We start from the raw sequence: 223,670 nt of genomic DNA on the forward strand, positions 1-223,670 counted from the left end.
GCCCAGCGCAGCGACCAGCCCCCACCGGCCGGTAGCCGCCCGACAACCGGACCCGGCACCCCTATAGGCGCCCCGGCCAAGCCCAGCGCAGCGGCCCGCACACGCCCACCGCACCCCGCGCGGATGGTCGCCCTCGTCAGGCCGCCCCCGCCCCCGCCACCGACCGGCAAGCCTGCGCGTACCCACGTACCAGCGGCCGCCCCCCGTCCTCCTTGCGCCAGGCAAGGGCGTATCTGCTCGGGCCGATACCGCGTACCGGGCGGGTGACCACTCCGCCCAGGGTGATCAGGGGGGCGTTGCCGGCGGCCACGAGGCAGATGCCCAGGCCGGCGACGAGGGCCTCGTACGTCTCCTCGGTGCCCGCGATCTCCGCGCCGACGCGGGGCGGGCGTCCGGCCCGTTCGTCGAGGGCGAGCCAGAAGTCGCGCAGGGGGCCGGCGCTCGGGGGCAGGGCGAGGAACGGTTCGTCGGCCAGGTCGGCGAAGTCCACCTCGGCGCGGGCGGCGAGCGGATGGGTGTCCGGGAGGGCGACCAGGCGGGGCTCCTCGGCGACCACGGTCCATCCGTAGCGCTCCTCGTCGGGCAGCGGCAGCCAGACGAACGCGACCTCCGTCTCGCCGTCCGCCAGCCCCGCGGTCGGGTCCTGCCAGCCCATCTGCCGCAGCCGTACGACCGCCTCCGGATGCGCGGCCGTGAAGCGGGAGCGGATCGCCGGGAGCAGGCCACCACGCCCGGGGCTGGTGCTCATGCCCACCACCAGCGTGCCCCGCCCCGCGGCCCGGGCCGTCGCCATCGCGGCGTCCGCCGCCGCCCAGGCCGCCAGCACCTGCCGGGCGTGCGGCAGCAGTGCCCCGCCCGCCTCGGTGAGCAGCACGCCCCGCGGCTCCCGCCGGAACAGCCGCACGCCCAACTGCCGCTCCAGCGCCCGGATCTGCTTGCTCAGCGCGGGCTGTGACACATACAGCCGCTCGGCCGCACGCGTGAAGTGCAGCTCCTCGGCCACCGCCAGGAAGTAGCGCAGATCCCGTACATGCACGTCGGTCGTCATAGCCATCGGTTATCACCGTGGGTCTTGGACCGGCAACCGACTTCGGCAGCAGGCTGGTTCGTGGAACAAGCCAAGAAGAGGAGTTGTGATGAACAAGGTCTGGCTGATCACGGGCGCGAGCAGCGGGTTCGGGCGGGCGATCGCCGAGGCGGCCCTGGCCGACGGCGATGTCGTGGTGGGCGCGGTCCGCAGGCCCGAGGCGCTGGACGACCTCGTGGCCGCCCACCCCGACCAGGTGGAGGCGGTGCGTCTGGACGTGACCGACACGTCCGCCGCGGAGACCGCCGTACGGGACGTCGTGGCCCGGCACGGGCGGATCGACGTGCTGGTCAACAACGCGGGCCGCACACATGTCGGCGCCTTCGAGGAGACCACCGACGACGAATTGCGCGAGCTGTTCGACCTGCATGTCCTCGGGCCGGCGGCGCTCACCAGGGCGGTGCTGCCGGCCATGCGCGAGCGGCGTTCGGGCGCGATCGTGCAGATGAGCAGCATGGGCGGGCAGCTGTCCTTCGCGGGCTTCTCGGCGTACAGCGGGACGAAGTTCGCGCTGGAGGGCATGTCCGAGGCTCTCGCGGACGAGGTGCGGGAGTTCGGCATCAAGGTGCTGATCGTGGAGCCGGGGGCCTTCCGTACCTCGCTGTTCGACGCGAGCCGTGCGGGAGCCAGTGCCGACAGCGGGGTCTACGCCAAGGTGAGCGAGACCCGCGGGTTCGTCTCCGGCGGCGACGGCACCCAGGCCGGCGACCCCGCGAAGGCGGCGGCCCTGATCCGCGCCGCCCTCGACGCCGAGGAGACCCCGCTGCGGCTGCCCCTCGGCGAGGACGCGGTGACCGCCGTACTCGACCACCTCGACGGCGTACGGGCCGATGTCGCCGCCTGGGAGAAGAGCACCCGGGCCACCGCCTTCGAGGACTGAGACCGCAGGGCGGCTACCGGAGTGGCGCCGGTTCCGTGACCCATCCCGCCGTCAGTACCAGCCGCGTCTCCCGGTGTACGGCGAGGAAGCCGAAGGGGCGGTCGAAGGCGGCCGTGACCACGGTCGCCGTGTACCGGGGCGTGGGCGGCGGCCCACCGGGCGCCGCCGCGACCGCCGTCACCGCTGCCGCCTCGAAGCCGAGTGCGTCGAAGCGGGCCAGGACGGACTGCCGGGCGGAGCCGACGGCCAGGGGTGAGGCACTGATGCCGGGGAAGTGGCCCTGCCGCGTGTCCCGGGCCGCGGTGAGGCCGAACAGCCCGTGCAGGTCCAGCAGATCGTGGTGCGCCCGCACCTCGAACGCCGCCGTCGTCATCTCCAGCGTCGGCTGCTGAGGGCCGGCACACGGCCGCTCCTCCACCCGCAGCCCCGGCCCCGCGGGCCCGTACGGAAGCGATGATCCCCGTACGACCGGACACGTGCCGTCGAGCACGGCCGTCCCCGCCGCCACCACCTGAGCCGGCGTCATGCGCTCGTCCCCGAGCAGGAGATGGACGTCGACGCCGTTGTCGCCGAGCACCCTCACCTCGGTGACCCGGCCCTCGGGCACGGTCGCCACCCCGACCCGGTCCAGCCGCACGCTCCGGCGGTTCAGCCCGCGCAGGGTCCGGCCCTGCCAGGGGCCCGCGGACGGCCGTACCGGACGCACCTCGAAGGGCCGCAGCCACGTGGTCCGCAGGGCCAGCGCGCTTGCCAGCACCAGCGCGGTGTCGTCCCGCACCTCCGCCGGCATCCGCTCGATCAGCCCGCCCGTCCGCTTCTCCGCCCAGGCGTCCAGTTCCCGCTGGTCGAGGGCGGGATCGCCGGTGAGGACGCCGTGCGCGTCGGTGGGCAGCCCGGCCTCCCACTCCTCACGTAGCTCCAGTGTCTGCTTCGTCCACAGCCCGAGCGCCGAGTCCAGCGCCCGGGTGTCGGCCAGTTCCGCGAGCAACTCCCGTGCTGCTGCGGCCGCTTGCTCGGCGGGCACTCCGAGCGCCCGCGCCAGCTCGGCCCGTGCCGTGCCCTGTGCCCCGTCGGCCAGGAACGCCAGCAGCGGCCACACCCCGGCGGCCGAGAACACGGTCCCCCCGGAAGCCGTCCCCGCCCACCGTGCCGTGAGCCCGTTCACCGCCTGGGTCGTCGCACCCGTGATCGGCATTCCACCCCGCCCGCCCCGCGCATACCATGCGCCCTGTCGTACGTCAGTTCCCCACCACTGCCTGAACCAGGAGCACGGTACCCGTGTCCATACCCCCGCCCCCTGGGCCCCACCAGCCCGACCCCGCCCAGGGACCGTCCCCGGCCCCGGACCCGTACGGGCCGCCGCCACAGGGGCAACAGCCTCAGGGACAACAGCCGTATGGGCAGGGGCCGTACGGACCACAGCCGTACGGCCAGCAGCCGTACGGGCAACCCTATGGCCCGCCGTACCGGACCTGGGGGCAGGGCTACAGCCCCTACGCCCGCCCCTCCTCCGTCAACGGTCTCGCCGTCGCCTCCCTGGTGCTCGGCGTCCTGTGCTGCTTCCCGGCCGTGGGACTGGTGCTCGGCGTGATCGCGCTGGTGCAGATCAAGAAGAAGGACCAGTCCGGCAAGGCGCTCGCGATCGCCGGGTCGGTCCTGTCGTCGCTGGGTCTGGCCCTGTGGGTCCTGGTGCTCGCCACCGGCGGGCTCTCCGACGCCTGGGAGGGGTTCAAGAAGAGCGCGACCGAGAGCACGGCGTTCTCGGTGGTGAAGGGCCAGTGCTTCGACGCGCCGGGGGAGTCCCTCGAAGGCCTGACCTACGACGTCGACGAGGTGCCCTGTGCGGGCGAGCACGACGGCGAGGTGTTCGGCGAGTTCACGATGGCCGGCGGCTCCGCCTTCCCGGGGGACGGCGCGGTCTCCGACGCCGCCGACGACAAGTGCTACCCGCTCCAGGACACCTACGCGATGGACACCTGGGCGCTGCCCAAGAACGTCGACGTGTACTACTTCGGCCCGACCCGGCAGAGCTGGCGACTCGGCGACCGCGAGGTCACCTGCATCTTCGGCAACACCGACGACAACGGGACCCTGAAGGGCTCACTGCGCGCCGACGAGACCACGCTCGACACGTACCAGATCTCCCTCCTCGAGTCCCTCAACGCCCTCGACGCCGTGCTGTGGGAGGAGCCCGAGGACTACCCGGAGGACGACCTGTCCGGCTACCGGGACTGGTCGCGGGACGTCCACGACAGCCTCGGCGAGCAGATCAGGGCCCTCGGTTCCCACTCCTGGCCGGACAAGGCCGACAAGCAGGTCGCGGCCCTGGTGAAGGACATGGAGCAGGCGCGCGGCGAGTGGGCGAAGGCGGTCACCGCGGCCGACGACGAGGACGTGGACGCCTTCTACATCCACTACGACAAGGGGTACGAGTACGTCGACGGTCCCAGCACGGTCACCGCACGCAAGGCTCTGGGGCTGGCCACCAAGCGGCCGACGTACGACGAGGACTCCGGCGACGAGGGCGGCGATTCGGGCGACGGCGAGCTCAATGTGTGAGCGCTGGCCATAGCGGGGAGAAAGTGCCTGCGTAAAGCCCCCCACCGGAACATGTCATCACATCGAGTGATTCTCTGGCCTTTGCTTGCATGGGCCAACCCACGGTTGCCAGGCTGTTGCTGTCTGTACAACCTGATGGGAGCGGCCAGTGACATTCGGTGAGCAGCCGGCGTACCTGCGCGTCGCGGGTGATCTCCGCAAGAAGATCGTCGACGGTTCGCTGCCACCGCACACCCGCCTGCCCTCCCAGGCCAGGATCCGCGAGGAGTACGGCGTCTCGGACACCGTGGCGCTGGAGGCCCGCAAGGTGCTGATGGCCGAGGGTCTGGTCGAGGGCCGCTCCGGCTCCGGGACGTACGTCCGCGAGCGGCCCGTGCCCCGGCGGATCGCCCGCTCCGGCTACCGCCCGGCCTCCGGGGCCACCCCCTTCCGGCAGGAGCAGGCCGACGGGGAGGGGCGCGGCACCTGGGAGTCCAGCAGCCGGCAGACCGAGGCCTCGGTGGTCGTCGCCGAGCGGCTCGGCATCCGGCCCGGCGACCGGGTGATGTGCACGAAGTACGTCTTCCGGGAGGCCGGTGAGCCGATGATGCTCTCCACCTCCTGGGAGCCCCTCGCGGTCACCGGGCGCACTCCCGTGATGCTCCCCGAGGAGGGCCCCCTCGGCGGCATGGGCGTGGTCGAGCGCATGGCCGCCATCGACGTCGTCGTGGACAACGTCACCGAGGAGGTCGGCGCCCGCCCCGGCCTCGCCGAGGAACTGCTCGCGCTGGGCGGTGTCCCGGGGCATGTCGTCCTCGTGGTCCACCGCACCTACTACGCCTCGGGTCGCCCGGTGGAGACGGCCGACGTGGTCATTCCGGCCGACCGCTACCAGGTCGCGTACCACCTCCCGGTGAAGTAGCGCGCGCCCCGGGGAGGTTGCCCGGGGCGAACACCGAACCGGCCGGTAGGCGAACGCCGTTCGAATTCGGCCGTTCTCGCAGGTCGACACCGCTGTGTCCAAGGCGCCTCCGGCCGCAGGCAGTGCCGTCCACCGGGGGCGTGTTCACCGGCGCGCCCCCTGTCGGAGGAGTCCGTCCTGGCTGGTTGCGTACCTCTTTGTGAAAACGCGTGTTCGCTGCGTAAAGGTTGGGCGTAGGCTCGGGCATATGCGGAGTGCGGTTTCCTTATCGGGTGGGGCTCGACGCAGGTCGGGAAGGAGCGGTGGGGCGCAATGAACGACGGCACGATCACTCTCCCCTGGCTCGTCATACGACAGGACGACAACGGCAATCGCTACCGCGTGGGCAGGTACGCGACCCGGGCCGAGGCCCAGAAGATCGCGGACAGTCTCGATGCCCGCGGCCACAAACAGCTCTACTGGGTCGAGCGCATCGGCCCGAACGGCTCGAGTTCGGCCGACTGACGGAGCCTCCCGTAGGCTCCGGCGCATGACGGAACGGATCGTGGTGGTGGCGGCCGCCCTCTGTGACGGCGACCGCCTCCTCGCCGCCCGCCGCAGCGCACCGCCCGAACTGGTCGGCCGCTGGGAGCTGCCGGGCGGCAAGGTGGAGCCGGGGGAGTCACCGCAGCAGGCGCTGGTACGCGAACTGCGCGAGGAACTCGGGGTCGAGGCGGAGGCGCTGGAGCGCGTGCCGGGTGAGTGGCCGCTGAGACCTCCGTATGTCCTGCAGGCATGGAGAGCCCGCCTGCTGCCGGGTTCCGCCGATCCCCAGCCCCTGCAGGACCACGACGCGCTGCGCTGGCTGACCCCGCAGGAGTTCGGGGACGTGAACTGGCTCGACCAGGACGTGGAAGCGATCGGCGCACTAAAGGCGCTCCAGCGGCCCTAGGGCCCCTTGAACGCCCCCCGCTTACCCCATTCGCTGCGGTACTTCACCGTTGATATCGGGTATGTGCCCCTTAACCCCACGAAAGCGGACATGGGCTGGCCCGGGATGTGATCGGCGTGATCGACACCGAAGGCGACTGCGCCAAGTGGATCTTCCCGGCGGACCCGGGCGCCGTACGCGCTGCCCGCACGGCTGTCAGAAGCCGGCTGACCGCCTGGAACCTCGACGGTCTCGCCGATGTCGCCGCCCTCCTGGTCAGTGAGCTGGTGACCAACTCGCTACGGCATGCCACCGGCCCCATCGGCGTCCGTCTGGTCCGCCCGGAGAGGGTCGACGGCGTGCTCCTGGTGGAGGTCTCCGACCCCCTGCCCGATCTGCCCCGGGAACGCGTCGCCGAACTGGACGACGAGAGCGGCCGCGGACTGCAACTCGTCGCCCACGCCGCCCACCGCTGGGGCACCCGCCCCGGCGTCACCGGCAAGACGGTCTGGTTCGAACTCTCGGTACCAGGATGAACAGGACGTGATCGCGGCGGTTCGACGCCGTGCCTGCTGGTTAGAAGACTGGAAGTGTTGTCGCAGCCCGGACCGAAAACCGTCGGGATCGTGCTGTGATCGTGAACACCGTGTTGTGCGGCGCCGTAGTGCTGGATACTGCGGGCAGCCGCCCCCGGTGACCGGTACCGGACGCGGTGAGCTGGAGGGGACGGTTCGCGTGAGCGAGATACCAGCGAAGGCCACGGAGTCGAAGGACCCGTCGGAGGGCGCGAGGGCTGAGGCCATGGATGCTGTCGCGGTCCATGCCCGTCACGGCGACGCGCCGTCCGGTGACGCCATGTGGCAGAGCAGCCCGCCCGGCTCGATCTACGACTACATCAAGGTCGCGTCCTTCTCCATAGGCCCCGACGGTCTGGTCGACCAGTGGAGTCTGCGCGCCGAGCAGCTCTTCGGCATCCCCGCCGAGCACGCCGTCGGCATGGACCCCATCGAGGCGTTCATCGACGACGACCTGCGCGCACAGGGCCAGCGCAAGATGGCGGAGATCCTGGACGGCCGCGAGTGGACGGGTGTGGTCCCCTTCCGGGTGCCCGCGTCGGCGGACGACGGCGAGTGCGGACGGGAGGGGCTCGCCGAGGTCTACGTCATGCCGACGCGGACCGAGGAGGGCGAGAAGGCCGCCGTCTGCATCGTGGTGGACGTGCGCACCTTGCGCAGCATCGAGACCGACCTTGCCGCCTCGCAGGCGATTTTCGGTCAATCCCCCTTCGGTTTCGTGCTGATCGACCCCGAGCTGCGGGTGCGCCGCGTCAACTACCGTTTCGCCTCTCTCTTCGGCGGCAGCCCCGACGACCACCGCGGCAGGGGCGTCCACGACTATCTGCCGCGCCCCGAGGCCGAGCGGGTCACCGCCACTCTGCGCCGGGTCCTGGAGACCGGCGACTCGATCACGGACATGCACGTCACCGGTTTCCTGCCGGGCTCCGACGAGCGCCGCCACTGGTCCATCAACCTGTACCGGGTGCGCAGCGGGTCCGGCCGGACCATCGGCATCGCCTGGCTGGGAACCGACATCACCGCCCGCCGTGCCGCCGCCCGCGAGGCCGCGGCAGCCCGGCGCAATCTCGCCCTCCTCAACGAGGCCGGCGCCCGCATAGGGAACTCGCTCGACCTGGAGACCACGGCCCGCGAACTCCTCGACGTCGTCGTCCCCGGCTTCTGCGACCTGGCCACCGTCGACCTCTACCAGGGCCTGCTGGCCGGCGACGAGACCCCGCCCGGCCTGGCCGACGGCAGCGCCGAACTGCGCCGGGTCGCCTTCGCCAGCGCGGTCTCCGACGCCCCCTTCGCCGGCTCCGGCGACCCCGTCGCGGTCGGCGCGGTCCACCACTACCCCTTCAACTCGCCCTGCGCGGACGCCCTGCGCACCGCCCGCCCGCAGTACATCCCGGCCGAGGAGGGCGGCCTCGTGCAGTCCACGCTCGCGGTGCCGATGGTCGCCCACGACACCGTCGTAGGACTCGCGCAGTTCTCCCGCACGAAGGGCAGCGAGCCGTTCGGGGACCGGGACCGGGATCTCGCGGTGGAGCTGGCGGCGCGGGCCGCGGTCTGTATCGACAACGCGCGCCTGTACCGGCGGGAGCACGAGCGGGCCCTGATGCTGCAGCGGTCCCTGCTGCCGCCCGGCGACCCGGTGGCCGCCGGCCTGGACATCGCCTGCCGCTATCTGCCCGGCAACTCCTCCGCGGACCGGCCAAGCGAGGTCGGCGGCGACTGGTTCGACGTCATCGAACTGCCCGGTCACCGCACGGCGTTGGTCGTCGGGGACGTGATGGGCCGCGGTCTGCGCGCGGCCGTGGCCATGGGCGAACTGCGCTCGGCCGTCCGCACCCTGGCCCTCCTGGACCTCGAACCGGCCGAGGTGCTCAGCGCGTTGGACGAGATCGCCCGCGGTCTCGGCGCCCCCGGCGGGGTCCAGCAGGCCACCCGCGCGGCCCGCCGCCCCCGCGAGGCGGACCTCCTGGAGGTGTACCTCGCGACCTGCGTCTACGCCGTCTACGACTCGGTCACCCGCCGCTGCACCTTCGCCAACGCGGGCCACCTGCCGCCCGTCCTGGTCGAACCCGGCGAGGACGCGCTGATGCTGGACGTGCCGCCCGGCATGCCGCTCGGTGTCGGCGGCGAGCCCTTCGAGGAGGTGGAGGTCGAACTACCCGAAGGCGCCCTGCTCGCGCTCTACACGGATGGACTGGTCGAAAGCCGCGATCACCCCCTCGACGAAGGGCTCCAGGCGTTCGTCGGAGCGCTCACCGACCCCTCCGCCCCGCTGGAGGACGTCTGCGACCACGTCCTGAACACCCTCGACACCCACCACGGCGAGGACGACATCGCGCTGCTGATGGCACGTGTCCAGGGCCTGCCCGCGAACTCGGTCGGCGACTGGACCCTGCCGCGCGAGCCGCGCAGCGTGGGCCGGGCCCGCGAGTACGCCCGCGGCCAGCTGCTCAGCTGGGACCTGGAACCCCTGGTCGACACCACGGAACTCCTGGTCAGCGAGCTGGTCACCAACGCCCTGCGGTACGGCGAGGGTGACATCCGGCTGCGTCTGCTCCTGGACCGCACCCTGGTCTGCGAGGTCTGGGACTCCGGTCTCGTCCAGCCCCGCCGCCGCCGTGCCCGCGACACCGACGAGGGCGGCCGGGGCCTGCAACTGGTCGGCCTGCTCAGTGCGGCCTGGGGTTCCCGGCGCACCCCGCGGGGCAAGACGGTGTGGTTCGAACTCCCGCTGCCGGACGGGCAGAGCGGCATGGTGGACCCGGCGGAGGCACTGCTGAGCCTCTTCTAGGCCCTGTCCTGGGTCCACCTCGGTGGTCCCCCTTGAGCGGCGACGAACACCTGACGAGCCGTTCGGGCGCTGTCACGAGGCGGGGAACGAGCCGAACGTAGGCAACCATCCCGACGGTCCTCACCAAGGTCTGGGCCGCCACGACCGCCGCGGCCGCAGCCATGCCGTCCGGCATGGGCCGACGCCTCGCCGAACCGCCGGAGTATCGCTCAGCGGGGCCTGAGTCCGTCGACGACGACGTCCAGCATTCGGTTCAGCTGGAGGCGCTGCTCGGGTGCGCCGGCCACGGAGAGCAAACCGGCGAGGATGCCGCCTACCTCGACCGGGTCGATGTCGCTGCGCAGTTCTCCTGCTGTGGCGCCGGCCTCGAGCACCATCGCCAAGACCTGCTGGACCTCGTCGCAGACCGGTCCGGTGCCGAAGCGGCCGGTAGCGCTCATGGCGACCAGGGCCTCGCAGATGCCGCGTCGTTCACCGGCCCAGTCGGCGAATCGGAGCATCCACGCGTGGAGGGCCTGCGCGGGCGGCTTGGTAGCCAGCAGGGTGCGCGCGTCTTCGCGCAAGGGCCGGATCTGGTCCCGGTAGACCTCTTCGACCAGATCCTCTCGGGTGGGGAAGTGCCGGTACAGGGTGGCGTTCCCCACGCCCGCGCGTTTGGCGATCGCGTCCAGAGAGATCGCGCGTCCGGACGCGAAGGCTTCGGCGGCCGTGGCGATCAGCTGCTCGCGGTTGCGCTGCGCGTCGGCGCGCAGGGTGCTGCGTGGAGGTGTCATGACCTTCGCGATCGTGAGTGTCGGATGAGGCTCGGGAACGATACGGGGATGTCCCCGGTTCAGTGTACGGCGAGACAACCGGGGAGTTCCCCGATTACGGGTGGTCTCACCCATCCCTTCAGCGACGAAAGGTTTGCCATGCCTACAGCTCTCATCACCGGGGGGACGACCGGGATCGGCAGAGCGACGGCCGAGCTGCTGCACGCCCGCGGCTACCAGGTCGCGGTCACCGGACAGAATCCCGAGTCCCTCGCGCGGACGCAGTCCGAACTCCCCGGCGACGTGCTCGTCGTCCGATCCGACGGGCGCGTGCTCTCCGACACCGACGCCCTGATGTCAGCGGTGTCGGCGCGGTTCGGATCGCTGGACCTGCTCTTCCTCAACGCCGGGATCTTCCGTCCGGCACCGGTTGCCGAGGTGACGGAGAAATCGTTCGACGAGCACGCCGACCTCAACTTCAAGGGCCAGTACTTCACCCCCCAGAAGGCCCTTCCCCTCCTGAACGACGGCGGCTCGATCGTGCTGACCGTCGGCATCGGATCCCGTCGCGGCACCCCTGGCGCCACGGTGGGGGCGGCGACACGCGGCGCGCTGCTGGCCATGCTGCCCTCGCTCGCGCTCGAACTGGCCCCGCGCAGGATTCGCGTCAACGCCGTGAGCCCCGGGGCCACCGACACCCCGCTGCTCAACAAGCTGGGGGTGCCCGAGAGCGGCCGGGACGCCATGCGCTCGAAGATCCCCTTCGAGCGCTTCGGATCCAGCCAGGAGGTCGCGGAAGCAGTCGGCTTCCTCGCCTCGGACGCCGCCGGCTACATCACCGGCCAGGACATCACCGTGGCCGGCGGCTACGGGCTCGGCGCCTGAAACCCGGGCGAGCAGACCACCAATCCGCACCTCTCGAACGCCACGAACCGCACCTCACAGGAGGACACGATGGCACTCACTCTGGACACTTATCGGCTGCTGGGCCGTTCCGGACTCCGGGTCTCACCCCTGGCGCTGGGCACGGCGACCTTCGGCACCGAGTGGGGCTGGGGCGCCGAGCGCGACGAGGCGCGCAAGCTCTTCGACCGCTACACCGAGCTCGGCGGCAACTTCTTCGACACCGCCAGCACCTACACCGACGGCAGCTCCGAGCGGCTGCTCGGCGAATTCGCCCGCACCAACCGCGACAAGATGGTGCTGGCGACGAAGTACTCGACGCTGCGTCAGCCCGGTGACCCGAATTCCGGGGGTACCCACCGCAAGAGCATGCTGGCGTCGGTGGAAGCCAGTCTGCGGCAGCTGAACACCGACTACATCGATCTGCTCTACGTGAACGTATGGGACTTCAGGACGCCGGTGGAGGAGATCCTGCGGGGCCTGGACGACCTGGTGAGGCAGGGCAAGGTGCTGTACGTGGCGATCTCCAGCGCCCCGGCCTGGCAGGTGTCGCGCATGCAGGCGATCGCCGACCTGCGCGGCTGGTCGCCACTGGCCGCCCTGGAGACCGAGTACAGCCTGATCGGGCGCACCGCGGAGCGTGACCTGATCCCGATGGCACGCGAGATGGGACTCGGTGTGGTCCCCTTCTCCCCGTTGGGCGGCGGGGTGCTCACCGGCAAGTACAGCCGGGAGGACCAGAACCCGGCGGGTTCCGTTGTCGGCGAAACCGCCGGCAACCGCAAGAGCCTCAACGTCGCCCTGGGATGGGTCACCGACCGCAACCTTGCCATTGCGGATGCGGTGAAGGAGGTGGCCTCGGAGCTGGGCCGCACGCCCGCCCAGGTCGCACTGGCCTGGACCCTGAACGCCCCGGGCGTGACGGCACCCATCATCGGCGCCCGCACCATCGCGCAGCTGGAGGACAACCTGGGTGCTCTGCAGGTCGACCTCACTCCTTCCCAGCTGGCCCGCCTCGACGAGGTCAGCGCCATCGACCTCGGCAATCCGCACGACCTGCTCGCCAGCGATCACATCCGCACGGTCACCACAGGCGCCATGAAGATCGAAACCCTCGGCTGATTCGCTTCATGAACAGCGACATCCAGATATATCGACATGTTTTTGATGAGGGAACGGAGCAACGTCGGTATGGGTAAGTACAGCGACAAGAATGTGGTGATCACGGGTGGCAGCAGCGGCATGGGGCTCGCGCTGGCGGAGCTGCTGGTGCAAGGCGGAGCCCGCGTGATGATCACCGGCCGTTCTCCGGCCAAGCTCGACGCGGCACGCGAGCGGCTCGGCGAGAATGCCGTGGCCGTCCGGGCGGATGTGGCCTCACTGTCCGACTTGGATATGCTCGCCGGCCGTGTAAAGAGCGAGCTCGGCTCGATCGAGGCTTTGTTCGTCAACGCCGGCATCTCACCCCTCACGCCCCTCGAGTCGACGACCGAGGACGTGTACGACGAGCTGTTCGCGATCAACGTCAAGGGCGCCTTCTTCACTGTGCAGAAGCTCGCTCCGCTGCTGAGCGCGAATGCCGGCATCGTCCTCACCACCTCGATCGCGAACGTCATCGGCATGGTGGACACCAGCGTCTATGCGGCCGGCAAGGCGGCGCTGCGCTCGATGGCCCGCTCCTTCTCCCGCGAGCTGCTTCCGCGGGGAATCCGTGTCAATGCGATCAGCCCGGGTCCCATCGACTCGGGGATTCTGGAAACGATGAACTTGTCCAAAGAGGCCGCTGACCAGTTCAGGGCGGAGCGGACCGCGAGCAACCCCATGAAGCGCTACGGCACCGTCCAAGAGTTCGCCAAGGCGGCCGCATTCCTCGCCTTCGATGCCACGTACACCACCGGCATCGAGCTGGCCGTGGATGGCGGCGAAACCCAGCTCTGAGCTCGTCTGCCGTCCCGCCACGGGCGTAAAGCCCGCTACCACGGCGGTTTCAGGGGGCGCTGCAATACGTGGTCGTGTCGATCAGGCCGCGCGCAGTTCATGCAGGCTCTCGGCTGGGGTTTCCCAGCCGAGCGTTTTGCGTGGGCGGCCATCGAGTTCGGCGGTGACGGCTCAAGATGCTCGCACCAGGAGGTTGTGGCGGCTCACGAAGACACGCCGATACGAGAACAGGGCCTTCTAGGCGGGGTGCCCGCGCAGCCGTACGTCCCGCTCGGCGAGGTCACGCGCCTCGCGGGCCAGGACGTCCGCCCGCGGAAGATCACCGGTCAGCCGCGCCTCCTGCAGCAGCACGCGGGGCGCGGCACCGACCGCCTCGCGGTGGACGGTGACGTAGTCGTCCGCCGCGGCCACGGACTCCCGCGCGACCAGCAGCGCGGCCACCGCGAGCACCCCGGACCGGCCGGTCACCAGCGGCGCGGTCACCTGCACGATCCGGCGCAGCACACCGAGCGGATCGTACGACTGCCCGGACGTCGTCTCCTCTCGTACGGCGGCCAGGACCGCGTCGGCGTGCGGGAGCCGGGCACGGGTCTCGCCCTCGTCCGCGGTGCCGTCACGGAAGGGGGCCAGTTCCGCCTCCGCGCCCGTGAGGACGGGCGGGATCAGCCGGGCGGCCTCGGTGAGCGTCTCGCGCAGCCGGGTCACGGCCCTCACCAGCGCATCGGCCCGGGCGATCGCGGTCTCCGCCGCACGGAGGTGGTGGGCCGCCTCGTCGGGCCGGCCGGAGGCGGTGGCCTGGTGGGTCTCGTTGAGCTGGACGGTCGCGGTGACCAGGCTGTCCTTGGCCAGTTCGACATACCCGGCGACGGAGTCGTCCGTGAGCGTGGTCTCCGCCCCGGCGGTGCGGGCGGTCAGCTCACGGAAGCGGGCCTCGGCCGACGCCAGGGCCGCGGCGGGGTCGCGGTCCAACCCCCGCAGGGCGCCCAGGCTCTCCGCCGCCCCGGTCAGTCGCCGCCCGGCCTCCTCGCAGCGGCCCACGACTCCGGCGAGGGCGGCCGCCTCCTCCGGCACGCCCGCCTCGTACCGCCGCCGTATCGCGCACGCGGCCGCCAGTTCGGCCTCCGCCGCCTCGGTCGCCGCGACGAGAGGGGCAAGCATCTCGGGGCTCAACTCGCGTTCCGCGAAGGTCAGTTCCTCGCGGAAGGCGCGGAGCCGGTTGTCGGCGTCGACCAGGGCGGCCCGGGAGCGCTCGTCGAGGTCGGCGAGCGGGGGCGTGGCCGCCGGGGCGGGGTACGCGCCGACGTGGGTCGTGCCGGCGGCTGCCGGTGTCGTACGGCTGCGGGTGCGGCGCATCCGGCGGACGGAGCCGTATCCGGCGAGGACCAGCACCACGGCGAGGGCGGCCAGCGGCAGGACGAGGTCGGTGCCGGAGGACGTGTCCTCGGCCGGGGCGGCGGCGCTCGTGCGCGCGCCTGCAACCGGAGCGTCGTCGTTGATCGTCATCCACGGCAACACCAGCCACACGACCCCGGCGACCACACCCAGCAGGGCGTGTGCCACCCGCGCGGATATGTGCGAGCGGCCCCGCCGCGGTCGGCCCCGTATCAAGGATGGCGTCACGTTTCGGAGCGTATGGGCTGGAATGCGGGGGCGCGAGCGGGGTGGGACGGGTGGGGGTACGCGAGGAGAGTGGGGGAGCGGATGTCAGAGGTGCGGGACATACAGGTCGACGGGGACGGGGGCGGGGACGGGAACGGCGAGGCGGAGAAGGAGGCGCCGGCGCCGAGGCGCACACGTCGCCGCTGGATCCGCCGGGGCCTGACCGGGCTCGCGCTCGTCCTCCTCCCCCTGCTCACCGTCGCCGTCGCCCTCCGCCTCAACTACGCCGGTGACCCCGCGGACGGCACCCGCACCCGGGGCAAGGACGCGATCTGGCTCGGGCACGCCTGGGTGGACGGGCGCAAGACCGACGCCGACGTCACCGCCCTCGCCCGGCGCCTGCGGGACACCGGGATCCGGGACCTGTACGTCCACGCGGGACCCCTGGAACACGACGGGACGCTGCCCGGGTCGGCGTACCCGAAGGCGCCGTGGCTGATCGGTGCCGTGCACAAGGCGGCCCCCGGCATCCGGGTGCAGGCCTGGCTCGGCGACAAGCTCGCCACCGAGAGCCCGGACGGACTGCGCCTCACCGAGAAGGACACCCGCGCCAACGTCGTACGGTCCACCCGGCAGATCCTCGACACCGGGTTCGACGGCGCCCACTTCGACCTGGAACCCCTGCACTCCGGCGACGAGGACTACCTCGACCTGCTCGACACCCTCCACGAGGTCACCCGCGCCCACGGCGTGCCCCTGTCCGTCGCCGCCCACCAGATCGACCCGCTCCCCGCACTGCACTCCGTCGCGGGCACGATCACCGGGCACCCCAAGTGGTGGTCGCAGGCCTACCTCGGTCAGGTCGCGCGCCGGGTCGACCAGATCGCGGTGATGTCGTACGACACGGCCACGCCCCTGGAGAGCCTGTACGGCGGCTATGTCGCCCAGCAGACCTCACTGGCCCTGGAGGTCACCCCCGACTCCACCGACCTGCTGATGGGCCTGCCCTTCTACCGGGAGGACAACTTCGACCACTGGTCCTTCGCCGAGACCGTCCCCGCGGCCGTCCGAGGCGTCCGCCTCGGGCTCTCCCGCACGGACGCGGACCGCGCGAACTTCGGCGTGGCGCTGTACGTCGACTTCGCGGCCACGGAGGCGGACTGGACGGCGTACGAGAAGGACTGGGTCCACTAGAAAAGCACCTGCGGTCCGGTGCGCCGCTGCGACGATCTGCCGGATGACCACCACCCGCAGGCACCTCACCCGCGACGACCTCGCCCCCCTCGCCCGCGCCGCGACCGGCCGCGCCCTCACCGGCGTCACCCGGCTCCGCGGTGGCAGCAAGAAGGGTGTCTACCGGCTGGCCCTCGACGACGGTACGACGGTCGTCGCCTACGTCTGGTCGCCGGACGAGGACTACTGGGACGCCGGCCCCTCCGACCCCCGTGACCCCTTCTCCGCCGGCACCGGTCCCGACGTGTTCACGGCCGCCCACGACCGGCTGGTCGCGGCCGGCGTGCGCACCCCCCGCCTCCTGTACGCCGACACCGCCATGGACGCCGTGGTCGTCGAGGACCTGCGGGGCGGCAGTCTGGAGGAGGCCCTGGAGCGGGACCCGGTCGCCGGTCGCGCCGCGCTGGAGCTGCTGGCCGCCGAACTCGGGTCTTTGCACGCGCAGGAGGGCCCCGCCTTCGGCAAGGTCGGCCTGGTCGACAACGGCGGTACCTCGTCGTCGGGTTCGGCCGTCCGGCGCATCACCGAGGGAGCCCTGCGCCACATCGAGCAGGCCGCCGTACGGGACGAACGGATCGCCGTCGTACGGGAAGAGCTCGAGGAGACCGTCCGACAGCTCGCCGCAGCCGTCCGGCCCCGCGCCCGGCACACCCTCGTCCACGGCGAACTCGGCGCCGACCACGTCCTGTTGGACGACCGGGGCAGGCCCGCCCTCATCGACGTCGAAGGGCTCATGTACTTCGACGTCGAGTGGGAGCACGTGTTCCTGCGCATCCGCTTCGGACCGCGGTACTACGACGTCCTGCGCGCCCCCGGCCTGGACGAGGACCGGATGAACCTGTACCGCCTCGCCATGCACGTGTCCCTGGTCGCCGGCCCCCTCCGCCTGATCGAGGGCGACTTCCCGAACCCGGACCGCATGCGGGAGATCGCGGAGCACAACCTGGTCAGGGTGTTGGGGCTCGTGCGACGATGATCGGCATGCACGAGACGCTGGTGCTCCTCGCGGTACTGGTCCTGACGGCCGGGGCGGTGCTCGCCCTGGCCGCGATCATCAACGGGTGGATCGCGCCGGGCCGCGGGCGGGCCAAGGTGCTGCGGCCCCGCGTGTGGGGCTACGGCACCCTGGTCGCCATGGCCGGGATCGGCACGTATCTGTTCGTCGGCCCGCTCCAGGGACCGGACATGGGCAACTTCCCGGTCGCGATGAGCGGAATGGCCGTGTTCGCCGCGGGCCTGTACATCCAACGGCAGGCCATGAAACCGGCTAGGAAGACCTCCTCCTGATCTTCGATCCCAGCCACACCAGCGGGTCGTACTTGCGGTCGACCGCCCTTTCCTTCAGCGGAATCAGCGCGTTGTCCGTGATCTTGATGCCCTCGGGGCACACTTCCGTGCAGCACTTGGTGATGTTGCAGTAGCCGAGACCGTGCTCGTCCTGGGCCGCCTTCTTGCGGTCCAGGCCGGACTCCTCCGCCGCGTCCAGGGGATGCATGTCGAGCTCCGCGACCCGCATCAGGAAGCGCGGACCCGCGAACGCCGTCTTGTTCTCCTCGTGGTCGCGCACCACATGGCAGGTGTCCTGGCACAGGAAGCACTCGATGCACTTGCGGAACTCCTGCGGGCGGTCCACGTCCTCCTGCATCATCCGGTACTCGCCCGGCCCGAGATCCGGCGGCGGCACGAACGCCGGGACCTCGCGCGCCTTCTGGTAGTTGAAGCCGACGTTCGTGACCAGGTCCCGGACCACGGGGAAGGCCCGCAGCGGGGTGACGGTGATCGTCTCCTCCGGTGTGAACACCGACGTGCGGGTCATGCACATCAGCCGGGGCCGCCCGTTGATCTCCGCCGAGCACGAACCGCACTTGCCCGCCTTGCAGTTCCATCGGACGGCGAGATCGGGCGCCTGGGTGGCCTGGAGGCGGTGGATGATGTCCAGCACCACCTCGCCGTCGTTGACCTCGACCTTGAAGTCCTCCAGGTCGCCGCCCTTCACGTCGCCCCGCCACACCTTGAAGTGGGCCGTGTAGCCGCTCATTCGTACAGCTCCTCTTCGGCGAGGTACTTGACCAGCTCCTCCTTGTCGAAGAGAGCGAGCAGGTCGGCGCGGATGGGGTCGGTGGTCTCACGGGTGAGGTCGATCTGGCCCCGGACGGGGTCGGTCGCCGCCAACCCGCCCGTCGGGTCGGTCAGTCGGCACAGCAGGTTGACGTTGCGCCACTCGCGGTCCATCCCCGGGTGGTCCTCGCGGGTGTGGCCGCCGCGCGACTCGGTCCGCTCCAGCGCGGCCCGCGCCACACACTCGCTGACCAGCAGCATGTTCCTGAGGTCCAGCGCGAGGTGCCAGCCCGGGTTGAACTGCCGGTGCCCCTCGACCCCGGCCCGCCGGGCCCGTACCCGAAGATCCCCGAGCTTCTCCAGGGCATGCTCCATCTCGCCCTCGCGGCGGATGATGCCGACCAGGTCGTTCATCGCCTGCTGGAGCTCCTGGTGCAGGGTGTAGGGGTTCTCCGGAGGTCCTACGGCGGGCTCGGCGCCCTCCGCCGAGAACGGCCTGAGCGCCTCGGCCGCCGCCGCGTCGACCTGGACCTCGTCCACCGGCGGACGGTCCGCCGCGAGCCCGGTCGCGTACTCGGCCGCGTGCCAGCCCGCCCGGCGCCCGAACACCAGCAGGTCGGAGAGGGAGTTGCCGCCGAGCCGGTTCGAGCCGTGCATGCCGCCCGCGACCTCACCGGCCGCGAACAGCCCCGGCACCCCGCGCGCCGCCGCCGTGTCCGACTCGACCGCGATGCCGCCCATCACGTAGTGACAGGTCGGCCCGACCTCCATCGGCTCGGCCGTGATGTCGACGTCCGCCAGCTCCTTGAACTGGTGGTACATCGAGGGGAGCCGCCGGCGGATGACCTCCGCCGGCATCCGCGTCGACACGTCCAGGAAGACCCCGCCGTGCGGGGAGCCACGGCCCGCCTTCACCTCGGAGTTGATGGCCCTGGCCACCTCGTCGCGGGGGAGCAGCTCCGGGGGACGCCGGTTGTTGTCCGGGTCCTCGTACCAGCGGTCGCCCTCCTCCTCCGACTCGGCGTACTTCTCCTTGAAGACGTCCGGGACGTAGTCGAACATGAACCGCTTGCCGTCGGCGTTCCTGAGCACTCCGCCGTCGCCGCGCACCGACTCGGTGACGAGGAGGCCCTTGACCGACGGCGGCCAGATCATGCCGGTCGGGTGGAACTGCACGAACTCCATGTTCAGCAGGGGTGCGCCCGCGAGCAGGGCCAGCGCGTGGCCGTCGCCGGTGTACTCCCACGAGTTCGACGTCACCTTGAAGGACTTGCCGATGCCACCGGTCGCGATCACGACGGCCGGGGCCTCCAGGACGAAGAAACGGCCGGTCTCACGGTCGTAGGCGAAGACACCGGAGACGCGGCTCCCGTCCTTCAGGACCCTGGTGACCGTGCACTCCTGGTAGACCTTCAGCCGGGACTCGTAGTCGCCGGTCTCCTTGTGGTCCTCCTGCTGGAGCGACACGATCTTCTGCTGGAGCGTGCGGATCAGTTCGAGGCCCGTGCGGTCGCCGACGTGGGCCAGGCGCGGGTACTCGTGACCGCCGAAGTTGCGCTGGGAGATCCGGCCGTCCTTCGTGCGGTCGAACAGGGCGCCCCAGGTCTCCAGCTCCCAGACCCGGTCCGGGGCCTCCTGGGCGTGCAGCTCGGCCATCCGCCACTGGTTGAGGAACTTCCCGCCGCGCATGGTGTCGCGGAAGTGGACCTGCCAGTTGTCGTTCGCGTTGGCGTTGCCCATGCTGGCCGCGATGCCGCCCTCGGCCATCACCGTGTGCGCCTTGCCGAACAGCGACTTGCAGATCACGGCCGTACGGGCACCGCGCTCGCGGGCCTCGATGGCGGCCCGCAGCCCGGCCCCTCCGGCGCCGACCACGACGACGTCCCATTCCTGCCGGTCGACCACGGACATCAGAAGGCACCTTCAATCTAGAAGAGGCGCGGATCGTCGAAAGCGCCGGACGCGACCAGATACACGTAGAAGTCGGCGAGCGCCACGCTCACCAACGACGCCCAGGCGAGCTGCATGTGCCTGGCGTTGAGCTTCCCGACCCACTGCCACATCCGGTACCGCACGGGATGCTTCGAGAAGTGCTTCAGCTTGCCGCCGACGATGTGCCGGCAGGAGTGGCACGAGATCGTGTACGCCCAGATCAGCGCGATGTTGATCAGGAACACCAGGGTGCCCAGGCCCATGTGGCCCCACGCGTAGTGCTCGTCGCGGAACGCGAGCACGGTGTCGTAGGTCAGGATCCCGGCGACCACGATCGCGGCGTAGAAGAAGTACCGGTGGATGTTCTGCAGGATCAGCGGGAAGCGGGTCTCACCGGTGTACTTCTTGTGCGGCTCGGCCACCGCGCAGGCCGGCGGGGACGCCCAGAAGCCCCGGTAGTAGGCCTTGCGGTAGTAGTAGCAGGTCAGCCGGAAGCCGAGCGGGAAGATCAGGATGATGATCGCGGGCGAGATGCCCCACCAGCCGCCGAAGATCTCCCAGTTGGGGCCGTGGCGCATGGGCGCGCAGCGCTCGGCGAGGCAGGGGGAGTAGAACGGCGAGACGTACGGGGCCGCGTAGTAGTCCGTGTCGGCGAACGCCCGCCAGGTCGAGTACACGATGAAGGCGAGCAGCCCGGCGGCCGTGGCCGCCGGTGCCAGCCACCAGCGGTCGGTGCGCAGGTGCGGGGCGTCGATCGCGGCGCGCGTACCGGCGCGTACGCCGCCGCTCACGGGATGGGATTCGGTGTCGGGGGGTTCCGTACCAGTGGCCAACGCTTGACTCCGGTCGGGATCAGGGGGCTCGGCGGTCGCGGGCGCCGAGTCCCTCGTCGTCCGAGTCCGTCCACAGGGTGTTGTCGTACGGGGTGTCGGAGATGGAGACGAGATCCGGGCGGCGGGCCTTGGCCAGCGCCGGGTCGGTCTCCCTCAGCAGGGCGAGGCTCTCGCGCAGGCGGTCGGCGTCGATCCGCACCCGGCGCATCTCCAGACCGCCGCTGCCCAGCTGCTGCTCCAGGCGCTTGACGTACCTGAGCACCTCGTCGAGCGAGCGCTGGGCCGCTGCCAGTTCGTCGTTCACGGACATGACGTGACCTCACTTCCGTGGGCGGGGTTGCCCTGGACGGGAACGGTCATGCGCCTGCGAGTGTTGCGCGTCACACCTGCCGGTGTGAAGGGACGTGCACCGATTGGCGGATCGTGAGCCCTCCGTGCGCGCCCCTCGTGCGCCGTCGATTGCGCCGCACGGGTGGGCTTCCCGGTCGTTGTCGCCGTGTCGCCGTCCGTTGCCGAACCCTTTCCTCTTCAGTGGCCGCAATAGATGTGATCAGCTCCATATACCGCCAAAAGTGATCATAACGCCCGCGGCTCCCGGAGGTAAGCAGAGATGTCCCACAACGGCGTCGCCCTGCGCGCGGTCACGCGCTCGGTCGGCTTCCTCACCGCGGGCGCGCTCGCGGTCACCGCGCTGTCCGGGTGCAGTTCCGACGACAAGGCGAGCAAGCCGCTCGCGGAGCAGGACATCGCGCCCGCCGCCCGCGACCAGGTCGCCGACGGCGGCACCCTGCACTGGGCGGTGGACGCCGTCCCCGAGACCCTGAACACCTTCCAGGCGGACGCCGACGCGACCACCACCACCGTCGCCCAGGCGGTCCTGCCCTCGATGTACCGGCTGGACGCGAACGGGCGGCCGCAGGCCGACGCCGACTACCTGGAGTCGGCCAAGGTCGTCGAGACCGAGCCCAAGCAGGTCGTGCTGTACAAGCTGAACCAGCAGGCCGTGTGGAGCGACGGCCGGGAGATCGGCGCCGCCGACTTCGCCGCCCAGTGGCGCGCCCTGTCCGGCAAGGACTCCGCGTACTGGACCGCCCGCAACGCCGGCTACGAGCGCATCGACAGGATCGAGCGCGGGGCCAACGACCTGGAGGTCAAGGTCACCTTCGCGCGGCCGTACGCCGACTGGCGCTCGCTGTTCTCGCCGCTGTACCCCAAGGACGTCATGGGCACCCCGGACTCCTTCAACGACTCCGCCCGCAAGAAACTCAAGACCACCGCCGGTCCCTTCCAGGTGAAGAAGGTCGACCGCAAGGGCGACGAGATCACCCTCACCCGCAATCCGCGCTGGTGGGGCCACCCCGCCAAGCTGGACGAGATCGTGCTGCGCGCCGTACCGCGCGACAAGCGGGCCACCGCGCTGGCCGCCGGCACGATCGAGCTCGCCGAGGTCGACCCCGAGGCCCTCGGCCGCATCAGTCTCGCCGCCCGCGCGGGAGCCACCTCCGGCAGCAGCCCGCTCGCGGGCCCCGACGGGCTCCACGGCCACCGCTCCGGCAGCAACCTGAAAGCCGCCGACGCGCTGCGCTCCTGGGCCCTCGCCCACGGGGACGACGAGGAGGCCGCCGACGAGGAGCTCAGCGCCCGGCAGAAGGAGCGCAGGGCGCTCGCCGCGTACGCGCGTGAGCAGGCGGCGCTGAAGGGCTTCGAGGTCCGCAGATCCCTGGAGCCCGCCTACACCCAGCTCGCCCTCAACGGCGCCTCGGGTCCGCTCGCCGACGAGCGGGTGCGCCGGGCCGTGGCCCGCGCGATCGACCGCAAGGCGCTGGCCGGCGTCGTCCTCTCCCCGCTCGGGCTGCCCGCTGTGCCGGTCGGCAGTCACCTCGCGCTCTCCGGCCAGGACGCCTACGCCGACAACAGCGGCGCACTCGGCGGCCAGGACACCAAGGAGGCCCGGGCACTGCTCGCGGACGCCGGGTGGGAGGCCGGGGGCCCGGTCGAGAAGGAGAAGAAGAAGGGCGAGAAGGCGGCGGGGACCAAGGGCAAAAAGGCCGGCCGGGACTCCGCGCACGGGGACGACGGGACGTACATCGTCGGCGAGGACGAAGACAGTGACGACAAGAGTGACGACAAGGACCCCAAGGACCACCGCAGCGGCGACGGCCCGCGCCACCTCGCCCAGGACGGCAGGCAGTACGCGAACCGGCTGAAGCAGGGCGGCGCGCCGGGAGCCTACGCCCCCAAGGGCACCGCGGCTCCGGCGGACGCGGCGACGAAGGTGCTGGCCAAGAAGGGCAAGGCGCTCGCCCTGCGGTTCGTGCTCCCGTCGGGAGCGGGCTCCGAGACGCTGCGCACGGTGGCCGGGCGGATCTCCGCGATGCTGGCGAAGGTCGGCATCCGGACCGAGATCTCCAAGGTCTCCGACGAGAGCTACTTCAAGGACCACATCGCGTCCGGGCAGTACGACCTCGCGCTGTACTCCTGGCCCGCGTCCGCCTTCCCCGCCACCGACGCCCGCCCGATCTTCGCGAAGCCGGTGCCGGCCGCCGACGGGTCGCTGAACGTCGAGCAGAACTACACCCGGGTCGGCACGGACCAGGTGGACCAGCTCTTCGACCAGGCCGTGGCCACGCTCGACGAGGGCAGGAGCCGGAGCCTGATCCGCAAGGCCGACTCCCGGATCTGGGCCGCCGCGGGATCCATCCCGCTGTATCAGCGGCCCCAGCTGACGGCCGCGAAGAAGAACCTGGTGAACGCCGGTTCCTTCGGATTCCAGACACCGGTCTACGAGGACATGGGCTTCCTCAAGAAGGGCGCGAAGCCGGCGGCCGGGCCCACCGGACACTGAGCCCGGCGAGCCCCTACCCGGGAGGCAACGTACGATGGGGTGAGGCCGTGGCATGTTGAGCCCGGCAGGCCCGCGTCACACGGACGTTCGTAGCAGGGCCTTCTCACCACTTGGGAGTACGCCGCAATATGGCCACGCGCCACGACATCCGCAATGTCGCCATCGTCGCCCACGTCGACCACGGCAAGACGACTCTTGTCGACGCCATGCTGAAGCAGGCAGGCGCCTTCGCCGCGCACGCCGCCGAATCGCTCGACGACCGCATGATGGACTCGAACGACCTGGAGCGTGAGAAGGGCATCACGATCCTGGCCAAGAACACGGCCGTGAAGTACCACCCCAAGGATGGCGGCGACGTCATCACCATCAACATCATCGACACCCCGGGCCACGCCGACTTCGGTGGCGAGGTCGAGCGCGGTCTGTCGATGGTGGACGCGGTCGTGCTGCTGGTCGACGCCTCCGAGGGCCCGCTGCCGCAGACCCGCTTCGTGCTGCGCAAGGCACTGCAGGCCCGCCTGCCCGTCATCCTGTGCATCAACAAGACGGACCGCCCCGACTCGCGCATCGACGAGGTCGTGAACGAGGCGTACGACCTCTTCCTCGACCTCGACGCCGACGAGGAGCAGATCGAGTTCCCGATCGTCTACGCGTGTGCGCGGGACGGCGTGGCCTCGCTGACCAAGCCGGAGGACGGCACGGTCCCGCAGGACAGCGACAGCCTGGAGCCGTTCTTCTCCACGATCCTCTCGCACGTCCCGGCCCCGGAGTTCGACACCGAGGCCCCGCTCCAGGCGCACGTCACCAACCTGGACGCCGACAACTTCCTCGGCCGTATCGCGCTGCTGCGCGTCGAGCAGGGTGAGCTGCGCAAGGGCCAGACCGTCACGTGGATCAAGCGCGACGGCACCATGTCCAACGTGCGTATCACCGAGCTGCTGATGACCGAGGCGCTCACCCGCAAGCCCGCCGAGAAGGCGGGCCCCGGTGACATCTGTGCCGTCGCCGGTATCCCGGACATCATGATCGGCGAGACCCTCGCCGACCCCGAGAACCCGATCCCGCTGCCGCTCATCACGGTCGACGAGCCGGCGATCTCGATGACCATCGGTACCAACACCTCGCCGCTGGTCGGCCGCGGTGGCACCGGCAAGGGCGCGGAGAACAAGGCCGCGGTCAAGGACCGCAAGGTCACGGCCCGTCAGGTCAAGGACCGTCTGGACCGCGAGCTGGTCGGCAACGTCTCGCTCCGCGTGCTCGACACCGAGCGCCCGGACGCCTGGGAGGTGCAGGGCCGTGGTGAGCTGGCCCTGGCGATCCTGGTCGAGCAGATGCGCCGTGAGGGCTTCGAGCTGACCATCGGCAAGCCGCAGGTGGTCACCAAGGAGGTCGAGGGCAAGGTCTACGAGCCCGTCGAGCGCATGACCATCGACGTGCCCGAGGAGCACATGGGCGCGGTCACGCAGCTCATGGGTGTCCGCAAGGGCCGGATGGACAACATGTCCAACCACGGCTCCGGCTGGGTGCGCATGGAGTTCGTCGTTCCCTCCCGCGGCCTCATCGGCTTCCGGACCGAGTTCCTGACCGGCACGCGCGGCACGGGTATCGCCCACTCCATCCACGAGGGCCACGAGCCGTGGTTCGGCACGCTGACCACCCGTAACAACGGCTCGCTGGTCGCCGACCGCGCCGGTGCCGTCACCGCCTTCGCGATGACGAACCTCCAGGAGCGCGGTGTGCTGTTCGTCGACCCCGGCACCGAGGTGTACGAGGGCATGATCGTCGGCGAGAACTCGCGCTCCGACGACATGGACGTGAACATCACCAAGGAGAAGAAGCTCACGAACATGCGGTCGTCCTCGGCCGACTCGTTCGAGGCGATCGTCCCGCCGCGCAAGCTCTCCCTGGAGCAGTCCCTGGAGTTCTGCCGCGACGACGAGTGCGTCGAGGTGACCCCGGAGGCGGTCCGCATCCGCAAGGTGAACCTGGACGCCCGCGAGCGCGCCCGCGCCGCGAGCCGCGCCAAGAACGCCTGACGCCACCGCCGGCGACTGTCGGCAGCCCGGTTCTCCGGCACTCGGGGAACCGGGCCTTCGGTGTGCCCGCGAAAGCCTGTCCGCGATCTATGAGACAACGTTCGGATATCGGTAAGCGGCCGATCGTGTTTCGGACATGTGAACCGAAATCCATTGCGGTATGTCCGTTTTGACGGTCTGTCGGCTCACGTGTCAAGCGCGACCAGGTGTCAATCTTTGCAATTTTTCCTCAAAATATTGCCGGTAGGGAGATCCCTATGTCTTCCGCCCTTGACGCGCGTTGAACACTTTGGCGAAAGTTCCCCCAAACCACAGAACCTGCCGGTATCTGTGCTGCGCTCAACTCTCCAACCCCCCGGGGGAAGTACACACATGACCAGTCCAGTCGCCTTGGACCCCGAGCTCGAGTCGAACGCCGAGCCTGTCAAGGCCGAGCAGAAGCTCGAGGGTCGTTCTCCCGGCCAGTTGATGTGGCAGCGCTTCAAGCGCGACCGTACCGGGGTCATCAGTGCCTGGGTAGTGATTTTCTACTTCGTCGTGGCCCTCGCGGCGCCGCTGCTGACCAAGATCAGCGGGACCAACCCGTACTCGCTGTACGGCCAGGATCCGGCCTATCAGGACAAGCCGATCCTGGACGAGTTCGGGCTCCCGCTCGGCTACTTCGGCGGCATTTCCGGGGACCACTGGTTCGGTGTGGAGCCGCAGTTCGGCCGTGACCTGTTCGCCATGCTGATGTACGGCATGCGGACCTCGCTGTTCATGGCGCTCGGCGTGACGGTCCTGCTGATGGTCACGGGCGTGATCATCGGTCTGCTCGGCGGCTACTTCGGCGGCAGGGTGGACTACTGGCTGGGCCGGGTCACGGACTTCTTCCTCGCGTTCCCGCAGCAGCTGTTCTTCATCGCCTTCATGCCCGTGGTCACCTCGTTCTTCGTGGACCCGCGTGAGGAGACGCCCACCTACTTCCGGGCGCTGGCGATCCTGATCGTGCTCTGGGTGCTCGGCTGGATGGGCATGGCCCGCATCGTGCGGTCCGTCGTACTGTCGCTGCGCGACCGGGAGTTCGTCGAGGCCGCCATGGTCTCCGGTGCCTCGCCCTGGCGGATCGTCCGCAAGGAGATCCTGCCGAACGTGGTGACGCCGATCCTGGTCCAGTTCACGTACCAGCTGCCCAGCACCATCCTCACCATCGCGTTCCTGTCCTTTGCGGGTGTCGGTTTCGTCGAGCCGACCCCCGACTGGGGCCGGTTGTTCGCCGCGGGTGCCAACTACACCCAGCAGGACCCGGCGTTCATCTTCTTCCCGGGCATCGCGCTGGTGATCTTCGTCCTGGCCTTCAACCTCCTCGGAGACTCGGTCCGGGACGCCTTCGACCCCAAGTCCGGGCGGTAACCGTCCATTGGTGGGGGGTGACTGCCGCCCCCGCGTCGGCCTACCAGCCGCGTCAGGCAGTACTCATGGATAACAACCGACAGGTAGGTGCATTCGCCACATGAAGTCGTTCACCTCGCGCAGAGCGCGTGGCATCGTGGTCGCCATAGCGGCCGGCTCACTCGCGCTCACCGGCTGCTCCGAGAACAAGGGCTCGAACTCCGGCGCCGACTCCAAGAAGGACCAGAAGGAAGCGGCCACCCAGTCGAAGGCGGTCACCTACGCCGACGCCGCCGCCTCCACCGGTCCCGCCCCGGACGTCGCCGGCGCCAAGAGCGGCGGCACCATCCAGGTCTACCAGGAGTCGGGCCTCACGCACCTTGACCCGGGCCAGATCTACGTCTCCGACGCCGGCCAGGTCGCCAACCTGCTCTTCCGTCGTCTGACGCAGTTCAAAGAGGACGACAAGGGCAACGTCACGATCGTGGGTGACCTCGCCACCGACTCGGGCAAGTCCTCCGACGGCGGCAAGACCTGGACGTTCACGCTGAAGAGCGGTGTCAAGGACGCCAACGGCAGCGCGATCACGTCCAAGGACATCCGCCACACCGTCGAGCGCCAGTACGCGAAGTTCATCTTCGACGGCCCGCCCTACCTGCAGCAGTGGCTGGCCGGCAAGAAGTACGCCGCCGACTACCGCAAGCTGCTGCCGGGCGGCGGTTTCGACGGCAAGCACCTGCCTGCCTCGGTCCTCGACACGCCGGACGACAAGACCGTCGTCTTCCACTTCGACCAGGCGCGTCCCGACCTGCCGCAGACGCTGGCCATGGCCGGCTACGCGGTCGTGCCGGAGAAGACCGACACGAAGGAGAAGTACGACACGGCCCCGGTCGCCACGGGTCCGTACAAGATCGCGTCGTACAAGGCCGGCAAGTCCCTGGTGCTCGCGAAGAACGCGAACTGGGACCCGAAGACCGACTCCGTGCGTCACCAGTACGTCAACAGCTTCGACTTCCAGTTCGGCATCACCGAGTCGACCCAGACCAAGCGTCTGATCTCCGACCAGGGTGGCGACAAGAACGCCATCCAGTTCACCGGCGGCGTCGAGTCCACCCAGATCCAGGACGTCATCGGCAACCCGGCGGTCAACAAGCGCACCATCAAGGGCTACCAGCCCTACGTGATGTCCCTGACCTTCAACCTCGACCGGGTCAAGGACCTCAAGGTCCGCCAGGCCGTCACCTACGCGGTCAACTCCAAGTCCCTCATCGCCGGTGAGGGTGGCGTGTACGGCGGCGACGTGGCCCCGAACTACTTCGCCCCGACCCTGCCCGGCTACGAGGCGAAGTACGACCCGTACGGCCGTCTGAAGACGCCGCAGGGCAACATCGCCAAGGCCAAGGAGATCCTCAAGGGCGTCCCGGACTCCGAGAAGACCCTGGTCTACGCCTACAACAACAACGAGCCCGGCCAGAAGCGCAAGGTCGCCATCGAGGACGCGCTGACCTCGGCGGGCTTCAAGGTCGTCTCCAAGGAAGTCGACTCCGCGAGCTACTACGAGCAGATCGGCAAGCTCGACAACCCGTACGACATCTACATCACGGGCTGGGGCCAGGACTGGCCGTCCGCCGCCACGGTCATCACGCCGGTCTACGACGGTTCGCTCGTCTCCGACGGTTCGCCGAACTACTCGCACGTCAAGGACCCCAAGGTCGACGCCCTCATCCAGAAGGCGCTGACCCAGCAGCCCACCGAGGCCGCCGCGACCTGGAAGGAAGCGCAGCACTACCTGCTGGAGAAGATCCTCCCCGGTGCTCCGCTGTGGTACACGAAGAGCTTCCAGCTCAGCGGTTCCAACGTCGGTGGCGCCCGCTACAGCAGCGTGTCCAGCCTCATCGACATGACCCGTCTGTACCTGAAGTCGTAACTCTCTACGGCTGATCGCGGGGGCGCGCACCAGGCGGAGCGCGCCCCCGCACCTCCGTGAAACCTTCCACCGTCTCCGCAGAGAGCAGCCCTCCCGCCATGTTTCAGTTCATCCTCCGGCGCACGGTCGGTGCCCTTGTCACCCTCTTCCTCATCGGCGCCGCCACGTTCTTCCTGTTCGTCGCCGCGCCCTCCGACTACGCCTCCCTGGCCTGTGGCAAGGACTGCTCTCCCCAGAGACTGTCGGACATCCGCGAGGCGCTCGGCCTCAACCTGCCCATCGCCCAGCAGTTCTGGGACTTCATGTCCGGCATCGTGACCGGCCGTGACTTCCCCCAGGGCCACTGCAGCGCCCCTTGCCTCGGTGTCTCCTTCAACCAGGGGGACATGGTCTGGTCCACGATCATGGACCGCTTCCCGACGACCCTGACCCTCACCGCGGGCGGTGCCGTCGTCTTCCTGGTCGTGGGTGTGGGCGCCGGCATGGTCGCCGCCTACCGGCGGGGATCGATGATCGACAAGGTCGCCACCGGCGCGTCCATGGTGCTCAGCTCGTTCCAGATCTACTTCCTCGGCCCCATCGTCCTGTGGGTCCTCGTCTACAGCACCGGTCTGATGGAGAGCCCCAGGTACATCCCGATCACCGAGGACCCGTGGGGCTGGTTCGTCGGCATGCTGCTGCCGGTCCTGGTGATGGCCACCATCTTCACCGCCCAGTACACCCGTATGGCGCGCTCCTCGATGATCGAGCAGCTCGCCGAGGAGCACGTGCGCACCGCCCGGGCCAAGGGCATGTCGAAGCCGTACGTCTTCTTCCGCTACGCCTGGCGCGGCTCGCTCATCCCGATCGTCACCGTCCTCGGCATCGACATCAGCTCCATGCTCGGCGGTGCCGTCGTCACCGAGATCACCTTCTCCCTCCAGGGCGTGGGCCGTCTCGCCGTCCAGGGCGCGCAGACCAAGGACCTCCCGCTGACCATGGGCGTCATGCTGTTCGGTGCCTTCTTCATCCTGATCATCAACATCCTCACGGACATCGCGTACGCCCTCATCGACCCGCGCGTCCGCCTCTCCTAGGAAGAACGAACCCCCGTGACCACACTGACCAAGACCGAGGACGCTCCGGCCCCTTCCGGCTCGGACAAGTTCCTCTCAGTGCGCGATCTGAAGGTGCAGTTCTCCACCGAGGACGGCATCGTCAAGGCCGTCGACGGCCTGTCCTTCGACGTCGAGCGCGGCAAGACCCTGGGCATCGTCGGCGAGTCCGGCTCCGGCAAGTCCGTCACCAACCTCACGATCCTGGGCCTGCACAACCCGCGCACCTCCACCGTCGACGGCGAGATCGTCCTGGACGGCAAGGAACTCGTCACCGCCACCGAGCGCGAGCTGGAGCAGCTCCGCGGCAACAAGATGGCGATGATCTTCCAGGACCCGCTGACCGCGCTGTCGCCGTTCTACACGGTGGGCCGCCAGCTGTCCGAGCCGTTCATGAAGCACCGCGGCGCCTCCAAGAAGGAGGCGAAGGACCGGGCGATCCAGATGCTGGAGAAGGTCGGTATCCCGCAGCCCAAGACGCGCTTCGACGACTACCCGCACCAGTTCTCCGGCGGTATGCGCCAGCGCGCGATGATCGCCATGGCGCTGATGTGCGACCCCGAGCTGCTGATCGCCGACGAGCCGACCACCGCGCTGGACGTCACCGTGCAGGCCCAGATCCTGGACCTGCTCAAGGATCTCCAGCAGGAGTTCGGCTCCGCGATCATCTTCATCACCCACGATCTGGGCGTCATCTCCAACATGGCCGACGACCTCCTGGTGATGTACGCCGGCCGGGCCGTGGAGCGCGGCAGCGTGCGCGAGGTCATGCGCGCGCCCCGCCACCCCTACACCTGGGGTCTGCTCAGCTCGATGCCGCGTCTCGACAGCGACGTCAACGAGGAACTGGTGCCGATCCCCGGCTCCCCGCCCTCCCTGCTCAACCCGCCCTCGGGCTGCCCCTTCCACCCGCGGTGCACCTTCAAGGACCAGGTGCCCGGCACGCTGTGCACCGACTCCCGGCCGCCGCTGGGTGAGGGCCGTGCCTCCGCGTGCCACCTGACGGCGGAGCAGAAGCAGACCATCTTCATCGACAAGATCCAGCCCCGGCTGCGCTAGGGAGAACCGAGACATGAGCGACAACCTCACCCTCCCCGCACAGCAGGGCTCAGCCGACACCACCGTGCCCGAGACCCTGCTGAAGGTCGAAGGGCTGACCAAGCACTTCCCGATCTACGGCGGCTTCCCGATCAGACGGAAAGTCGGCGCTGTGCAGGCCGTGGACGGCATCGACCTCTCGGTCGGTGTCGCCGAAAGCGTCGGCCTGGTCGGCGAGTCCGGCTGCGGCAAGTCGACGACGGGCCGGCTCATCACGCGGCTCCTGGAGCCCACGGCCGGCAAGATCACCTACTCGGGCAATGACATCACCCACGCCTCGCGCAGGCAGCTGGCGCCGGTGCGGTCCGAGATCCAGATGATCTTCCAGGACCCGTACTCCTCGCTCAACCCGCGCCAGACCGTCGGCACGATCATCAAGTCGCCGATGGAGGTCAACGGGATCGATCCCGAGGGCGGCCGGGAGAAGAAGGTCCGGGAGCTCCTCGAGCTCGTCGGCCTGAACCCGGAGCACTACAACCGCTTCCCGCACGAGTTCTCCGGCGGTCAGCGCCAGCGCATCGGCGTGGCCCGCGCGCTCGCCCTGAACCCCAAGCTGATCGTGGCCGACGAGCCGGTCTCGGCGCTGGACGTGTCCATCCAGGCGCAGGTGGTCAACCTGCTCAAGAAGGTCCAGGACGAGCTCGGCATCGCCTTCCTGTTCATCGCCCACGACCTGGCCGTCGTACGGCACTTCTCGCAGCGCGTCGCGGTGATGTACCTCGGCAAGATCGTCGAGGTCGGCGACCGGGACTCGATCTACAACCGGCCGCGGCACCCGTACACCCATGCCCTGCTCTCCGCCGTCCCCGAGGTCGACATCGACGGCGACGGCGAGGGCCGGGAGCGGATCCGGCTGTACGGTGACGTGCCCTCGCCGATCCACCCGCCGTCCGGCTGCCGTTTCCGCACTCGGTGCTGGAAGGCGCAGGACAAGTGCGCGAGCGAGGAGCCGCCGCTGGTCCAGATCTCCGGGAACCGGGGCGGTCACCTGACGGCCTGCCACTTCCCGGAGGACCCGACCACGGAGGCCCGCGACGAGGACGTCGTCCTGGACCCGGCGCTGAAGGCCCTGGAGGATGCGGCGTCCCAGGAGGCACCGGTCAAGGACTGACGACTCCCGCACACCCGTACACCCCACGCCCGGGGGCAGAGGCAAACTACCTCCGCCCCCGGTCGTCGTACGCCCGGGGCCCCCGGGCTCCGGGGTTCCGAACTCCCGGCCTCCGAACTCCCGGCCTCCGAACTCCCGGCCTCCGAACTCCCGGCCTCCGAACTCCCGGCCTCCGAACTCCCGGCCTCCGAACTCCCGGCCTCCGGGCTCTGGCCCCCGGCCCCCGGCCCCGGCCTCCCGGCCCCGGCCTCCCGGCCCCCGGCCCTCGACTCCCGGCCCTCGCCTCCCGGCCCCGGCCTCCCCGCACCCGTACCCCACCCACGCCCCCAAAGGCCTACCCAGGCGTGCGAAGTGTCTCCGTTGATCCGATATTGGCCGGTAACGGATCAGTCTTGAGGAGGCACTCCATGCGTGGAGCCACGCACGCCACATGGGCCGCTTGCGCGGTCGCGGTAGCTCTCGCGGTGACGGCCTGCGGTGGTGGGGACAGCGGTAGTGACAGCGGTGGCAGCGCCGACGGCGGCGCCGTGCTGAGCTCCTCCTGGGGCGACCCGCAGAACCCGCTGGAGCCGGCCAACACCAACGAGGTGCAGGGCGGCAAGGTCCTCGACATGATCTTCCGCAGCCTGAAGAAGTACAACCCGGAGACCGGCAAGGCCGAGGACATGCTCGCCGAGAAGATCGACACGAGCGACTCGCAGAACTTCACGATCACCGTCAAGGACGGCTGGACCTTCAGCAACGGCGAGAAGGTCACCGCCCAGTCCTTCGTGGACGCCTGGAACTACGGGGCCTCGCTCAAGAACAACCAGAAGAACGCGTACTTCTTCGGCTACATCGACGGCTACGACAAGACGCACCCCGACGACGGCAGCAAGCAGTCCGCCGACACCCTCTCCGGGCTGAAGGTGACCGGCACGAGGACCTTCACCGTCAAGCTCAACCAGAAGTTCTCGACCTTCCCCGACACCCTCGGCTACCCGGCCTACGCCCCGCTCCCGCAGGCCTTCTTCAGCGACCACGCGGCCTGGCTGAAGAAGCCGGTCGGCAACGGGCCGTACACCATCGAGTCGTACACCAAGGGCTCGCAGATGGCCCTGAAGAAGTGGGACGGCTACCCCGGCCCCGACAAGGCCCAGAACGGCGGGGTGACCCTCAAGGTCTACACCGACAACAACACCGCCTACACCGACCTCATGGCAGGCAACCTCGACCTCGTCGACGACGTCCCGGCCGCCCAGCTCAAGAACGTCAAGAACGACCTCGGCGGCCGCTACATCAACACCCCGGCCGGCATCATCCAGACCCTCGCCTTCCCGTTCTACGACAAGAAGTGGAACAAGGCCGGGATGGAGAAGGTCCGCACGGGCCTGTCCCGGGCGATCGACCGCGAGCAGATCACCGAGACGATCTTCCAGAAGACCCGTACCCCCGCCACCGACTGGACCTCCCCGGTCCTCGGCAAGGAGGGCGGCTTCCAGGACGGACTGTGCGGAGACGCCTGCGACTACGACCCCGCCGCGGCCAAGAAGCTCGTCAAGGAGGGCGGCGGACTCCCCGGCGGCCAGATCAAGATCACGTACAACGCGGACACCGGCTCCCACAAGCAGTGGATCGACGCCGTCTGCAACTCCATCAACAACGCGCTCGACAACGACAAGGCCTGCGTCGGCAACCCCGTCGGCACCTTCGCCGACTTCCGCAGCCAGATCACCGCGAAGAAGATGAGCGGCCCCTTCCGGGCGGGCTGGCAGATGGACTACCCGCTCATCCAGAACTTCCTCCAGCCGCTCTACTACACCAACGCCTCCTCCAACGACGGCAAGTGGTCCAACAAGGACTTCGACAAGCTCGTCAACGAGGCCAACGCCGAGACCGACACCGGCACGGCCATCGAGAAGTTCCAGCAGGCCGAGAAGGTCGTACGGGACAACATGGCCGCCATCCCGCTCTGGTACCAGAACGGCAGCGCCGGCTACTCGGAGCGGCTCTCGAACGTGAAGCTCAACCCGTTCAGCGTCCCCGTCTACAACGAGATCAAGGCCGGCTGACCCCGCCATGGGACGGTACGTCCTCCGGCGGCTGCTCCAGATGGTCCCGGTGTTCATCGGGTCTACCCTGCTGATCTTCCTCATGGTGAACGTGATGGGCGACCCCATCGCGGGCCTGTGCGGCGACAAGCAGTGCGACGCGGCGACGACCGCCCAGCTCAAGAAGGAGTTCGGCCTCGACAAGCCGGTCTGGCAGCAGTACCTGACCTACATGGGGCACGTCTTCACCGGCGACTTCGGCACCGCCTTCAACGGCCAGAAGGTCACCGAGCTGATGGCGACGGCGTTCCCCGTGACCATCCGGCTGACGATCGTCGCAATCCTCATCGAGATCGTCATCGGCATCACCCTGGGCGTGATCACCGGACTCAAGCGCGGCCGTCCCGTCGACACCTCGGTCCTTCTGCTCACCCTCGTCGTGATCTCCGTCCCCACCTTCGTCACCGGTCTGCTGCTCCAGCTGCTCCTCGGCGTCGAGTGGGGCTGGATCAAACCCTCGGTGTCCACGGACGCCACATTCGGCGAGCTGCTCGTGCCGGGCCTGGTCCTCGCGTCCGTGTCACTGGCGTACGTGACCCGGCTGACCCGCACGTCCATCGCGGAGAACAGGCGCTCCGACTACGTCCGTACGGCGGTGGCGAAGGGCCTGCCCAGACGGCGGGTCATCGTCAGGCATCTGCTGCGCAACTCGCTCATCCCCGTCGTCACCTTCATCGGCACCGACATCGGCGCCCTGATGGGCGGTGCGATCGTCACCGAGCGCATCTTCAACATCCACGGCGTCGGCTACCAGCTCTACCAGGGCATCCTGCGCCAGAACACCCAGACCGTGGTCGGCTTCGTCACCGTCCTCGTCCTGGTGTTCCTGGTGGCCAACCTGCTCGTCGACCTCCTGTACGCCGTCCTCGACCCCAGGATCCGCTATGCCTGAACCCCAGGAACAAGAGGGAGCCATCGCCGGGACCGGAGCGGGCGGTGCGATGGACCTCGCGGTGAGCGAGGCGACCACCCTGGAGAAGGGCCCCGACGGCACCGGCCCTCAGGACAGACCCCGCTCCCTGTGGTCCGACGCCTGGCGCGACCTGCGCCGCAACCCCGTCTTCATCATCTCCGCCCTGGTGATCCTCTTCCTGGTCGTCATCTCCCTGTGGCCGTCGCTGATCGCCTCCCAGAACCCGCTGAAGTGCGACCTGTCGAAGGCCCAGGAAGGCTCGCAGCCGGGGCATCCCTTCGGCTACGACGGCCAGGGCTGCGACGTCTACACGCGCACGGTGTACGGCGCCCGTACGTCGGTGACGGTCGGCGTCTGCGCCACGCTGGGGGTCGCGATCCTCGGGTCGGTTCTCGGCGGCCTCGCCGGGTTCTTCGGAGGCTTCTCGGACTCGATTCTGTCCCGCACCACCGACATCTTCTTCGCGATCCCGGTGATCCTCGGCGGCCTGGTGCTCCTGTCGGTCGTCACGAGCAGCACGGTGTGGCCGGTCATCGGGTTCATGGTGCTGCTGGGCTGGCCGCAGATCTCCCGTATCGCGCGCGGCTCGGTCATCACCGCCAAACAGAACGACTACGTGCAGGCGGCCAGGGCGCTGGGCGCCTCCAACTCCCGCCTGCTGCTGCGCCACATCACCCCGAACGCGGTCGCTCCGGTGATCGTGGTGGCGACCATCGCGCTGGGCACGTACATCTCGCTGGAGGCGACCCTGTCGTACCTCGGCGTGGGCCTGAAGCCCCCCACCGTCAGCTGGGGCATCGACATCTCCGCGGCCTCCGCCTACATCCGCAACGCCCCCCACATGCTCCTGTGGCCCGCCGGAGCCCTCGCGATCACGGTCCTCGCCTTCATCATGCTCGGCGACGCGGTCCGCGACGCCCTCGACCCGAAACTGAGGTGAGGGGAGGTGACGGCGACCGCAGGGACGAGCACGGCAGAGCCGGCCTTCACGGAGGGGCGTCATACCGGCGAGGGGCTGTCCGGCTCAGCGGTGCTGTCCGCGAGGCGGGCGGGTGGCGGGGGCGGGGGCCTTGCGGTCGCGGCGCGTCCGGCGGGCGTGCTCCGGGGGCGCGGGGTCCACTGCGGTCGCGTTCTGTCGGCAGGGGGCGCCTTGTCCGCCTTGCGCACGCGTGGGCTCGTCCGGCCCGGCGGTGCTGTCCGCGAGGCGAGCGGTTGTGGTGCTCCGGCGCGGCGCGCGAGGAGGCCGGGCTCACGCCGGTGCTGCGTTGGCGGCGCGGGGTCTCGTGCGGGCGGACGGCGAGCGGGCGGGCGTCTCGTGGTCGATGTGCGGTGTGTCCGGGGTGGTCATCGGAGGTCTTGTCGCCCGCCATGCCACGCGCATCACGCCCCCGCCCCTGCTGCCCCCATCACGCCGCCCGTCCTGCCCCGCCCTCGCACCACCTCGCTGTTCCTCCCCGTTCCCCCACCCCCCCCGGCGCCCCTCGCGACGCCCCGACCCGAAGCCGAGGTGAGTCGTCGTGCTGCTCGAAGTGCGTGATCTGCACGTGGAGTTCAGGACCAGGGACGGGGTGGCCAAGGCGGTCAACGGGGTCGACTACGGGGTGGACGCGGGGGAGACGCTCGCGGTGCTAGGGGAGTCCGGGTCGGGGAAGTCGGTGACCGCGCAGGCGATCATGGGGATCCTCGACATGCCTCCCGGCAAGATCACCGGGGGCGAGATCGTCTTCCGGGGACAGGACCTGCTGAAGCTGAAGGAGGACGAGCGGCGCAAGGTCCGTGGCGCCGAGATGGCGATGATCTTCCAGGACGCGCTGTCCTCCCTCAACCCCGTGCTCTCCGTGGGCGACCAGCTCGGCGAGATGTTCGTCGTGCACCGGGGGATGTCGAAGAAGGACGCGCGGGCCAAGGCCGTCGAGCTGATGGACCGGGTGCGCATCCCGGCCGCCAGGGAACGCGTGAAGGACTACCCGCACCAGTTCTCCGGCGGCATGCGCCAACGCATCATGATCGCGATGGCACTGGCCCTGGAACCCGCGCTGATCATCGCCGACGAACCCACCACCGCGCTCGACGTCACCGTCCAGGCCCAGGTGATGGACCTGCTCGCCGAACTCCAGCGCGAGTACCACATGGGGCTCATCCTCATCACCCACGACCTCGGTGTCGTCGCGGACGTGGCCGACCGGATCGCCGTCATGTACGCCGGACGGATCGTCGAACAGGCTCCCGTCCACGACATCTACAAGGCACCGGCCCACCCCTACACGCGCGGACTGCTCGATTCCATCCCTCGTCTCGACCAGAAGGGCCAGGAGCTGTACGCGATCAAGGGACTGCCGCCCAACTTGATGAACATCCCGTCGGGTTGCGCGTTCAATCCCCGCTGCCCGATGGCACGGGACGTGTGCCGCACCGACGTACCGCCTCTGTACGACGTTGACGACAGACGCACGAGCGCCTGTCACTTCTGGACGGAGTGCCTCAATGGTTGAGCCGATCCTGGAAGTGGGTGGACTGGTCAAGCACTACCCGTTGACCCGGGGCATTCTGTTCAAGAAACAGGTCGGTGCCGTCAAGGCCGTGGACGGTGTGGACTTCACGCTGCACAAGGGAGAGACCCTCGGCATCGTCGGGGAGTCCGGCTGCGGCAAGTCGACCGTCGCCAAGATGCTCGTCAATCTCGAGCGCCCGACGCAAGGGTTGATCAAGTACAAGGGCGAGGACATCACCAAGCTCTCCGGCAAGGCGCTCAAGGCGGTCCGCCGCAACATCCAGATGGTCTTCCAGGACCCGTACACCTCGCTCAACCCCCGTATGACGGTCGGCGACATCATCGGGGAGCCGTACGACATCCACCCCGAGGTGGCCCCCAAGGGCGACCGGCGCAGAAAGGTCCAGGACCTGCTGGACGTCGTCGGCCTCAACCCCGAGTACATCAACCGCTATCCGCACCAGTTCTCCGGCGGCCAGCGCCAGCGCATCGGCATCGCGAGGGGGCTGGCCCTGCGCCCGGAGGTCATCGTCGCCGACGAACCGGTCTCCGCCCTCGACGTCTCCGTCCAGGCCCAGGTGATCAACCTCCTCGACCGGCTCCAGAGCGAGTTCGAGCTGTCGTACCTCTTCATCGCGCACGACCTGTCGATCGTCCGGCACATCTCGGACCGGGTCGGGGTGATGTACCTCGGGCGGATCGTGGAGATCGGCCGGGACGAGGAGATCTACGACCATCCGACGCACCCCTACACCCAGGCGCTGCTGTCCGCCGTGCCGGTGCCCGACCCGGAGGCCCGCGAACACCGCGAGCGGATCATCCTCACCGGCGACGTCCCGTCCCCGACGAACATCCCGTCCGGGTGCCGTTTCCGCACCCGCTGCTGGAAGGCCCGGGAGCGCTGCGCGCTGGAGGTCCCGCTGCTGGCGGTGCCCGCGGAGTTCCGGTTCGCGGGCGGGCCGGCGGCACACGACTCGGCGTGCCACTTCGCGGAGGAGAAGCAGGTCGTCCCGGCCGAGGCACCGGAGTAACACGGCGGCAACTTGGCCGACCCGGTTCCGATATACGGACGCGTCAGGCTCTACGACGTACGGCCGTGCGGGTGCCGTAAGCGGGTCGGGACGCGCCATGTCGTCCCGGCCCGCTGCTGTTCCTGCGCTCCTACGCCATCCCCAACGACCGCTTCAGGAAGTCCAGCTGAAGCCGCAGCAGGTTCTCCGCGACCGTCTCCTGCGGGGTCATGTGGGTCACGCCGGACAGCGGCAGCACCTCGTGCGGGCGGCCCGCGGCCAGCAGGGCCGAGGACAGGCGCAGGGAGTGGGCGACCACCACGTTGTCGTCCGCGAGGCCGTGGATGATCATCATCGGGCGGTGCGGCTCGGCCGCGTCGACCAGGCCCTCGTCGTCGACCAGCGAGTTGCGGCGGTAGACCTCCGGCTGCTCGTCCGGGTGGCCGAGGTAGCGCTCCTGGTAGTGGGTGTCGTACAGGCGGAGGTCGGTGACCGGGGCGCCGACCACGGCCGCGTGGAAGACGTCCGGGCGGCGCAGCACCGCGAGGGCCGCGAGATAGCCGCCGAAGGACCAGCCGCGGATCCCGACCCGGGAGAGGTCCAGCGGGAAGTCCGCGGCGAGCGCCTGGAGCGCGTCGGCCTGGTCCTGGAGGACCACCTCCGCGAGGTCGTCGCGGATTGCCTTCTCCCAGGCGGGGGAGCGGCCCGGGGTGCCCCTGCCGTCCGCCACGACCACCGCGAAGCCCTGGTCGGCGAACCACTGCGAGGTCAGGTGGGCGTTGTGCGCGGCGACCACCCGCTGCCCGTGCGGACCCCCGTACGGGTCCAGCAAAACCGGAAGGGGGCTGTCACCGGCGTAGTCCTGCGGCATAAGCACGGCGCACGGAATCCTCCGTGCGCCCCCTTCGATCAGCGTCACGCGCGGGGTCAAACCGGGGTCTTCCGCGTACGACGTGACGGTCGCCGTCTCCTTGCCGTCCCGCAGGACCCGCGCGCGGGTGCCCGGCCGGTCGAGGGTCGCCGACACCAACACGGTCACGCCCCCGGCGCGCACCGCCGAGTGCACGCCGGGTTCCTGTGACAGGCGCTCCATTCCGAGCTCGTTCACCCGGTAGACGTGCACCTGGCCGGTCTGAGGAGACTCGGCCTCCGGGCCGGCCGACGCGGAGACCAGCACGTCGTGCGCGGTGACGTCCAGCACCGCGCGGACATGCAACTGCGGTCCGGTCAAAGGGCGTTCACCGACCGCCAGTACCCGCGCGCCGCCCTCGTCCGCGATCCGCACGAGCTGTCCCGAAGGGCTCCAGCAGGGAACCCCGGGGAAAAGATCCAGCCAAGTTGGATCTTCGTCCGCGTGCACCATCCGGGTCGCGCCGGACTCCGGGTGCACCGCCAGATACAGCTGGCTGCGCTGGTCGCGCGCCTGTACGAGCAGCAGTGGAGCACCCGCCGCTGACCAGTGCACATGGGCCAGATACGGATAGCGCTTCCGGTCCCAGGAGACCTCCGTGCGCGTCCCGTCCAGATCGATCACGAACAGTCGTACGTCCGCGTTGGCGGTGCCCGCGGCCGGGTACGGGACGTGCTGTGGGTCACGCTCCGGGTGGGCCGGGTCGGAGATCCACCAGCGCCGCACCGGCGTGTCGTCCACGCGCGCGACCAGCAGCCGGTCCGACTGCGGCGACCACCAGAAGCCCCGCGTGCGGCCCATCTCCTCGGCCGCGATGAACTCCGCGAGACCGTAGGTGACGTGGTCCGACTCCGGAGCGGCAAGCGCCCGGTCGTCCTCGCCCTCGGCGCCCACGACCCGCAGGGAGCCCTGGGCGACGTACGCGATGTGCCGTCCGTCGGGGGCCGGACGGGGGTCGATCACCGGCCCGGCGACGGCCAGTTCACGTGCCGTGCCGACCCGCAGTTCCGCCGTGAAAAGCCGCCCTGACAACGCGAAAGAGGCCAACTCGACGGCCGCGTCGGTGGCGTAGCCGACGATGCCGGTACCGCCCTCGCGGCTGCGTTCGCGGCGCGCCCGCTCCTGGGGCGGGAGGCGCTCCTCGGCGCCGCCGAGGAGGGCGCGCGGGTCGGCCGCCACGCGCTCCCCGCCGTCCGCCGTGTCGAGCACCCACAGCGAATTGGCCCGGTTCGTGCCGGAGCCCGAGCGCAGGAACACGACACGCGACCCGTCGGGCGCCACGGAGAACGCGCGCGGCGCGCCGAGCGTGAAGCGCTGGGTACGGGCGTGCCGGCGGGGAAAGGAGTCAGCCTCGGTCGTCATGCCCCGACCATATTGGCCATGCGCCCCCTTGTGCGGCCGTGCGCCGACGGATGCGCAGGCCCGGATAGTTATGATCACTACCGCATAGTGGGTATGAACCTGCTGGCTGACGTATGGATTTATCTGCCCCCCTGGTCCGACCCCCCGCGCTCTTGGGATCTTTGGAGGTGAACCGCCGTGGCACTCTCGATTTCGGCGGTGGTGCTGCTGGCGATCATCGTCTTCTTGTTGGTCAAGAAGTCGGGACTGAAGGGCGGGCACGCCGTGGTGTGCATCCTGCTCGGCTTCTATCTCGCCGCCTCTTCGATCGCACCGACGATCAGTGAGGTGACGACCAACATCGCGGGCATGATCGGCAGCATCAAGTTCTGACCCGACCGCCACGACCCGACGGCGACGACCCGGCCGCGCGGGACTGTCGGTGGCTCCTCGTAGGCTGGGGCCATGACGGAACAGCCCGCTCGGCGTCTGCTCCTGGTGCACGCGCACCCGGACGACGAGTCGATCAACAACGGCGCGACCATGGCCAGGTACGCGGCCGAGGGCGCCCGGGTGACCCTGGTCACCTGCACCCTCGGCGAACTCGGCGAGGTCATCCCGCCCGGGCTGCGGCACCTGACCGGCGCCGCCCTGGCCGAGCACCGGCGGGGCGAGCTCGCCGAGGCCCTGCGCGCACTCGGCGTCGAGGACTCCCGCCTGCTCGGCGGCGCCGGGCGCTACCGGGACTCCGGAATGATGGGCCTCCCGGACAACGACGACCCGGCCTGCTTCTGGCGGGCCGACGTCGACGAGGCGGCCCGTCATCTCGTCGAGGTGATCCTGGAGGTGCGCCCCCAGGTCCTCGTCACCTACGACGACCACGGCGGGTACGGCCACCCCGACCACATCCAGGCCCACCGCGTCGCCATGCGCGCCGTCGAGCTCGCCGCCGGCGCCGGGTGGCGGATCCCGAAGGTCTACTGGAACCGGGTACCCCGCACGGTCGGCGAGCATGCCTTCGCGCAGCTCCACGCCGACCTGCCGGGCCTCCCCTTCGCCAAGGCCGCCGTCCTCGACGACGTACCGGGCGTGGTGGACGACGAGCGCGTCACCACGGAGATCGACGGCACGGCGTACGCCACCGCCAAGAGCGCCGCGATGGCCGCGCACGCGACCCAGATCGACGTGTCGGGAGCCTACTTCGCGCTCTCCAACGAACTCGTGCAACCCCTCTTCACCACCGAGTACTACGAATTGGTGAGAGGGGAACGCGGGACCACGAAGGAGACCGATCTGTTCTCCGGGATCGAGTTGTCCGGGATCGAGTTGTCCGGGATCGAGTTGTCCGGGATCGAGTTCTCCGGGATCGAGGACGCGTCATGAGCGACCGCGCGCCGATGCTGGCCCAGCCCCTGCAGCGCCCTTCCGCCGGACGGGCCGCCGCCTACCTCGGCCTCTTCGTGCTCGGGGCGGTGGTGGGGCTCGCCGGGGCGCTGGTGCAGGGGGGCTGGTTCCCGGGCGGACTGCTGCTCGCGCTGCTCGGCGAGGCCGGACTGCTGCTCGGCGGGGCCCGCGCCACCGGCAGCCGTGCCGGAGCCGTCGCACCGGCGGGCGGCTGGATGGTCGCCGTCGTCTTTCTCACCACCAGCCGTCCGGAAGGCGACTTCGTCTTCGCGGCGGGAAGCGGCTCCTATCTCTTCCTGCTCGGCGGCATGGCTGTTGCTGTGATCTGCGCCACCCTTGGACAGGGGCGGCAACCGGGCGGCGATGCCGTCCGACTTGGCAAGTGACGTACCACTTCTCCACATCGCGCGCGTGCGAGTCCCGTGTGGGTTTCACCAGCGGTCGTGGGATACAGGCCAGAAGTGGCCAGTATGGTGGTGCGCGCCGCCGGCGCCCGAAGCAGTGAGGTCGAAACGGGCGGCGGAGCCAACCGGGAGAACCTGCCTTGAGTCGTGAAACTGACAGTCCGTCCTCCGGGCCCAACGGGCGCGGCGGAGCCGCCTACCCCTCGGGCACGCCGCCGTACGGGACGCCCATGGCTTCCGACGGCGGTCCGGACGCGGGCCGTTCGGCCACGCAGCCGGAGGAGCGCAAGACCGAGACCACGCTGACGACCCGGATCCGGATCAACATCCCCGGTTCGCGGCCCATCCCGCCGGTCGTGGTGCGCCAGCCCGTCGGGGACACCGGGAGTTCCGGCGACAGAGGTCCCGAGACCGAGGCGCCGACGCCGAGTTCCGCGCCGTCCACGGGCACCGTCGAAGTGCCCGCCGAAGCCGGCCAGCCCGCCGCCGACGAGAAGCCGAGCGACTGGTTCGCGCCCCGCAAGTCCGGCCCCGCCAAGGGGCCTCAGGGCGGCGGAGCCAGCAACGGCGCCGGTCTGCCGGGCGGTTCGGCCGCGGGTGCGTCCGGCGCGGGTCCGACCGGCGCGGGTCCGACCGGCTCGGGTGCCGGTGGTCCCGGCGCGTCCGGTCCCCGTCACGGTGGTGCGCGCTCCGGGGCCGGGCGCCCCGGTGGGGTGGTCGGTTCCATGAGCGTGCCGGGCGGTTCCCGTCCGGGCGCCACGAACGGCGCCGGACTTCCGGGCGCCACGGGCGGTCCGGTGGCTCCGGGCCACGGTGGCGGCACGGGCTCCTTCGACGTCACCGAGGCGCTGAACGCCGGCCCGCGCGGCGCCGAACCCCGCCGCGACGAACTGCCGTACTTCGCCGAGAACGGCAACGGCTCCGGCGGCCCGGGCGGCGAGCACGGTCAGGGCGGCTTCGACGCACAGAGCGGCCCCGCTGGCCCCGGCGCCCAGAACGGCCAGATCGACTACGGCGGTGGCCAGGGCGGTCAGATCGACTACGGCGGCGGCTTCGGCGGACCGCAGGGTCCCGGCGGCCCGGGCGGCTCCCAGGGGCCCGCGGGCCCGACGGGCGGCCCGGTCACCGGCGACGGCCCGGTCGTGCCGCCCGCCGGACCGGACCCCTTCGCCAGGGCCGAGCCCTTCGGCGGCGAATCCTTCAACGGTCCCGACGGCTTCGGCGGTCAGGGCGGCCAAGGCGGTCCCCCCGGCGGCCCGGGCAGCGGCGCACGCGGTCCCGGTGGCCCGGGCGGAACCCGCGGTCCGGCCGGCCAGTCCGCTCAGGGCGCTCCCGGCACCCTCGGCGGTCCGGGCGGTCCGGGCGGTCCCGACGGCTACGGCGGTCCGGCCGGTCAGGCCGGTCAGGGCGGCCCCGGCACCCTCGGTCGGCCGGGCGGCCCCGGCGCTCCCGCCCCCGGCGGTGCTCCCGGTGCCGGTCTAGGCCCCGGTGGCGGCCTGAGCGACGACACCGCGATCCTCACCCCGCAGAAGCCGGCCCCCTCATCGGGTGCTCCCGGCTACGGCGCCCAGGACAACGTCTCCGGGCACACCGTTACCAGCGGCATGCCGGTCGTACCGTCAGGTACCCGGAGCGCCCCCCGCGGGCCGGCCACCGACGGCCGTACGCCCCCGAAGCTGCCCGACACCGCGACGCAGGAGGCCCCGGCAGCCGCGTCGAAGAAGAAGAAAAAGAAGGGCCGCAGCAAGCTGGCGCTGCTCGGCGGCACCGTGGTCCTGCTCGGCGTCGGTGCGTACGGCGCCGGTCTCCTGATGAACCGGTCCGACGTGCCCAAGGGCACCACCGTGCTCGGCGTGGACATCGGCGGGGGCACCCGCGACGACGCCGTCAAGAAGCTCGACGACTCCCTCGGCGACCGCGTGAACCAGGCGCTGAAGCTGTCGGTCGGCGGCGACACCGTCTCGCTCAAGCCGGACCAGGCGGGACTCCAGCTCGACGACCAGGCCACGGTCGCCGCGGCCGCGAAGAGCGACTACAACCCGGTCTCCGTGATCGGCTCACTCTTCGGCAACCACCGGGTCGTCGACCCGGTCATGCCGGTCGACGAGGAGAAGCTCCAGGCGGCCCTGGAGGACGCGTCGGGCGGCGCCGGCTCGGCGACCAACGGCACGATCAAGTTCGTCAACGGCAAGGCCGTCGCCGTGTACGGCAAGGCGGGCAAGGGCATCGACGTCGCCAGGTCGACCAGCGCGGTCGAGGAGGCGTACCGCACCCAGGTGGAGACCGGCACGGCCGGCTCGGTCACGCTGCCGACGACCACCAAGCAGCCGTCGGTCTCGAACGCCGAGGTCGACCGGATGATGAAGGAGTTCGCGGAGCCCGCGATGTCCGAGCGCGTCACCATCCGGACCGACGCGACGCACAGCATCGACTTCGGCTCGCTGTCCCTGCCGAAGATCCTCGGCTTCAAGGCGGTCGGCGGCAAGCTCGTGGAGACGTACGACCTCGAAGCGCTCAAGGAGGCGTACGGCACCACCTTCGCCGGGGTGCAGATCGACGGCGCGAGCGGCAAGCGGGACGTCCTGCCGCAGGATGTCGCCTCCGCGCTGGGCAAGGCGCTGCGCGGCAAGACGGCGGCCGATCGCATCGTGGTCATCGACACGAACCCGAGCTGACCGACCAGCGAGAACCGCACCGGAGTGCCGCCCGACATGACATCTGTCATGCGGCACTCCGGACGGCCGACACTGCCCGCCACCGCACCCGCGGAGCCACCATGGCCGTATGACAACGACAAGCCCGGTGGTCGAGTTCGACCAGGTGAGCAAGGCCTACGGCGAAGTACGGGCCGTGGACGGACTGACTCTGACCCTGCGCCCGGGGGAGACCGTGGCGCTGCTCGGCCCCAACGGCGCCGGCAAGTCGACCACCCTCGATCTGCTGCTCGGCCTCAAGCAGCCCGACAGCGGCAGCGTCCGCCTCTTCGGCACCACCCCGCGTGAGGCGATCGTCGCCGGACGCGTGGGCGCGATGCTGCAGAGCGGTGGCCTGATGGACGAGGTCACGGTCGCCGAACTGGTCCGCCTCGCCTGCGCCCTGCACCCGAAGCCGTACCGGCCCTCCGAGGTGCTGTCCCGCGCGGGCGTCGCCCAGATCGCCGACCGGAAGGTCAACAAGCTCTCCGGCGGCCAGGCCCAGCGGGTCCGCTTCGCCCTCGCGACCGCCGGCGACAGCGACCTGGTCGTCCTGGACGAACCGACGACCGGCATGGACGTCACCACCCGCCAGGCCTTCTGGGCCACCATGCGCGAACAGGCCGACCAGGGCCGTACGGTCCTCTTCGCCACCCACTACCTCGAAGAGGCCGACGCCACCGCCGACCGGGTGCTCGTCCTGCACCGGGGCCGCCTCCTCGCCGACGGCACCGCCGCCGAGATCAAGGCCAAGGCGGGTGCCCGCAGGATCGCCTTCGACCTGGAGGGCACGATCGACGAGGTCGCCCTGCGGAACCTGCCCTTCATCAGCACCGTCGCCGTCTCCGGCCAGACCGTCCGCATCCAGTCGACCGACGCCGACGCGACCGTCCACGCCCTCTACGGCCTCGGCGTCTACCCCCGCAATCTCGAAGTCGCCGGGCTCGGTCTGGAGCAGGCCTTCGTCGCCATCACCGCCGCCGAGGAGGCGAAGTCGAAGTGAACAGCCTCATCAAGCTGGAACTCACCCGCGCCCTGCGCAACCGCAAGTTCCTGTTCTTCTCGGTGCTGTACCCCTCGCTGCTGTTCCTGATCATCGCGGGCAACGCCGACAGCACGACGAAGGTCGACGGCACGGGCCTGACCCTGCCGACCTACATGATGGTCTCGATGGCCTCCTTCGGCGCCCTGACCGCCGTCCTGATGGGCAACAGCGAGCGCATCGCGAAGGAACGGGAGGGCGGCTGGGTACGGCAGTTGAGGCTGACGACCCTCCCGGGGCGCGGCTATGTCCTCGCCAAGACGGCGAGTGCGGCCGTGGTGAGCCTGCCCTCGATCGTGGTCGTGTTCGTCGTCGCCGCGGCCGTGAAGGACGTACGCCTCGACGCCTGGCAGTGGCTCGCCCTCACCGGCGCGATCTGGGCCGGAAGCCTCGTCTTCGCCGCGCTCGGCGTCGCCATCGGCTACCTCGCGACCGGTGACGCGGTCCGCCCGATCACGATGATCACCTACTTCGGGCTCTCGATGCTGGGCGGCCTGTGGATGCCCACGACGACCTTCCCGCAGTGGCTCCAGGACATCGCCGAGTGGCTGCCCACGCACGCGTACGCTGCCCTCGGGCAGGCCATCGAGCAGAGCCGCGCCCCGCACGCACAGGACATCGCCATCCTGGCCGTCTCCTTCGTCCTGTTCGCGGGCGGCGCGGCCTGGCTGTACCGGAAGGACACGTTGAAGGCGTGAGCGCGATGACGGACGAGCTGGGCGGGGACGAGGAAGCGCGTGCGGAGCGGCTGGTGCGCATCGGCCGGCCGCCCCGCAACCGGGCCGAGGTCATCCGCAAACTGGTGTGGATCGTGCCGTGGCTGGTCTTCCTCGGCTCACCGGTGCGCGACCTGGCCTCCGGCCACCACACCGGCTCGGCCACCGCGGCGGGCTGGGCGGGCCTCACGGTCTTCACCGGCACCTATCTGGCGCTGGTCTTCCGGAACATGGGCCGGACGTTCCCCGGCCGGACGGTCTGCGCCCTGGTCGGCGTGCTCTGGCTGCTCGCGATCGTCTTGACCCTGAGCCTCGGCGGCTCCTGGCTCGGACTGTTCGTGTACGTCTCCGTGGCCTGCGGTGTCACCTTCCCCCTCCGGGCCGCGTACTGGGCGATTCCGGTGAACACCCTCTCGCTGATGCTGGTGGGTCTGCGCGCCGACCCGGATTCGGCCTGGGGACTGTTCCTCGTCGTGCTGCTCGTCGGCTACTCCATGACCGGCGTCCGCCAACTCGTGCGCACGACCGTGGAGTTGCGCAAGGCCCGCGCGACCGTCGCCCAACTGGCCGCGAACGAGGAGCGGCTGCGCCTCGCCCGTGACCTGCACGACCTCCTCGGCCACTCCCTGTCCCTGATCACGCTGAAGAGCGAGCTCGCGGGCCGGATGCTGCCCGGCCATCCCGACAAGGCCGCCCAGCAGGTCGCCGACATCGAACAGGTCAGCCGCCAGGCCCTGGTGGACGTGCGCGAGGCCGTCACCGGTTACCGCCGCCCCCGCCTCGCCGGAGAACTGGCGGGCGCCCAGGTCGCCCTGACCGCGGCCGGGGTCACCGCCCAGCTCCCCGCCGAACCCGACCTGGCCGATGTCCCCGAGGAGAGCGAGTCGACCCTCGCGTGGGCGCTGCGCGAGGCCGTCACCAACGTCGTACGGCACAGCGGGGCCCGGCGCTGCACGGTGGAGCTGCTGCGCCGCCAGACCCTCGACGGTCCGGTGCTCGAACTCTCCGTCGAGGACGACGGCTCGGGAGGCTCGGGGGGCGGCCCGGGCAACGGTCTCACCGGTCTCACCGAGCGCCTGGAGAAGGCGGGCGGCACCCTGGAGGCCACCGGCACCCGGCACGGCTTCCGCCTGGTCGCCCGCGTGCCCGTCGGCCCCGCGGCCGACGTAGGATCCGCCTCATGACGAGCCGCACGATCAAGGTCCTGCTCGCCGAGGACCAGTCGATGGTCCGCGAGGCCCTGGCCGCCCTGCTCGGCCTGGAGGACGACATCGAGGTCGTCGCCCAAGTGGCCCGCGGCGACGAGGTCCTGGCGGCGGCCCGCGCCCACGACATCGACGTGGCCCTCATGGACATCGAGATGCCGGGCGCGACGGGCATCGAGGCGGCGGCCCAGCTCCACCGGGAACTCCCGGCGGTCAAGCTGGTCATCCTCACGACCTTCGGCCGCCCCGGCTATCTGCGCAGTGCGATGGAGTCGGGCGCCGACGCCTTCCTCGTCAAGGACGCCCCGGCGGCCCAACTGGCGCAGGCGGTGCGCAAGGTGCTGGCGGGGGAGCGGGTCATCGACCCCACGCTCGCGGCGGCGGCCCTGGCGGACGGCGCGAACCCGCTGACGGACCGGGAGCGAGAGGTCCTGCGCGCGGCGGCCGACGGCTCCACCAACGCGGAGCTGGCACGGACCCTCCACCTGTCCCAGGGCACGGTCCGCAACTACCTCTCGACGGCGATTCAGAAGCTGGCGGTGAGAAACAGGGCCGAGGCAGTCCGCATAGCAAGGGAGAAGGGCTGGCTGTGACCCACTCAGGGGCGCGGGGAACTGCGCGACCAGCCACAACGGACCGATAGGCGCCAGGACGGCCTCAGTTCAGCCTCGCTCGCGCGGCCTGGGCCTGCTGCCGCAGACGGTCCGCCGCGGCCTCGTCCACCGCGGCCACCACCCCCGCGTACGCCTCCAACTCCCCGGCGCCCTCGACGAAGTCGCCACGCTGCACCAGCAACTGCGCCCGCTCGTACCGCAGTCGCGCCGGATGGGAGGGAAGCAGCAGGGCCAGCTCCACGGCCCACAGGCCCACATCGGACCGTTCGGGCCGAGTCGCGGCCCAGGCCCGGACGTTGTTCAGAATCCGCTGCACGATCTCCAGCGGCTCGGCGGGACCCAGCATCGCGGGATCCAGCGGACCCCCCGTTGCCCCGGCGACCAGCACCTCCGCGTCACCGCCGCTCAACACCCGCCCCCCGTCGAAGGGATCGGCCAGCACCTGCTCCTGCGGCGGCCCGAACCCGACCACGAAGTGTCCCGGCAGAGCCACCCCGTACACCGGCGCCCCCGCCCGCCGGGCCACCTCCATCCACACCACGGACAGCAGGATCGGCAGCCCCCTCCGCCGCCGCAGCACCTCGTGCAGCAGCGAGGACTCCAGCCGCTGGTAGTCGACGGGCGCCCCGCGGAACCCGCTCCGGTCGCCCAGCAGCTCCCGCAACGACACCGCCCAGGACCGCGGCCCGCCCGGCCGGAACGGCAACTGACCGGCCAGCGCGTCGAGTTCGATCTGGGCCGCGTCGATACCGGCCTCGTCGAGCGCCCCGTCGGCCTGCGCCCCCACGAGCAGGCACAGCGCGGACAGATCGGGCCGCTCGGACCGCGCCTCTTCGGCGAACCGCCTCCGGAGCTCGGCGGAACGTTCGGGCGGTGGTGGAAACGGGGGACGCATAGCTGGCTCGTGCCCTTTCGCGGCGATCGCTACCGCGTGCCGCCGGAGACGTCCGGTTCGCGGTAGTGGTGGTAGGCGTGGTGCGCGGCGAACCCCATCCGGTCGTACAGGGCGCGCGCACCGGCGTTGTCCGACTCGACCTGGAGCCAGGCGGCCGACGCCCCCTCGTCGAGAGCGCGCTGGGCCAGCGCCGCCATCACGGTCGAGGCCAGCCCCCGTCGCCGTAGCGCGGGATCCACCTCGACCGCGGCGAACCCGGCCCAGCGGCCGTCCACGACACACCGCCCGATCGCGGCCGGCGCTTCCTCGCCGGGGACGGTGGCGAACCACACCGACGGCCCGCTTCCCAAGACGCGCAGGGCCACCTCGCTCACCCCCTTGCGCTGATAGCGCGCCAGCCAGTCGGCGTCGGCCTCCCGGGACAGCACGACATCCCCGGCCTCCGAAAGGTCCGCGACCGGCGCCAGTGCCCCGGTCCACAGCTCCGCCGTCACCTCCCGCGTCCACCCGCGCGCCTCCAGCTCCGCGCACAGGACCTCCTGGGTGCCCGCGGCGCCGGTCGCGGTCTGGACGTACGCCGGCAGACCGCGCTCGCCGTACCACCGGCGTACGGCGGCCAGGGCCTCGTCGAGCGGCAGTCCGGGGTCGCCGAGCGGCAGGACGGAGTTGGCGCGGCGGGTGAATCCGGAGGCGGCGCGCAGCTCCCACTCGCCGAGCCACTCGCTCTCGACGGGCCGCCAGCCGCGCGCGGTGATCCGGGCCAGCTCCTCGTAGGAGGCGGCCGGGCCCCGGCGGCGGGCCGGCTCGGCGGGCACGATCTTGCCCGCGACCAGCGCGGATTCCGCGATACGGACGCTCCGGCCGTCCCGGCGCGTGATCAGCAGCACACCGTCGTCCCATGATGTGAGAACACCGACCGTGTCGGTGAACTTCTCCCCGGTGTCGGCGGTGTCGTCCAGGCACCGTACGGATACCCGTTTGCCCACGTCAGCGGCGGAGATACGGACGACGAGGCGTCCCGCGGCGGAGATTTCCACAGGTCAGTTCACCCCTCCTGTTCGGATCATGCCCAAGAACGGAGATACTAGATGCGGGCATCGACGACGCCGCGCTCCCGCGCGCCAGGCGGCGGAGCCTGAGGAGGCCCGCCAGCGCCCAATGGAGGAGGAACGACAGCGTGACCTACGTCATCGCGCAGCCTTGTGTCGACGTGAAGGACAAGGCCTGCATCGAGGAGTGCCCGGTCGACTGCATCTACGAGGGCTCCCGGTCCTTGTACATCCACCCGGACGAATGCGTCGACTGTGGTGCCTGTGAGCCGGTCTGCCCGGTCGAGGCGATCTTCTACGAGGACGACACTCCGGACGAGTGGAAGGACTACTACAAGGCGAACGTCGAGTTCTTCGACGAGCTCGGCTCCCCCGGCGGCGCCAGCAAGCTGGGTCTGATCGAGCGGGACCACCCGTTCATCGCCGCGCTGCCGCCGCAGGCATAGTCATCCGCTTCAGCGGCCCGCACCTCGTGCCGCCTCGGTCCCGTACGGCCTGATCGTGGCCGTACGGGACCGAGGCGTTTGCCGTACGACCCGAAAGTGAGCCCGAAAGCCGTGTCCGCAGTCTCCGACCGCCTGCCCACCTTCCCCTGGGACAAGCTGGAGCCGTACAAGAAGACGGCTGCCGCGCACCCCGGAGGCATCGTCGACCTGTCGGTCGGCACGCCGGTCGACCCGGTCCCCGATCTCGTCCAGAAGGCCCTGATCGACGCGGCGGACTCCCCGGGCTACCCGACGGTCTGGGGCACCCCGGCCCTGCGCGACGCGATCACCGGCTGGGTCGAGCGGCGCCTGGGCGCCCGCGAGGTCACCCACCGCCACGTCCTGCCGATCGTCGGTTCCAAGGAACTCGTCGCCTGGCTCCCCACCCAGCTGGGCCTCGGTCCCGGCGACCGGGTCGCCTACCCGCGGCTGGCCTACCCGACGTACGAGGTCGGCGCGCGCCTGGCCCGCGCCGACTACGAGGTCTACGACGACCCCACCGAGCTGGACCCGGCGGGCCTGAAGCTGCTGTGGCTCAACTCCCCGTCGAACCCGACCGGCAAGGTGCTGTCCAAGGACGAGCTGACGAGGATCGTCGCCTGGGCCCGGTCCCACGGCATCCTGGTCTTCTCCGACGAGTGCTACCTGGAGCTGGGCTGGGAGGCCGACCCGGTCTCCGTCCTGCACCCGGACGTCAACGGCGGCTCCTACGACGGCCTCGTGGCCGTCCACTCGCTGTCGAAGCGGTCGAACCTCGCGGGCTACCGAGCGGCCTTCCTCGCGGGCGACCCGGCGGTCCTCGCGCCCCTCCTGGAGATCCGCAAGCACGGCGGCATGATGACCCCGGCGCCCACCCAGGCCGCGGTGGTGGCGGCCCTGGGCGACGACACCCACGTCCGCGAACAGCGCGAGCGCTACACGGCTCGCAGGGCGCTGCTCCGCGAGGCCCTCGTGAACCACGGCTTCCGCATCGAGCACAGCGAGGCCAGCCTCTACCTGTGGGCGACCAGGGACGAGTCCTGCTGGTCCACGGTGGCCCACCTGGCCGACCTGGGCATCCTGGTGGCCCCGGGCGACTTCTACGGCACGGCGGGCGAGAGGTTCGTACGGGTCGCACTGACGGCCACGGACGAGCGGGTGCGGGCGGCGGTCGAGCGACTGGCGTGACCCGCTCCGGACGCGACGACTGGACACAACGATCGGACACGGCGAAGGGGCCCGGGGAATTCCCCGGGCCCCTTCGCCGTGCGCTGGGTACTAGCCGATCGGGAGGCTCTTGACCGGCAGGGTGTCCGCCGACGGCAGGCCGCCGCCCTTTCCGAGGGAGTCGGTCGGCAGGCCGCCCTTCGTCGCCGTGGACGCGGTGTCGCCGAGGACGCCGCCGGCGGAGCCCGCGGCCTCGCCCGCCGTCTTCTGCGCGACCGGCGTCGCCTTCTTCACGGCCTTGCCGCCGGCCTTGCCCGCGGACGGCACCGCCTTCTCGACGGCCTTGCCACCGGTCTTGCCCGCGGTCCCGGTCAGGTTCTGCGCCGTGCCGTCCACCGTGTTGCCGACGTGCGCCCCGTCCAGAGCGGTCAGCCCGCCGAGGTTCGGAGTGGCGGGCAGCGCGGCGGGGGCCGCACTGGCGGAGCCGGCCGCACCGACCCCGGCGGCCGCTCCGGCAGCGACGAGCAGCGCGGCACGGGCGATCCTGCGGGTCAGGGGGAGGGACATGTTGCTCCTTCGACGGAGGAAACGTTGCTAGGACGCCGTGACTACCGCTCGAAGCCGACGAAGGTTGCGGACGCGCAACGTAAAGAGTTGGCAATGCGTCGCATTATCACCTGCGGATAAAAACGGGCAAAAAGCTTCCGGTCTGAAAGTCCGCCGAATCCTCGCAGCCCTGTGATCGCAAGGGATTTCGCGGATTCGGGGGTGAGATGACGAAAACCTGCGCACACGCGCTCCGGCGGCGGCCGGACATGACCCTTCCGGGCGATCGTCCGAACTACCGTGCCGTCAGTATCCGCACCGAGCCGGTACCGCCTTCTCCGCCCGCGGTACGCCACTGGCTGTCGGTGCTCCCGGCCGTCCACTGCCGTCCGGCGTAGGAGACCCGCTCGATGTGCAGCGCGGAGGAGTTGGCGACCGCCCAGTGGGCGAGCTGCCAGCCGCGCTCCCTGAGGCTGCGGCCGGACTTCGGGTCGGTGTCGGCGCGCACGGGCAGGGTCACGGTGCGCGCGTCGGCGGTGGTCGGCGTCGGGCTCGGCGCCGCCTTGCCGCCCACCTCCGCTGCGGTCGTCTCCAGCGCGTCGCGCCCGAAGTCCCGTACGAGGGCCGACCGGACCGCGTCGGGGCCCGTGGCGGGGGCCTGGGTGCCCGTGTCGGCGGCCCGGGCGGCCTGGGTGGTGTCCTGGCGGCCGTCACAGGTGAGGGTGGCCGCCGAGGTGCCGGTGAGGGCGGCGGCCAGCAGCTCGGCGTCCGGCTCGTGCTTGGCGTACGCCTCCGGATACCCACTGCGCTGCACGCGCTGGGCGGCGACGGTCAGCGGAAGGTCCTGGTAGCCGTCCACCTTGACCAGGTGCTTGTAGAACTCGCCCGCCGCGTACGTCGGGTCCAGGATCTCCTTCGGGCTGCCCCAGCCCTGCGAGGGCCGCTGCTGGAACAGGCCGAGGGAGTCACGGTCGCCGTGCGTGATGTTGCGCAGCCCCGACTCCTGGATCGCGGTGGCGAGCGCGATGGCCACGGCCCGCTCCGGCAACCCGCGCCCGGTACCGACCGCGGTGATCGTCGCCGCGTTCACCGCCTGCTCGGGCGTGAACTCGTACGACGGCCCGTCCGCCCTGCCGGAGACGACTTTGCAGCTCGGACCGTCGGTGCCTCCGGTGACGTACTGCACCACGAGGTAACCGGCGACCGCGCACAGGACCACGAGGGCCGCCCCGAAGCGGAGGAGACGGCCACGGCGTTTGCGAGTAGGGGGCAACGGCTCTGGCATCCGGACAAGATACTGGAGAGTACTGAGACGTCCGCGCCGAACGGGGACGGTGAGCGCCCGGAGCGGGGGCGTTAGGGTCGGGAGCATGGCCGACACCCCTCTTGACCTTTCGCTGGACGCAGCGCAGCTCACCGCTCAGCTCGTCGACTTCCCCTCCGAGAGCGGCACCGAGAAGCCCCTCGCGGACGCGATCGAGAGCGCCCTGCGCGCCCTGCCGCACCTGACGGTCGAGCGCCACGGCAACAACGTCGTCGCGCGCACGAACCTCGGCCGTCCGGAACGCGTCATCCTCGCCGGCCACATCGACACCGTGCCCATCGCGGGCAACGTCCCCTCCCGTCTCGACGACGAGGGCTACCTGTGGGGCTGCGGCACCTGCGACATGAAGTCCGGGGTGGCGGTCCAGCTGCGGATCGCGGCGACGGTCCCCGAGCCCAACCGCGACCTCACCTTCATCTTCTACGACAACGAAGAGGTCGCGGCCCACCTCAACGGCCTGGGACATGTGGCCGAGGCCCACCCCGAGTGGCTGGAGGGCGACTTCGCGGTCCTCCTGGAGCCCACGGACAACCAGGTCGAGGGCGGCTGCCAGGGAACCCTGCGGGTGCTGCTGACGTTCAAGGGAGAGCGAGCGCACTCCGCGCGCGCGTGGATGGGGTCCAACGCGATCCACAAGGCCGCTCCCGCCCTCGCGAAGCTGGCCACCTACGAGCCGCGCAAGCCGGTGGTGGACGGCCTCGAGTTCCACGAGGGGCTCAACGCCGTACGGGTCGAGGGCGGCGTGGCCACGAACGTCATCCCCGACTCCTGCACCCTGACCGTCAACTTCCGCTACGCGCCGGACCGCAGCGAGGCCGAGGCGGAGGCCTTCGTGCGGGACTTCTTCGCGGACTGCGGGGTCGACGAGTTCACCGTCGACGACCACACCGGTGGCGCCCGCCCCGGCCTCAACCACCCCGTCGCCCAGGCATTCATGGCCGCGGTCGGCGGTGTCGCCCGCCCCAAGTTCGGCTGGACGGACGTGTCCCGCTTCAGCGCGCTGGGCGTCCCCGCGGTCAACTACAGCCCCGGTCAGCCGCTGCTCGCACACAAGGTGGACGAGCGGGTGAAGGCGTCGCTGATCCCGCAGGCGGAGGAGAAGCTGAGGGCCTGGCTGACGTCCTGAGGACGTCTCGCCCGAGATTCCGCCCCGTGGCGCTTCATGGCGGACACGCGGACGTCCCCCCTCCGTAACCCGCGTAGATCTACGCTGAGATGGAAAGACCAGGCAAGCGGAGGGAGCGCACATGGCTACCGGGAACCCCGAGGGCAAGAAGCAGCCGCCGGAGGAGCAGCGCCTGGGACCAGTCCTCCGCAGGCGGGGACAGGTCACGGCGAGCACCACCGACCAGCGCCTGCTGGACGCGGGCGGCCCCTCGGACTGGGTCCACACCGACCCCTGGCGCGTCCTGCGCATCCAGTCGGAGTTCATCGAGGGCTTCGGCACGCTCGCCGAACTCCCGCCCGCCATCAGCGTGTTCGGCTCCGCGCGGACGCCTGCGGACTCTCCGGAGTACGAGGCGGGCGTGCGGCTCGGCCGGGGCCTGGTGGAGGCGGGCTTCGCCGTGATCACCGGCGGCGGCCCCGGCGCCATGGAGGCGGCCAACAAGGGCGCCTGCGAGGCCGACGGCACCTCCGTCGGCCTCGGCATCGAGCTCCCCTTCGAGCAGGGCCTCAACCCCTACGTCGACATCGGTCTCAACTTCCGCTACTTCTTCGTCCGCAAGATGATGTTCGTGAAGTACGCGCAGGGTTTCGTGGTCCTGCCGGGCGGCCTCGGCACCCTCGACGAACTCTTCGAGGCCCTGACCCTCGTCCAGACCCAGAAGGTCACCCGCTTCCCGATCGTGCTCTTCGGCAGCGAGTACTGGGGCGGTCTCGTCGACTGGCTCAAGAACACCCTGATCGCCCAGGGCAAGGCGTCGGAGAAGGACCTGCTGCTGTTCCACGTGACGGACGACGTGGACGAGGCGGTGGCGCTCGTGTCCAAGGAGGCGGGCCGCTAGCCGTCCGCACCGGCCAGGACCGGGGGTTGCACTCCCGGTCCTAGACCAGCCCCCTGCGGGCCACCGCCGGAGGCCGGTGTCCCGCGATCGACGCCACCATGTCGAGCACCTGCCGTGTCTCCGCCACCTCGTGCACCCGGTACACCTGGGCCCCGAGCCACGCCGACACGGCCGTCGTCGCCAGGGTGCCCACCAGGCGCTCCTTCACCGGCCGGTCCAGCGTTTCCCCGACGAAGTCCTTGTTGGAGAGGGACACGAGCACCGGCCAGCCGGTCTGCGTCATCTCCCCGAGCCGTCGCGTCGCCTCCAGGCTGTGGCGGGTGCTCTTGCCGAAGTCGTGCCCGGGATCGATCATGATCGACTCCCTCGGCACACCCAGTCCCGCCGCCCGCTCGGCCAGTCCCACGGTCACCCGCAGGATGTCGGCCATGACGTCGTCGTACGTCATCCGGTGCGGACGGGTGCGAGGTTCCGAGCCGCCCGCGTGCGTGCACACCAGGCCCACCCGGTGGCGCGCCGCGACCTCCGCGAGCCGCGGATCCACGCCGCCCCACGCGTCGTTCAGCAGGTCGGCCCCCGCCTCGCAGACCGCCTCGCCGACCTCCGCCCGCCAGGTGTCCACGCTGATGATCACGTCGGGGAAGCGCCGGCGGACCTCCGCCACGAAGCCGACCGTCCGCCGCGCCTCCTCCTGCGCGGTCACCTCTTCACCCGGGCCGGCCTTCACCCCGCCGATGTCGACGATGGCAGCCCCCTCCGACACCGCCTGCTCCACGCGCGCGAGCGCCGGCTCGTCGCGGAAGGTCGCGCCCTGGTCGTAGAAGGAGTCCGGGGTCCGGTTCACGATCGCCATGATCACCGGCTCGTGCGCGTCGAATTCACGCCTGCCCAGCCTGAGCATCGCCTGTGACCTCTCCTAGTACGTCCTGCACATCCGCCGCCTGCGACCCTAACTGTCCGACCCGCATGGCACGATCGGACCCTGACACATTCGACGCCGGTGGCCGGCCGCCGGCAGGGACCCTGGGGACCTCAGCGATGGTTATGTTCTTGTTCCTGGTCATCGCGCTCGCGGTCGTGGTCGCCGCGGTGACGCTCGCCGTGGTGGGCGGCGGCGACAGCGACGGCCCGCTGCCCGACGTCACCCCCGAGCGGCTCCAGGACCCGCTGCCGCTGGACCGACCGGTCAACCGCGCCGACATCGACGGCCTGCGCTTCCCGCTGACCGCCCGCGGCTACCGCATGGCGGACGTCGACGACGCGCTCAGCCGCCTCGGCGCCGAGCTCGCCGAGCGGGACGCCCGGATCGCCGACCTGGAGTCCGCGCTGGCCGGCGCCCGGGCCGCGGCCCACGTCGCCCTGCACAAGCCGGAGCACGGCCACGGGGAGCAGCAATGAGCGTCGGCACCGCCCTGGCTGGCCCGGACGGGGCACCGCGCTGCCCCTGGGCCCTGTCCACGCCGGACTACGTGACGTACCACGACGAGGAGTGGGGCCGCCCGGTCCACGGCGACGACGCCCTCTACGAACGCCTCAGCCTGGAGGCCTTCCAGTCCGGTCTGTCCTGGATCACCATCCTGCGCCGCCGTGAGGGCTTCCGGGCCGCCTTCGCGGGCTTCGAGATCGCCAAGGTGGCGGCCTTCGGCGAGGCCGACCGCGACCGTCTGCTCCTCGACCCGGGCATCATCCGCAACCGCGCCAAGATCGACGCGACGATGGCCAACGCGCGCGTGCTGGCCGAGTGGGCCCCCGGCGAGCTGGACGAGCTGATCTGGTCCCACGCGCCCACCTCGCACGTGGTCCCCAAGATCCTGGCGGACGTTCCCGCGGTCACCCCGGAGTCGACGGCCCTGTCGAAGGCCCTGAAGAAGCGCGGCCTGCGCTTCGTGGGCCCTACGACGGCGTACGCACTGATGCAGGCGTGCGGACTGGTGGACGACCACCTGGAGACGTGCGTCGCGAGAGGCCGCTGAGCCCTACCGGCCCAGGTACTTGGGCGTCTCCTTGTTCACGAAGGCCCGCACGGCGATGGCGTGGTCCTCGGAGGCCCCCGCCCGCGTCTGCAACTCGTCCTCCTTCTCCAGCGTCTCCGCCAGGGAGTGCGACAGCGCGTACGCGAGGGACTCCTTGATCGCGCCGTACGCCACCGTCGGCCCCTCGGCCAGGGCACGTGCCACCTTCTCGGCCTCCGCGGGCAGGTCGGTGGACGGCACGAGGCGGTTCACGATCCCCAGGTCGTGCGCGTCCCGGGCCGACATGGTCCGCGGGAAGAGGAGCAGGTCGGCGGCGCGCCCCGGCCCCACCACGCGCGGCAGCGTCCACGAGATCCCGGAGTCCGCGGTCAGCGCCACCCCCGCGAACGACGTGTTGAACGCGGCGGTGTCCGCCGCCACCCGGTAGTCCGCCGCGAGCGCGAGCCCGAAACCGGCGCCCGCCGCGACCCCGTTCACCCCGGCCACCACCGGCTTCGGCATCTCTGTCAGCGCCCGCACGACCGGGTTGTAGTGCTCCTTGACCGTGCTCATGACCTTCGCCGAGCCCTCGGCGAGCAGCCCGATGTGCTCCTTGAGGTCCTGCCCCACGCAGAAGGCCCGCTCCCCGGCGGCGGTGAGCAGCACGGCCCGCACGGAGTCGTCCGAGGCCGCCGACTCCACGGCCTCCCGCAGCGCGACCTTGGTGGCGATGTTCAGTGCGTTCATCGCCTCCGGCCGGTTCAGCGTGATCGTCGCGAGCCCGTCGTGCACCTCGTAGAGCACGGTGTCGGCCATGGCGTATCCCCTCCGGTGTGTCCACTGCGTCGATGTCCGAAGGACAGCATGGCGGAGATCGCTGTCCGAGGACCGGACCGGACGTGTGACCTGCGTCAAAGAATTCAGGAGCGCTCACGGCCGGCCGGGATCGGCGCGGCGGCGGAGTATCGCAGCCACTTCGCCGAATTGAGTGGTTTTGCTCGCGCGCGTTGCCCAAGCGATGCCGACTGATGTTGGTCATCGGGTCCTGAGATGCGGGATAATGGCTGGGAAGCAATGTGTTCGATGCCGGTGGCGCGTGTCCCACTTGGACCCGCGTGCCCTCCCAGGGCTGTCGGCTTTGACGATGAGCTGGTTTCAGGAAGGGGAACGAGCATGGCGGCCATGAAGCCGCGGACGGGCGATGGCCCGCTCGAGGTGACCAAGGAGGGGCGGGGCATCGTCATGCGCGTTCCGCTCGAAGGCGGCGGTCGGCTCGTCGTCGAGCTGACCCCTGACGAGGCCGACGCCCTGGGCGACGCCCTCAAGAAGGTCGTCGGCTGAGCGGACGCGACCATACCCTTTCGGCTGCCCCGGCATCTCCTGAGGTGCCGGGGCAGAGCTCTGCCCGGGCGATGCCACGAATGGCGGTACGGCCCTCACTCGCTCGAAGTTCTACCGCTTGACCGCGCAGAGCAGTCCGTCACCCACCGGCAGCAGCGACGGCAGCAGCTCCTGGCTCTCGCGTACGGCCCGCAGCAGCTCCCTCAGGCGCAGCACCTCCGTCGGCTGCGGTCCCGAGTCCACCGTGCGGCCGTTGGCGAAGACGCCCTCGAAGACCACCAGGCCACCCGGGCGCAGCAGGCGCAACGATTCAGCGAGATAGTCCATGACCTCCTGCCGGTCACCGTCGCAGAAGACGAGGTCGTAGCCGGCGTCGGCGAGACGGGGCAGGACGTCCAGGGCGCGGCCCGGGATGAAACGGGCCCGGTTGCTGGCGAAGCCACAGGCGCGCAACGCCTGGCGGGCGAACTGCTGGTGCTCCGGCTCGGGGTCGACGGTGGTCAGCACCCCGTCCGGGCGCATCCCGTGCAGCAGATGAATGCCCGACACGCCGGTCCCGGTGCCGATCTCGGCGACGGCCTTGGCGTCCACGGAGGCGGCCAGCAACCGCAGCGCCGCGCCCGTGCCGGGCGACACCGAGCGCAGCCCCGCCTCACGGGCCCGGTCGCGGGCCCAGCGCAGTGCTTCGTCCTCGGCGACATAGGCGTCGGCGAACGCCCAGCTCGTCTGCCGGTTGCCGGTAATGACCCTCTCCTTGCCCCGTGGTTGCCTGGGCGTGACTGTATCCGTTGGCGTCGGGAACCCGCAGATGGGACCGGGCGTTTAGAGGGGTGGAGACGCACCCGGGGGGACACAGTTGGATCACGAAGCCGAGCGGGCCCTCGAGCAACTGCTGACGCAGGGGACCGAGTGGTATCAGCCCAGATCAAATTCTCGTAAAACCGCTTATCCGGAGCTAACGGGCGAGGTGGCTATGGTAGGGGCTCCACTGGAGACAACCAGAGCCGACAGGGGAGGTGCGGCCGCGCCTGAGGATCGTGGGGGAGTGCTGCGGCGCTTCCTCGGATCGGCGGGCAGGCCGAGATCCGTGAACGACACCGCTGACCACAGCCACGCCGGCGACTACGCCCAGACCGCGACCTTTGCCACCGACGCGGACGGGCAGGCGTGGACTCCGCCCACCTGGGAGGAGATCGTCAGCACGCACAGCGGACGCGTCTACCGCCTCGCGTACCGCCTCACCGGTAACCAGCACGACGCCGAGGACCTCACGCAGGAGGTCTTCGTCCGCGTCTTCCGCTCACTGTCCACGTACACGCCGGGTACCTTCGAGGGCTGGCTGCACCGCATCACCACCAACCTCTTCCTGGACATGGTCCGCCGCAAGCAGCGCATCCGCTTCGACGCCCTCGGCGAGGACGCGGCGGAGAGACTGCCCAGCCGCGAGCCGTCGCCCCAGCAGGTCTTCAACGACGCCCACTTCGACGCGGACGTCCAGCAGGCCCTCGACACCCTCGCGCCGGAGTTCCGCGCCGCGGTCGTCCTGTGCGACATCGAAGGGCTGTCGTACGAGGAGATCGCCGCGACCCTGGGCGTCAAGCTCGGCACCGTCCGCTCGCGGATCCACCGCGGCCGTTCCCAGCTGCGCAAGGCCCTCGCGCACCGCTCGCCCGAGGCCCGCGCCGAGCGCCGCTCCTTCATGGCCCGGGTCCCCGCGCTGGGGGGAGGGGGTGCATCCGCGTGAGTGGATCACTGCCCAAACCCGGCGAGGGAAGCCTCGCGGAACAGCATCTGGGGGACCGACTCGCCGCCCTGGTGGACGGCGAGCTCGGTCATGCCACGCGCGAGCGTGTCCTCGCGCATCTCGCCACCTGCCCGAAGTGCAAGGCGGAGGCGGACGCCCAGCGCCGCCTGAAGAACGTCTTCGCGGAGGCCGCCCCGCCCCCGCCCTCCGAGAGCTTCCTGGCCCGCCTCCAGGGCCTGCCGGGAGGTGACCCGGATGACGGCGACGGCTCGCCGTTCGGCGGGGGAGGATTCGCCGGGCTGTCGGGGCGACCCGGCACCACCGGGGCCTTCGGCGTAAGACGTGGAGAGCGCTTCGCGTTCGACTACGTCCCCGCCCGCCCGCACGGCGCGGTGCTCCCGCCCTCCACCGGCCGGGGCTTCCGCATCCATGACGTCAGCCGTCACGAGGCCGACCGCTCGGCCTCGCGCGGCATGCGGTTCGCGGTCGTCGCCGCCGGGGCGGTCTCGCTGGCCGCGATCGCGCTGGGCGGCGTCACCACGGGCGTACCGGGCGACACCGACGCCCGCGGGACCGGCAGCAATGTGACCCCGGCGCGCGCACCGGGCACGGGAGCCGCGGCGCCGGAGAACCAGCGCCGCCGCGGCGGGGGCCCGCTGCTCGCGCAGGAACAGGACCAGGGACTGGGCCAGGGACAGCGGATGCCGGGTGACACCCCCGTCGCCCCGACCACGGCGTCCGCACCACTGCTGCCCGGTATCCCCGCCCAGGTGCGGGAGGCGGCGCTGCACACCCTCACGGCGCCCGTGGTCGCCGGTGCCGCCGCGATGTCCCCTCTCATACGTCCGCTCAGCGCCACCCCGCCGCTCACCCTGACGTCCTTGTCCACGACCCCGGACCTCACAGCCGCCGGCCTCCTCGCCGCACCAGTCCCCCCCTCCACGTCAGCGCCCACGCCCCCCAGCGCCACCCGCTGACCGGCGCCCTGCCCGGCGGCGCCCGAACCCGGACCGCCCCGGCAGGGGGCCGGGGCCGGGCTCTGCGGGTTGACAGAAACCTCACAGAGACGCTCCTGAGCCCGGTCCCACAAGGCAAACAACCCGGAAAACCGCGTGCCCGCCCGCATTCGGAGCGCCCGGGACAGTACCGGTCGTACGGGATCCCCAGGTACCGTGGACCCGGCCCGGACCACGGAAGACCGCACAGACCACCGAGGGCCGAGGACCGAGGACATCGCAAGGAGCTTCAGGTGTTCAATGACATAGGACCGCTCGAGCTGATCACGCTCGTTGTCCTCGCCGTGCTCGTCTTCGGTCCGGACAAGCTCCCGAAGGTCATCCAGGACGTCATGCGGACCGTGCGCAAGATCCGCGAGTTCTCGGAGAGCGCCAAGCAGGACATCCGCTCGGAGCTGGGCCCGGAGTTCAAGGACTTCGAGTTCGAGGACCTCAACCCCAAGACGTTCATCCGCAAGCAGCTGGACAACGACGAGCTGGGTCTCAAGGAGATCCGCAACGGCTTCGACCTGAAGAAGGAGATGGCCGAGGTCACCGACTCCGTGCACAGCACGGACACATCGCCGTCCTCCTCCTCGGGTGGCCGGATCGACATGACCAAGAAGCCCGACGAGCCCGGCCAGGACGACCGCCCGCCCTTCGACGCGGACGCAACCTGAGCCGTAGTTCCACCGGAAGGCGCCTGCCGAGCAGTTCAGCTCGCGGGCGCCTTTTCCCGTCGTACGTGACGCGTCTCATACTCCGCCCGCACCTCGTACGGCCTGCGCACGGCCTGAAGCCACCCCCCCCCCGTGCGCCCCGCGCGCCGGGCGGTTTCCCCGCAGCTCGGAGCGGTGTGGCTATGCTGCCGAGTTGTTGTGCGGGCCGACGCGAACCAGCGACGCCGCCCGAAGGGCGGCGGGCCGGTCCGGTCCGACGAGAGCTAGTAGGAGGCGTCCGGCACATGGAGACGACGAGTGGGGCGGTCGCGCAGGCGCCGGCCGCGGAGGGTGGCCAGCAGGTTCCCTCCGCCCGGCGCACGGTCGACGGCTACCTTCAGGCGCCCTTCCCGTGGTACGGCCTCGACGAGGCGTTCACGGGTCCGCGCTGGCTGATGCAGGTCGGCACGTCGGCCGACGGGGCCGTCGAGCACGGGTCGATCGGACACGGCGACGAGCCCTCCGTGAAGAACGAGGCGGGCTCCACGGGGGAGTCGAAGGAGAAGTTCGCGGTCGTGGTGACCGTCGCCGCGAACCCGTCCCGCAGGAGTGCGGACGGCACGGGTCTGCTGGAGGCCACGTCGGTCTCCTCGGCCGCCTGGCTGGCCGGGGTGGGCCTGCTGTCGTTCACCTGGCCCGGGCAGATGGACCACTCCCTGCGCGACGACTGGCTGGACCAGCAGACCGAGACGGCCTGGGTCCTGGCGGACGACCTCGAAGGATCCGACTGGTCCACGCTGTCCCTCCCGGTGGACGGCGTGCCCACGCCGTTCCACTACCGGGAGTCGGAGTTCGGCTGGGTGCTCGCGGGCTCCACGCAGGAGGGGGTACACGTGGGGGCGTACGGGAGAGGCATGAGCGCGTACGGGCTCGGGTTCGCGATGATCAAGGACATCTCGGCGTACGCCTAGCGCGTGGTGGGGCACCGAGGTTCCGTGCGGTGCCCCACGATCGCCCTATCGGCCCTATCGGCCCAGTCGTCGCCGTACCCGCCGGATCTGGCGGTTGTCGGCGACCGCGTCGAGGAGCCGGCGTCCGGTGCCGGCCTCGTGGGCCGGGCCCTCGAGACGCAGCAGGGCGCCGTCGCGGACGACGGCGTACGCGACGGGGGCGTCGGTCTTCGGCAGGCTGACCGGGTGGCGTCCGGCCGGGAGCTTGAGCCGGGCGGGCAGCCGCAGTACGGCCGTCGTCCCGTCGTCACCGGGCACCAGCTCGGCGTCCACCGTCAGGGCGGACACGGTGACCTTGAGGCGAGCGGGGCCGCTGGAGGCCGCGGACGCCACGTACGGCAGCGGGAGCGACCGCTCCCCGCGCCCGGTGTTCGCCGCGGCGGCACCGGCCGTGTCGGAACCGAGTCTGCGCTGGCGCTGGTCCACGTCGAGGGCGAGCTGGCCGCTGCCCGTCCAGTACGGCAGCGAGAGCCGACCGCCGGTCAGCGCCGAGCCCGCGGCCGGGGTTCCCGGGGTGCTGTCGCCGGTGAGGCGGACCATTCGGTCGACACCCAGCAGCTGGACGTACGCCCACACGTCGTGCACCCCGCGCTCCAACGGCCGCCCGCCCGCGAGCCGTTCAGGGTCGAGCAGCAGCCGCCCGGACGCGACGAGCCGGGAGCGCCCCTCGCCGCAGGGCTCGAGCCGCACCTCCAGGTCGCCCTCCGGGTACCACCAGTCCTCGCGGTCACGGTCCTTGACGACCAGTTCGGCGTACGCCAGGCGGAACGGATCGCGGACCTCCCAGCCGTTCTCGGTCCCCGGCACCCCGGCGAGCAGCTCCGGGTCCAGCCACCGCTTCCCGTCCCGCTCGACGAGCACCAGCGGCTCGCCGTCGCCGCGCAGCAGGTCCAGCGTGACGTCGGCGACCAGCCGGCCGTCCTCCCACCGCAGTCCGGCGACAGCGCTGCGGGCCTTGACCTGACGGACGCGCTCGGCGAGGGCCACGGCTCCGTCGAAGTCACCGCGTTCGAGGAGTTCGGCACGGAGGCGGGACACGGTGGGCAGCCCTTCGCGCACGGCCGCGGGAAACTCGGTCAGGGCCAGTTCGCGGGCGGCGTCGAAGCGGGGGCGCTGGTCGGCCGGGTCCTCGCGGAGGATCTCGGGCTCGCGGGTGCGGGAGAGGATCTCGACGTGGTAGAGGCGGTGCAGGAGGCGGTTCTGCAGCGCGTCGATGTCGTCCGACGGGGGTGTGCCGTCCTTGATCTGGCGCACGATGGTGCGGCAGTTGGACCAGAAGCCGTGGCGTGGGTTGAAGCGGTGCTGGGTGTTGTTGCCGCCGTCGTCCCGCTTCATCCAGTAATAGCAGGGGTAGTCGGCGAGGACCGAGATCCGCTCGGCCTTCAGGTAGGCGGCGCTGACGAAGGCCAGGTCCTCCAGGATCCAGGGGCCCTCGGGGAACCGGAGACCGTGCTCCTCGAGGAAGGCACGCCGGAACATCTTGTGCGGCGACATGCTCTGCATGAGCTCGTCGTTCTCGATCGTGCAGGCGTCCACCGTGTGCCGGAACAGCCGCCGGGGCCGCACCATCGTGCTGGACATCTTGCCGAGGACCACGTCGGCGTCGTTCCGCTTGGCGTGCTCGTACAGCCGCTCCAGGGCCTCTGGCCCGAGCGTGTCGTCATGGTCGACGAACTGGATGTACTCGCCCTTGGCGTGCCGCATGCCGAGATTGCGCGGCGCGCCCGGCCAGCCGGAGTTCGGCCGGGTGTGCACCTGGACGTTGGTGTGCGCGCCGGCGATCTTCTCCAGCCGGGTCAGGGTGTCGTCCGTCGAGCCGTCGTCGACGTAGATGACCTCGTACTCGTCGACGGGCAGACTCTGCCCGAGCAGCGACGGCGCGCACTCGTCGACGTACTTCCCGGTGTTGTAGACGGGGACGACGACGCTGACTTTGACTCTCGGCATTCCACGGACCTTACCGGCCCCCTGGAATGCCTTCTGTCATGCCCGTCTCAGAACTTGTTCCTCGGCGTGATCCCCAGCGACAACCCCGAAAGCCCCCGCTGCCGCCCGCCCAGCTTCCCCGCGATCCCCCGCAGCGCCGCCCCCGCGGGAGACTCCGGGTCGGTCAGGACCACCGGCTTGCCCTCGTCGCCGCCTTCGCGCAGGCGGACGTCGATCGGGATGGAGCCGAGGACCGGGACCGTCGCTCCCGTCGTGCGGGTCAGGCCGTCCGCGACCGTCTGGCCGCCGCCCGTGCCGAAGACGTCCACCATCTCGCCGCAGTGCGGGCAGGGCAGGCCGGACATGTTCTCGACCACGCCGACGATCTTCTGGTGGGTCTGGACGGCGATGGAGCCCGCGCGCTCGGCGACCTCGGCGGCGGCCTGCTGCGGGGTCGTCACGACCAGGATCTCCGCGTTCGGGACCAGCTGGGCCACCGAGATCGCGATGTCGCCGGTGCCGGGCGGCAGGTCGAGGAGCAGTACGTCCAGGTCGCCCCAGTACACGTCCGCCAGGAACTGCTGGAGCGCACGGTGGAGCATGGGGCCACGCCACACCACCGGTGCGTTGCCCGGGGTGAACATGCCGATCGAGATGACCTTCACGCCGTGCGCCGACGGCGGCATGATCATGTTCTCGACCTGGGTCGGACGCCCGTCGGCGCCCAGCATGCGCGGCACCGAGTGGCCGTAGATGTCGGCGTCCACGACACCGACCTTCAAGCCGTCCGCCGCCATCGCCGCCGCCAGGTTCACCGTCACCGACGACTTGCCGACGCCGCCCTTGCCGGAGGCGACCGCGTAGACCCGCGTCAGGGAGCCGGGCTTGGCGAAGGGGACCTCGCGCTCGGTCTGGCCGCCGCGCAGCGCGGTGGCCAGCTCCTTGCGCTGCTCGTCGCTCATCACGTCGAGCGTGACGTCGACGCGCGTAACGCCCTCGACCGCCGCGACCGCGTCCGTCACGCGCTGCGTGATCGTCTCGCGCATGGGACAGCCGGAGACCGTCAGGTACACGGTGACCGCGACCGCCCCGTCCGCGCCGATCTCCACCGACTTCACCATCCCGAGCTCGGTGATGGGCCGGTTGATCTCGGGGTCGTTCACCGTCGCCAGTGCCTCGCGCACCGCGTCTTCGCTAGCCATACAGACGATGGTACGGCTCCGGACAGGCCCCTCAGTAAGTTCCTCAGCGGTCTTCTACGTCACGTCCCGACGGCCGTTCTGGCCGGTCTGTCGGGAATACGACGTGCCCGCGTCCGTCCTGCCGTGTCTCCAGCTCCTTCATCAGGTCCTGGAGCTCCGAGCGGATCCAGTCACGGGTCGCCACCTCCCCGAGGCCGATCCTGAGCGAGGCGATCTCGCGGGTCAGATACTCGGTGTCCGCGATCGACCGCTCGTTCTGCTTGCGGTCCTGTTCGAGGTTGACCCGGTCCCGGTCGTCCTGCCGGTTCTGCGCGAGCAGGATCAGCGGGGCGGCATAGGAGGCCTGGAGGGACAGCATCAGGGTGAGGAAGATGAACGGGTAGTTGTCGAAGCGCAGATCCTTGGGCGCGAAGATGTTCCACAGCACCCACGCGATGATGACGACCGTCATCCACACGATGAACCGGCCGGTGCCCAGGAAGCGGGCGATCCGCTCCGACAGCCGCCCGAACGCCTCCGGGTCCCACTCGGGCAGCAGCCGGCGGCGCGGCGGGCGGGGCTGGTCGAGGCGGGCGCGGGTGCGCCCGGTCGCCGTGGCGCCGACGGGCGTGCGCTCCCGGACACCGGAAGTGGCGCGCTCGCGGTTCGGGGTCTCGCGCTCAGGCGTCATCGTGGGCCACCCCCTCCGCGTCGAACTCCGTCTCCCGCCAGTCCTCCGGCAGCATGTGGTCCAGTACGTCGTCCACGGTCACCGCGCCGAGCAGCGAGCCCGAGTCGTCGACCACGGGCGCCGCGACCATGTCGTACGTCGCGAAGAACCCGGCGATGACCGGCAGCGTCGCGTCCGGGTCCAGGGCCTGCAGGTCGTCGTCGACCATGGAGCTGACGAGGGTGTACGGCGGGTCGCGCAGCAGCCGCTGGAAGTGGACCGTGCCGAGGTACTTGCCGGTCGGCGTCTCGTCGGGCGCTCGGCACACGTAGACCTGGGCGGCCAGGGCGGGGGAGAGGTCGGCGTTGCGGACGCGGGCGAGCGCGTCGGCGACGGTCGCGTCCGGCCGCAGGACGATCGGCTCCGTCGTCATCAGACCGCCGGCGGTGTGCTCCTCGTAGGCCATCAGGCGCCGCATGTCGGCCGCGTCGCCCGGCTGCATCAGGCTCAGCAGCCGCTCCTGCTCCTCCGTGGGGAGCTCGGAGAGCAGGTCGGCCGCGTCGTCGGGGTCCATGGCCTCCAGGACGTCGGCGGCCCGCTCCTCCTTCAGCTTGCCGAGGATCTCGATCTGGTCGTCCTCGGGGAGCTCTTCCAGTACGTCGGCCAGGCGGTCGTCGTCGAGAGCGGCGGCCACCTCGGCGCGCCGCTTGGCGGAGAGGTGGTGCAGGACGTTGGCGAGGTCGGCCGCGCGCAGCTGCTCGAAGGTGGCCAGGAGGCTCTCGGCGCCCTGTCCGTGCTCCTCCAGCGTGAAGCCGGTGACGGCGGACCACTCGACGGTCAACGCCTCGCCCTTGCGCCGGAACGCCCCGCCCTTGCCGCCCTTGCGGACGAAGACACGGTCGATCTCCCAGTCCCGGCGGGCCGGCAGCTGCTGCACCGACACATCGAGGACGGTGGCCTGTTCGCCGGACTCCACGAGCGTCACACGCCGGTCGAGCAGTTCGCCGAAGACCAGGCGCTCGGTGGGCCGTTGCTCGAAGCGGCGGACGTTGAGCACGCCGGTGGTGATGACCTGACCGGACTCGATGCTCGTCACCCGGGTCATGGCCAGGAAGATGCGGCGCCGGGTGGACAGTTCGACGACGAGACCGAGGACCCGGGGCGGCCGGCGCCCCACGCGCAGCACGACGACCAGATCGCGCACGCGGCCCACCTGGTCGCCGTTGGGATCGAAGACGGCGACACCGGCCAGGTGCGAGACGAAGATCCGGGGGGCTCCCGCTGCCATGGCTGTGCTTCCTTTGCGTACGAGGCCGCGTACGGGGGTGCGTACGGGGTGTTTCGTTCGTCGGTCGTTGTCCGGATTGCCCGCTCGGGAGGGCTTAAGGCTAGCCCGTACCGATCGGATCCGCCCTGGTGAGCGCTCCGGACGAGCTGGCTCCGCCCGGGGCCCCGGGCCCCGGTACGCTGCCGTACGCCGCTGAAGGACCCTCGTCGGAAAGGCAGCCCCACCTGTGACCGCGATTCCCCCGGGCCGTGCCCGCCGGACCGTTGTGGTGGGCGCGATGTGCGCCCTGGTCGTGACGGGAACGGGCCTGACGGGCTGCAGCGAGGATCCCGACTCGGGCACCAACGGGGTCGGCAAACTGCCCGCCGAGCAGATCCAGTCGAAGACGCGGGCGGCCGCCGAGTCCGCCGACGCGCTGCGCCTGTCGGGGAACGTGGTCACCAGCGGCCGTACATACCAGCTCGACATGCGCCTGAGTTCCGACGGCGGCTCCGGATCGGTCACCGCGGAGGGGAGCACCTTCCAGCTGCTGCGGATCGGCGAGGAGCTGTATCTGAAGGCCGACGCGGGCTTCTGGACCAAGGCCGACGACAAGGGCGACGACAAGGGTGAGGACACGGACGCGGCCGCCGGCAAGCTCGACGGCAAGTACGTGAAGGTGCCGTCGGGCGACCCGGCGTACAAGAAGTTCAGCGGTTTCACGGACAAGGACGTTCTCCTCGACGGACTTCTGACGCTGCACGGCAGCCTGGACACCGACGGCCACCACGAGCAGGCGGGTACCCGCACGATCCGCATCACGGGTGACAAGGGGGACGGCGGCACGCTGGACGTCTCCCTGGAGGGGCAGCCGTACCCCCTGCGACTGGCCCGGGCGGGCGGCGCGGGCACGCTGACCTTCTCGGCCTGGGGCAAGAAGTTCTCCCTGGCCGAACCGGGCAAGGACGAGACGGTCGACTACGGCAAGCAGCTGCCGGCGTCCTGACGCGGCTGCCGGGTCCTAGCGTTTGCGCCGTTTCATCAGCAGCCGCGGAAGCCCCGCGGGGATCGGCTCACGCGTGGTCGCCGTCGTCGGCAGCGGCGGTTCGGCCAGGTCGCCGTCGGGCAGCGCCGCCGTGACCCCGGTCGGTTCGAGCCGGAGCACCCGGCACTCGCGGGACCAACGGTCCGTCATGGCCTCGCCGTCGGGGGCGTTCAGCCGTTTCCCCTTGAGCTCGGCGACCGCCGCCTGCCACGCCTCGGACCCGGGCGCCAGCTCGACGACTGTCGCCGCCCAGGAGACCAGCCGGCCCCCCTTGTCCTTGCTGCGGACGGTCACCTCGGCGCCGCCCTGGTCGGCCAGTCCGGGCAGCGGCTGCTCCCCGGGCCCGTCGCCCACCAGGCACGCGGCACCCTCGTGCCACACGTGCCACAGGGCGCGGGCCGGGCCGCCGGGCCCCCTGACCCAGATGAGGCCGGACTTCTTCGTGGCCTCCTCGACGAGGGCCCGGTCGAGCAGCTCACGTGTCATGACGCCCACCCTAGAGCCAGCCGTTGCGCTTGAGGGTGCGGTGGATGCCGATGCAGATGACGCCGGTGATCGCCATGATCACCGGATAGCCGAGCTTCCAGTGGGTCTCCGGCATGTAGTCGAAGTTCATGCCGTAGACCCCGCACACCATCGTCGGTACGGCGATGATCGCGGCCCAGGACGTGATCTTGCGCATGTCCTCGTTCTGGGCGACGGACGCCTGCGCGAGGTTGGCCTGGAGGATGGAGTTGAGGAGCTCGTCGAAGCCGAGGACCTGCTCCTGGACCCGGGCGAGGTGGTCGGCGACGTCCCGGAAGTACTTCTGGATGTCGGGGTCCACCAGCCGCATCGGCCGCTCGCTGAGCAGCTGCATGGGCCGCAGCAGCGGGGCGACGGCCCGCTTGAACTCCAGTACCTCGCGCTTGAGCTGGTAGATCCGGGCCGAGTCGACACCGCGGGAGACCTTGTTACCGCGTCCCGGGGTGAACACCTCGGTCTCGACCTCGTCGATGTCGTCCTGCACCGCGTCGGCGACCGCGACATAGCCGTCGACGACATGGTCGGCGATCGCGTGCAGCACCGCCGAGGGGCCCTTGGCGAGCAGTTCGGGGTCGTCCTGGAGGCGGTGGCGCAGCGCCCTGAGCGAGCCCTGGCCGCCGTGCCGGACGGTGATGAAGAAGTCCCGGCCGGTGAAGCACATGACCTCGCCGGTCTCGACGATCTCGCTGTTGGCGGTGAGCTCGTCGTGCTCGACGTAGTGGATGGTCTTGAAGACGGTGAACAGGGAGTCGTCGTAGCGCTCCAGCTTGGGCCGCTGGTGGGCCTGGACGGCGTCCTCGACGGCCAGCGGGTGGAGCCCGAACTCCCCGGCGATACCGGAGAATTCGGCCTCGCTGGGCTCGTGCAGACCGATCCACACGAACCCGCCGTCACGGCGCACCTGGCGCATCGCCTCGTGCGGACTCAGCTGCTGGTCGGTCGCCACACGCCGGCCGTCGCGGTAGACGGCGCAGTCGACGACGGCCGAGGGAGTCGAGGGGTCGCGCGTCGCGTCGTACGCGCCGGTGTCCTTGCGCAGCGAGGGACGCGACGGACGCACGGCTGCACGCAGGTCACGGATCATCGACATGGCAGGCTCCTTCGTGACGGGCAACAAAGGGCCCCGGCGACGGGTGGAACTACCCGGAATGAGGACGTCCTGCTGTGGGTGTTTGGCACGTCCACAAAGCGGGGAGCACCGCACCATCGCGGTGGCGGACTTCGTTACTGATTCAGCTACTGCTGGCGATCAGGCAGATCAGGCAAAGCGAACGAAGTGCTCTTCCGCACGAAGACGCGAACGTGAGAGGCGGCGGTTGCCGAAAGTCACAGAGCTGCATCAGCGGCCGGAAGAACGAGTGGTACTACCAGGTCGACTTCGATCCATGACAGCCCCACCTCCTCCGGCCGGTCCCTCGTAAGGGACGATCCATTCCCGTAAGGGAGTCTCACAAGGCGTCGGGGCTCGATCGCGACGCTTCTGCGTGCTGCCCTGACGACCGGGCCAGAGTACCAGCAGGCCGAAGTGTCAAGGCGCTGCTTTGCCCGGTACTGACGAGTTCTATGCTCGCCGCATGGCAGATGTTCTTCCTCTGGTCGAGGCCCGGTTGCGCAGCGCGCTGGGCGAGCCGGACGCACGCGCGGCGGTCACCTTCCTCGGCACGGACCGCATCGAGGTGCTCCGCTTCACCGACGGGGACATCGTCCGTTACGCCACCCTCGGCATGTCCGCCCAGCCGATGGGCGACCCCACCGCGATGCTCGCCGACCCGGTCAAGGGCCCGCGCGCCGAGCTCGTCCTCTCCGTACGGGCAGGGCTCGCCGACACCGACAAGGTGCTCCGTCCGCTCGCCGTGCTCGCCGCGTCCCCGCAGGTCGAGGGCGTGGTCGTGGCGCCGGGCGCCTCGCTCGACGTGGGTGAACCCCTGTGGCCGGGCGCCCCGTTCACCTCGGTCCTGGTCGCCGAGCCGGGCGGCCTGGTCGAGGACCTGGAGCTCGACGAGCCCCTCGACCCGGTCCACTTCCTGCCGTTGCTCCCCATGACACCCAACGAGGCAGCCTGGAAGCGCGTGCACGGCGCGCAGGCCCTCCAGGAGCGCTGGCTGACGAACGGGACGGACCTTCGGGATCCCTCCCGCAAGTCCGTCCCGCTGGAGTGAGCCTCGCGTGAGCAAGGTCACCAAGTGGTGGCCGGAAGCCCTCAGTTGGCGAAGACGGCCACACTGTCCTCGGTCGCGTGCCTCGGCTCCAGCTCCTCCGCCTCGTGAGTGAGCGCCTTGCGTCGTACGACGACCACGAGCGCGCCCAGCACCGCGGTCACCGCGGCCACCACGAACGGGATGTGGATGTCGGTCCACTCCTCGATCTTCGGCGCGAAGTAGGGCGCCGCGGCCGCCGCGAACCAGCGCACGAAGTTGTAGCCCGCGCTCGCCACGGGCCGCGGAGCGTCCGACACGCCGAGCGCCAGCTCCGTGTAGACCGTGTTGTTCACGCCGATGAAGGCGCCGGACAGGATCGTGCAGACGATGGCCGCGGTGTGGTTGCCGTAGCCAAGGACGAGCACGTCCAGTGCGAGCAGCACGAGTGAGCCGCCGAGCACCTTCAGGGAGCCGAACCGCTCCTGGAGACGCGGCGCGGCGAACACCGAGAAGACGGCGAGCAGCACACCCCAGGCGAAGAACACGGCACCCGACTTGTACGGGGTCATGTCCAGCACGAACGGGGTGAAGGCCAGCACGGTGAAGAACGTGTAGTTGTAGAAGAAGGACGACACCGCGGCCGAGGCGAGCCCGCCGTGGCCGAGCGCCTTGATCGGGTCGAGCAGGGACGTCTTGCGGGCCGGCTTCGGCTGCTCCTTCAGGAACACCGTGACGCACAGGAAGCCGATCGCCATCAGGAAGGCCGTACCGAAGAAGGGGTAGCGCCAGCTGGCGTCGCCGAGCAGGGCGCCGAGGAGCGGGCCGCAGGCCATGCCGAGGCCGAGAGCGGACTCGTACAGCAGGATCGCCGCCGCGCTGCCGCCCGCCGCCGCGCCGACGATGACGGCGAGGGCCGTGGAGACGAACAGGGCGTTGCCCAGACCCCAGCCGGCCCGGAAGCCGACCAGTTCCTGGACCGAGCCCGAGGTGCCCGCGAGCCCCGCGAAGACCACGACGAGGGCGAGGCCGAGCAGCAGCGTCTTCTTGCCGCCGATGCGGCTGGAGACGAAGCCGGTGACCAGCATCGCGATCGCGGTGATCAGGAAGTACGAGGTGAACAGGAGGGAGACCTGACTCGCCGTGGCGTCCAGGCCCTGGGCGATCGACGGCAGGATCGGGTCCACGAGTCCGATGCCCATGAAGGCGACGACGGAGGCGCCCGCCGTCGCCCATACGGCCTTCGGCTGGCGCAGGATGCCGCCGGCTCCCGCATCGAAGGGGTCCATGGTCGTTCCTCCACTCCACTGAGATAGTTGGTAAATGCACATACTAAGTTAGCTCGGCTAAATAATGCAAGCTACATCTAGTTGTCCCTGGTAGTGCCCGCGTGAACCGGTTCCGTCCGGACGGGTGATCGTCCTTGACGTGGCGGAGCGAGGGTAGGACCGTGGGGCCCTATGAGGGGCGAACCCAGTTGCCCGAAGTGTGGTGGCCGGGTCAGGGCTCCCGGACTCTTCGCCGATTCCTGGCAGTGCGACGTGCACGGGACGGTGCATCCGCTGCAGCCCGTGATCCCGCCCAGTGTCGAGGCCCTCGAAGTCGTGGTGCATCGCACGCAGGTACCGGTGTGGATGCCGTGGCCGCTGCCGGTCGGCTGGCTGTTCACGGGCGTGGCCTGCGCGGGCGACGACCGCAGCGGCGGCCGCGCCACGGCGGTGGCGTGCACGGGACCCGGACCGCTCGGCGGTGTCGGCGAGCTGATCCTCGTGGCCGAGGAGCTCGGCGTCGGGCTCGGGGCGCGCTACGCGGGCATCGACGGACCGGATCCGGGGCCGTACATGAACGTGGAGAAACCGCCGCAGGCCAAGGTGCTCGCCGCCGGCCGGCCGACTCCGCTGTGGCATGTCTCCGGGGCGCCGGAGGACCGGGCGGTGTTCGCGGGCGAGGCGCTGGGGCTGTGGCTGTGGGCCGTGGTGTGGCCCGAGCAGTCCGGGTTGCTGATGTACGACGAGCTGGTCCTGACGGATCTGCGGGACGCCGGCGCCGAAGTGGAACTGGTGCCCTGCGGAGCGCTGTCCCCCCGGCTCCTGAAGCCCTGACTGTAGGGGGCTCACCCCCGCTGCGGGTGTGACAGAGGAGTCGGAAAATCCGGTTATCCTTGAGCGTCCTCTTCTGTTCCGTCAGCGTCTGGAGCCCGTGTCGTGCGTATCGACCTGCACTGCCACTCCACGGCGTCCGACGGGACCGACACGCCCGCCGAGCTGGTGCGCAACGCCGCCGCTGCCGGGCTGGACGTCGTCGCCCTCACCGATCACGACACGACCCGCGGGCACGGCGAGGCCATCGCCGCGCTGCCCGCGGGGCTGACCCTGGTCACCGGGGCCGAGTTGTCCTGCCGGATCGACGGGGTGTCCATGCACATGCTGGCCTACCTGTTCGATCCCGAGGAGCCGGAGCTGCTCGCCGAGCGGGAGCTGGTGCGCGACGACCGGGTGCCCCGGGCGCGCGCGATGGTGGCCAGGCTCCAGGAGCTGGGTGTGCCGGTCACCTGGGAGCAGGTGGCGCGGATCGCCGGGGACGGGTCCGTCGGACGGCCGCATGTCGCCACCGCTCTCGTCGAGGCGGGGGTCGTGGCGAGCGTGAACGACGCCTTCACGACCGACTGGCTGGCCGACGGCGGCCGTGCCCACGTGGCCAAGCACGAGAGCGACCCCTTCGAGGCGATCCGGCTGGTCAAGGGCGCCGGCGGCGTCACCGTGTTCGCCCACCCGGGCGCGAGCAAGCGCGGTCACACCGTCCCGGAGTCCGCGATCGCCGAGATGGCCGCCGCCGGCCTCGACGGCATCGAGGTCGACCACATGGACCACGACGAGGACACCCGCGTACGGCTGCGCGGGCTCGCCGCCGACCTGGGGCTGCTCGTCACCGGTTCCAGCGACTACCACGGCAGCCGCAAGACGGTCGCCCTCGGCGAGTACACGACGGACCCCGAGGTGTACGGGGAGATCACACGACGGGCGACGGGTGCGTTTCCCGTCCCCGGGACCGGCGGAATCTGAGGCCCGGCCCCGCCTTCCCGCATCACGCCTTCACGCATCACACCGCACCTCGCGTCATCAGGCCTGTGCCCGGCTCGGCTTCTCCGTGCCCGGCGCCGCAGGCCGTCATCAGCTCCGTGTCCCCGAACCCGGCGCCGTGGGCCGTCGCCCGTTCGCGGTTCCGTGTCCACCCCTTCTGTAAGGCCAGTTCCGTCATGTTCGACGTCGCCGTCTTCGGCTCGCTCTTCCTCACCCTGTTCGTCATCATGGATCCCCCCGGGATCACCCCGATCTTCCTCGCGCTGACCGCCGGCCGGCCCGGCAAGGTGCAGAAGCGGATGGCCTTCCAGGCCGTCTGTGTGGCCGGCGGTGTCATCGCCGTCTTCGGGCTCCTGGGCCACCAGATCCTGAACTACCTGCACGTCTCCGTGCCCGCGCTGATGATCGCGGGCGGGCTGCTGCTCCTGCTGATCGCGCTCGACCTGCTCACCGGCAAGACGGACGAGCCGAAGCAGACCAAGGACGTCAACGTGGCACTCGTCCCCCTGGGCATGCCGCTGCTCGCGGGCCCCGGTGCGATCGTCTCCGTCATCCTCGCCGTGCAGAAGGCCCACAGCGTGGCCACCCAGGTCTCGGTGTGGACGGCCATCCTCGCCATCCATGTCGTGCTGTGGGTGGTGATGCGGTACTCGCTGCTGATCATCCGGGTCATCAAGGACGGCGGTGTCGTGCTCGTGACCCGGCTCGCGGGCATGATGCTCTCCGCGATCGCCGTGCAGCAGATCATCAACGGGATCACCCAGGTCGTCCAGGGGGGCTGAACCCCTCGGGATGCTTGCGGTACGCGCAGAGCCCCCGCCCGGCGTCGATGCCGGGCGGGGGCTCTGAAGCTTCAGCGGTGATCCGCGTCTGTACTGTTCCGGTTATGAGGCCGAGGTGTCGGCCGGACGGATCCAGAGCCGCTGTCCTATCGCGGCGGCCTGCTGAACGATCCGGTTGACGGAGGCGGCGTCCACGACGGTGCTGTCCACGGGCGTGCCGTCGACGTCGTCGAGTCGCATGATTTCGAAGCGCATGGCTTCTCCCTTCGTCTGGTCATCCTCCTGCGGAGAATTACTGCGTACACAGGTAGTCAACGGGGTGTGTGTTACAAACATTCCCTACGCTAAAGAAATTTTTCGAACAGCTAACTACTGACCGGTAAGTGAGTCTTCGGAGACTCCTTGGGGCCGGTTGTGTTCGCAGCGTGACCGCCGGGACAATGGTGGCGATGAACGACGACCTGGCGCCGCTGAGCGCCCGCATCGACCGCACCAACGAGCTGCTCACGCGCATGCTCGCCGAGGTGGCGAAGACGCCCTCGACGCATGCGATCTTCGTCGACGCGGGATATCTCTACGCGGCCGCGGGACGACTCGTCGCCGGCACCGAGGACCGTCGCGCCTTCGAGGTCGACACCGAGGGTCTGATCGAGGCCCTCATCGACCGGGCCCGGACCATCTTCGCGGACAGCAGACTGCTGAGGGTCTACTGGTACGACGGCGCGAGACGCCGTATCCACACCGCGGAACAGCAGTCCATCGCCGAACTCCCGGACGTCAAGGTCCGGTTGGGCAACCTCAACGCCAACAACCAGCAGAAGGGCGTCGACTCGCTGATCCGCTCCGACCTGGAGTCCCTGGCCCGGCACCGCGCGATCAGCGACGCCGCGCTCCTGGGCGGGGACGAGGACCTGGTCTCGGCGGTGGAGGCGGCCCAGGGCTACGGCGCCCGTGTCCACCTGTGGGGCATCGAGGCACCGGAGGGCCGCAACCAGGCGGAACCGCTCCTGTGGGAGGTCGACAGCCAGCGCACCCTCGACCTCGACTTCTTCAAGCCGTACGTCTCCCGGCGGGCCGCCGGCCCCTACGAGGCGACGGCCACCCGCCCCACCCGTGATGCCGTCCGTTTCGTGGGCGCGCAGATCGCCGCGAAGTGGCTCGCGGAGCGGGGGCGGGCGGCACTGCAGGACCTCCTGCCCGGCCATCCCTATCTTCCGGGCTCGGTCGACCAGGACCTGCTGGTGGAGGCGGAGGGACTTCTCCAGTACTCCCTGCGGGGGCAGGCCGATCTGCGGCGGTCGCTGCGGGACGGGTTCTGGGAGCACGTGCAGGGGCAGTACTGACCGCTCAGTGGCCGACGGTGTCCCAGAAGTCGGCCAGGGCGTGGGCGGTGGGGAGGGGCTGGTCGGCGTTGGGGGAGTGGTCGGCTCCCGGGATCACCGTGCGGCGGGCGCGCAGTCGTACGGCCATGTCGTCGAGGAGAGGGACCGGCCAGGTGTCGTCCTGTGAGCCGGACAGGACGTGGAACGGCAGCGGGACGGCGGCGAGTTCGCCGACCAGATCCGGTTCCGTGCACAACTGACGCCCGGTGGACAGGAGTTGGGCCGGCTTGTTGCCGAGCCAGCGGCGGCGGAGCTGTGGGATGTCCCCGACGCCCTTGGCGGGGCCGCCGACATCCTCCGGCGGGCCCATGGCCAGGATCGAGTCCCACACCTCGGCCATCGTCATCACACCGAGCGCGTCCCGCAGCAGCTTCACCCGCTGCTGCTGGGAGTCGGAGATCTGGGCGGGGCCCGAGGAGACGAGGGTGAAGGAGAGGAAGGGGGAGTGGTCGAGCAGTACGGCGGCCCGCGCGATCTGACCGCCCAGGGAATGCCCGACCAGGTGCAGGGGAGTGTCGAGGGCGGCGGTCTGGGCGAGCACGTCCCGCGCCAACTCGACTCGCGCGTAAGCGGATTCGTCTCTCTCCGGCCCGTCCGACTCGAACTGCCCCCGCCCGTCCACGGCCACGACCCGGTACCCGCGTGCGGTGAGCGGTTCGTGGAGCAGCGTGAAGTCCTCCTTGCTGCCCGTGAACCCGGGCAGCAGCAGCGCGGTGCCCTTGGCGGCGACACCGGGAGCCACGGCCGAATCCACGACCGCGAACTCACCGCGAGCGGTGCGCAGGGGATGGACGCGGGCGCCGGGCGGCGGGGTGAAGACGGCTCGGGTGCTCACGGGGTGAGGGTATCCCGGGCGGGGGTGGGGGCCCGGCGGCGTGGGGGCTGAGAGGTGCCGGCAGGGGTGCCACGGGATGTCGTGCGGACGGTTGTGGGTTCGGCGCCGGCTGTCACGGTCGGTGCCAGGAACGCCGACGGCCCGGCCCCTGGTGAAGGGACCGGGCCGTCGGCGTCGGGATCAGCTGTCCGCGGGCTCCGCGGCGGCCGTCTTGCGGGTCCGGCGGCGCGGTGCGGCAGCCTTCGGCTCCTGGTCCGCCTGGGCCGGGATGTCGGCGCTCACCACGGGCTCGGCGGCCTTGCGGGTGGTACGCCGACGGGGCTTGGCCTCGGCCGCGTCCGTGACGACCTCGGCGGTGGCCGCGGTCTTACGGGTGCGGCGCGGCTTGACCTCCGCGGTCTCCGCCGTGTCGGCCGCGGTCTCTGCCGGGGCCGCTGTGGCCTTGCGGGTGCGGCGCGGCTTGGTGACCGTGCCTTCCGCGGTGTCCACGGCCGCCTCGGCCGCCTTTGCGGTGCTCGCCGTCTTCCGCGTACGCCGGGGCTTTGTCACCTCGGCCGCCTCGGCCGTCTCCGGGACCGTCTGGGCCGGGATCTCGGCGGTCACGGCCGGCTCGGCGGCCTTGCGGGTGCGGCGCGGCTTGGTGACCGTGCCCTCCGCGGTGTCCACGGCGGCTTCGGCGGCGGGAGCCGCGGCAGCTGCCTTGCGGGTGCGGCGGGGCTTGGCCTCGGCTGCCTCGGCCGTGTCCACCGCGGTCTCGGCAGGCGCCGTAGCCGCGGTCGCGGTCTTTCGGGTGCGGCGCGGCTTGGCCTCGGCGGCCTCGGCCGTGTCCGTGACGGCCTCGGCGGTGGCCGTGGTCTTGCGGGTGCGGCGCGGCTTGGTGACCGTGCCCTCCGCGGTGTCCACGGCGGCTTCGGCGGCAGGAGCCGCGGTGGCTGCCTTGCGAGTGCGGCGCGGCTTGGTCTCCGTGGCCTCGGCCGTGTCCACGGCGGCTTCGGCGAGAGCCGCCGCCACAGCCGTCTTGCGGGTACGGCGCGGCTTCGTGGCCGGGGCCTCCACCGCGGCGGTCTCGGCGACCGGAGCGGCCTCCGTGACCGGCGGGGTCTCCACGACCGTCTCCACCGAGGCCGGCGTCTCCGCGGACTTGCGGGTCCGGCGGCGGCGCGGCTTGGCCGGGGCCTCGGTGTCCAGGGACGGACCCTCCGCCGTGGTGACGGCGGACTCCGCGGCCTCGGACACGGCCGGCTCGGCCGTCACCGCTGCCGTGGTCGCCGTGGCCGGCGTCGAGTCGGACGCCGCACCTCGGGTACGGCGACGGCGGCGCGGGGTGCGGGTCGTGGTGGCGTCCTCGACCGCGGTGGTCTCCGACGGAGCGACCGCCTCCGGGGCGACCGCCTCGGCGGGGGCGCCGGCCTCCAGCGGAGTACCGCTGCGGGTACGACGGCGACGGTGCGGCGTACGGTCCCCGCGCTCGCGGTCCGCGTGCTCACGGTCGGCGGAGCGGGACTCGTCCCGGCCCCCTCGTCCGCGACCCCGGTCACGGTCACCGCGGTCACGGTCACGGTCACCGCGGCCGCGCGCACCGCGTCCGCCCGTCTCGCCCAGGTCCTCGAGCTCCTCCGCGTCGAGCCCCGCACGGGTGCGGTCGGCCCGCGGCAGGACACCCTTGGTGCCCGCGGGGATGTTCAGCTCCTCGTAGAAGTGCGGGGAGGTGGAGTACGTCTCCGGCGGGTCGTTGAACTTGAGCTCCAGCGCCTTGTTGATCAGATTCCAGCGCGGGATGTCGTCCCAGTCGACGAGGGTGATCGCGATGCCCTTGGCACCCGCGCGGCCGGTACGGCCGATGCGGTGCAGGTACGTCTTCTCCTCTTCGGGGCACTGGTAGTTGATGACGTGCGTGACGCCCTCGACGTCGATGCCGCGGGCGGCGACGTCGGTGCAGACGAGCACGTCCACCTTGCCGTTGCGGAAGGCGCGCAGCGCCTGCTCGCGGGCGCCCTGGCCGAGGTCGCCGTGGACCGCGCCGGCCGCGAAGCCGCGCTGCTTGAGCTGGTCGGCGAGGTCGGCCGCGGTGCGCTTGGTACGGCAGAAGACCATGACCAGTCCCCGGCCGTCGGCCTGCAGTATGCGCGCGACCATCTCGGGCTTGTCCATGTTGTGCGCGCGGTACACGTGCTGCTTGGTGTTCGCGACCGTCCTGCCCGCGTCGTCGGGCGAGGTCGCGTTGATGTGCGTGGGCTGCGACATGTAGCGCCGCGCGAGACTGATGACCGCGCCCGGCATGGTCGCCGAGAACAGCATGGTCTGGCGGCGGGCCGGCAGCAGGTTGATGATCTTCTCGACGTCGGGCAGGAAGCCCAGGTCGAGCATCTCGTCCGCCTCGTCGAGGACGAGCGCCTTGATGTGGCCGAGGTTGAGCTTCTTCTGGCCCGCGAGGTCCAGCAGGCGGCCCGGGGTGCCGATGACGACGTCGACACCCTTCTTGAGGGCCTCGACCTGCGGCTCGTAGGCACGGCCGCCGTAGATGGCGAGAACGCGGACGTTGCGTACCTTGCCCGCGGTCTGCAGGTCGTTGGTGACCTGCGTGCACAGCTCGCGCGTGGGGACGACGACGAGCGCCTGCGGGGCGTCGGTCAGGTCCTCGGGCTTGGCGCGGCCGGCCTCGACGTCGGCGGGGACGGTGACGCGCTCGAGGAGCGGGAGGCCGAAGCCCAGCGTCTTGCCGGTGCCGGTCTTGGCCTGGCCGATGACGTCGGAGCCGGAGAGGGCTACCGGGAGCGTCATCTCCTGGATGGGGAAGGGGTTGACGATGCCGACGGCTTCGAGGGCCTCGGCCGTCTCGGTCAGAATCCCGAGATCGCGGAAGGTCGTAGTCAGGGTGCTGCCTCTTCTGTGTGTGCGGTGCGAGGCGAGCGCGGGGGGTCGTCTACCGTGCTGGGGACGTCGGCTGCCTTACGGCGAAGCCGTAATGGCACGGGACCACTGCCGACGCTCTAGCGCTCGTACCGCTGAGGGTCCCCCTCCGAACTCCGTACGCACTGTGCCGTACGGGCGAGGAGGGCTTGTCGGGTCGGAGCCGATCGGGCCACCGACCGGGCATCCTCATACGTGCGGCCTGTCGAGGTACGGCACACTCACGAAGTGCCGTCGTACCAGCAGGCGCATTACCACCATACCCCGGAATCGTGCACATGTGATGGCCGATTTGGTCACGTAGTCGTCGTCACACTGATTGACCAGGGCCTTCCGTCGTCCGGAGAGCGGGCTATTGTGCGCTTCATGACGACCTCTGACAAGCCCGACAACGCCTCCGAGACCCCTGCCGAACCCCCCGTCGAGCACACCGGTGTCGCCGCCCAGGACTGGGCAAAGGCCTCCGCGGACCCGCAGTACCGAGCTGCGGTCGTCGACCTGCTCGGCGCGCTCGCGTACGGCGAGCTGGCGGCCTTCGAGCGGCTCGCGGAGGACGCGAAGCTGGCGCCGACGCTGGCCGACAAGGCGGAGCTGGCGAAGATGGCGTCGGCCGAGTTCCACCACTACGAGAAGCTGCGCGACCGGCTGACGGAGATCGGCGAGGAGCCGACGCTCGCGATGGAGCCGTTCGTCGCGGCGCTCGACGGCTTCCACCGGCAGACGGCGCCCTCGGACTGGCTGGAGGGGCTCGTCAAGGCCTACGTCGGCGACTCGATCGCCAGTGACTTCTACCGGGAGGTCGCCGCGCGGCTCGACACGAACTCGCGCGAGCTGGTGCTGGCCGTCCTCGACGACACCGGACACGCCGGGTTCGCCGTCGAGAAGGTGCGGGCGGCGATCGACGCGGAACCGCGGGTGGGCGGCCGACTCGCCCTGTGGGCACGGCGGTTGATGGGGGAGGCGCTGTCGCAGTCGCAGCGGGTCGTCGCGGACCGGGACGCGCTGTCGACGATGCTCGTCGGGGGCGTCGCGGACGGGTTCGACCTCGCCGAGGTGGGGCGGATGTTCTCCCGGATCACCGAGGCGCACACCAAGCGGATGGCCGCGCTCGGCCTGGCTGCGTAGCGCTCAGGAGGCTCTGGCCGTCTGGCGGCCCAGCGCTCAAGGGGCAAGGGGCTCTGGCCGGCTCGCGGCCACCGCTACGGGCTACGGCTGGGGCGGGGCTGCGGCTGCGCCCGGGTGGCGGAGCCGCCGATGCCCTACGGGCGCTTTCCGCTCAGGCCGTCGCCGAGCGGCGGAGTCTTCCCGACGGGCGCAGGAGCAGGGACAGCGAGGCGACCGAGACCACTGCCGCGCCCAGGAGGATCAGCAGGATGTTGCCCGGGTCCAGCGCGGTGTGGGTCACGAAGGCGCCGAAGAGGGCTCCCGCGGTGCCCGTGGCGAGGACCAGGGATCGGGTCGGCAGGCGGTGGGCGAGGCGATGCGCCGCCGCCCCTGCCAGTACGAGACCGAGCAGTGCGGAGCCGAGCGCTTCGATCAACATCATGGGGTCCCTCCCACACGGCCACACTGCGCATTACGGTCGTAGCCCGTCATACCCGTGACCTGCGGAATGCAATCCTCCTCCGGGTGCTGTTCATACTCCATACGGGGGCGCGAGAAATCCTGCCCACGGCACGAAGAGGGGCCCGGCGACTTGCGGTCGCCGGGCCCCTCTTCGTCTGTCTGCCTACAGCGTCTGCCTACAGCGCGCCGAAGCCCACCTTGCGCGGAGCCGCCTCGCCGAGCTCGACGTACGCGAGACGGTCGGCCGGGACGAGGAGCTTGCGGCCGTGCTCGTCCACCAGGCTCAGCAGCTGAGACTTGCCGGCCAGCGCCTCGGCCACCGCGCGCTCGACCTCCTCGGCGCTCTGACCGCTCTCCAGAACGATCTCGCGGGGCGCGTGCTGCACGCCGATCTTGACCTCCACGGCTATGTCCCTCCGACGGTCAGTGAAGTGCGCGACCTTCCGCGCCGTACCAGCACACATTAGCCCGGTGTGGGGATGTACACGCTCCGCCCAAGAACGCCAACAGCGAACACCGCGCGGGAACAAGCGAGCGCCGCACACGAAAGAACGACCCGCACGCGCGCGTGCGGGTCGTTCTTTCGTGTGTTCCCAGGCGTGTGTTCCCAGGGCCTCTAGTGGTGCTCCGTGCCGTGCAGCGGGAATCCGGCGATGCCCCGCCACGCCAGCGACGTCAGCAGCTGGACCGCCTGGTCGCGCGGGACGCTGCGGTCGCTGTGCAGCCAGGACCGGGCCACCACCTGGGCGAGCCCGCCGAGCCCCGACGCCAGCAGCATCGACTCCGCGCGCGAGAGGCCGGTGTCCTCGGCGATCACGTCACAGATCGCCTCGGCGCACTCGTTGGTGACCTTGTCGACGCGCTCGCGCACCGCGGGCTCGTTCGTCAGGTCCGACTCGAAGACCAGGCGGAAGGCACCGCCGTCGTCCTCGACGTACGCGAAATAGGCGTCCATGGTCGCCCGTACGCGCTGCTTGTTGTCGGTCGTCGACGCGAGCGCGGTGCGCACCGCCTGGATCAGGGACTCGCAGTGCTGGTCCAGCAGCGCGAGGTACAGGTCGAGCTTGCCCGGGAAGTGCTGGTAGAGCACCGGCTTGCTGACGCCGGCCCGCTCGGCGATGTCGTCCATCGCGGCCGCGTGGTAGCCCTGTGCCACGAAGACTTCCTGTGCGGCGCCCAGCAGCTGGTTCCGGCGGGCACGGCGCGGTAGGCGCGTCCCCCGCGGGCGTACCGCCTCTGTCTGCTCGATGGCTGTCACGCCGCCTCCCAATGTCGTCCACATGCGGTGTGCGCCGCGCCGCCATCGTACTTTTCGGTAACCCTGCTGTGCGCGGTGCGAACGCAGAATTTCACGGACCGGACGGTGACGAAAGCCGCACAAAGGTTTCAAATGGGCAGTTAGTGGGCAACGGTCGCCCCGTTCCTGCTCGGGAATGCCCTGATGAGTGCTTTGTCGGCCGCCCTGGGCCGTATGGATGTCACCGATCCCGAGGTCACCGGTAGTCGTCCTCGTCGAGCGAGACGACCCGGGCCTGTTCGGCGAGGTCGGCCTCGTTGGCCCGGTCCGGGTCGACGTCGGTCAGCGGGTCGTCGCGGTCGGGCGCGATGTCGGTGTGCTGCTCGGCCGCGTCGCCCTCGGGGGCCTCGACGCCGAGTTCGACGGCGTCGTCCTCCCGGAAGGCGTCGGGGTCCGTGATCGCCTCGGGGTCGGTGAAGGCCTCGGGGTCGGTGGGGTCGTAGGGCATGGTGGGCTCCCTTCCTAGAACGTCCCTGATGTACACAGGGGGCCACATGCGGGTGCCCTGCGTACGAGCCTAGGAGACACACGATCTGGATGCCATGCGGTGCGCGTGCAGTACGGCGCATGGCGGCACCCCGCCCATTCGCACATGTGGCCTGTGATGGCGAACACATGAACCAGTGCGTGATCGTCTCGTAACATTGCCACATGTCTTCGACCGAGCTGCCCTTCGTGCCGCCCGCCACCGTCCTTCCGAAAGTGGCACCCGTCAGGGTCGGTGAGGGCGAGCGGCTGAGGTCGGTGAGGCTGCCGGGGATCACTCTGACGGTGCGTTCGAGGCCGGCCGCGCGCGAGGGGCTGCCGCCCGCGCTGTACGTCCATGGCCTCGGCGGTTCCTCGCAGAACTGGTCGGCGCTGATGGAGCAACTGGAGGGTGACGTCGACGGCGAGGCCGTCGATCTGCCCGGCTTCGGTGACTCCCCGCCGCCGGACGACGGCAACTACTCGCTCACCGCTCACGCCCGCGCGGTGATCCGCCTCCTCGACGCCTCCGGTCGCGGGCCGGTCCACCTCTTCGGGAACTCCCTCGGCGGCGCGGTGTCCACGCGCGTCGCGGCGGTGCGGCCCGACCTGGTGCGCACCCTCACTCTCGTCTCGCCGGCCCTCCCGGAACTCCGCGTCCAGCGCACCGCCGTCCCCACGGGGCTGCTCGCGCTGCCCGGCGTGGCCGGTCTGTTCACCCGGTACAGCAAGGACTGGACGGCCGAGCAGCGCGTCCGCGGCGTCACGGCCCTGTGCTACGGCGACCCCGGGCGGGTCACTCCGGAGGGCTTCCAGCACGCGGTGGAGGAGATGGAACGGCGGCTGCAACTGCCGTACTTCTGGGACGCGATGGCGCGCTCCGCGCGCGGGCTGGTGAACGCGTACACGTTGGGCGGCCAGCACGCGCTGTGGCGCCAGGCCGAGCGCGTCCTCGCGCCCACACTGCTCGTCTACGGCGGTCGGGACCAGCTCGTCGGCTTCCGCATGGCCCAGAAGGCGGCCCGTGCCTTCCGTGACTCCCGCCTGCTGACCCTGCCGGAGGCGGGGCACGTGGCGATGATGGAGTACCCGGAGACGGTGGCGGGAGCGTTCCGGGAGTTCGCCGTGGAGAAGGGGGCCGCAGCGGCGAAGGGGGCCGATGGGGCTTTTTCTGGCGGTTCTGTGGGAGGCTCTGACCGGCGTGACAGGTCCGCGGGTGCTTCCGGTGAGGGAGCCCCGGGTGACAGGCCGGACGCCGCGACGGCTTCCGGCGACGGGGCCGACGACACCACAAGCGTGGGGAGCTGAGGCGCGGCGTGGGACGCCACAGTCGGCGCGGGCCCGCCCCCAAGAAGGGGCCCAACCAAGGCATTTCCGGCAAGAGCGGTACGGGCCAGGCAGCCGCCGACGCGGTGCGGGGCACCAAGGGCCTCGCCGCGGAGACACCGGGCCGGGATCGGACGCCGCCTGCCCCCGCTCCGGCGCCGCAGGCTGCTCGGCAGGGGTTGCCGGGGGGCCGGAGGCCCGAGTCAGGATTACCGGTGAGCGGCCCGGCCGGCTACCGGGTGCCCGCACAGGGCGGCCCGAGGCTCCCGGAGGGTACGCCGGCGCACGGGTTTCCGCGGATCTCGGGCGGGGTGACGTCTGGGTCTGGATCTGCCCGGGTTCCTGACGGCACGCCCGCGCGTGGCGTTCCTCGGGTTGTGGAGGGGACGCCTGCTCGTGGGTTGCCGCGGGTTTCGGGCGGGGTGACGTCTGGGCCCGGCTCTCCTCGGGTTCCCGACGGGACGCCGGCGCACGGGTTTCCCCGCATTCCGGGCGGAGTGCCGTCTGGGCCCGTCCCCGCTCGGCTTCCGGACGGTGCGTCTGCGCAGGGGGCCCTTCGGCTTCCCGACGGCACGACCGCGCACGGGTTTCCCCGGCTGGGTGACGGGACACCCCCGCGTGGCTTGCCGCGGCTTTCGGACGGCACCCCCGCGCAGGGCGTGCCCCGGGTCCGTGGTGGGCATCCCGAGCAGCGTGAATCCGGGGGTGCCTGGGGGGAGTTGAGCGGTCAGGGGCCGGGCGGTAGCCACGCCGCCGGACCAGGGCTCGGCGGCGCTCCGCCGCGGCAGCGGCAGGGCCCTTCGGGATCGAGGTCGGGGCCACGACAGGATTACGTCGACGCGTTCGCCGACGGCCTTGATGTCTCCGCGCTCGGCGGGTCCCGCCGCCCTGTCCCCGTGAACGGTCCCGTCGGCGGGGCCGGGGTGCCCGCCACGCATCCCTCCGACTCGTACAACTCCGTCACCGACCGGCCCGACGACACCGACGTCCACACCGACTCCGATGGCGTGCCGGCGGCCAGGGGCGGCAAGGGCCGGGCGTTCACCGGTATCGCGGCCGCCGCCGTCGTCACCGTGCTCGCCGTCGTCGTGGCCGGGCAGGTCACCGACGGGCGCGGCACGGTCTCGGGCGCGCAGTCCGCGACCGACCAGGCACGGGACGCCCGGGACGTCGGCACGGGCGGGGCCGGGCAGCCCTCGCCGTCGTCCTCGGCCGTCGTGGCGCCGCTGACGTACGAGCAGAAGATGGCCACGAAGTACCCGCTCAGCGCCAAGCTCGACGGCTCGGGGAAGTTCGACGCGATCCAGGGGGTCGACAAGGCGCCCGGCAAGGGACAGAAGTACACCTACCGCGTGGACGTGGAGCAGGGGCTCGGCCTCGACGGCGAACTCTTCGCCGAGGCCGTGCAGAAGACGCTCAACGACGACCGCAGCTGGGCCCACAACGGCGCCCGGACCTTCGAGCGCATCTACTCCGGCAAGCCCGACTTCGTGATCACGCTCGCCAGCCCCGGCACCACGGCCGACTGGTGTGCCAAGTCCGGGCTCGACACGACGGAGGACAACGTCTCGTGCGACTCGGCCGCCACCGAACGCGTGATGATCAATGCGTATCGATGGGCGCAGGGATCAACCACATACGGTGATCAGATCCATATGTACCGGCAGATGTTGATCAACCATGAAGTCGGTCACCGCCTCGGCTACTCCCATGTGACGTGCGACAAGGACGGCGAACTCGCGCCGGTCATGCAGCAGCAGACCAAGTTCCTCGATCACGACGGGATCCACTGCCGGCCCAACGCCTGGGCTTACCCCGGCAGTTGACCGATAGCGCTCATGTCACATTGACATGTGTTGATTGGTCATACATATTGCTGCCCATGTGGTCTAGTCATGCCGTCGAGAGCAGCGCCGCCATCGAGCTGGCGCTCATCGGTGTGACCGCGCTCTGCGTGGCCGACATTCTCTGTCGTTGACGCCCGCCCTCAGGCGCGTGCGTCGCGAATCCCGTATTTCTCCGTGACCCGAGTCACGACCTTTTCGACGACCCGACGCCGGGGCAGACGTCCGTCCACGTTCGTCTCACTCTTCGTCAATTCGTCTCGCCCTTCGAGACTCATCATTCGAGAGGTCGTCTCCGATGCGTCAACCGTCCCTCACAAGGCGCCGTGCGGCCGCGGTGTCCGTAAGCCTGGTTCTGGCAGCGGGCGCCGCCGCCTGCGGTCCTGAGGACAACGATGCCAAGAGCTCCGGTGGCGACTCCACGCCCCACAAGGGCGGCACCCTGACGGTCCTGAACTCCAACTCGCAGGAGGACTTCGACCCGGCCCGCCTCTACACCTCCGGCGGCGGCAACGTGCCCTCCCTCGTCTTCCGCACTCTCACCACCCGCAACCGCGAGAACGGCGCCGCCGGTGCCGAGGTCGTTCCCGACCTCGCCACCGACACCGGGCGCCCCAACAAGGACGCGACCGTGTGGACGTACACCCTGAAGAAGGGCCTCAAGTACGAGGACGGCACCGCGATCACCTCGGCCGACATCAAGTACGGCATCGAGCGCTCCTTCGCGCCCGAACTCTCCGGTGGCGCCCCCTACCTGCGGGACTGGCTGGTCGGCGCGGCCGACTACCAGGGGCCCTACAAGGACAAGAAGGGCCTCGCGGCGATCGAGACGCCGGACGACCGCACCCTCGTCTTCCATCTGAACAAGCCCGAGGGCGAGTTCCCGTACCTGGCCACACAGACGCAGTTCACGCCCGTCCCGAAGGCCAAGGACACCGGGACGAAGTACGAGGAGCACCCGGTCTCCTCCGGCCCGTACAAGGTCGTCACCAACGAGAACGACGGCGAGCACCTCGTCCTGGAGCGCAACACGTACTGGTCCGCTTCGACGGACGCCGAGCGCAAGGCGTACCCCGACAAGATCGACGTCAAGTCCGGTCTCGACTCGTCGGTGATCAACCAGCGGCTGTCGGCGTCCCAGGGCGCGGACGCGGCGGCGGTCACCACGGACACCAACCTCGGTCCGGCCGAGCTCGCCAAGGTGACCGGCGACAAGGAGCTCGCCTCCCGCGTCGGCACCGGGCACTTCGGCTACACCAACTACATAGCGTTCAACCCGACGGTCAAGCCGTTCGACGACGTCAAGGTGCGGCAGGCCATCTCGTACGCCATCGACCGCTCCTCCGTAGTCAACGCGGCCGGCGGCAGCGCGCTCGCCGAGGCCGCGACCACCTACCTGCCGAACCAGAAGTCCTTCGGCTACGAGCCGTACGACCTCTTCCCGGCAGGTAGGACGGGCAACGCGGCGAAGGCCAAGGAGCTGCTGAAGGAGGCCGGTCACCCGAACGGGCTCACGGTCACGCTGACGCACTCCAACGCCAAGGACTTCGAGACCAGCCCCGAGATCGCGACCGCGATCCAGGACGCGCTCAAGAAGGCCGGTATCACGGTCAAGCTCCAGGGCCTGGAGGAGAACGACTACTCGGACACGATCCACAGCGTGAAGACCGAGCCCGGCTTCTTCCTCGCCCATTGGGGTGCCGACTGGCCCTCCGGCGGCCCCTTCCTCGCCCCGATCTTCGACGGCCGGCAGATCGTCAGGGACGGCGCGAACTTCAACACGGGCCTGCTCAACGACAAGTCGGTCAATGACGAGATTGACGCGATCAACAAGTTGACCGATCTTGACGCTGCCGCCAAGCGATGGGGCGCACTGGACAAGAAGATCGGCGAGCAGGCACTGACCGTGCCGCTGTTCCACCCGGTCTACAAGCGTCTGTACGGCAAGGACATCAAGAACGTCGTCATCAGCGACTGGACCGGTGTACTGGACATCTCGCAGGTCGCGGTCAAGTAACCCGATGAGCGAGGCACTTGTCGCCATCGAGGTCCCCGAGGCAGCCGCCCCGGGGGCCTCGGGGGCCCGTCAGTTCTGGCGCCGGCTGCGATCGCAGCGCGCCGCCATGGTCGCGGCGGCCGTCGTCGCACTGCTCGTCCTGGTCGCCCTCGCGGCGCCCCTGCTCACCGCGCTGGAGGGCCAGGACCCGACCACCTACCACCCCTCACTCATCGACTCCGCGCGCGGGGGCGTGCCCATCGGCTCCTTCGGGGGCATCGGCGCCGACCACTGGCTGGGCCTCGAGCCGCAGACGGGCCGTGATCTGTTCGCCCGGCTGGTGTACGGGGCCCGGGTCTCTCTGGGGGTCGCGCTGGCCGCGACCGTCATCCAGGTCTTCGTGGGCGTGGTGATGGGAATCGCCTCCGCGCTCGCCAGTGGATGGGTTGATCAAGTGTTGAGCCGGATCACCGACGTCTTCGTCGCCCTGCCATTGATGATCATGTCGCTGGCGCTGCTCGCGATCGTCCCGGCCGGCTTCCCCCGGCCCGTCCTGGTCACGCTCGTCATCGGGTTCATCGCCTGGGGCAACATCGCCAAGATCGTGCGAGCCCAGACGCTCACGCTGAAGGGGCTCGACTACGTCTCGGCCGCCCGGCTCAGCGGCTGGGGCACCTGGCGCATCGCCCGCAGAGAACTCCTGCCCGGGCTCGCCGCGCCGGTCATCACGTACGCCGCGATCCTCATGCCGGTCAACATCAGCGTCGAGGCCGCCCTGTCGTTCCTCGGCGTCGGTGTGAAGCCGCCGACTCCGTCGTGGGGGCAGATGCTCACCGCCGCGGACGTCTGGTACCAGGCGGCCCCGCAGTACCTGCTGCTGCCGGCCGGTGCGCTGTTCGTCACCGTCCTCGCGCTGACCGTCCTCGGCGACGGCGTGCGCACCGCCCTGGACCCCCGTGCTGCCTCGCGGCTGAGCGTCGGCACGGGCCGCAGGCGCGAGGCCAGGGCAGGCAAGGAGGACACCGCATGAGCGGCTTCGGAGGCTTCCTGTTCCGCCGTACCGTCGGCACCGTGGTGACCCTGCTGGCCATTTCGGTGATCGTCTACGTCGTCTTCTACGCCACCCCGGGCAATGTCGCCCAGATCACCTGCGGCCCGCGCTGCTCCCCGGAACAGGTGCACCAGGTGGCCCAGCAGCTCCGGCTCGACGACCCGCTCTGGGTGCGCTACTGGCACTTTCTGGAGGGCCTGGTCGCCGGCCAGAACTACTCCACGGGGACCTCGGTGGAGCACTGCTCGGCACCGTGCCTCGGGCTCTCGTACCAGAGCGACCAGCAGGTCCTGGGCCTCATCCTGACGAAGCTCCCGGTGAGCCTGTCACTGGTGTTCGGCGCGATGATCATCTGGCTGCTCCTCGGCGTCGGCACCGGCGTGCTCTCCGCGTGGCGGCGCGGCCGGTTCACCGAGCGGGTGCTGACCGCCCTGACGCTGGCGGGCTGGGCCACCCCGGTCTTCGTCATCGGCCTGGTCCTGATGATCGTCGTCTGCGGCGAACTGCAGTTGCTGCCCTTCCCGCAGTACGTGAAGCTCACCGACGACCCCGAGCAGTGGGCGTGGAACCTGCTGCTGCCATGGCTCTCGCTCGCCCTCATCGAGGCCGCCGCGTTCGCCCGCCTCACCAGGGCGTCGATGCTGGAGACGCTGGCCGAGGACCACATCCGTACCTTCCGCGCGTACGGCGTCAGTGAGCGGAAGATCGTCGGACGCCATGCCCTGCGTGGGGCGTTCGCGCCGGTCATCGCCCTGAACGCCAACAACGTCGGCTCGGCGATCGGCGGTGCCGTCCTCACCGAGACCCTCTTCGGCCTCCCCGGCATCGGCCAGGAACTGGTCCACGCCGTCACCGTCGTCGACCTTCCGGTCGTCGTCGGCATGGTCCTGGTCATCGGCTTCTTCGTGGTGCTCGCCAACGCCGTCGCGGACGTCCTGTACGCGGTGGCCGACCGACGGGTGGTGCTCGCATGAGCCTCGTCCATGTCACGGACCTGACCGTCGGATTCGGCGATCTGCGCGCCGTCGACGGCCTCTCCTTCCGCCTGGACCAGGGCGCCGCCCTCGCCCTGGTCGGCGAGTCCGGCTCCGGCAAGTCCACCGTCGCCTCGGCCCTGCTCGGGCTGCACCGCGGCACGGGCGCGCGCGTGGGCGGCTCGGTCGAGGTCGCCGGAGTGGACGTACAGCAGGCGTCGGAGGACGAACTGCGGCGGCTGCGGGGCGCGAAGGCCGCGATGGTCTTCCAGGACCCGCTGTCGTCCCTGGACCCGTACTACGCGGTCGGCGACCAGATCGCCGAGGTGCACCGCGTGCACACGCGTGTGTCGCGACGAGCGGCACGCGCGCGTGCGGTGGACGTGCTGGACCGGGTCGGCATTCCGGACGCCGTACGGCGATCCCGGTCCCGTCCGCACGAGTTCAGCGGCGGCATGCGCCAGCGCGCCCTCATCGCGATGGCACTGGCCTGCGAGCCCGCCCTGCTGATCGCCGACGAGCCGACCACCGCGCTCGACGTGACCGTCCAGGCCCAGATCCTCGACCTGCTGCACACCCTGCGCCAGGAGACCGGCATGGGCCTGCTGCTCGTCACGCACGACGTGGGCGTCGCCGCCGAGAGCGTCGACGACGTGCTGGTCATGCGGCACGGTCGCGCGGTCGAGCGGGGACCGGTCGCCGCGGTGCTCGGGGCCCCGCGGGAGGCGTACACACGCGAACTGCTCGCCGCGGTACCGCGCGTGGACGCGCCGCGGGCGCCCTCCGGGGCAGCCGGCGAGGTGGTCCTCGAAGCGAAGGGTCTGCGGCGCGAGTTCGGCCGCGGCAAGAACGCCTTCGCGGCCGTCGACGACGTCTCGCTGACCGTCCGCCGGGGCGAGACCCTGGGCGTCGTCGGCGAGAGCGGCAGCGGCAAGACGACGCTGGGGCGGATGCTGGTCGGCCTGCTGGAGCCGACGGCGGGGGAGGTCCGCCACGACGGCCACGCGCGCGTGGGCGTGAACCCGGCCGTGCAGATGGTCTTCCAGGACCCCGTCTCCTCCCTCAACCCCCGCCGAAGTGTGGGCGAGTCCATCGCCGACCCGCTCCGCGCACGTGGCGAGAAGGACGAGAAGCGGATCAGGGGGCGCGTGACGGAACTCCTGGAGCGCGTGGGGCTCGAAGGGGCGCACTACGACCGCTACCCGCACGAGTTCAGCGGCGGACAGCGCCAGCGCGTGGGCATCGCGCGGGCGCTCGCGGCCGACCCGCGCGTCATCGTCTGCGACGAGCCGGTCTCCGCACTCGACGTCACCACCCAGGCCCAGGTGGTCGCCCTGCTCGGCGAGTTGCAGCGGGAGCTCGGGCTCGCGCTGGTCTTCGTCGCGCACGACCTCGCCGTCGTACGCCAGGTCAGCGACCGCGTCGCCGTGATGCGGCGCGGCCGGATCGTCGAACAGGGGCCGGCCGACGAGGTCTACGACAGCCCCCAGGACCCGTACACCAAGCAGCTCCTGGCCGCCGTACCGGCGCTCGATCCGCGGATCGCGGCCCGTCGCAGGGCGGAGCGCCGGGACGTGGCCGTGACCTGACGCTTCGTGTCCGTGTGATCTCTTAGCGCGACAGAACGCGACCCGCACGGGAAAGTTACGAGCGTTCACCCCTTTTGGTGGCGCGATGGACAACCGTCCGTCGCGCCACCGTCCTGTCCGCATACCTTCGTCCCGCTGCGAGCCGTCGGGCCAACGACGGCTCCTCATACGGGAGATCGGGGGTGCACTCGTGCGCATAGGACTGCTTACGGAGGGTGGCTATCCGTATGTGAGCGGTGACGCCGGACTCTGGTGCGACCGGCTCGTGCGCGGGCTCGCACAGCACGAGTTCGACATCTACGCGCTCAGCCGCAGCGAGCACCAGGAGGACGAGGGCTGGGTGCAGTTGCCCCCGCAGGTCGGCAGGGTGATCACGGCTCCCCTGTGGACCGCGCAGGACGACGGCGTGGTGTACGGGCGGCGCGCGCGCCGTCGCTTCGCCGAGTCCTACGGCGAGTTGGCGGCGGCACTGTGCGAGGGGGTGGTCGGCGACGCCTCGGGGGAGTCGTCGGCCACCGAGGCGGACCGTTTCGCCAACGCCCTGTACGGACTCGCCGAACTCGCCCGCGACGAGGGCGGGCTGGTCGGAGCACTCCGCTCCGAGACCGCCGTACGCGCCTTGGAGCGTGCCTGTCGTGCGCCGGGCGCACGACAGGCGGCGCGCGCAGCGCGGGTACCGGATCTGCTCGCCGTGGCCGCACACCTGGAGCGCGCCCTGCGCCCCCTGTCGCTCGACTGGTACGAGGACGACGGCCTCGGCGCGGCCGACCTGTGCCACGCGGCCTCCGGCGGCCCGGCCGCCCTGCCCGGGCTTCTCGCGCACCACTTCACCGGCGTCCCGCTGCTGGTGACCGAGTACGGCGTACGGCTGCGCACGCACTACCTGGCCGGCACCGAGTCCCCGCCCGCCGTCCGGACCCTGCTCGCCGCCTTCCACGGCCGGCTCGCCACCGAGACCTACCGGCGGGCCGCGGTCGTCACACCCGGCAACACCCACGCCCGCCGCTGGCAGGAGCGCTGTGGCGCCGACCGCGGGAAACTGCGCACGGTCTACCCGGGGATGGATGCCGCCCGTTTCGCGGAGGTGGGCGAATCCGCGGCCTGCACGGACCCGGACACGCTGGTGTGGGTCGGCCGGGTCGAACCCGCCAAGGACCTGATCTCCCTGCTCCACGCCTTCGCGGAGATCCGCAAGGAGGAGCCCAAGACCCGGCTGAGAATCGTCGGCGCACCCACCGGCCCCGAGGGTTCCGCCTATCTGGGGCACTGCAGGGCGCTGGCCGCACAGCTCTTCCCGGACGAGGCGGAGGGGCTGCACGCCGTCGGCGACAACCCCGTCTCCTTCGAGGAGATCGGCGGGCCCGAGGTGCCGACGCTCGCCGACGCGTACGCCTCGGGTGCGGTCACCGTCCTGTCCAGCGTCGTCGAGGGCTTCCCGATCAGCCTCGTCGAGGCCATGTTCTGCGGCCGGGCCACCGTGTCCACCGACGTCGGCGCGGTCGTGGAGGTCATCGGCGGCACGGGGCTCGTCGTCCCGCCGCGCAACCCCAAGGCGCTCGCGGAGGCGTGCGTCATGCTGCTGCGCGACTCCGAGCGCCGTGAGCGACTGGGGGCCGCCGCACGCGCCCGCGCGCTCGAACTGTTCACCGTGGAACAGAACATCGCGGCATTTCACGGCATTTACCTGGAGATCGTCTCGCGAACCCCAGTCCGCCGGGTCGTCCTGGACGGCAGCGGCGAGCCCCTGCCCTTCGCCGCTCCCGCCGAGGCCCACGTACCCGGCCACTGGGCCGAGCCCAGCACCCGCGTGGTGGCCCGGGGCGGCCCCGGCCGGGCCGCGGGGCCCCCGGTCAGCGCGACGCCTCCCTTCGCCGCCACGGAAGGAGCGACCGGATGAGCGACGTGGGACTCGACCGGCCCGGCGCGTGGGGCGCTGAGTCGGAGAAGTTGCCGACGCAGGACACGGCCGTGGGGGACGGGCGGGGGACCGGTGAAGCGGGGGCCGACGGCGAGACGGGGCGTGTGGGGACTCCGGAGTCGCTGGAGCGGCCGGAGCCGCGGGCCGTGGAGGACGCTGAAGAGGGCGAGAAGGCCAGCGGTTCTGAAGCAGCCGATCCGGACATCGCCGACGCGCCCAGTCCGCGGAAGCCGCACGCCGGTGAGCCTTCCGCAGCGGGTTCCGCAGCCGCCTCAGGGGCTTCTGAGGGTGCTGGTGAGCGGGCCGCAAGGCTCTCCGAGCACGCCGGCGCGCACGCTGATGAGGTTTCCGAGGGTGCGGGCGTGCACATTCCGTCGGCGCCCACCCCCCGTGCCCCCGAGATCTCCACCGGCCTCAAGCCCACCACCCCCGGCCCCGCCCGCCGTTCCGGCGCCGACCCGGTGAAGGCCCTGATGCACCGTCACCGCGAGCTGTGCGAACGGGCCGTCGACCCCCTGGAGATCGCGGCGGGCCTGGAGGCCCACGGCGTCACCGACCGCACCGCCGTCCGCTTCCGGCACCGGGACGTCTTCTCCCTCGCCGAGGAGATGTACGCCCGTGTCCCGAGGGACGGCGAGACACCCCCGCCCCCCACGGCGGCGCCGACACCCAGGGCCCGCGCCGACTGGGCCCTGCTCACCCTCCTCCCCGGCGCCCTCTGCGCGGCCACGGTGGCCGGCATCCGACTCACCGGCGGCCAGTCCCGCCTGGTCGCCGCCCTGGTGGGCTTCCTGGCCGTGTCCCTGGCGATGCGCGCGGCCCTGTCCCGCGGCCCCCTCGGCACTTCTGACCGCGCACCCAGCACCGGCACCTCCACCTGGACGTACTGGCTCCTCGCCTACGCCGCCCTCGGCAACGGCCTCCTCGGGGCGGCCGTGACCGGCGGCCCCGACGCCCTGCCCACCGGCGCCGTCGACGGGCCCTGGCCCATGGCCACGGCCCCCCTCCTCGCCCTCACTCTGTCCTGCGCCCCGGCCGCCTGGTCCGCCCACCTCTTCGCGGCCCGCGCCCGCCGCAAACTGACCGTCAGCCGGGGCCTGGAGGACTTCGCGGCCTCCGTACGGCCCCTGCTCCTCGGCACGTTCGCCCTGTACCTGTGCACCCTGACCGCTCTGTCGGCCCTGTCCGGGGCCGCCGTGGACGAACCGGTCGCCCACCTCCAGGTCATCACCCTGGGCGCTCTTCTCTTCCTCGCCCGCCTCCTCACCGTCCACGGCTTCACCCACGCCCCCGTGGTGGTCCTCACCGCCGCCGCCACGGCCCAGGCGACCGCCCTTGCCGCAGCTTTCGCCTCCCGCCTGCCGGGCTGCGGCTTCCTGGCCGTACCGGTGGACGCCCTCGTGGACCTCTGGGGCCCGGGCGGCATCCAGACACTTTCCTGCGGGCTCGGTGCCCTGGCCCTGCTGATCCACGGCAGCCGCAAGCTGACCAGAGCGTCGGCCCACGCCCGCACGGAGGCCCCGTGCTGACCCGCCCCCGAGCCACTCACCCGCCGTAGGCGCAACAGCCCACCCGCCGCAGGCGCAGCCGCCGCCCGTCGTCGGCGCAGCCGCCCACCGCAGCGGGCCCAGCCGCCCGCCGGGCGCGACCACCCCCCGTGGGGCGCGACCGTCCACCAGCCGTGGGCGAGACCGACACCAGCCGTGGGGAACCGCCCCGCCGACCCCGCACACACCGCCGCAGGCAACCCCGGCTCCACCGCCGGAGGCAACTCGCAAGCCCCTCCCGAAGGAGAACCCGCAATGACCACCTCCCGACCCGCCCCCAAGGCCCCGGGAGCAGCCCGATGAGAGTCCTGCTGATCGGAGCCAACGGCTACCTCGGCCGCTTCGTCGCCGACCGCCTGCTCGCCGACCCCGCCGTCCAGCTCACCGCCCTCGGCCGCGGCGACGACGCCGACGTCCGCTTCGACCTCGCGTCTGGCAGCCCGGGCGCCCTCACCCGTTTCCTCGACGCGGTCCACCCGGGCGTCGTCGTCAACTGCGCCGGCGCCACCCGCGGCGGTGCCCGTGAACTCACCCGCCACAACACGGTCGCCGTCGCCACCGTCTGCGAGGCCCTGCGGCGCAGCGGCTGCGGGGCACGTCTGGTGCAGATCGGCTGCGGCGCCGAGTACGGGCCCAGCCAGCCGGGCTCCTCCACGGCCGAGGACGCCGTCCCCCGCCCCGGCGGTCCGTACGGCGTCAGCAAACTCGCCGCCACCGAACTGGTCCTCGGCTCCGGTCTTGACGCGGTCGTCCTGCGCGTCTTCTCACCGGCCGGCCCCGGCACCCCCGCCGGCTCCCCGCTCGGCCGTCTCGCCGAGGCCATGCGCCGCGCCATGCAGTCCGGCGACGGCGAACTGAAGCTCGGCGGCCTCGGCGCCCAGCGCGACTTCGTCGACGTCCGCGACGTGGCCCGCGCCGTCCACGCGGCCTCGCTCTCCGCCGCACAGGGCGTCATCAACATCGGCTCGGGCCGCGCAGTCCGCCTCCGCGACGCCGCCGCCGTCCTGGCCCGGGTCGCCGGATACGGCGGCGCCCTCCATGAACTCGACGGCCCTCCCGGCCCGCTCAGGGCGACCATCGGGCATCCCCGCTCCGAAGCGGACCACGCGGCACCGGTCGCGTACCCGTACCCCGACGGCTGCGGCAGCTGGCAGCAGGCCGATGTGCGCACCGCACGCGACCGGCTCGGCTGGCGCCCCCGCATCAATCTCGAAGAGTCCCTCGCCGACATCTGGATGGAGGCGGCATGCCGCATCTGACCAGTACGAAGACCAGCACGTCGAGCACCGAACTGCGCACCGGCTTCGGCGTCCCCGGCTTCGCCCACCCCCTGGTCGCCCCCGCCGAATGGGCCGACCTCACCCGCCCCGGCACCCCCGTGCACTGGGCCGTCCTCGACGTCGCGGACGGCCCCGGGGCCCGCCCCGACCCGCATTGCCTCGAAGCGGCCGGCCGGCTGCGCAACGCGGGCGTCCGCGTCCTCGGCCACCTCGACACCGCTCATGGGAGGCGCACCTACGGCGAGATGGTCTCCGAGGCCCAGCGCTACATCGACTGGTACCAGGTCGACGGCTTCCTCCTGGACCGCTGCCCGACCGGACGCGACGCCCTTCCCGAGGTCCGCCGCGCCGTCTCCACGCTCCGCGTGATCCGTGACGATGCCCACATCGTGCTCGGCCACGGCACCCATCCCCACCCCGGCTACGCCGAGAACGCCGATCAGTTGGTCACCTTCTCCGGCTCCTGGAGCGACTACCGCTGGTCGCAGGTGGCCGAGTGGACCGCCGACTATCCGCCCGACCGCTTCTGCCACCTCGTCCACGGACTGCCCGGCCCGCACCTCGAGGAAGCCCTGAGGATCGCCCGCTGGCAGGGCGCCGCCACGATCTGGTTCACCGACCGCACGGACCGCGGCGGCCGCGTCGACCCCTGGGAGACCGTGCCCGGCTACTGGGACGAAATCGTCTCGCGGATCGGAACGGGTGTCTCGGAATGAAGAAGCCCATGGCAGTGTTACGGGGAGAACAACTGTAGTGATTGACCGACCAACGGAGTCCCCGTGTCGCTGCCACCCCTGGTCGAGCCCGCTGGCGAGCTCACCGTAGACGAGGTCCGCAGGTACTCCCGCCACCTGATCATCCCCGATGTCGGGATGGACGGGCAGAAGCGGCTGAAGAACGCCAAGGTGCTGTGTGTGGGCGCCGGCGGTCTGGGCTCGCCGGCGCTGATGTACTTGGCCGCGGCGGGCGTGGGCACGCTCGGCATCGTGGAGTTCGACGAGGTCGACGAGTCGAACCTGCAGCGCCAGATCATCCACAGCCAGGCCGACATCGGCCGCTCCAAGGCCCAGTCCGCCCGCGACTCCGTCCTCGGCATCAACCCGTACGTGAATGTGGTCCTTCACGAGGAGCGGCTCGAGGCCGACAACGTGATGGACATCTTCAGCCAGTACGACCTGATCGTCGACGGCACGGACAACTTCGCGACCCGCTACCTGGTCAACGACGCGTGCGTGCTGCTGAACAAGCCGTACGTGTGGGGGTCGATCTACCGCTTCGACGGCCAGGCCTCGGTGTTCTGGTCCGAGCACGGTCCCTGCTACCGCTGCCTCTACCCGGAGCCCCCGCCGCCGGGCATGGTCCCCTCCTGCGCCGAGGGCGGCGTGCTGGGCGTGCTGTGCGCGTCCATCGGTTCCATCCAGGTCAACGAGGCCATCAAGCTGCTCGCCGGCATCGGCGAGCCGCTGGTCGGCCGCCTGATGATCTACGACGCCCTGGAGATGCAGTACCGGCAGGTCAAGGTCCGCAAGGACCCGAACTGCGCGGTCTGCGGCGAGAACCCCACCGTCACCGAGCTCATCGACTACGAGGCCTTCTGCGGCGTCGTCTCCGAGGAGGCCCAGGAGGCGGCCGCCGGCTCGACGATCACTCCCAAGCAGCTCAAGGAGTGGATCGACGACGGGGAGAACATCGAGATCATCGACGTCCGCGAGGTCAACGAGTACGAGATCGTCTCCATCCCGGGCGCCAAGCTGATCCCCAAGAACGAGTTCCTCATGGGCACCGCCCTGGAGGGCCTCCCGCAGGACAAGAAGATCGTCCTGCACTGCAAGACGGGTGTCCGCAGTGCGGAAGTCCTCGCGGTCCTGAAGTCCGCCGGCTTCTCCGACGCCGTGCACGTCGGCGGCGGTGTGATCGGCTGGGTCAACCAGATCGAGCCGCACAAGCCGGTCTACTAGGCCCACCCCTTCCCGGGAGGGGCTCGGCACCATGTGTGCCGGGCCCCTTTCCGCTACCCGCGCCGGGCGCAGACCTTGCCGTCCTTCGGCACCGTGCCCTTCAGCAGGTACGCGTTCACCGTCGAGTCCACGCAGTCGCTCCCGTTCCCGTACGCCCCGTGTCCCTCGCCCTTCCAGGTGAGCTCCACACCGACCCCCTTGCCCAGCTCGTCCGCCATCCTCCGGGCACCCTCGTAGGGCGTCGCCGGGTCGCCCGTGTTGCCGATCACCAGCACCGGTGCCGCACCGGGCGCGCTCACCTCCGGGGTCTCGTACTGCCCGGGCACCGGCCAGTCGTGGCACCAGCCGGCCGCGTCCCAGCCGAGGAAGGGGCCGAACACGGGTGAGATCCTCGTGAATTCGGGCAGCAGCCTCTTCGCCTCCGCGAGCGTGGGCCGCTGCTTGTCGTCCACGCACGATATGACCCGTTGTGACTGCGTCACCAGGCCGTAACGGCCCGAGTCGTCCCGCTCGTTGTAGTCGTCGGCGAGCGCCAGCAGTTCGGAGCCGTCGCCCTGCTCGGCCGTGTCGAGAGCGCTGGTCAGCGAGGGCCAGCTGTCCTGGCGGTACAACGGCAGGACGATGCCGGTGAACGCGAGCACCTGGGTCAGCTTCCGCCCGGAATAGGTGTCCAGCGGCTTCGCGTCGATCCGATCGAGCAGGTCCGCGATCTTCCGGGTGCCCCGCTTCGGGTCCTGGCCCCTGGACGCGAGGTAGTTGTCGAGCGCGCGCTGGAAGCCCTGGGCCTGGTTCTTCCGATGGGCCACCGTGTCGGCGCCGGGATCGACGACCGCGTCGAGCACCAGCCGCCCCACGTTCTGCGGGAACAAGTGGGCGTAGACGCCGCCGAGTTCGGTGCCGTAGGAGATGCCGAAGTAGTGCAGCTCGGCGTCGCCGAGGACCTGGCGCATCAGGTCCATGTCCCGCGCGGTGTCGGTGGTCGAGACGTGTGCCAGCAGGTTGCCCGCGTACTTCTCGCAGCCCCGGGCGAAGTCGGTTGCGTCCCGGAGGAACGCCCGTTCCTCGGCCGGGGTGTCCGGAGTGGCGTCCACCGCCTCGGCCGCCTGAGTCTCCTTGTCACTGCGGCAGCGGACGCCTTCGCTTGCGCCGACCCCGCGCGGGTCCCAGCTCACCAGGTCGTACCGCTCGCGCAGCACGGATACGGTGGCGGCGTACCCGGGCATTCCGGCGACGCCCGACGCGCCGGGGCCGCCGAAGTTGAACAGCAGCGAGCCGATGCGGTCGCCGCCGCGGGCCCTGGAGCGGATCAGCGCCAGGTCGATCGTCTCGCCGTCCGGCTTCGACCAGTCGAGCGGCGCCTTCAGGCTCGCGCACTGCCAGTCCCGGCCGGGCGCGGAGGAGTCCGCGGTGGCCCTGCAGCGCTCCCAGTCGAGCTTCTGCGAGGTCAGCGCGGCGGGCAGCGCTTTCACACCGGTCTTGGTGGGCCTCGCGCTGGCCGACCGCTCGTCCCCCTCGCCGTCGCCGGACGAGCCGCCGCTGCAGCCGGCCGCCAGCAGTGCGGTCGCGGCGGTCACAGCCGCCCACCGTACGAAACGCCCCATTCCCGCCCCCCTCCCAAGCCGTCCGCGTCGAGCCACGAACGTCGGTCCGGCCATGGTAGGCCGAACACGTGACACCCGTCCGAGCCTGTGGATAACCCTCTGACCACGAAGTTTCGCTGAGGCTTGGCCGACCGGGCGCTACGAGCAGACGGTCCCGGCCGGCGGTACCTTCCCGTCGAGGAGATAGCCGTTCACCGCGTCCTGCACGCACTTGTTCTTGCTGTCGTACGCCCCGTGCCCCTGTCCCTTGTACGTCAGCTCGACGCCGACGCCCTCGCCGAGCGCCTCCACCATCTTCCGGGCGCCCTCGTACGGGGTCGCCGGATCCCCGGTGTTGCCCACGACCAGGATCGGCGCCGAGCCGGTGGCGCTCACGTCGGGATGGTCGGCGGCTCCCGGCACGGCCCAGTCGGTGCAGGTCACCATCGACCAGGCCATGAAGTCGCCGAACAGTGGTGACGCGGCACGGAACTCGGGCAGCTTCCGCTCGACCTGGGCGGTGGTGTACCGGGGCTTGTCGTCGGCGCAGTTGATGGAGATGTTGGCCGCAGCGATGTTGCTGTACTCGCCGTTCTCGCTGCGCCCGTTCATCGAGTCGGACAGCAGCATCAGGACCCTGCCGTCACCGTCGTACGCCTGCTCCAGGCCCTCGGTGAGGTACTCCCAGAAGTCCTTCGAGTACAGGGCCTGCGCGATGCCGTTGGTCGCGGCGGTCTGGGTCAGCACCCGCTGCCCGATGCCGGGGATGGGCCTGCGGTCGAGGTCGGCCAGCAGTTTCGCGATGCGGTTCCTGACGTCCTGCGCGGTGTCGCCCACGGGGCAGTCCGTGGGCTGCGAGGTGCAGTCCTCGGCGAAGTTGTCGAGCGCGAGCTGGAAGCCCTCGGCCTGTCCGAGCGAACCCTGCTCGCTGTTCTGCGTCGGGTCCACGACCGCGTCGAAGACGGCACGCCCCACGCGCTTCGGGAACAGATGAGCGTAGACGCCGCCGAGTTCGGTGCCGTAGGAGATGCCGAAATAGTGCAGCTTGGCGTCGCCGAGGACCTGGCGCATCAGGTCCAGGTCACGGGCGGCGTCGGTCGTGCGGACATGCGGCAGCATCTTTTCGGAGTTCTCCTCGCAGGCCGCGTTGAACTCCTTGGTGTTGTCCAGCAGCGTGGCGCGTTCGGCCGCGTCGTCCGGGGTCCCGTCCTGCTCGAAGTACGCGTCGAGCTGGGGGTCGTTCAGGCACTCCACCGGGGCGCTGCGGCCGACTCCGCGCGGGTCGAAGCTCACCAGGTCGTAGCGGGTGCGCAGTTTCGCGTAGTCCGGGCCGAAGGCGGGCAGCGTGGTGACGCCCGAACCGCCGGGACCGCCGAAGTTGAAGACGAGCGAGCCGATGCGCTTGTTCTCGGCGCCGCTGGCCTTCGCCCGGATCAGCGCGATGCCGATCGTGTCGCCCTTGGGCTTCGCCCAGTCGAGCGGGGCCTTGAGAGTGGCGCACTGCCACTCCTCACCACCCGGCAACGGTGAAGGGGCGTCACCACCGCCCTCGGCCGGGGAGGGAGCCGGGCAGTCCTTCCAGCTCAGTTCCTGGGCCGACAGGTCCTCGTCCTCGGAGTCGTCGCCGCAGCCCGCCAGCGCGGAGGTGAGCAGAAGGGCGGTGGCGGTCAGGGCGGCGACGCGCAGGTGAGGGGGGTTCGGCATGATCCCATCCTGCGGTCGCGCGCGTGGCCGCGCTCGGGGCGCGAGCCGTACGAGGTACGTGCCGCGGTCAGGCAGCCCGCACTACAGCGCGCCCTTGCGGGACAGGTGGTTGAAGGCCAGCCAGCCCGGCAGCACTGGCAGCCACAGCGTCAGCAGACGGAACAGCAGGACGGCCGGGGCGGCGACCTCCTTGGGGAGACCCACGGCGATCAGACCGACCGTCAACGTGGCCTCCACCGCGCCCACACCGCCCGGTGTCGGGGCCGCCGACCCGAGCGCGTTGCCGGCGAGGAAGACGACGGCGACGCTGGCGATGCTGAGCGACGTCCCCTCCTGGCCGAAGGCGCGGATCGAGGCGTCCAGGCACATCACGAAGCAGGCCGTCAGCAGCAGCATGCCGCCGATGCCGGTGACGAGCTTCTGCGGCCGCTGGAGCACGTCCAGCATGCGCGGCACGACACCCGCGAACAGCGACCTCACGCGTGTGACGACGAATTTCCTCAGGAACGGCACCGAGGTGACCACGAGCACGAGCACCGCCACCGTCAGCAGGCCCGCGATGACGGTCCGGGACGGCGACAGCGACGGCGTCTTCTCGGTACCGGTCAGGTAGCCGAAGGACAGCAGCATCAGGATGTGGCAGCCGAGCCCGAACAACTGCGAGGCCCCGACACTCGCCACCGCGAGCCCCGGCCGCACCCCCTGACGTTGCAGGAAGCGGGTGTTGAGCGCCACACCGCCCACCGCGGCCGGTGCGACGATCTTCACGAACGAACCGGCGACCTGGGCCGCGACCGTCCGCAGGAACCCCACCCGCTCGGGTACGAAGCCCAGCAGCGCCATGGCGGCGGCGAAGTAGCTGCACGCCGAGAACAGCACGGCCGCGGCGACCCAGCCCCACTCGGCGTTGGCGATGAGGGGCCCGAACTCGATGTGGGTGAGCTGCGTCAGCAGGAAGTACGCGCCGATGGCACCCGCGATGAAGCTCATCAGGGTGCGCGGCTTGACCCGCTCCAGACGGGCCGGTTCGACCGGCGCCTGCGGCCTGATCAGCAGCACCTGGTGGCGGATCTGCGTCAGCAGGTCCTCCTCGCGCGCCTCCTCGATGGCGTCGTCGATGGCCCGCTTCTCCGCCCGCGCCTCCGCCTTGGCGGTCTTCTTGTCGGGCTTTTCGAGTACGGGCCTGGCGTCGTCCGGCGCTTCCTCCAGACTGGCCTGCTTGGCCTGCTGGGACGCCTCGAGGACGGCCTCGCGCTCGCGCTGGGCCCGCTCCCTGGCCAGTCTGCGCAGCGTCGCGCGCGTGGAGCGCGTCAGCGCGATGGGCTGGAGCATCGGCAGACAGTCGGCCACGGCGTCGGGGCCGAGGATGCTGACCGCCGAGGCCACCGCGCGCTCCGCGCCCGCCAGCAGCCCCAGGGTCGTCACCAGCTGGGCCACGTCCATGCGCAGCAGCAGGGTGCTCGCCGCGATCTCACCGCCGCGCAGATCGGTGAGGATCACCGCGCCGGAACGATCCACCACGATCGCGTCACCCGCGAGCCTGCGGTGCGCGATGCGCCGCGACTGCAGCGCCTGCACCTGACGCCAGGTGTTGCGCAGCAGTTCGTCGGTGATCTCGTCCTCGGCCAGCGACTCGAGCGTGCGCCCGCCGGTGTGCTCGTAGACGAGCATCACGGCGTCGGGACCGAGTTCGGAGGTGGCGATCAGCTTGGGCGCGTTGGCGCCGGCCGCGATCGCCGCGTAGGCGAGCAGCGCCTCCTGCTCCAGCGCCTGCCTGAGCGACTGGAGGCTGCTGCGGGTGGCGAAGCCGCGCAGCGTGAGATTGCGCCACACGCGGTAGAAGAAACCCTGCGCCTGCTGCTCCCGGTCGACCACCGTCACGTCCAGCGGCGGACCGTCCTCCAGGGTGACGAAGTAGCGCCGGCCGCGATCGCCGTTCTCCGCGGTCTCCGAGACCTCCTCGCGGGCCGCGCTGACCGGGTGGAAGCCGACGGTCCGCAGACCGGCGATCAGCGTCTGCCCGGTGGGCCGGACATTGGGCGAGCCGACCGCGTACAGCGTCCCGTAGGCGACCGTCCAGCCGATCAGCACCGTCAGGATGATCGAGAACGGTGTGGTGTAGCCGGTCACGAGCATCGAGAACGCGTCGAGCATCAGCACGATCCACAGGACCGCCCGCCAGCGCGGCCTGCGGGACATGCCGACGGCCGTCATATAGGCGATGACGGGCGCCAGATAGCCGTGCACCGGGTCGGTGAGGGCGTGGATGTCACCGGGGGAGGGCTGGGTGAGCGCCTCCTGGATCGAGCCCGGTGCGCCCTTGGCGACCCACAGGTCGGTGGCGAGCGTCACACCGTGGGCGAGGACCGCGGCGAGCACACCGTCGGCGATCCGCAGTCCGTCACGCTTGATCAGCCGCTCGATCGCGAACGCGACCGGGACCAGGAGGATCGCGATGCTGGAGGCGAGACCGGCGATCTTGATGAGCAGGTCGGGCGCCTGCCCGGTGCCCTTGTTGATGTCCTGTTCGAGGCCTGAGGTGGTGCCGTGCGCGAAGGCGGCGATGGCGAGCAGCACCACGACGGCCAGCACGCCGACCAGCAGCCGCATCAGGTCGGAGGGCCTGTGGACGCGCGCGGGGAGCAGCGGTTCGTCGCTCTCGACCTCGTCGGCGTGCACCTCCTCGACGCAGTCGTCGGTGTCCTTGCCGTCCGCGTCGGCGGTGTCGGGGCGCGACGAAGCGTCAGAGGTGCTCTCGGCGCCCTCCGGGTGCACACCCTGTGGCTTCATCGTCTCTTCTTGATCTCGTATCACCAGTCACCGCCCGCACGATGGTGGCATGCCCCACCGACACACGGGGGTGTCAGGGTGCACATGCGGGGGCGCACAGTCTGCCGGAAGCGCCGTCACCGGGCGAGGGATACGCACCGTCGCGAGCCCGTCACATTGTCGGTGGGGTGGTGCAGGATGGGACGGATGAGCGAGCAGAGCCTTCCTCAGGACGCCCACCCGGAGTACGCGGACGCGTTGCCGGAGTACGCCGAGCGGGTCCTCGACGTCGCCGAACGCATTCCGCCCGGGCGCGTCATGACATACGGCGACGTCGCCGAGTGGCTGGAGGAGGGCGGCCCGCGCCAGGTGGGCCGGGTCATGGCCCTGTACGGGGGAGCTGTCGCCTGGTGGCGTGTGGTCCGCGCGGACGGCGTCCTGCTCCCGGGGCACGAACTGCGGGCGCTCGACCGGTACCGCGCCGAGGGCACGCCCCTCAAGGAGGCGAGCAGGGCCGCCGAGGGCCATCTGCCCCGCCTCGACATGAGACGGGCGCGCTGGGACGGCGGCGATCGCGCGGAAGGTCACACCTGACAGCTTCCGCCATCCCGCGGGCCCGGGAGCACCCTGAGGCCCGTACGGGGGAAACAGGGCACGTCTGTGGCATGCCGTACGTTCGTGGGGTGAGGGACGTACGAGTCGCAAGCGTCGCGTGGGACGCACGGGTCCCGCGGGAAGAAGCGGAAGCCCTGCTTCCATACTCGGCGTCGGCGTAGCGTCGGCTGCACACGTCCCCCTCACCCCCCGTCCACCGCCCTCCACGCGCGGCGGGCCGCCCAACAGCACACCCACCAGGACCGGCGAACCACGTGAGCTCCTCTTCCTCCACCAGGCGTCTGTCGCACTCCCAGGTGCGACAGGGGACCCGTGGCGCTTATCGACTGGTGCGTACCCCACCGGCCCGCGTGGATCCCCCTCGTCTGGACGCCGCACAGCGCGCCGTGGTTGAGCACGGAACCGGACCTTTGCTCGTTCTCGCAGGTCCGGGCACCGGGAAGACCACCACCCTCGTCGAGTCGGTGGCGTCGCGAATCGCCCGTGGAGGGGACCCCGCGCGCGTGCTCGTGCTGACGTTCAGCCGCAAGGCGGCCGTCGAACTGCGCGACCGCATGGCGCTGCGGATAGGAGCGGCGCGCGCCCCGCAGGCGACGACCTTCCACTCGTTCTGCTACGCCCTGGTCCGCGCCCACCAGGACAGCGACCTGTTCGTGGAACCGCTGCGGCTGCTGTCGGGACCCGAGCAGGACGTCACCGTGCGCGAACTGCTGGCAGGTCAGCCCGACCTGGAGCGGCTCGGACTCGCGCACGTGCGCTGGCCGGACGAACTGCGCGCCTGTCTGACCACCCGTGGCTTCGCCGACGAGGTCCGCGCGGTCCTCGCTCGCAGCCGCGAACTGGGCCTCGGCCCCGGCGCCCTGGACGCCTTCGCCCGCCGTATCGGCCGCCCCGACTGGCGGGCCGCGGCCGCCTTCCTCGCCGAGTACCTCGACGTCCTCGACCTGCAGGGCGTCCTCGACTACGCCGAACTGGTCCACCGCGCGGTGCTCCTCGCCCGCCGCCCCGAGGCGGCCGAGCGACTCGCCGCCCAGTACGACGCGGTGTTCGTCGACGAGTACCAGGACACCGACCCGGCCCAGGTACGGCTGCTGCAGGCGCTCGCCGGGGGCGGCCGCACCCTGGTCGCCTTCGGTGACCCCGACCAGTCGATCTACGCGTTCCGGGGCGCGGATGTGAACGGCATCCTCGACTTCCCGTACGCCTTCCCGCGCGCGGACGGCCGCACGGCCCCTGTCGAGGTCCTGCGCACCTCTCGCCGCTCCGGCTCCGATCTGCTGGCCGCGACCCGCCTGGTGACCCAGCGCATGCCCCTGACCCGGCTGCCGGCCGAGAAGGTCCGCGCCCATCGGGAGCTCGCCCCGGTCCGCGAGGGCGGGCGCGTCGAGGTCTTCACCTACCCGACCTCCGGCACGGAGCTGGACAACATCGCGGACATCCTGCGCAGGGCACACCTGGAGGACGGTGTGCCCTGGGGCGAGATGGCCGTCCTGGTCCGCGCGGGCTCCCGCACGATCCCGACGGTGCGCCGCGCGCTCACCGCGGCCGGCGTGCCCCTGGACATCGACGGCGACGACCTGCCACTGCGGCACGAGCCCGCGGTGGCACCACTGCTGACGGCCCTCAGGGCGGTGGCCATGGCGGAGGCGGCGGGGAGTGCCGGGGGGCCTGAAGAGGTACGGCCCGACGAGGGCGCCGCGTCCCTGGGACCGTCGTCGGACGAGGAAGCCGGGTCCGCGGAACCGTCGTCGGACGAGCGAGCCGCCTCTGAGGAACCGTCGTCGGACGAGCAGGCCGCTCCTGAGGAGGTGCCGTCGGATTCCGAGGCACCGCCGACGGAGCTCTCCTGGCTGGATACCGAGACCGCCCTCACCCTCCTCGCCTCCCCCCTCGCCGGTATGGACGCCGCCGACCTGCGCCGCCTCGGGCGAGCCCTGCGGGACGAGGAGCGGGCAGCGGGCAACGCCCTGCCGCCGCCCTCCGACGTGCTGCTCGCGCGGGCGCTCGCCGAGCCCGAACGGCTCGCCGTGCACGACCCCGCGTACGCGCGCGGAGCCCAGCGGCTCGGCGCGCTGCTCGGCAAGGCCCGCGAGCGCCTCGCGAACGGCGGCAGCGCCGAGGAGGCGCTGTGGGACCTGTGGGAGGGCACGCCGTGGCCCGGGCGTCTGGAGCGGGCCGCCCGGCGCGGCGGCGCCGCGGGGCGCAACGCGGACCGGGATCTCGACGCCGTGTGCGCGCTGTTCGCGACGGCCGCGCGCGCTGAGGAACGCACCGGAGGCCGTGGCGCCCTGAACTTCCTGGAGGAGATCGACGCCGAGGACATCGCCGCCGACACCCTCACCCGACGTGCCGTGCGCCCCGACGCCGTCCGCCTGATGACCGCGCACCGCTCCAAGGGCCTGGAGTGGCGCCTGGTCGTCGTCGCGGGCGTCCAGGAGGGCCTGTGGCCGGACCTGCGCCGCCGCGGCTCCCTCCTGGAGGCCGACCGCATCGGCCGGGACGGACTCGCCGAACCGCTCACCCCGGGCGCCCTGCTCGCCGAGGAGCGCCGCCTGTTCTACGTGGCCGCCACGCGTGCGCGTGAGCGACTCGTCGTCACGGCGGTGAAGGCACCGGCCGACGACGGCGACCAGCCCTCCCGTTTCCTGACCGAACTCGGCGTCGAACCCAAGGACGTGACCGGCCGCCCGCGCCGCCCCCTGTCGGTCGCCGCCCTGGTCGCCGAACTCCGCGCCACCACCGTCGATCCGCGCGTCTCCGACACCCTGAGGAAGGCCGCCGCCCGCCGGCTGGCCCGGCTCGCCGCTCTCGCCGACGAGGACGGCCGCCCGCTCGTCCCCTCGGCGCACCCCTACCGCTGGTGGGGCATGTTCGAGCCGACCGAGTCCAAGGTGCCGCTGCGCAACCGCGACCAGCCCGTCGTGCTCTCCGGCAGCGCCCTCGACCAGCTCGCCAACACCTGCGCCCTCCAGTGGTTCCTGGGCCGCGAGGTGAAGGCCGACGCGCCCGCGACGGTCGCCCAGGGCTTCGGCAACGTGGTGCACGTCCTCGCCGACGAGGTCGCCTCCGGGCACACCCCCGCCGACCTCGACGTGCTCATGGAGCGCCTCGACTCCGTGTGGAACGCGCTCGCCTTCGACGCGCCCTGGAAGTCGGCGCAGGAGAAGGAGCACGCGCGCGTGGCGCTCGAACGCTTCCTGAAGTGGCACGTCATGGACCGCACCGGCCGCACACCGGTGGCCAGCGAACACGACTTCGACGTCACCCTGGAGGCGGGCGAGGTCGAGGTACGCATCCGCGGCCAGATGGACCGCGTCGAGACCGACGGCGAGGGACGCGCGTACGTCGTCGACTTCAAGACCGGCAAGCAGCCGGTGAGCTCCGCCGAAGTCGAACGCCACCCCCAGCTCGCCGTCTACCAGCTCGCCGTGCGCGAGGGCGCCGTCGACGAGGCCTTCGACGGCGTACGGCCCGAGCCGGGCGGCGCCGAGCTCGTCCACCTGCGCCAGGGTGCCCCCAAGCGGGACGGCGGCGAGACGCTGCCGAAGGTGCAGGCGCAGGAGCCGCTGGAGGGGGAGTGGGTCGGCGACCTGCTCGCCACGGCGGCCGGCAAGGTCCTCGACGAACGGTTCACACCGAACGCCGGGCAGCACTGTTCCCACTGCGCGTTCCGGGCGTCGTGCAGCGCCCGGCCAGAGGGCCGGCAGGTCGTGGAGTGAGGTGAACATGCCGGTGTGATCAGTCGCACCACACGTGCTGACCTGCGCATCCTCCGGCCCGAAGGGCGATTCGTCCTCCGCTGTCAGTGGGCGCCGCTAGCCTCTGCGACATGCCCGCCCGTATCACCGATCCCGATCAGCTCAAGGAGCTCCTCGGCATCCCGTTCACCCCGGAGCAGACGGCCTGCATCACCGCGCCGCCCGCCCCTCAGGTGATCGTGGCCGGCGCCGGCTCGGGCAAGACGACGGTGATGGCGGCCCGCGTGGTCTGGCTGGTCGGCACCGGCCAGGTCGCCCCCGAACAGGTCCTCGGCCTCACCTTCACCAACAAGGCCGCCGGCGAACTCGCCGAGCGCGTCCGCAAGGCACTCGTCAAGGCGGGCGTCACCGACCCCGACGTCATCGACCCGGACAACCCGCCGGGCGAGCCCGTGATCTCCACCTACCACGCCTTCGCGGGCCGCCTGCTGACCGACCACGGCCTGCGCATCGGCCTCGAACCGACCTCCCGCCTCCTCGCCGACGCCACCCGCTACCAGCTCGCCGCGCGCGTGCTGCGGGAAGCCCCCGGCCCCTACCCGGCCCTGACCCGCTCCTTCGCGGACCTGGTCAGCGACCTCCTCACCCTCGACGCCGAACTCGCCGAGCACCTGGTCCGCCCCGAGCAGGTGCGCGCCCACGACGCCCAGCTGCTACTGACTCTCCAGGGCGCCAAGCTCACCAACGACGCCCTGCGCAAGGTCCCCGAGGCGGCCGCCGCCCGCCGCGAACTCGCCGACCTGGTCGTCCACTACCGCGCCGCCAAACGCGAACGCGACCTGCTCGACTTCGGCGACCAGATCGCCCTGTCCGCGCGCCTAGCGGGGATTCCCGAGGTGGGCGGCATCCTGCGGGACGAGTTCCGGGTGGTGCTGCTCGACGAGTACCAGGACACCTCGGTCGCCCAGCGCGTCCTGCTGGCGGGTCTGTTCGGCGGCGGCACCGGCCACCCGGTCACCGCCGTCGGCGACCCCTGCCAAGCCATCTACGGCTGGCGGGGCGCCTCCGTCGCCAACCTCGACGACTTCCCCGAGCACTTCGCCCACCCCGACGGCCGCCCCGCCACCCGCCAGGCGCTCAGCGAGAACCGCCGCAGCGGCGGCCGCCTCCTCGACCTCGCCAACGGCCTCGCCGAGCCCCTGCGCGCCATGCACGCGGGCGTGGAGGCCCTCCGCCCGGCCCCCGGCGCCGAACGCGACGGCATGGTGCGCTGCGCCCTCCTGCCCACCCACGCCGAGGAGATGGACTGGCTCGCCGACTCGATCGCCCATCTCGTACGGACCGGAAAGGCGCCCGGCGAGATCGCCGTCCTGTGCCGCACGGCGACCGACTTCGCCGAGATCCAGGGTGCCCTCGTCGAGCGGGACGTCCCGGTGGAGGTGGTCGGCCTCTCGGGCCTGCTGCACCTGCCCGAGGTCGCCGACCTGGTCGCCGTCTGCGAGGTCCTCCAGGACCCCGGCGCCAACGCCTCCCTGGTCCGCCTCTTGACCGGCCCGCGCTGGCGGATCGGCCCGCGTGACCTCGCCCTCCTCGGCAGGCGCGCCCGGCGTCTGGTGTCCCACACGCGTGTGGACGGCGGCGACGACCCCGACCGCCGGCTCGCCGAGGCCGTCGAGGGGGTCGACCCGGCCGAGGTGATATCGCTCGCCGACGCCCTGGAGACCTTCCTGGAGACACCCCTCTACAGCGACGACGAGGACGACGACGGGCTGCCCTTCTCACCGGACGCGCGCGTGCGGTTCGCGCGCCTGGCCGCCGAACTGCGCGACCTGCGCCGCTCTCTCGCCGACCCCCTGATGGACGTCCTGCACCGGGTCCTCGCCGTCACCGGCCTGGAGGTCGAACTCTCGGCGTCCCCGCACGCGTTGGCCGCCCGCCGCCGCGAGACCCTGTCCAACTTCCTCGAGATCGCCGCCTCCTTCGCGGCCGGGGACAACGAGGCGAGCCTCCTCGCCTTCCTCGGTTTCCTGCGCACCGCCGCCCAGTACGAGAAGGGCCTCGACAACGCCCTGCCCGGCGGCGAGAACACCATCAAGGTGCTCACCGCGCACAAGTCCAAGGGCCTGGAGTGGGACGTCGTCGCCGTCCCCGGCCTGGTCACCGGGACGTTCCCGAGCAGCCAGGGCCGGGAGAAGTGGACCGCCCAGGGCAAGGTGCTGCCGCACGCGCTGCGCGGAGACAGAGACACCCTCCCCGACATCACCTCCTGGGACGCACGGGGCATGAAGGCCTTCCACGAGGCCATGAAGGACCACCAGCACACCGAGGAACTCCGCCTCGGCTACGTCACCTTCACGCGCCCCCGCTCCCTCCTGCTCGGCTCCGGCCACTGGTGGGGACCCACCCAGAAGAAGCCCCGGGGACCGTCCGACTTCCTCCAGGCCCTGCACGACCACTGCACGGCCGGCCACGGCGAGATCGAGGCATGGGCCGACGAGCCCGCCGAGGACGAGGAGAACCCCGCGCTGCACAGCCGGACCGAGGACCAGATCTGGCCCCTCCCCCTGGACGTCAGGGCCCTGGCCCGACGCCGGGCAGCCGCCCAGACGGTCCTGGACCACCTGGAGGACCTCGCCGCCCACCCGGACGCCCACCCCGCGGCCGTACACGACCCGGACACCTACGACGATCCGGACTGGCCCCCGCCGCCGGACGACGACGAGGCGCCGTACGACGACGAACCGCCGTACGCCGAGGAGTCCCCCTTCGAGGACGAGACCGTCGTCGGGGTAGACGTCCCCGACGACTGGGACACCTTCACGACGGACCGCCCGGCCGTCCCGCACCAGGCCACCGCCCCGGAGCCCGCCACCGCACCGGCACGCCCCCACCCCGCGGAACCGGAACCCCTCACCCCGGAGGAAGCCCGAGCCATCGCCTCCTGGGACCGCGACCTCGACGCCCTCACCGGCGAACTGCTGCGCACCCGGCGAGCGGTCACCGACGTACCTCTGCCCGCGTCGCTCACCGCGTCCCAGGTGCTCCGCCTGGCCGCCGACCCCGACGGGCTCGCGCAGGAACTCGCGCGCCCCATGCCGCGCCCTCCACAACCCGCCGCACGTCAGGGCACCCGCTTCCACGCCTGGGTCGAGGCCCGCTTCGAAGCCCTGACCCTGCCCATGCTGGAGCCGGACGACCTGCCCGGCAGCGACGCCGAGATCGCCGACGAACGCGACCTGGAAGCCCTCAAGGACGCCTTCGAGCGCACCGAGTACGCCCACCGCACCCCCTACCGCCTCGAGACGCCCTTCCAGATCGCCATCGCCGGCCGCGTGATCCGGGGCCGTATCGACGCCGTCTACCGGCACAGCGACGGGGACACCACGACGTACGAGATCGTCGACTGGAAGACCGGCCGCACCCGCACCGCCGACCCCCTGCAGCTCGCCGTGTACCGGCTGGCCTGGGCCGAGCGGCAGGGCGTGCCTGTGGAATCGGTCACTGCGACGTTCCTGTACGTCCGCACCGGAGACGTCGTACGCCCCAGGAACCTGCCGGACCGGGCCGCCCTGGAGCGGCTGCTCACGCAGGAACCGGGAGGGCGATCGGAGGGCTTCGAGCCGGCGAACTGTGAGGAACCGCCCACCGAGGATGTCGGTGCGGGCCGATAGGCTCATGACCATGAGCCAACCCGTTGACAGTGTCGTCAGCGCTGTCCGTCCGTACATCGAGCAGCACCGCGCCGCCTTCCTCGACGACCTCGCCGAATGGCTGCGCATCCCGTCCGTCTCGGCCCAGCCCGACCACGGACCCGATGTACGCCGCAGCGCCGACTGGCTCGCCGCCAAGCTCAGGGAGACCGGTTTCCCCACGGTCGAGGTCTGGGAGACCCCGGGCGCGCCCGCCGTCTTCGCCGACTGGCCCGCCGGGGACCCCGCGGCGCCCACGGTCCTCGTCTACGGCCACCACGACGTACAGCCCGCCGCCCGCGAGGACGGCTGGGACAGCGACCCCTTCGAGCCGGTCGTCCGCGACAACCGTCTCTACGCTCGCGGGGCGGCCGACGACAAGGGCCAGGTCTTCTTCCACACCCTCGGTGTCCGCGCCCACCTCGCCGCCACCGGCCGCACCGCCCCGGCGGTGCACCTGAAGCTGCTCGTCGAGGGCGAGGAGGAGTCCGGCTCCCCGCACTTCCGCGCGCTGGTCGAGGAGCACGCCGCCCGGCTCGTCGCCGATGCCGTGATCGTCTCCGACACCGGCATGTGGGCCGAGGACACCCCCACCGTGTGCACCGGCATGCGTGGCCTCGCCGAATGCGAGATCCGCCTGTACGGCCCCGACCAGGACATCCACTCCGGCTCCTTCGGCGGCGCCGTCCCCAACCCGGCCACGGTCGCCGCCCGCCTCGTCGCCGCGCTGCACGACGAACACGCGCGCGTGGCGGTCCCCGGCTTCTACGACGGCATCGCCGAACTCACCGACCGTGAGCGGCAGCTCTTCGCCGAACTGCCCTTCGACGAGGAGCAGTGGCTGCGCACCGCCAAGTCGCACGCCACCCACGGCGAGGCCGGACACACCACCCTGGAGCGCGTCTGGGCCCGCCCCACCGCCGAGGTCAACGGCATCGGCGGCGGCTACCAGGGCCCCGGCAGCAAGACGATCGTCCCGTCCTCCGCGATGGTCAAGCTCTCCTTCCGGCTGGTGGCCGGCCAGGACCCCGGCCACATCGAGAAGGTCGTCCGCGCCTGGGCCGTCGAACAGGTGCCCGCCGGGATCCGGCAGGAGATCACGTTCGGCGCCGCCACGCGCCCGTGCCTGACCCCGCTGGACCACCCCGCCCTCACGTCCGTCGTACGGGCCATGGGCCGCGCCTTCGACCGGCCGGTCCGTTTCACCCGCGAGGGCGGCTCGGGCCCGGCCGCCGACCTCCAGGAAGTCCTCGGCGCACCCGTGCTGTTCCTCGGCATCTCCGTGCCCTCCGACGGCTGGCACGCGCCCAACGAGAAGGTCGAGCTCGATCTGCTGCTCAAGGGCGTCGAGACCTCCGCGTACCTGTGGGGTGATCTCGCCGAGCACTGGAGCCATGCGCCCTGACCGTCCCGCGCCGCCCGGACCGGCAGCGCGCGGGGCACACTGAAAGGGCCGCCCCGCACCGCGAAGCCCGCCGGGCCCGGTCGCCCTCCGTCCACCGAACCGCCCGCCGAAACAATCCGCTGCACCGGGGGAGTTGGAAGCACCCGTGACCACCTGGACCGACCACACCGCCGACCGTCCTGTCTCGCTCACCGCCTCCAGCGGCATCGACCGCGCCGCGCACCACCGGCTCGACGAGGCATGGCTCGCGGCGGCGTGGAGCCACCCCACGACCCGCTGCTTCGTGGTCTCCGGAGGTCAGGTCCTCATCGACGAGACGCCGGACGGCCGTACCGAACTCGTCATGACCCCGTCCTTCGAGGCCCCGCTCACCGAGGCGCACCGCTACTTCCTCGGCATCGACGAGGACGGCGTCCGCTATTTCGCCCTCCAGAAGGACGCCCTGCCGGGCCGCATCGACCAGTCCGCGCGCCCCGCCGGTCTGCGGGAGGCCGGACTGCTGCTGTCCGCGCGCGAGGCGGGCCTGATGGTGCACGCGGTCGGCCTGGAGAACTGGCAGCGCACCCACCGCTTCTGCTCCCGCTGCGGCGAGCGCACCGTCATCGCCGCGGCCGGCCACGTCCGCCGCTGCCAGGCCTGCGGCGCCGAGCACTACCCGCGCACCGACCCGGCCGTGATCATGGCTGTCACGGACGACGAGGACCGCATCCTGCTGGGCCGCCAGGTGCACTGGCCGGAGGGCCGCTTCTCGACGCTGGCCGGCTTCGTCGAACCGGGCGAATCCATCGAGCAGTCGGTGCGCCGCGAGGTCTTCGAGGAGGCCGGCATCACCGTCGGCCCGGTCGAGTACGTCGCCAGCCAGCCCTGGCCGTTCCCCTCCAGCCTCATGCTCGGCTTCATGGCCCGCGCCACCTCCACCGACATCAACGTCGACGGCGACGAGATCCACGAGGCCCGCTGGTTCTCCCGCGACGACCTCCAGGCCGCCTTCGAGTCCGGCGAGGTCCTGCCGCCGTACGGCATCTCGATCGCGGCCCGTCTGATCGAGCTCTGGTACGGCAAGCCGCTGCCGACGAGGAGTTTCGTCTGAGAGGCCGGGCATGTCCGACCCGTACTGGAACCACAACGTCCACTACCACCCCCTGGTGCTCGACGCCGTCCCTGACGGCTGCCGGGAGGCCCTGGACGTCGGGTGCGGGGACGGGGTGCTCGCCCGCAAGCTGGCCGGCAAGGCCGCGTCCGTCACGGGCGTCGACCGCTCACCGGAGATGATCTGGCAGGCACGCGCGGCCGCCTCCGGGAACATCACGTTCCTGGAGGCGGACTACCTCGACGGAACGGCCCTCCCCGCGGGCACGTACGACTTCGTCAGCGCGGTCGCCGTGGTGCATCACGCGCCCTTCGAGGACGCGGTCGCCGGCCTGGTCCGGCTGCTGGCCCCCGGTGGACGGCTCGTGATCGTCGGGATGGCCCACAACAAGACAGGGCTGGACTGGGTGATCAGCGGCTGTGGCGTGCCCGTCTCGCTGTTCCTCAGGCGCAAGCAGGGCGGCAAGCGGGCCCCGGCCGGTATGCCCATGGAGGACCCGGCCATGCACTGGGGCGAGGCCCGTCGGGCCGCCCGCCGTCTTCTGCCCGGCTGCCGTTACCGGCGCCGACTGCTGTGGCGCTATACGGCGGTGTGGGACAAACCACAAGAAGGCGGTTCCTGAGCTGCCTCAGGAACCGCCTCCGTGCCCGCGCACCTACGCGCTGATCTTCTGCTTCACCTGCGCCAGCGACGGGTTGGTCAGCGTCGAACCGTCTGCGAAAAGTACGGTCGGGACTGTCTGATTCCCGCCGTTCGCCTTCTCCACGAAGGCCGCGGACGCGGGGTCCTGCTCGATGTTGATCTCGGTGTACGCGATGCCCTCGCGGTCCAGCTGCTTCTTCAGCCGCTGGCAGTAACCGCACCAGGTGGTGCTGTACATCGTCACAGTGCCCTGCATGTCTCGCGCGCTCCTTCGGTGGCTCGGGGACGAGGCCGTCCTACGGGGAACGTATGCGACCGGGACGCCATTCCCGCCCCGGGGTGCTTGGCCAGGTGACGCCTGCCGCATTAGTACGACTGCAGCTACCTGCCTGTGGACAACTGGCTCACCCGCCTCCGCCGACCTGGCAGCATGGCCGTGTGACAGCAGCAACGCACTCCACGCTCTTCCCGCACACACCGGACACGGCCGACGCGGTGCTCGAAGGGCTGGACCCCGAGCAGCGTGAGGTGGCCACTGCCCTGCACGGGCCGGTGTGCGTCCTGGCGGGCGCCGGCACCGGAAAGACCCGGGCGATCACCCACCGCATCGCCTACGGGGTCCGGGCCGGGATCCTCCAGCCCTCCAGCGTGCTCGCCGTCACCTTCACCAACCGTGCCGCCGGGGAGATGCGCGGACGCCTGCGCCAGCTCGGTGCCGCGGGTGTCCAGGCGCGTACGTTCCACTCGGCGGCCCTGCGGCAGCTCCAGTATTTCTGGCCGAAAGCAGTCGGTGGCTCCATGCCCCGGCTCATCGACCGCAAGGTCCAGCTCGTCGCCGACGCGGCCGCCGCCTGCCGCATCCGCCTCGACCGGGGCGAGCTGCGGGACGTCACCGGCGAGATCGAGTGGTCCAAGGTCACCCAGACCGTGCCGTCCGACTACGCCCTCGCAGCCGCGAAGGCCGGGCGTGAGACCCCTCGCGCCGCGGCCGAGATCGCCCAGCTCTACGCCGCCTACGAGGACCTCAAACGCGACCGTGCCGTCATCGACTTCGAGGACGTCCTGCTGCTGACCGTCGCCGTCCTCCAGGACCGGCACGACATCGCCGAGCAGGTCCGTGCCCAGTACCAGCACTTCGTGGTCGACGAGTACCAGGACGTCAGCCCCCTCCAGCAGCGCCTGCTGGAGCTGTGGCTCGGACAGCGCGACACCCTGTGCGTCGTCGGTGACGCCAGTCAGACGATCTATTCGTTCACCGGAGCAACTCCCGACCATCTGCTCGACTTCCGCACCCGCCACCCCGGCGCCACCGTCGTCAAGCTGGTCCGCGACTACCGCTCCACCCCCCAGGTCGTCCATCTCGCCAACGGCCTGCTCGCCCAGGCCCGCGGCCGCGCCGCCGACCACCGGCTGGAACTGATCTCCCAGCGCCGGCCCGGCCCCGAGCCCGTCTACACCGAGTACACCGACGAGCCCGCCGAGGCCGAGGGTGCCGCCCGCCGCATCCGGGAACTCATGAACGCGGGCGTCAGGGCCAGCGAGATCGCCGTCCTGTTCCGCACCAACTCCCAGTCCGAGACCTACGAACAGGCCCTCGCTGACGCCGGTGTGCCCTACCAGCTGCGCGGCGCCGAGCGGTTCTTCGACCGGCCCGAGGTGCGCAGGGCCATCGTCAACCTCCGGGGTGCGGCCCGCTTCGGCGGCAACGACTCGCGGCTGGACGACGCCGTGGACCTGCCCTCCCAGGTGCGTGCCGTGCTGTCGGGCGAGGGCTGGACCACCGCGCCGCCGGCCGGCTCCGGGGCCGTCAGGGAGCGCTGGGAGTCGCTGGCCGCCCTGGTGAACCTCGCGCAGGACTTCACCGCCGCGCGATCCGGCGCCACCCTGAACGACCTCATGGCCGAACTCGACGAGCGGGCCGGTGCCCAGCACGCCCCGACCGTCGAGGGCGTCACCCTCGCCTCGCTGCACTCGGCCAAGGGTCTGGAGTGGGACGCCGTGTTCCTGGTCGGTGTCGCCGAGGGCATGATGCCGATCACCTACGCGAAGACCGACGAGCAGATCGAGGAGGAACGCCGGCTCCTCTATGTCGGCGTCACCCGCGCCCGCGAGCGCCTCCATGTCTCCTGGTCGCTCTCCCGCTCGCCCGGCGGCCGCCCCAACCGCCGCCCGAGCCGCTTCCTCGACGGGCTGCGCCCCGGCTCCTCCGCCACCATGGGGCGGAGCGTCGGCGGTGGCCCCGGAGGCGTCGAGCGCGGCTTCACGAGCGCTGTCGGCGCCGCCCCGAGACGCACCCAGCGCACCCCGGCGCGCTGCCGGGTGTGCGGGCGCACGCTCACCGACGCGGGCGAGCTGAAGCTCATGCGTTGCGAGGACTGTCCCTCCGACATGGACGAGGGGCTGTACGAGCGGCTGCGCGACTGGCGTGCCGTACAGGCGCAGCGCAGCGGACAGCCGGCCTTCTGCGTCTTCACGGACAAGACGCTGATGGCCATCGCCGAGACCGTGCCCGACGACGAGCACGAGCTGGCGCGGATCCCGGGCGTCGGCCTGCGCAAGCTCAACCGCTACGGAGCCGATGTGCTGACCATCTGCGCAGGCCGGGAGCTTGCGGAGGAAGAAAGCGAGAGCTGATTTCAACTCGTCGAAAAAATAGTTTGCGCATGCCCCAGCAATCCCCATAGGTTCTTAGCCACGGGGACGGAGGCCTTCTCGGAGGCCCCGATTCCGTGCTCTACTTGCATATCCGTAGGACAGCGGCTCGCACCGCCGTCCCCCGAGACGCCGAGAGGAGGCGATTGAAGTGATCAGCATCAACAGCAGCCAGGCCATCAGCACCGCCAAACTGACCGATCGCTCGGTCGTCTCCATGTGCATGCTCGGCGTTTCGAACCTGGGCACCGGTCTGTCCGGCATTCCTGCCGTGCGTCCGGCGTCCTCCGTGTCCCTCGCGGTCCTTCCCGTCCGTGAGCGCAATGAGCGACCGACCAAGGCACTGGAAGCAGTAGTGGCACAGGCGCATGCCTATGCCTTTGCGGCGGCCGGTGCCGGATTCCGGAAGCAGACGACGCAGCACCACCTGATGTGGGCCTTCCGTGGGCCAGAACCCTGGAGTGATCCAGCCTGATCGCCGATCAGGCCGGCGCCTTCAGGGCCGCGGAACCCCATCCGGGATCCGCGGCCCTTCTGTTTTCCCCGAACGGGGAGAGCGGAGCGAAGGGGCCTCGGGACAAGAAAAGAACCCGGTACCAAGCGACCACCGGTCCTACAGGGCCGGACCGAACAGACGAGGAAGACGAACCGTGCAACTCGAAGCGCACGCCCCGTCCGTACCGCCTTCCGAAACGATCCCCCCGCCCGGCCTCACGGAGGACTCCACCTTGATCCCGCTCACTGCGCTCACCGCGCTCGACGACGCCATCGAGAACCTCGGCGTACCCGTCCCCTGCCGTTCCTACGACCCGGAGGTCTTCTTCGCCGAGTCGCCGGCCGACGTCGAGTACGCCAAGTCCCTCTGCCGCACCTGCCCGCTGATGGAGGCCTGCCTCGCCGGCGCCAAGGAGCGGCGTGAGCCCTGGGGCGTCTGGGGTGGAGAGCTGTTCGTCCAGGGTGTCGTCGTCGCCCGGAAGCGGCCGCGTGGCCGCCCGCGCAAGAACCCGGTCTCGGCATGAACATCGCAGGAACGATCGACCGCCCCCTCACGAACGACCCCACGAAGCAGGCCCCGATGAAGCCGTCCACCAGCGAGCCCGCAGGCTCCGCGACCCCAGACTTCACCACCACCGACGCGAACGACTCGCGTCAGAACAGGACCCGAGAGATGCAACTCATCCCAGAAGCCCTGGCTCGTGCGCATATGCACGACCGGCTGCAGGAGGCCGAGCAGGAACGCCGGGCGATCCGCCTGGCGACCGCCCGCCGGATGCAGCGCCGGGCCGAGCGCGCCTCCCTGCGTGCTCGCCGAGCGCTGGCCATGGCCGTCATGCAGTAACGCGACCCGGTGCGGTAACCCGACCCGGTAGTTCCCCGCGGGGGCCGGTCCGTCCAACGGACCGGCCCCCGCGGTGCGTTGTGCGCAGCCGGGCCCGGCTCACGCCTCCGCGGCCGACTCCTGCTCGTCCTCTTCCTCCTCCGGCACGAACCCCGGCAGCCACTCCTCCAGTTCCTCGCGCAACCGCACCGTCGCGCCCAACTGGCACAGGACACCGATGGTGCTCAGGGTGACCCGGTGTATCAGCAGGTATGCCGGGGGGAGGTTGAGCTGCTTGCCCAGTTGGTGGGCGGGGGAGCGGGGGTCGGCGATCCGGGCGGCCTGACTGCGCATCCAGCCGCGGGTGAAGGTGAACTCGTCGACCTCGGCCGGTTCGATGATCGGCAGGAGGTAGTCGAGGACCGCGTCGGGATCCAGCTCTATGGACTCCTTGACGAAGCCCTCGACGCGGAGGAGTTCGTAGACCGCCTCCGCCTCACCGTCCAGCGTCATGCGCAGGCAGGTGCCGATGGTGTCCGGCAGACCGCCCTGGAGCCGGTCGACCGTGCCGAAGTCCAGGACGCCCAGGCGCCAGTCCTCCTCGCCGTCCGGGCCGCCGGGCAGGAGCCGGAAGTTGCCCGGGTGCGGGTCGGCGTGCAGCAGGCCGGTGCGGGCGGGGCCGGAGAAGAGGAACCGGGCCAGGAGCTGCCCGGCGCGGTCGCGCTGCTCCTGAGTGCCGTCCGAGATCACCTCCGACAGCGGGACACCCTCGATCCACTCCGTGATCAGGACTTGGTCGCTCTGGTGGACCACGGCCGGAACCACGACGTCCGGATCGTCCGCGAACTCCTCGGCATGGGCTTGCTGGGCCTGCGCCTCCAGGCCGTAGTCGAGCTCCTCCGAGACCCGGTCGCGCAGCTCGGCGATGAGCGGCTTGATGTCGATGCCGGGAACCAGGGGCCCCAACAGGCGGGCGAAGCGGCCCAGTTGGGTCAGGTCGGACAGCAGGGCCTCGCCGGCCCCCGGGTACTGGACCTTGACCGCCACCTCGCGTCCGTCACGCCATACGGCCCGGTGCACCTGACCGATCGACGCCGCCGCGGAGGGCTTGTCGTCGAACTCGGCGAACAGCTCCCGCCAGCCCTCGCCCAGCCGCTCCTCGAGCACCGCGTGCACGGTGCGGGTCGGCATCGGAGGCGCCGCCTCCTGGAGCTTCGTCAGGGCCGCGCGGTAGGGGCCGGCCACCTCCTCGGGGAGCGCCGACTCGAAGACGGACAGGGCCTGGCCGAACTTCATGGCCCCGCCCTTGAGCTCTCCGAGCACCTTGAACAACTGGTCCGCGGTGCGCTGTTGCAGCTCGCGGCCGACGATCTCCGCGGACTCGCCCACGATCCGCTTGCCGAGTCCCCAGGTGGCCCGCCCGGCGAAGCCGAGCGGGAGCGCGGCGAGCTTGGCGGTTCGGGTGACCGCCTTCCGGGGAAGATCAGACATGCGCCCTCCAGGTCCCAGCCGGCCGTGGCGCGGTTGCCTTACGGCACAACTCCTCCGACGACCGTTGTTCCATCATTGTCTCGTGCGCAGCCTCCTCCTTGGAGGTGTGTTCTCCCTTACCTTTCTCCGCGGCCCCGCACGGACAGCCGGGATGCGGCGGGACCGGCCGGGCGTGCCAGGTCATACCGGGCAGTGAGACCTCCCAGCGGGCGCCCGCGCTCGACGGGAGGCGGCCGTCCAGGAAGGCGAGCGCGTGAGCGGCCGCGAGACCGGCGACCGTCGTGGCCAGTGCCAGGTCACAGGGGCGCACCGACAGTCGTCTGCTGCCCGAGCGCCACTGCGCCACCAGCCGGGGCCAGGCCTGGTCGCGGTCGGTCCGCGCCTCGTGCAGACAGCCCGCGCAGCCCGTCTCGCCCGGCAGGACGAGAGGACCGACCACTCCTGTGGCCTCGACCACACCGGAGTACAGATGCGGTGTGCCGGACCGGACGAGGGGTTCGCCGGTGGCCGGGGCGGGCGCGTGGACCTCGACGTCGTCCCGCGGGGCGAGGACGACCAGGGAGAACCCCGGGTCGTCCGCCGTCGCCGAGGCCCGGGAGCCGTTGCGCGGCGGGCGTCCGGGGGCCGCCGCGGACACGGCCCGGCGTGCGGCGGTGTCCCTGCGGTCGCCGACGGAGGCGGCGGGGAGCCCGCCCGGGGCGACGTCCCCCGGCTCGACCCGGCCGCCGTCCCGCACGTCGACCTCTCCGACGCCCGCTCCCGAGAGCAGTGCGGCCAGCGCCACGCCCACCCGGCCGGCCCCTCTGACCTGTACGCGCAGTGAGCGGCGGGCGGCCAGGAGTCGCATCGCGTCACCCGGCTCCGACGTGGTCAGCGAGAGGGAGGCCAGGTCGGGTGCCAGCCGGTCGAGGACCTCCTTCTTCCCCCGCAGCGCGTCCCCGGCCGGCCCGCCGCCCCGGGCGTCGTCGACGAGTCCGGCCCGCGCCAGCCGTCCCACCAGCATGTCGACATGGCCGTCGGGCAGATCCATACGGCGGCCCTCCTCCCGCAGCAGCGCGAGACCGCGCGTGCCGTTGAGCAGGTCGAGGAAGCTGCCCGTCGCCGTGTCGACGGGGCCCAGCGTCAGCGCGTGCGCCGGGGTCATCCCGAACTGCACGGTGTTGAGATCGCGCCAGCCGCGCCGCAGCGCCGGTTTCATTTGCGGAACCATCGTGTGCTCGAGCGGAACCACTGCTTGCATGACAGGCCCCCGTAGCCCTCGTAGAACGTCCCCGTCCGCCGACGGAGCCCGGACCACGGTCGGTCGCGGCTGCGGCGGCGATGCCAGCATGCCCGGACCCGGGGGGCAGGTGCCGAAAGTTGTCCACAGGTGGGGGCCATTCGTCGTACAAATCAGACGCATGGTGGGCGATCGGAACCGAACCGTCCCGGAGTCGGGACTTCCCCCGTGTGCAGAGGGTAACGTCAGGGCGTGCCCGCCGACCCACTGCACAGCGCCGGAATGCCACAGCGCAGCACGACGAGCCAGCCGCCGAGCGGCTCGGGGGCGAGCGCGATCGAGGTGCGCAGGAGCAGCCGTCGTCGCCGGACGGTCTCCGCGTACCGCGAGGGCGATCGCACCGTCGTGCTCATCCCTGCCCGGATGTCCGAGGCGGAGGAGCAGCGCTGGGTGAGCGTCATGCTCGACAAGCTGGCCGCCCAGGAGAGCAAGCGGGTCCTCGGCGACACCGAACTCTCCGAGCGCGCCCAGCGTCTTTCGGCCCAGTACTTCGACGGCCGGGCGCGGCCCACCTCGGTCCGCTGGGTCACCAACCAGAACACCCGCTGGGGCTCGTGCACCCCGGCCGAGGGCAGCATCCGGCTCTCGCACCGGCTCCAGGGCATGCCGGAATACGTCGTCGACTACGTCCTGCTCCATGAGCTCGCGCATCTGCTCGTGCCGGGGCACGGGCCCCGCTTCTGGCGGCTGCTGGAGGCATATCCGCGCACCGAGCGGGCCAAGGGCTATCTCGAGGGTGTGGTCGCCGCGGACCGGTTGCCGCATCTTCCGGGCGTCTGACCGACGACTCGAACGGGTTTTTGTACCGGATCTGTACCGACCTGAGCCGGTGTCGGAGTTTGCCGTTAGCCTGTCGCGACGCACTTGCTTTCGGGATGGGGGACGGTCGTTACGCATGGCCAGGGAATTCCAACGCGGCCACAAGGCCAAGATCAGTGACCTGACCGCGGGCACGGACCTGTACGTGGGAGTACAGATCTCGGGCCCCGGACTGACCTTCGACATCAGCTGCTTCGGCCTCGATGCCGACGAACGGCTCTCGGACGACCGGTATTTCATCTTCTTCAACCAGCCGAAGTCCCCTGAGGACTCCATCCAGCTCCTGGGCGCGCAGTCGGGCGACACGGAGTCGTTCCGGGTCACACTCGATCGGATTCCGTCGCAGATCCAGAAGCTGTCGTTCACGGCGACGATGGACGGCGCCGGCCAGATGTCGCAGATCGCCCCCGGCTACCTCCGCATCGTCGCCGGTGGCGAGGAGGTGGCCCGGTACCCGTTCGACGGCAGCGAGTTCTCCACCGAGCGCGCCGTGATGCTGGGCGACCTGTATCTGAAGGAAGTCTGGCGGTTCGCCGCGGTCGGCCAGGGCTTCGACGGCGGTCTGGACGCACTGCTGAAGAACTTCGGCGGCGAGGTCGCCGAGGAGGAGCCCGCGTCCGCGCCCTCGCAGCCCGTGGTCCCGGCCCAGTCCCAGGCCCCGGCCTTCGCCCCGCCGCCGCAGGCCGCCGCGCCGCCCGCGCCCGCACCGGCGCCTTCGTTCGGCGCACCGCAGGCCCCCGCGGCGCCCACGCCCGCCCCGTCCGTCCACGCCGCTCCGACGGTCGCCGGGACCGCCCCGCCCGCGCCCGCCGCGCCGACGAGTCCGCAGACGTTCACCCCTCCGGGTCAGTACACCCCGCCGGGTCAGACGTTCACGCCGCCCGGCGCACCTCCGCCGGGCCAGTACGCGCCCCCCGGCGCACCCGCCGGCCAGTTCACGCCCCCGGGCGCTGTGGCCGGACAGTTCGCGCCTCCCGGTGCTCCCGGAGCCATCCCCGGCCAGGCCCAGCCCTTCGGCGGCGGCACCCAGCTCGCCCCCGTGCCGCCCGAGGCCAACGTCCGGGTCGTCCTGACCAAGTACGCGGAAGCCCCCGTCGGCGACCGCTGGACGGAACAGAACCAGAACCTGGTGCGGGCCACCCTCACCAAGGACGCCCCCATCCTCGCCAAGCAGGGCAGCATGGTCGCCTACCAGGGCGACATCGACTTCGCCCACAAGGGCTCGGGCCTGCTCGGCAAGCTCACCGGGGCCCTCACCGGCCAGGGCATGTCACTGATGCGCTGCACCGGCAACGGCGAGGTGTTCCTCGCCGACGAGGCCAGCAGGGTCTTCGTCATCCGCCTCCAGGGCGAGCAGCTCTACACCAGCGCCCAGGGCGTGCTCGCCTTCGACGAGTCCCTGGAGACCGAGGTGCGCCGCATCGAGGGCGCGGGACTGCCCGGCGGAGGCTTCTTCAGCATGCTCTTCTCCGGCACGGGAGCGGTCGTCGTCAAGACACGGGGCGTGCCGGTCGTGCTGCCCGTCGGCGCGGCCACCTACGTCGACGGCAACGCCGTCATCGCCTGGTCCGCCGGTGCGCAGGCGGTCACCACGACCTCGCTCAGGCTGCGCCGCTCCGGGTACGCCCGGCAGACCACCGAGGCCGTGAACCTCCAGTTCCGCGGCGCCCCCGGCAACTTCGTCGTCGTACAGCCCTTCGAGGTGTGAGGCCATGGACTCCCAGACTCTGAGTGCGCACCGCGCCGCCGCGACCGGCGTCCGTATGAGTGTGCACAGCTCCAAGACGCTCAAGGTCACCATGGTCACCGGGCAGGACCTGATCGCCAAGGCCGGCTCGATGATCGCCTACGACGGCTATGTGCAGTTCGACGGGGCGCCCGCGAGCCTGCGCCGCTCGGCGGAGGAGATGGTCAGCGGCGAGGGCGGCCGGCTGATGCTGGCCCGCGGCGACGGCGACCTGTACCTCGCGGACTACGGCGGCGACATCCTCGTCCTGCACCTCAACGGCGAGGCCCTGTCGGTCAACGGTGCCACCCTGCTGGCCTGCGACGCCTCGCTGGAACTGGCCATCGAACCGGTCAAGGGACTCGCGAAGCTCTCCGGCTCCGGCCTGACCAACCTCGTGGTCAAGGGCACCGGCTGGGTCGCCCTGGTCAGCCGGGGCATTCCGATGGCCCTGGACTGCGCCGAACGCGAGACATACGTCGACCCGGACGCCCTCGTCGCCTGGACGACCGGCCTGGAGATGAAGGCCCGCCGCACCATCAAGGCGAGCGCCCTCATCGGCCGCGGCAGCGGCGAGGCCTTCCAGATCGGCTTCAAGGGACAGGGCTTCGTCGTCGTCCAGCCGAGCGAGGACACCGGCGACCGATTCAAGATCCGGGGCTGAGGGGAGCACCAGGCACATCATGCACAGCACACTCTTCGCACACGTCCCGGTCGAGTCGACCGGGCGCTACACCCTGCAGAACCCGCAGCTCCTGAAGACCGACGTCACTCAGGGCAACAGCCCCGTCCTCGCCCGGCAGGGCGCCATGGTGGCCTTCGAGGGCCAGGTCGAGTTCGACAGCCAGTACCGCAACCGCGGCTGGCGCAACGCCGAGCGGATGACCGGCGAGCGCCTCGAACTCATGCGCTGCAAGGGCAACGGCATCGTCTACCTGGCCAACCTCGCCCAGCACCTGCACATCATGGAGGTCGGCGCCGGCATCACGGTCGACAGCTCCTACGTCCTCGCCTTCGACGGCTCTCTCGGCGTCGGCATCGTGGCCGTGGACAGCGCCGTGGAGGTGGCCGCCGCGGGCGCCTACAACCTGGAGCTGTCCGGCTCCGGGCAGGTCGTGCTGATGACCTCCGGCGAGCCGCTGGTCCTCGAGGTGGGACCGGACAAGAACGTCTGCGTCGACTCCGACGCCGTCATCGCCTGGTCCACGTCCCTGCGCACCCAGCTCCAGGCGCCCACCTCCACCTCCGGCGTGTGGCGCCGCCGGGGCACCACGGGTGAGGGCTGGGAGATGCACTTCGGCGGCACCGGCCACGTCCTGGTCCAGCCCAGCGAGCTGCTGCCGCCGCAGGGCCTGCGCAACGGCGGGGTCCTCGGCCAGTTCGGCATGCGCGGCAACTCCCTCGGAGGCAGCAACAGCTGACCGCCCCGGCGGCACGACGAACGGCACATGTAAGGGGCGCCCGCCATTGCCGGGCGCCCCTTACACATGCGGCCAGCGCCGCGATCACGCGCTCACAGCCTCGCGCGGGTCGCTTCCAGCAGTCGTACGACCGAGTCGTCCGCCACGGCCGCCACCTCGGCGTAGGCGAACCACCGCACGTCGAGCGACTCGTCGCTGATCGTCTCCACGGCGCCGGACGGGGCGAGCGCCGCGTACTGGACGTCGAAGTGGCAGTTGCACGGCGGCGGGATCGGATGCCGGTCCAGACGCACCGGGCCGCCCGGCAGCAGCGTCAGGCCCGAGATGCCGGACTCCTCCGTCGCCTCGCGCAGAGCCGCCGCCTCCAGGGAGGTGTCGGCCGGCTCGCAGTGGCCGCCCATCTGCAGCCACATGCCCAGCTTCTTGTGGAGGGTGAGCAGGGCCCGGCCGCGCTCCGGGTCGACGACCAGGGCGCTCGCCGTGATGTGGCCGTCCTCGCAGGCCTTCCACATGGCGTCCGGGTGAGCCGCCAGATGGTCCAGGTAGGCCTGGCGAAGATCCGCCTGGTCCTCGTACCCCTTCAGGACCAGGGCGGCGTCGTCATGGAGGCTCACTCTGCGCTGCCGCCCTCGGCGGAGTCGTCCTTCTTCTTGAGGTCGGGCTTGTCCGCCGCCTCGCCGAGCATCTTGTCCAGCTCGGAGAAGTCCAGCTGCTCGCGGTGCACGAAGCCGTCCGGGTCGTCCAGGTCGGACGCGGTCGGCAGCATGTCCGGGTGGGCCCACAGACCGTCACGGCCGTCGACACCGCGCGCGTCCGTGAGCGAGGCCCACAGCCGGGAGGCGTCCCGCAGGCGGCGCGGGCGCAGTTCCAGGCCGATCAGCGTGGCGAACGTCTGCTCGGCCGGACCGCCCGAGGCACGCCGGCGGCGCAGGGTCTCGCGCAGCGCGTCGGCGGACGACAGGCGCGGCTTCGCGGCCGCGTGGACGACCGCGTCCACCCAGCCCTCCACGAGCGCCAGCGCGGTCTCCAGACGGGCCAGGGCCGCCTTCTGCTCCGGGGTGTCCTCTGGCTGGAACATGCCCTGCTGGAGGGCGTCCTGGAGCTGCTCGGGGTTCTGCGGGTCGAACTGGCCGACCACGTCCTCCAGCTTGGCGGTGTCGACCTTGATCCCGCGCGCGTACCCGTCGACCGCGCCGTACAGGTGCGAGCGCAGCCACGGCACGTGCGAGAAAAGGCGCTGGTGGGCGGCCTCGCGCAGGGCCAGATACAGCCGCACCTCGTCCTTGGGCACGCCCAGGTCCTTGCCGAAGGCCTCGATGTTCGCCGGCAGCAGCGCGGCCTTGCCGACCGGGCCCAGCGGCAGGCCGATGTCGGTGGAGCCGACGACCTCACCCGCGAGCACGCCGACGGCCTGCCCGATCTGCGTGCCGAACATGGCCCCGCCCATCGAGCGCATCATGCCGATCAGCGGGCCGGCCATGGCCTGCATCTCCTCGGGCAGGACATCGCCCATGGCGGTGCCGACCCGCTCGGCGACCGGGTCGACGAGCTCCTTCCACGCGGGCAGGGTCGCCTCGACCCACTCCGCGCGCGACCACGCCACGGCGGAGCCCGCCCCGGACGGCAGCGACGTCGCGTCGTCGAGCCACAGGTCCGCCAGGCGTACGGCCTCCTGGACCGCGGTGCGCTCGGCGGGGCCGATGCTCGCGTCCTTGGTGCCGTCCGAGGTGCCCTGGGAGACCGTCTGCCGGGCGATCTGCTTGGCCATGTCCCAGTTCACCGGGCCGCCCTCGTACGAGAGCATCTGGCCCAGCTGCTGGAAGGCGGCGCCCAGGTCGGTGGGGTTCAGGGAACCGAACATGGCTGCGAGCGGATTGTCCGCACCGGGGCCGCCAAAGCCTCCGGCTCCGGGCAGAGCGCCGAAACCGAACGGGTTGGCCGGTCCCTGACCACCACCGCTCTCCTGGTCCTTCTTCTTGCCCTCGTCGCCGTCGTCCGGCTCCTCCGGCGGAAGGCCGAATCCGAATGGGGTGTCACTCACGGGATTCCTCGGCTGGTAAGGCCACCGGTTGCCTCCGGCGGCGCGGCTGCCCGATAACACCCCCCAGCGTAGACACCGACGGCCGTTAGGGCCTCGGTGCTCCGCCGACTCTCCGCCTGCGGCAGGATGGATGCCACCTGGTACGTACGCGTCACTCGCGTTCCTACTGAAGACAACCGCTGGAGACGCCCGGTGAGTTCCCCTGATCCGCAGGTTCGCGCAGCGCGAAACCAGTCAACCAATCCCGCCGCGCGCGGGCCAGTCGTCGCGGTCACCGGCGCAGCCTCCGGCATCGGAGCGCTGCTGACCGAGCGGCTCGCCGCCTCGGAGGAGATCAAGCAGGTCATCGCGCTCGACGAGCGGCGCGGAGAGTGCGCCGCGGCGCAGTGGCACATCCTGGACGTGCGGGATCCGGCCATCGCGGAGAAGCTGCGCGGGGCCGATGTCGTGGTCCATCTGGCGCTCGACCTCGATCTGGAGACCGACCCCGCGGCGCGCACGGCGTACAACGTGCGCGGGACGCAGACCGTGCTGACCGCCGCGGCGGCCGCGGGCGTCCACCGTGTCGTGCTGTGCACCTCCGCGATGGTCTACGGGGCGCTCCCGGACAACGAGCTGCCCCTTTCGGAGGACGCCGAACTGCGGGCCACCGCGGAGGCGACCGGGGTCGGGGACCTCCTGGAGATCGAGCGGCTCGCGCGGCGGGCGCCCCGGGCGCACCCCGGGCTCAATGTCACCGTCGTGCGGCCCGCCGTCCTGGTGGGAGGCGGTACCGACACCGCCCTGACCCGGTACTTCGAGTCGCCGCGGCTGCTGGTCGTGGCCGGCTCCCGGCCCGCCTGGCAGTTCTGTCACATCGAGGATCTCTGCAGTGCTCTGGAACACGCTGTCCTGGAGAAGGTCGACGGGGAGCTCGCCGTCGGGTGTGACGGATGGCTGGAGCAGGAGGAGATCGAGGAGCTCAGCGGGATCCGCCGGATGGAGCTGCCGTCGGCCGTCGCGCTGGGGGCCGCGGCCCGGCTGCACCGGATCGGTCTGACGCCGTCTCCCGCCGGGGACCTCGCGTACACGATGTACCCCTGGGTGGTGAGCGGAAGCCGGCTGCACGACGCCGGATGGCGGCCGCGGTGGACCAACGAGGAGGTGCTCGCGGAGCTCCTGGAGGAGGTCGCCGGGCGCCACACCGTTGCCGGGCGGCGACTGGGGCGCAAGGACGCGACGGCCGCGGGAGCGGCGGGAGCGACGGTCGCCCTTCTGGGTGCGGCGGCTGTCGTACGACGGGCTCGGAAGGCACGGCGGAGGATCTGACCGGAGCGCGCTCCGCCGCGTGGGTGCGGCAAGCGACAAGCGACAAGCGACAAGCGACAAGCGACAACGAACCAGCACTTCTGTACGAGCCTCCAAACGCCCACACGCGTGTGCCGGGTGGTAACGCTATTTCCCGTGGTCTCAGGAGTGCGGCACGATGGACGCATGGCACCCACTGACGACCACCCCGGTGAGCAGGCCGCCGACGAGCCCATCAAGCTCATCGCCATTCGAGAGACCCCGCTCTCCCTCGACGAGGTCTTCCGCGCGGTCGGGGACGACGCCGCCGGCGGGACCGCCCTGTTCGTGGGGACCGTGCGCAATCACGACGGGGGAGCCGACGTCGACAAGCTCGGCTACTCGTCCCACCCCAGTGCCGAGGCCGAGATGCGAAGGGTCGCCGAGAAGGTCGTCGCCGAGTTCCCGGTGCGGGCCCTCGCCGCTGTGCACCGGGTCGGGGATCTCGCCGTCGGGGACCTCGCCGTCGTCGTCGCCGTTTCCTGTCCGCACCGGGGCGAGGCCTTCGAGGCCTGCCGGAAACTGATCGACGATCTCAAGCACGAGGTGCCGATCTGGAAGCACCAGACGTTTTCTGACGGAACGGAGGAATGGGTCGGCGCCTGCTGAACCCTTCCGCCACCTCTCCGGTTGCGTAACCGCCCCCCTGGCGTGAGCGTTGTCAGTGCGGATGGGTAATCTGCTGATCCGTCAGTTTTTCTGCGGTTGCTCAGTGCGGGGTCGGGAGGTCGGCATGGGGGCGCTCGTCTGGTTGTTGATTCCGTTGTTGGCCGGGGTTGTCGGCGGGCTGTGGGGCAGTTGGGCCAACCGGACCCGCAAGGCGCGCAGCGACGGCCCCGAGCTCGACGGGTACGCCCGTTTCCGCGCCGCGATGGAGAAGTCGCACTCCGGCACCTGACGTCCACCTGACGGCGGCGCCCTGACGGAGGTCCGACAGGAGCGTCCCGTACTGTCGTGCCATGCCACGCCGCACCGCGACGATGCTCGCCTCCACCCTGATGCTGATCGCGCTCCTCTGCGCGGGAGTCTTCATCAATGTGCCCTACGCCGAGATGTCACCGGGGCCCACGGTGAACACCCTCGGGGACCACGGCGGCGAGCCGGTGCTGCAGATCTCGGGACGCAAGACGTATCCGACGAGCGGTCACCTGAACATGACCACCGTCCGGGTCACCAGCGCCGACTACAAGATGAACCTCGTCGAGGCCGTGTACGGCTGGCTCGCGCACGACAACAAGGTCGTACCGCACGACACCCTCTACCCGGACGGCAAGACCGAGGAGCAGTCGACCCAGGAGAACGCCGAGGAGTTCAGCCAGTCCCAGGAGAGCGCCAAGGTCGCCGCCCTGAAGGAACTGGACGTCCCGGTGCAGTCCTGGGTGATCGTCTCGACCGTCGTCAAGGACTCCCCGTCCGAGGGCCGGCTCCACGCCGGTGACGTGATCAAGGCCGTCGACGGTACGGCGGTGAAGGCGCCGGAGGACGTCGCCAAGCTGGTCACCAAGCACAAGCCCGGCGAGAAGGTCGTCTTCACGATCGTGCCCGTCAAGGAGCAGACCGCCGCCGAGAAGGCCCACAGGACGGCGACGAAGACCGAGAAGGTCACCATCACGACCAGGGCCTCCGACGACGAGGGCGAGAAGCGCGCCATCGTCGGGATCGCCGCCGGGACCGACCACACCTTCCCGTTCACCATCGACATCAAGCTCGCCGACGTCGGCGGTCCGAGCGCCGGTCTGATGTTCGCGCTCGGCATCTACGACAAGCTCACCCCGGGCAGCCTGACCGGCGGCACGTTCGTCGCCGGCACCGGCACGATCGACGACAACGGCAAGGTCGGACCGATCGGCGGCATCGAGATGAAGACGGTCGGCGCGCGCGACAAGGGCGCCCGCTACTTCCTGACGCCCGCCGACAACTGCGCGGCCGCCGCCAAGGACACCCCGAGCGGACTCACCCTGGTCAAGGTGAACACCATCGAGGACGCCCTCGGCGCGCTCAAGGACATCCGCGAGAAGAAGACGTCCGACCTGCCGAAGTGCACCAAGGGATAGCCGCGAGGGCTATTCCTCGAACGTCGCCGACAGCGCCTCCGCCAGGCCCGGCACCAGGTCGCCGCCCGTGAGGACCTCCGTGGGGGAGTCCTTCTCGCGCAGACGCAGGGCGGAGTCGCGGGTCCCGTCGCGCAGGACCGCGACCGTCATGCGGACCTCCTGACGGTCCGGGTGCTCGGCGACCCACTTCGTCAGGCGGGCCTCGCTCAGCCCCTGCGGGACGGACGCCTCGGCGGACGGCGGCAGCATCAGGCGCTCCACGGTCAGCGCGCAGCCGACGACCGCGTCGGGCCAGGCGATGGTGCCGAGGAACTCGTCGAGCGGCTTGCCCGCGGGAATCTCCTCCTGCTCGATGGGCGTGAAGCCCGCGGACGCCTGCGCCTCCTGCAGACCGAGCTGGCTCGCGAGAGCGGGTTCCTGGGCGCGCAGCCGGGCGGTGTCGACGAGGGCGAAAAGGCGGGCGGGCTGGTCCCAGCCGAGGCCGGAGGCGTACTCGTCGATCTCGAGTACGGCCCGGGTGAGCGGGCTCGCCGCCATGGGGGTGTTGGACATGGTCACAATCCTGCCTCGTTCGTCACCTGAATCGGGAACCGAGTAAACGGTGAGTAAGTTGCATAGGTGTGGGCCCGCGATCACGGGGGGCCACCCAGGGCCCGCGAACACGAGGGTCTGACGGATCGACAGCGAACTTCGAGGTGCGCACCTTGGCTTTCCAGATGCCGGACCGCGGCGGAGGCCCGACAGGGCCGCGGATGAGAGTGGGCCGCCCGTCCCGGCGTGCCAGGACCCTGCTCATGACACTGGGCGTCCTTGCCGTCCTCGGCATGGCGTTCACCATGTTCGCGGGCTTCTGGACGGACTGGCTCTGGTACCGCTCGGTGAACTACTCGTCCGTGTTCACCACCACCCTGTGGACCAAGATCGGGCTGTTCTTCGTCTTCGGCCTGCTGATGGCCCTCGCGGTCGGCTTCAACATCTGGCTGGCCCACCGGCTGCGCCCGCCGCTGAGCGCCATGTCGATGGAACAGCAGAACCTCGACCGCTACCGGATGGGCATCGCGCCGTACAAGAGGTGGCTGCTGCTCGGGATCGTCTCCCTGGTGGGCCTGATCGCCGGCGCCTCCGCCTCCGGCCAGTGGCGGACCTGGCTGATGTGGGTCAACGGCGTCTCCTTCGGCCAGAAGGACCCGCAGTTCCACCTCGACATCTCCTTCTACACCTTCGACCTGCCCTGGTACCGGTTCCTGCTCGGCTTCGGCTTCGCCGCCGCGATCCTCTCGGTGATCGCCGCCGCGCTCACCCATTACCTGTACGGCGGTCTGCGGATCACCTCCCCGGGCGCGCGGGCCACGGCCGCCGCGACCGGGCACCTGTCGGTGCTCCTCGGCATCTTCGTCGCCCTGAAGGCGGTCGCGTACTGGCTCGACCGGTACGGCCTCGCGGTCAAGTCCAGCGACTTCAAGGCGACCGACAGCTGGACCGGCCTCAGGTACGTCGACGCGAACGCCTATCTGCCGGCCAAGACGATCCTGTTCTGCATCGCCGTGATCTGCGCGCTGCTGTTCTTCGCCACCCTGTGGCGGCGCACCTGGCAGCTGCCCGTGATCGGCTTCGGCCTGATGGTGCTCTCGGCGATCCTCATCGGCGGGCTCTACCCCGCGATCGTCCAGAAGTTCCAGGTCCAGCCGAACGAACAGGCCAAGGAAGCGCCGTACGTCGAGAAGAACCTCAAGGCGACGCGTGAGGCGTACGGCATCGACGACGCCTCGGTGAAGGAGTACGACGGCAAGTCCACCACCACGGACAAGACCGAGCTGCGCCAGGACGTCGACGCCACGGCGAGCATCCGGGTCGTGGACCCCAACGTGGTCTCGCCGACGTTCCAGCAGCTCCAGCAGATGCGTAACTACTACGCCTTCCCGACCAACCTGGACGTCGACCGCTACAGCAAGGACGGCAAGGACCAGGACACGGTCATCGGGCTGCGCGAGCTGAACCTCGCCGGCATCCCGAAGAACAACTGGATCAACGACCACTTCCGCTACACCCATGGTTACGGCGTGGTCGCCGCCAAGGGCACCGAGGCCGACGACGAGGGCCGCCCGGTCTTCACCGAGTCCAACCTGCCCTCCCAGGGCGACCTCGGGACGTACCAGCAGCGCGTCTACTACGGCGAGAAGACCACCGAGTACTCGATCGTCGGCGGTCCCCAGAAGGAGATCGACTACTCCGACGACAACGGCGAGAAGACCTACAGCTACAAGGCCAAGAGCGGGGTCAACCTCTCCAGCCCGGTCAACCGGGCCGCGTACGCGGTGGCGTTCAGCGAGCCGCAGATCCTCTACTCCGGAGCGATCGGCGAGGGCTCGCGGATCCTGTACAACCGCACGCCCAAGCAGCGCGTCGAGGCGGTCGCCCCGTGGCTGACCATCGACGGCGACGCCTATCCGGCGGTGGTGAAGGGCAAGATCCAGTGGATCGTCGACGCCTACACGACGACCAACGGCTACCCGTACTCCTCCCGTACGACCCTCGGTGACACGACGGCCGACTCGCTGACCGCGACGAACAACCAGCGCGCGGTGGTGGCCCAGCAGAACCAGGTCAACTACATCCGCAACTCGGTGAAGGCGACCGTCGACGCGTACACCGGCGAGGTCAAGCTCTACCAGTGGGACACCAAGGACCCGGTCCTCAAGACCTGGATGAAGGCGTTCCCGGGCACGGTGGAGCCGAAGAAGGACATCTCCACCGACCTGATGGACCATCTGCGGTACCCGCAGGACCTGTTCAAGGTCCAGCGTGAGCTGCTGGCGCGCTACCACGTCGAGGACGCGGACACCTTCCTCAGCGGCAGCGAGGTGTGGCAGGTGCCGGACGACCCGACCAACAAGTCGGGTGACGCGGTGCCGCCGTACTACCTGAGCATGAAGATGCCCGACCAGTCGGCACAGGCGTTCTCGCTCACGACGACGTTCACGCCCAACGGCCGGGACAACCTCAGTGCGTTCATGTCGGTCGACGCCGAGGCGGGCACCACCGACTACGGCAAGATCAGAATCCTGAAACTGCCGACGAACACCACGGTCAACGGGCCCAAACAGGTGCAGAGCCAGTTCAACTCCGAACAGAACATCGCGGAGACGATCAGCCTCCTCAACAGAGGTGACTCCAATGTGGAGTACGGCAATCTCCTGACGGTGCCGCTCGACGGAGGGCTGCTCTACGTGGAGCCGGTCTACGTCCGCGGTGGTGGGCTCAAGTACCCGCTGCTGCGGAAGGTGTTGGTGACCTACGGAGGCAACACCGCCTTCGAGGACACCCTCGACGAAGCCCTGAACAAGGTGTTCACAGCGGACGGTTCGACCACCGAGCCACCGGACGACGACGGCGGGACCACCACCAAACCGCCGCCGACCTCCAGCAACCCGACGGTCCAACAGGCCCTGGACGACGCCCAGAAGGCCTTCGACGCCGGCCAGGAAGCCCTGAAGAAGGGCGACTGGGAGGCGTACGGCCGGGCCCAGGAGGATCTGAAGGACGCGCTCAGGCGCGCCGAGGCCGCGCAGTCCGCGGCGGACAAGGGCAGCGGCAGCAGCGCGAAGCCCAGTGGCAGCCCGAGCCCGAGTGGCAGTCCGCGCCCGAGTGGCAGCCCGAGCCCGAGAAGCAGTCCCAGCAGTAGTCCGAGCAGCTGATCAACCGCTGGTCAGATGCCCACTCCGCGCCGTGGTACGGTTGCAACACAACGGCGCGGGGTGGAGCAGCTCGGTAGCTCGCTGGGCTCATAACCCAGAGGTCGCAGGTTCAAATCCTGTCCCCGCTACTGGAATCGAAGGCCCGGATCCTTTCAGGATCCGGGCCTTCGTGATGTGCGAACGCATGTGCCGAGCAGCCGACGGCCGCGCCGCCGGGGGCAGTTGGAGGGAACTGTGTTTCACTTGTCGTTCTGTGGGCATGTCGACAAAACGCTGAATTGACCTCACTGGCTGCGGTATACCAGGTGTACCCAGGTTGCAGGTGGTGCGACGATGGACGTTATGGGGGACAAGGCAACTCTGTTCGAGACAGGGCGTTTTGTGCAACCTTCCGGGCGGGACGGGGTCGGGGTCGGGGAGGCGGCTGACGATGCCGCCGCCGAGGAGGTCCAGCAGCGGCTGGCCGCCGAAGCCGGCGACGTCGAGGCGATGAGCGTCCTCGGCGCCCTTCTGCTGCGCCGCGGTGATCTCGACGGAGCCGAGCCCCACCTGCGTGCCGCCACCGCCGCGGGCGACCGGGCCGCCGCCAACAACCTCGGAGTCCTGCTGCACCAGCGCGGATACGCCGATGACGCCGCCGGCTGGTGGCGGATCGCCGCCGTCGCCGGATCCGCCGCGGCCGCGCACGCGCTGGGCCGCCACCACCGTGAGCGGGGCGACGAGCCCGCCGCCGAGTACTGGCTGCGCCAGGCCGCCGAGCAGGGACACGCACTGGGCGCCTACGCGCTCGCCGATCTGCTGGAGCACCGCGGGGACACGGGCGCCGAGCAGTGGATGCGGATCGCCGCCGAGCGGGGACACCGGGAGGCGGCCTACCGGCTGGCCCGCTCGCTCGACCGCCGCCTGGGCCCGGAGGGGGACATAGGGGACGATCACGGTGCCGGGGCCGAGGCCGAGCAGTGGTACCGGCAGGCCGCCGCGCGTGGGCACCGGCGGGCGGCGCTGCATCTCGGGGCGATCCTGGAGCGGCGCGGTGCCCTCAAGGAGGCCGGGCGCTGGTATCTGACCTCTGCCAAGGACGGCGAGGCGCGGGCCGCCTGCGCCCTGGGGTTCCTGCTGCGGGACGCGGGCGACACCGAGAGCGCCGCCGTGTGGTGGCTGCGCGCCGCCCAGGACGGGGACGGCAACGCGGCCAACGCGCTGGGCGCCCTGCACGCCGAGCGCGGCGAGCCGCAGACCGCCGAGCGGTGGTACCGGGCCGCGATGGACGCAGGCGACGACAACGGCGCGTACAACCTCGGGCTGCTCTGCGCCGAGCAGGGGCGGACCGCGCAGGCCGAGCAGTGGTACCGGCGGGCCGCGTACGCGGGGCACCGGGAGGCGGCCAACGCGCTCGCCATCCTGCTGCTCCAGGGCGGGGACACGGCCGGGGCCGAGCCGTGGTTCTCCAAGGCCGCGGAGGCCGGGAGCGTGGACGCCGCGTTCAACCTCGGGATCCTGTTCGCCGGGCGCGGCGAGGAGGCCGTCGCCCTGCGGTGGTACGAGCGTGCCGCCGCCGCCGGGCATACCGAGGCCGCGCTCCAGGTCGGCATCGCCCGGCTGCGGGAAGGGGACGAGGCCGGCGCCGAGCGGCACCTGCGGTGTGCCGCGGGAGGCGGCAGCGCGGAGGCCGCGTACCGGCTGGCGACCGTGCTGGACGCCCGGCGGCCGCCGGTGCCCGCGCACTCGCTCGGAGAGCCGGTGCACGCGGAGAAGAGCGAGTGCGAGGAGTGGTACGAGCGGGCGGCCTCCCAGGGGCATCGCCGGGCTCAGGTGCGGGTGGGCATGCTCGCCGCCGCCCGGGGCGACGTCGTGGAGGCGGCTCGCTGGTACCGGGAGGCCGCGGAGGCGGGATCCCGAAACGGGGCGTTCAACCTGGGACTGCTGCTCGCCCGGGAGGGGAGTGAGCCGGAGGCCGCCGTGTGGTGGGCCCGGGCCACCGACGCGGGGCACGGGCGGGCGGCGTTGCGGCTCGCCCTCGTCTACGCGCGTCGGGGCGAGCTGGCCGAGGGGCAGCGGTGGGCCGACCGGGCGGTGGCCCTGGGGCCCGCGGAGGTCTCCGAGCGGGCGGCCCGGCTGCGGGACGCGCTGCGCGAGGAACTGTCGGCGTAGCGCTCCCCGCGCTGCCCCAGCCAAACGATTTGCCTCTGGCCTCCTCCTTCACGTAACGTTGCATTCATCGCCGCGGGGTGGAGCAGCTCGGTAGCTCGCTGGGCTCATAACCCAGAGGTCGCAGGTTCAAATCCTGTCCCCGCTACTGAAGGCCGAGGGCCGGAATCCGAAAGGGTTCCGGCCCTCGGTGTTTTCAGGCCTCGGTGTTTTCAGGGGCGGTGGCCCACCGCCTCCTCGTACAGGGTCCTGTCCACTGTCTTCGCTTCCGGCAGGGTCTCGCCCTCCGTCACGCCCTGTGCCCGGTACGCCGCCTGCAGGCGGTCCGTGGTGCCCGCGCGGATCTCCCAGTCCATGCGCAGGGACGGGGTGGATCTGAGGATCGCCTCGTCCGTCTTCAGGAGTTTCGCCAGGTAGGTGACGAAGGTCGCATCCGACTTGTAGTCGGCCGCGAAGTAGGTGTTCACCGTGCGGATGTACGCCCGCAGCAGGGCGACCCCCGCGTCCACGTCGTCGTTCAGCAGCCCCGGGCCGTACAGCAGGCCACCCAGGGGCTCGCCGGGCGGCTGGCCGCCGAGGAAGGCGTAGCCGGGCCTGCCGTCGACCCTGCGCCAGACCGGGTCCAGGAGCCAGGCCGAGTCGACGCCGCCGTTCTGGAGGGCCGTGAGGACGTCGGCCGAGCCGAGCTGCTGGTACTGGATCTCGTCGAGGCCGCCGCCGTGCTTGGCGAGGGCCTTCTCCATGGGGTACGCGATCACCGAGCCCTTGCCGATCATCGTGCCCATCCTGCGGCCGGCCATCGTCACCCGGTCGCCGGTCTCCCCGTCCTTCAGCCGGACCCACAGGCCGCTCTTCGACTTCGGGTCGGGCGAGAAGTTCCCGGCGACCCAGCGGATGTCGAAGCCGCCCCGGACGCCGTTCATGACCGCCGCCTCGGGAGCCGCCCACAGTGCGTCGATGTCACCCTTGGCCAGGAGCGGGAGGGAGTCGGGGGTCGGCAGGACCTTCAGCGTGACGTCCAGGCCCTCCTTCTCGAACTCGCCTTTGTCCAGGGCCACTTGGAGCGGTGCCACGTACTCCGCGCTCAGTGTGCCCGTCGCGATGGTCAGCTTGCGGGGCTTCGGCAAGGGGTGGGGCGCGGGAGCACCGGCGTCGCAGCGGGCCGGGGTGCGGGTCGGGGAGAGGCCGGCGGGATCCGTCCAGGAGCCGGTGCCGCAGCCCGCCACCGGGCGGACGGTGCGTGTCCCGCCCCCGCCCGCCTCCGACTCCGGGCTCTTCTGGTCGTGTGACGCCGTGCAGGCTGTCGACGTCAGCAGGATGACTGCGGTGACCACTGGGCCGTAGAAGCGTGTTCTCATGATTGGCCCCTTCCGCGGTCCCTCGGTGCCCAGGGGGTGAGCAGGCGGCCCAGGATGCGGACCAGTTCGGAGAAGACGACTCCGAGGACGGCCACGCAGACGATGCCGACGAACATCACGTCGTTCTGGAAGAGGGCGCGGGAGTCGAAGATCAGGTGGCCGAGGCCGTTCGTCGCGGCGATCTGTTCCGAGGCGACGATCACCAGGACCGCCACGCCCGCCGCGATCCGGGCGCCGACCAGGACGGACGGGAGGGAGGCGGGGAGCAGGACGTGGCGGAACATCTGCCACGGGGAGGCGCCGAAGACCTGGCCCGCGTCGCGGTGGCCGGGGGGGATCGAGATCACCGCCGACATCGTCTGGATCCATACGAAGAAGAAGACCGTCGTCGCCACCAGGGCGATCTGGGGGCCCTCGCCCAGGCCGAACATGTTCAGGAAGACGGGGAGCAGGGCCAGCTTCGGGACGACGTACAGGGCGTCCAGCAGGGGTTCCAGGGCTGCTCTGACCAGGGGCAGCGAGCCCATCAGGAGGCCCAGGGCGTAGCCCGTCGCCGTGCCGAGCGTGTAGCCCGCCAGGACGCGCTTCAGGGTCGCCCACACGTCTGGCCACAGGTCGCCGGCGGCCGCCCGGTCCCAGCCGTCGGCGAGGATCGTGGAAGGGGCCGGATAGACGCGGTCGTCCAGCCAGGCCTGGGTGGCGGCCAGTTGCCACAGGAGGATCAGGGCCAGGGGGACGGCCACCGCCAGGGACAGTTCCAGGGCGCGTCTGCGGCGGTGGGTGCGTACGGGGTGCAGCTCCTGCGGGCCCGGGCGGCGTACGAGTACGGAGACCTTCTCGGGGGCCACGGTCGTCATGCCGGTATCGCCTCCTTGCGCAGCAAATCCCACAACTCGCTCTTCAGGGACGTGAATGCGGGTGCCGAGCGGATGTCGCCGGTGCGCGGGCGGGGGAAGGGCGGGCGGTGTTCGGCGATCAGGCGGCCCGGCCGGGCGGACATCACCAGGACGCGGTCACCGAGGACGATCGCCTCCTCCAGGCTGTGGGTGATGAACAGGGTGGTGGTGCGCAGGGCCTGCGTGATCTCCAGCAGCTCGTCCTGGAGGATCATGCGGAGTTGGGCGTCCAGGGCCGCGAAGGGCTCGTCCATCAGGAGCAGTTCGGGTTCCACGGCGAGGGCGCGCGCTATCGCCACGCGCTGGCGCATCCCGCCGGACAGGGTCGCCGGGTACGCGTCGGCGAAGTCCGTGAGGCCCATGCGGGCCAGCCACTCGTCGGCGCGGGTGTTCGCCTCGTGGCGGGGGACGCGCTGGATGTCCAGGCCGAAGCGGACGTTGGCGCGAACGGACTTCCAGTCGTAGATGCCGTAGTCCTGGAAGATCATGGCCGCTGGGCGGGCCGAGGTCGTGCGGATCTCCAGGGTGCCCGTGGTCGGCCTGAGCAGGCCCGCGGCGATGCGCAGCAGGGTCGACTTGCCGCAGCCCGAGGGGCCGACCAGGCAGACGAACTCGCCGGGCGCGACGCTGAGGTCGAGGGGGCCGAGGGCGTCGACCGAGCGGGGCGGTCGGCCGAAGGTGCGGGTCAGGCCGGTGGCGTGGAGCTTGGGGCGCGGAGGGTCCGGGGCGGGGTGCGGTGACCGTTCTTCTGTGGTGGGTTCGGGGTGCGGATCTCCCACGGTTGCTCCTTGCGGAGTTCGGAACGGAGAGGGGTGGCCGCACGACGATATGACGGTCCGTCAGATTCAGGAACCCTGTGGGCAGCACAAAGCCCCGGCGTCCGCGAGGGCCGCCGGGGCTTCGGTGCAGGCTGTTACGCGGCCGCGCAGTTCGGGCACACGCCCCGGTACGTCACCTCGACGTCCGAGACGGTGAAGCCGAAGCGCTCCGAGTCGGGCAGCTCGGCCAGCGGGTTGCCGGTGGGGTGCACGTCCCGGATGGCGCCGCACTGGGCGCAGACCAGGTGGTGGTGCGGCTGGTGCGCGTTCGGGTCGTACCTCTTGGCTCGCTTGTCGGTGGCGACTTCGAGCACCTCGCCGAGGGAGACCAGCTCGCCCAGCGTGTTGTAGACGGTCGCCCGGGAGATCTCGGGCAGCTTGGCCACGGCGCGCGCGTGGACCTCGTCGGCCGTCAGGTGGACGTGTTCGCCGTCGAGGACCTCGGCCACGACGCGCCGCTGCGCGGTCATCCGCCATCCGCGGCCGCGCAGTCGTTCCAGAAGGTCGCTCATGTGCACCAGCCTAACAGCTGGAGACCAGAACCCGAATGGATGTGAGTTTGGAAGGCTGCTCGATTTGGATTGAGTCTAATGCGAGGAGCCGGTGGCGGCCGGTACGCGCTCCCGTGCCGGCGCCCAGCAGCGGATGATGTCGCGGACCGAGACGATGCCCGTGGGCTCGCCGCGGTCCAGCACGATGAGGTGCCGGAAGCCGCCGTGGGCCATCGCCTGCGCGGCCTCCTCCAGGGTCCAGGTCGGAGTGGCGAAGACGACGTCGGTAGTGGTGTGGGCGTGGGCGTACTCCGTGTCCGGGCTCTGGCCCAGCCCTACGGAGTTCAGGATGTCGCGCTCGGTCAGAATGCCGGTGCCGGTGCCGTCGGGATCGAGGACCACGGCCGCGCCCACCCGGCGGGCGGACATCAGGGCGGCGGCCTGGCGGAGAGTGTGGGCGGGGCCGATGGTGAGGACCACCGTGCTCATGGCGTCGCGGACGAGCATGGGTTCGCAGTCACCTCCTGGGAACCAATGAGTTCGTTCATTGGTTCACAAGTTCACAAATGAGGGTCCCCTCAGGGTCGCAGGTAAAGCGAGGGTCAACAAGAGGGCGCGCGTCGCCGATTGAGGGCGTGCGCGCTCAGATGTGATTCCAGCAAGCGCTCCGCGAGCCCTAGTAGCGCTCGTTGAGATAACCCAGGAACTCGTCGTGGAGCAGGCCGTTGGAGGCGGCGGCGTTGCCGCTGTGCGGGCCCGGGCGGCCGTCGAGGCCGGTGAAGGTGCCGCCGGCCTCCGTGACGACGATCGCGTTCGCGGCCATGTCCCACAGGGACAGCTCCGGTTCCGCGCAGATGTCGATCGAGCCCTCGGCGACCATCATGTACGGCCAGAAGTCGCCGTACGCGCGCGTGCGCCACACCTCGCGGGTCAGGTCCAGGAAGCCGCCCAGGCGACCCTGGTCCTCCCAGCCGGTGAGGGAGGAGTACGCGAAGGAGGCGTCGCTGAGCCTGCCGACCTTGGAGACGTGGAGGCGAGTGGCGGAGGTGAGGCTGCGGCCGCTGAAGGCGCCGTTCCCCTTCGCGGCCCACCAGCGACGGCCGAGGGCCGGGGCGGAGACCACACCGACGACGGGCTGGTAGCCGCCCTCCGCCACCTCCATCAGGGAGATCAGGGTCGCCCAGACCGGCACTCCCCGGACGTAGTTCTTGGTGCCGTCGATGGGGTCGATGACCCAGCGGCGCGGGCCGGTGCCCTCGATGCCGTACTCCTCGCCGAGGATGGCGTCGCGGGGGCGGGCGCGCTTGAGGTGGCCGCGGATGAGTTCCTCCGCCGCCTTGTCCGCCTCACTGACCGGGGTCATGTCCGGCTTTGTCTCGACCTTGAGGTCCAGTGCCTTGAAGCGGGCCATGGTGGTCGCGTCGGCCGCGTCCGCGAGGACATGGGCGAGGCTGAGGTCGTCGAGATAGTCGGGCATGTGGCGAACGGTATCTGCCGGTGCAGGGATGGGGCCAGCGGGCCCGGGTGTGACGCCGCGGTGAGTTCGTGCTGGCAGAGCCGGGGTTCGGCTCGCCCACGTCGGCGAGATGCCGCCGCGCACGCCTCTTGGTGCCGTCCTGGACCCTTGACAGTGCCGCCGTGCGCGTCAAATCTGGGCGCAGAGCTGCTTGCTCCCTGGGAGGCGATGATGCCTGCTGCGCGGGAATCGCTGCTGGACGCCGCTTATGCGGCGTTGGCGCGTCGGCCGTGGTCCGCCGTGAGGATGGTGGATGTCGCGGCGACGGCCGGAGTGTCCCGGCAGACGCTGTACAACGAGTTCGGGAGCAAGGAAGGGCTGGCCCGCGCGCTGGTGAGACGAGAGGCCGACGGGTATCTCGTCGGCGTCGACCAGGCGCTCACCACGCACGGCGACGCCCGGGAACGGCTGACCGCGACCGCCGAGTGGACCACCGCCTCCGCCCGGGAGAACGCGCTGGTACGGGCCATGCTCACCGGCTGCTGGAGCGAGCGGCTGCCCTCGCCGGCACTCTCGGGCGTGCCGTCCTCCTCCGCCGTACCGGCACAGCGCCGGGCCGACGGACCATTGCCGTCACCCGGCGAATTCGTGGCGCTGGTGCGCGACCGCGCCGTCTCCGTCCTCGCCGGACCCGGCGTCCACAAGTCGGACGTCCCCGAACTCACCCGCTCCTGCGAACTCGCCGTCCGGCTCGCCCTGTCCTGCGTGGCGGCCCCGCCGGGCGAGGGCGGGGTCGCGGATCTCGTACGGAGCGCGCTGCACCGGCAGCCGGTGTGACGGGTGGTTCCGGTGTGGCTGGTGCCTAGTGCTGCGAGCCCGAGAGCTGGAGTCCGATCACTCCTACGATCACCAGGCTGATCGAGACGATCTTCAGCGTCGACACCAGGTCGTCGAGGAAGATCATCCCGTAGATCGCGGTGCCCGCCGCGCCGATGCCGGTCCACACCGCGTACGCGGGGCCGACGTCCAGCTTCCGCAGGGACAGGGTCAGCAGGCCGAAGCTGCCGAGCGCGAAGATGCAGAACGCGACCGTCGGCCACAGCCGGGTGAAACCGTGGGAGAGCTTCAGACACACGGCGAAACCGGTCTCCAGCAACCCGGCCACCACCACCAGCAGCCACGCCATGTGCTGTCCTCCCGTATGTCCGGCTCGGTGCGAGTATGCACTTACCGAACTCGCGTACACCCAAACAACGCGGAGGTCAGTCCCCCGGCCCTCTCCCTCAGTCTCCGGCCCTCTCCCTCAGTCCCCCTCCGTCCGCTCCCGCGTCGAGAGCAGGCGCCGCAGGGAGTACAGCCGGGCCGGATCCGCGTGGCCCTCGGCCACCCACGCGTCCAGCGCGCAGTCGGGCTCATCATGACTGCACGCGCGCGGACAGCCCTCGGTTCCCGGTACCAGGTCGGGAAACGCGAGGATCACACGGGAGGGGTCCACGTGATGGAGGCCGAACGACCGTACGCCCGGGGTGTCGATCACCCAGCCGGCGTCACCGGCCAGGGGGAGCGCCAGCGCCGAGGTCGTGGTGTGGCGGCCGCGGCCGGTCACCGCGTTCACATGGCCCGTCACGCGGCGCTGCTCCACCGGGACCAGTGTGTTGACCAGTGTCGTCTTGCCCACGCCCGAGTGACCGACGAAGGCCGTGATCTTGCCGTCGAGGTGGTCGCGCACCACGTCCGCCGCGCTGCCGCTCTCCAACTCCTCGCGGCTGGTGACGACGTACGGGATGTCCAGATGGCCGTACAGCTCCAGCAGCTTGTCGGGCTGGGCCAGGTCCGACTTCGTCAGGACCAGCAGGGGGGTCAGGCCGCCGTCGAAGGCGGCCACCAGGCAGCGGTCGATCAGGCGCGGGCGGGGCTCGGGGTCGGCGAGGGCCGTGACGATGGCGAGCTGATCGGCGTTGGCGACGACCACGCGCTCGTACGGATCGTCGTCGTCGGCCGTGCGGCGCAGGACCGAGGTGCGCGGCGAGATGCGGACGATGCGGGCCAGGGTGTCCTTCTCGCCGGACAGGTCGCCGACGATGTCCACCCGGTCCCCGACGACCGCGGCCTTGCGCCCCAGTTCGCGGGCCTTCATCGCCATGACGACCCGGCCGTCGACGAGACAGGTCAGGCGGCCGCGGTCGACGGTGAGGACCATGCCCTCGACCGCTTCCTCGTGCTTGGGACGGATGTTCGTACGCGGCCGGTTGCCCTTGCGGTTGGGGCGGCTGCGGATGTCGTCCTCGTCGGTGTGCTTGCCGTAGCGGCGCATGGCGTGAATCCCCTACGCCTTCTCGCTCCCGAGCATCCCGCTCCACATGTCCGGGAAGTCCGGCAGAGTCTTGGCCGTCGTCGCGATGTTCTCGATCTGTACGCCCTCGACCGCGAGGCCGATGATCGCGCCGGCCGTGGCCATGCGGTGGTCCTCGTAGGTGTGGAAGATCCCGCCGTGCAGCCGGCGCGGGCGGATGCGCAGGCCGTCGGCGGTCTCGGTGACGTCACCGCCCAGTTCGTTGATCTCCTTGGTGAGCGCGGCCAGCCGGTCCGTCTCGTGCAGGCGCAGATGCGACACCCCGCGCAGGGTGGAGGGGGAGTCCGCGAGGGCCGCCACGGCCGCGATGCCGGGGGTTAGCTCACCGACCTCGCCGAGGTCGACATCGATGCCATGAATCGCACCCGAACCGGTGAACACCAGGCCGTACTCGGTGAGTTCGCAGGAACCGCCCATTTCGGTGAAGATCTCGCGCAGCCGGTCACCGGGCTGGGTGGTGCGGGCCGGCCAGTCCGGGATCACGACCTTGCCGCCGGTCACCAGGGCCGCCGCGAGGAACGGCTGGGCGTTGGAGAGGTCGGGCTCGACGGTGAGGTCCCGGCCGAGCAGGGCGCCCGGCGTGACCCGCCAGACGTTCGGCTCGCCGCCCGACTCCGGGGTGTCCACCTGGGCGCCGACCGCGCGCAGCATGTCCACCGTCATCCGGATGTGCGGCATCGAGGGCAGGGTCGAACCCACGTGCCGGACCTCGACGCCCTGGTTGAAGCGCGGGCCGGAGAGCAGGAGCGCCGACACGAACTGGGACGACGAGGACGCGTCGATCTCGACCGGGCCGCCGTCCAGGGCGCCCCCGCCGTGCACCGTGAGCGGCAGCGCCCCGCGGCCGTCGTCGTCGATCCGCGCTCCGAGGACGCGCAGGGCGTCGATCACACCGGTCAGCGGGCGTTCGTACGACCTCGGGTCGCCGTCGAAGCGGATGGGGCCGTCGGCGAGCGTGGCGACCGGCGGCAGGAAGCGCATCACGGTGCCGGCGTTGCCCACGTCCACCGTGGCCGGGCCGCGGAGGCCCGCCGGCAGGACCCGCCAGGTCTCGCCGGTGCCGTCGGGGCCCACGCCCTCCTCGATGCCCACGCCCATCTCACGCAGGGCCGCGGCCATGAGGAGCGTGTCCCGGGAGCGGAGGGGGCGGCGCAGCCAGCCCGGCTCGGAGGCCAGGGCCGCCAGTACCAGTGCGCGGTTGGTGACCGACTTCGACCCCGGGACGTGGACCGTGGCGTCGACGGCTCCACTCGCGTGGGGGGCGGGCCAGAGGGCGGTGTCTGAGGGGTTCAGGGCCATAGGGTCACTTTAGTAGGGGGCCGCCTGTCGGGTGCGCCGCCGTCGTGGCCGGCCGCGTCCCCGGTGACATCGCTCCTTCGGGCCTGTCACACCTCCAGCAACCACCGTCCGCCGCCTATCAGCGAACACAGGCTCACCGCGTGGAACAGGAACAGCCACAGCCCTGCCGGCACGTGCGTCAGGCGGGACAACTGGTCCGCGTCCGAATCACCCGCGCCGCCCCTCGACCGCTTCGCCTGTAGCTCGAAAGCGGGACGCACCCCGCCCAGCAGCAGGAACCACACCACCGCGTACGCGAACGCCGCCTGCACCTGGGGTCCGGCGAGCCAGGACACCACCACGAAAGTGCCGCCGGTGAGCACCACCGTCAGCGCCCCGTAGGCGTTGCGGATCATCACCAGCAGGGCCACCAGCAGGGCCGTCGCCGCCCACAGCAGCAGAGTGATGCGGCCGGCGGAGAGCAGGGCGGCGCCGCCGAGGCCGAGCAGCGGGGGAGCGGTGTAACCGGCCGCCGCGGTGAGGATCATGCCGATGCCGTGCGGCTTGCCCCGGCTGACCGTGAGCCCGCTGGTGTCGGAGTGCAGCCGTATGCCGGTGAGCTGACGCCCGGTGAGCAGGGCGACCAGGCCGTGGCCGCCCTCGTGGGCGATGGTGATGGCGTTGCGCGAGAGCCGCCACAGCGTATGGGGGACCACTATGGCGAGCGCCGCCGCCATGGTGCCGAGCACCACCCACAGGTTGGGGTCGGGCTGCAGGCCGACGAGGCGGTCCCAGAGGTCGGGCAGCGCGGTCGATGCGGTGCTGTCCATGTTTCCCGGTGGCTCCCTCTCCTCGTGCGGAGTCTGGCAGTGTGGCACGTATGTGCGGACGGTATGCAGCCAGTCGTGGGCCCGAGGATCTCGCAGGAATCTTTGAGATCGAGAAGTGGGAGCCCGAGGAGACCCTGGAGCCCGACTACAACGTGGCCCCGACCAAGGAGGTCTACGCCGTCCTCGACCGTCCCCTGAAGGACGCCGAGGACCCGCGGCCGGTTCGGCAGCTGCGGAAGCTGAAGTGGGGGCTGGTCCCGAGCTGGTCGAAGACCCCCGAGGGCGCGGCCCGGATGATCAACGCGCGCGCGGAGACCGTGCACGAGAAGCCGTCGTACAAGAGGGCCTTCGCCACCCGCCGCTGCATCATCCCGGCCGACGGCTACTACGAGTGGGTCACCGGCTCCGGCGAGCGGGAGCTGGAGGTCGAGGGGAAGAAGAAGCGGCCGCGCAAGCAGCCCTACTTCGTGCTGCCCGCCGACGGTTCGGTGTTCGCGATGGCCGGGCTCTACGAGTTCTGGCGGGACAAGACCCTGCCCGACGACCATCCGCTGGCCTGGTGGGCGACCTGCTCCGTGATCACCACCGAGGCGGAGACGGGGCCGCTGGCCGTCTCCCCGGCCGACGGCCCGCGCTCCCTCGTCGACATCCACCCCCGGATGCCGCTGATGCTGACCCCGGACCGCTGGGACACCTGGCTCGACCCGTCCCGCACGGACCTGGAGGACCTGCGCTCGCTGCTCGCGCCCCCGCCCGAGGGGCTCATGCGGGCCTACCCGGTCTCCACCGCCGTCAGCAACGTCCGCAACAACGGGTCGGAGCTGCTGAAGGAGCTGGAGGGGCCGGAAGAGGGCACACTCTTCTGACGTGACCACCACGGAGATCATCAGCACCGAGGCCGGGGACGCCCGCGTCACCTGGCACCCGGCGCGCACGGCGCGGCTCGTGCTCGCCGTCAGTCATGGCGCCGGCGGCGGCATCGAGGCGCGGGACCTCCAGGCGCTGGCCGACACGCTGCCGCGGCACCGAGTGACCGTCGCCCTCGTCGAGCAGCCCTGGCGGGTGGCCGGCAAGAAGGTCGCGCCCGCGCCGAAGACGCTGGACGTGGGATGGCGGGGCGTCTGGCCCGCTCTCGTGGCGCCCGGCCTGCCGGTGATCTCCGGTGGGCGCAGCGCCGGGGCCCGCGTCGCCTGCCGTACGGCCGTGGAGCTGGGCGCCGCCGCGGTCCTCGCCCTGAGCTTCCCGCTGCACCCGCCGGGCAGGCCGGAGAAGTCCCGCGCCGCGGAACTGCTCGGATCCGGGGTGCCCACCCTGGTTGTCCAGGGCGGCAACGACCCGTTCGGGAAGCCGGAGGAGTTTCCGGACGGGTCCTTCGAGCTGGTCGAGGTGCCCTGCGGCGATCACGGCTTCGCCGTGCCGAAGCGGGCGGAGATCACGCAGGAGGAAGCCGTGACGGTTGTCACCGACGCGGTCTTGAAGTGGGCCGGGTCACTGGGATAAAGGCCCGGGAATGTTGGGCCGCGGACCTCTGTTGAGGCGGACAGAAGCGCTGAAGACACAGCGCGGACCGTCGTAGAGAGGAAGTCCGCCGCATGGGTTCGACCTACTGCCCGAGCCGCAGCAGCCGCGCTGACCTGGACTGGACAGTGCTGCATGCGGCCAAGACCACCTCTATTCGAGGGGCGGCAGGGACGGGTAGTCGTCTATCCTCCAATTCCGGTGGCATCGGTTTCGGTGCTGCCCGGAATCTTGAGGAGGTGGGTCCGGTCACTGGGATCGACGCAGGGACCGACAACGGCCAGGCGGAGCAGCCCGAGGGCCAGGGCGCGAGCACGGAGTCCACTGCGGAGCGCACCGCGCGCTTCGAGCGGGACGCGCTCGAATTCCTCGACCAGATGTACTCGGCCGCGCTGCGCATGACGCGCAACCCGGCCGACGCCGAAGACCTGGTGCAGGAGACGTACGCCAAGGCGTACGCGTCCTTCCACCAGTTCCGTGAGGGGACCAACCTCAAGGCGTGGCTGTACCGGATCCTCACCAACACGTTCATCAACTCGTACCGCAAGAAGCAGCGCGAACCCCAGCGCTCCGCGGCCGAGGAGATCGAGGACTGGCAGCTCGCCCGCGCCGAGTCGCACATGTCGACCGGTCTGCGCTCCGCCGAGTCGCAGGCGCTCGACCACCTGCCCGACTCGGACGTGAAGGAAGCGCTCCAGGCGATCCCCGAGGAATTCCGCATCGCCGTCTACCTCGCTGACGTAGAGGGCTTTGCGTACAAGGAGATCGCGGACATCATGGGGACACCCATCGGAACGGTGATGTCCCGACTGCACCGTGGCCGCCGCCAACTGCGCGGCATGCTCGAGGACTACGCCCGCGAGCGCGGGCTCGTCCCGGCCGGTGCCGGAGAGTCGAACGAAGCGAAAGGCTCGGGCTCATGAGCTGCGGAGAGCCGCACGAGACGGACTGCAGTGAGGTACTCGATCATCTCTACGAGTTCCTCGACAGTGAGATGCCGGACGTCGATCGCGTCAAGTTCAAGCAGCACTTCAGCGAGTGCTCGCCGTGCCTGGAGAAGTACGGTCTCGAAGAGGCCGTGAAGAAGCTCGTCAAGCGGTGCTGCGGCCGGGACGACGTGCCGACCGACCTGCGCGCCAAGGTCCTGGGGCGGCTCGACCTGATCCGCTCCGGACAGACCGTGCCGGAGCACGACGTGACGGCCTCTTCCCAGGAATCCTGAACCCTCCTTCAGGGCACGAGCTCTCGTCACTCGAACGTGCTAATCGGCAGGTGATCGGCCCACGCCGCCTCCCCTCGTCGTCCTAGGCTCCTCGCAACTGTGCGGACCGGGGCGGAGGGGCGACATGGAGGCGGTGCCGGCACGCGCGCGTGCGTACGTCGCCTGTGTCGCCGCAGCCGCACTGCTGTGTCTGCTGCCGCTGCCGGCCGTCCGCACCCCCTGGTGGGAACTCGCCCTGCTCGCCGCGCTGTACGCCGGCTGCGAGCAGGCCGCCGCCCGCCGGAGGTTCACCGGTACCTTCTACCCGGTCCTGCTCGCCGGCGCCTTTCTGCTGCCGCCCCCGGCCGCCGCCCTCGTGGCGCTGCCGGGGGCGCTGCTGTCCCCGGTCGAGCGGCGCCCCGGAGCGCTGCGCCGCATCTGGCGGGCCGCGCAGCTCGCGGTGAGCGTGTGGGCCGCCGCGCGGGTGCACGGGGCGACGGGCGGCCGGGACGCGGTCGCGACCGCCGACTTTCCGTACGCGCTGCTCCCCGCCGGGGCCGCGGTTCTCGTTTTCTGCCTGGTGCTGAGCATGCTGGACGGGGGGATCCTGGCGCTCGCTGAGAGGATTCCCGTACGGCGGGCCTGGCGCGGCCTGTTCCTCCGCTCCCTCGCCCCCGTCGCCGTCCACGGGCTGGCCGGGCTCATGATGGCCGTGCTGTGGCGCAGCCCCTACGGTCCCGTCGCCGCGTTGCTCGTCCTGCTGCCGATGTGCGTGTCGGGGTGGGTGTTCGCGCAGTACCACCGCGAGCGCGCCGCCCACCAGGCCACCATCCGGGCGCTGGTGCAGGCCGTCGACATCAAGGACGAGTACACCCGCGGGCACAGCGAGCGGGTCGGGCAGGCGTCGATGATGATCGCGCGGGAGCTCGGCATGGACGACGCCCGCACCGAGGTGCTGCGGTTCGCCGGGATCCTGCACGACGTGGGCAAGCTCGGCGTGCCGACGCGGCTGCTGAGGAAGGACGGACCGCTGACCCCCGAGGAGCGGCGGGTCATCGAGCTGCACCCCGAGTACGGGCACGAGATGGTGCGGGGCATCTCCTTCCTCGGGGAGGCCCGGGCCGCCGTGCTGCACCACCATGAGCGGCTGGACGGGAGCGGGTACCCCTACGGGCTGGTGGGTGCTCAGATCCCGGAGTCGGCACGGGTGGTGGCCGTGGCCGACGCCTTCGACGCGATGACCTCCACCCGCTCCTACCGGCGGGCCCGGCCCGTCGGCGCCGCGCTGGAGGAGCTGGAGCGGTGCGCGGGCAGCCAGTTCGACCCCCGGATGGTGACGGCCCTCGTCCGCGCCCTGTCCCGGCACGGCTGGCATCCGGCGGTCACGGCGGACGAGGCCGACGGGACCGGTGTGCCGCGCCCCCGCCCGACGACCACAGGGCGGCCCGGGGTACGCCGGTGAGCGCCCGGAAGGCGTCCCGACGGCTGCCGCCGCTCCTCACCCTCGTCCACACCTGTGCCGCCCTGCTCGCCCTCGGCTCCCTCGCCCTCGTCCTGTGGACCGGACTCGAGGAGCGCGGCACCGCCCTCGCCTTCGGGGTGCTGATCACCGTCGGTGAGCTCAACCGGCGCAGCGGCCCCCACGTCAGGGAGGCCGCGCCGCTGGGTGCCGCCGGGGCGCTGTCGTACGCCCTGCTCGGCGAGGACGCCGGCACGCCCACGCATCACGGCGTCACCCAGGCCGTCACCGTCGTCCTCGCCGCCTCCCTGGTCGGCAGCGTGCCGCATGTCGGACGCGGACAGGGGCCCACCGCCGACCAGCTCGCCCGCCGCGTGCTCACCGTCGGGTTCGCCGCCGTGTGCTTCCAACCCCTCTACAACCAGGGGACCTTCACCCAGTGGGGCGGCCCCGCCTACGCCCTGCTCCTGCTCGCCCTGCTCTCGCTGACCGCACTGTGCGACGCCGTGCTCGCCGCCGCCCTCGCGCACTCCCGCACCCGCTGGCCCTTCGGCCCGCTGCTCAGGGACGAGCTGCGGTCCCTGCTGGGCATCGGGTCCGCCGTCGTGGCCACCGGGGCCGTGATGGCGCTCGCGGTCGCCGTCGCGGGACTGTGGGCGCTGCCCGTGTTCTCGGTGCCGCTGCTCCTCACCCAGCTCTCCGTCCGCCGGTACGCCGCGGTCCGCTGCACCTACCGGCAGACGATCGCCTCTCTCGCCCGCGCCACCGAGATCGCCGGGTACACGCCCGCCGGGCACGCCCGCAGGGTCGCCGCGCTCTGCCGGGAGGTCGGGCGCGACCTGGGCATGTCCCGGCCCGAGCTCACCGTCCTGGAGTACGCCGCCCTCATGCACGACATCGGCCAGCTCAGCCTCGTCGACCCAGTGCCCGCGGGTGCCACCGCCGCCCTGCCCCTCGACGAACAGCGCCGCATCGCGCTGCTCGGCGGGGCCGTCGTACGGCAGACGGGCGTCGACGCGGCCGTCGCCGTGGTCGTGGAGCGGCAGGCCGACCCCTGCCGGGAGCAGCCGTTGGCCGCGCGGATCGTGCGGGCGGTCAACGCCTACGAGGAGAAGGCGCGGGACGCCGGACCCGGTGGGCCGCTGACCGCGCTGGAGGAGCTGCGCCTGGGCACCGCGGGGGACTACGCTCCGGAGGTCGTGGAAGCGTTGGCCCGGGTGCTGTCGAGGGACTGTCTGACCTCGCCCGTGACGGGGTAACCCATGGGTAATGAGCGCCCTTCCAAGCACACGTGGTTGGATGCGAGAGAGAGGGTGTCCGGGGGCACAGCCAGCCCACTCGACGGAACCGGCAGGCGGGAATCGTGAGGATCTTCGGCAAGGGACGGCACCGGCCCTCCGCCTCCTGGCGGCAGGCCACCGACCGCGCGTTCACGCTGATCGGCGACGGTCGGTACGAGGACGCGGGCGCGCTGCTGACACGTGCCGCGGACCTGGAGCCCTGGCTGTCCGAGTCCTGGTTCAACCTCGCTCTTCTGCACAAGTTCCGGCACGACTGGGAGCAGGCGCGGGCCGCGGGCCTCAGGGCCGTCGCGCTGCTCGACCGGGAGACCGGGGCGCCCGACTGGTGGAACGTCGGCATCGCGGCGACCGCGCTCCAGGACTGGCCGCTGGCCCGGCGTGCCTGGCAGGCGTACGGGCTGCGGGTGCCTGGTGGGGCGACCGCGTCCGGCGAGCCCCTCGGCATGGACCTCGGCAGCGCGGCCGTACGGCTGTCTCCCGAGGGCGAGGCCGAAGTGGTGTGGGGGCGGCGGCTGGACCCCGCCCGCGTCGAGGTGCTGTCCATCCCGCTGCCGTCCTCCGGGCGCCGCTGGGGCGAGGTCGTGCTCCACGACGGGGTGCCGCACGGCGAGCGGACCACGGCGTCCGGGCACGCCTATCCCGTCTTCGACGAGATCGAGCTGTGGGCGCCCTCGCCCGTGCCGACGTGGGTGGTCCTGCTGGAGGCGGCCACCGAGGCGGACCGGGACGCGCTGGAGCAGCTCGCGGCGGACGCCGGGTTCGCGGCGGAGGACTGGTCGTCGTCAGTACGGCTGCTGTGCCGGATGTGCTCCGAGTCGCGGATGCCGTCCGACGAGGGCGACGGGGAGCACCTGGACCCGCACGACCACAGCGAGCCGGGACACCCCGGGCCGCTGCGGCACCGCACGGACGGGCAGCTGTGGGTGCCGGAGCGGGAGTGCGGGGTGGCTGCGCCGGCCTCGCTGGTACGGGGGCTGTTGGACGGGTGGGTCGCGGACAGTCCGAATTCTCGTGACTGGCGGGATCTCGAAGAGGTCTGCTGAACATTCGCCGTACCCTGTATCAGCATCACACCCCCCATGTTCTTTGTTTGTGCAGGAAGGCGATCCGTAGGTCATGGCCCAGCAGGACACCGATCAGCAGCACGCGGGCGTGCTCCCCGTCGACGACGAGGGGTTCGTCATCGACACCGAGGACGCCGAGGAGCGGGAGAACGCCTGGCGTGAGCGCGGCACCTCGCGGCCCATCACCGTCGTCGGGAACCCCGTGCTGCACAAGGAGTGCAAGGACGTCACCGAGTTCGGTGAGGAGCTCGACCAGCTGGTCGCGGACATGTTCGCCAGCCAGCGCACCGCCGAGGGGGTCGGCCTCGCCGCCAACCAGATCGGCGTCGACCTGAAGGTCTTCGTGTACGACTGCCAGGACGACGAGGGCCGGCGGCACGTGGGTGTCGTCTGCAACCCGAAGCTCGTGGACCTGCCCGCGGACAAGCGCCGTCTCGACGACAGCAACGAGGGCTGTCTGTCGGTGCCCACCGCGTACGCGCCGCTCGCCCGCCCCGACTACGCCGAGGTCACCGGGCAGGACGAGAAGGGCAACCCGGTCAAGGTCCGCGGCACCGGCTACTTCGCCCGGTGTCTGCAGCACGAGACCGACCACCTGTACGGCTACCTCTACATCGACCGGCTCTCCAAGCGCGAACGCAAGGACGCGCTGCGGCAGATGGCCGAGAACGAGCCCCGCTACCCCGTGGTCGCCAACGACTGACGTCCCACCACCCCCGCACACCCGGCGCCTGTTCAGGGATCACTCCCCGAACAGGCGCCGTTCGTCTGTGCGTCGCACGTTCGATCGGATGTGCTCACATAGTGATCCGGTTCAGGTCACATGAGGGGAGAATCCCGACACCGTGGGGTAGTGAATGAAGCAAATCCATTCCCAGAATGGTCAGTTGTGGTGCTGAATGGGAAGTGCGGGGATACGCAACGGCGCACGCCCGGTTCAGCGCAGGGGTGCGTGCCAACTGGCGGCTGGAAGGGGTTTGTTCGTGTCTGCTTTCCCACACAGCACCACATCGACGCCGACGGCGATCGCGGTTCCACCGTCGCTCTCTCTCCCGGTGATCGAGGCAGCGTTTCCCAGGCAACTGCATCCGTATTGGCCCAGCCTCCAGGAGAACACCCGTACCTGGCTTCTGGAAAAACGGCTCATGCCGGCGGACAAGGTGGCCGAATATGCCGACGGACTGTGCTACACGGACCTCATGGCGGGGTACTACCTCGGCGCCCCCGACGAGGTCCTCCAGGCGATAGCGGACTACAGCGCGTGGTTCTTCGTCTGGGACGACCGGCACGACCGCGACATCGTCCACCGCCGTTCGCGCGCGTGGCGGCGGCTGAGGTTCCGCTTGCACGCGGCGCTCGACTCGCCACGGGACCATCTGCACCACGAGGATCCGCTGGTCGCCGCCTTCGCCGACTGCATGGTGCGGCTGTACTCGTTCCTGCCCCGGACGTGGAACACCCGGTTCGCCGGCCACTTCCACGACGTGATCGAGGCCTACGACCGGGAATTCCGCAATCGCACCAGGGGAACCATTCCCACGGTCAAGGAATACCTGGCACTTCGCCGCCTCACCTTCGCGCACTGGATCTGGACGGATCTGCTGGAGCCGAGCGCGGGATGCGAACTCCCGGACGGGGTGCGGAAACATACGGCATACCGGCGGGCGGCCCTGCTCAGCCAGGAATTCGCCGCCTGGTACAACGACCTCTGTTCACTTCCCAAGGAAATCGCGGGAGACGAGGTCCACAATCTCGGCATCAGTCTCATCAAACACCAGGGGCTGACCCTCGAAGAGGCGATCGGAGAAATGCGGAGGCTGATCGAGAAATGCGTGGACGCGTTCCTCGTGGCCGAGGCTGACGCCCTCCTTTTCGCCGGCAGTCTCGACGACGGCACCGTGCGCGGAAAGGAACTGAGCGCCGCCGTCCGGTCCTGCGTCCGCAATATGCGCAACTGGTTCAGCACCGTCTACTGGTTTCACCACGAGTCCGGCCGTTACATGGTCGACGACTGGGACGACCGGTCCACGCCCCCGTACGTCAACAACGAAGCGGCAGGTGAGAAATGACCGTCGAATCCGTGAAACCCGAAGCCACGGTGGCTCCCGAGTCGGGTGAGCCGCCGTTCGCGGGCGGGGGCGTCCCCGTCCTCGGCCACGGCTGGCGCCTGCTCCGTGATCCGCTGAACTTCCTGTCCGGGCTGCGGCGGCACGGCGAGGTCGTACGCCTCCGGCTCGGCCCGAAGAAGGTGTACGCGCCCACCACCCCGGAGCTGACCGGAGCAGTGGCCCTCAACCCCGACTTCATCATCGCCGGGCCGCTGTGGGAGTCCCTGGAGGGGCTGGTCGGCAAGGAGGGTGTGGCCACCGCGAACGGCCCGCAGCACCGGCGGCAGCGGCGTATCATCCAGCCCGCTTTCCGGCTCGACGCCCTCCCGGCGTACGGGCCGATCATGGAGGAGGAGGCGCACGCGCTCGCCGAGCGCTGGCAGCCCGGTGAGGCGGTCGACGCCACCCTGGAGTCCTTCCGGGTCGCCGTGCGCATAGCGGCCCGCTGTCTGCTGCGCGGCGACTACATGGACGAGCGCGCCGAGCGGCTGTGCGTCGCGCTCACGACGGTCTTCCGGGGCATGTACCGGCGGATGGTGATACCCGCCGGTCCGCTGTACAAGCTGCCCCTGCCGGCCAACCTCGCATTCAACCGCGCGTTGGCCGATCTGCATCTCGTGGTCGACGAGATCATCGCCGAACGCCGGGCATCCGGTCAAAAGCCGGACGATTTGCTGACAGCATTGCTGGCCGCGAAGGACGCGAATGGCGACCCCATCGGGGAACAGGAGATCCACGACCAGGTAGTCGCCATACTCACCCCCGGCGGCGAAACCGTCGCGTCCACGATCATGTGGCTGCTTCAGGTGCTCGCCGAACATCCCGAACACGCGGACAAGGTGTGCGCGGAAGTCGAATCGGTCACCGGTGGCCGTCCTGTGGCATTCGACGACGTACGGTCGCTCAGGTACACGACCTATGTAGTGGTCGAGACCATGCGATTGTGGCCCGCGGTATGGATATTGACGCGGCGCGCGGTGCGCGACACCGAACTCGGTGGCTATCGCATTCCGGCCGGGTCCGACATCGTCTACAGCCCGTACGCGATCCAGCGCGACGCGAAGTCCTTCGACGACAGCGCGGAGTTCGACCCTCTGCGCTGGAGTCCCGATCGCGCCAAGTCGGTTCCCAAACACGCCATGAGCCCGTTCAGCACCGGGAACCGGAAGTGCCCGAGCGACCACTTCTCGATGGCCCAGCTGACGCTGCTCACGGCGGCGCTGGCCCGGAAGTACCGCTTCGAGCAGGTGGCCGGCTCCGACGACACCCCCCGGCCGGGCATCACGCTGCGGCCGAACCGGCTCCTGGTGCGGCCCGTGCCGAGGTGACGGGTCAGGCGGCCGCCTCCGGGCCCTGGAAGGTGCGCCGGTAGGCGTTCGGGGTGGTGCCCACCGTGCGCAGGAACTGGTGACGCAGCGCGGCCGCGGTGCCGAATCCGGCGCGGCCCGCGATCGTGTCCACCGTCTCGTCCGTCGCCTCCAGCAGCCGCTGGGCCAGCAGCACCCGCTGGCGCAGGATCCAGCGGTAGGGAGTCGTACCCGTCTCCTGCTGGAAGCGGCGGGCGAAGGTGCGCGGGGACATGTGGGCGCGCTCGGCGAGCTGCTCGACGGTGACCTCCTCGTCGAGGTGCTGCTCCATCCACACGAGCACCTCGCCGACGGTGTCGCACGTCGACCGGGGCAGCGGCCGCTCGATGTACTGCGCCTGTCCACCGTCCCGGTGCGGCGGCACGACCATTCGGCGGGCGATCTTGTTGGCGACCTCGGGGCCCTGCTCCTTGCGCACGATGTGCAGACAGGCGTCGATGCCGGCGGCGGTGCCCGCGGAGGTGATCACCGGGTCCTCGTCGACGTACAGGACGTCCGGCTCGACCGTCAGCCGCGGATAGGCGAGCGCCAGCTCCTCCGCGTGGTGCCAGTGCACGGTGCAGCGCCGGCCGTCGAGCAGCCCGGCGGCGGCGAGCAGGAAGACGCCGGAGCACACGCTGAGCACCCGCGCCCCGCGGTCGACCCCGTCGCGCAGGGCCTGGAGCAGCTCGGGCGGAAACTCCCGCGTCTCGTAGTCGGCGCAGGCCGGCACGGCGATCAGATCGGCCGACTCCAGCCGCTCCAGGCCGTGCTCGACCTGCAGGGTGAAGCCCGAGCGCGAGGTCAGCCGGGGCCCCTCGCCCGAGGCGACCGCGAAGTCGTACACGGGCAGTCCGTCGTCGCTGCGGTCGGTTCCGAAGACCTCGCAGACCACGCCGAGCTCGAAGGGATTCACGCCGTCCAGGACGACGGCCGCCACGTTCTTCAGCATGCTGCCAGTGTGCCTCAAAGGTGGCAGTAAATCGAGGGTGTGCGGCAGTCCTGCCACTGTTTGTCAGGAGTCTGCGGCGCGACAGTAGTGACATGACTACCGCAGAGACACAAGGACTGATCGGAATGCTGACCGTTCTCGGAATCCTCGTCCTCCTGGTCCTCCCGTCGGTGATCGGGATCATGCACGACCGCCGGATGGACCGTCAGATCAAGCGGGCCTACGAGTACCGGGCCGCACGCAGGACGACGCGCACCGTCTAATCTCTCCTGAACCATCAGGGGAGGAACATGAGACACAGACTGTGGGCCGTGGCAGGCGGGGCGGCAGCCCTGACCCTGCTCACGGCCACCGGCGCCCATGCCGAGGGCGAGGGTGACATCAGGGTCACCAAGACGGTGGTGAACAAGGGCGGCAACGTGATCATCGGTACCGCGAAGACCGTCACGTACCCGATCGCGATCACCATCAAGGACGACTCGGGCGTCAAGAAGATCACTGATCTCAGCACGTTCAACAGGTCCAACGGCTACGGCTTCATCGAATGGAACGGCGACTCTTCCTGCGTGAGGAAGAGCTCGACGACGTCCGTGTGCACGGGCACGATGACGGTCGACCCCGGCTGGATCGCCGCGAGCGACGACATCGACAGCAACAGGGTCGCCGGTGTCTGGCAGGTCAACGCCACCGTCAAGGCCAACGACGGCGACTACTGGATCTCGGACCACATCGCCGAGTACAAGGTCAAGCGGGCCGCGCAGCTCACCACCGACGCGACCCCCGAACCCGTCGCCAAGGGCGCCCAGCTCACCGTCAAGGGCAAGCTCTCCCGGGCCAACTGGGAGGACCTGGAGTACCACGGCTACCCCGGCCAGGCGGTCAGGCTCCAGTTCCGCGCGGCCGGCGCCGCCCACTACAGCACGGTCAAGACCGTGAAGACGGACAACGTGGGCCGGCTCAGCACCAAGGTGACCGCCACGTCGGCGGGCAGCTGGCGCTGGTACTTCCCCGGCACCACGACGACCTCGTTGAAGGTGTCGGCCGGGGACGCGGTCACGCTCAGGTGATCAGCACGGTGACCCGCCACTCCTGAATGCCCTTGCAGGAGATGCCGCCGGTCCCGGTGGCGCACAGTGGACGCTGTGAACTCAGCCGGACCCGGCCCGCCGAGACCGCCTTGTACGCGGAGCTCGCGTCACCGGGCAGCAGGACGATGCCGCTGTTGGTGGCCTCCAGACCGCTGCCGTCGACGGCGACCGGCTTCCAGGGCCGGTTCCTGGTCCCGTCCAGGCTGATCCGGATCGTGTCACCCACCGTGAGGCACACGGTGTCCCCGCTGTCGGTGGCACCGAGTTCCGCCCGGGTCGTGCATCCGGTCGCGGTGGGTGTGGCGCTGGGGGAGGACGGCGACACACTGTCGCCGCCTCCCCCCTTCCCGTTCCCGGCGTCGGTGCCGCAGCCCGCGAGGAGCAGCGTCAGTGTCGCGAGGGCGAGGGTCGTCTTGCGGATCGGGCGCATGGATGGCCTCCTTCCCCCTTGGACGTACCACCCACGTGCCCGGATCCACCGATTTTTGAAGATGTCCCGTCAGAAGTCCTCGTCCAGGTCGACCGTGCCCTCCACGGCCACCTGGTACGCGGACGGGCGCCGCTCGAAGAAGTTGGTCAGCTCCTGGACACCCTGGAGCTCCATGAAGGAGAACGGGTTCTGCGAGCCGTACACCGGCGCGAAGCCGAGGCGCGTCAGGCGCTGGTCGGCGACGCACTCCAGGTACTGCCGCATCGACTCGGTGTTCATGCCCGGCAGCCCGTCGCCGCACAGGTCCCGCGCGAACTGGAGTTCCGCCTCGACGGCCTCCGCCAGCATGTCGGTGACCTGCTGCTGGAGCCGGTCGTCGAAGAGCTCCGGCTCCTCCTTGCGGACGGTGTCGACCACGTCGAAGGCGAAGGACATGTGCATGGTCTCGTCACGGAACACCCAGTTGGTGCCGGTGGCGAGACCGTGCAGCAGACCCCGGCTGCGGAACCAGTAGACGTACGCGAAGGCGCCGTAGAAGAAGAGGCCCTCGATGCACGCGGCGAAGCAGATCAGGTTGAGCAGGAAGCGGCGGCGGTCGGCCTGGGACTCCAGCCGGTCCAGCTTCTCCACCTCGTTGATCCACCGGAAGCAGAACTCCGCCTTCTCGCGGATCGAGGGGATGCTCTCGACTGCGTCGAAGGCCGCCGCCCGGTCCTCCGGATCGGGGAGGTAGGTGTCCAGCAGCGTCAGGTAGAACTGGACGTGGACGGCCTCCTCGAAGAGCTGCCTGCTCAAGTACAGGCGCGCCTCGGGGGAGTTGATGTGCTTGTACAGCGTCAGCACCAGGTTGTTCGCGACGATCGAGTCACCGGTCGCGAAGAAGGCCACCAGGCGGCCGATGAGGTGCTGCTCGGCGGGGCTGAGCTTCGCCAGGTCGGAGACGTCCGAGTGGAGATCGACCTCCTCGACGGTCCAGGTGTTCTTGATGGCGTCCCGGTAGCGCTCGTAGAAGTCCGGGTAGCGCATGGGGCGCAGGGTCAGCTCGAAGCCGGGGTCGAGCAGGTTCTGGGTGCTGGGCATTACTGGCAGGCCTCGCAGGACTCGGGGTTTTCCAGGGAGCAGGCGACCGCGGCTTCGGGGGCCGGCTGCTGGACGGGGACCGTCGCCTGTGCGGCGCGGGCGATCCGGGTCGCCGGGCGCGAGCGCAGGTAGTACGTCGTCTTCAGCCCGGACTTCCAGGCGTACGCGTACATCGAGGAGAGCTTGCCGATGGTCGGCGTCTCCAGGAAGAGGTTCAGGGACTGCGACTGGTCGAGGAACGGGGTCCGCGCCGCGGCCATGTCGATCAGAGCGCGCTGCGGGATCTCCCACGCCGTCCGGTACAACGCCCGTACATCCTCGGGGATCCACGCGAAGTCCTGCACCGAGCCGTTCGCGTCGCGCAGCGCCTCACGGGTGCGGGCGTCCCACACGCCGAGCTCCTTGAGCTCCTTCACCAGATACGAGTTGACCTGGAGGAACTCACCGGACAGCGTCTCGCGCTTGAACAGGTTGGAGACCTGCGGCTCGATGCACTCGTACACCCCGGCGATCGAGGCGATGGTGGCGGTGGGCGCGATGGCGAGCAGGAGGCTGTTGCGCAGACCCGTGGTGGCCATGCGCTCGCGCAGTGCCGCCCAGCGCTCGGGCCAGGTGAGGTCCGTCGCGTAGTGGTCGGGGTGCAGAACCCCCTGTGCCGTACGGGTCTTCTCCCAGGCCGGCAGCGGGCCGCTGCGCTCGGCGAGGTCGGCGGAGGCCTCGTACGCGGCGAGCATGACCCGCTCGGCGATCCGGGTGGAGAGCCGCTTGGCCTCGGGGGAGTCGAAGGGCAGGCGCAGCTTGAAGAAGACGTCCTGCAGGCCCATCGCGCCGAGGCCGACGGGACGCCACTTGGCGTTGGAACGGCCCGCCTGCTCGGTCGGGTAAAAGTTGATGTCGACGACCCGGTCGAGGAAGGTCACGGCGGTGCGGACGGTGGCGTCGAGCCGCTCCCAGTCCATGTCGCCGGTCGTCGTGTCGGCGAACGCGCCGAGGTTCACCGACCCCAGGTTGCAGACCGCCGTCTCCCCGTCGTCCGTGACCTCCAGGATCTCCGTGCAGAGATTGGAGGAGTGGACGGTGTGGCCCGGCAGCGCCGTCTGGTTGGCCGTGCGGTTGGCGGCGTCCTTGAAGGTCATCCAGCCGTTGCCGGTCTGCGCCAGGGTGCGCATCATCCGGCCGTAGAGGTCACGCGCGGGGATCGTCTTCTTCGCGAGCCCCGCGGCCTCGGCCTTGCGGTACTCCGCGTCGAACTCCTCACCCCACAGGTCGACCAGCTCGGGCACGTCGGCCGGCGAGAAGAGCGACCACTCGGCGTCCGCGTTCACCCGGCGCATGAACTCGTCCGGCACCCAGTGCGCGAGGTTCAGGTTGTGCGTACGACGGGCGTCCTCACCGGTGTTGTCCCTGAGCTCCAGGAACTCCTCGATGTCGGAGTGCCAGGTCTCCAGGTAGACCGCGGCCGCGCCCTTGCGCCGGCCGCCCTGGTTCACGGCGGCCACCGAGGCGTCGAGGGTCTTCAGGAACGGGACGATGCCGTTGGAGTGCCCGTTGGTACCGCGGATCAGCGAACCGCGGGAGCGGATGCGGGAGTAGGCGATGCCGATGCCGCCGGCGTGCTTGGAGAGCCGGGCGACCTGGTGGTAGCGGTCGTAGATGGAGTCCAGCTCGTCCTTGGGGGAGTCCAGGAGGTAGCAGGACGACATCTGGGGGTGCCGGGTGCCGGAGTTGAAGAGGGTGGGGGAGGAGGGAAGGTAGTCGAGACGGCTCATGAGCCGGTAGAGCGCGGCGACTTCGTCCAGGGCGCGCAGGGTGTCGTCCTCGGCGAGCCCGGACGCCACCCGGAGCATGAAGTGCTGGGGGGTCTCGATGACCTTGCGGGTGATCGGGTGCCGCAGGAGGTAGCGGCTGTACAGGGTGCGCAGGCCGAAGTAGCCGAAGCGGTCGTCGGCCCCGGTGTCGACCAGCGCGTCGAGCCGCTCGGCGTGGATGCGCACGAACTCGGCGGTCCGGTCCGCGATGAGACCCTCGCGGTGGCCGACGGCGACCGAGCCGGTGAACGAGGTGACGCCCTGCGAGGCGGCCTCGGCGGCGATGGAGACGGTCAGCAGCCGGGCCGCCAGCCTGCTGTACGCGGGGTCCTCGGAGATGAGGCCGGCCGCCGCCTCGGTGGCCAGCTCGCGCAACTCCACGGCCATTTCGGGGGAAGCCGCACGCGAGGAACGGCCCCGCAGCGCGGCGGCGGCGACCCGGCCGGGGTCGGCGTCGGGGAGGTCGGCGGTCAGCGTGGTCAGGGTCCGCAGCAGGGCGGCACCGGGGCCGTCGTGGTCCTGCTGTGCGGTCCGCTCGGTCACTGAGGCCGGATCGGCCGGCGCGATGGTCACGTGGGGCACTCCCTCGCTGGGCACGGGGGCCTTGCGGAGGGCAGGGGGCAGCACACGAGCGCGCACGGCGTCGCGTCCACCGGCCCATTCCACGAGGCCCGGACGTCATGACACCCGGGCCGGTGTGGCGCGGGCGGCTGTCGGCAGGTCCTCGGACTGACACTCATGTGCGCTTATGCGCGCATGAGTACACCGTTGCGGGACAGTTCCGGATTCGCACCGGATTCCCCTGCGGCGACAGCGAGCATGAGCATACATCTTGTGCCGGGTGAGGAAAGCAGGCCCATATGTTGTGTCGCGGTGACTTCAGAGCGTCAACTCATAGGCGAGAAGCGTGAACTCGTCGCCGGGGATCGGCTTCCAGTCGCGCTCGGGGGCGCGGGTGAAACCGAGACGTTCGTAGATGCGGTGGGCGGTGTGCATCGTGGGCTGGGTGCACAGGACGATGCCGGTGGTGGCCGCGGTCCCGGCGCGCTCGATGCAGGCCTGGACGAGGGCTTGTCCCACGCCTCTGCCGCGGGCCGCGTGAGCCACCGCGAGCATGCGGATCTCCGCCTCGCCGGGGCGGGCGAGGTCGGCCAGGGGGCCGCCGGAGGGGACGAAGGTGACGGTGCCGAGGACGGTGTCGTCCGCCACGGCCGTCAACACGTCCGCGGCGGCGGCCCGCTTGGCCACGTCCCTGAGCTCTTCGAGGTACCAGTCGCTCTCGCCGAACAGCAGGAGGCCGTCCTGGAGATAGGCCTGGGCGGTGATCTCGCCGAGGGTCTCGTACTCGGCGGGTTCCGCGGCCCGGATCACGATGTCCATGCCGGTGAGTGTGCCCGATGGGTACGACAACGGGCCGCCGGACGACTTCTCCGACGGCCCGCCCGACTCCGTGACTAGTGGACCGAACTCGCTGTCGCCGGCGGGAGTTCCGTCTGGACCCCCGGGTCGCCCGCGTCCGCCGTGTAGTCCTCCGGGCTGGTCTCGTCCACGCCGTCGGGAGCCTTCAGCGCCTTCAGCACGAAGGTCAGGACCACCGTGACGACCAGGTTGAGCACGAACGCGGTCAGGCCGATGTAACCGATCTCGCCGATGCCCGGGATCTCCTTGGCCGAGCCGCCGAAGTGCTTCTGGGTCGGGGAGGCGACGCCGTACGCAGCGACCGTGCCGTAGACCATGCCGACCGCCCAGCCGGCGAGCAGGGCCCAGCGGTGGAACCAGCGGGTGAACAGGCCGCCGACCAGGGCCGGGAAGGTCTGCAGGATCCAGATGCCGCCCAGCAGCTGGAAGTTGATGGCCACCGTCTTGTCCATGGTGAGGACGAAGACCAGCGCGCCGACCTTCACCAGGAGCGAGACCAGCTTGGAGACCTTGGTCTCCTGAGCGGGCGTGGCGTCCGGCTTGATGAAGTCCTTGTAGATGTTGCGGGTGAACAGGTTCGCGGCCGCGATGGACATGATGGCCGCCGGGACCAGCGCGCCGATGCCGATCGCCGCGAAGGCCACGCCCGCGAACCAGTCCGGGAACATGTCCTCGAACAGCTGCGGGATCGCCAGCTGCGGGTTGGTGACCTTGACCCCGGCCGCGATCGCCATGAAGCCGAGCAGCGCGAGCAGGCCCAGCATCAGGGAGTACAGCGGCAGGATCGTGGTGTTGCGGCGGATCACCTCACGGCTGCGCGAGGAGAGCGTCGCGGTGATCGAGTGCGGGTACATGAACAGCGCGAGCGCGGAGCCCAACGCCAGCGTGGCGTACGTCCATTGGCCCGCCTCCAGCGGGACGAGGCCGCCCGCCTTGGCCGCCGTGTACTTCTCGCTCGCCGCGCCGAAGACGTCGTCGAAGCCGCCCAGCTTGATCGGGATGTAGATGATCGCCACCGCGATGACGATGTAGATCAGCGTGTCCTTCACGAACGCGATCATCGCGGGGGCCCGGAGGCCGGAGGAGTACGTGTAGGCCGCGAGGACACCGAAGGCGATCAGCAGCGGCAGGTCCTTGACGAACCAGTTCGTGTTCTCGCCGCCGCCGATGCCCATGACGTCCAGGACCGCCTGGATGCCGACCAGTTGGAGCGCGATGTACGGCATGGTCGCGAGGATGCCGGTGACCGCCACCGCCAGCGACAACCCCTTCGAGCCGAAGCGGCCGCGCACGAAGTCCGAGGTCGTGACGTATCCGTGCTTGTGGGAGACCGACCACAGCCGCGGCAGGAACGTGAAGATCAGCGGGTACACCAGGATGGTGTACGGCACCGCGAAGAAGCCGGCCGCGCCCGCCGCGTAGATCGCCGCGGGGACCGCGACGAAGGTGTACGCCGTGTAGAGGTCGCCACCGAGCAGGAACCAGGTTATCCAGGTGCCGAACGAGCGGCCGCCCAGGCCCCATTCGTCGAGGCTGTGCTCGTTCTCGGCCTTGCGCCAGCGCGAGGCCAGGAAACCCATGACCGTGACGGCCAGGAAGAAGAGGATGAAGACGGTGAGAGCAACACCGTTGACGCCGTCGTTCACTTGGTACCTCCACGACGGGCACGCTGGTCACGCTGCCACAGCTGGTACGCGATCATCGTCAGCGCGGTGGAGATCAGCACCCACAGCATCTGGTACCAGTAGAAGAACGGGATGCCGATGAATGTGGGGTCGACCTTGGCGTACGAGCCGACCCACAGCATCGCCACGAACGGGGCCAACAGGCAGAGGGCGATGACCACCCGTACCGGCGTCACCACCGGTGGTCCGACTTCAGGTGCATCCGACATGTCGCGACTCCTGCCCCTCACTGATCAGCGCTGATCACCTGCAATGCGCAGGCAATCTAGGCGCTGGTGTCATGGGAGCGGAAGACCTCGTCCGCATATCGGTATGTCGATTCTGTGAAGCACGCCTGCTGGGCACTCCCAGGGAACTCCTAGGGCGCTAGTCGACCGGCCGCTTGAGGCGGGCCACGAACTTGTAGCGGTCCCCGCGGTACACCGACCGCACCCACTCCACCGGTTCGCCCGTCCTGTCGATCGAGTGGCGGGACAGCATCAGCATCGGCAGGCCCACGTCGGTGCCGAGCAGGCCGGCCTCGCGCGGGGTGGCCAGGGAGGTCTCGATGGTCTCCTCGGCCTCGGCGAGGTGGACGTCGTAGACCTCGGCGAGCGCTGTGTAGAGCGAGGTGTACTTGACCAGCGACCTGCGCAGGGCCGGGAAGCGCTTGGCGGAGAGGTGGGTCGTCTCGATGGCCATCGGCTCGGCGTTGGCCATGCGCAGGCGCTCGATGCGCAGCACCCGGCCGCCGGCGGTGATGTCGAGGAGCTCGGCGAGCCGGTCGTCGGCGGTGATGTAGCCGATGTCCAGGAGCTGCGAGGTGGGTTCGAGACCCTGGGCGCGCATGTCCTCGGTGTAGGAGGTGAGTTGCAGCGCCTGGGAGACTTTGGGCTTGGCGACGAAGGTGCCCTTGCCCTGGATCCGCTCCAGGCGCCCCTCGACCACGAGTTCCTGCAGCGCCTGGCGCACGGTCGTGCGTGAGGTGTCGAACTCGGCGGCGAGCGTGCGCTCGGGCGGTACCGGCGTACCGGGCGACTGCGTCTCCGTCATGTCGAGCAGGTGCTTCTTCAGGCGGTAGTACTTGGGCACGCGCGCGGTACGGACGCCTGCCCCGCCCTCGGTCTCCGCACTGCTGACGTCGCTGCTCATGGTCTGCCTTCCCGGCTCCGGATGCGGGTCACATCGTGATCCCTTCTGTATACCGTCGCCGCCTCTTTTGGTCTAGTCCACAGAGGTGAGTGGTATAGCGGACGAGAGTACTCCGCCGTCGCTGTTTTCGCTGGCTTCTTTAGTAATGGTTCCTGCATATGTAGCTCGCATAACGGCTGGTCAGGGCCTTTTCGGCACCTCTTGACAGGCCTTCTGGTCTGGTCCAAGCTCCCCCTACTGGTCTACACCATTGGTCCAGGTCCCGGCTCGTGAGCGGGAGGTGTGGGCATCCCTGAGGAGGGTGGCGTGAAGCGCAAGCTGGCAGCCGCGATCGGCATCGCGGGCATGATGGTCTCCGTCGCGGCATGTGGGGGCAGCGACAGCGGAAGTTCGGACAACAGCGGCGCGGACGCCAAGGAGCTGACCGTCTGGCTCACCGTCGACGCCCAGAACAACTGGCCCGGACTGGTGAAGGCCGCGGACGCCGCGGTCCAGAAGAAGCACCCCGGCATCAAGATCAACCACGAGTACTACGGCTGGCCGGACAAGAACACCAAGCTCGACGCGGTCCTCGCCACCGACAAGGCCCCCGACGTCGTCGAGATGGGCAACACCGAGATGCTCGGCTACATGGTCAAGGGCGCCTTCGCACCTCTGGACACGTCGAAGTTCACCAACTCGTCGGCCTGGCTCGACGGCCTCAAGGCCTCGGTGACCTACGACGGCAAGACCTACGGCGTCCCGTACTACGCGGGCGGCCGGGTCGGCAACTGGCGCAAGGACGTCTTCGCCTCGGTCGGCGTCAAGTCCACCCCGAAGACCTACGCGGAACTCACCGCCGCCCTGGACAAGGTCCAGAAGAAGGAGGGCGACAAGTTCTCCGCCTGGTACCAGCCCACCCGTGACTGGTACGCGGCCATGTCCTTCGTCTACGACGCCGGCGGCTCCATCGCGGTCGAGTCGGGCGGCCAGTGGAAGGCCAACCTCTCCTCGCCCGAATCGGTCAAGGGCCTCACCGAGTTCAAGAACGTCGTCGACAAGTACATGCACGGCGACAAGACCAAGGACGAGTCCGACCGCTACATCGTCTACGGCCAGGGCAAGTCCGGCATGATCTTCGGCGCGGCCTGGGAGGGGGCGACCTCGGCCGACCCGAAGAACGACAAGACCGGCAAGCTCAAGGACAACCTCGAGAACTTCGTGATGCCGGGTCCGTCCGGCAAGAACCTGCCCGTCTTCCTCGGCGGGTCCGACCTCGCCGTCCCGGTGAAGTCGGAGGCGCAGGCCGTCGCCGCCGAGTGGATCAACGCCTTCACCGGTCCCTCCGGCCAGAAGGGCCTGATCGCCAAGGGCAACCTGCCCAACAACAAGACCGACCTCGCCACCCTGAAGAAGGACCCGGCGACCGCGGTCCCGGCCACCGCGGCCGAGTCCAACTGGTTCGTGCCGATGGCGCCCGGCTGGGGCCAGGTGGAGAAGGCGCAGGTCCTGCAGACCATGCTCCAGAACATCGGAACCGGCAAGAAGTCGGTCGAGGCCGCCGCGAAGGACGCGGACACCGCGATCGACAAGGTCATCAACACCAAGTGACCGGCAGCAGGGCCCCGTTGACACCGGCGGGGCCCTGCCTCCCGTACGACCGTGCGGACTTCGCTTTCGTACGACCGGACCGTGCGGGCAACGCTCTCGTACGACCAGAGGGACCGCTGAGGAGCGCGCCATGAGTGCCGCAGACACGACCACCCCCACCGAGGTGCCGCCGCCGATGTCGGTACCCCCGCCGTCCAGGCCGGCCCCACCGGGCAGAAAGCGGACCTTCAGCGCGACGCCCTGGCTGCTGCTCGCCCCCTGCCTGCTGATCCTGGTGCTGGTCCTCGGTTATCCGATGGTCCGTCTGGTCGGTCTGTCCTTCCAGAAGTTCGGGCAGTCCCAGCTGTGGGGCTTCCAGCCGGCCGAGTGGGTCGGCTTCGACAACTTCACGGGCGTGCTGGGCGACAGCGAGTTCTGGGCGGTCGTCGTGCGGACCATCGTCTTCGCGGCCGGCTGCGTCATCTTCACCATGGTCATCGGCATGCTGATCGCGCTGCTGCTCCAGCGGGTCTCCGGCTGGGTGAAGACCCTGATCAACATCGCCCTGGTGGCCAGCTGGGGCATGCCGATCATCGTCGCCACCACCGTCTTCAAGTGGCTGTTCGACGCGGACTACGGCATCCTCAACGCGCTGCTCAGCAAGCTGCCCGGCGTCGAGATGATCGGCCACAACTGGTTCGCGAGCGGCCCCCAGGGCCTGGCCGTGATCATGCTGCTCGTGGTGTGGGGCGCGGTGCCCTTCGTGGTCATCACGCTCAGCGCCGGACTCACCCAGGTCCCGGCAGAACTGGAGGAGGCGGCCCGGCTGGACGGCGCGAACGCCTGGGGCGTGTTCCGGTACGTCACCGTGCCCGTCCTCAAGCCGATCATCGTGATGCTGACGACCCTGTCCTTGATCTGGGACATGGGCGTCTTCCCCCAGGTGTTCGTGATGCGCAACGGCCACCCGGAGGAGGAGTTCCAGATCCTGACCACCTACTCCTACGACCGTGCCTTCGTGGTCAACGACTACGCGCAGGGCTCGGCGATCGCCCTCATCACCGTGCTGCTGCTGCTCGGGGTCGTCGCCGTCTACATGCGTCAGATGCTGAAGATCGGAGAGGTCGAATGAGTGCGCTCGCCACGGCCGGCGGCCGTCGCCGCGGCAAGTCCAGGCTCGGCTGGAACCTCGTCGGCCTCCTCGCCTTCGTGACGGCCGGCTTCCCGGTCTACTGGATGCTCAACACGGCGTTCAAACCGGCGAAGGACGCGATCGACCCGGACCCGAGCCTGCTGCCGACCGGCATCACCTTCTCCAACTTCAGCCGCGCGCTGGAGATCGCCGACTTCTGGGGCCCGGTCGGCCGCAGCCTGATCGTCTCCCTGTCGGTCGTGGTGATCGGCATCGTCGTCGGCACGCTGGCCGCGCTCGCCATCTCCCGGTTCGCCTTCCGCGGCCGGAAGGTCGTGATCGTGGGCATCCTGGCGGTGCAGATGGTCCCGCTGGTCGCGATGATCATCCCGGTCTTCCTGCTCCTGAACGACCTCGACCAGTACGACAAGCTGTCGGGCCTGATCATCACGTATCTGACCTTCATCCTCCCCTTCACGGTGTGGACCCTGCGCGGCTTCATCGTCAACATCCCGAAGGAGCTGGAGGAGGCGGCGATGGTCGACGGCTGTTCCCCCACCGGCGCCTTCCTGCGCGTGGTCTTCCCGCTGCTGGCCCCCGGCATGGTCGCCACCTCGGTCTACGCCTTCATCCAGGCCTGGAACGAATACCTCTACGCCCTCATGCTGCTCAGCCAGAAGAACCAGACCGCGACCGTCTGGCTCGGCAACTTCAGCACCAAGAACGGCACCGAATACGCCCCGATGATGGCCGGTGCGACCATGATGGCCGTGCCGATCGTGGTCCTCTTCCTCCTCATTCAGCGCAAGATGGCCGCGGGTCTCACCGCGGGCGCCGTGAAGGGATAACGCCCCCCGATGACGACATTCGCCAGCGGCACAGACACCTTGACGCGGGACGCCCTCACCGTCCTCCAGCCCGGCTTCACCGGCACCACCGCCCCCGACTGGCTGCTGCGCCGCCTCGGCGAGGGCCTCGCCTCGGTCGGCCTGTTCGGTCGCAACATCGCCACGCCGGAACAACTGGCCTCCCTGACGGCCCAGTTGCGCGCCGAACGCGACGACGTCCTGGTCGCCATCGACGAGGAGGGTGGTGACGTGACCCGCCTGGAGGTGCGCACCGGCTCCTCCTTCCCCGGCAACCACGCCCTGGGCGCGGTGGACGACGTGGACCTGACGCGCGCGGTGGCCGCGGAGCTCGGCCGGCGCCTCGCGGCCTGCGGGGTCAACCTCAACTGGGCCCCGTCGGCCGACGTGAACTCCAACCCCTCCAATCCGGTCATCGGCGTCCGCTCCTTCGGCGCCGCCTCCGACCTGGCCGCCCGGCACACGGCGGCCTATGTCACGGGGCTGCAGTCGGCGGGCGTCGCCGCCTGCACGAAGCACTTCCCGGGCCACGGTGACACCGCGATCGACTCCCACCACGCCCTGCCGCGCATCGACGTGGACGAGGCCGTACTCCTGGAGCGGGAACTGCGGCCCTTCCGCGCCGCGATCGCCGCCGGCACCCGCGCGGTGATGACCGCTCACATCCTGGTCCCCGCCCTGGACCCGGACCGCCCGGCGACGCTGTCCCCCAAGGTGCTGACCGACCTGCTGCGCGGTGAACTCGGCTACACCGGCCTCATCGTCACCGACGGCATGGAGATGCAGGCCATCGCCGGCACCTACGGCATCGAGCGCGGCAGCGTCCTGGCCGTCGCCGCCGGCGCCGACGCGATCTGCGTGGGCGGCGGCCTCGCCGACGACGAGACGGTACGCCGCCTGCGCGACGCCCTGGTCTCGGCCGTGCGCTCGGGCGAACTCCCCGAGCAGCGGCTTGCGGAAGCGGCGGAACGCGTGCGCACCCTGGCCCACTGGACGGCGGCGGGCGCGGCCGAGTCACAGCTGGCGGCCGACGAGGAGGTGGGACTGCGCGCGGCCCGCAGGGCGCTGCGCATCACCGGCGCGGACGGCTTCACCCCCCTCACCACGGCGCCCTACGTCGCCGCCTTCACCCCGGTGGCCAACGTGGCCGTCGGCGACGAGACGCCCTGGGGCGCCGCCGCCGAACTCGCCCGGCTGCTCCCGGGCACGGAGACGGGCAGCTTCGCCGGCGCGGACGCGGGTCTCGCCACCCTCGCCGCCGCCGGCTCCCGCCGCATCGTGGCCGTGGTCCGCGACGAACACCGCCACCCGTGGATGGGGGCGGCCCTGGACACCGTCCTCAGAACCCGTCCCGACACGATCGTGATCGAAATGGGCCTGCCCCAGGCCCCTGCCCGAGGAGCCCTGCACATCGCGACCCACGGCGCGGCAAGGGTGTGCGGCAGGGCGGCGGCGGAGGTCATCGCGGGGGAGTAGGAGGTACGACAGACAGGTGCCGGTTCCTGTGAGGGAACCGGCACCTTGGCGTGCAGCGCCTTAAATTCCCTGCCAGTCAGGCTTGTTCACAAACGTGTGCCGGAAGTAGTCCGCCAGCTTCAACTTGGAGGCGGCCCCCTCGTCGACCACGACCGTCGCATGCGGGTGCAGCTGCAGCGCCGAGGCAGGACAGATCGCGGCCACCGGTCCCTCCACCGTCGCCGCCACCGCATCCGCCTTGCCCTCACCCGTGGCGAGCAGCACCAGATGCCGGGCCTCGAGGATCGTCCCGATCCCCTGGGTGATCACATGGTGCGGCACTTGCGAGATGTCCCCCTCGAAGAACCGCGCGTTGTCCACCCGCGTCTGCTCGGTCAAGGTCTTGATCCGGGTCCGCGAGGCCAGCGAGGAACACGGCTCGTTGAACCCGATGTGCCCGTCCGTCCCGATCCCGAGCAGCTGCAGATCCACGCCCCCGGCATCGGCCAGCGCCGCGTCGTACGCCGCACACGCAGCGGTGATGTCCTGAGCCGTCCCGTCCGGCCCCATGAAGGAGGCCATCGGTATGCCCAGCGGCTCCAGCACCTCGCGCCGCAGCACCGAGCGGTACGACTCCGGATGCTCGGCCCGCAGCCCCACGTACTCGTCGAGCTGGGCTATCCGCGCCCGCGAGGCGTCCACGGCACCGGACCGCACCTTCGCCGCCAGGGCCTCGTAGACGGGCAGCGGGGTGGAGCCGGTCGCCACACCGAGCAGGGCGTCGGGCTTGCGCCGAAGCAGCTGGGCCATGGCCTCGGCGATGAGCTCGCCACCCGCCTTGGCATCCGGAACGATGACAACTTCCACGCTGGGCCTGCCGATCTGAGGAAACGGTCTGATCTGTCGAAACGGTCTGAACGGAGAGGGCTCGACCGGACCCCGGTACGCCCCATGTGGTGTAGACCAATCTAACAGAATCGACTTCCCCGGCCCAGGTCCCGGGAGGCCGCCACCGCGCCACGTCAAGGACAGGCGGCGTTCCGTGCGGGGAGCGGAACGGGGAGTGGGAACAGGGCCATGACCACCGTCACGACACCCGCCCTCGCCTACTCCGGCGCCGACCTGCAGCACAGCACCCGCCATGGTCGACAACGTCTCGCCCGTCATCGCGGTCGTCACTGACGGCAAGGGTGAGGCGCCGCGGACGGGGCCCCCCGGTCCGTCCTGGACCCCCTGCGCGGGCGGGGTTCGCACCTGGTCGTGTCCTCCCCTGGAGTCAGGTCGTCCATCCACACCCGGCCAGCCCGTCCTGGAGATCAAACCCCACAGAACTCCCGGCCACGAGGCGACCGTCGCCCGCGGTCAGGACCCGGACGCGCCGCACGCCCCGGCGAGGGTGACGGAGACGCAGCCGCACCCTGGCGAAGGGGACCGACCCGCACTGAGCCCCGCCCGGCGGCTCACGGCATCGAACCCCCCGTCGCGTCCACCCAGCTCCCGGTCACCCACCGCCCGTCGTCCGAGGCCAGGAAGGCCACCACGTCCGCGACATCGGCCGGGGTCCCCACCCGCCCGAGCGCCGAATAGGCCTCCGCCTGCGCCCAGCCGCCCTCGGTGCCATGAAGGAACTCGGCGGTGTTGTCCGTGTCGACCAGGCCCGGTGCCACCGAGTTGACCCGGATGCCCCGGGCGCCCAGCACCTTGGACAGATCCCGGGAGAACACGTCCAGTGCGCCCTTCGTCATGGCGTAGGCCATGTTGTGCGGCATGGCCGCGGTGCGGGCGAGTCCCGATGAGATGTTGATGACCCGGCCGCCGTCGCGCAGCCGTATCGCGCCCTGCTTGACCAGGAAGAACGGTGCCTTCACATTCACTGTGAAGAGACGGTCGTACTCCTCCTCGTCGATCTCCTCGATGGGGCGCGAGCTGCCGATGCCCGCGTTGTTCACCAGGATGTCCAGCCCGTCCGCGTGCCGGTCGAACTCCTCCCAGAGGGCCTCGACGGCTCCCGGTGTCTCCAGCTCGGCCCCGATCGTGAAGGCGGAGCCGCCGGCCGCCTCGATCGCGGCGACCGTCTCCTTCGCCGCCGCCTCGCTCCTGCCGTAGTGCACCGCGACCCGCGCGCCGTCCCGGCCCAGCCGCTCTGCGATCCCTCGCCCGATGCCCCTGCTCGCACCCGTGACCAGAGCTGTCCTGCCCGCAAGCACGCCCATGTCGGCGCCCCCTCACATTGTCTAATGGTCGCTACAGAAAAACCGTACAACAGGCGCCGGAAGTTTCTCTAGTACCCGCTATACAATTCACTCCATGGTGAGCAGCGAGGACACCGAAGTGCAGGTCGGGCCCGCCCCCAAGGCGTCCAGGACATCCAGGCCGCGTGGCCGTCCCCGCTCCTTCGACCGCGAGACCGCGCTGGAGAAGGCGATCCTGGCCTTCTGGGACCACGGGTACGAAGCGACCTCCGTCTCCGACCTCACCCGCGTCATGGACATCGGGGCTCCCAGCCTCTACGCGGCCTTCGGTGACAAGCGGTCCCTGTTCGACGAGGTCGTCCGGGAGTACGGAGAGCGCTACGGCTCCTTCGGCGACCGGGCCCTCGCCGAGGAACCCACCGCCCGGGCCGCGGTGGAGCGGACGCTGCGCGAGGCCGCGGCCGAGTACACGGCCCCTGGCCGCCCGCACGGCTGCCTGGTGATCCATGCCGCCACCAACTGCTCCACCCCCGAGGTCGAGGAATCGCTGCGGGCGCGGCGCAACGCCAACATCGCCGCTTTTGAGAGCCGTATAAGAGCGGGAATCGCCGCAGGTGAGCTCCCGGCCGGAACCGACGCCGCCGCGCTCGCCCGGCATGCCGGCGCGGTCATCCAGGGCATGTCCCAACAGGCGCGCGACGGCGCGAGCCGGGAGGAATTGGAGGCCGTCGCGGAAATTGCCATGGCCATCTGGCCCCGCACATGAACCCACACGCGTTAGGCTGCGTGGAGGGTGTTAGGACGTCCGACTAGGTGAGTCCGGTGGGGGAAAGCTCCAACAACAAACAGGCTTCAACGCATGGACACACCTAGTGGTCTAGTCCACAATTGAACCGTGGCTTCCGTCTTCCCCGCACAGGAAGGCGGACCGAGGAACCGGAGCTCTCTGCCCTGACTGCCCCGGCTCCTCATCCTTCGGCCGACCGGGACCGCACACCCCACGGCCGATATTGCTCCGGGCTGCGGTGCCGGGAAGGTTGAGGGTCCTTCCCAGGCGCCGCGGCCCGCGGGTGTTTTTCAGGACGGGTGTCAACCGGACGGGCTTTTTTAGGTCACTCACATACCCCCAGGTACGCTCGCACCCGTGCCCTCCATGAACGAACTGGTCCGCCAGCACACCGCACTCGACGACTCCGACCTCGAGTGGCTGCATCTGCTGGTCTCGGAGTGGCAGCTGCTCTCCGACCTCTCCTTCGCCGACCTCGTGCTGTGGGTGCCCACGCGCGACGGCACCCGCTATGTCTCCGTCGCCCAGATGCGGCCCAACACCGGCCCCACCTCCTACCAGGACGACATGGTCGGCCACCTCGTCCCGCGCGGCCGCCGCCCCCTGCTGGACGCGGCGCACGACGAGGGCCGGATCGTGCGCGAGGGTGACCCGGAGTGGCGCGAGGAGGTCCCGGTCCGCGTCGAGTCGATTCCGGTACGACGGGAGGGGCGCGTCCTCGGTGTCATCGCGCGCAACACCAACCTGCTGACCGTCCGCACCCCGAGCCGGCTCGAACTGACCTATCTGCAGAGCGCGTCCGACCTGGCCCAGATGATCGCGGCCGGCTCGTTCCCGTTCCCCAATCAGCAGATGGACATGGACGCGGCCCCGCGCGTCGGCGACGGCCTGATCCGCCTCGACGCGGACGGCATCGTCCAGTACGCCTCCCCGAACGCCCTGTCCGCCTACCACCGCATGGGCCTCGCCTCCGACCTCGTGGGCCAGCACCTCGGCCGGACCACCGCCGAACTCGCCCCGACCCGCGGCCCGGTGGACGAGGCGCTCGCCAAGGTCGCCAGCGGCTGGGCGCCCCGTGAGTTCGAGATCGAGGCACACGACGGGGTCATCCAGTTCCGGGCGATCCCGCTCAAACCCAAGGGCATCCGCATCGGTTCACTGGTCCTGCTACGGGACGTGACCGAACTGCGCCGCCGCGAGCGCGAGTTGATCACCAAGGACGCGACCATCCGGGAGATCCACCACCGGGTGAAGAACAACCTCCAGACAGTGGCGGCCCTGCTGCGCCTGCAGGCCCGGCGCATCGAGTCCGACCGCGGCCGGGAGGCCCTCGAAGAGGCGGTACGGCGGGTCGGCTCGATCGCGATCGTGCACGAGACGCTGTCTCAGAACCTTGACGAGCGCGTGGAGTTCGACGAGATCGCCGACCGGGTGCTCGCCATGGTCGCCGAGATCTCCCCGGGCAAGGTCACCGGCCGACGCAGCGGACGCTTCGGCATCCTGGACGCCGAGGTCGCCACTCCGCTGTCCATGGTTCTCACGGAAATCCTCCAGAACGCCCTGGAGCACGGCTTCCGCGAGGGCGAGACCGGCACGGTCGAGGTCTCGGCCGTCCGCGGCGGCACCACCAAGGAGGCCCGCCTCCTCGTCACCGTCCAGGACGACGGCGTCGGTCTGCCCGAGGGCTTCGACCCGCACACCGGGGGCAACCTGGGCCTGCAGATCGTACGGACGCTGGTGGAGGGCGAGTTGGGCGGTACGTTCGACATGGTCCGGGCACCGGAAGGTGGCACCCGGGTGATCCTGGACGTCCCGGTGCAGGCGCACAAGTAGATCCGCGCACGGGCCGGGGTGCAGGCACAGCAAAAAGCCCCGGACCGTTCAGGGGTCCGGGGCTCACATGCTCGTTGCCAGCGTTTGCTGCGCATCGGGGGTACTGCGCGCTGCGGCTCGGGGGCGGGAGAAGCGTACGCGGTGTACGCGCCGCCAAGCTCAGGCTGTTTTAGGGGCGGGTGTCAGGCAGAAGCCTGACGGGCCCGGTTGCGGGCGGCACGGCGCTTCATGGCGCGACGCTCGTCCTCGCTGAGACCACCCCAGACGCCGGAGTCCTGGCCGGACTCGAGCGCCCACTGCAGACACTGATCCATAACGGGGCAGCGACGGCAGACGGCCTTGGCTTCCTCGATCTGCAGCAGCGCAGGACCGGTGTTGCCGATGGGGAAGAAGAGCTCGGGGTCTTCCTCGCGGCAAACGGCGTTGTGACGCCAGTCCATGGCTGCTACCTCTCCTTGGTATTACGTGCAAGTTGCTTGTGAATGTGAACGCTTTCACGAATCCCTCAACAAGTGAAGGGCCGTCCACCGAGTCTTCCCCGGCGTGGTCCTGTGGATTGAAGAGGGGTTCCGGTGGCCTGTGGACGCCGGTGCTGCGGGCTGTCCCGACCGCCACGTAGAGACTCGCAAACCTCAGCGGCGGATACAACCCCTTCTGGAAAGTTTTTTTTGATTCCTCGGTGTCGACTAGGTCACAGCCGTACTTCCATGGGGTGGACCCTGGCCTAAACGTTCGAGTGAAAGGAGTTTAGCCTCTTCTGCTCACACAATCACACGCAGTGCACGGCGTACGCCTGTGAACGTCACGCTCGTACGCAGCCCGAGGTGGTCGCCGTCCATCTGGAGGGGTAGGGGCACCTTCGAATGCAAGGTGAAGCGGTCCAGGTCGTGCAAGGACACGGCGTGCTTGCCATGGGGGCCGCGCTCGGGGGACGAAGTGAGCAACTGGGTGCCATATCGGGCGATCGCGGTCGTCGTCATACGGCTGAGACCGAGTACGTCGAGGCCTTTATCGAACGAGGCCTTAGGCGACGCGTACATCGGGTGATTGCCCAGGAAGGTCCACGGAGAGGTGTTCGAGACTATGGAAAGGACCAGATCGGTCACCGACTCCGCATCCGGACGTTCCACGGTGATCGTGCCGTGCCGGCGGTGCGCCTCGCCGAAGAACTGGCGCAGTGCCTGGCGGACGTAGAGAGCGTGGGTGGATTTCCTGCCGCGCTCCCGCTGCTGCTCGACCCGGCCGACCACACCGGCGTCGAATCCGAGCCCCGCGTTGAAGGTGAACCAGCGTTCCGGCACGGCTTCGTCCTCGGTGCCGGGCGTCCCCGCGGTCAGCCCCAGGCCGACCGTCCGCTCGCTGCCCTCGCGCAGGGCGTCCAGGAGGGCGCCGGTGGCCTCGACGGCGTCGTTGGGCAGACCGAGGGCGCGGGCGAAGACGTTGGTGGAGCCGCCGGGGACCACGGCGAGGCCGGGGAGGCGCTCGGGGTCGGGGCCGGCGTGCAGGAGGCCGTTGACGACCTCGTTGACGGTGCCGTCGCCGCCGAGGGCCACGACCAGGTCGATGTCCTTGCTCTCCGCCGCCTGGCGGCCCAGGTCGCGCGCATGGCCGCGGTACTCGGTGGTGACCGCTTCCAGTTTCATCTCGCTCGCGAGCGCGTGGATCAGTACATCGCGCGTACGTGCGCTTGTGGTGGTTGCCGCCGGATTGACCACGAGAAGTGCACGCATGGGTTGCAGCGTACCTACTGGGTGGTACCGGGCACAGGTCGAGGTAGGGATCACGTAAGACTTCGGAGCGTGAACCTTGCCACGGGGGCGTGGGGCAACCCCCGCGCGGCGGTGTGCGTTGCCCGCGCCTCACTCATGGGGGCTTACGAGGTGAGGGCTACTCTTCAGGAGTGAGCAGCGAGCAGACCCCCGCCACCCCTTCGTCCTCCGAAACCGCCGGTCCGCGCCCGCGGCGCCTGACGTACGCCGCCGCCCTGGCCGGCCTGGAAGGGCTCGCGCTTGTCGTCGGAGGCGTCTGGATGCTCGTGGAGGGTCTGGTCGGTGACCCGGACGACCGGCAGTCGGCGGTCACCGGGGGCGTCACGCTGATCGTCCTCGCACTTCTGCCGCTCCTCGCCGCGCGCGGGTTGCTCGGCCGGCGCAGCTGGAGCCGGGGCCCGGCCGTCATCACCCAGATCATGGCGCTGCCCGTTGCCTACAACCTGCTCCAGGCCGACAGTGTGGCGATCCCGGCGGGCATCGCCCTCGCGGTCGTCGCGGTGGCCGCGCTGGTCCTGTTGATCAACCCGGCCACGACCCAGGCGCTCGGGATCAGGGGACCGGGCCGGGCGCAGGACGGCAAGCAGTAGCCGTAGGGCCGGCTTCGGCGAGCGGGGCTGTTCCGCCTGAGTGCCGGGTGCGGTGTCGGTGGACCGGACGTTGCGCTGGTCCCAGGTGTGGCGACCGCGGTTGCGGGTAAGCGGCCGTAGGGACAGCAGAACTGCGGTGACGGTCCGGGGCCGGACGAGACGGTGATCGGCCCCGGGCCTGGTTCGCAGGGCCGGGCAGGCCGGTGGCCTACTCCTCCACCAGCAGCTTCTCCCGGAGCTGGGCCAGGGTGCGGGCCAGCAGGCGGGAGACGTGCATCTGGGAGATGCCGACCTCCTGCGCGATCTGCGACTGGGTCATGTTGCCGAAGAAGCGCAGGAGAAGGATGCGCTTCTCGCGCGGGGGGAGATCCTCGAGCAGCGGCTTGAGCGACTCCCGGTACTCGACGCCCTCCAGCGCCTCGTCCTCCGCGCCGAGGGTGTCCGCCACCGCCGGCGACTCGTCGTCCGTGTCGGGGACGTCCAGGGACAGCGTGGAGTACGCGTTGGCGGACTCCAGACCCTCCAGGACCTCCTCCTCCGAGATGGCCAGCTTCTCGGCCAGCTCGTGCACCGTGGGGGAGCGGCCGTGCTGCTGGGAGAGCTCCGCCGTGGCCGTCGTCAGGGCCAGGCGCAGTTCCTGCAGGCGCCGGGGCACCCGGACCGCCCAGCCCTTGTCACGGAAGTGGCGCTTGATCTCGCCGACGACCGTGGGGGTCGCGTAGGTCGAGAACTCCACCCCGCGGTCCGGGTCGAAGCGGTCGACCGACTTGATCAGGCCGATGGTGGCGACCTGGGTCAGGTCGTCGAGCGGCTCGCCGCGGTTGCGGAAGCGGCGCGCGAGGTGCTCGACGAGCGGCAGGTGCATCCGGACCAGCTGGTTGCGCAGCTCCGCGTACTCCGGGCTGCCGTCCTTCAGCGCGCGCAGCTCGATGAACAGGGCTCGCGCCCCGCTGCGGTCCTGTGGGTCGTGCCGCGGGACCGGCGTGTTGTTCGCGCCCGTCGCGCCGTCCTCTGCGTTTCGCTCGTGCTCGCTCATCGTCCCGCCCGTCGCCCTTCCACGAGCCCTTGCCTCCGTCGGCACCGGGAGGATCCCGTCCCGCCCTGCCGGAGGCGCACCCTGCACGGCACCTTTCCGCTCTCGCTGCCCGTCGTCCAGGAGGCCGGTCGCCGTCGTGTCGACGACGTCTTCCTCCGGATGCGGCCGGGCCTGCTCGGGGATGCCGTCGATGCCGTCCGCCATGCGGCGGGCACCGCCGGAGCCGTCGTCACCCAGGCTGTCGGCGCCACTCGGGCAGGGAGGACGGTGTCCGTCCTCGGCCGGCAGCTCCCGTGTGCCGCGCTCTTCGTCCCGCACCGGCCCGTCCCCGTTCCTCACGCCGGCCCGGGTCCCGCGCCGCGCTGTTTGTAGAGGCTGATCGAAACGGTCTTGTCCTCGTCCACGGCCGACGAGACCTTGCCAGCGAGGGCCGAGAGGACGGTCCAGGCGAACGTGTCCCGTGACGGTGCGTGACCGTCCGTGGTCGGGGCGGAGACGGTGACCTCCAGCGAGTCGTCGACGAGTCGGAAGACACAGCTGAGCACCGAGCCGGGCACGGCCTGCTGGAGCAGGATCGCGCAGGCCTCGTCCACCGCGATGCGCAGGTCCTCGATCTCGTCGAGGGTGAAGTCCAAACGGGCTGCGAGGCCGGCCGTGGCCGTCCGCAGCACCGACAGGTAGGCACCCGCGGCCGGCAGCCGGACTTCCACGAAGTCCTGGGTCGCGGGCTCGCCTGCGATCTGGGACACCCTCACCTCCAAGGTGGTACAAGCTTTACGGGGGCCGAGGGTCGCCCCCCGGAGTAACGCGACGTGTGGTTCAGCGGTGACGCTACCGCGCTCTCGACTTTCCTGTCCCCGGGACCCCACCCCCTTGCCGTCACTCACAGTAAAACTGTGGACACGCTCCGTGTCTAGGGGTTTGCGGCTCCAATTGGGAAGAACGCGCGCCGGGTTGACGTACCCAGACGTCAGACGGTCGAACCGTCCTGGAACCCGAAGGTCCAGGGTCACACAAGCACGTGGTCCACGAAGCACCAACGCCAGTTCTCACCGGGTTCGTAGGTCCGCATGACCGGGTGGTCGGAGTCCTTGTGGTGCTTCGTCGCGTGTTGTCCCGGCGAGGAGTCGCAGCAGCCGACGTGACCGCAGGACAGGCACAGACGTAGTTGTACCGGGTGGGTACCGTCCCTCAGACACTCCGGGCACGTCTCGCTGAGCGGCTCGGGCTCGGGGTGCGGCAGCGCGTCGGCGTGCGTGCACTGTTTCATGATTGCCAGGTTACGACGGCGGCGAGGGCGGCCGCGCGGAAAAAGAGGGCGGGCGCACGACGATGAGCGAGGGCGGGCGAGGGCCATGGACGTGATGCCACTGCTGTTGCTGGTGGCGGGGAGCGCGGCGATCGCCGCGGCCGCCCGGCGCACCCCGATTCCCGCGCCGCTGCTGCTGGTCGCGGCCGGCCTGCTGATCTCGTACGTTCCCGGGGTCCCCGAGTACACGCTCGACCCGGACGTCGTCCTGCCCATCATCCTGCCGCCGCTGCTGCACTCCGCGGCCACCGACAGTTCCTACCTCGACCTCAGGGCACAGATGCGGCCCGTGGCGCTGCTGTCGGTGGGATACGTGCTCTTCGCGACCTTGTTCGTCGGCTGGGCGGCGTACCAGCTGGTGCCGGGCCTCTCGCTGACCGGGGCGCTCGTGCTGGGCGCGGTGGTGGCGCCGCCGGACGCGGTCGCGGCGACGGCGGTGGCACGCCGCGTGGGGCTGCCCTCCCGGATCACGACCATCCTCCAGGGCGAGTCCCTGGTGAACGACGCCACCGCGATCACCGCCTACCGGGTCGCGCTCGCGGCCGCGATCGGCGAGGGCGCCACCTGGGCCGGCGGTATCGGCGAGTTCCTGCTCGCGGCGGTCGGCGGTGTCGTGGTCGGACTGGTGCTGATGGTGCCGATCCACTGGCTGCGCACGCACCTCAAGGAGCCGCTGCTGCAGAACACGCTCTCCCTGCTGATCCCGTTCGTCGCCTACGCGGCGGCCGAGCAGTTCCACGCGTCCGGGGTGCTCGCGGTGGTCGTGGTGGCCCTCTTCCTCGGACACCGCGCGTGGGAGGTGGACTTCGCGACACGCCTCCAGGAGGACGCCGTCTGGAAAATGGTCGCCTTCGTCCTGGAGTCGTCGGTGTTCGCCCTCATCGGGCTGCAACTGCCCGTCGTGCTCAGGGGCCTCGGGGAGTACGAGGGCGGCCCCGCCGCCTGGTACGCCATTGCCGTCTTCCTCGTGGTCGTGGCGTCGAGGTTCGTGTGGGTCTATCCGGCCACCTTCCTGCCGCGCATCGTGTCCGCGCGGATCCGCGCGCGTGAGGACAACCCCACCTGGAAGGCGCCCTTCGTCATCGCCTGGGCCGGGATGCGGGGCGTGGTCTCGCTGGCGATCGCCTTCTCGATTCCGGAGCACCTGCACGACGGCGAGCCGTTCGAGGGCCGCAACCTGATCCTCTTCCTGACCTTCACGACGGTCATCGGCACCCTCGTCGTCCAGGGCGTCACCCTGCCCCCGCTGATCCGCATGCTCAAGCTCCCCGGCCGCGACCAGCAGGCCGAGACCCTCGCCGAGGCCAACGCCCAGGCGCAGGCCTCGCGGGCCGCCGAGCGCCGCCTGGACGAACTCCTCGCCGACGAGTACAACGCCCTCCCGCCGCCCCTCGCCGACCGCCTGCGCATGGTTCTGGAGCGCCGCCGCAACGCCGTCTGGGAACGCCTCGGCCAGTCCAACCCCCTCACCGGCGAGACCGTCGACGACACCTACCGCCGGCTGTCCCGCGAGATGATCGGCGCCGAGCGCGCGGTGTTCGTCAAACTGCGGGACCACCGCTACATCGACGACGAGATGCTGCGGACACTGCTTCGCAGGCTGGACCTGGAGGAGGCCGCGGCGTACCGGGAGGCCGCCGAGTAGAGCCGGCCGGACCGGCCGAGTGGGCGTCAGGGGAAGGGGCGGCCGGTGACCACGGCTGCCAGCCTCGTCCCGCGCGGGAAGGCACCCTCTTCGGTGAGGGTGACAAGTCCGTAGAGCAACTTGGCGACATAGAGACGTTCCACGGGGACACCGTGACGGTGCTCGAAGTCCTCGGCGAAGGTGTCGAGTTCGGGGGGTGTACGCGCGTAGCCGCCGAAGTGGAAGCGGTCGTCGAGCGTCCAGTCGCCCCGTCGGGCACCGAAGGCACGGCGTTGCAGAGCCTCTATGTCGGCGGGCAGGAAGCCGCCCTTGAGGACCGGGACGCCCAGGCAGCGCTGGTCCGGGGCCAGCCCGGCCGCCAGGCCTGCGAGGGTGCCGCCGGTGCCGCAGGCGATCGCGACGACATCGGCCCGCCCCGACAGCTCCTCACCCAGCGCCTGGCATCCTCGTACGGCGAGGGGGTTGCTGCCGCCCTCCGGGACGACGTACGCGTCCTCGGCGTCCGCCGCGCGCAGCACGCGCGCGAGGATGTCCGGTTCGGTCTTGCGGCGGTACGTCGCCCGGTCGACGAAGTGCAGTCGCATGCCGTCGGCCGCGCACCGGGCCAGGGAGGGGTTCAGAGGACGGTCGGCGAGTTCCTCACCGCGGACCACCCCGACCGTGGGCAGGGCCAGCAGGCGGCCCGCGGCGGCCGTGGCGCGCAGGTGGTTGGAGTACGCGCCGCCGAAGGTGAGGAGCGTACGGCCGGCCGCCGCGGTGAGGTTCGGCGCGAGCTTGCGCCACTTGTTGCCGATCAGCTCGGGGTGGATCAGGTCGTCGCGCTTGAGGAGAAGGCGCACGCCACGCCGGGCGAAGCGGGGGTCCGACAGCTCCTGCAGGGGCGAGGGGAGGCGGGGGCGCAGGGTGTCGAGACCGGTCACGCCCCCATTGTGACCTGCGCGGTCAGTTCAGGCGCTCCCGGATCCGGCCCCGCATCGAGGCCATCGTGAAGCCCCGCGGATCCACCTTGCCCGGCTGCCACTCCAGGTGGCCGATGACCGACCGTTCCGTCCAGCCGTGGTGGCGGCACACCGCCGCGGAGACCCGCTCGATGGCCGTCAGCTGGGCGGCCGGCCAGGGATCCTCGCCGTCGCCGAGGTTCTCGCACTCGAAGCCGTAGAAGTGGCGGTTGCCGTCGGTGTTGGCCTCGTTGTCGGCGGGGAGGGCCGTCTCCGCGATCACCGCGCGCAGGACGTCGTCGTCGCCGAGACCGGCGTGGTTGGCGCGGCCGTAGCCGACGAGATGGACAGTGCCGTTCTTGGTGATGACGCCGTGACACAGGGGCCCCGGCAGGTCGGTGTAACCCTTGCGGCACAGCTCCACCGTCGCTGCGCTGCCCTTGGTCACCGTGTGGTGGATCATCACGCCGTGCACCGGTCCCCAGGCGCCGACGTGGTTGCGGTTGTGGTGCTCCCAGTCGCCGACCTCGACGACGGTGGCGCCCTCCGCCCGCAGGACGGCCAGGAATCTGCCTGCGGACATGGGTGAGGCCATGGCTGCCTCCTTCGCGCTGCGTGCCGGCCGCCGAATGCGGCCGGTCCTCCTGGTGCTTGTACCGAAAGCGGCGGAATCCGACTCCTGGACCGCACAAGGTGCGAGCCGATTCGGACAGCCAAATTCCGCTCAAGAAAGTGGAATTGACTGGACGTCAGGGGATAGGAACCGCGCATATGCCCAACCTCGCGGTGATCCATTCCCGCTCTTTCGGGTAATAGCACCGGCACGCTCCGTGAGGAAAGCTTGCTCCTGCACATCGATGCCCGGGCGTACATCGCGTCCGGGCATGTACCGGGAGGGCAATTCCTTATGTCGGTAGGCGAAGAGGTCCGCACCGAGCAGGACAGGCCGCAGCAGAGCCTCGGCACAGCGGCCGCGCGGAACCTGGCCACCACCACCAAGTCCGCACCCCAGATGCAGGAGATCAGCTCGCGCTGGCTGCTGCGCATGCTGCCCTGGGTGAACGTACAGGGCGGTACGTACCGGGTGAACCGACGCCTGAGCTACGCCGTGGGCGACGGCCGGGTGACCTTTGTGAAGACCGGGGACCGCGTCGAGGTGATCCCCGACGAGCTGCGCGAGCTGCCGGCGCTCAGGTCGTACGAGGACGACGAGGTGCTTTCCGAGCTCGCCCAGCGCTGTGAACAGCGGGAGTTCACCCAGGGCTCGGTGATCGCCTCGTTCGGCGCCCAGGCCGACGAGGTGTATCTGCTGGCCCACGGCAGGGTGGAGAAGGTCGGCACCGGCCCCTACGGCGACGACGCCGTGCTCGGAGTCCTCGCCGACGGCGCCTACTTCGGCGACCAGGCGCTCCTCGACCCGGACGCCATCTGGGAGTACACCGCCCGCGCGGCCACCGTCTGCACGGTCCTCGTGCTGCGCCGCCAGGACGTCGACCAGGTGGCGGAGCGCTCCGAAGCCCTGCGCGAGCACCTGCAAGAACAGCGGGCGATCCCCTCGCAGCGCACCAACAAGTACGGCGAGAAGGAGATCGACCTCGCGGCGGGCCACGAGGGCGAGCCCGACATCCCGCACACCTTCGTCGACTACGACGCCCGGCCCCGCGAGTACGAACTCAGCATCGCCCAGACCGTCCTGCGCATCCACACGCGGGTGGCCGACCTCTACAACCAGCCGATGAACCAGACGGAACAGCAGATCCGGCTGACCGTCGAGGCGCTCAAGGAGCGCCAGGAGCACGAGCTCGTCAACAACCGTGAGTTCGGGCTGCTGAACAACTGCGAGTACGACCAGCGGCTCCAGCCGCACGACGGCGTGCCCAGCCCCGACGACCTCGACGAACTGCTCAGCCGCCGCCGGGGCACCAAGCTGCTGCTCGCCCACCCGCGCGCGATCTCCGCGATCGGCCGTGAGCTCAACAAGCGAGGACTGGTCCCCGAGACCATCGACGTGGGCGGCAACCGCATCCCCACCTGGCGCGGGGTGCCGATCTACCCGTGCAACAAGATCCCGGTCACCTCGGAGCGGACCACGTCGATCATCGCCATGCGTACCGGTGAGGCCGACCAGGGCGTCATCGGCCTCCAGCAGGCCGGGATCCCGGACGAGATCGAGCCGAGCCTGTCGGTGCGGTTCATGGGCATCAACGAACAGTCGATCATCAAGTACCTGGTGACGGCCTACTACTCGGCCGCTGTGCTGGTGCCGGACGCGCTCGGGGTCCTGGAGAACGTCGAGATCGGCCGCTGGAGGTGACGTTCCTGCGCCCGGGAGCGGTGTCCCCGCCGACCCCGGCGGGGACACCCCGGCCGCTCACCGGGGTGGAGACACCTCGCAGGAGCGCGCCCGCCCACAGCGGAAGCACCACCGTCCGCGGCCTGACCGAGGGGGGTTCCATGGCCGAGTTCACGACGGGTACCCAGGCGGTGGCGACAGAGGGGGCGGAGGGGCGGGCGCCGGGCAGCGGGGGGATGGAGGCTCGGGCTGCTGGGGGGACGGAGGTGCCGGCCGTCGGGGGTACGGGGGTACGGGCCGTTGGGGGAGCAGCGGCACGGGCCGTCGGGAGAGCGGAGGTGCGGGCGTCGGCCACCGGGGGGACTGCGGCGCCCGCCACCGGGTGGACCGGCGTGGGAGCACCGGCCGGGGAGGCGCGCCCGCTCCATGGCCCCGGCGACCCACCCGAGCCGCATCCGCTCGATGGTCACGAGGCCGGAGTGATTCTGGAGCGGGCCCGGGCCTCGGTCGACCCCGCGTTGCGGTCCGCGCTGGAGTCGTTGCCCGGTTCCCTGCGCAGGGTCGGGCTCTACCACTTCGGCTGGGAGCACGCCGACGGCACCCCCGCGGCGGGCAACGCGGGCAAGGCGATACGGCCCGCACTCGTGCTCACGGCGGCCGCCGCTCTCGGTGGGGACCGGGCGCGGGCGGCGGCCGTCCGGGCGGCCGTGGCGGTGGAGCTGATCCACAACTTCACGCTGCTGCACGACGACGTGATGGACCGCGACACCACCCGTCGGCACCGCCCCACCGCGTGGACCGTGTTCGGCGACGCCGCCGCGATCCTGGCCGGGGACGCCCTCCAGGCGCTGGCGCTGCGGCTGCTGGCCGAGGACCCGCACCCCGCGGCGGGAGCGGCCGCGGCCCGGCTCGCGGACTGTGTCGTCGAGCTGTGCGAGGGCCAGTACGAGGACACCGCCATGCAGGAACTCGGTCCCGGCGAGGTCACCCTCGACCAGGTGCTCGTGATGGCCGAGGCCAAGACGGGCGCGCTGCTGGGCTGTGCCTGTGCGCTCGGCGCGCTGTACGCGGGCGCGTCCGCCGAGGACGTCGGGGCGATGGACGCGTTCGGCCGGGAGGCGGGGCTCGCCTTCCAGCTCATCGACGACGTGATCGGCATATGGGGCGACCCGAGCCGCACCGGCAAACCGGCCGGCGCGGACCTCGCCGCCCGCAAGAAGTCCCTCCCGGTGGTGGCCGCGCTCACCTCGGGCACGGCCGCGGCCGCCGAACTGGCCGAGCTGTACGCGGCGCCGTACGCCGGTCAGGACCTGGCGCGTACGGCCCTCGCGGTCGAGGCGGCGGGCGGTCGCGACTGGGCGCAGGCGCAGGCGGCCGACCGGATGGCCCGGGCGATGGGGCAGTTGGCCCGTGCGGTACCCGATCCGGAGGCGGCGGGCGGACTGCTCTCCCTCGCGGAGTTCGTGACCCGGCGCAGCGCCTGAGGACTCCGGGGCGCCCGGCACCGCGCGGTCCTGAGGGTCCCGCACATCCCCACGGTGTGCGGGGCCCGTTCCGCATGCTCACCGGATAGTCTCAACCCCCTTGTGACCAACGGTGGTTGAGTTGAAGGGGTGGGCCATGGGCGTGGCGATACGGACGGCCGACGGAAGCGATCGCGAGCGGGTGACGTGGCTGTTGGACTCGGCTTTCCACGACGATCCGGTCAGCGGGTGGATTTTTCCGGAGGAGCAAGACCGCCGTGCGACGCATCCCCGGTTGATGGCCGCGTTCGTGGACATCGTGATGGCCGAGGGGCGGGTGGATGTCACGGAGGACGGGAGCGCGTGCGCGTTGTGGTTGCCCGTCCCGGCGGACGGCGGCGACGAGCATGACGGCGAGGACGAGTTCGCCGCGCTGCGGGAGGCTCTCGACCCGGACAACGAGCGCATCGAGCTGATCGGGCGGCTCACGGCCGAGGTGCATCCGGCCGGGCGGGCTCATGAGTACCTGTGGATGATCGGCGTGGCTCCCGGACGGCAGGGGGAGGGGCTCGGGGCCGCGCTCATGGGGTCGGTTCTGGAGCGGTGTGACCGGGAGGGGGTGCCGGCCTACCTGGAGGCGAGCAGTACGCGGAGCCGCGGGTTGTACGAGCGGCTCGGGTTCGAGCTGGTGGAGCGGCCGCTCCAGCTGCCTGACGGACCCATGATGTGGCCGATGTGGCGCGAACCGCGCGCTTCACGGTAGTGCCGGAGGGGGCGTCTCGGGGCTGCGGCCGCGTGAACGCCGGTCGCGCCCACGCAGCGGCAGCCGCAGATCCAATGCGGCCCAGCGCCCTCTGACCGGGACGGCGGGATGCCTCGGCAGTTCTCCGTGCCCTCTTGCCCTCTTGCCCTCTTGCCGGGGTGCGGGGGTGCCAGGGTGTCGGGATGCCTGGGCTGCTCCCGCACCCCCTGACCGGGTCATCGGGACGACAGGACAGCTCCCCGGTCCCCGCGCCCCAGTCCCGAGTCCCCGGCCCCGCGCCCAGCCCGGCCCCCCCAGCCGAAAGACACAGAGACCGACAGCGGCAGGCGCCGGCGCCCCCCTCGTCCTACCCTGAAGGCATGGGCAGCGACGAACGAGTCTGTCCCGTTTGCGGACAGCCTGTCGAGACAGTCGTACGGCGTCACAAGACGCTCGGTGCGTGGGTCCCCGTGTGGACGGGCGGCCCGTGCCACAACCCCGAGTGCGAGGCGAGCGCCGACCATGCCGCCGAGCCCGACGGGGACCACGGCGGCGCACCCGCGGAAAAAAGTTCCTGAACCCGTGTCGAGAATCCGTCCCCGGCTCCGACGTCCCCGGTGAGAGTCGCCCCCACCGGGTGGCCGGACCGACCGAAGCCGAAGGAGCGGAATCATGAAGTACCTGGTCATGGTGCAGGGAACACAGGCCGACTACGAGGCCATGCGCGGCAAGGGCTCCGAGCACTCCCCGGTCTGGAGCGAGCAGGAGATCCAGACGATGTACGCCTTCATGAGCGCCATCAACGACGACCTGTCCGACACCGGCGAGATGCTCGACGCCCAGGGCCTCGCCGAGCCCGCGAAGGTCCGGCACGTCAGCCGGGACGCGGACGGCAAGGCCGTGATCACCGACGGGCCCTACAGCGAGACCAAGGAGCTGCTGTGCGGCTACTGGGTCCTGGAGTGCGAGAGCCTGGAGCGCGTCACGGAGATCGCCGAGCGCATCGCCCAGTGCCCGCAGCCCGCCGGCGCCCCCGAGTACCCGGTGGTGATCCGGCCCATCCTGGACGGCGCCGGGGACATCTGAGGACCGTGCGGCCGACGAGCGAGACCGAGGACCTGCTGCGCCTGCACGCGCCGCAGGTCCTCGGCGCGCTGGTCAGGCGGTACGGCCATTTCGACGCCGCCGAGGACGCCGTACAGGAGGCACTGCTCGCCGCGGCCGGGCAGTGGCCGGCGTCGGGGGTGCCGGGCAATCCGCGCGGGTGGCTCATCAAGGTGGCCTCGCGGCGGCTGACCGACACCCTGCGCGCCGAGGAGGCGCGGCGGGCCCGGGAGGAGCGGGTGGCGGCGCTCAGCGTGCGCGACACGGCCGTCACCGACCGGGCGCCGCGCGCGGACGACACCCTGTCCCTGCTGTTCCTGTGCTGCCATCCGCAGCTCACCGCGTCCGCGCAGATCGCGCTCACCCTGCGCGCGGTCGGCGGTCTGACCACGGCGGAGATCGCCCGGGCGTATCTCGTCCCCGAGGCGACCATGGCCCAGCGGATCAGCCGGGCCAAGCAGAAGGTGCGGGGCGTCGGTTTCGGGCGGCCCGACCACTGGGAGGAACGGCTCCCCGCCGTCCTGCACACCCTCTACCTGATCTTCAACGAGGGCCATACGGCGACCTCCGGACCGGCCCTGCAGCGGCGCGACCTCGCCGGCGAGGCGATCCGCCTGACCCGCACGGTCCACCGGCTCCTCCCCGAGGACTGCGAGATCGCCGGTCTGCTCGCCCTGATGCTCCTCACCGACGCCCGCCGCGAGGCCCGCACCGGCCCGGACGGCGACCTGGTCCCCCTCGACGAACAGGACCGCACCCGCTGGGACAAGGCCGCGATCGAGGAGGGCGTCGCCCTGGTCACCCGGGCGCTGGCCCGCCACCGTGCCGGGCCCTACCAGATCCGCGCGGCCATCGCCGCCGTACACGACGAGGCGCCCTCGCCGGAGGCGACCGACTGGCGGGAGATCCTCGGGCTCTACGACGTTCTCGTACGGCTCGTTCCGGGGCCCGTGGAGCGGCTGAACCGGGCGGTCGCGGTCGCGATGGTGCGTGGCCCGGAGGCGGGGCTCGCGGAACTCGAAGGCTTGGACGACGAGTTGGGGCACCGGCTGGACGCGGTTCGCGCGCACCTGCTGGAGCGGGCCGGTTCGCTCGAGGCGGCGCGTGCCGCGTACGAGTCGGCGGCGGCGAAGACCCTGAGCCTGCCCGAGCAGCGCTACTTGCAGGGGCGGGCGGCCCGGCTGAGGCCTTAACGTGACGGCATGTCCCCAACGAACCTCATCGTGCACCTGACCGAACGCTCCCTCTGGGAGGAGGCCCGGGCCCGGGGCACGTACGAGATCTCCACGCGCGGTCGCACCCTCCAGGAGGAGGGGTTCATCCACTGCTCGACGCGCGAGCAGCTTCCGGCCACGGCCGCGCGGTTCTTCGCCGGTGTGCCGGACCTCGTGCTCCTCGTCATCGACCCCGCCCGGCTCGACGTACCCCTGAAGTACGAGGCCCCCGAGCCCGGCGCCGAGGAGTTCCCGCACGTCTACGGGCCGATTCCGGTGGACGCGGTCGTCGACGTGGAGCCGTGGGGGTGAGCGGACGCCGTCGCCCATGGCGCTGGGCCCTGCTGGTGTGGGCGGTTCTCGTGGTCGTCGCGGGCGGGGTCACGCTCTGGCTGCGGGACTCGACGGAGCCGCCGGGGCCGTACGTATGGCAGGAAGCGAGTCCCACCCCCTCGCTTCCGCAAGGGTGGGAGACGGCGTGCTCCCGCTCCACGCCCGACGCGCAGGGCCGGACCCTCTGCTTCCTCAGGACCCGCTAGGCAGCCCGCCGGTCTCCGGGTCCCGGCCCGTCAGGCAGTAGGTGCCGCCTGCCGGATCCCTCATCACCGTCCAGTGCCTGCCCTCGGCGACGAACTCGGCGCCCAGGCGCTCGTGTTCCGCCCGCGTCGCCCCGATGTCCGCGCAGGCCAGGTCCAGATGGGCGGTGGCGGGGCGCTCCTCGTCGAGGCGCTGGAGGAGGATGCGGACCGGGAGGCCGGCCGGCGGCCTGAGCACATGGAACTCGGGGAGCGAGCCGGACACCGACTCCCAGTCGGGCAACAGGGCGGCCCAGAAGGCGACTTCGGCGTCGTGGAGGGAAGGCGGGGTGTCCAGGCAGACCTGGTCGAGACGGGTGCCGTGGACCACCGGCGGGCGGGTCGACTGACCGCGCCAGGGATCGGCGCAGAACAACTGGCCCGCGGGAGAGCGGAGCACGACCAACGTGCCCTGGTCGGCGACCACCTGCGCGCCGAGCGTCTGCGCGGCCTTCGCGAACTTCCGTACGTCGTCGACGCAGAAGTCGAGATGGGCACCGCCCGGCCCGGAGGCGACGGCCTGGGCCTTGACGCAGGCGTCGGCCCCGTCGAGCGGCACGAGGGTCACGAACTCCCGCCGCTCACCCCGGGGTTCGGACAACCGCGTGCCGGTGGCGACGGTCCAGAAGTCGCAGGCCTGAGCGAAGCGCGCCACGGGCCGGTCAACGAAGGCGTACGTCCAGCGGGTAGTCATGCGGTGATCGTAAGTGTTGCTACTTCGGCGCCTCCATGAACCGCAGCATGTTCCCCGCCGGATCCCTGAACGCACAGTCCCGCACCCCGTACGGCATGTCCGTCGGTTCCTGGATCACCTCCGCGCCCGACTCCCGTACCCGGGCGAACAACGCGTCGCAGTCGGTGGTGGTGAAGTTGACGCCCCGCAGCAACCCCTTGGCCAGCAGCCGTGCCATCGCCTCCTTGTCCGCGGGTGACGCGTCCGGATCCGCGGCGGGCGGCTCCAGGACGATGTCCACGTCCGGCTGGAGCGGCGAGCCGACCGTCACCCAGCGCATGCCCTCGTACCCGACGTCGCCCCGCACCTCCATGCCGAGGACGTCCCGGTAGAACGCGATCGCCTTGTCGTGGTCGTCGACGGCGATGAAGCAGTTCTTCAGTGTGATGTCCATGGATTCACGTTAGGCCCGCCGGGGCCGGGTGTGCCTGCGGACCACGCACGGCGGGATCCCGGCGACCTCCTCGTGGGAGCGGGCGCGATAGGCGCTCGGCGCCTCGCCCACCAGCTCCGTGAAGCGCGAGCTGAAGGAGCCGAGGGAGGTACACCCCACGGCCATGCAGACCTCGGTGACGGACAGGTCGCCCCGCCGCAGCAGCGCCTTCGCGCGCTCGATGCGCCGGGTCATGAGATAGCCGTACGGCGTCTCACCGAACTCCGCGCGGAAGCTGCGCTGGAAGTGGCCCGGTGACATCAGCGCGGTGCGGGCGAGCGCGGTCACGTCGAGCGGCTCGGTGTACTCACGGTCCATCCGGTCCCGCGCCTGCCGCAGCCGCACCAGATCCTCGATGCTCACCATCACGCCAGCATCGCACGGAGCACAGAGGGAGGTACCGCGCCTGAGTACCCGTACTCAGGCCGGGGGCGGTGCTCGGCTCTGGCGGGGGCGGCGCGGGTTTTCGATGATGCGAGCCAGCCGCGTCGAAAGAGGTGCCCATGGTTCGCGACCTGCAACTGCGCTCAGCCACGTCGGAGGATCTCGACTGGATCCACGAGCTGCGCCACCGGGTGTACGCCGAGGAGTTGGGCCAGCACCCACCGGATCCGGCCGGGCGGCTGAGCGACGGTCTCGACGGCGACAACGTCTACCTCGTCGCGGCGCGCGGAACGACCCGCATCGGCTTCGTCAGCCTGACTCCTCCCTGGCTGGGCCGGTTCGGACTGGACAAGTACCTGACCCGCGAGGAACTGCCCACGGCGGCCGGCCACGACGTGTTCGAGGTGCGCATCCTCACCGTCGAGCCGCGCTGGCGCACCACCTCGGCGGCACCCCTGCTGATGTACGCGGCGCTGCGCTGGATCGCCTCCCGCGGCGGGCGCCGGGTGCTCGCGATGGGGCGTACCGAGGTGCTCGACATGTACCGGGCCGTCGGCCTGCGCCCGGTCGGCCGTACGGTCCGCAGCGGGGCGGTGACGTTCGAGGTGCTGACCGGCGGTGTGCCCGAACTGACGAGGCGGGCGCAGGAGCGGTACGGCAGCGCGCTGGAGCGGCTGCGGTCCGTGGTGGACTGGCGGCTGGACATGCCGTTCGCGCCCCGGCCGGACGGCTGCGAGCACGGCGGTGCCTCGTTCACCGCCATCGGCACGGACTTCCGCACCCTGCACCGGCGTCACGACATCGTCATGGCCGATGTGCTGGACGCCTGGTTCCCGCCTGCCCCCGGAGTGCGGGCGGCCCTCGCGGACGACCCGGACTGGATCGCCCGTACCTCGCCGCCGTCCGGCGCCGAAGGCCTGTCGGCGGAGATCGCCGCGGCCCGTCGACTGCCGCCGGCCGCGCTGGCGGTGGGCGCCGGTTCGTCCGACCTGATCTTCCGGGCGTTCGGCCGCCGGCTGACCCCCGAGAGCCGGGTGCTGCTGACCGACCCCTGCTACGGCGAGTACGCGCATGTCACGGAGCGGGTGATCGGATGCCGGGTGGACCGGTTCCCGCTGCGCCGTGAGGAGGGCTGGCGGATCGATCCGGACCGGCTGTCCGCGGCCGTCCACTCCGGCCGCTACGACCTCGTGGTGGTCGTCAACCCGAACAACCCGACCGGGCGGCACGCGCCGGCGTCCGCGCTGCGCGCGCTGATCGAGGCCGCGCCGGACCGTACGCACTGGTGGATCGACGAGGCGTACCTGGGCTACGTCGGCCCGGACGAGTCACTCGCCGGGCTCGCTGCTACCGACCCGCGGGTGACCGTCTGCACCTCGCTGTCGAAGATGTACGCGCTGTCCGGTGTGCGGGCCGCGTACGCGGTGGCCGAACCGGTCACGGCGGCGGAACTGCGCCGCTGGACCCCGCCCTGGCCGGTCGGTCTCCCGGCCCAGCTGGCCGCCGTGGCGGCGCTGCGCGACCCGGAGTACTACCGCGACCGCTGGCTCGCCACGCACGTCCTGCGCCGGGGACTGGCCGCGGACCTGGCCGGGGCGGCGCCGGACGTGACGGTCGAGGAGTCGGTGGCGAACTTCCTCTCGGTCACCCTGCCGCCCGGCGGGCCGAGTGCCGCGCAACTGGTGGCCGAGTGCCGCCGCCACGGCGTGTACCTGCGCGACCTGTCGCCGTTGTCGCCCTGCTACGAGGGGCGCACCGTGCGCATCGCGGTCCGCGACACCGCCGAGAACGCGCGCATCGTGGCGGCCTGCCGGGCCGCTCTGGACGTGCTGCGGCCGGCTCTCGCCACGAGCACCGGTCGATGATCACCGTCGCCTCACTGGCGCCCTGGCTCGGTGGGGCGCTGGCCCTGGGCGGCGTCGCGGTGGCCGCCTCCCGGCGCCGCGAGCTGATGGTCCGGTGGTGCGCCTGGGCGGTCGGGGTGCCGCTGGTCACCGGGGCGTTCTGGTGGGGCGAGCCGGGTGTCGCGGCCGTCGCCGTCGTGGTCGGCGTGATCGCGGTGCTGGAGTTCGGCGGCCTGATGCAGCTGGGCCGGGTGGACCGTGCGGTGCTGGCCGCGGCCGTGGCGGGCGTGGTGCTGACCGTCTGGCTGGCGCCCGGAGAGGTGCTGCGGGCGCTGGCGGTCGGGGCGCTGGCGGTGGCCGCGGTGCCGTTGGTGAGCGGCGACGCCGACCATGGTCTGCGCCGGCTCTCCGCCGGGCTGCTCGGGCTGGCCTGGCTGAGCGTGCTCGCCGCGCTGGTGCCGCTCGGGGCGAGCGGGCTGGCGTTGTTCGTGGCGGTCTCGGTCGCCGACATCACGGCGTACTTCGCCGGGCGACGGCTGGGCGGGCCGCGGTTGTCGCCGCTGTCGCCGGCCAAGCGGTGGAGCGGGACTCTGGCCGGTGCCGCAGCCGGGCTCGGCGTGCTTGCCGCGCTGTCCGCCGTGAGCGGGCCCATGGCGGTCGCGGTGCTGATCGGCGGACCCGCCGGTGACCTGCTGGAATCCATGATCAAGAGAGGTGCGCGGGTCAAGGACGCCGGTCACTGGCTGCCCGGCTCCGGCGGCCTGCTGGACCGCATCGACTCTCTGCTCGTCGCCTTGGCCGTGCTGCTCGTCCTGAGCTGACGTCTTACGTCCTACGCAGAAGGGGCTCGGCCGGTAGCAGCCGGCCGAGCCCCTTCCACACGTTTGCAGACCCGGGAGTCAGGCCTTCTTGGTCTCCCAGAAGATCTTGTCGATCTGGGCGATGTAGTCCAGAGCCTTCTGACCGGTGGCCGGGTCGGTCGACGCCTTGGCGGCCGAGAGGGCCTTGAGGGTGTCGTTGACCAGCTGGTGCAGCTCCGGGTACTTCTCGAAGTGCGGGGGCTTGAAGTAGTCGCTCCAGAGCACGGAAACGTGGTGCTTCGCGAGCTCGGCGCGCTGCTCCTTGATGACCGTGGCACGCGACTGGAAGTGCGGGTCGTCGTTGGCGGCCATCTTCTCCTGCACGGCCTTCACCGACTCCGCCTCGATGCGGGCCTGGGCCGGGTCGTACACACCGCAGGGCAGGTCGCAGTGTGCGCTGACCTTGACCTTGGGGGCAAACAGGCGGGAAAGCATGGAGCATTCCTTCCTCGTGATCGTCTTCTCAGGTGCGACATTACTCCCTGGGAGAGCCGAATTCGCGGGTGCCCCCATGGGCTTAGGACAAAAGTCCGGGGTCAGACTGAGACTGGTGGATGAACGTACCGGGGAGGTGCCGGGGATGCCGGAGCTGTCGCAGGAGACCGAGCGGGAGAGGTCGTTGCTGCCCTTCGTGGGGGTGGCCGAGGTGACCGGGCCGTCGATGGTGCCCACGCTCCAGCACGGCGACCAGCTGGTCGTGCACTGGGGGGCCAGGATCGTCCCCGGCGACATCGTGGTCCTGCGGCATCCGTTCCAGCAGGACCTGCTCGTCGTCAAGCGAGCCGTCGAGCGGCGCGAGGGCGGCTGGTGGGTGCTCGGGGACAACGCGTTCGCAGGCGGCGACAGCACGGACTACGGCGTCGTCCCGGAGGAACTCGTCCTGGGGAAGGCCCGGTTGCGTTACCGGCCCCTCAAGCCGGGTCAGCGTTCGCCGCTGGCCGCCGCGCGCTGGGCGCTGTCCGCCGTGCGGCCCGTCTTCCCCGACCGGTCGGCCTCCAGGCGTTTGCGGGCCCGGTAGGCGGCCACGTTGGCGCGGGTGGCGCAGCGGTCGGAGCAGTAGCGCCGGGAGCGGTTCGTCGAGGTGTCGAGGTAGGCGTTGCGGCAGGGCGCGGCCTCGCACAGGCCGAGCCGGTCCACGCCGTACTCGGTGAGGTGGAACGCCAGGCCCATCGCCGCGATCGCCGCGTACCCGGCGGTGGCGTTGGACGGATGGTCCGCCAGGTGCATGTGCCACAGCGGGCGGCCGTCGTCGTCGCGGAAGTCGTGCCCGGAGATCTGCGGGCTCACCGGGAACTCCAGCAGGAGCGAGTTCAGCAGGTCCACCGCGAGCGTCTCGTCGCCCTGGTCCGCCGCCTCGAAGACCGACCGCAGCCGGCCCCGCACCGAACGGAACCGGGTGACGTCGGAATCGGTGGCCCGGCGGGCGCCCGTGCCGTTGCCGCCGAACAGGTCGCGGACGGCCTCCACCGAGGTCAGGGAGTCCTTGCCGCGGGCCGGGTCCTCGCTGTTGACCAGACGCACGGCGTAGTCCGAGTAATAGGCCAGTTCCACTTGTAGTCCTTACGGAGGCGTTCTATCGTCGTGGCACGGTCGGGTAACAGCTGATCGTGCTTCCAGGGTATTACGACAGTGAGCGGACAGGGGGCTCCCATGACGACTGGTGTCGGCACCGACTGGCAGGCCTGGCAGGAGAGCTGGGACCGGCAGCAGGAGTGGTACATGCCGGACCGCGAGGAGCGGTTCCGGGTCATGCTCGACATGGTCGAGGCCCTCGTCGGACCCCGGCCACGCGTACTCGACCTCGCGTGCGGCACGGGAAGTATCACGGCCAGGCTGCTCGCCCGGTTCCCGGAGGCCACCAGTACCGGCCTCGACCTCGACCCGGCGCTCCTCGCCATCGCCGAGGGCACGTTCGCGGACGACGAGCGGGTGACTCTCGTGACGGCCGACCTCAAGGACTCCGACTGGCCGTCGAAGCTGCCGTACGACTCCTACGACGCCGTCCTGACCGCCACGGCCCTGCACTGGCTGCACAGCGAACCCCTCGCGGCCCTCTACGGGCAGATCGCCCAACTCGTCCGGGACGGCGGTGTCTTCATGAACGCCGACCACATGATCGACGAGACCACACCCCGCATCAACGCGGCCGAACGCGCGCAACGCCACGCGCACATGGACCGGGCCAAGCGCGACGGCGCCCTCGACTGGGCCGAGTGGTGGCAGGTCGCCGCCGAGGACCCCGTCCTCGCCGGACCGACGGCGCGCCGCTTCGAGATCTACGGCGAGCACGCCGACGGGGACACGCCGTCCGCGGCGTGGCACGCACGCGTGCTGCGCGAGAAGGGCTTCGGGGAGGCCCGGCCGGTGTGGTGCTCGCCCTCGGACACGCTGCTGCTCGCGCTCAAGTAGGCGCCCTGCGGCCATGCGAAAGGGGCGGTACGGGAATCCCGTACCGCCCCTTCGATGCCGTACTGCTAGAGGACCTTCGACAAGAACGCCTGGGTGCGCTCGTGCTGAGGGTTCGTCAGGACCTCGCGGGGGTCGCCGGACTCGACGACCACGCCGCCGTCCATGAAGACCAGGCTGTCGCCGACCTCGCGGGCGAAGCCCATCTCGTGGGTGACGACGACCATCGTCATGCCGGACTCGGCGAGGTCGCGCATGACGTCGAGGACGTCACCGACCAGCTCCGGGTCCAGGGCGGAAGTCGGCTCGTCGAAGAGCATCAGCTTCGGGTCCATCGCCAGCGCCCGGGCGATGGCCACCCGCTGCTGCTGGCCGCCGGAGAGCTGGGCGGGGTAGGCCCCTGCCTTGTCGGCCAGGCCCACCTTCTCCAGCAGCTCCCGCGCGCGCTCCCGGGCCTGGGCCCGGCTGGTGCCCTTGACCTGGACCGGCGCCTCCATGACGTTCTCGACGGCCGTCATGTGCGGGAACAGGTTGAACCGCTGGAACACCATGCCGATGTCCCGGCGCTGCAGCGCGACCTCGCTGTCCTTGAGCTCGTACAGCTTGTCGCCCTTCTCGCGGTAGCCGACCAGCTCGCCGTCGACGTAGAGCCGGCCGGCGTTGACCTTCTCCAGGTGGTTGATGCACCTGAGGAAGGTCGACTTGCCGGAGCCCGAGGGGCCGATGAGGCAGAAGACCTCGCCGGTCTTCACTTCCAGGTCGATGCCCTTGAGGACCTGCACCAGGCCGAAGGACTTGTGCACGGCCTCGGCCTTCACCATGGCGGTCATGTCACACGCCCCTTTCGCGGCTGAAGGCCATCATGTTGACCCTGATCTTCTGCCACGGCGTCGGCGGCAGGCTCCGGGACGAACCGCGGGCGAAACGGCGCTCCAGGTAGTACTGGAAGACGCTGAACACGCTGGTCATGACCAGGTACCAGATGGACGCCACGAACAGCATCTCCATCACGGCGTACGAGGTCGAGCCGATCGTCGAGGTGGCGCGCAGCAGTTCGTTGTACGTCACCGCGTACACCAGCGACGAGGTCTTCAGCATGTTGATGAACTCGTTGCCGGTGGGCGGCACGATCACCCGCATCGCCTGCGGGATCACGATCCGGCGCAGGGTCTTGCCGTGGCTCATGCCGAGCGCGTGCGCGGCCTCCGTCTGGCCCTCGTCGACGGCCATCAGACCGGCGCGGCAGATCTCCGCCATGTACGCGGCCTCGTTGAGGCCGAGGCCCAGCAGGGCGCACATGAACGGGGTCATCACGTCCGTCATCTCGTCCTTGTAGATCGGACCGAGATTCAGCATCGGGAAGATCAGCGCCAGGTTGAACCACAGCAGCAGCTGGACGTAGACGGGGGTTCCGCGGAAGAACCAGATGTAGAACCAGGCCACCCAGCTCGTCACCGGGTTCTTGGAGAGCCGCATCACGGCCAGCACGACGCCGAGGACCACGCCCACGATCATCGCGAGGACGCTGATCAGCAGGGTGCGGCCGGCACCGGCGAGGACCGTGGAGTCGAACAGTTTGTCGCCGACCGCGCTCCACTGGATCTTCTCGGCGGTGGCGAACGCGTTGACCAGCAGGGCCACCAGCGCCAGCACGACGACCGCGCTGACGTAGCGGCCGTAGTGGCGGACCGGGATGGCCTTGATGGTCTCGGGGGCGGGGGAGGTTCGGGGCGGTGTGTCCGCCGGCCCCTTGTCGATCTTGTCAGTCACCGTGACTGCCCTTCAGTGGTACGGGGTCCGTCACTTGCCGCCATTGACAACGGACTTGTCGACGGCGCCGGTCTGGGCGCCCCACTTGTCCAGGACCTTCTTGTACGTGCCGTCCTGGATGATGGCGTTCACGGCCGCCTCCAGGGCGCTCGTGAGCTCCTTGTTCTCCTTGTTCACGGCGATGCCGAACGGACCGGCGTCCACCTGCTCGCCGACGACCTCGAAGGCGTTGCCGCCATCGGCCTTGCGGGCGAGGTCGACGGCGACCGGGTAGTCGTTGACGCCCGCGACCGCGCCGCCCGACTTGACCCGGGTCTGGGCCTCGGTGTCGTTGTCGAACGACTCGATCGTCATCTTCTTCTTGCCGGCCTCGGTGCACGCCTTGGACTGCTTCTGCAGGGCCTGCTCGTAGGTCGTGCCGCGCTGCACGGCGACCTTCTGGCCGCAGAGGTCCTCGATCGAGCCGATCTTCTTCGGGTTGCCCTTCTGGACGTAGATGGCGGTGCCGGCCGTGAAGTAGTCGACGAAGTCGACACCCGGGCCGAGCTTCTTGCCCTTGTCGTCCAGACCTTCCTGGCGCGCCTTGGTGTCCGTGATGGAGGACATGGCGACGTCGTAGCGCCCGGAGTTCAGGGAGCTGATCAGGCCGTCGAAGGAGCCCGAGGTGAACTGGAACTCCACGCCCAGCTGCTTGCCCAGCGCGGCGGCGATGTCGGGGTCGACGCCGACGATCTTGCCGCCCTCCTGGTACTCCATGGGGGCGTACTCGGCGTTGGTGCCGACCTTGATGACACCGGCCTTCTGGATCTTCGCGGGCAGCTTGTCGAACAGCGGGGCCTTGCTGGACGACGCCGACTCGTTGCTGCTGCCGCCGCTGTCCGTCTGGTCACCGCAGCCGGTGAGAAGCAGGGCGCCAGCGACCGCGATCGCACCTACCGCGGCTGTCCTGGTGCGCGCGACGGTCGTACGACGGGTGGAGCTTGCGGTCATGGTGGGTTCCTCCGGCGGATGGGTGGAGTTGCCGATGGGCGGGGCGGCTGCCGATCGGTTCGGCAGCGCTGCCTTCATTCCTCAGGTCGACGAGAGCACACGCCTTCGAGTGTCGCGACCTCGTGTGATGACGGCATCTTGCCATTCGGACTGGACCATTCAGGGCGCCGGTCATGTCAAAATCGGATAACGGGTGACCCCCGAACCGCACTATGTCCGTACATCGCGACCGGACCATCTGCGGGAATCTGGCATTCCGGCCGGAAGATCTTCGGTGTGCGCGGCCGCTCGAGCGCCCCTCCAGTGATCGATGATCGATTTTCCGTTCGGGCATGTGACCTTGGACGTATTGGACTCGTCCTCGACGCCGGTCGTCCGGTAAGAAGGTTCTTTACACCCCTCATCCGGGGCTCAGGGCGCGTGTGCGGCGCGCCCGTCGCGTACCGGCCCGTACGTATCAGTGACCAGGGCCGTACGCGGTGCCCGCCCACTTCTCAACCAGGAGTGGCCACCCTCAGACCAGAAGACTTAAGGGGTAAGACAAAGTGGCAGCGGAGATCGTCAATCCTCGCAGCGACAGCGATACGGGACAGGACGGAGGGGCGGAGCCCCTCGATTCCTTCGACCCCGCGTTCGCGCTGCACCGCGGCGGCAAGATGGCTGTGCAGGCCACCGTGCCGATCCGTGACAAGGACGACCTGTCCCTCGCGTACACGCCCGGCGTGGCGAAGGTGTGCAGCGCCATCGCCGAGCAGCCGGACCTCGTCCACGACTACACGTGGAAGTCGTCGGTCGTCGCCGTCGTGACGGACGGTACGGCCGTGCTGGGGCTCGGTGACATCGGGCCCGAAGCCTCCCTCCCGGTGATGGAGGGCAAGGCGATCCTCTTCAAGCAGTTCGGCGGGGTGGACGCGGTTCCGCTCGCGCTGGCCTGCACCGACGTCGACGAGATCATCGAGACCGTGGTCCGTCTCGCCCCGTCCTTCGGCGGCGTGAACCTCGAGGACATCTCGGCTCCCCGCTGCTTCGAGATCGAGCGGCGGCTGCAGGAGCGGCTCGACATTCCCGTCTTCCACGACGACCAGCACGGTACGGCCGTGGTGACGCTGGCGGCGCTGCGGAACGCGGCACGGCTGAGCGGGCGGTCGATCGGAGATCTTCGTGCGGTGATCTCCGGTGCGGGCGCGGCGGGCGTGGCCATCGCCAAGATGCTCGTCGAGGCGGGCATCGGGGACGTGGCCGTCGCCGACCGCAAGGGTGTCGTGTCCGCCGACCGGGACGACCTCACGTCCGTGAAGCGGGAGCTTGCCGGGTTCACGAACAAGGCGGGTCTGTCCGGGTCGCTGGAGGACGCGCTGTCGGGCGCGGACGTCTTCATCGGCGTGTCCGGCGGGACGGTGGCGGAAGCGGCCGTGGCCTCCATGGCCTCCGGTGCCTTCGTCTTCGCCATGGCCAACCCGGATCCGGAGGTGCACCCGGAGGTCGCGCACAAGTACGCGGCCGTGGTGGCGACCGGGCGGTCGGACTTCCCGAACCAGATCAACAACGTGCTGGCGTTTCCGGGGATCTTCGCGGGGGCGCTGCAGGTGCGGGCCTCGCGGATCACGGAGGGCATGAAGATCGCGGCGGCCGAGGCGCTGGCTGCGGTCGTCGGTGACGATCTGGCGGCGGACTACGTGATCCCGTCCCCGTTCGACGAGCGGGTGGCACCGGCGGTCACGGCGGCGGTTGCGGCGGCGGCGCGGGCGGAGGGTGTCGCTCGGCGCTGAGGTGTGTTTTTGGCGTGAGGTGGTCCCGTCCGGAGTGTTTCCGGGCGGGGCCGTTTCTTTGCCGTGGGGTGGGGCCGATTGGGTGGCGGGCGGTTGTGTGGGTGCGGGCCGGTGGGGGCGGGCGTTGTGCGCAGTTCCCCGCGCCCCTGAGTGTCTGCGGCGGCCTGTTGCGGTGCGGTGGGGGCGTGTGCAGCGCGTGCGGTGTGTTGTGGGTCGGTGCCGGGGTGGGGGGTGTCCGTCCTCGGTCCGGCCAACGGTTCCGTCCTGGCGCAGGTGACTGCAACCCCCTAGGGGCGCGGGGAACTGCGCGACCAGCCCCCACCGGCCCGAACTCGCCCGACAACCTCACCCGGCACCCCCATAGGCGCCCCGCTCAAGCCCAGCGCAGCGGCACCGCGGGGAACTGCGCGACCAGCCACAACGCACCCGCACTCGCCCGAGAACCTCACCCGGCACCCCCGTAGGCGCCCCGTCCGAACCCAGCACGCGCCCCGTTCCGCAACAGGGCGTGTGTCACAACGTGTTCCTGTTCCCCGTGCCGGCGGCGGACCCTATCGTCAAGGTCATGTTCGCTGTCTATGCCGCCCGAATCGACCGCGACAACCCGCTCTCGGGACTGGAGTTGGGGGAGCGTCCGGCCCCCCAGGCCCGGCCGGGTTGGAGCGTCGTCGATGTCAAGGCCGCTTCCCTCAATCACCATGACCTCTGGTCCCTGCGCGGCGTAGGCCTCGCAGAGGACAAGCTTCCGATGATCCTCGGCTGTGACGCCGCCGGTGTCGACGAGGACGGCAACGAGGTCGTCCTGCACTCCGTCATCGGGCAGAGCGGGCACGGGGTCGGCCCCGAGGAGCCGCGGTCCATCCTCACCGAGCGCTACCAGGGGACGTTCGCCGAGCAGGTGGCCGTGCCGACCTGGAACGTTCTGCCCAAGCCGAAGGAGCTGTCCTTCGCGGAGGCAGCCTGTCTGCCCACGGCCTGGCTGACGGCGTACCGGATGCTGTTCACGAATGCCGGGGTGCGGCCCGGCGACTCCGTGCTGGTGCAGGGCGCGGGAGGCGGTGTCGCCACGGCCGCGATCGTGCTGGGGAAGGCGGCGGGACTGCGGGTGTTCGCCACCAGCCGGGACGAGGCCAGGCGCAAGCGTGCGGTGGAGCTCGGAGCCCTGGAGGCCGTGGAGTCGGGTGCCCGGCTGCCGGAACGGGTCGATGCCGTCATCGAGACCGTGGGCGCGGCCACGTGGTCGCACTCGGTCAAGTCGCTGAAGCCGGGGGGCACGATCGTCATCTCCGGTGCCACGAGCGGCGACCGTCCCTCGCACGCCGAACTGACCCGGATCTTCTTCCTGGAGCTCAAGGTCGTGGGGTCGACCATGGGGACCAAGGACGAGCTGGAGGACCTGCTGGCGTTCTGCGCGGCCACCGGTGTGCGGCCCGTCATCGACGAGGTGCTGCCCATGGACCGCGCCCGTGAGGGATTCCAGCGGGTGGAGTCCGGTGAGCAGTTCGGGAAGGTCGTGCTCACCAACGGCTGAGCCCTTCCGTTCGCCGAGTCCGTTCGCCGAGGTTGTCAACTGTGGTTGACATGTCGAGGCGTGTCAACCATAGTTGACGTCATGACCGAAGCAACGGATCTCGCCGAGCGTGCCGGTGATCGCGATCCCCGGGTCGGACTGCGTGCCGTCGCCGCGCTGCGCAGGCTGCTGGAGCAGCTGGAGGCGGTGCAGGTGCGCAGTGCGCGCCATCAGGGCTGGTCGTGGCAGGAGATCGCCGCGGAACTCGGAGTGAGCAGGCAGGCCGTGCACAAGAAGTACGGGAGGCATTGATGTTCGAGCGGTTCACGAAGGATGCCCGGGCAGTGGTCGAGGGCGCGGTCGAACAAGCCGAGGGGGCAGGGGCCGTGGACGACGGGCATCTGCTGCTCGCCCTGCTGGACCGGGAGGGCAGTCGCGGCTCCTTCGCCCTTGGCGCTCTCGGGCTCGCCGAGCGCGGGGACGCCGTACGGGAGGCCCTGGGCGAGGCGCGGCGGCGGGCCGGGCTGTCCCAGGCGGACGCCGAGGCACTGGCCGGGCTCGGCATCGACGTCTCGGAGATCGTCGCCCGCGTGGAGGAGGTGCACGGGGTCGGGGCGATGTCCGGCGACCGGAAGGGCAGGGGGTGGCGGTCCGGGCGGCATTCCTTCGGGCGGAGCGCCAAGGAGATCCTGGAGAAGGCGCTGCGTATCGCCGTGGCCCGGCGGGACCGGCACATCGGCGACGAGCACATTCTGTTGGCGCTGACGGTACGGCCGGGGGTGCCGGGGGAAGTGCTCGCCGATCACGGGGTGACCTACGAGTCGGTCGTGCGCGTCCTCTACGGCGCGGGAGAGGCGAAGGCCGGCTGAGCCCTGCGGGGCGCCGACGTCGGAGACGGCGGCGCCCGGGCGGCTCACGCCTTCGGTGCCCGCAGGAGTGCCCCGATGTGGGCCGCCGCCGTCGACAGATGGCGGCGGGCGTCGTGGAACTGGTCCGCCGTGATGCCGTGGTCGCGGGCCGCGTCGCGGATGTCGTCGCGGAAGCGGTCGAGCAGGCGGTCCAGATCGCGGGCCGGGTCCCCGGTGGAGTCCTCGTGGGCCCAGGAGGGCTCGTACTCGGCGGGGAAGTCCTCCGGGGTGTGCGAGTACTCGGGGCCGGACGGTGTCCCCTCGGCCTTCTCGGACCTCGCACGGCCCCGGCCGAAGCCGAAGTCCTTCCCGAACTCCTTGCCGTAGTCCTTCCCGAACTCGCCGAACTCCTTGGCCAGTTCGGTCAGGCCCTCGCGCACCCCGGTCGGCCAGTCGCCGCGCGCGAAGTGGTCCTGCACCTGCTCCTGCACCCGCCGGGCGATGCGCTGCACCTCCTCCTGCGCCTGCTCCCGGGCCCGGTCCTGGGCCTCCTTGGCCTGTCGGCGGGCCCGCTGGGCCTCCTCGCGGGCGCGGCGGCTCTCGTCCTTGGCGCGCCGGGCCTGTTCCTTCCACTCCTGCTTGACGCGGCGCATCTCCTCCTTGGCGGCGCGCCACGCCTCGTGGTCGGTGTACTCCGTGAAGTCCCCGAAGGGGCCCTCGTGTTCGCCGGTGCCCGCCTTGGTGCCACCGCCCCGCCGGGCCTCGGTGGCGGCCGCCCGTACCTCGCGCCGCAGATCACCCGCAGCGCCCCGCACATCGGCGCGGATCTCGGCGGCGAGCTCGGCGACCGACTCGCGGATCTCCAGCTCCAGATCGGCCAGTTCACCGCTGCGGTCGGCCAGCTCGGCGCGGCCCGCGTCCGTGATGGCGTACACCTTGCGGCCGCCCTCGGTGGTGTGGGTGACCAGGCCCTCCGTCTCCAGCTTGGCCAGCCGGGGGTAGACGGTGCCCGCCGAGGGGGCGTACAGGCCCTGGAAGCGCTCCTCCAGGAGTCGGATCACCTCGTAGCCGTGGCGCGGGGCCTCGTCCAGGAGCTTCAGCAGGTAGAGGCGGAGGCGGCCGTGGGCGAAGACGGGGGGCATGTCAGAGCACCTTCTTGTCGGTCGTGCCGTCGGCCGGGGCGCCCGGTGAGGAGTCGCCGTCCGGGCCGGAAACGGAATTGTCCCCCGAGTCGCTCCGTACGCCGTCCGCCGGGGAGTCCGTCACCGGAGCCTGCGCCTCCCATGGCTCCTCCTCGTCCTCCCGGGGTGGGCGGCGCAGGAGGGCGATGGAGCCGGAGACGGTGGTCGCGCGGAGCTTGCCGGTGCCGGCGCCGAGGCGGCCCGTGACCTTGTGGGCGCCCCACTGGCCGTGCACGCGCAGGCCGTCGAAGGCGTTGGAGATCGTCCCGCTCGCGGTGTTGGCCTCCACCTCCGCGTCCGCGGGCTGAGGGAGCCGGATGGCGATCTCACCCGAAACGCTGGTCAGCCGGACGTCGGTGGGGCCCTCCGGGTCGAGGTCGACGATCATCGAGCCGCTGACCGAGTCGGCCCGCACGGAGGGGCCGGAGCCCTCCACGACGGTGAGATCACCGGAGACCGAGTTGAAGCGCAGGTCGCCGGTGACGGCCTGGGCCTCCAGATTCCCGGAGACGGTGTCGGCGCGGACGGAGCCCGACAGCCCCACGAGGGTCGTGTCGCCGTTGACCCCCTTCACCACGGACGGGCCGCGCAGCCCGGACACGACGGCGGCGGCGCTGACCACTCCCACCTCGACGCGGGTGTCGGCCGGCACGGCCAGCGAGACGACCGCGCTGCGCCGCCAGCCCTTGCGGTCGAGCCACTTGAGGAAGCCCTTCCAGGGCAGATCCTCGTAGGCCACCGTGAGGGTGCCGCCCTCTTGCGTGACGACGAGAGGAGGTCCCTCGATCTCGGACACCTCCAGGCGTGCGGAACCTTCGTCCGTGCCCACCACGTTCACCGTTCCGTTGACGGTGCGTACGTGGAGTTCGCTTACGGGCTCGTCGAAGGTGAGCTTCCTGGGCTCCGTGACGGACCACTCGGGCATGGTGCAGACCTCCCCGTAGCAACGCGCCATATCGCGTCTCCTGCAATTCACGATATATCGTGGCCGTCGAAAGTCAAGACACTCGTTCTGGGGATGCGGGGGGTGTAAATATGACCAATCGGAGTGAATCGCCCTAGCGTGTGATCATGTCGACGGAAGCCACCTCCCGTGCGGGTCGCACCGGCCCAGCCCCCGGCGCCCTGCTGCTGTGCCGGGCCGAGCCGGATTCCGTCGCTCCCGTCGCCCGGCTGCTGCGCGAGCGGATGCTGCTCACGCGCGCGGGGCAGGGGTGGAGCGTCCTTGTGCCGGAAGGCGGGCCGTGGCTGCGCGGTGAGGAGCCGGTCGACCGTGTCATGACCGGTTGGGCCACCGCCCTGGCCGTCGGCGCTCCCTGGGCCGTCCTCGCGCTGTGGTGGGACGCCGAGCGCGGCGGCTACACCCTCGCCTCCGGCTTCCGCCGCCCCGTCGGCTACATCTGGCTCACCAACGGCACCCCAGCCGGCGAGGACGAGGCCATGCGTACCTTCGCGGCCCGTCTCGGCCTCGACCCGGTCCTGGACGTCCAGTCCCTGGACCGCCTCGCGCAACCGGACCCCGCCTCGGACGCCCGCGCCCGCCTGCGCGGCCTGCTCGCGGTCCTCACGCGCGTGGGCCTCAGCCTTCCCGCAGGCCTCGCTCCCGGCGAACCGGCCGACCGCCTCCGCGAGGTGGTCCGGGACCGGCCGGACGCCGTCCCGATCGAGTGGGAGGGCGGGTGGGAAACGGTCCGCGACGAACTCCAAGTGGCCGCCGGCCGCCGCCTCACGCCCTGGCTCCCCTGGTCAGGCGACCCGAAGGCCCGCGCCCTAGCCCTGGCTCAGCTGGCAGCAGGCCTCCCACTGGCCGCCTGGGGCCTGCGGCACCGCAGTGGCGGCTGGCTGGCGGCGGGGACGCTGCTGCTGGCGCACGGCGCGCTCGGAGTCTTGTACGACCTGTCGCATCCCCGCGACTGACCCCGGGCCTGATCGCCGGCACGACAACTCGCCCCGGTCCCGTCTCCCGTTGGCCGCCTGGGGCCCACGGCACCGCAGTGCCGGCGGGGCTGCTGCCGACGCAGGGTGCGCTGGGGCTGTCGTACGACTTGACGCGCCTGCGCGACTGACGCCCGTGCTGGATCGCGCTGGCCCGCCTCCGGCTGGTTGCCTGGGGCCTAGGGCATCCCGGCGGCGGCACGGAGCGCTGCCGCTGGCGCACGGCGCGCTCGGGGTGTCGTACGACCTGACACGCCCCCCGCGACGACCCCCGCAACTGACCCCCCACACCGGACCGCGGCACCAAAACCGGGGCGGCTCAGAGGGCCCCGCCGGCCGGCACGCCGTACCGGCTAGTCGTCGTCCTCGTCGTCCAGGCGGGCCAGCCACGTGGCCAGGCGTTCCACCGGTACCTCGAAGTCGGGATTGAGGTCGACGAAGGTTCGCAGTTGCTCGGCGAGCCACTCGAAGGTGACCTCCTCCTCACCGCGCCGCTTCTCCAGTTCCTCGATGCCACGGTCCGTGAAGTACATGCCGTCAAGGATAAGTGCGCCGAAACGGCCGGGCCGCACCCCTCGGGAGAGGGATGCGGCCCGGTCACGTACGGCCCGAAGAGGGGTTACGCGTCGAACACCTCGCGCACCAGCTGCTCCTGCTCCGCCTGGTGCCGCTTGGCGGAACCGACCGCCGGGGACGAGCTGTGCGGGCGGGAGATCCGCCGCAGCCGCTCGCCGTGCGGAACCTCCGCGCCGACCGCCAGGTCCAGGTGGTCGATCAGGTTGAGGGCGATGAAGGGCCACGCGCCCTGGTTCGCCGGCTCCTCCTGGGCCCACAGGTACTTCTCGGCGTTCGGGTACTTGGCGATCTCCGCCTGAAGCTCGGCACCCGGCAGCGGGTACAGGCGCTCGATGCGGATGATCGCCGTGTCCGAGATGCCGCGCTTCTGACGCTCGGCCTCCAGGTCGTAGTACAGCTTGCCCGCCACGAAGACGACCTTGCGGACCGCCGCGGCGTCCACGGACGTGTCGCCGATGACCGGGCGGAACTGACCCGTCGTGAACTCCTCCGTCTTCGACGCGGCGGCCTTCAGGCGCAGCATCGACTTCGGGGTGAAGACCACCAGCGGCTTGTGGTGCGGGTTGTGCACCTGCCACCGCAGGAGGTGGAAGTAGTTCGACGGCAGGGTCGGCATCGCGACCGTCATGTTGTTCTGGGCGCAGAGCTGGAGGAAGCGCTCCACGCGCGCGGACGAGTGGTCCGGGCCCTGGCCCTCGTAGCCGTGGGGGAGGAGCAGGGTGACGCCGGACGTCTGGCCCCACTTCTGCTCGGCTGCCGAGATGTACTCGTCGACGATCGTCTGCGCGCCGTTGACGAAGTCGCCGAACTGCGCCTCCCACAGCACGAGCGCGTCCGGACGGGCCAGCGAGTAGCCGTACTCGAAGCCCATGACCGCGTACTCGGACAGCAGGGAGTTGTAGACGTTGTAGCGGGCCTGGTCCTCGTTGAGGTACTGGAGCGGGGTGTGCTCCTCGCCCGTCTCACGGTCGATGAGGACCGCGTGCCGCTGCCCGAAGGTGCCGCGCTGCGAGTCCTGGCCGGACAGCCGGACCGGCGTGCCCTCCAGGAGCAGGGAGCCGACGGCCAGCGTCTCGCCCATGCCCCAGTCGATCGTGCCGTCCTCGACCATCGACGCCCGGCGCTGCAGCTGCGGCAGCAGACGCGGGTGGACGTTGAAGGTGTCGGGGATGTTGACCTGGGACTCGGCGATCCGCTTCACGACCTCCGCGGAGATCGCGGTGTTCACGGCGACCGGGAACTCGGCCCGCGGGTCGGAGACGGGACCGGCGGCCGGCTGGGCCGTGGCGGCCTCGCGGACCTCGGTGAAGACCTTCTCCAGCTGGCCCTGGTAGTCCTGCAGCGCCTGCTCGGCCTCTTCCAGGGTGATGTCGCCGCGACCGATGAGGGACTCGGTGTAGAGCTTGCGCACCGAGCGCTTCTTGTCGATCAGGTCGTACATCAGCGGCTGGGTGAAGGCCGGGTTGTCCGACTCGTTGTGACCGCGGCGGCGGTAGCAGATGAGGTCGATCACCACGTCCTTGTTGAACGCCTGGCGGAACTCGAAGGCCAGACGGGCCACGCGGACCACGGCCTCCGGGTCGTCGCCGTTCACGTGGAAGATCGGGGCCTCGATCATGCGGGCCACGTCCGTGGCGTACATCGAGGAACGCGACGACTCGGGAGCCGCCGTGAAGCCGACCTGGTTGTTGATGACGATGTGGACCGTGCCGCCGGTGCGGTAACCCCGCAGCTGCGACATGTTCAGGGTCTCGGCCACCACGCCCTGGCCCGCGAAGGCCGCGTCACCGTGCAGGGCGACCGGCAGGACGGTGAAGTCCGTGCCGCCCTTGTTGATGATGTCCTGCTTGGCGCGGACGATGCCCTCGATGACCGGGTCGACCGTCTCCAGGTGGGAGGGGTTCGCGGCCAGCGAGACCTTGATCTGCTCGCCGTCCAGGCCGGTGAAGGTGCCCTCGGCGCCCAGGTGGTACTTCACGTCCCCGGAGCCGTGCATCGACTTCGGGTCGAGGTTGCCCTCGAACTCGCGGAAGATCTGCGCGTACGACTTGCCGACGATGTTCGCCAGGACGTTCAGGCGGCCGCGGTGGGCCATGCCGATGACGACCTCGTCCAGACGGGACTCGGCGGCCGAGTCCAGCACCGCGTCGAGCAGCGGGATGACGGACTCGCCGCCCTCCAGGGAGAAGCGCTTCTGGCCGACGTACTTGGTCTGCAGGAAGGTCTCGAAGGCCTCCGCGGCGTTCAGCCGGCGCAGGATGCGCAGCTGCTCCTCGCGCTCGGGCTTGGTGTGCGAGCGCTCGATGCGGTCCTGGATCCAGCGGCGCTGCTTCGGGTCCTGGATGTGCATGAACTCGACGCCGGTGGTGCGGCAGTACGAGTCGCGCAGCACGCCGAGGATGTCGCGCAGCTTCATCAGGGACTTGCCGGCGAAGCCGCCGACCGCGAACTCCCGCTCCAGGTCCCACAGGGTGAGGCCGTGCTCGGTGATGTCCAGGTCGGGGTGCTTGCGCTGGCGGTACTCCAGCGGGTCGGTGTCGGCCATGACGTGGCCGCGGACCCGGTAGGAGTGGATCAGCTCGAAGACGCGCGCGGCCTTGGTGACGTCGTCGTCGTGCGAGGCGTCGATGTCCTTGAGCCAGCGGACCGGCTCGTAGGGGATGCGCAGGGCCTCGAAGATCTCGTCGTAGAAGCCGTTCTCGCCGAGCAGGTAGTTCGCGACGATGCGCAGGAACTCGCCGGAGGCGGCGCCCTGGATGACCCGGTGGTCGTAGGTCGACGTGAGCGTCATGACCTTCGAGATGCCGAGCTTGTTCAGGGTGTCCTGGGAGGTGCCCTGGAACTCCGCCGGGTAGTCCATGGAGCCGACGCCCATGATGACCGACTGGCCGGGCATCAGACGCGGCACGGAGTGGACCGTGCCGAGGCCGCCGGGGTTGGTCAGGGAGACCGTGACACCGGTGAAGTCGTCCATCGTCAGCTTGCCGTCACGGGCGCGGCGGACGATGTCCTCGTAGGCCTGCCAGAACTCGAAGAAGTTCAGCGTCTCGGCCTTCTTGATGCCCGCGACGACCAGCTGGCGGTCGCCGTTGGGCTTCACCAGGTCGATGGCGAGGCCGAAGTTGACGTGCGGCGGCTTGACGAGGGTGGGCTTCCCGTCCTTCTCCGCGTAGTGCCAGTTCATCGACGGCATGGCCTTGATGGCCTGCACCATCGCGTACCCGATCAGGTGCGTGAAGGAGATCTTCCCGCCCCGGGCGCGCTTGAGGTGGTTGTTGATGACGATGCGGTTGTCGAAGAGCAGCTTCACCGGGACCGCGCGCACGGACGTGGCCGTGGGCAGCTCCAGGGAGGCGTTCATGTTCTTCGCGACCGCGGCGGCGGGGCCGCGCAGCGTCACCAGCTCCGGGCCCTCCGCGGAGGCGGCCTCGGCGGCCGGCTTCGCGGCGGGCTTCGCAGCCGCCGGCTTGGCGGCCGGAGCGGCCTGCGCCGGAGCAGCGGCCGGTGCCGCGGCCTTGGCCGGGGCCGGAGCCGCGGCGGCCGGCTTGGCGGCCGGAGCAGCGGCCTGAGCCGGCGCGGCAGCCTGGGCCGGGGCGCTGGGAGCCGGGGCGGCCTGCGCCGGAGCGGTGGTGGTCTCCGCGGCCCCCGCGGCCGCGGTACCCGCCGCAGCCGGGGCGGCACCCCCCGACTTGTAGTCGGCAAAGAAGTCCCACCAGGCACGGTCTACGGAATTCGGGTCCTGGAGGTACTGCTGATAGATCTCGTCGACGAGCCACTCGTTCGGCCCGAACGCGGCAGCGGGGTTCTTGCCCGCTTGGTCTGCGTCGGTCGAGATGCTCGAGTTACTGGGGGACTGTGGCGACACGGCGGCAACCGCCCTCTTCCGCTTCTCACAAGGTGATGGACAGCGGGAATAAAGGCTACGCCCCCAAGACCGCGAAGGTCAGGCCGGGCCCGTCCATCGTCGTGTAAGTCACATCGAAGAGCGTGTTTCGCGGGTGGAAATGGCGGGAAACAAACGTGGTTCCGGTACGTGCGTCCGCCCGAGGGAAGCACCGAGCGGGGCTCTGCGCGACTGCGGCGCGGCCCTCTGCCTGATCACACGTGTCCGTCAGCGCGGAACAGAGATGGATCTTGCGGCTCCGCTTCGAACTTTACGTCAACTTGGCCGAGATGAAAGTCCCGGAAGGGTGACAAGGATCCGGCAGCCCCGCTCGGATTCGGCCACTCCGATCCGGCCGCCGTGCAGATCCACCGCCCAGCGGGCGATCGCGAGCCCGAGCCCGGTGCCGCCGTCGCTGCCCGGACCGTGCGGCCGCATGACCTGACCGCGGTTGAACCGCTCGAAGACGCGGTGCCACTCCGAGCGCGGAATGCCGGGGCCCTCGTCGAGGATCTCCAGTTCGAGCGACTCGGGCAGGGCCCCGCGCCGCGCCTTGACCGTCACCCGTCCGTGTGCCGGGCTGTGCTTGACCGCGTTGTCGATCAGGTTGGCGACGACCTGGTGGATGCGCTCCGGGTCGGCGTGCGCGGTCAGCTCGGGCGGCGAGACGTCGAGGTGCAGATGGACGTCGTTGCGCGTGTGGCTGCCGGATCCCGAGGCGATGCCCGCGCGGGCCGTGGCGACCATGTTGGCCTCCTTCAGCACGCCCGAGAGATACGGCCACACCTCGAACCGGCGCTTCTTCAGCGGCACGACGCCGTTGTCGAGGCGGGACAGGTCCAGCAGGGTCTCCACCAGCCGGCCCAGCCGCTCGGTCTGCTTCAGGGCCGTGCGCATGGTCTCGGGGTCGGCCTGGGTGAACCCGTCGACGATGTTCTCCAGCACGGCGCGCAGGCCCGCGATGGGCGTGCGCAGCTCGTGGGAGACATTTGCCACAAGTTCCTTGCGCTGGCGTTCCTGGGCCTCCAGGTCGTCCGCCATGCGGTTGATCGTCTGGGCCAGGTCGCCCAGTTCGTCCCGGCGGTTCTCGCGGACCCGGCGGGTGTAGTCGCCGTGCGAGATGGACCGGGCGACCGCGTTCATGTCGTCCAGGGGCGCGGTGAGCGAATGCGCCACGAACTGCGTAATCAGGAGTGTGGCGATCATCGAGAAGACCGTGATGAAGCGCAGCTCGGTGGCTGTGCGCATCGCGATCATCATCAGCCCGGTGGTGATGAGGACCGCGATGACGACCAGCGCACCCAGCTTGGTCTTGATCGAGAAGGGGCTCACTCCGCCCCAGGGGTCCCTGGGGTTTCTCCGGCCGGCCGGACCCTCGCTCATGGCGTCGGCGTCTCCAGGGCGTAGCCAACGCCGTGCACCGTGCGGATCCGCTCGGCGCCGATCTTCCGGCGCAGGGCCTTGATGTGGCTGTCGACGGTCCGGGTGCCGGAGGCGTCCGCCCAGTCCCACACCTCGGCGAGCAGCTGCTCACGGGAGAGCACCGCGCGCGGGGTGTTGGCCAGGCACACCAGGAGGTCGAACTCGGTGGGCGTCAGGTGGACGTCCTCCGAGCGCACCCGCACCCGGCGCTGCGCGTGGTCGATCTCCAGCTCGCCGAGTCGGAGGATGCCGGAGCGCGGCGTGGTGGCGGCCAGCGCGGCCCGCTCGACGCGCCGCAGCAGGACGTGCACGCGCGCGGCCAGCTCACGCATCGAGAACGGCTTGGTCATGTAGTCGTCGGCGCCGACGCCGAGACCGACCAGCATGTCGGTCTCGTCGTCACGGGCCGTCAGCATGAGCACCGGGACCGGACGGGCGGCCTGCACGCGGCGGCAGACCTCCAGACCGTCGAAGCCGGGCAGCATGATGTCGAGGATCAGCAGGTCCGGCTGCCAGGCCTCGGCCGTGTCGACCGCTGACGGACCGTCCACCGCCGTTTGCACGAGGAATCCCTCGGCGCGCAGGCGGGTCGCGATGGCGTCGACGATCGTCGGATCGTCCTCGACGACCAGGACCCGGCGCTGGGCGCCGGGAGTGGCCGTCGAACCGTTGTGGGAGGTGTGTGTCTGCTCCATCGCCCGCCCCTGGGGAGTGCTTTCCGGAACCATGTGGGGTGATTCCTTGTCTGCGCATGACTGCGATTGACGCTTGAATGATCGGCGTAGGGAAGCAGAGTACGGGGAGCCGTCACCCCTTTGCTATCCAGGTCGGACGGCGAGATGGACGACGTCGGGTACGCCCCGGGCAACGGGGATCTCCTCGGTACGTACCTGCTGGAACCCGGCATTTGCCAGTGATTGCTCAAATTCCGGAGAGGGTTTCGCCGACCACACGGCCAGTACCCCGCCCGGCTTCAACACCCTTGCGCAGCTTGTGAGTCCGGTACGCGCGTAGAGTCCGCCGTTGCTCTCCGTGACCGTCCAGTCGGGTCCGTTGTCGATGTCGAGGCACAGCACGTCAAAAGTGGCGCATGTCTCATTGACGAATTCGACCAGATCCGTTTTCAGAATGTTCGTCCGGGGATCGGCGAGCGCCCTCGCCGTGAGTGCCGAGAGCGGGCCCGCGCGGTGCCAGTCGATGATGGCCGGCTCCCGCTCGGCGACCGTGATCCGGCCCCACCGGGGGTTCGCGACCGCGTGTGCGAGCGAGAAGCCGACGCCGAGGCCGCCGATGAGGACGTGCGGATCCGGACGGTCGTCGAGCGCGGCGAGCGCCGCGTCGACGAGCATCCGCTCCGAGCGTCCGTCGGAGGTGTCCATCAGGAAGCAGCCGTTGGCGATGATCTGGAGCAGCTCGCCGTGCCGCCGCAGGACGACCTCTCCGTACGGGCCCTCGCGACGGTCCAGGACTTCGGGAATGTCGTACGAGGTGGGCATCGGCCCATCTTGGCAGGTACGGCGACCGGGCCGGGGCTCCTTGAGAAGTCCCTGTGAATCGGGGCCGGGGTGGCGTCGGTCACAGACAGCGGGTGGGTGGGGCGCGAAGGGTGGGGTGGGACGGAAGGAGCAGCTCACCTTGGAACGGACCGTGCCCCCAGCCCCTTCCGACCCGCCCGCACCGGAAGCTCCTGCCCCGGACGCGTGCTTTCCGGAAGTGGCCGCGCTCCTCGACGGGGTGCCCCGGCAGAGGGAACGGGCCGAGAGGTGTGCCGCCGGGACACCGGTGACACCCCCGGCAACGGCCGCCCCTGACACCGGATTGCGCGTCCTCCGGCTCCAGCGGCTGCTCCCCACTCCCACCGGGACACCGTTCACCTTCGTCTACGGCGCCGTCCTGGCCACCGTCTCACTCGTCGCCGCGCAGCTGGACCCCGCCCTCGTCCACACCCTGTACCAGGGCTCCAGCACCGATGTCGCGCACCTCGTGCGGATGCCCGTCCTGGTGCTGGTGGCCAGCGCGCTGTGGATCGCGGGCGGCATCCTCTCGTCGTACGCCCTCGCCCTGCTGTTCGTCCTCACCGCGCTGGAGCGGCGGATTGGCGGAGTGCGTACGGCGGGTGTCTTCCTGCTCGGGCATGTCGGGGCGACCCTCGCCACGGAGGTCCCGACGGGCCTCGCGGTCCTGGCCGGGCAGCTGCCCGCCAGTTCGCTGCACCGCCTCGACTACGGCGTCAGCTTCGGCGTGGCCGCGAGCCTCGGCGCGCTGGCCGGACTGCTCCGGCCGTGGCTGCGCTGGCCGTTGCTCGCCCTCTTCGGCTGGCTGTTGCTGACCGACCTGATCGCGTTCACCGACCCGATGACCGACTGGGGTCACCCGATCGCCCTGGCGATCGGTGTCGCGACCTGGCCGCTCCTGCGGCGCCGCGGCGGGGTCAGCGGGCCGGCGGGGTCCAGACGTACGGCGTAGTCGTGGTCACCGCGTGGAAGCCGAGCCGGCCCAGGATGGGCGCGCTGTCGTCCGACGCGTCCACGTGCAGACAGGTGACCCCGCGGGAGACGGCGAGAGCGGCGCGTACGGCGACCAGGGAGCGGTAGATGCCCCTGCGCCGCCACTCGGCGAGCGTGGAACCGCCCCACAGGCTCGCGAACTCGGTGCCCGGGCGGAACGCCAGCCAGGCGGCGCACACCACTTCGCCGTCCGCCTCGGCGACGTAAACCGCGATGTCGTCCGGCGCGGTGGCGACCCGGCCGATCAGGTCGTCGGCGAGCCAGCTCCGGTCCTGGCCCCACACCGCCGACTCCATGGCGGCGATGCGGTGCATGTCGGCGTCCGCCGTCACGCGGCGCACGGTGACGCCTTCCGGGAGCTCGGGCTGTCGTACGGCCAGCTCGGCGGCCCGGCCGACCAATACCGTCTCCCGCTCCTCGGGCACGAAACCGGCCGCGCGGAGTCGTTCGGTGAGGTCGGCCGGGGTGTCGTGGGAGCGGGTCTTCCACTCGACGGCCTCGCCGCGCGCCGCGAAGAAGTCCCGTTGCCGCGCGATGAGTTCGTCGAGCGCGTCGCCCTCCACGCCGAGGTCGCGCGGCCCGCTCACGAACCCGCGGAACTGACCGACGATCCGCAGCAGCGGCCCGTCCTGCTCGTACGTCACCCCCGCGGGCGGGGTGGGAGGAGCACCGCGCATCTGGTCGTCGTAGGCGGAGAGGAGGGGGTGCGTGCCTGCCGTGATGATGGTCTGCCTCTCGGTCGTGTCGGTCGCCCCACGCGCGTGCCTCGTGGCCGTCGGGAAGAGGGAGGGCCGGCCCGGTGTTGTCCGCCGTGCGGCCGGTGGGAACCACCGGAGCATGACAGAGACCGTCCTCTGCCGTCTCCGGATTTCCCGCGGGCGGTGACGGGCCGTCACTCGGCGTCCGGTCCTACGAACTTCGCACTGGTGAGCGGAGCTTCCATATGCCAGCCCAGAGCCTCGTACAGGCCCCGGCCCGCGGGCGTCCCCGCCAGCACGCCGGTCTGCGCCCCCGTGGCGGCCGCCACGGCCTGGAGGGTGCGCATGACGAGACTGCCCAGCCCCCGGCGCCGATGGGCGGCCGCGGACTCGATCTGATCGAAGACGGCGGTGGCGCCGGTCGGGGCGACCTGGCCGCGCGCCGCGAGGGAACCGTCGGGCGCGGCGACGAGCATGCGCGTGACGCCGCCGACGGTCCAGGTGCGCAGCCGGTATCCGGCGGGGGCGACGGGCCGTTCGGCCGCCGTGGTCGTGGTTGTGGCCGTGGTCAGGGGGACCGTCATGAGGAAGCCGGGTTCGGGATCCACCCACCAGCCCTCGCCGAGCCAGCCCCCGACCACCTCCGGGTCCTGGAACACCTTGAGCCACACCCCGGCCCCTGTCACCCCGTCCGCCACCTGGCGTACGGCCTTCTCGTCCACGTCGTCGCCCAGCGCGTCGAAGACGTGCCGCGACACATGTGCGAGCTGTCCCACATCGATGGTGAAACCCCACGGCTCACGCTCCGGAGCCGCCGCTCCGCGGGACACGACCCAGCCGGTCACCCACGCCTTTACGACTCCGTCCATGACATCCATGACATCCATGACATCCCCCTGTAATGGCCGCTAGCGGTATGTGGCTATTACTCGTCCGGTACCGGGCGACCATAGGGCCCGAACCGCCGATTCCGGCAGTCGTGATCGCCGACAGCGAACAGGCAAACGGGTGGGGAACATTCGAAGGCCGTGGAGCATTGAGTCGGCATAGCTCAACTTGACTGCCTAAGGGGAGATCATGGCTTCGACGTCCACACCGCTCACCCTGCCCGTGCTGCCGCTCGACGACGAGGTCGTGCTGCCCGGAATGGTGGTTCCGCTGGACCTGAACGACACCGACGTGCGCGCCGCGGTGGAGGCCGCCCAGGCCGCCGCCCGCTCGGAACCCGGAAAGCCGAAGGTCCTCCTGGTGCCACGCATCGACGGCACCTACGCGAGCACCGGTGTGCTCGGCACCGTCGAGCAGGTCGGCCGGCTGGCCGACGGCGACCCCGGCGCGCTCATCCGCGGCCGGAGCAGGGTGAAGATCGGTGCGGGGACCACCGGCCCGGGCGCCGCGCTGTGGGTCGAGGGAACCACGGTCGACCAGACCGTCCCCGACCCGCTGCCCGGCCACGCGACCGAACTGGTCAAGGAGTACAAGGCACTCGCCACCGCCTGGCTGCGCAAGCGCGGCGCCTGGCAGGTCGTGGACCGGGTGCAGGCCATCGACGACGTGTCCACCCTCGCCGACAACTCCGGTTACTCGCCCTTCCTGACCACCGAGCAGAAGGTCGAGCTGCTGGAGACCGCCGACCCGGTCGCCCGTCTCAAGCTCGCCACCCAGCAGCTGCGCGACCACCTCGCCGAGCAGGATGTCGCCGAGACCATCGCGAAGGACGTCCAGGAGGGCGTCGACAAGCAGCAGCGGGAGTTCCTGCTCCGCCGTCAGCTGGAAGCCGTACGCAAGGAACTGCGCGAGCTCAACGGCGAGCAGGAGGGCGAGGAGTCCGACGACTACCGCGCCCGCGTGGAGGCCGCCGACCTGCCTGAAAAGGTGCGGGAGGCCGCCCTCAAGGAGGTCGACAAGCTGGAGCGGTCCAGCGACCAGTCTCCGGAGGGCTCCTGGATCCGCACCTGGCTGGACACCGTCCTCGAACTGCCGTGGAACGAACGGACCGAGGACGCGTACGACATCCAGGGCGCCAAGGAGATCCTCGACGCCGAGCACGCGGGCCTGGAGGACGTGAAGGAGCGGATCACCGAGTACCTGGCGGTGCGCAAGCGCCGTAACGACCGGGGCCTCGGGGTCGTCGGCGGCCGGCGCGGCGGTGCCGTGCTCGCGCTCGTGGGCCCGCCCGGCGTCGGCAAGACCTCGCTCGGCGAGTCCGTCGCGCACGCCATGGGCCGCAAGTTCGTCCGCGTCGCTCTCGGCGGCGTCCGGGACGAGGCGGAGATCCGCGGCCACCGGCGCACGTACGTCGGCGCGCTGCCCGGCCGGATCGTGCGGGCCATCAAGGAGGCGGGGTCGATGAACCCGGTCGTCCTGCTCGACGAGATCGACAAGGTGGGCTCCGACTTCCGCGGCGACCCCGCGGCCGCTCTCCTGGAGGTCCTGGACCCGGCGCAGAACCACACGTTCCGCGACCACTACCTGGAGGTCGAGCTCGACCTGTCGGACGTCGTCTTCCTCGCCACGGCCAACGTGCTGGAGGCGATCCCGGAGGCGCTGCTCGACCGGATGGAGCTGGTCCGGCTCGACGGGTACACCGAGGACGAGAAGATCGTCATCGCCCGTGACCACCTGCTCCCGCGCCAGCTGGAGCGGGCGGGCCTCGCCAAGGACGAGGTCGTCATCGACGAGAGCGCCCTGCGCAAGCTCGCCGGCGAGTACACGCGCGAGGCGGGCGTCCGCACCCTGGAGCGGTCGATCGCGAGGCTGCTGCGCAAGGTGGCGGCCCAGCACGAACTGGGCGAGCGGGAACTGCCGTTCACCGTCACGGACGAGGAGCTGCGCGGTCTGATCGGCCGGCCGCACCACGTGCCCGAGTCGGCCCAGGACCCGGCGGAGCGCCGGACCGCGGTCCCCGGTGTCGCCACCGGACTCGCGGTCACCGGAGCGGGCGGGGACGTGCTGTTCGTCGAGGCGTCGCTGGCCGACCCGGAGACGGGCGCGGCGGGTCTGACGCTGACCGGCCAGCTGGGTGACGTGATGAAGGAGAGCGCGCAGATCGCGCTGAGCTTCCTGCGCTCGCACGGCGCTGAGCTCGAACTGCCGGTCGGCGACCTGAAGGACCGGGGCGTGCACATCCACTTCCCGGCGGGCGCGGTCCCCAAGGACGGCCCGAGCGCGGGCGTCACCATGACGACGGCGCTGGCCTCGCTGCTCTCCGGCCGCCTCGTGCGCACGGACGTGGCCATGACGGGCGAGGTCTCGCTGACCGGCCGGGTCCTGCCGATCGGCGGCGTGAAGCAGAAGTTGCTCGCCGCGCACCGCGCCGGGGTGAGCACCGTCATCATCCCCAAGCGCAACGAGGCCGACCTGGACGACGTCCCGGCGGAGGTGCTGGACAAGCTCGACGTCCACGCCGTCACCGACGTCCGTCAGGTCCTGGAGCTGGCGCTGTCCCCGGCCAAGAACGGGGCCGTGCCGGAGGTCCCGGTGGCGGCGTGACGCCGTAGCCCGTCAGAGGGTTGCGGCCGCCGGCACCGGTTGAGGTGGAGGCCCGGGTTCTCGTGAGGGAGGCCCGGGCCTTCGCCGTAGCCGGGGCGGGTCAGCCGTTGGCCAGCGCCTGTACGCGGTCCGGGGCGCCGTTGAAGCGGTCGTGGTCGCCGACCGTGGGGCCGGTGGAGGTGTACTGCCACATGGTGTACGTGCTCCACCCGGCCGGGAGGGTGCCGGCGGTCGAGGCGTAGTGGGCGATCCAGAGCGGGTTGGCGGAGAAGCCGCCGTAGTTGCCGGTGCACTGGGTCCACCAGTTGGTGGCCGTGTAGATGACGGCGTCGCGGCCGGTGCGCGCCTTGTACCGGTTCAGGAAGTCGCGGATCCAGGTGACCATCGCGCTCTGCGACTTGCCGAAGCAGGCGTCGCCGTACGGGTTCCACTCGATGTCAAGGGTGCCGGGCAGGGTCCTGCCGTCCTGGTACCAGCCGCCGCCGCTGTCGACGAAGTAGTTGGCCTGTGTCGCGCCGCTCGTGGTGTCCGGGGTGGCGAAGTGGTAGGCCCCGCGGATCATCCCGATGCCGTGGGCGCCGGTGTACTGCTGGGAGAAGTAGGGGTTCGTGTAGTACGTCCCCTCGCTCGCCTTGGTGTACGCCCACCGGACGCCGCTGTTCCACAGGGTCGGCCAGGCGACGTTGCCCTGATAGCTGGCGACGTCGACCCCCTCCGTCTG

Annotated in this window: 206 protein-coding genes, 2 tRNA genes, 1 pseudogene and 1 riboswitch (1 of these 210 only partly in view); of the genes and pseudogenes, 125 read left to right on the forward strand and 84 right to left on the reverse strand. The window is 70.7% G+C overall.

The genetic code is table 11. The features are described from left to right. Window positions 1-136: 136 nt before the first annotated feature. Window positions 137-1,054, reverse strand: a complete 918-nt coding sequence (locus ACZ39I_RS13410) for a LysR family transcriptional regulator (protein ID WP_467244618.1) — start codon at window positions 1,052-1,054, stop codon at window positions 137-139. A gap of 82 nt (window positions 1,055-1,136) precedes the next feature. On the opposite strand from ACZ39I_RS13410, the gene ACZ39I_RS13415 reads away from it, so the two are divergent. Next, window positions 1,137-1,967, forward strand: coding sequence for an oxidoreductase (locus ACZ39I_RS13415; RefSeq protein ID WP_467244619.1), 831 nt, complete (start codon window positions 1,137-1,139; stop codon window positions 1,965-1,967). 13 nt (window positions 1,968-1,980) lie between these two features. On the opposite strand, the gene ACZ39I_RS13420 is transcribed toward ACZ39I_RS13415, so the two are convergent. Next, window positions 1,981-3,162, reverse strand: coding sequence for a serpin family protein (locus ACZ39I_RS13420; protein ID WP_467244620.1), 1,182 nt, complete (start codon window positions 3,160-3,162; stop codon window positions 1,981-1,983). An 83-nt stretch (window positions 3,163-3,245) separates the two neighbouring features. On the opposite strand from ACZ39I_RS13420, the gene ACZ39I_RS13425 reads away from it, so the two are divergent. The 6 genes from ACZ39I_RS13425 to ACZ39I_RS13450 all read left to right on the forward strand — a co-directional run bounded on the left by ACZ39I_RS13425 (window position 3,246) and on the right by ACZ39I_RS13450 (window position 9,700). After that, window positions 3,246-4,526, forward strand: a complete 1,281-nt coding sequence (locus tag ACZ39I_RS13425; RefSeq protein WP_467244621.1) for a DUF4190 domain-containing protein — start codon at window positions 3,246-3,248, stop codon at window positions 4,524-4,526. A gap of 148 nt (window positions 4,527-4,674) precedes the next feature. After that, on the forward strand, window positions 4,675-5,427 hold the full coding sequence (locus tag ACZ39I_RS13430) for a GntR family transcriptional regulator (RefSeq protein WP_467244622.1): 753 nt from the start codon (window positions 4,675-4,677) through the stop codon (window positions 5,425-5,427). Window positions 5,428-5,739: 312 nt separating this feature from the next. Continuing rightward, the gene (locus ACZ39I_RS13435) at window positions 5,740-5,931 is read left to right on the forward strand and encodes an SPOR domain-containing protein (RefSeq protein ID WP_352390368.1); all 192 of its coding nucleotides are present in this window, start codon (window positions 5,740-5,742) and stop codon (window positions 5,929-5,931) included. Between the two features lie 25 nt (window positions 5,932-5,956). Further along, window positions 5,957-6,358, forward strand: coding sequence for a (deoxy)nucleoside triphosphate pyrophosphohydrolase (locus tag ACZ39I_RS13440; RefSeq protein ID WP_467244623.1), 402 nt, complete (start codon window positions 5,957-5,959; stop codon window positions 6,356-6,358). Between the two features lie 107 nt (window positions 6,359-6,465). Continuing rightward, window positions 6,466-6,873, forward strand: coding sequence for an ATP-binding protein (locus tag ACZ39I_RS13445; RefSeq protein WP_467244624.1), 408 nt, complete (start codon window positions 6,466-6,468; stop codon window positions 6,871-6,873). A 199-nt stretch (window positions 6,874-7,072) separates the two neighbouring features. Next, window positions 7,073-9,700, forward strand: coding sequence for a SpoIIE family protein phosphatase (locus ACZ39I_RS13450; protein WP_467244625.1), 2,628 nt, complete (start codon window positions 7,073-7,075; stop codon window positions 9,698-9,700). A gap of 209 nt (window positions 9,701-9,909) precedes the next feature. On the opposite strand, the gene ACZ39I_RS13455 is transcribed toward ACZ39I_RS13450, so the two are convergent. Next, window positions 9,910-10,473, reverse strand: coding sequence for a TetR/AcrR family transcriptional regulator (locus tag ACZ39I_RS13455; RefSeq protein WP_467244626.1), 564 nt, complete (start codon window positions 10,471-10,473; stop codon window positions 9,910-9,912). Window positions 10,474-10,611: 138 nt separating this feature from the next. Here ACZ39I_RS13455 and ACZ39I_RS13460 point away from each other — a divergent pair, with 138 nt between their 5' ends. The 3 genes from ACZ39I_RS13460 to ACZ39I_RS13470 all read left to right on the forward strand — a co-directional run bounded on the left by ACZ39I_RS13460 (window position 10,612) and on the right by ACZ39I_RS13470 (window position 13,293). Next, complete coding sequence (locus ACZ39I_RS13460) at window positions 10,612-11,337, forward strand: SDR family oxidoreductase (RefSeq protein ID WP_467244627.1); 726 nt, start codon at window positions 10,612-10,614, stop codon at window positions 11,335-11,337. A gap of 69 nt (window positions 11,338-11,406) precedes the next feature. Further along, window positions 11,407-12,477, forward strand: coding sequence for an aldo/keto reductase (locus tag ACZ39I_RS13465; RefSeq protein WP_467244628.1), 1,071 nt, complete (start codon window positions 11,407-11,409; stop codon window positions 12,475-12,477). A 69-nt stretch (window positions 12,478-12,546) separates the two neighbouring features. Then, window positions 12,547-13,293 (forward strand): SDR family oxidoreductase, encoded by a 747-nt coding sequence (locus ACZ39I_RS13470; RefSeq protein ID WP_467244629.1) that lies wholly within the window; start codon window positions 12,547-12,549, stop codon window positions 13,291-13,293. A 237-nt stretch (window positions 13,294-13,530) separates the two neighbouring features. Here ACZ39I_RS13470 and ACZ39I_RS13475 read toward each other — a convergent pair whose 3' ends face one another. Then, window positions 13,531-14,913 carry a hypothetical protein gene (locus tag ACZ39I_RS13475; RefSeq protein ID WP_467244630.1) on the reverse strand — a complete coding sequence of 461 codons (1,383 nt, stop codon included), beginning with the start codon at window positions 14,911-14,913 and terminating at the stop codon, window positions 13,531-13,533. Window positions 14,914-14,994: 81 nt separating this feature from the next. On the opposite strand from ACZ39I_RS13475, the gene ACZ39I_RS13480 reads away from it, so the two are divergent. Genes ACZ39I_RS13480 through ACZ39I_RS13490 form a run of 3 tightly spaced genes read left to right on the forward strand, consistent with a single transcriptional unit; the run spans window position 14,995 to window position 17,412 of the window. Continuing rightward, window positions 14,995-16,086 (forward strand): glycoside hydrolase family 18 protein, encoded by a 1,092-nt coding sequence (locus ACZ39I_RS13480; RefSeq protein WP_467244631.1) that lies wholly within the window; start codon window positions 14,995-14,997, stop codon window positions 16,084-16,086. Between the two features lie 43 nt (window positions 16,087-16,129). Then, window positions 16,130-17,101, forward strand: coding sequence for a phosphotransferase (locus tag ACZ39I_RS13485; RefSeq protein WP_467244632.1), 972 nt, complete (start codon window positions 16,130-16,132; stop codon window positions 17,099-17,101). 5 nt (window positions 17,102-17,106) lie between these two features. Beyond that, a complete protein-coding gene (locus tag ACZ39I_RS13490; RefSeq protein ID WP_467244633.1) occupies window positions 17,107-17,412 on the forward strand; it encodes a hypothetical protein in 306 nt (101 codons plus the stop codon). Here ACZ39I_RS13490 and ACZ39I_RS13495 read toward each other — a convergent pair. Genes ACZ39I_RS13495 through ACZ39I_RS13510 form a run of 4 tightly spaced genes read right to left on the reverse strand, consistent with a single transcriptional unit; the run spans window position 17,393 to window position 21,258 of the window. Beyond that, complete coding sequence (locus ACZ39I_RS13495; RefSeq protein WP_467244634.1) at window positions 17,393-18,163, reverse strand: succinate dehydrogenase/fumarate reductase iron-sulfur subunit; 771 nt, start codon at window positions 18,161-18,163, stop codon at window positions 17,393-17,395. The two genes, ACZ39I_RS13490 and ACZ39I_RS13495, sit on opposite strands and share 20 nt — an antisense overlap. Then, window positions 18,160-20,094, reverse strand: a complete 1,935-nt coding sequence (locus tag ACZ39I_RS13500; protein WP_467244635.1) for a fumarate reductase/succinate dehydrogenase flavoprotein subunit — start codon at window positions 20,092-20,094, stop codon at window positions 18,160-18,162. Before ACZ39I_RS13500 ends, ACZ39I_RS13495 begins: the two co-directional genes overlap by 4 nt. A gap of 17 nt (window positions 20,095-20,111) precedes the next feature. Next, window positions 20,112-20,948: a hypothetical protein gene (locus ACZ39I_RS13505; protein WP_467244636.1), complete on the reverse strand. Its 837-nt coding sequence runs from the start codon at window positions 20,946-20,948 to the stop codon at window positions 20,112-20,114. A 19-nt stretch (window positions 20,949-20,967) separates the two neighbouring features. Next, window positions 20,968-21,258: a hypothetical protein gene (locus ACZ39I_RS13510; RefSeq protein WP_007384473.1), complete on the reverse strand. Its 291-nt coding sequence runs from the start codon at window positions 21,256-21,258 to the stop codon at window positions 20,968-20,970. A gap of 300 nt (window positions 21,259-21,558) precedes the next feature. Here ACZ39I_RS13510 and ACZ39I_RS13515 point away from each other — a divergent pair, with 300 nt between their 5' ends. The 12 genes from ACZ39I_RS13515 to ACZ39I_RS13570 all read left to right on the forward strand — a co-directional run bounded on the left by ACZ39I_RS13515 (window position 21,559) and on the right by ACZ39I_RS13570 (window position 38,955). Continuing rightward, complete coding sequence (locus ACZ39I_RS13515) at window positions 21,559-23,793, forward strand: ABC transporter family substrate-binding protein (RefSeq protein ID WP_467244637.1); 2,235 nt, start codon at window positions 21,559-21,561, stop codon at window positions 23,791-23,793. A gap of 128 nt (window positions 23,794-23,921) precedes the next feature. Beyond that, window positions 23,922-25,829 carry a translational GTPase TypA gene (typA, locus tag ACZ39I_RS13520; RefSeq protein ID WP_352390351.1) on the forward strand — a complete coding sequence of 636 codons (1,908 nt, stop codon included), beginning with the start codon at window positions 23,922-23,924 and terminating at the stop codon, window positions 25,827-25,829. Window positions 25,830-26,201: 372 nt separating this feature from the next. Then, entirely contained in the window at window positions 26,202-27,221 is a 1,020-nt protein-coding gene (locus ACZ39I_RS13525) for an ABC transporter permease (protein WP_467244638.1), read from the forward strand. 100 nt (window positions 27,222-27,321) lie between these two features. Continuing rightward, on the forward strand, window positions 27,322-29,127 hold the full coding sequence (locus ACZ39I_RS13530; protein ID WP_467244639.1) for an ABC transporter substrate-binding protein: 1,806 nt from the start codon (window positions 27,322-27,324) through the stop codon (window positions 29,125-29,127). 98 nt (window positions 29,128-29,225) lie between these two features. Then, on the forward strand, window positions 29,226-30,203 hold the full coding sequence (locus tag ACZ39I_RS13535) for an ABC transporter permease (protein WP_352390348.1): 978 nt from the start codon (window positions 29,226-29,228) through the stop codon (window positions 30,201-30,203). Between the two features lie 15 nt (window positions 30,204-30,218). Next, entirely contained in the window at window positions 30,219-31,280 is a 1,062-nt protein-coding gene (locus ACZ39I_RS13540) for an ABC transporter ATP-binding protein (protein WP_467244640.1), read from the forward strand. A gap of 13 nt (window positions 31,281-31,293) precedes the next feature. Next, entirely contained in the window at window positions 31,294-32,430 is a 1,137-nt protein-coding gene (locus tag ACZ39I_RS13545; protein WP_467244641.1) for an ABC transporter ATP-binding protein, read from the forward strand. A 407-nt stretch (window positions 32,431-32,837) separates the two neighbouring features. Continuing rightward, entirely contained in the window at window positions 32,838-34,481 is a 1,644-nt protein-coding gene (locus ACZ39I_RS13550; protein WP_467244642.1) for a peptide ABC transporter substrate-binding protein, read from the forward strand. Window positions 34,482-34,488: 7 nt separating this feature from the next. Then, on the forward strand, window positions 34,489-35,412 hold the full coding sequence (locus ACZ39I_RS13555) for an ABC transporter permease (protein WP_467244643.1): 924 nt from the start codon (window positions 34,489-34,491) through the stop codon (window positions 35,410-35,412). Beyond that, a complete protein-coding gene (locus ACZ39I_RS13560) occupies window positions 35,405-36,373 on the forward strand; it encodes an ABC transporter permease (protein WP_467244644.1) in 969 nt (322 codons plus the stop codon). The genes ACZ39I_RS13555 and ACZ39I_RS13560 overlap by 8 nt, the downstream gene beginning before the upstream one ends. 577 nt (window positions 36,374-36,950) lie before the next feature. Continuing rightward, complete coding sequence (locus ACZ39I_RS13565; RefSeq protein WP_467244645.1) at window positions 36,951-37,925, forward strand: ABC transporter ATP-binding protein; 975 nt, start codon at window positions 36,951-36,953, stop codon at window positions 37,923-37,925. After that, complete coding sequence (locus ACZ39I_RS13570) at window positions 37,918-38,955, forward strand: ABC transporter ATP-binding protein (RefSeq protein ID WP_467244646.1); 1,038 nt, start codon at window positions 37,918-37,920, stop codon at window positions 38,953-38,955. Before ACZ39I_RS13565 ends, ACZ39I_RS13570 begins: the two co-directional genes overlap by 8 nt. Before the next feature lie 130 nt (window positions 38,956-39,085). Here ACZ39I_RS13570 and ACZ39I_RS13575 read toward each other — a convergent pair whose 3' ends face one another. After that, window positions 39,086-41,206, reverse strand: coding sequence for a S9 family peptidase (locus ACZ39I_RS13575; RefSeq protein WP_467244647.1), 2,121 nt, complete (start codon window positions 41,204-41,206; stop codon window positions 39,086-39,088). Window positions 41,207-41,383: 177 nt separating this feature from the next. Between ACZ39I_RS13575 and ACZ39I_RS13580 the strand changes: the two genes are divergently transcribed. The 8 genes from ACZ39I_RS13580 to ACZ39I_RS13615 all read left to right on the forward strand — a co-directional run bounded on the left by ACZ39I_RS13580 (window position 41,384) and on the right by ACZ39I_RS13615 (window position 49,242). Next, a complete protein-coding gene (locus ACZ39I_RS13580) occupies window positions 41,384-41,578 on the forward strand; it encodes a hypothetical protein (protein WP_389993777.1) in 195 nt (64 codons plus the stop codon). 72 nt (window positions 41,579-41,650) lie between these two features. Further along, on the forward strand, window positions 41,651-42,568 hold the full coding sequence (mshB, locus tag ACZ39I_RS13585) for an N-acetyl-1-D-myo-inositol-2-amino-2-deoxy-alpha-D-glucopyranoside deacetylase (RefSeq protein WP_467244648.1): 918 nt from the start codon (window positions 41,651-41,653) through the stop codon (window positions 42,566-42,568). Beyond that, window positions 42,565-42,975, forward strand: a complete 411-nt coding sequence (locus tag ACZ39I_RS13590) for a DUF6113 family protein (RefSeq protein WP_467244649.1) — start codon at window positions 42,565-42,567, stop codon at window positions 42,973-42,975. Before mshB ends, ACZ39I_RS13590 begins: the two co-directional genes overlap by 4 nt. 158 nt (window positions 42,976-43,133) lie before the next feature. Continuing rightward, window positions 43,134-45,668 (forward strand): hypothetical protein, encoded by a 2,535-nt coding sequence (locus ACZ39I_RS13595; protein WP_467244650.1) that lies wholly within the window; start codon window positions 43,134-43,136, stop codon window positions 45,666-45,668. Window positions 45,669-45,777: 109 nt separating this feature from the next. After that, complete coding sequence (locus ACZ39I_RS13600; RefSeq protein ID WP_467244651.1) at window positions 45,778-46,689, forward strand: ABC transporter ATP-binding protein; 912 nt, start codon at window positions 45,778-45,780, stop codon at window positions 46,687-46,689. Continuing rightward, window positions 46,686-47,426 (forward strand): ABC transporter permease, encoded by a 741-nt coding sequence (locus ACZ39I_RS13605; protein WP_352390334.1) that lies wholly within the window; start codon window positions 46,686-46,688, stop codon window positions 47,424-47,426. Before ACZ39I_RS13600 ends, ACZ39I_RS13605 begins: the two co-directional genes overlap by 4 nt. A 5-nt stretch (window positions 47,427-47,431) precedes the next feature. Further along, complete coding sequence (locus ACZ39I_RS13610; RefSeq protein ID WP_467245111.1) at window positions 47,432-48,628, forward strand: sensor histidine kinase; 1,197 nt, start codon at window positions 47,432-47,434, stop codon at window positions 48,626-48,628. Beyond that, the gene (locus tag ACZ39I_RS13615) at window positions 48,625-49,242 is read left to right on the forward strand and encodes a response regulator transcription factor (protein WP_352390333.1); all 618 of its coding nucleotides are present in this window, start codon (window positions 48,625-48,627) and stop codon (window positions 49,240-49,242) included. The genes ACZ39I_RS13610 and ACZ39I_RS13615 overlap by 4 nt, the downstream gene beginning before the upstream one ends. A 64-nt stretch (window positions 49,243-49,306) precedes the next feature. Here ACZ39I_RS13615 and ACZ39I_RS13620 read toward each other — a convergent pair whose 3' ends face one another. Both ACZ39I_RS13620 and ACZ39I_RS13625 read right to left on the reverse strand, forming a co-directional pair. Beyond that, window positions 49,307-50,158, reverse strand: a complete 852-nt coding sequence (locus ACZ39I_RS13620; protein WP_467244652.1) for a transglutaminase-like and tetratricopeptide repeat-containing protein — start codon at window positions 50,156-50,158, stop codon at window positions 49,307-49,309. A 29-nt stretch (window positions 50,159-50,187) separates the two neighbouring features. Next, window positions 50,188-51,195, reverse strand: coding sequence for a GNAT family N-acetyltransferase (locus ACZ39I_RS13625; protein WP_467244653.1), 1,008 nt, complete (start codon window positions 51,193-51,195; stop codon window positions 50,188-50,190). 140 nt (window positions 51,196-51,335) lie between these two features. Here ACZ39I_RS13625 and fdxA point away from each other — a divergent pair, with 140 nt between their 5' ends. Beyond that, complete coding sequence (gene fdxA / locus ACZ39I_RS13630) at window positions 51,336-51,653, forward strand: ferredoxin (RefSeq protein ID WP_007384503.1); 318 nt, start codon at window positions 51,336-51,338, stop codon at window positions 51,651-51,653. A 111-nt stretch (window positions 51,654-51,764) separates the two neighbouring features. After that, window positions 51,765-52,859, forward strand: a complete 1,095-nt coding sequence (locus ACZ39I_RS13635; RefSeq protein ID WP_467244654.1) for a bifunctional succinyldiaminopimelate transaminase/glutamate-prephenate aminotransferase — start codon at window positions 51,765-51,767, stop codon at window positions 52,857-52,859. 90 nt (window positions 52,860-52,949) lie between these two features. Here the strand turns inward: ACZ39I_RS13635 and ACZ39I_RS13640 are convergent, their stop codons facing one another. Together ACZ39I_RS13640 and ACZ39I_RS13645 are read right to left on the reverse strand one after the other, a co-directional pair. Then, a complete protein-coding gene (locus ACZ39I_RS13640; protein WP_352390329.1) occupies window positions 52,950-53,405 on the reverse strand; it encodes an ATP-binding protein in 456 nt (151 codons plus the stop codon). 274 nt (window positions 53,406-53,679) lie between these two features. Continuing rightward, window positions 53,680-54,669 carry a VldE C-terminal domain-containing protein gene (locus tag ACZ39I_RS13645; RefSeq protein ID WP_467244655.1) on the reverse strand — a complete coding sequence of 330 codons (990 nt, stop codon included), beginning with the start codon at window positions 54,667-54,669 and terminating at the stop codon, window positions 53,680-53,682. An 85-nt stretch (window positions 54,670-54,754) separates the two neighbouring features. On the opposite strand from ACZ39I_RS13645, the gene dapE reads away from it, so the two are divergent. After that, on the forward strand, window positions 54,755-55,834 hold the full coding sequence (dapE, locus tag ACZ39I_RS13650; RefSeq protein WP_467244656.1) for a succinyl-diaminopimelate desuccinylase: 1,080 nt from the start codon (window positions 54,755-54,757) through the stop codon (window positions 55,832-55,834). 121 nt (window positions 55,835-55,955) lie between these two features. Further along, window positions 55,956-56,714: an LOG family protein gene (locus ACZ39I_RS13655; RefSeq protein ID WP_306976737.1), complete on the forward strand. Its 759-nt coding sequence runs from the start codon at window positions 55,956-55,958 to the stop codon at window positions 56,712-56,714. Between the two features lie 40 nt (window positions 56,715-56,754). Here ACZ39I_RS13655 and folP read toward each other — a convergent pair whose 3' ends face one another. Then, entirely contained in the window at window positions 56,755-57,615 is an 861-nt protein-coding gene (folP, locus tag ACZ39I_RS13660; protein WP_467244657.1) for a dihydropteroate synthase, read from the reverse strand. Window positions 57,616-57,758: 143 nt separating this feature from the next. Between folP and ACZ39I_RS13665 the strand changes: the two genes are divergently transcribed. Together ACZ39I_RS13665 and ACZ39I_RS13670 are read left to right on the forward strand one after the other, a co-directional pair. Continuing rightward, the gene (locus ACZ39I_RS13665) at window positions 57,759-58,112 is read left to right on the forward strand and encodes a DivIVA domain-containing protein (protein WP_467245112.1); all 354 of its coding nucleotides are present in this window, start codon (window positions 57,759-57,761) and stop codon (window positions 58,110-58,112) included. Continuing rightward, entirely contained in the window at window positions 58,109-58,687 is a 579-nt protein-coding gene (locus tag ACZ39I_RS13670) for a DNA-3-methyladenine glycosylase I (RefSeq protein ID WP_352390325.1), read from the forward strand. Before ACZ39I_RS13665 ends, ACZ39I_RS13670 begins: the two co-directional genes overlap by 4 nt. 3 nt (window positions 58,688-58,690) lie before the next feature. Here the strand turns inward: ACZ39I_RS13670 and chcB are convergent, their stop codons facing one another. Next, the gene (chcB, locus tag ACZ39I_RS13675; protein WP_467244658.1) at window positions 58,691-59,482 is read right to left on the reverse strand and encodes a 2-cyclohexenylcarbonyl CoA isomerase; all 792 of its coding nucleotides are present in this window, start codon (window positions 59,480-59,482) and stop codon (window positions 58,691-58,693) included. 357 nt (window positions 59,483-59,839) lie between these two features. On the opposite strand from chcB, the gene ACZ39I_RS13680 reads away from it, so the two are divergent. Further along, complete coding sequence (locus ACZ39I_RS13680) at window positions 59,840-60,007, forward strand: DUF3117 domain-containing protein (RefSeq protein WP_003966491.1); 168 nt, start codon at window positions 59,840-59,842, stop codon at window positions 60,005-60,007. A 111-nt stretch (window positions 60,008-60,118) separates the two neighbouring features. Here ACZ39I_RS13680 and ACZ39I_RS13685 read toward each other — a convergent pair whose 3' ends face one another. After that, complete coding sequence (locus tag ACZ39I_RS13685; protein ID WP_352390384.1) at window positions 60,119-60,817, reverse strand: O-methyltransferase; 699 nt, start codon at window positions 60,815-60,817, stop codon at window positions 60,119-60,121. Window positions 60,818-61,052: 235 nt separating this feature from the next. On the opposite strand from ACZ39I_RS13685, the gene sigE reads away from it, so the two are divergent. From sigE to ACZ39I_RS13705, 4 genes are all read left to right on the forward strand, one after another. Beyond that, on the forward strand, window positions 61,053-61,751 hold the full coding sequence (sigE, locus tag ACZ39I_RS13690; RefSeq protein ID WP_037943029.1) for an RNA polymerase sigma factor SigE: 699 nt from the start codon (window positions 61,053-61,055) through the stop codon (window positions 61,749-61,751). Next, window positions 61,748-62,728 carry an anti-sigma factor family protein gene (locus ACZ39I_RS13695; protein ID WP_467244659.1) on the forward strand — a complete coding sequence of 327 codons (981 nt, stop codon included), beginning with the start codon at window positions 61,748-61,750 and terminating at the stop codon, window positions 62,726-62,728. Before sigE ends, ACZ39I_RS13695 begins: the two co-directional genes overlap by 4 nt. Window positions 62,729-63,000: 272 nt before the next feature. Continuing rightward, complete coding sequence (locus ACZ39I_RS13700; protein ID WP_467244660.1) at window positions 63,001-63,426, forward strand: sec-independent translocase; 426 nt, start codon at window positions 63,001-63,003, stop codon at window positions 63,424-63,426. A 284-nt stretch (window positions 63,427-63,710) separates the two neighbouring features. After that, on the forward strand, window positions 63,711-64,376 hold the full coding sequence (locus tag ACZ39I_RS13705) for a hypothetical protein (protein WP_352390320.1): 666 nt from the start codon (window positions 63,711-63,713) through the stop codon (window positions 64,374-64,376). Between the two features lie 54 nt (window positions 64,377-64,430). Here ACZ39I_RS13705 and ACZ39I_RS13710 read toward each other — a convergent pair whose 3' ends face one another. The 4 genes from ACZ39I_RS13710 to ACZ39I_RS13725 are packed head-to-tail and all read right to left on the reverse strand — an operon-like array spanning window position 64,431 to window position 69,480. Next, window positions 64,431-66,362: a glycosyltransferase family 2 protein gene (locus ACZ39I_RS13710; RefSeq protein ID WP_467244661.1), complete on the reverse strand. Its 1,932-nt coding sequence runs from the start codon at window positions 66,360-66,362 to the stop codon at window positions 64,431-64,433. A 47-nt stretch (window positions 66,363-66,409) separates the two neighbouring features. After that, entirely contained in the window at window positions 66,410-67,543 is a 1,134-nt protein-coding gene (locus ACZ39I_RS13715; protein WP_467244662.1) for an Mrp/NBP35 family ATP-binding protein, read from the reverse strand. A gap of 43 nt (window positions 67,544-67,586) precedes the next feature. Next, entirely contained in the window at window positions 67,587-68,213 is a 627-nt protein-coding gene (locus tag ACZ39I_RS13720; RefSeq protein ID WP_467244663.1) for a DUF1003 domain-containing protein, read from the reverse strand. Then, on the reverse strand, window positions 68,203-69,480 hold the full coding sequence (locus ACZ39I_RS13725) for a magnesium transporter MgtE N-terminal domain-containing protein (RefSeq protein ID WP_467244664.1): 1,278 nt from the start codon (window positions 69,478-69,480) through the stop codon (window positions 68,203-68,205). The genes ACZ39I_RS13720 and ACZ39I_RS13725 overlap by 11 nt, the downstream gene beginning before the upstream one ends. Before the next feature lie 226 nt (window positions 69,481-69,706). On the opposite strand from ACZ39I_RS13725, the gene ACZ39I_RS13730 reads away from it, so the two are divergent. After that, window positions 69,707-70,465 (forward strand): hypothetical protein, encoded by a 759-nt coding sequence (locus ACZ39I_RS13730; protein ID WP_467244665.1) that lies wholly within the window; start codon window positions 69,707-69,709, stop codon window positions 70,463-70,465. Between the two features lie 15 nt (window positions 70,466-70,480). Here the strand turns inward: ACZ39I_RS13730 and ACZ39I_RS13735 are convergent, their stop codons facing one another. Further along, a complete protein-coding gene (locus ACZ39I_RS13735; RefSeq protein ID WP_403660067.1) occupies window positions 70,481-70,990 on the reverse strand; it encodes a hypothetical protein in 510 nt (169 codons plus the stop codon). Window positions 70,991-71,000: 10 nt separating this feature from the next. Continuing rightward, window positions 71,001-72,119: a magnesium and cobalt transport protein CorA gene (locus tag ACZ39I_RS13740; RefSeq protein WP_467244666.1), complete on the reverse strand. Its 1,119-nt coding sequence runs from the start codon at window positions 72,117-72,119 to the stop codon at window positions 71,001-71,003. Window positions 72,120-72,603: 484 nt separating this feature from the next. Between ACZ39I_RS13740 and ACZ39I_RS13745 the strand changes: the two genes are divergently transcribed. After that, on the forward strand, window positions 72,604-73,188 hold the full coding sequence (locus ACZ39I_RS13745; protein WP_352390313.1) for a suppressor of fused domain protein: 585 nt from the start codon (window positions 72,604-72,606) through the stop codon (window positions 73,186-73,188). A gap of 41 nt (window positions 73,189-73,229) precedes the next feature. On the opposite strand, the gene ACZ39I_RS13750 is transcribed toward ACZ39I_RS13745, so the two are convergent. Then, window positions 73,230-74,453 (reverse strand): MFS transporter, encoded by a 1,224-nt coding sequence (locus tag ACZ39I_RS13750; protein WP_451474900.1) that lies wholly within the window; start codon window positions 74,451-74,453, stop codon window positions 73,230-73,232. Between the two features lie 171 nt (window positions 74,454-74,624). On the opposite strand from ACZ39I_RS13750, the gene ACZ39I_RS13755 reads away from it, so the two are divergent. The 3 genes from ACZ39I_RS13755 to ACZ39I_RS13765 all read left to right on the forward strand — a co-directional run bounded on the left by ACZ39I_RS13755 (window position 74,625) and on the right by ACZ39I_RS13765 (window position 77,026). After that, window positions 74,625-75,266 carry a DUF6758 family protein gene (locus tag ACZ39I_RS13755; protein ID WP_467244667.1) on the forward strand — a complete coding sequence of 214 codons (642 nt, stop codon included), beginning with the start codon at window positions 74,625-74,627 and terminating at the stop codon, window positions 75,264-75,266. Between the two features lie 102 nt (window positions 75,267-75,368). Beyond that, a complete protein-coding gene (locus tag ACZ39I_RS13760) occupies window positions 75,369-76,226 on the forward strand; it encodes a PHP domain-containing protein (RefSeq protein ID WP_352390310.1) in 858 nt (285 codons plus the stop codon). Between the two features lie 194 nt (window positions 76,227-76,420). Then, window positions 76,421-77,026: a MarC family protein gene (locus ACZ39I_RS13765; RefSeq protein ID WP_467244668.1), complete on the forward strand. Its 606-nt coding sequence runs from the start codon at window positions 76,421-76,423 to the stop codon at window positions 77,024-77,026. Between the two features lie 102 nt (window positions 77,027-77,128). Here the strand turns inward: ACZ39I_RS13765 and ACZ39I_RS13770 are convergent, their stop codons facing one another. Then, the gene (locus ACZ39I_RS13770; RefSeq protein ID WP_007384531.1) at window positions 77,129-77,281 is read right to left on the reverse strand and encodes a hypothetical protein; all 153 of its coding nucleotides are present in this window, start codon (window positions 77,279-77,281) and stop codon (window positions 77,129-77,131) included. A gap of 194 nt (window positions 77,282-77,475) precedes the next feature. On the opposite strand from ACZ39I_RS13770, the gene ACZ39I_RS13775 reads away from it, so the two are divergent. Then, a complete protein-coding gene (locus ACZ39I_RS13775; RefSeq protein WP_451474898.1) occupies window positions 77,476-78,369 on the forward strand; it encodes an NYN domain-containing protein in 894 nt (297 codons plus the stop codon). A gap of 4 nt (window positions 78,370-78,373) precedes the next feature. Here the strand turns inward: ACZ39I_RS13775 and ACZ39I_RS13780 are convergent, their stop codons facing one another. Further along, complete coding sequence (locus ACZ39I_RS13780; RefSeq protein ID WP_467244669.1) at window positions 78,374-79,243, reverse strand: alpha/beta fold hydrolase; 870 nt, start codon at window positions 79,241-79,243, stop codon at window positions 78,374-78,376. A gap of 180 nt (window positions 79,244-79,423) precedes the next feature. Beyond that, window positions 79,424-82,024, reverse strand: a complete 2,601-nt coding sequence (locus tag ACZ39I_RS13785; RefSeq protein WP_467244670.1) for a DEAD/DEAH box helicase — start codon at window positions 82,022-82,024, stop codon at window positions 79,424-79,426. Window positions 82,025-82,510: 486 nt separating this feature from the next. On the opposite strand from ACZ39I_RS13785, the gene ACZ39I_RS13790 reads away from it, so the two are divergent. Continuing rightward, entirely contained in the window at window positions 82,511-83,278 is a 768-nt protein-coding gene (locus ACZ39I_RS13790; protein ID WP_352390305.1) for a ferritin-like fold-containing protein, read from the forward strand. Between the two features lie 151 nt (window positions 83,279-83,429). Here ACZ39I_RS13790 and ACZ39I_RS13795 read toward each other — a convergent pair whose 3' ends face one another. The 4 genes from ACZ39I_RS13795 to ACZ39I_RS13810 form a co-directional block, all read right to left on the reverse strand. Next, on the reverse strand, window positions 83,430-83,696 hold the full coding sequence (locus ACZ39I_RS13795) for a hypothetical protein (protein ID WP_355743851.1): 267 nt from the start codon (window positions 83,694-83,696) through the stop codon (window positions 83,430-83,432). 199 nt (window positions 83,697-83,895) lie between these two features. Further along, a complete protein-coding gene (locus ACZ39I_RS13800) occupies window positions 83,896-84,123 on the reverse strand; it encodes a DUF3107 domain-containing protein (RefSeq protein ID WP_467244671.1) in 228 nt (75 codons plus the stop codon). A gap of 212 nt (window positions 84,124-84,335) precedes the next feature. Beyond that, window positions 84,336-84,977 (reverse strand): TetR/AcrR family transcriptional regulator, encoded by a 642-nt coding sequence (locus tag ACZ39I_RS13805; RefSeq protein WP_403660099.1) that lies wholly within the window; start codon window positions 84,975-84,977, stop codon window positions 84,336-84,338. A gap of 235 nt (window positions 84,978-85,212) precedes the next feature. Then, window positions 85,213-85,464: a hypothetical protein gene (locus ACZ39I_RS13810; RefSeq protein ID WP_467244672.1), complete on the reverse strand. Its 252-nt coding sequence runs from the start codon at window positions 85,462-85,464 to the stop codon at window positions 85,213-85,215. Between the two features lie 203 nt (window positions 85,465-85,667). On the opposite strand from ACZ39I_RS13810, the gene ACZ39I_RS13815 reads away from it, so the two are divergent. The 12 genes from ACZ39I_RS13815 (at window position 85,668) to moeZ (ending at window position 100,964) form a co-directional block, all read left to right on the forward strand. Then, window positions 85,668-86,789, forward strand: coding sequence for an alpha/beta fold hydrolase (locus ACZ39I_RS13815; RefSeq protein WP_467244673.1), 1,122 nt, complete (start codon window positions 85,668-85,670; stop codon window positions 86,787-86,789). Between the two features lie 8 nt (window positions 86,790-86,797). Further along, the gene (locus ACZ39I_RS13820) at window positions 86,798-88,633 is read left to right on the forward strand and encodes a DUF3152 domain-containing protein (RefSeq protein WP_467244674.1); all 1,836 of its coding nucleotides are present in this window, start codon (window positions 86,798-86,800) and stop codon (window positions 88,631-88,633) included. 56 nt (window positions 88,634-88,689) lie between these two features. Continuing rightward, on the forward strand, window positions 88,690-88,785 hold the full coding sequence (locus tag ACZ39I_RS13825) for an Ms4533A family Cys-rich leader peptide (RefSeq protein WP_467244675.1): 96 nt from the start codon (window positions 88,690-88,692) through the stop codon (window positions 88,783-88,785). A gap of 164 nt (window positions 88,786-88,949) precedes the next feature. Next, on the forward strand, window positions 88,950-90,668 hold the full coding sequence (locus ACZ39I_RS13830; protein ID WP_467244676.1) for an ABC transporter substrate-binding protein: 1,719 nt from the start codon (window positions 88,950-88,952) through the stop codon (window positions 90,666-90,668). A 4-nt stretch (window positions 90,669-90,672) separates the two neighbouring features. Next, window positions 90,673-91,677, forward strand: a complete 1,005-nt coding sequence (locus tag ACZ39I_RS13835; RefSeq protein ID WP_467244677.1) for an ABC transporter permease — start codon at window positions 90,673-90,675, stop codon at window positions 91,675-91,677. Continuing rightward, window positions 91,674-92,672, forward strand: a complete 999-nt coding sequence (locus ACZ39I_RS13840; RefSeq protein WP_467244678.1) for an ABC transporter permease — start codon at window positions 91,674-91,676, stop codon at window positions 92,670-92,672. Before ACZ39I_RS13835 ends, ACZ39I_RS13840 begins: the two co-directional genes overlap by 4 nt. Beyond that, complete coding sequence (locus ACZ39I_RS13845) at window positions 92,669-94,261, forward strand: dipeptide ABC transporter ATP-binding protein (RefSeq protein WP_467244679.1); 1,593 nt, start codon at window positions 92,669-92,671, stop codon at window positions 94,259-94,261. The genes ACZ39I_RS13840 and ACZ39I_RS13845 overlap by 4 nt, the downstream gene beginning before the upstream one ends. Before the next feature lie 190 nt (window positions 94,262-94,451). Beyond that, window positions 94,452-96,158: a DUF3492 domain-containing protein gene (locus ACZ39I_RS13850; protein ID WP_467244680.1), complete on the forward strand. Its 1,707-nt coding sequence runs from the start codon at window positions 94,452-94,454 to the stop codon at window positions 96,156-96,158. Continuing rightward, window positions 96,155-97,708: a hypothetical protein gene (locus tag ACZ39I_RS13855; protein WP_467244681.1), complete on the forward strand. Its 1,554-nt coding sequence runs from the start codon at window positions 96,155-96,157 to the stop codon at window positions 97,706-97,708. Before ACZ39I_RS13850 ends, ACZ39I_RS13855 begins: the two co-directional genes overlap by 4 nt. A gap of 317 nt (window positions 97,709-98,025) precedes the next feature. Further along, a complete protein-coding gene (locus tag ACZ39I_RS13860; protein ID WP_352390294.1) occupies window positions 98,026-98,985 on the forward strand; it encodes an NAD-dependent epimerase/dehydratase family protein in 960 nt (319 codons plus the stop codon). Further along, window positions 98,973-99,722 carry a spherulation-specific family 4 protein gene (locus ACZ39I_RS13865; protein ID WP_467244682.1) on the forward strand — a complete coding sequence of 250 codons (750 nt, stop codon included), beginning with the start codon at window positions 98,973-98,975 and terminating at the stop codon, window positions 99,720-99,722. The genes ACZ39I_RS13860 and ACZ39I_RS13865 overlap by 13 nt, the downstream gene beginning before the upstream one ends. 63 nt (window positions 99,723-99,785) lie before the next feature. Continuing rightward, window positions 99,786-100,964 (forward strand): adenylyltransferase/sulfurtransferase MoeZ, encoded by a 1,179-nt coding sequence (moeZ, locus tag ACZ39I_RS13870; RefSeq protein WP_352390292.1) that lies wholly within the window; start codon window positions 99,786-99,788, stop codon window positions 100,962-100,964. A gap of 53 nt (window positions 100,965-101,017) precedes the next feature. Here the strand turns inward: moeZ and ACZ39I_RS13875 are convergent, their stop codons facing one another. The 3 genes from ACZ39I_RS13875 to ACZ39I_RS13885 all read right to left on the reverse strand — a co-directional run bounded on the left by ACZ39I_RS13875 (window position 101,018) and on the right by ACZ39I_RS13885 (window position 107,038). Next, entirely contained in the window at window positions 101,018-102,565 is a 1,548-nt protein-coding gene (locus ACZ39I_RS13875) for an alpha/beta hydrolase (protein ID WP_467244683.1), read from the reverse strand. Window positions 102,566-102,703: 138 nt separating this feature from the next. After that, a complete protein-coding gene (locus ACZ39I_RS13880; RefSeq protein WP_467244684.1) occupies window positions 102,704-104,248 on the reverse strand; it encodes an alpha/beta hydrolase in 1,545 nt (514 codons plus the stop codon). 81 nt (window positions 104,249-104,329) lie between these two features. Further along, window positions 104,330-107,038: a lysylphosphatidylglycerol synthase transmembrane domain-containing protein gene (locus tag ACZ39I_RS13885; protein WP_467244685.1), complete on the reverse strand. Its 2,709-nt coding sequence runs from the start codon at window positions 107,036-107,038 to the stop codon at window positions 104,330-104,332. Window positions 107,039-107,224: 186 nt separating this feature from the next. Between ACZ39I_RS13885 and ACZ39I_RS13890 the strand changes: the two genes are divergently transcribed. The 6 genes from ACZ39I_RS13890 to ACZ39I_RS13915 all read left to right on the forward strand — a co-directional run bounded on the left by ACZ39I_RS13890 (window position 107,225) and on the right by ACZ39I_RS13915 (window position 118,136). Next, complete coding sequence (locus ACZ39I_RS13890; protein ID WP_467244686.1) at window positions 107,225-107,611, forward strand: MGMT family protein; 387 nt, start codon at window positions 107,225-107,227, stop codon at window positions 107,609-107,611. A 275-nt stretch (window positions 107,612-107,886) separates the two neighbouring features. Continuing rightward, entirely contained in the window at window positions 107,887-111,351 is a 3,465-nt protein-coding gene (locus tag ACZ39I_RS13895) for a UvrD-helicase domain-containing protein (RefSeq protein WP_467244687.1), read from the forward strand. 110 nt (window positions 111,352-111,461) lie between these two features. Continuing rightward, a complete protein-coding gene (locus tag ACZ39I_RS13900) occupies window positions 111,462-115,001 on the forward strand; it encodes an ATP-dependent helicase (protein WP_467244688.1) in 3,540 nt (1,179 codons plus the stop codon). A gap of 10 nt (window positions 115,002-115,011) precedes the next feature. Beyond that, window positions 115,012-116,424, forward strand: a complete 1,413-nt coding sequence (locus ACZ39I_RS13905; RefSeq protein WP_467244689.1) for a dipeptidase — start codon at window positions 115,012-115,014, stop codon at window positions 116,422-116,424. 145 nt (window positions 116,425-116,569) lie between these two features. After that, window positions 116,570-117,514, forward strand: a complete 945-nt coding sequence (nudC, locus tag ACZ39I_RS13910) for an NAD(+) diphosphatase (RefSeq protein WP_467244690.1) — start codon at window positions 116,570-116,572, stop codon at window positions 117,512-117,514. A gap of 10 nt (window positions 117,515-117,524) precedes the next feature. Then, window positions 117,525-118,136 (forward strand): class I SAM-dependent methyltransferase, encoded by a 612-nt coding sequence (locus tag ACZ39I_RS13915; protein WP_467244691.1) that lies wholly within the window; start codon window positions 117,525-117,527, stop codon window positions 118,134-118,136. Window positions 118,137-118,169: 33 nt separating this feature from the next. On the opposite strand, the gene ACZ39I_RS13920 is transcribed toward ACZ39I_RS13915, so the two are convergent. After that, complete coding sequence (locus ACZ39I_RS13920) at window positions 118,170-118,412, reverse strand: mycoredoxin (protein WP_037719776.1); 243 nt, start codon at window positions 118,410-118,412, stop codon at window positions 118,170-118,172. Between the two features lie 53 nt (window positions 118,413-118,465). Between ACZ39I_RS13920 and ACZ39I_RS13925 the strand changes: the two genes are divergently transcribed. The 4 genes from ACZ39I_RS13925 to ACZ39I_RS13940 all read left to right on the forward strand — a co-directional run bounded on the left by ACZ39I_RS13925 (window position 118,466) and on the right by ACZ39I_RS13940 (window position 122,147). Further along, window positions 118,466-120,790, forward strand: coding sequence for an ATP-dependent DNA helicase UvrD2 (locus ACZ39I_RS13925; protein ID WP_467244692.1), 2,325 nt, complete (start codon window positions 118,466-118,468; stop codon window positions 120,788-120,790). Between the two features lie 169 nt (window positions 120,791-120,959). Further along, window positions 120,960-121,283, forward strand: a complete 324-nt coding sequence (locus ACZ39I_RS13930; RefSeq protein WP_467244693.1) for a hypothetical protein — start codon at window positions 120,960-120,962, stop codon at window positions 121,281-121,283. Between the two features lie 175 nt (window positions 121,284-121,458). Next, window positions 121,459-121,827, forward strand: coding sequence for a WhiB family transcriptional regulator (locus tag ACZ39I_RS13935; RefSeq protein ID WP_351836836.1), 369 nt, complete (start codon window positions 121,459-121,461; stop codon window positions 121,825-121,827). Then, the gene (locus ACZ39I_RS13940; protein ID WP_467244694.1) at window positions 121,824-122,147 is read left to right on the forward strand and encodes a hypothetical protein; all 324 of its coding nucleotides are present in this window, start codon (window positions 121,824-121,826) and stop codon (window positions 122,145-122,147) included. The genes ACZ39I_RS13935 and ACZ39I_RS13940 overlap by 4 nt, the downstream gene beginning before the upstream one ends. 99 nt (window positions 122,148-122,246) lie before the next feature. Here the strand turns inward: ACZ39I_RS13940 and ACZ39I_RS13945 are convergent, their stop codons facing one another. Both ACZ39I_RS13945 and ACZ39I_RS13950 read right to left on the reverse strand, forming a co-directional pair. Then, window positions 122,247-123,617 carry an ABC1 kinase family protein gene (locus tag ACZ39I_RS13945; RefSeq protein WP_352390279.1) on the reverse strand — a complete coding sequence of 457 codons (1,371 nt, stop codon included), beginning with the start codon at window positions 123,615-123,617 and terminating at the stop codon, window positions 122,247-122,249. Next, a complete protein-coding gene (locus tag ACZ39I_RS13950) occupies window positions 123,610-124,827 on the reverse strand; it encodes a TOMM precursor leader peptide-binding protein (protein WP_467244695.1) in 1,218 nt (405 codons plus the stop codon). The genes ACZ39I_RS13945 and ACZ39I_RS13950 overlap by 8 nt, the downstream gene beginning before the upstream one ends. Window positions 124,828-125,088: 261 nt before the next feature. Between ACZ39I_RS13950 and ACZ39I_RS13955 the strand changes: the two genes are divergently transcribed. The 4 genes from ACZ39I_RS13955 to ACZ39I_RS13970 all read left to right on the forward strand — a co-directional run bounded on the left by ACZ39I_RS13955 (window position 125,089) and on the right by ACZ39I_RS13970 (window position 128,862). Next, window positions 125,089-125,676 carry a M48 metallopeptidase family protein gene (locus ACZ39I_RS13955; RefSeq protein ID WP_352390277.1) on the forward strand — a complete coding sequence of 196 codons (588 nt, stop codon included), beginning with the start codon at window positions 125,089-125,091 and terminating at the stop codon, window positions 125,674-125,676. Window positions 125,677-125,791: 115 nt separating this feature from the next. After that, window positions 125,792-127,423, forward strand: a complete 1,632-nt coding sequence (locus ACZ39I_RS13960) for a TerD family protein (RefSeq protein WP_467244696.1) — start codon at window positions 125,792-125,794, stop codon at window positions 127,421-127,423. Window positions 127,424-127,427: 4 nt separating this feature from the next. Further along, window positions 127,428-128,105, forward strand: a complete 678-nt coding sequence (locus tag ACZ39I_RS13965; protein ID WP_403660180.1) for an AIM24 family protein — start codon at window positions 127,428-127,430, stop codon at window positions 128,103-128,105. 19 nt (window positions 128,106-128,124) lie between these two features. Continuing rightward, window positions 128,125-128,862 (forward strand): AIM24 family protein, encoded by a 738-nt coding sequence (locus ACZ39I_RS13970; protein ID WP_352390274.1) that lies wholly within the window; start codon window positions 128,125-128,127, stop codon window positions 128,860-128,862. Window positions 128,863-128,954: 92 nt separating this feature from the next. Here ACZ39I_RS13970 and ACZ39I_RS13975 read toward each other — a convergent pair whose 3' ends face one another. Both ACZ39I_RS13975 and ACZ39I_RS13980 read right to left on the reverse strand, forming a co-directional pair. After that, a complete protein-coding gene (locus tag ACZ39I_RS13975) occupies window positions 128,955-129,476 on the reverse strand; it encodes an NUDIX hydrolase (protein WP_467244697.1) in 522 nt (173 codons plus the stop codon). Then, the gene (locus ACZ39I_RS13980; protein WP_352390272.1) at window positions 129,473-130,903 is read right to left on the reverse strand and encodes a zinc-dependent metalloprotease; all 1,431 of its coding nucleotides are present in this window, start codon (window positions 130,901-130,903) and stop codon (window positions 129,473-129,475) included. Before ACZ39I_RS13980 ends, ACZ39I_RS13975 begins: the two co-directional genes overlap by 4 nt. Window positions 130,904-131,095: 192 nt before the next feature. On the opposite strand from ACZ39I_RS13980, the gene ACZ39I_RS13985 reads away from it, so the two are divergent. The 4 genes from ACZ39I_RS13985 to ACZ39I_RS14000 all read left to right on the forward strand — a co-directional run bounded on the left by ACZ39I_RS13985 (window position 131,096) and on the right by ACZ39I_RS14000 (window position 134,283). Next, a complete protein-coding gene (locus tag ACZ39I_RS13985; protein WP_403660189.1) occupies window positions 131,096-132,211 on the forward strand; it encodes an SDR family oxidoreductase in 1,116 nt (371 codons plus the stop codon). A 165-nt stretch (window positions 132,212-132,376) separates the two neighbouring features. After that, on the forward strand, window positions 132,377-132,838 hold the full coding sequence (locus ACZ39I_RS13990; RefSeq protein ID WP_467244698.1) for a molybdenum cofactor biosynthesis protein MoaE: 462 nt from the start codon (window positions 132,377-132,379) through the stop codon (window positions 132,836-132,838). Between the two features lie 124 nt (window positions 132,839-132,962). Then, window positions 132,963-133,127, forward strand: a complete 165-nt coding sequence (locus ACZ39I_RS13995; RefSeq protein ID WP_352390269.1) for a hypothetical protein — start codon at window positions 132,963-132,965, stop codon at window positions 133,125-133,127. Between the two features lie 61 nt (window positions 133,128-133,188). Beyond that, complete coding sequence (locus ACZ39I_RS14000) at window positions 133,189-134,283, forward strand: YlbL family protein (protein WP_467244699.1); 1,095 nt, start codon at window positions 133,189-133,191, stop codon at window positions 134,281-134,283. Window positions 134,284-134,292: 9 nt separating this feature from the next. Here the strand turns inward: ACZ39I_RS14000 and ACZ39I_RS14005 are convergent, their stop codons facing one another. Continuing rightward, window positions 134,293-134,835 carry a PPA1309 family protein gene (locus ACZ39I_RS14005; RefSeq protein ID WP_467244700.1) on the reverse strand — a complete coding sequence of 181 codons (543 nt, stop codon included), beginning with the start codon at window positions 134,833-134,835 and terminating at the stop codon, window positions 134,293-134,295. 164 nt (window positions 134,836-134,999) lie between these two features. Between ACZ39I_RS14005 and ACZ39I_RS14010 the strand changes: the two genes are divergently transcribed. The 4 genes from ACZ39I_RS14010 to ACZ39I_RS14025 all read left to right on the forward strand — a co-directional run bounded on the left by ACZ39I_RS14010 (window position 135,000) and on the right by ACZ39I_RS14025 (window position 140,274). After that, window positions 135,000-137,978, forward strand: a complete 2,979-nt coding sequence (locus ACZ39I_RS14010) for a UPF0182 family membrane protein (RefSeq protein WP_467245113.1) — start codon at window positions 135,000-135,002, stop codon at window positions 137,976-137,978. Between the two features lie 54 nt (window positions 137,979-138,032). Further along, window positions 138,033-138,106: transfer RNA gene (locus tag ACZ39I_RS14015), tRNA-Met, on the forward strand. 205 nt (window positions 138,107-138,311) lie between these two features. After that, window positions 138,312-140,129, forward strand: a complete 1,818-nt coding sequence (locus ACZ39I_RS14020; protein WP_467244701.1) for a tetratricopeptide repeat protein — start codon at window positions 138,312-138,314, stop codon at window positions 140,127-140,129. A 71-nt stretch (window positions 140,130-140,200) separates the two neighbouring features. Next, window positions 140,201-140,274 (forward strand) — tRNA-Met (locus ACZ39I_RS14025). A gap of 64 nt (window positions 140,275-140,338) precedes the next feature. Here the strand turns inward: ACZ39I_RS14025 and ACZ39I_RS14030 are convergent. The 6 genes from ACZ39I_RS14030 to hisN form a co-directional block, all read right to left on the reverse strand. Beyond that, complete coding sequence (locus ACZ39I_RS14030) at window positions 140,339-141,484, reverse strand: ABC transporter substrate-binding protein (protein WP_467244702.1); 1,146 nt, start codon at window positions 141,482-141,484, stop codon at window positions 140,339-140,341. Next, window positions 141,481-142,341 (reverse strand): ABC transporter permease, encoded by an 861-nt coding sequence (locus tag ACZ39I_RS14035; RefSeq protein ID WP_467244703.1) that lies wholly within the window; start codon window positions 142,339-142,341, stop codon window positions 141,481-141,483. Before ACZ39I_RS14035 ends, ACZ39I_RS14030 begins: the two co-directional genes overlap by 4 nt. Then, the gene (locus ACZ39I_RS14040; RefSeq protein WP_467245114.1) at window positions 142,338-143,069 is read right to left on the reverse strand and encodes an ABC transporter ATP-binding protein; all 732 of its coding nucleotides are present in this window, start codon (window positions 143,067-143,069) and stop codon (window positions 142,338-142,340) included. Before ACZ39I_RS14040 ends, ACZ39I_RS14035 begins: the two co-directional genes overlap by 4 nt. A gap of 224 nt (window positions 143,070-143,293) precedes the next feature. Then, window positions 143,294-143,710, reverse strand: coding sequence for a Fur family transcriptional regulator (locus ACZ39I_RS14045; protein WP_352390265.1), 417 nt, complete (start codon window positions 143,708-143,710; stop codon window positions 143,294-143,296). Between the two features lie 75 nt (window positions 143,711-143,785). Beyond that, window positions 143,786-144,196 carry a CBS domain-containing protein gene (locus ACZ39I_RS14050; RefSeq protein WP_352390264.1) on the reverse strand — a complete coding sequence of 137 codons (411 nt, stop codon included), beginning with the start codon at window positions 144,194-144,196 and terminating at the stop codon, window positions 143,786-143,788. A gap of 169 nt (window positions 144,197-144,365) precedes the next feature. Then, window positions 144,366-145,166: a histidinol-phosphatase gene (hisN, locus tag ACZ39I_RS14055; RefSeq protein WP_451473427.1), complete on the reverse strand. Its 801-nt coding sequence runs from the start codon at window positions 145,164-145,166 to the stop codon at window positions 144,366-144,368. 207 nt (window positions 145,167-145,373) lie between these two features. Here hisN and ACZ39I_RS14060 point away from each other — a divergent pair, with 207 nt between their 5' ends. Then, window positions 145,374-145,982 carry a TetR/AcrR family transcriptional regulator gene (locus ACZ39I_RS14060; protein WP_467244704.1) on the forward strand — a complete coding sequence of 203 codons (609 nt, stop codon included), beginning with the start codon at window positions 145,374-145,376 and terminating at the stop codon, window positions 145,980-145,982. 25 nt (window positions 145,983-146,007) lie between these two features. On the opposite strand, the gene ACZ39I_RS14065 is transcribed toward ACZ39I_RS14060, so the two are convergent. The 4 genes from ACZ39I_RS14065 to ACZ39I_RS14080 all read right to left on the reverse strand — a co-directional run bounded on the left by ACZ39I_RS14065 (window position 146,008) and on the right by ACZ39I_RS14080 (window position 149,606). Further along, window positions 146,008-146,331: a DMT family transporter gene (locus ACZ39I_RS14065; protein ID WP_352390261.1), complete on the reverse strand. Its 324-nt coding sequence runs from the start codon at window positions 146,329-146,331 to the stop codon at window positions 146,008-146,010. A 117-nt stretch (window positions 146,332-146,448) separates the two neighbouring features. Continuing rightward, the gene (gene rsgA / locus ACZ39I_RS14070) at window positions 146,449-147,459 is read right to left on the reverse strand and encodes a ribosome small subunit-dependent GTPase A (protein WP_393600588.1); all 1,011 of its coding nucleotides are present in this window, start codon (window positions 147,457-147,459) and stop codon (window positions 146,449-146,451) included. Between the two features lie 12 nt (window positions 147,460-147,471). Beyond that, the gene (aroA, locus tag ACZ39I_RS14075; RefSeq protein WP_467244705.1) at window positions 147,472-148,797 is read right to left on the reverse strand and encodes a 3-phosphoshikimate 1-carboxyvinyltransferase; all 1,326 of its coding nucleotides are present in this window, start codon (window positions 148,795-148,797) and stop codon (window positions 147,472-147,474) included. A gap of 86 nt (window positions 148,798-148,883) precedes the next feature. Beyond that, the gene (locus ACZ39I_RS14080) at window positions 148,884-149,606 is read right to left on the reverse strand and encodes a M50 family metallopeptidase (protein ID WP_467244706.1); all 723 of its coding nucleotides are present in this window, start codon (window positions 149,604-149,606) and stop codon (window positions 148,884-148,886) included. A 50-nt stretch (window positions 149,607-149,656) separates the two neighbouring features. On the opposite strand from ACZ39I_RS14080, the gene ACZ39I_RS14085 reads away from it, so the two are divergent. The 10 genes from ACZ39I_RS14085 to ACZ39I_RS14130 all read left to right on the forward strand — a co-directional run bounded on the left by ACZ39I_RS14085 (window position 149,657) and on the right by ACZ39I_RS14130 (window position 159,585). Next, a complete protein-coding gene (locus ACZ39I_RS14085) occupies window positions 149,657-150,472 on the forward strand; it encodes an SOS response-associated peptidase (protein ID WP_467244707.1) in 816 nt (271 codons plus the stop codon). Between the two features lies 1 nt (window position 150,473). Then, window positions 150,474-151,106 (forward strand): alpha/beta hydrolase family protein, encoded by a 633-nt coding sequence (locus ACZ39I_RS14090; RefSeq protein ID WP_403660227.1) that lies wholly within the window; start codon window positions 150,474-150,476, stop codon window positions 151,104-151,106. Between the two features lie 257 nt (window positions 151,107-151,363). Next, the gene (gene sigR / locus ACZ39I_RS14095; RefSeq protein WP_007384596.1) at window positions 151,364-152,047 is read left to right on the forward strand and encodes an RNA polymerase sigma factor SigR; all 684 of its coding nucleotides are present in this window, start codon (window positions 151,364-151,366) and stop codon (window positions 152,045-152,047) included. Next, window positions 152,044-152,346 (forward strand): mycothiol system anti-sigma-R factor, encoded by a 303-nt coding sequence (gene rsrA, locus ACZ39I_RS14100; RefSeq protein WP_352390255.1) that lies wholly within the window; start codon window positions 152,044-152,046, stop codon window positions 152,344-152,346. The genes sigR and rsrA overlap by 4 nt, the downstream gene beginning before the upstream one ends. 124 nt (window positions 152,347-152,470) lie before the next feature. Beyond that, window positions 152,471-153,787 carry an HD-GYP domain-containing protein gene (locus tag ACZ39I_RS14105; protein ID WP_467244708.1) on the forward strand — a complete coding sequence of 439 codons (1,317 nt, stop codon included), beginning with the start codon at window positions 152,471-152,473 and terminating at the stop codon, window positions 153,785-153,787. After that, on the forward strand, window positions 153,784-155,043 hold the full coding sequence (locus tag ACZ39I_RS14110) for an HD-GYP domain-containing protein (RefSeq protein WP_467244709.1): 1,260 nt from the start codon (window positions 153,784-153,786) through the stop codon (window positions 155,041-155,043). The genes ACZ39I_RS14105 and ACZ39I_RS14110 overlap by 4 nt, the downstream gene beginning before the upstream one ends. Window positions 155,044-155,147: 104 nt before the next feature. Further along, complete coding sequence (locus ACZ39I_RS14115; protein ID WP_467244710.1) at window positions 155,148-156,128, forward strand: tetratricopeptide repeat protein; 981 nt, start codon at window positions 155,148-155,150, stop codon at window positions 156,126-156,128. Between the two features lie 73 nt (window positions 156,129-156,201). Next, entirely contained in the window at window positions 156,202-156,852 is a 651-nt protein-coding gene (gene def, locus ACZ39I_RS14120; RefSeq protein WP_329247728.1) for a peptide deformylase, read from the forward strand. A 280-nt stretch (window positions 156,853-157,132) separates the two neighbouring features. After that, window positions 157,133-158,218: an epi-isozizaene synthase gene (gene cyc1, locus ACZ39I_RS14125; protein ID WP_467244711.1), complete on the forward strand. Its 1,086-nt coding sequence runs from the start codon at window positions 157,133-157,135 to the stop codon at window positions 158,216-158,218. Further along, on the forward strand, window positions 158,215-159,585 hold the full coding sequence (locus ACZ39I_RS14130; protein ID WP_467244712.1) for a bifunctional albaflavenone monooxygenase/terpene synthase: 1,371 nt from the start codon (window positions 158,215-158,217) through the stop codon (window positions 159,583-159,585). The genes cyc1 and ACZ39I_RS14130 overlap by 4 nt, the downstream gene beginning before the upstream one ends. A 4-nt stretch (window positions 159,586-159,589) precedes the next feature. Here ACZ39I_RS14130 and ACZ39I_RS14135 read toward each other — a convergent pair whose 3' ends face one another. Beyond that, window positions 159,590-160,555, reverse strand: coding sequence for a GlxA family transcriptional regulator (locus ACZ39I_RS14135; protein ID WP_352390248.1), 966 nt, complete (start codon window positions 160,553-160,555; stop codon window positions 159,590-159,592). Between the two features lie 92 nt (window positions 160,556-160,647). Between ACZ39I_RS14135 and ACZ39I_RS14140 the strand changes: the two genes are divergently transcribed. Both ACZ39I_RS14140 and ACZ39I_RS14145 read left to right on the forward strand, forming a co-directional pair. Beyond that, complete coding sequence (locus tag ACZ39I_RS14140) at window positions 160,648-160,818, forward strand: hypothetical protein (protein ID WP_403660252.1); 171 nt, start codon at window positions 160,648-160,650, stop codon at window positions 160,816-160,818. Between the two features lie 27 nt (window positions 160,819-160,845). Continuing rightward, the gene (locus tag ACZ39I_RS14145; protein WP_467244713.1) at window positions 160,846-161,622 is read left to right on the forward strand and encodes a hypothetical protein; all 777 of its coding nucleotides are present in this window, start codon (window positions 160,846-160,848) and stop codon (window positions 161,620-161,622) included. Here the strand turns inward: ACZ39I_RS14145 and ACZ39I_RS14150 are convergent. The 7 genes from ACZ39I_RS14150 to ACZ39I_RS14180 form a co-directional block, all read right to left on the reverse strand. Continuing rightward, window positions 161,615-162,073: a hypothetical protein gene (locus ACZ39I_RS14150; RefSeq protein ID WP_467244714.1), complete on the reverse strand. Its 459-nt coding sequence runs from the start codon at window positions 162,071-162,073 to the stop codon at window positions 161,615-161,617. The two genes, ACZ39I_RS14145 and ACZ39I_RS14150, sit on opposite strands and share 8 nt — an antisense overlap. A 69-nt stretch (window positions 162,074-162,142) precedes the next feature. Further along, window positions 162,143-163,153 (reverse strand): ribonucleotide-diphosphate reductase subunit beta, encoded by a 1,011-nt coding sequence (locus ACZ39I_RS14155; protein WP_467244715.1) that lies wholly within the window; start codon window positions 163,151-163,153, stop codon window positions 162,143-162,145. Beyond that, on the reverse strand, window positions 163,153-165,534 hold the full coding sequence (locus ACZ39I_RS14160; protein WP_467244716.1) for a ribonucleoside-diphosphate reductase subunit alpha: 2,382 nt from the start codon (window positions 165,532-165,534) through the stop codon (window positions 163,153-163,155). Before ACZ39I_RS14160 ends, ACZ39I_RS14155 begins: the two co-directional genes overlap by 1 nt. Window positions 165,535-165,659: 125 nt before the next feature. Continuing rightward, a riboswitch (cobalamin riboswitch) is annotated at window positions 165,660-165,788 on the reverse strand. Between the two features lie 52 nt (window positions 165,789-165,840). Then, on the reverse strand, window positions 165,841-166,341 hold the full coding sequence (locus ACZ39I_RS14165) for a GNAT family N-acetyltransferase (protein WP_467244717.1): 501 nt from the start codon (window positions 166,339-166,341) through the stop codon (window positions 165,841-165,843). A gap of 74 nt (window positions 166,342-166,415) precedes the next feature. Continuing rightward, complete coding sequence (gene mctP / locus ACZ39I_RS14170; protein ID WP_467244718.1) at window positions 166,416-168,026, reverse strand: monocarboxylate uptake permease MctP; 1,611 nt, start codon at window positions 168,024-168,026, stop codon at window positions 166,416-166,418. After that, window positions 168,023-168,274: a DUF3311 domain-containing protein gene (locus ACZ39I_RS14175; protein WP_352390240.1), complete on the reverse strand. Its 252-nt coding sequence runs from the start codon at window positions 168,272-168,274 to the stop codon at window positions 168,023-168,025. Before ACZ39I_RS14175 ends, mctP begins: the two co-directional genes overlap by 4 nt. A 157-nt stretch (window positions 168,275-168,431) precedes the next feature. Next, on the reverse strand, window positions 168,432-169,196 hold the full coding sequence (locus tag ACZ39I_RS14180) for a GntR family transcriptional regulator (RefSeq protein WP_352390239.1): 765 nt from the start codon (window positions 169,194-169,196) through the stop codon (window positions 168,432-168,434). Between the two features lie 306 nt (window positions 169,197-169,502). Here ACZ39I_RS14180 and ACZ39I_RS14185 point away from each other — a divergent pair, with 306 nt between their 5' ends. The 4 genes from ACZ39I_RS14185 (at window position 169,503) to ACZ39I_RS14200 (ending at window position 174,239) form a co-directional block, all read left to right on the forward strand. Further along, window positions 169,503-170,786, forward strand: coding sequence for an extracellular solute-binding protein (locus tag ACZ39I_RS14185; protein ID WP_467244719.1), 1,284 nt, complete (start codon window positions 169,503-169,505; stop codon window positions 170,784-170,786). 130 nt (window positions 170,787-170,916) lie between these two features. Then, on the forward strand, window positions 170,917-171,897 hold the full coding sequence (locus ACZ39I_RS14190) for a carbohydrate ABC transporter permease (protein WP_467244720.1): 981 nt from the start codon (window positions 170,917-170,919) through the stop codon (window positions 171,895-171,897). Beyond that, on the forward strand, window positions 171,894-172,745 hold the full coding sequence (locus ACZ39I_RS14195) for a carbohydrate ABC transporter permease (RefSeq protein WP_467244721.1): 852 nt from the start codon (window positions 171,894-171,896) through the stop codon (window positions 172,743-172,745). Before ACZ39I_RS14190 ends, ACZ39I_RS14195 begins: the two co-directional genes overlap by 4 nt. 9 nt (window positions 172,746-172,754) lie before the next feature. After that, complete coding sequence (locus ACZ39I_RS14200) at window positions 172,755-174,239, forward strand: glycoside hydrolase family 3 protein (protein ID WP_467244722.1); 1,485 nt, start codon at window positions 172,755-172,757, stop codon at window positions 174,237-174,239. Window positions 174,240-174,299: 60 nt separating this feature from the next. Here ACZ39I_RS14200 and nagB read toward each other — a convergent pair whose 3' ends face one another. Continuing rightward, entirely contained in the window at window positions 174,300-175,085 is a 786-nt protein-coding gene (gene nagB, locus ACZ39I_RS14205; protein WP_467244723.1) for a glucosamine-6-phosphate deaminase, read from the reverse strand. A gap of 204 nt (window positions 175,086-175,289) precedes the next feature. Between nagB and ACZ39I_RS14210 the strand changes: the two are divergent. Then, window positions 175,290-175,629 (forward strand): annotated as a pseudogene (locus ACZ39I_RS14210) (SIS domain-containing protein); the annotation flags it as partial. Window positions 175,630-175,678: 49 nt separating this feature from the next. Here the strand turns inward: ACZ39I_RS14210 and ACZ39I_RS14215 are convergent. Beyond that, window positions 175,679-176,431, reverse strand: a complete 753-nt coding sequence (locus tag ACZ39I_RS14215; protein ID WP_467244724.1) for an SDR family oxidoreductase — start codon at window positions 176,429-176,431, stop codon at window positions 175,679-175,681. 94 nt (window positions 176,432-176,525) lie between these two features. Here ACZ39I_RS14215 and ACZ39I_RS14220 point away from each other — a divergent pair, with 94 nt between their 5' ends. Together ACZ39I_RS14220 and ACZ39I_RS14225 are read left to right on the forward strand one after the other, a co-directional pair. After that, on the forward strand, window positions 176,526-177,176 hold the full coding sequence (locus tag ACZ39I_RS14220) for a TetR/AcrR family transcriptional regulator (protein ID WP_467244725.1): 651 nt from the start codon (window positions 176,526-176,528) through the stop codon (window positions 177,174-177,176). Window positions 177,177-177,554: 378 nt separating this feature from the next. Further along, window positions 177,555-179,030: a sensor histidine kinase gene (locus ACZ39I_RS14225; RefSeq protein ID WP_352390231.1), complete on the forward strand. Its 1,476-nt coding sequence runs from the start codon at window positions 177,555-177,557 to the stop codon at window positions 179,028-179,030. A gap of 182 nt (window positions 179,031-179,212) precedes the next feature. Here the strand turns inward: ACZ39I_RS14225 and ACZ39I_RS14230 are convergent, their stop codons facing one another. Both ACZ39I_RS14230 and ACZ39I_RS14235 read right to left on the reverse strand, forming a co-directional pair. Next, window positions 179,213-179,470: a WhiB family transcriptional regulator gene (locus ACZ39I_RS14230; RefSeq protein WP_006142322.1), complete on the reverse strand. Its 258-nt coding sequence runs from the start codon at window positions 179,468-179,470 to the stop codon at window positions 179,213-179,215. Between the two features lie 321 nt (window positions 179,471-179,791). After that, window positions 179,792-180,760 (reverse strand): diacylglycerol/lipid kinase family protein, encoded by a 969-nt coding sequence (locus tag ACZ39I_RS14235; protein ID WP_467244726.1) that lies wholly within the window; start codon window positions 180,758-180,760, stop codon window positions 179,792-179,794. Between the two features lie 170 nt (window positions 180,761-180,930). Between ACZ39I_RS14235 and ACZ39I_RS14240 the strand changes: the two genes are divergently transcribed. Beyond that, window positions 180,931-181,389 carry a hypothetical protein gene (locus ACZ39I_RS14240; RefSeq protein WP_467244727.1) on the forward strand — a complete coding sequence of 153 codons (459 nt, stop codon included), beginning with the start codon at window positions 180,931-180,933 and terminating at the stop codon, window positions 181,387-181,389. A 208-nt stretch (window positions 181,390-181,597) separates the two neighbouring features. Here ACZ39I_RS14240 and ACZ39I_RS14245 read toward each other — a convergent pair whose 3' ends face one another. The 3 genes from ACZ39I_RS14245 to ACZ39I_RS14255 all read right to left on the reverse strand — a co-directional run bounded on the left by ACZ39I_RS14245 (window position 181,598) and on the right by ACZ39I_RS14255 (window position 183,695). Next, window positions 181,598-182,743 (reverse strand): RNA polymerase sigma factor SigF, encoded by a 1,146-nt coding sequence (locus ACZ39I_RS14245; RefSeq protein WP_467244728.1) that lies wholly within the window; start codon window positions 182,741-182,743, stop codon window positions 181,598-181,600. 17 nt (window positions 182,744-182,760) lie between these two features. Then, a complete protein-coding gene (locus tag ACZ39I_RS14250; RefSeq protein WP_004925829.1) occupies window positions 182,761-183,174 on the reverse strand; it encodes an ATP-binding protein in 414 nt (137 codons plus the stop codon). 260 nt (window positions 183,175-183,434) lie between these two features. After that, window positions 183,435-183,695, reverse strand: coding sequence for a UBP-type zinc finger domain-containing protein (locus tag ACZ39I_RS14255; protein ID WP_352390227.1), 261 nt, complete (start codon window positions 183,693-183,695; stop codon window positions 183,435-183,437). An 85-nt stretch (window positions 183,696-183,780) separates the two neighbouring features. On the opposite strand from ACZ39I_RS14255, the gene ACZ39I_RS14260 reads away from it, so the two are divergent. Continuing rightward, window positions 183,781-185,379, forward strand: coding sequence for a Na+/H+ antiporter (locus ACZ39I_RS14260; protein WP_467244729.1), 1,599 nt, complete (start codon window positions 183,781-183,783; stop codon window positions 185,377-185,379). A gap of 26 nt (window positions 185,380-185,405) precedes the next feature. Here the strand turns inward: ACZ39I_RS14260 and ACZ39I_RS14265 are convergent, their stop codons facing one another. Next, complete coding sequence (locus tag ACZ39I_RS14265) at window positions 185,406-186,299, reverse strand: 1-aminocyclopropane-1-carboxylate deaminase/D-cysteine desulfhydrase (protein WP_467244730.1); 894 nt, start codon at window positions 186,297-186,299, stop codon at window positions 185,406-185,408. A 22-nt stretch (window positions 186,300-186,321) separates the two neighbouring features. Further along, window positions 186,322-186,912 carry an N-acetylmuramoyl-L-alanine amidase gene (locus ACZ39I_RS14270; protein ID WP_467244731.1) on the reverse strand — a complete coding sequence of 197 codons (591 nt, stop codon included), beginning with the start codon at window positions 186,910-186,912 and terminating at the stop codon, window positions 186,322-186,324. Window positions 186,913-187,224: 312 nt separating this feature from the next. On the opposite strand from ACZ39I_RS14270, the gene ACZ39I_RS14275 reads away from it, so the two are divergent. The 7 genes from ACZ39I_RS14275 (at window position 187,225) to ACZ39I_RS14305 (ending at window position 193,672) form a co-directional block, all read left to right on the forward strand. Then, window positions 187,225-188,631 (forward strand): family 2B encapsulin nanocompartment shell protein, encoded by a 1,407-nt coding sequence (locus tag ACZ39I_RS14275; protein ID WP_467244732.1) that lies wholly within the window; start codon window positions 187,225-187,227, stop codon window positions 188,629-188,631. A 371-nt stretch (window positions 188,632-189,002) separates the two neighbouring features. Then, window positions 189,003-190,094 carry a family 2 encapsulin nanocompartment cargo protein polyprenyl transferase gene (locus ACZ39I_RS14280; protein ID WP_467244733.1) on the forward strand — a complete coding sequence of 364 codons (1,092 nt, stop codon included), beginning with the start codon at window positions 189,003-189,005 and terminating at the stop codon, window positions 190,092-190,094. Window positions 190,095-190,230: 136 nt separating this feature from the next. Continuing rightward, window positions 190,231-190,836, forward strand: a complete 606-nt coding sequence (locus ACZ39I_RS14285; protein ID WP_467244734.1) for a GNAT family N-acetyltransferase — start codon at window positions 190,231-190,233, stop codon at window positions 190,834-190,836. A gap of 651 nt (window positions 190,837-191,487) precedes the next feature. Continuing rightward, window positions 191,488-191,901: a YciI family protein gene (locus ACZ39I_RS14290; protein WP_467244735.1), complete on the forward strand. Its 414-nt coding sequence runs from the start codon at window positions 191,488-191,490 to the stop codon at window positions 191,899-191,901. Window positions 191,902-191,906: 5 nt separating this feature from the next. Next, on the forward strand, window positions 191,907-193,112 hold the full coding sequence (locus ACZ39I_RS14295; protein ID WP_467244736.1) for an RNA polymerase sigma factor: 1,206 nt from the start codon (window positions 191,907-191,909) through the stop codon (window positions 193,110-193,112). Window positions 193,113-193,121: 9 nt separating this feature from the next. Continuing rightward, window positions 193,122-193,445 (forward strand): DUF952 domain-containing protein, encoded by a 324-nt coding sequence (locus ACZ39I_RS14300; protein ID WP_467244737.1) that lies wholly within the window; start codon window positions 193,122-193,124, stop codon window positions 193,443-193,445. Then, window positions 193,442-193,672, forward strand: a complete 231-nt coding sequence (locus tag ACZ39I_RS14305) for a hypothetical protein (RefSeq protein ID WP_467244738.1) — start codon at window positions 193,442-193,444, stop codon at window positions 193,670-193,672. The genes ACZ39I_RS14300 and ACZ39I_RS14305 overlap by 4 nt, the downstream gene beginning before the upstream one ends. Here the strand turns inward: ACZ39I_RS14305 and ACZ39I_RS14310 are convergent. Genes ACZ39I_RS14310 through ACZ39I_RS14320 form a run of 3 tightly spaced genes read right to left on the reverse strand, consistent with a single transcriptional unit; the run spans window position 193,659 to window position 195,240 of the window. Continuing rightward, entirely contained in the window at window positions 193,659-194,402 is a 744-nt protein-coding gene (locus ACZ39I_RS14310; RefSeq protein WP_467244739.1) for a VOC family protein, read from the reverse strand. The genes ACZ39I_RS14305 and ACZ39I_RS14310 overlap by 14 nt on opposite strands. Before the next feature lie 19 nt (window positions 194,403-194,421). Further along, on the reverse strand, window positions 194,422-194,835 hold the full coding sequence (locus tag ACZ39I_RS14315; protein WP_467244740.1) for a VOC family protein: 414 nt from the start codon (window positions 194,833-194,835) through the stop codon (window positions 194,422-194,424). Between the two features lie 9 nt (window positions 194,836-194,844). Next, complete coding sequence (locus ACZ39I_RS14320; protein WP_467244741.1) at window positions 194,845-195,240, reverse strand: helix-turn-helix transcriptional regulator; 396 nt, start codon at window positions 195,238-195,240, stop codon at window positions 194,845-194,847. A 137-nt stretch (window positions 195,241-195,377) separates the two neighbouring features. On the opposite strand from ACZ39I_RS14320, the gene ACZ39I_RS14325 reads away from it, so the two are divergent. Together ACZ39I_RS14325 and ACZ39I_RS14330 are read left to right on the forward strand one after the other, a co-directional pair. Further along, window positions 195,378-197,123, forward strand: a complete 1,746-nt coding sequence (locus ACZ39I_RS14325) for an aminotransferase class I/II-fold pyridoxal phosphate-dependent enzyme (protein ID WP_467244742.1) — start codon at window positions 195,378-195,380, stop codon at window positions 197,121-197,123. Continuing rightward, a complete protein-coding gene (locus ACZ39I_RS14330; protein WP_467244743.1) occupies window positions 197,120-197,923 on the forward strand; it encodes a phosphatidate cytidylyltransferase in 804 nt (267 codons plus the stop codon). Before ACZ39I_RS14325 ends, ACZ39I_RS14330 begins: the two co-directional genes overlap by 4 nt. Before the next feature lie 78 nt (window positions 197,924-198,001). Here ACZ39I_RS14330 and sodN read toward each other — a convergent pair whose 3' ends face one another. Further along, entirely contained in the window at window positions 198,002-198,397 is a 396-nt protein-coding gene (gene sodN / locus ACZ39I_RS14335) for a superoxide dismutase, Ni (protein WP_351729542.1), read from the reverse strand. A 145-nt stretch (window positions 198,398-198,542) separates the two neighbouring features. Here sodN and sodX point away from each other — a divergent pair, with 145 nt between their 5' ends. Next, on the forward strand, window positions 198,543-198,980 hold the full coding sequence (gene sodX, locus ACZ39I_RS14340) for a nickel-type superoxide dismutase maturation protease (RefSeq protein WP_352390381.1): 438 nt from the start codon (window positions 198,543-198,545) through the stop codon (window positions 198,978-198,980). Here the strand turns inward: sodX and ACZ39I_RS14345 are convergent. Next, the gene (locus ACZ39I_RS14345) at window positions 198,884-199,513 is read right to left on the reverse strand and encodes a CGNR zinc finger domain-containing protein (protein WP_467244744.1); all 630 of its coding nucleotides are present in this window, start codon (window positions 199,511-199,513) and stop codon (window positions 198,884-198,886) included. The genes sodX and ACZ39I_RS14345 overlap by 97 nt on opposite strands. Window positions 199,514-199,612: 99 nt before the next feature. Here ACZ39I_RS14345 and ACZ39I_RS14350 point away from each other — a divergent pair, with 99 nt between their 5' ends. After that, window positions 199,613-200,371 (forward strand): class I SAM-dependent methyltransferase, encoded by a 759-nt coding sequence (locus tag ACZ39I_RS14350; protein ID WP_467244745.1) that lies wholly within the window; start codon window positions 199,613-199,615, stop codon window positions 200,369-200,371. Between the two features lie 65 nt (window positions 200,372-200,436). Here ACZ39I_RS14350 and ACZ39I_RS14355 read toward each other — a convergent pair whose 3' ends face one another. From ACZ39I_RS14355 to ACZ39I_RS14365, 3 genes are read right to left on the reverse strand one after another with little or no spacing between them, the layout of a single operon-like run. Further along, a complete protein-coding gene (locus tag ACZ39I_RS14355; RefSeq protein WP_467244746.1) occupies window positions 200,437-201,198 on the reverse strand; it encodes an amino acid ABC transporter ATP-binding protein in 762 nt (253 codons plus the stop codon). A gap of 1 nt (window position 201,199) precedes the next feature. Further along, the gene (locus ACZ39I_RS14360) at window positions 201,200-202,138 is read right to left on the reverse strand and encodes an amino acid ABC transporter permease (RefSeq protein WP_467244747.1); all 939 of its coding nucleotides are present in this window, start codon (window positions 202,136-202,138) and stop codon (window positions 201,200-201,202) included. A 30-nt stretch (window positions 202,139-202,168) separates the two neighbouring features. After that, window positions 202,169-203,128 carry an ABC transporter substrate-binding protein gene (locus ACZ39I_RS14365; protein ID WP_467244748.1) on the reverse strand — a complete coding sequence of 320 codons (960 nt, stop codon included), beginning with the start codon at window positions 203,126-203,128 and terminating at the stop codon, window positions 202,169-202,171. 545 nt (window positions 203,129-203,673) lie between these two features. Between ACZ39I_RS14365 and ACZ39I_RS14370 the strand changes: the two genes are divergently transcribed. The 4 genes from ACZ39I_RS14370 to ACZ39I_RS14385 all read left to right on the forward strand — a co-directional run bounded on the left by ACZ39I_RS14370 (window position 203,674) and on the right by ACZ39I_RS14385 (window position 207,276). Next, window positions 203,674-204,897: an NAD(P)-dependent malic enzyme gene (locus ACZ39I_RS14370; RefSeq protein ID WP_467244749.1), complete on the forward strand. Its 1,224-nt coding sequence runs from the start codon at window positions 203,674-203,676 to the stop codon at window positions 204,895-204,897. 565 nt (window positions 204,898-205,462) lie between these two features. Further along, on the forward strand, window positions 205,463-206,428 hold the full coding sequence (locus ACZ39I_RS14375) for a zinc-binding dehydrogenase (RefSeq protein WP_467244750.1): 966 nt from the start codon (window positions 205,463-205,465) through the stop codon (window positions 206,426-206,428). 81 nt (window positions 206,429-206,509) lie between these two features. Further along, entirely contained in the window at window positions 206,510-206,719 is a 210-nt protein-coding gene (locus ACZ39I_RS14380) for a helix-turn-helix domain-containing protein (protein ID WP_030038196.1), read from the forward strand. Then, the gene (locus tag ACZ39I_RS14385) at window positions 206,719-207,276 is read left to right on the forward strand and encodes a Clp protease N-terminal domain-containing protein (protein WP_467244751.1); all 558 of its coding nucleotides are present in this window, start codon (window positions 206,719-206,721) and stop codon (window positions 207,274-207,276) included. The genes ACZ39I_RS14380 and ACZ39I_RS14385 overlap by 1 nt, the downstream gene beginning before the upstream one ends. A gap of 44 nt (window positions 207,277-207,320) precedes the next feature. Here the strand turns inward: ACZ39I_RS14385 and ACZ39I_RS14390 are convergent, their stop codons facing one another. Both ACZ39I_RS14390 and ACZ39I_RS14395 read right to left on the reverse strand, forming a co-directional pair. Then, on the reverse strand, window positions 207,321-208,397 hold the full coding sequence (locus tag ACZ39I_RS14390; protein ID WP_467244752.1) for a PadR family transcriptional regulator: 1,077 nt from the start codon (window positions 208,395-208,397) through the stop codon (window positions 207,321-207,323). A 1-nt stretch (window position 208,398) separates the two neighbouring features. Then, a complete protein-coding gene (locus ACZ39I_RS14395) occupies window positions 208,399-209,361 on the reverse strand; it encodes a DUF4097 family beta strand repeat-containing protein (RefSeq protein ID WP_467244753.1) in 963 nt (320 codons plus the stop codon). Between the two features lie 146 nt (window positions 209,362-209,507). Here ACZ39I_RS14395 and ACZ39I_RS14400 point away from each other — a divergent pair, with 146 nt between their 5' ends. Next, entirely contained in the window at window positions 209,508-210,353 is an 846-nt protein-coding gene (locus ACZ39I_RS14400; RefSeq protein ID WP_467244754.1) for a hypothetical protein, read from the forward strand. Window positions 210,354-210,724: 371 nt separating this feature from the next. Here ACZ39I_RS14400 and ACZ39I_RS14405 read toward each other — a convergent pair whose 3' ends face one another. The 5 genes from ACZ39I_RS14405 to ACZ39I_RS14425 form a co-directional block, all read right to left on the reverse strand. Next, complete coding sequence (locus ACZ39I_RS14405; RefSeq protein WP_030049542.1) at window positions 210,725-210,904, reverse strand: DUF6104 family protein; 180 nt, start codon at window positions 210,902-210,904, stop codon at window positions 210,725-210,727. An 86-nt stretch (window positions 210,905-210,990) separates the two neighbouring features. After that, window positions 210,991-214,812, reverse strand: coding sequence for a multifunctional oxoglutarate decarboxylase/oxoglutarate dehydrogenase thiamine pyrophosphate-binding subunit/dihydrolipoyllysine-residue succinyltransferase subunit (locus ACZ39I_RS14410; RefSeq protein ID WP_467244755.1), 3,822 nt, complete (start codon window positions 214,810-214,812; stop codon window positions 210,991-210,993). Window positions 214,813-215,106: 294 nt separating this feature from the next. Further along, complete coding sequence (locus tag ACZ39I_RS14415; protein ID WP_467244756.1) at window positions 215,107-216,213, reverse strand: HAMP domain-containing sensor histidine kinase; 1,107 nt, start codon at window positions 216,211-216,213, stop codon at window positions 215,107-215,109. Next, the gene (locus ACZ39I_RS14420; protein ID WP_352390195.1) at window positions 216,210-216,947 is read right to left on the reverse strand and encodes a response regulator transcription factor; all 738 of its coding nucleotides are present in this window, start codon (window positions 216,945-216,947) and stop codon (window positions 216,210-216,212) included. Before ACZ39I_RS14420 ends, ACZ39I_RS14415 begins: the two co-directional genes overlap by 4 nt. Before the next feature lie 123 nt (window positions 216,948-217,070). Next, window positions 217,071-217,748 carry a spermine/spermidine synthase domain-containing protein gene (locus ACZ39I_RS14425; RefSeq protein ID WP_467244757.1) on the reverse strand — a complete coding sequence of 226 codons (678 nt, stop codon included), beginning with the start codon at window positions 217,746-217,748 and terminating at the stop codon, window positions 217,071-217,073. Window positions 217,749-217,887: 139 nt separating this feature from the next. On the opposite strand from ACZ39I_RS14425, the gene ACZ39I_RS14430 reads away from it, so the two are divergent. Beyond that, the gene (locus tag ACZ39I_RS14430) at window positions 217,888-218,718 is read left to right on the forward strand and encodes a rhomboid-like protein (RefSeq protein ID WP_467244758.1); all 831 of its coding nucleotides are present in this window, start codon (window positions 217,888-217,890) and stop codon (window positions 218,716-218,718) included. Here the strand turns inward: ACZ39I_RS14430 and ACZ39I_RS14435 are convergent. Both ACZ39I_RS14435 and ACZ39I_RS14440 read right to left on the reverse strand, forming a co-directional pair. After that, window positions 218,684-219,436 (reverse strand): GNAT family N-acetyltransferase, encoded by a 753-nt coding sequence (locus ACZ39I_RS14435; protein ID WP_467245115.1) that lies wholly within the window; start codon window positions 219,434-219,436, stop codon window positions 218,684-218,686. The genes ACZ39I_RS14430 and ACZ39I_RS14435 overlap by 35 nt on opposite strands. 215 nt (window positions 219,437-219,651) lie before the next feature. Further along, the gene (locus ACZ39I_RS14440; RefSeq protein ID WP_467244759.1) at window positions 219,652-220,326 is read right to left on the reverse strand and encodes a GNAT family N-acetyltransferase; all 675 of its coding nucleotides are present in this window, start codon (window positions 220,324-220,326) and stop codon (window positions 219,652-219,654) included. Between the two features lie 208 nt (window positions 220,327-220,534). Between ACZ39I_RS14440 and lon the strand changes: the two genes are divergently transcribed. Next, entirely contained in the window at window positions 220,535-222,949 is a 2,415-nt protein-coding gene (lon, locus tag ACZ39I_RS14445; protein WP_467244761.1) for an endopeptidase La, read from the forward strand. 100 nt (window positions 222,950-223,049) lie between these two features. Here lon and ACZ39I_RS14450 read toward each other — a convergent pair whose 3' ends face one another. Beyond that, on the reverse strand, window positions 223,050-223,670 hold the 3' portion of the coding sequence (locus tag ACZ39I_RS14450; protein WP_467244762.1) for a lysozyme. 213 nt of this gene lie beyond the right edge of the window; the window shows 621 of its 834 coding nt (coding positions 214-834); its start codon lies off the right edge, out of view; its stop codon occupies window positions 223,050-223,052.

Source organism: Streptomyces sp. NPDC024687, from assembly GCF_055559055.1.

What these genes read in the sequence shown, in the direction of transcription:
- ACZ39I_RS13715 (WP_467244662.1), bottom strand. Translation starts at nt 67,543, where the DNA reads ATGGCTAGCGAAGACGCGGTGCGCGAGGCACTGGCGACGGTGAACGAC.
- ACZ39I_RS13535 (WP_352390348.1), top strand. Translation starts at nt 29,226, where the DNA reads ATGTTTCAGTTCATCCTCCGGCGCACGGTCGGTGCCCTTGTCACCCTC.
- ACZ39I_RS14190 (WP_467244720.1), top strand. Translation starts at nt 170,917, where the DNA reads ATGAGTGCCGCAGACACGACCACCCCCACCGAGGTGCCGCCGCCGATG.
- ACZ39I_RS14320 (WP_467244741.1), bottom strand. Translation starts at nt 195,240, where the DNA reads ATGGTGAGCATCGAGGATCTGGTGCGGCTGCGGCAGGCGCGGGACCGG.
- ACZ39I_RS14165 (WP_467244717.1), bottom strand. Translation starts at nt 166,341, where the DNA reads ATGGACATCGTGATCCGGGCCGCGGAACCCGCCGAGTACGAGACCCTC.
- ACZ39I_RS14000 (WP_467244699.1), top strand. Translation starts at nt 133,189, where the DNA reads ATGCCACGCCGCACCGCGACGATGCTCGCCTCCACCCTGATGCTGATC.
- ACZ39I_RS13670 (WP_352390325.1), top strand. Translation starts at nt 58,109, where the DNA reads ATGAGCGTCGGCACCGCCCTGGCTGGCCCGGACGGGGCACCGCGCTGC.
- ACZ39I_RS13415 (WP_467244619.1), top strand. Translation starts at nt 1,137, where the DNA reads ATGAACAAGGTCTGGCTGATCACGGGCGCGAGCAGCGGGTTCGGGCGG.
- ACZ39I_RS13440 (WP_467244623.1), top strand. Translation starts at nt 5,957, where the DNA reads ATGACGGAACGGATCGTGGTGGTGGCGGCCGCCCTCTGTGACGGCGAC.
- ACZ39I_RS13615 (WP_352390333.1), top strand. Translation starts at nt 48,625, where the DNA reads ATGACGAGCCGCACGATCAAGGTCCTGCTCGCCGAGGACCAGTCGATG.
- ACZ39I_RS14440 (WP_467244759.1), bottom strand. Translation starts at nt 220,326, where the DNA reads ATGGACGGAGTCGTAAAGGCGTGGGTGACCGGCTGGGTCGTGTCCCGC.
- ACZ39I_RS14350 (WP_467244745.1), top strand. Translation starts at nt 199,613, where the DNA reads ATGACGACTGGTGTCGGCACCGACTGGCAGGCCTGGCAGGAGAGCTGG.
- ACZ39I_RS13435 (WP_352390368.1), top strand. Translation starts at nt 5,740, where the DNA reads ATGAACGACGGCACGATCACTCTCCCCTGGCTCGTCATACGACAGGAC.
- ACZ39I_RS14220 (WP_467244725.1), top strand. Translation starts at nt 176,526, where the DNA reads ATGGTGAGCAGCGAGGACACCGAAGTGCAGGTCGGGCCCGCCCCCAAG.
- ACZ39I_RS14415 (WP_467244756.1), bottom strand. Translation starts at nt 216,213, where the DNA reads ATGAGCGAGGGTCCGGCCGGCCGGAGAAACCCCAGGGACCCCTGGGGC.
- ACZ39I_RS13490 (WP_467244633.1), top strand. Translation starts at nt 17,107, where the DNA reads ATGCACGAGACGCTGGTGCTCCTCGCGGTACTGGTCCTGACGGCCGGG.
- aroA (WP_467244705.1), bottom strand. Translation starts at nt 148,797, where the DNA reads ATGGCCCTGAACCCCTCAGACACCGCCCTCTGGCCCGCCCCCCACGCG.
- ACZ39I_RS14030 (WP_467244702.1), bottom strand. Translation starts at nt 141,484, where the DNA reads ATGAGAACACGCTTCTACGGCCCAGTGGTCACCGCAGTCATCCTGCTG.
- ACZ39I_RS14330 (WP_467244743.1), top strand. Translation starts at nt 197,120, where the DNA reads ATGATCACCGTCGCCTCACTGGCGCCCTGGCTCGGTGGGGCGCTGGCC.
- ACZ39I_RS14420 (WP_352390195.1), bottom strand. Translation starts at nt 216,947, where the DNA reads ATGGAGCAGACACACACCTCCCACAACGGTTCGACGGCCACTCCCGGC.
- ACZ39I_RS13965 (WP_403660180.1), top strand. Translation starts at nt 127,428, where the DNA reads ATGGACTCCCAGACTCTGAGTGCGCACCGCGCCGCCGCGACCGGCGTC.
- ACZ39I_RS13480 (WP_467244631.1), top strand. Translation starts at nt 14,995, where the DNA reads ATGTCAGAGGTGCGGGACATACAGGTCGACGGGGACGGGGGCGGGGAC.
- ACZ39I_RS13500 (WP_467244635.1), bottom strand. Translation starts at nt 20,094, where the DNA reads ATGTCCGTGGTCGACCGGCAGGAATGGGACGTCGTCGTGGTCGGCGCC.
- ACZ39I_RS14135 (WP_352390248.1), bottom strand. Translation starts at nt 160,555, where the DNA reads ATGCTGAAGAACGTGGCGGCCGTCGTCCTGGACGGCGTGAATCCCTTC.
- ACZ39I_RS13950 (WP_467244695.1), bottom strand. Translation starts at nt 124,827, where the DNA reads ATGGTTCCGCAAATGAAACCGGCGCTGCGGCGCGGCTGGCGCGATCTC.
- ACZ39I_RS13775 (WP_451474898.1), top strand. Translation starts at nt 77,476, where the DNA reads ATGAACGACGACCTGGCGCCGCTGAGCGCCCGCATCGACCGCACCAAC.
- ACZ39I_RS13840 (WP_467244678.1), top strand. Translation starts at nt 91,674, where the DNA reads ATGAGCGGCTTCGGAGGCTTCCTGTTCCGCCGTACCGTCGGCACCGTG.
- ACZ39I_RS13460 (WP_467244627.1), top strand. Translation starts at nt 10,612, where the DNA reads ATGCCTACAGCTCTCATCACCGGGGGGACGACCGGGATCGGCAGAGCG.
- ACZ39I_RS13920 (WP_037719776.1), bottom strand. Translation starts at nt 118,412, where the DNA reads ATGCAGGGCACTGTGACGATGTACAGCACCACCTGGTGCGGTTACTGC.
- ACZ39I_RS13640 (WP_352390329.1), bottom strand. Translation starts at nt 53,405, where the DNA reads ATGTCCCTCCCCCTGACCCGCAGGATCGCCCGTGCCGCGCTGCTCGTC.
- ACZ39I_RS13665 (WP_467245112.1), top strand. Translation starts at nt 57,759, where the DNA reads ATGTTCTTGTTCCTGGTCATCGCGCTCGCGGTCGTGGTCGCCGCGGTG.
- ACZ39I_RS14195 (WP_467244721.1), top strand. Translation starts at nt 171,894, where the DNA reads ATGAGTGCGCTCGCCACGGCCGGCGGCCGTCGCCGCGGCAAGTCCAGG.
- ACZ39I_RS13815 (WP_467244673.1), top strand. Translation starts at nt 85,668, where the DNA reads ATGTCTTCGACCGAGCTGCCCTTCGTGCCGCCCGCCACCGTCCTTCCG.
- ACZ39I_RS13890 (WP_467244686.1), top strand. Translation starts at nt 107,225, where the DNA reads ATGAGCGAGCAGAGCCTTCCTCAGGACGCCCACCCGGAGTACGCGGAC.
- ACZ39I_RS13875 (WP_467244683.1), bottom strand. Translation starts at nt 102,565, where the DNA reads ATGGGGCGTTTCGTACGGTGGGCGGCTGTGACCGCCGCGACCGCACTG.
- rsrA (WP_352390255.1), top strand. Translation starts at nt 152,044, where the DNA reads ATGAGCTGCGGAGAGCCGCACGAGACGGACTGCAGTGAGGTACTCGAT.
- ACZ39I_RS13740 (WP_467244666.1), bottom strand. Translation starts at nt 72,119, where the DNA reads ATGTCGATGATCCGTGACCTGCGTGCAGCCGTGCGTCCGTCGCGTCCC.
- sodX (WP_352390381.1), top strand. Translation starts at nt 198,543, where the DNA reads ATGCCGGAGCTGTCGCAGGAGACCGAGCGGGAGAGGTCGTTGCTGCCC.
- ACZ39I_RS14395 (WP_467244753.1), bottom strand. Translation starts at nt 209,361, where the DNA reads ATGCCCGAGTGGTCCGTCACGGAGCCCAGGAAGCTCACCTTCGACGAG.
- ACZ39I_RS13610 (WP_467245111.1), top strand. Translation starts at nt 47,432, where the DNA reads ATGACGGACGAGCTGGGCGGGGACGAGGAAGCGCGTGCGGAGCGGCTG.
- ACZ39I_RS14425 (WP_467244757.1), bottom strand. Translation starts at nt 217,748, where the DNA reads ATGCCCACCTCGTACGACATTCCCGAAGTCCTGGACCGTCGCGAGGGC.
- hisN (WP_451473427.1), bottom strand. Translation starts at nt 145,166, where the DNA reads ATGCCCGACTATCTCGACGACCTCAGCCTCGCCCATGTCCTCGCGGAC.
- ACZ39I_RS13465 (WP_467244628.1), top strand. Translation starts at nt 11,407, where the DNA reads ATGGCACTCACTCTGGACACTTATCGGCTGCTGGGCCGTTCCGGACTC.
- ACZ39I_RS13860 (WP_352390294.1), top strand. Translation starts at nt 98,026, where the DNA reads ATGAGAGTCCTGCTGATCGGAGCCAACGGCTACCTCGGCCGCTTCGTC.
- ACZ39I_RS13830 (WP_467244676.1), top strand. Translation starts at nt 88,950, where the DNA reads ATGCGTCAACCGTCCCTCACAAGGCGCCGTGCGGCCGCGGTGTCCGTA.
- ACZ39I_RS13905 (WP_467244689.1), top strand. Translation starts at nt 115,012, where the DNA reads ATGAGCCAACCCGTTGACAGTGTCGTCAGCGCTGTCCGTCCGTACATC.
- ACZ39I_RS14310 (WP_467244739.1), bottom strand. Translation starts at nt 194,402, where the DNA reads ATGACTACCCGCTGGACGTACGCCTTCGTTGACCGGCCCGTGGCGCGC.
- def (WP_329247728.1), top strand. Translation starts at nt 156,202, where the DNA reads ATGGCCCAGCAGGACACCGATCAGCAGCACGCGGGCGTGCTCCCCGTC.
- ACZ39I_RS13575 (WP_467244647.1), bottom strand. Translation starts at nt 41,206, where the DNA reads ATGACGACCGAGGCTGACTCCTTTCCCCGCCGGCACGCCCGTACCCAG.
- ACZ39I_RS13735 (WP_403660067.1), bottom strand. Translation starts at nt 70,990, where the DNA reads ATGACACGTGAGCTGCTCGACCGGGCCCTCGTCGAGGAGGCCACGAAG.
- ACZ39I_RS13915 (WP_467244691.1), top strand. Translation starts at nt 117,525, where the DNA reads ATGTCCGACCCGTACTGGAACCACAACGTCCACTACCACCCCCTGGTG.
- ACZ39I_RS14275 (WP_467244732.1), top strand. Translation starts at nt 187,225, where the DNA reads ATGTCGGTAGGCGAAGAGGTCCGCACCGAGCAGGACAGGCCGCAGCAG.
- ACZ39I_RS14270 (WP_467244731.1), bottom strand. Translation starts at nt 186,912, where the DNA reads ATGGCCTCACCCATGTCCGCAGGCAGATTCCTGGCCGTCCTGCGGGCG.
- ACZ39I_RS13680 (WP_003966491.1), top strand. Translation starts at nt 59,840, where the DNA reads ATGGCGGCCATGAAGCCGCGGACGGGCGATGGCCCGCTCGAGGTGACC.
- ACZ39I_RS13810 (WP_467244672.1), bottom strand. Translation starts at nt 85,464, where the DNA reads ATGCCCTACGACCCCACCGACCCCGAGGCCTTCACCGACCCCGAGGCG.
- ACZ39I_RS14405 (WP_030049542.1), bottom strand. Translation starts at nt 210,904, where the DNA reads ATGTACTTCACGGACCGTGGCATCGAGGAACTGGAGAAGCGGCGCGGT.
- lon (WP_467244761.1), top strand. Translation starts at nt 220,535, where the DNA reads ATGGCTTCGACGTCCACACCGCTCACCCTGCCCGTGCTGCCGCTCGAC.
- ACZ39I_RS14230 (WP_006142322.1), bottom strand. Translation starts at nt 179,470, where the DNA reads ATGGACTGGCGTCACAACGCCGTTTGCCGCGAGGAAGACCCCGAGCTC.
- ACZ39I_RS13970 (WP_352390274.1), top strand. Translation starts at nt 128,125, where the DNA reads ATGCACAGCACACTCTTCGCACACGTCCCGGTCGAGTCGACCGGGCGC.
- ACZ39I_RS13995 (WP_352390269.1), top strand. Translation starts at nt 132,963, where the DNA reads ATGGGGGCGCTCGTCTGGTTGTTGATTCCGTTGTTGGCCGGGGTTGTC.
- ACZ39I_RS14385 (WP_467244751.1), top strand. Translation starts at nt 206,719, where the DNA reads ATGTTCGAGCGGTTCACGAAGGATGCCCGGGCAGTGGTCGAGGGCGCG.
- ACZ39I_RS13865 (WP_467244682.1), top strand. Translation starts at nt 98,973, where the DNA reads ATGCCGCATCTGACCAGTACGAAGACCAGCACGTCGAGCACCGAACTG.
- ACZ39I_RS13560 (WP_467244644.1), top strand. Translation starts at nt 35,405, where the DNA reads ATGCCTGAACCCCAGGAACAAGAGGGAGCCATCGCCGGGACCGGAGCG.
- ACZ39I_RS13765 (WP_467244668.1), top strand. Translation starts at nt 76,421, where the DNA reads ATGTTCGACGTCGCCGTCTTCGGCTCGCTCTTCCTCACCCTGTTCGTC.
- ACZ39I_RS14200 (WP_467244722.1), top strand. Translation starts at nt 172,755, where the DNA reads ATGACGACATTCGCCAGCGGCACAGACACCTTGACGCGGGACGCCCTC.
- ACZ39I_RS14260 (WP_467244729.1), top strand. Translation starts at nt 183,781, where the DNA reads ATGGACGTGATGCCACTGCTGTTGCTGGTGGCGGGGAGCGCGGCGATC.
- ACZ39I_RS13545 (WP_467244641.1), top strand. Translation starts at nt 31,294, where the DNA reads ATGAGCGACAACCTCACCCTCCCCGCACAGCAGGGCTCAGCCGACACC.
- ACZ39I_RS14400 (WP_467244754.1), top strand. Translation starts at nt 209,508, where the DNA reads ATGTCGACGGAAGCCACCTCCCGTGCGGGTCGCACCGGCCCAGCCCCC.
- ACZ39I_RS14010 (WP_467245113.1), top strand. Translation starts at nt 135,000, where the DNA reads ATGCCGGACCGCGGCGGAGGCCCGACAGGGCCGCGGATGAGAGTGGGC.
- ACZ39I_RS13725 (WP_467244664.1), bottom strand. Translation starts at nt 69,480, where the DNA reads ATGGCAGCGGGAGCCCCCCGGATCTTCGTCTCGCACCTGGCCGGTGTC.
- ACZ39I_RS14380 (WP_030038196.1), top strand. Translation starts at nt 206,510, where the DNA reads ATGACCGAAGCAACGGATCTCGCCGAGCGTGCCGGTGATCGCGATCCC.
- ACZ39I_RS14285 (WP_467244734.1), top strand. Translation starts at nt 190,231, where the DNA reads ATGGGCGTGGCGATACGGACGGCCGACGGAAGCGATCGCGAGCGGGTG.
- ACZ39I_RS14155 (WP_467244715.1), bottom strand. Translation starts at nt 163,153, where the DNA reads ATGCCCAGCACCCAGAACCTGCTCGACCCCGGCTTCGAGCTGACCCTG.
- ACZ39I_RS14130 (WP_467244712.1), top strand. Translation starts at nt 158,215, where the DNA reads ATGACCGTCGAATCCGTGAAACCCGAAGCCACGGTGGCTCCCGAGTCG.
- ACZ39I_RS14355 (WP_467244746.1), bottom strand. Translation starts at nt 201,198, where the DNA reads ATGACCGCCATGGTGAAGGCCGAGGCCGTGCACAAGTCCTTCGGCCTG.
- ACZ39I_RS14215 (WP_467244724.1), bottom strand. Translation starts at nt 176,431, where the DNA reads ATGGGCGTGCTTGCGGGCAGGACAGCTCTGGTCACGGGTGCGAGCAGG.
- ACZ39I_RS14080 (WP_467244706.1), bottom strand. Translation starts at nt 149,606, where the DNA reads ATGGACAGCACCGCATCGACCGCGCTGCCCGACCTCTGGGACCGCCTC.
- ACZ39I_RS13420 (WP_467244620.1), bottom strand. Translation starts at nt 3,162, where the DNA reads ATGCCGATCACGGGTGCGACGACCCAGGCGGTGAACGGGCTCACGGCA.
- ACZ39I_RS14020 (WP_467244701.1), top strand. Translation starts at nt 138,312, where the DNA reads ATGGACGTTATGGGGGACAAGGCAACTCTGTTCGAGACAGGGCGTTTT.
- ACZ39I_RS14060 (WP_467244704.1), top strand. Translation starts at nt 145,374, where the DNA reads ATGATGCCTGCTGCGCGGGAATCGCTGCTGGACGCCGCTTATGCGGCG.
- ACZ39I_RS13825 (WP_467244675.1), top strand. Translation starts at nt 88,690, where the DNA reads ATGTGGTCTAGTCATGCCGTCGAGAGCAGCGCCGCCATCGAGCTGGCG.
- chcB (WP_467244658.1), bottom strand. Translation starts at nt 59,482, where the DNA reads ATGGCCGACACCGTGCTCTACGAGGTGCACGACGGGCTCGCGACGATC.
- ACZ39I_RS13495 (WP_467244634.1), bottom strand. Translation starts at nt 18,163, where the DNA reads ATGAGCGGCTACACGGCCCACTTCAAGGTGTGGCGGGGCGACGTGAAG.
- ACZ39I_RS14045 (WP_352390265.1), bottom strand. Translation starts at nt 143,710, where the DNA reads ATGAGCGACCTTCTGGAACGACTGCGCGGCCGCGGATGGCGGATGACC.
- ACZ39I_RS13880 (WP_467244684.1), bottom strand. Translation starts at nt 104,248, where the DNA reads ATGCCGAACCCCCCTCACCTGCGCGTCGCCGCCCTGACCGCCACCGCC.
- ACZ39I_RS13710 (WP_467244661.1), bottom strand. Translation starts at nt 66,362, where the DNA reads ATGCCGAGAGTCAAAGTCAGCGTCGTCGTCCCCGTCTACAACACCGGG.
- ACZ39I_RS14035 (WP_467244703.1), bottom strand. Translation starts at nt 142,341, where the DNA reads ATGACGACCGTGGCCCCCGAGAAGGTCTCCGTACTCGTACGCCGCCCG.
- ACZ39I_RS13885 (WP_467244685.1), bottom strand. Translation starts at nt 107,038, where the DNA reads ATGAAGCCACAGGGTGTGCACCCGGAGGGCGCCGAGAGCACCTCTGAC.
- ACZ39I_RS14140 (WP_403660252.1), top strand. Translation starts at nt 160,648, where the DNA reads ATGACTACCGCAGAGACACAAGGACTGATCGGAATGCTGACCGTTCTC.
- ACZ39I_RS14175 (WP_352390240.1), bottom strand. Translation starts at nt 168,274, where the DNA reads ATGTCGGATGCACCTGAAGTCGGACCACCGGTGGTGACGCCGGTACGG.
- ACZ39I_RS13410 (WP_467244618.1), bottom strand. Translation starts at nt 1,054, where the DNA reads ATGGCTATGACGACCGACGTGCATGTACGGGATCTGCGCTACTTCCTG.
- ACZ39I_RS13525 (WP_467244638.1), top strand. Translation starts at nt 26,202, where the DNA reads ATGACCAGTCCAGTCGCCTTGGACCCCGAGCTCGAGTCGAACGCCGAG.
- ACZ39I_RS13620 (WP_467244652.1), bottom strand. Translation starts at nt 50,158, where the DNA reads ATGCGTCCCCCGTTTCCACCACCGCCCGAACGTTCCGCCGAGCTCCGG.
- ACZ39I_RS14065 (WP_352390261.1), bottom strand. Translation starts at nt 146,331, where the DNA reads ATGGCGTGGCTGCTGGTGGTGGTGGCCGGGTTGCTGGAGACCGGTTTC.
- ACZ39I_RS14300 (WP_467244737.1), top strand. Translation starts at nt 193,122, where the DNA reads ATGTCCCCAACGAACCTCATCGTGCACCTGACCGAACGCTCCCTCTGG.
- dapE (WP_467244656.1), top strand. Translation starts at nt 54,755, where the DNA reads ATGGCCGACACCCCTCTTGACCTTTCGCTGGACGCAGCGCAGCTCACC.
- ACZ39I_RS14085 (WP_467244707.1), top strand. Translation starts at nt 149,657, where the DNA reads ATGTGCGGACGGTATGCAGCCAGTCGTGGGCCCGAGGATCTCGCAGGA.
- ACZ39I_RS13900 (WP_467244688.1), top strand. Translation starts at nt 111,462, where the DNA reads ATGCCCGCCCGTATCACCGATCCCGATCAGCTCAAGGAGCTCCTCGGC.
- ACZ39I_RS13550 (WP_467244642.1), top strand. Translation starts at nt 32,838, where the DNA reads ATGCGTGGAGCCACGCACGCCACATGGGCCGCTTGCGCGGTCGCGGTA.
- ACZ39I_RS14390 (WP_467244752.1), bottom strand. Translation starts at nt 208,397, where the DNA reads ATGCCCCCCGTCTTCGCCCACGGCCGCCTCCGCCTCTACCTGCTGAAG.
- mshB (WP_467244648.1), top strand. Translation starts at nt 41,651, where the DNA reads ATGACGGAACAGCCCGCTCGGCGTCTGCTCCTGGTGCACGCGCACCCG.
- ACZ39I_RS13645 (WP_467244655.1), bottom strand. Translation starts at nt 54,669, where the DNA reads ATGCCAGAGCCGTTGCCCCCTACTCGCAAACGCCGTGGCCGTCTCCTC.
- ACZ39I_RS13960 (WP_467244696.1), top strand. Translation starts at nt 125,792, where the DNA reads ATGGCCAGGGAATTCCAACGCGGCCACAAGGCCAAGATCAGTGACCTG.
- ACZ39I_RS13720 (WP_467244663.1), bottom strand. Translation starts at nt 68,213, where the DNA reads ATGACGCCTGAGCGCGAGACCCCGAACCGCGAGCGCGCCACTTCCGGT.
- ACZ39I_RS13750 (WP_451474900.1), bottom strand. Translation starts at nt 74,453, where the DNA reads ATGGACCCCTTCGATGCGGGAGCCGGCGGCATCCTGCGCCAGCCGAAG.
- ACZ39I_RS13795 (WP_355743851.1), bottom strand. Translation starts at nt 83,696, where the DNA reads ATGTTGATCGAAGCGCTCGGCTCCGCACTGCTCGGTCTCGTACTGGCA.
- ACZ39I_RS13655 (WP_306976737.1), top strand. Translation starts at nt 55,956, where the DNA reads ATGGCTACCGGGAACCCCGAGGGCAAGAAGCAGCCGCCGGAGGAGCAG.
- ACZ39I_RS13770 (WP_007384531.1), bottom strand. Translation starts at nt 77,281, where the DNA reads ATGCGCTTCGAAATCATGCGACTCGACGACGTCGACGGCACGCCCGTG.
- ACZ39I_RS13485 (WP_467244632.1), top strand. Translation starts at nt 16,130, where the DNA reads ATGACCACCACCCGCAGGCACCTCACCCGCGACGACCTCGCCCCCCTC.
- ACZ39I_RS14005 (WP_467244700.1), bottom strand. Translation starts at nt 134,835, where the DNA reads ATGTCCAACACCCCCATGGCGGCGAGCCCGCTCACCCGGGCCGTACTC.
- ACZ39I_RS13455 (WP_467244626.1), bottom strand. Translation starts at nt 10,473, where the DNA reads ATGACACCTCCACGCAGCACCCTGCGCGCCGACGCGCAGCGCAACCGC.
- ACZ39I_RS14435 (WP_467245115.1), bottom strand. Translation starts at nt 219,436, where the DNA reads ATGCGCGGTGCTCCTCCCACCCCGCCCGCGGGGGTGACGTACGAGCAG.
- ACZ39I_RS13855 (WP_467244681.1), top strand. Translation starts at nt 96,155, where the DNA reads ATGAGCGACGTGGGACTCGACCGGCCCGGCGCGTGGGGCGCTGAGTCG.
- ACZ39I_RS14050 (WP_352390264.1), bottom strand. Translation starts at nt 144,196, where the DNA reads ATGCTCGTCCGCGACGCCATGAGCACGGTGGTCCTCACCATCGGCCCC.
- ACZ39I_RS14150 (WP_467244714.1), bottom strand. Translation starts at nt 162,073, where the DNA reads ATGCGCCCGATCCGCAAGACGACCCTCGCCCTCGCGACACTGACGCTG.
- ACZ39I_RS13745 (WP_352390313.1), top strand. Translation starts at nt 72,604, where the DNA reads ATGGCAGATGTTCTTCCTCTGGTCGAGGCCCGGTTGCGCAGCGCGCTG.
- ACZ39I_RS14255 (WP_352390227.1), bottom strand. Translation starts at nt 183,695, where the DNA reads ATGAAACAGTGCACGCACGCCGACGCGCTGCCGCACCCCGAGCCCGAG.
- ACZ39I_RS13515 (WP_467244637.1), top strand. Translation starts at nt 21,559, where the DNA reads ATGTCCCACAACGGCGTCGCCCTGCGCGCGGTCACGCGCTCGGTCGGC.
- ACZ39I_RS14375 (WP_467244750.1), top strand. Translation starts at nt 205,463, where the DNA reads ATGTTCGCTGTCTATGCCGCCCGAATCGACCGCGACAACCCGCTCTCG.
- ACZ39I_RS14365 (WP_467244748.1), bottom strand. Translation starts at nt 203,128, where the DNA reads ATGACCGCAAGCTCCACCCGTCGTACGACCGTCGCGCGCACCAGGACA.
- ACZ39I_RS13845 (WP_467244679.1), top strand. Translation starts at nt 92,669, where the DNA reads ATGAGCCTCGTCCATGTCACGGACCTGACCGTCGGATTCGGCGATCTG.
- ACZ39I_RS13945 (WP_352390279.1), bottom strand. Translation starts at nt 123,617, where the DNA reads ATGTCTGATCTTCCCCGGAAGGCGGTCACCCGAACCGCCAAGCTCGCC.
- ACZ39I_RS13925 (WP_467244692.1), top strand. Translation starts at nt 118,466, where the DNA reads ATGCGACCGGGACGCCATTCCCGCCCCGGGGTGCTTGGCCAGGTGACG.
- ACZ39I_RS14145 (WP_467244713.1), top strand. Translation starts at nt 160,846, where the DNA reads ATGAGACACAGACTGTGGGCCGTGGCAGGCGGGGCGGCAGCCCTGACC.
- ACZ39I_RS13785 (WP_467244670.1), bottom strand. Translation starts at nt 82,024, where the DNA reads ATGACGCTCCCGGTAGCCCTCTCCGGCTCCGACGTCATCGGCCAGGCC.
- ACZ39I_RS14235 (WP_467244726.1), bottom strand. Translation starts at nt 180,760, where the DNA reads ATGCGTGCACTTCTCGTGGTCAATCCGGCGGCAACCACCACAAGCGCA.
- ACZ39I_RS14325 (WP_467244742.1), top strand. Translation starts at nt 195,378, where the DNA reads ATGGTTCGCGACCTGCAACTGCGCTCAGCCACGTCGGAGGATCTCGAC.
- ACZ39I_RS13940 (WP_467244694.1), top strand. Translation starts at nt 121,824, where the DNA reads ATGAACATCGCAGGAACGATCGACCGCCCCCTCACGAACGACCCCACG.
- ACZ39I_RS13570 (WP_467244646.1), top strand. Translation starts at nt 37,918, where the DNA reads ATGGTTGAGCCGATCCTGGAAGTGGGTGGACTGGTCAAGCACTACCCG.
- ACZ39I_RS13555 (WP_467244643.1), top strand. Translation starts at nt 34,489, where the DNA reads ATGGGACGGTACGTCCTCCGGCGGCTGCTCCAGATGGTCCCGGTGTTC.
- ACZ39I_RS14105 (WP_467244708.1), top strand. Translation starts at nt 152,471, where the DNA reads ATGGAGGCGGTGCCGGCACGCGCGCGTGCGTACGTCGCCTGTGTCGCC.
- ACZ39I_RS13510 (WP_007384473.1), bottom strand. Translation starts at nt 21,258, where the DNA reads ATGTCCGTGAACGACGAACTGGCAGCGGCCCAGCGCTCGCTCGACGAG.
- ACZ39I_RS13705 (WP_352390320.1), top strand. Translation starts at nt 63,711, where the DNA reads ATGGAGACGACGAGTGGGGCGGTCGCGCAGGCGCCGGCCGCGGAGGGT.
- ACZ39I_RS13470 (WP_467244629.1), top strand. Translation starts at nt 12,547, where the DNA reads ATGGGTAAGTACAGCGACAAGAATGTGGTGATCACGGGTGGCAGCAGC.
- ACZ39I_RS13600 (WP_467244651.1), top strand. Translation starts at nt 45,778, where the DNA reads ATGACAACGACAAGCCCGGTGGTCGAGTTCGACCAGGTGAGCAAGGCC.
- ACZ39I_RS14290 (WP_467244735.1), top strand. Translation starts at nt 191,488, where the DNA reads ATGAAGTACCTGGTCATGGTGCAGGGAACACAGGCCGACTACGAGGCC.
- ACZ39I_RS13990 (WP_467244698.1), top strand. Translation starts at nt 132,377, where the DNA reads ATGGCACCCACTGACGACCACCCCGGTGAGCAGGCCGCCGACGAGCCC.
- folP (WP_467244657.1), bottom strand. Translation starts at nt 57,615, where the DNA reads ATGCTCAGGCTGGGCAGGCGTGAATTCGACGCGCACGAGCCGGTGATC.
- sodN (WP_351729542.1), bottom strand. Translation starts at nt 198,397, where the DNA reads ATGCTTTCCCGCCTGTTTGCCCCCAAGGTCAAGGTCAGCGCACACTGC.
- ACZ39I_RS13530 (WP_467244639.1), top strand. Translation starts at nt 27,322, where the DNA reads ATGAAGTCGTTCACCTCGCGCAGAGCGCGTGGCATCGTGGTCGCCATA.
- ACZ39I_RS14180 (WP_352390239.1), bottom strand. Translation starts at nt 169,196, where the DNA reads ATGAGCAGCGACGTCAGCAGTGCGGAGACCGAGGGCGGGGCAGGCGTC.
- ACZ39I_RS14315 (WP_467244740.1), bottom strand. Translation starts at nt 194,835, where the DNA reads ATGGACATCACACTGAAGAACTGCTTCATCGCCGTCGACGACCACGAC.
- ACZ39I_RS13835 (WP_467244677.1), top strand. Translation starts at nt 90,673, where the DNA reads ATGAGCGAGGCACTTGTCGCCATCGAGGTCCCCGAGGCAGCCGCCCCG.
- rsgA (WP_393600588.1), bottom strand. Translation starts at nt 147,459, where the DNA reads ATGCGCCGCTACGGCAAGCACACCGACGAGGACGACATCCGCAGCCGC.
- typA (WP_352390351.1), top strand. Translation starts at nt 23,922, where the DNA reads ATGGCCACGCGCCACGACATCCGCAATGTCGCCATCGTCGCCCACGTC.
- ACZ39I_RS13590 (WP_467244649.1), top strand. Translation starts at nt 42,565, where the DNA reads ATGAGCGACCGCGCGCCGATGCTGGCCCAGCCCCTGCAGCGCCCTTCC.
- ACZ39I_RS13755 (WP_467244667.1), top strand. Translation starts at nt 74,625, where the DNA reads ATGAGGGGCGAACCCAGTTGCCCGAAGTGTGGTGGCCGGGTCAGGGCT.